The organism is Streptomyces sp. NPDC020996 (assembly GCF_040641355.1).
Classification (GTDB): Bacteria; Actinomycetota; Actinomycetes; order Streptomycetales; family Streptomycetaceae; genus Streptomyces.
In genome coordinates this window covers 1-166,432 of record NZ_JBFADM010000002.1, presented here as the reverse complement: position 1 = coordinate 166,432, position 166,432 = coordinate 1, and the positions used below count along the sequence as shown (strand labels likewise).

Below are 166,432 nucleotides of genomic sequence, written 5' to 3'. Positions count from 1 at the left end.
CAGCACGTACGCGTCCCCGAAGGACAGCACATTCGCAGAACGCCGGGCCGCGGGGCAGCGCGTCCGCGCACCGCCCCCGGTCGCCCCCGCCGTCGCGCCACCCGGCGGCCCTCGCCGTCACGCCTCGCGGGCCGCCTGCTCGCGCAGTTCCACCTTGCGGACCTTGCCGGACACCGTCATCGGGAAGGCGTCCAGGATCCGCAGCCTGCTCGGGATCTTGTAGTGCGCGAGCTGTCCGTCGCAGAACGCCCGGACGTCCTCCAGGGTGGGCGGGTCGCCCGCGTCGCGCGGGATGACGCAGGCCAGGACCTCCTCGCCGTACCGCTCGTGCGGGACGCCGACGACCTGGACGTCCGCGACCTTCGGGTGGCCGTAGAGGAACTCCTCGATCTCGCGCGGGTAGACGTTCTCGCCACCCCTGATGATCATGTCCTTGATGCGGCCGACGATCTCGACGTAGCCGTCCTCGCGCATCACGGCGAGGTCGCCGGTGTGCATGAAGCGGGCGGGGTCGATGGCCTCGGCCGTCTTCTCGGGCTCGTTCCAGTAGCCGAGCATCACGCTGTAGCCGCGGGTGCACAGCTCGCCCGCGGTGCCGCGCGGCTGCGTCACGCCGGTCACCGGGTCGACGATCTTCACCTCGAGGTAGGGCAGGACGCGGCCGACGGTCCCGGTGCGGTGCTCCAGGTCGTCGTCCATCCGCGTCTGCAGGGAGACCGGGGAGGTCTCGGTCATCCCGTAGCAGATGGAGACCTCCTCCATGTGCATCTCGGCCACCACCCGCTTCATGACCTCCACCGGGCAGGGCGAGCCCGCCATGATGCCGGTGCGCAGCGAGGAGAGGTCGTAGGAGGCGAAGTCGGGCAGGTTCAGCTCGGCGATGAACATGGTGGGGACGCCGTACAACGAGGTGCAGCGCTCCCGCTGGACGGCCTCCAGGGTGGCCTTCGGGTCGAAGGACGGGGCCGGGATGACCATGCAGGCGCCGTGGGAGGTGGCCGCCAGGTTTCCCATCACCATGCCGAAGCAGTGGTAGAACGGCACGGGCAGGCAGACCCGGTCCTGCTCGCTGTAGCCGATCGTACGGCCCACCCAGAAGCCGTTGTTGAGGATGTTGTGGTGGGAGAGGGTGGCGCCCTTCGGGAAGCCGGTCGTGCCCGAGGTGTACTGGATGTTGACCGGGTCGTCGCAGCTCAGCTCGGCGCCCAGCTCGGCCACTCGCTCCCGCGGCACCGACGCGCCCGCCGCGACCAGCGCGTCCCAGGACGGGTCGCCGATGTACACCGTCTCGCGCAACTCGGCGCATCTGCCGCGCACCTGGTCCACCAGGGCCCGGTAGTCGCTGCTCTTGTGCGCGAGCGAGGAGATCAGCACCGAGATCCCCGCCTGGTTCAGCACGTACTCCAACTCGTGCGCGCGGTACGCCGGGTTGATGTTGACCATGATGGCGCCGATGCGGGCGGTGGCGTACTGGACCAGCACCCACTCCGGGCAGTTGATCGCCCAGATGCCGACCCGGTCGCCCTTGGCGACGCCGTGCGCGAGCAGGCCGCGCGCCACGCCGTCGACCGCTTCGCCGAACTCGGCGTAGGTCCAGCGCCGTCCGGAGGGTACGTCGACCAGGGCCTCGCGGTCGGGGAACGCGGCGAGCGCCCGGTCGAGGTTGGCGCCGATGGTGTCGCCGAGCAGCGGGACCTCGCCGGTACCGTGCGCGTACGAGAGTCGGGCGCTGTCCGGGACTTGCGTGTTCGTCGGTCCGGTCACCGGAAGTCCTCCTCGCGGTACTCGTCGGCCGAGCCCGCGGCCGTCGCCTCGCGCAGTTCGATCCGGCGGATCTTGCCGGACACGGTCTTGGGCAGGGGGGCGAACTCCAGACGGCGGATGCGCTTGTACGGGGCCAGCGCCCCACGGGAGTGCTCGAAGAGCACCTTGGCCGTGTCGGGGCCGGGCTCCCAGCCGTCGGCGAGGACGACGTACGCCTTGGGCACCGCCAGGCGCAGCTCGTCCGGCGCGGGCACGACGGCCGCCTCGGCGACCGCCTCGTGCTCCAGCAGCGCGCTCTCCAGCTCGAAGGGGCTGATCTTGTAGTCGGAGGCCTTGAAGACGTCGTCGGAGCGCCCGATGTAGGTGAGGTAGCCGTCCGCGTCCCGGGAGGCGACGTCGCCGGTGCGGTAGTAGCCGCCGGCCATCGCCTCCGCCGTGCGCTCCGGGTCGCCGTGGTAGCCGGTCATCAGGCCGACCGGGCGGGCGGACAGGTCGAGGGAGATCTCGCCCTCGGTGGCGCCGGGCGCGCCGGTGACCGGGTCGAGGAGTACGACGCGGTAGCCGGGGCTGGGCCGGCCCATGGAGCCGGTCTTCAGCGGCTGGCCGGGGCTGTTGGCGACCTGCACGGCGGTCTCGGTCTGCCCGAAGCCGTCCCGGATGGTGACGCCCCAGGCCCGGCGGACCTGCTCGATGACCTCGGGGTTGAGCGGCTCGCCGGCGGCCACCGCCTCGCGCGGCTTGGTGCGCAGCTGGGTCAGGTCGGCCTGGATGAGCATGCGCCACACGGTCGGCGGGGCGCAGAAGGTGGTGACGCCGGCCCGGTCCATCTCGGCCATCAGGCGGGCGGCGTCGAAGCGCGTGTAGTTGTGGATGAAGACGGTCGCCTCGGCGTTCCACGGGGCGAACAGGTTCGACCAGGCGTGCTTGGCCCAGCCGGGTGAGGAGATGTTCAGGTGCACGTCGCCGGGCTTCAGGCCGATCCAGTACATGGTGGCCAGGTGCCCGATCGGGTACGAGGTGTGGGTGTGCTCGACCAGCTTGGGGCGGGCGGTGGTGCCCGAGGTGAAGTACAGCATCAGCGGGTCGTCGGGCAGGGTCGGCCCGTCCGGCGCGAAGTCGGCGGAGGCGGCGTACGCGTCCTCGTACGCCTGCCAGCCCTCGGGCGCGCCGCCGACCGCGATGCGGGTGTAGCCGCCGGGCACCTCGTCGAACTTGCCGGTGTCCCCGGACCGTACGAGCACGTGCCCGACCCGTCCGCGCTCGACGCGGTCGCGCAGGTCGGCGGGGCCGAGCAGCGGGGTGGCCGGGATGACGACCGCCCGCAGCTTCATCGCGGCCAGGGCGGTCTCCCACAGCTCGGCCTGGTTGCCGAGCATGACCAGGACGCGGTCCTCGGCGCGCACACCCCGCTCCCGCAGCCAGTTGGCCACCCGGTCGGAGCGGTCGGACATCTCGGCGAAGGACAGCCGGACCTCCGTGCCGTCCTCCTCGACGATGTGCAGGGCGGTCCGGTCGTTGCCGTCGGCGATGACGTCGAACCAGTCGAGCGCCCAGTTGAAGCGCTCGGGGCGAGGCCAGGTGAAACCCTCGTACGCTCGCTCGTAGTCCTCACGGTGTTCCAGCAGGAAGTCCCGCGCCCTGCGGAACACCTCCGTCGGCGTCGTCATCTGTGCTCCTTCGTTACCGGACCATTGCCGGGCGGCTCTCTGTCATCGTGTAATCCGTGATGCAGGTCTCACTACCCCCGTACGGGGGTGTGCGCCGCGGAGGAGAGGGCGAGCAGGTGGCAGCAGAAACGGCCGGGGTCGTGGAGATACGCAACGCGCTGGTGCGGCTGCGGCGCACGACCGGCATCCCGGTCGCCTTCGGCGGCCTCGTCGACGGCGGGCGGCAACAGGTGCGCATCAGCGAGCTGAGCGGCAACGTGACGCCCGCGCTGAGCGCGCTCGCGGTGACCTCGGGCAACGGCCTGGGCGGCAAGGCGGTCGCGCTGGGCCGTCCGTGCGCGGTGACGGACTACTCCTCCTCCCGGCAGATCAGCCACGAGTACGACGTCCCGGTCGCCGCGGAAGGCCTGCGCTCGGTGCTGGCGGTGCCGGTGGTGGTACGGCGCCGGGTGCGCGGGGTGCTCTACGGCGCCCTGCGCACGGCCCAGCCGCTCGGCGACCGGGCGCTGGGCGCGGCCATGGAGGCGGCGCGGGACGTCGAGCAGGCGCTGGTGCTGCGGGACGAGGCGCGGGACCTGGTGACGGTGGCGGCGGCCCGCGACCCCGCGCGGGGCTCCGCCTGGGAGCAGGTGCGGGAGGCGCACGCCGCGCTGCGTTCGCTGGCGCCGCGGATCGCCGACCAGGCGCTGCGGGCGGAGCTGCTCGCCGCGTGCGCCCTGCTGACGCCGGGGCCGCAGCCGCGGGGAGCGAGCCTGGCGCCCCGCGAACTCGACGTCCTCGCCTGCCTGGCGGACGGCGCGACGAACGCGGCGGCGGCGGACCGGCTCGGGCTGCGTCCGGAGACGGTCAAGAGCTACCTGCGCTCGGCGATGCGCAAGCTCGGCGCCCACACCCGCGGCGAAGCGGTCTCCGCGGCCCGCCGCGCAGGCCTGCTCCCCTGACCGCCGCCACTGGGACGCCACCCGCCCCGGCGCCCCAGGGCGCCGCCCGCCACCCCACACCCCGGGGCGCCGCCGCCCGGGCCCCCCACCGCACTGCACCCCGGCCCACACCCGCACGCGGCACGCCACGGGCCAGCCACGCAGCCCCGCACGGGGGCACCCCCACCTGCACCCCCGGCACCGCGACACACCGCGGCCACGAACCCGGCACCGGCACCGACAGGGAACCGCGCCCCGGAGCTCCCACCGCACTGCACCCCAGCCCACGCCCGGACACGGCACGGCGCGGCCCGCCGCGCGGCCCCGCGCCGGGGCACCTCCGCCCCGCACCCCGGCACCGCGGTACCGCGGCCGTGAACCTGCCGCACCGCACCCCGGCGCCCCGGGGCGCCGCCGCCCGGGAGCCCCGCCGCACTGCACCCCGGCCCGCGCCCGGACACGGCACGGCGCGCCCTGCCGCACGACTCCTCATGGGGGCACCCTCGCTCCGACCCCTGGCTCCGCAGGGGACCGCCGCCACGGAGCCCCGCCGCACTGCACCCCGAACCCCGGCACCGCCCACGCCGCCCGCACGCGGCATGGCACGGGCCCGCCATGCGGCGCCGCGCGGAGGCACCCGCCGCAGATGGGCGTGCCAGACCCCGCGTCTCCTGCCGTGCGGCGCCGCGCGGAGGCGTCCCGCCCCGAACCCCGGCACCACACGGGACCACCGCCACGCAGCCCGCCGCCGCCCTGCACCCCGGACCCCGGCGCTCCGCAGCGCCGCCCGCACGCGGCATGGCACGGGCCCGCCGCGCGGCCCCGCCTGCGGGGCGCCACCTCTGCCTCCCCGTGACCTGCGCAGGGCGTCACCGCCCCGACGCCGCGAGCGAACCGGCCAGTCGCGGGCGACGCCTGGAGACGCTGCTCGGCACACCCTGTGCCCCCGCGCCCGGCGGAACGCCGGCCCCACACCCACGGACCCCCACTGCAGCCCGGCGACCACAGGGCGCCACCCAGGGCCCTCCCCGCCACACGGCGAACCCCACCCCACCCGGCCCCCGCAACCCGTCACGCGAACCCGCCGACCGTGGCTCGGCGGCGCGGGACGCCGGGGTAACCGCCCCCGCCGCACGGCGAACCCCCGCCCCCACCCGGCCCCCGCAACCCGCCACGCGAACCCGCCCCCGCAACGCGGCGACCACGGCACGCCACCCAGGACCCGCCCCCGGCGCGCGGCGGGCCGTGGCCGCGCGGGGCGCCGCCGCGCGGGGCGTTGTGGCTGTGCTCCGGCGGTTCGGCGGAGCCGGGTGGGGTAGGCGGATCGGTGTCCGGGCCCGTGGCGGAGGGGGGTTCGCGGTCCGCGCCGCAGGGCGGCCGGCGCGGCCCCGCCGGGGTTCCTCAGGGGCCCCGTTGGGGGCCCAGTGGGGGCCCCGCCAGGGGTCGGTGTGCATTCGGCGGCACTTTGCTTTTTCCTTACGCCAGACGATTGTCATATCTCTCACCTCGTCGGGCGTCCGGATTTCAATGAGACGTTGCCTAGAATTTGGCCCGGACACGACACACGGAGGGAGCGGTGACCGTGCGACGGGACTTCAAGGAGCCTGCCAGATGCCGCCCCGACCTGGTCATCGGCCGGGAGGGGCTGTTCGCCGCGGCGCGTGAGCAGCTCGCCTCCGGCGGCAGCGTGCTGCTGCACGGCCCCGCCGGAATTGGAAAGTCGACCGTTCTGCGGGCATTGGCCGCGGAATACGCCTCGTCGGCCCGCACCGTGTTGCGCTGCTCGGCCACCGAGTCCGAATCCCATCTGCCCTTCCTCGCCCTCGCCGACCTCCTCGGCCTGGTCGTGGACGAGGTGTCCGACCGGCTGCCCGCCGCCCAGCGCACCGCCCTGGAGTCGGCGCTCACCGGCCGGGGCGAGGAGTCCGCCCTCCAGCGCGACGGGCTCGCGCTGCGTCTCGCCGTGCTGTCCGCGCTGCGCGCCCTCGCCGCCGAGGGCCCCGTCCTCGTCGTCGCCGACGACCTGCAGTGGCTGGACTCCGCCAGCGCGGAGCTGCTCGGCTTCGCCGCCCGCCGCCTGGGCGACACCCCGGTGCAACTGCTGTGCGCGGTGCGCACCGAGGGCCAGGAGTACGACCGCCATCTACGCGCGTCTCCGCCGGACACCCTCGCCGTCCGCCTGGGCCCGCTGTCCCGGGCCCAGGTGTCCGCGCTCCTGGACCACCGCGGCTACCCGGGCCTGCCCCGCTCCACGGTCCGCGACATCCACCGCACCAGCGGCGGCAACCCCCTGTTCGCCCTCGAACTGGGCCGCGCCCTGGCCGAGAGCTCCCACCCGGTCAGGCCGGGCGAGCCGCTCCCGGTGCCCACCTCGCTGCGCACGCTGGTGCTGAACCGGCTGGAGATGCTCTCCGACGAGGCCCGCCGCACCCTGCTGGTGGCCAGCGCCGGTGCCCGCCCCACGCTTGCCCTGCTGCACGCCGCCGGCCGGGAGAACGCCGAGGCCGAGACCGCGCAGGCCGCCGCGCTCGGCCTGCTGGCGACCGAGCCGGAGGGGCCCGCCGTACGGTTCGCGCATCCGCTGATCTCGGCCGCGCTGTACGCGGAGGCGCCCGCGCACGAGCGGCGCGCCGCGCACGCCGCCCTGTCCACCGCGGCCTCCGACCCGATCGAGCGGGCCCGCCACCTCGCCCTCGCCACCACCGGCACCGACCCGGAGGCGGCCGCCCGCCTCGCCGAGGCCGCCGCCCTGGCCCGGGACCGCGGGGCGCCGTCGGTCGCCGCGTCGCTCGGGCTGCTCGCCGCCCGGCACACCCCGCCCGACGGCGACCCGGGCCCGGACCAGCGCCGGCTGCAGGCCGCGGAGGACGCGATCACCGCCGGCGAGGTGGACCTCGCCCGGGACATCGCCCGCGAGGTGCTGACCCGGGCCACCGCGCCCGCGGACCGGGTACGGGCCTGGATGGTGGTGATCGAGTCGGCCGGGCAGGCCCTCGGCGAGGTCGACACCGTCTACCCGCAGGTGCTGGCCGACGCGGGCGACGACCCGCGGCTGCTCGCCCAGGTCCACTACCAGCTGGCCTGGCGGGGCCTCGTCGTGGAGGGCGACTTCGCCACCGGCCGGGAGGAGGCCGCGCACGCGGCGCAGCTCGCGGCCCGGGCCGGCGACCGGCGCACCGAACTGCTCGCCCTGGCGTTCCAGGCGCAGACCGAGACGCTGATGGGCCACCCGGACGCGCCGGCGACCATCAAGCGGGCGCTGCAGGAGCCGCAGGACCCGCAGGTGGCGTGCCACCACAACGGCGCGGGCGCCACCCGCTACCGCTGGCTGATCATGAGTGACCAGCTGCCCGAGGCCCGGGCGACCGTCACGGCGCTGCTGCGCGAGGTGCGGCGGCGCGGCATGGTCGAGAGCGAGGTGCACTTCGTGCGCCTGCTGGCCGACACCGAACTGCGCTCCGGGCACTGCGGCCGCGCCCTGGACCTGGCCCGGGAGAGCATGCGGCTGGCGCGGGACTCCGGCATCGGCGAGATCCCCTCCGCCGTGCTCACCTCCCTCGCGGAGGCCGCGGGCGGGGACGTGGAGCGGGCGCTGGCCCTGGGCCGGGAAGCGGCGGACCAGGCCGAGGAGGTCGGCGACCAGATGTACGTGTCGCGGGGCCTGGCCGCCCTCGGCCACGCCCAGCTGGTCGCCGGGGACGCCGCGGGCGCGGCCCGGTCGCTGCGCCGGGTGCGGGAGCTGGAGCACAGCCTCGGCATCACCGACCCGGCGCGCGGCCGCTGGCACGGCGACCTCGCCGAGGCCCTGGTGCGCATCGGCGCGCTCGACGAGGCGCAGGGGCTCCTCGACGAGGCGCGCGCGCACGCGCTGCGGCTCGGCCGGGAGAGCGTGCTGGGCGTCCTGGACCGGGCCGAGGCACTGGTGCGGGCAGCGCGCGGGGAGTACGAGGCCGCCCTCACCCAGCTGACGTCGGCTCAGGACCGGCTCGCCAAGCTGGGCTACGGCCTGGAGGAGGCGCGGGCCGCGTTCGCGCTGGCCGCGCTGCGCACCTCGCCCCGGGCTCCCGGCGCGGTGCGCGCGGCGGTGGCCGCCGCGCCCGGCCCGACGTCGTACGACGAGGCGGCCCGGCTGTTCCGGCGCTGCCGTGCGCTGCCGTGGGTGCGTCAGGTGGAGGCGGCGGCCGTGGCGAACCCGGTGGAACCGGCCGCCCCCGTCGCCGCGTCGGAGGGGCTGGAAGGGCTCGCCTCGATGGAGCGTCAGGTCGCCGCGCTCGTCATGGAGGGGGCGACCAACCGGGAGATCGCCGCGCGCCTGTTCATCAGCGTCAAGACGGTCGAGGCGACCCTCACGCGGGTGTACCGCAAGCTGGGGATCCGCTCCCGGGTGGACATCGTCCGGCTGGCGGCGGGGCGCCGCACCAAGTGAGGTCCGCCCGGTTCTCCTGAGGATCACGCGATCACGCCAGAGGTCCGCCGGGGGCCCACCGAGGGTTTTCCCTGCCCGACCCCACTAGGGGGTTCCCTCATTGGGTGCCCGGCGCGCCGGGTCCTAGCGTGAGGGCGTGCCGCTCGCCCGGGCACACGGGGTCGGTCCCGCCCCACACCCGCGCCCCCACCGGCCACCCCCACCGAGGAGACGGATGTTCGGGCTCACCCGAGTCAGGCAGAACTGGACCGACTCCGGCCGTGCGGACTCCTGCGGTCCGGACCTCGTCCGGCCCCACACCATCTGCGCCGGACACATCACCGGCGGCTTCGGCACCTGCCAGGGCGACAGCGGCGGTCCCCTGCTCGTCAGGGGCGTCCTGGCAGGGATCACTTCTCCGGGCGGGACCGCGCGGAGGCCGGTCACCCGGGTGTCCACCCCCGGCTGACCGCCCGCGCCGGCCTGGTGACCGCGCAGGCCGGCGCGTGACCCGGAAGACTTCCTGAGCAACCCTCAGGTAAAGAACCAGGGGGCGTTGCGAGCTTCCACGAGCAGCCCGCAACGCCCCCTGTCCAAGGTTCCGGGGCGGTCCGCCGGGTCTACGGCAGCACGGTCCCGAAGCGGATGTCGTACGAGCTGCCGGAAGGTGCGGGGCCGCGAGCATCCGTTCGTCGAGGCGGGCGGCGAGGGCGTAGTACGGCGGCTGCTCGTTCTGGGCCTGCAGGCCGACCAGGCGCTCGACGGCGGCCGCGGCGGACATCGGCGGGCGGCGCAGCAGCAGCCGGCGGGCGAGGGTCGCGCGGTTGAGGGCGCGGGTGCCGGGCACGGGCGCCGTCGGGGCCGTCGTCTTCGTCATGCCCCGCACGCCAGGCTCCTTGCGGACAGCTTCCGTCCGCGATGACCGCGCATGAGGGTGTGGCCGTATGCCCCGTATATCCTGCTCGACGATCACAGCAGTCGGCCGACCGGGAGGCAGCCGCCATGTCCGAGCGACGCGCCCGCCCGCCCGCGAAGCACCCCAGGAAGCCCGCCTGGCGCCGGACCGCCGCCCCAGCGCCGCCGCCCTCGGCGCGGCCCCCCGCCGTACCGCCCGCCGCGGTCTCCCCCGAGTCGGCCGGGCCGGCCGGTGTGGTGCGGGCGGCGGTGTACCGCGACGGGGTGCGGGTGTCCTCCCCCGCCACCCTGGCCGACACCTACCGGGAGCTGCGCACGCAGCCGTCCGGCATGGCGTGGATCGGCCTGGCCCGCCCGACGGAGGACGAACTGCTCTCCCTGGCAGCCGAGTTCGGCCTGCACCCGCTGGCGGTCGAGGACGCGATGGAGGCCCACCAGCGTCCGAAGCTGGAGCGCTACGGCGACACCCTGTTCGTCGTGCTGCGCGCCGCCCGCTACCTGGACGCGCCGGAGGAGGTGGACTTCGGCGAGCTGCACGTGTTCGTCGGGCCGGACTTCCTGATCACCGTCCGCCACGGCGCGGCCCCGGGCCTGTCCGCGGTCCGCCGCCGCATGGAGGAGACGCCGGAGCTGCTCAGGCTGGGCCCCGAGGCGGTGCTGTACGCGATCCTCGACGCGGTGGTCGACGGCTACGCACCGGTCGTGGAGGGCGTCCAGAACGACATCGACGAGATCGAGACGGAAGTCTTCGGCGGCGCCCCCGAGGTCTCCCGCCGCATCTACGAACTCTCCCGCGAGATGGTCGAGTTCCAGCGCGCCACCCGCCCCCTGGTCGGCATGCTGCACGGCCTGATCGCCGGCTTCTCCAAGTACGGCACCGACGAGGAGCTGCAGCGCTACCTGCGGGACGTCGCCGACCACGTCACCCACATCAGCGAACGCGTCGACTCCTTCCGCCAGGCCCTCGCCGACATCCTCACGGTCAACGCGACGCTGGTCACCCAGCAGCAGAACGCGGAGATGCGGGCGCTGGCGGAGGCGGGCTTCGAGCAGAACGAGGAGATCAAGAAGATCTCCGCCTGGGCGGCGATCCTGTTCGCCCCGACGCTGGTCGGCACGGTGTACGGCATGAACTTCCGGCACATGCCGGAGCTGCACTGGTCGTTCGGCTACCCCCTCTCGGTCGCCCTGATGGCCGCGGTCTGCGTCAGCCTGTACGTCGTCTTCAAACGGCGGGGCTGGCTCTGAGCGGTCTCGGAGCGCTGGGGAGCATCCCCCGCCGATACCCACGGACGGCGCCGTGACCGGCGGTGTCCGGGCGACGCGCCGGAGCCGGCTCGGCAGGTCAGCGGTTCTCCTCGCCCTGGGCGACCTCGACCTCGTGGTGGAAGGCGACCACACCGGTGGTTGCGGCCGCCGCGGGCAGGAGCGCGCAGACGGTGAGGAGCAGGGCGATCCACCGTGTGGTGTTCGAGCGGCCGTCGCCGGGCGCGAGAAGGGCGGCGACCCGCTGGGGAACGGGGCCCGTGGTCGCGGCAGGGGCGAAGTCCGGGCGGGTGAGGTGTCGAGCGTCTCCGGCGAGGGCGGCACGGGCGATGGCCCGCGCCAGCAGGCGGCGGTCACCGACGGCGGCAGCGGCGCTCTCGTCGGCGGCGCGTTCCGCGGCAAGCCGGATGGTGGCACGTGTGGCGTGGAGCGCGGGGTGGCAGTGGGCGGCGAGTTCGGCGGCTGCCAGGAAATAGTGGTGGCCGTTCCTGTTGTGGGCCCGCTCGTGGGCGAAGAGGGCTTCTCGTTCGGCGGGGCCGAGGCTGCGCAGCATCGCGGTGGTGACGACGATCCGGTGGGGCCTGCCGGGCAGGGCGTACGCGTCCGGGTGCGGCGAGTCGACGACGCACAGGTCACCGGCGGTGGGACGGCGGTCGGCTTCCGCGTGAGCGGCGTGGAAGGCCCGGGCCTGACGCACGGCCGAACGTGCGAGGGTCCAGGCACCGAGGGTGAGCGCGCCGGTGGCGAGCGCGGCGGCCGGGAGGACCAACAGGTCGGAGGGGGTGCGCAGGGGGTGGATGAGGCTGCCGAGTGCCGCGAAGACGGAGAGCTTGAGAAGTCCGATCAGTACGAGGGCGCCGAGTGCGGCCACGCAGGCACCGGAGCACACCAGGGCACAGGCGGTCAGCGCCCACAGGGCGGTGGCCGGAGTGAGGCGCGCAAGGGCGCGCCGGGCCAGTGCCGGCAACGCGAAGGGCAGCAGCAGCGGAGCCAGGAGGAGGGCGATCACTGCTCGTCGGCCTCCAGCAGCTGGCGCAGCAACTCCTCGTCGTCCGGGCTGAGCCGGGCGACGAACCGGGCGAGTACTGCCTCGCGGTCGGCGTCCCGGTCGAGTTCGGTGTGCATGCGCTGGGCGGTCAGCCCGGGGGCGTCCTGCACCGGGACGTAGGCGTAGCCGCGCCCTTGTCGCTCGCGGTCGACGGCGCCCTTGTCATAGAGGCGGGACAGGATCGTCGCCACCGTCGTCCGGGCGAGGCCGGAGGCGAGTCCGGTCTGGACCTGCACCGGGGTGAGCGGCGCACCGGCAGCCCACAGGGCGGCCATGACGGCGGCTTCGAGCTCGCCGGCCGGGCGGCGTTCGTCCTTCGGGTCTGTCATGGGAACCATCCTCACCCCGCTGTCGTCTACAGTTCAGTAGACCGTCTACAGAATTGTAGTCACTGGTCGGGCGCTGCCGTGAGGCGCCCGCCGCCGGACCGAAGGAGCCGCGACGATGTCCGCCCCCATCCACCCATCGTCGCAGCCGGCTGCCTTCGACGGGTCGTCGGTCGACGGCTCCGCCTATCTGGACGTGGTGCGGGCGGCCCGGCATGCGCCCGGCTGGCTGGACGGGGCGGTGTCGTTCTGGTCGGCGTACGGGCTGGCGGTGTTCGCCGTCCTCGCCGGCCTCGGCTGGTGGTACGCGCGGCGCGCCGGGGGCGCGGCGGCGGTGACGGCGCTGGCGGTGCCGGTGGTCGTGGTCGTGGCGTCCGGCGTGGACGCCGTGGTGAAGCTGGCGGTGCGCGAGGACCGGCCGTGCCGGAGCCTGCGCGTGAAGACCCTGGAAGCGTGTCCGGCGCCCGGGGACTGGTCCTTCCCCAGCAACCACGCGGCGATCGCGGCGGCCGCCGCCGTGGCCCTGTTCTTCGTCTCGCGCCGGCTGGGGGCGGTCGCGGCCGTCGCCGCCGTGGCGATGGCGGTCTCCCGGGTGTGGGTCGGCGTGCACTATCCGCATGACGTGGTGGCCGGAATGCTGGCCGGCGGGCTCGTCGCGCTGCTGTCGATGACCGCGCTGGGGCGGTGCTCGCGGTCCGTGGGCCGGTGGATCGCCTCCGGCCGCCTGCGTCCGCTGGTGAGCGCCTCATGAACCGGCGCGACGCCGCCGACCTGGCGGGCACCGCCGGTCTCGGCGCCTGCACGGCATTCGGCATTCTCGCCTGGGTGGTGATCGGGCAGCACGGCAGTCCCCTCTGGGCGGACGACGCTCTGCTCGCCTGGTCGCTCGGCCATCGCCCGGACGTGGCGACGGCTCTGGCCCGAGGAGTGACCGACACCGGCAGCGGCGTCGTCCCGTATGTTCTCGCGGCGCTGGCCGGCACGGTCGCAGGACGAACGGCGCGGCAACGGATGTGGGCCGCCGTGCTGAGCCTGGCCTGCCTGGGAGCCGGGCAGGCCATGCGTTACGGGGTGATGGCACTCGTCCGACGGCCGCGTCCGCCGCACGCCGACTGGGCGGCGGCGGCGAGCGGCTGGGCGTTCCCCTCGGGGCACACCACCACGGCGGCCCTCAGCGCGGGACTGCTGATCGTCGCGGTCTCGCTGCGCGCTCCGCACGGCGCGACCGTGCTCCGGGTCGTCATCGGATGCTGGGGCGTGCTGGTGGGCCTGTCCCGCGTCTGTCTCGGCGTGCACTGGTTCACCGACGTCATCGGGGGCTGGCTGTTCGCCGCCGGATGGCTCGGAGTGTGCCTGTACACGATGGCCCGGTGGCTGCCCGCACCGCTCGTACCCGCCACGACCCGTACGCCGGAAGATCCGACGGAGGACCATGCACCACAAGATCCTGGTCGTCGAGGACGATCACGCCCTGCGTGATGTGCTGCGCCGCGGCCTGTCGGACGAGGACTTCGAGCCCGTGCTCGCCGCGGACGGCGCCACCGCCCTGAGGCTGGCCACCGACGCCATCGCCGCGGCCGTGCTGGACGTGGGGCTGCCCGACGCCGACGGGCGGGACGTCTGCCAGGCGCTGCGGGCCAACGGGTTCGCCGCCCCGATCATCTTCCTGACGGCCCGCCACCACCTCACCGACCGGCTGTCCGGGTTCTCGGCCGGAGCCGACGACTACCTGCCCAAGCCGTTCCACCTCGCCGAACTCGTCGCCCGGCTGCGGGCCGCGCTCAAACGCGCCGGGCCACCGGCCGTGGCCACCGTCGGGGATCTGCTCCTCGACGCGACCCGGCACAGTGCGGGCGTCGGCGACGTCCACGTCGACCTGTCGCCGACGGAGTTCCGGCTGCTGGCCACGCTCGTGGCCGCGGGGGGCGGCATCGTGCGCCGGCGCGACCTGGTCAGGGCCGCCTGGCCGGACGGCGCACAGGTCAGCGACAACACCCTCGACCAGTACCTGAGCCGGCTGCGCCGCAAGCTGCGCGAGGCCGGCAGCAGCCTGGGCATCATGACGGCGCGCGGGATCGGACACCGGCTGGCATGAACCGTCTCCTGCGCCGCCTGGCTCCCCGCACCCTGCGCGGCCGGCTCTCTCTGGTGGCACTGACCACGGCCGCGCTCCTGATGACCGTCCTGACCGTGGCCTTCAACACGGTGATGGCCCGGCACCTGCAGCACCAGGCGGACGACGAACTGCGCGACCGGGCGGCCGCCGTGGCCACCACCGTCGACACCGGCGGTCCCCGGGTGCGGGTCCTGGAGACCGCCAACGACGGCCTCCTGGACGCCGACGTGTGGATCTACACCGGGACACACCTGCTGGAGAAGCCCCCGTCCACCACGGCCGGGAGCCACCTGACGCGGGCCGCCGGCCGACTCGTCGCACAGCACGAGCGAGCCTGCTCGACCGTCGACGGCGCAAGCCCGCACGCCGTACGCCTGTGCGCGGACCTCGTCGGCGGCCATCACGACGCCACCGTGGTCGCCGCCCTGGACCTGCGGCCGTACCGGAGTTCGGCCGACACCCTGCTGCTGGGTTCCCTGATCCTGGACGCCGTCATGCTCGCCTGCACCTACGCACTCACCCGCCTGGCCGTCGGCCGGGCGCTGCGCCCGGTCGCCACCATGACCGACCAGGCCACCCAGTGGAGCGCGGTCGGCTCCGGCGAACGCTTCGGAGTCGAGCACCATCCGGCCGAACTCGCCCGCCTCGGACTCTCGCTGGACGCCCTGCTGGACCGTATCCGCACGGTGCTGCGCCACGAGCGGCAGCTGACCGGCGAGCTGTCCCACGAACTGCGCACCCCGCTCACCCGGATCATCGTCGAGCTCGACTGGTGGCGCGCCCGTCCCCGCTCCGCCGCCGAGACCCGGAACACCCACGAGGTGATCGCCGAGGCCGCCCAGTCCATGCGCACCATCTGCGACACGCTGCTCGACGACGTCCGGGACAGCGCACGGAACGCCTCCGCGGTACCCGGCACCACGGCCGTCGTCCCCGTCCTGCGGCACCTGGTCGAGAACCTCGACACGCCGGAAGGGGTGGAGACCGTCGTCGACGTGACGGACCCGCGGCTGGCAGCCGGGATCGCCCCCGCGCTGCTCGAACGCGTCCTCAGCCCACTGCTGGCCAACGCCCTCCGCTACGCCCGGTCCGCAGTCACCGTGTCCGCGCGGCAGCTGCCGGGAAGCGTGCGGATCGATGTCACCGACGACGGTCCCGGCGTACCGGACGCCTTCGTCGACGACCTCTTTCAGCCCGGCCGCCGTGCCGACCACGACGACGGGCACGACGGCGCGGGCCTCGGACTACCGCTCGCGCGGCGCCTTGCCCGCGCCGTTGGCGGCGAGGTGTCACACGATCCCGGGCACACCCCCGGCGCGCGCTTCCTGGTCGACCTGCCGACCGGTTGACCGGCGGTCAGTCGCTCTGCCGGGTGACCAGCTCCGTCGGCTGCGGGGCGATGGTCCGGCGTTCCTGGACCTGCGCGTAGGCCATCAGACCGAGCAGGACGGCCAGCAGCACCGCCGACGAGCCCGCCGTGCCGAGGTTCAGACCGCCCTTGGCGACCGGCTTGGTGAGGAAGTCGCCCGCGGTGGCTCCCAGCGGACGGGTCAGGACGAAAGCGATCCAGAACAGCAGCACGTTCGGCACCGCCGGCACCTTCATCAGGGCGACGAGGACGGCCAGCACCCCCGTCACGAGCAGCGCACCACCGGCGTAACCGAGTCCGGAACTGTCGGAGAGGAAGTCGCCCATGGAGGTACCGAGGGTGTTGGAGACCAGGATCGCCGACCAGAACAGCGCCTCGCCCCGGAAGGTGACGATGTCGCGGATCTGGAACGTCATCCCCGTCGCCTTCCAGACGGCGAAGATGACCAGCAGGACCGAGATGAGGATCGCGGCGCCGGCGGGGTAGCCGAGGCCGAGGCCCTGTGGCCCCCAGCCGAGCGAAGTAGCGCCGCCCGAGAGGTACTTGGCGCTGGCGTCGCGGTTCATGAAGTCGGACATCGTGGTGCCGGCCATGCTGGTCGACAGGATCACGGTCCAGTAGGAGAACGGGTGGTAGCGACTGGACCTGAGCTGGACGACCAGGGTCACCACGAAGATCGCGAACAGGGTGATCGTGGTGAGGAAGTAGCCGAGCTTGAGTGTCTGCGCGAAGAGGTCGCCGGCCGTCTCACCGAGAGTGGTGGCCGCGATCTTCATGATCCAGAACGCCAGTGTCACCTCCGGGAGTTTCTTCATGACCGATTTGGTCGTGCTCGCGACGTCGAGGTCGGTGAGAATGCCCGATTTCTGCAAGGTGGGGGGCTCCCATGTGATCGAACGGCAGGGCACGCCCCACGACGGGGGCGCGTGCCCTGTGATGTGCGGCGACCGTGAGGCGCGGCCGCCGGAACCGATCTTGGCGACGCCCGCCTGAACGCATCCTGAACGTCCGCCGTGCGCCCGCTCAGACCTCGCGCCGGGCGGTGCGCTGCGGCTCCGCCACGTCCTTCCGGGTCACCGTCAGGTGAACGACCAGGCCGAGGATGACGATGAGGAACAGGGCGCTGGTGATGACGGTGCCCAGGCCGAGGCCGCCGTCGCCGGTGGGCTGGGAGAGGTAGTCGCCCACGGAGGCGCCCAGCGGGCGGGTGAGGACGTAGGCGATCCAGAAGCTCCACACCGCGTCCAGCCCGAGCCTGAGGTGCGCGAGGGCGACGGCGGCGATGGCCAGGCCGAACAGGACCGCCGAGAGCCGGTAGCCGAGGTCCATGCGCTCGGAGACCAGGTCGCCGGCCGCTGTGCCGAGGGCGAAGGTGAACAGGACGGCGAGCCAGTAGTAGGACTCGCGGCTGGTGGTGTCGATGTGGTGGATGGACAGGGTCCGCTCACGCCGGTACCAGACCACGAAGACGATCGCGAGCAAGACCGCGAAGACGGTGGTGCTGGTCTCCAGCGGTACGCCCATGTTGTCGGTGAGGTTGTCGCTGATCAGCGTGCCGACGACACTGATCAGGGCGACGGCGAGCCAGTACACGCCCGCGCGGTAGGCGCCGGTGCGGAACTGCACGACCAGGACGACTGCCAGCAGGGCGCTCATCAGCACCGACACCCCGGTCAGTCCGAGACCCGCCTTCTCGTTCAGCAGGTCGGCCGCCGTCTCACCGACCGTCGTGCACAGCACCTTGATGATCCAGAAGTAGACGGTGACTTCGGGTACCTTGTTCCAGCGCTGCCGACGTCCGCAGGACAGCGCCCCGGCACCGGCCGCCGAAGGCGTGGCGGACTCTGATGTCTCGTAGGTCATGAGGCCCCACCGTGCCACGGGGTACCTGAACGCATCCTGACTGCCGCGTCGCGTCGCGGGATGCGGAGCGCGGGGTGCGCGTCGGCCCACGCGTTCCCAGCCGCGGCGGGGCGGTCGGCTGCCGAGGCGGGTGTCGCGGCTGCGGCAGACGATGTAGGGGCGGGTCAGGTAGCCGAGCGGGGGCCGTGAGCACGGCGGCGACGTCCCGGGCGACGGCCGCCAGAGCGGACGTGTCGCCGTTTCGGTGAGCGGTGCGCAGGTGGCTGATCAGGCGCACCACCTCGTCGTGCTCACGGGTCAGTTCGTCGATGGCGGCCAGGGACCGGCAGCCGCAGTACTCGCACGTCGAGGGCTCCGGGCGGGTGTGGTCAGTGGGAGGTGGCGGGCGAGGCCGGCGCGCGGCGGGTGCGGCCGGTGACCGCGTGGCGGACGCCGGTGCCGGTGAACGCCAGCGCCGCGGCGGCGACCAGGCCCAGCAGCACCAGGCCGACGGCGTAGGAGCCGTAGGCGCCGTAGAGCGAGCCCATCACCAGCGGCGGCACGAAGCCGCCCAGGCCGCCCGCGGCGCCCACGACGCCGGTGACCGAGCCGACCGTGTTCGCCGGGGCCAGCAGCGCCACCAGGGCGAAGACGGCGCCGCTGCCGGCGCCCAGCGCGGCGGCCATCGCCAGGAAGGCGATGGTGCCGACCGGCGTGAGCGAGGGCGTCAGCGACTGCACGAACGCCGCGGTGAGCACCACGGCCATGCTGCCGGCGAGGACCCGGACGGGGCCGAGGCGGTCCGAGAGCCAGCCGCCGACCGGCCGCATCGCCACCGCCAGCAGCACGAAGCCGGCCATCCGGTTGGCGGCGTCGGCCTGGGAGAGCCCGTAGCCGGTCTTGAGGTAGGTGGGCAGGTAGACGGAGAAGGCGACGTAGCCGCCGAAGGCGACCGCGTACAGGGCGGACGCCTGCCAGGTGATGCCGAGGCGCAGGGTGGCGGCCAGGCGGCGGGTCAGCGGCTCGGTGGGCACGGTGCGCGCCGGGGCGTCCCGCATCACCAGGGCGGCCAGTGCCGCGTAGGCCGTGAGCACGATCGCGGTGATCACGAAGGGGGCGGCCATGCCGGGCCCGTCCACCAGCTTGACCGTGGTCAGCGCGCTGATCGCGGTGCCGCCCATGCCCATCCCGAAGACGCCGATGGCCAGGCCGCGCCGCTCGGGCGGGAACCAGGCGCTGACGAAGGGCACGCCGACGGCGAAGGCGGTGCCGCCGATGCCGAGGAAGAACCCGCCGATCAGGAGGGCGGCGAGCGAGGAGTGCCCGGCCAGGCCCAGGTACAGCACCGGGACGACGGTGGCGGCCGACACCAGCGGGAACATCACCCGTCCGCCGAACCGGTCGGTCAGCGCGCCCACCGGGATGCGGCCCAGCGAGCCGACCACGACCGGCACCGCCACCAGCAGCGACTGCTCGAACGACGACAGGTCGAGGCTGTCCTTGAAGCGGGGTCCGAGCGGGCTGAGCAGCGCCCACGCCCAGAAGTTCACGGCGAATCCGACAGTGGCCAGGGCCAGCATCAGCCACGCCCGGCCGGGCACCTGCGCGCCCGGAGCCGGGCTGCCGTTCTCCATCGTCGACGACTGGGCCATCGTGTCCGTCCTTGCTCTCGCGGTTCTCACGGTTCTCGCGGTCGTCACGGTTTCGCGGTCGTGCCGGCGTCATCGGGCGGGGCCGGGCCCCGGCGTGCGGTCCGCTCGCCAGCAACTGTCCTGGTACGGCTGTGTGGTGGGTCAGGGGCCTATGGTCCCTGCCCCCGGGCGGACGGTCCCGGGACGCGGACCCGGTCGTCCCGGCCGGGGCACCGGGGCGGCCGGGGCACCGGGGCGCCGGGGCGGCCGGGGCACCGGGGCGCCGGGGCGGCCGGGGCAGGGGTCGGACCGCACGTCGGGGCGGTCCGCACGGGGCGCCAGAGCGGTCCGCCGACGGTCGGCTCCCCCTCCCCCTCCCCCTCCCCCGGACGCGCGGATCCTTCCCGGTCCGGTCTCACGCGCCACGGAGCCCGTCGCGGGCACTCGTGCGGCGTTGCGGTACTGACCACGGCGCGGGCGTCGGCGGCCAGGACGGACAGCTCGCCGGAGGGCGGGGCGCGACGGCGAACAGGCCGGGCGCCGGGCAGACCGGCGAACTCGGCGATCCGGGCCACCGGTTCGTCTAGCCCGGCCCCCCGGTGACGACGCCCCGGTGACCTGCCGTGCGCGCCGTGCGGGCGACGGCCGCGCACCGCTCGACGGGCCGGCAGTGCGACGGCGCCCCCGCGCCCGGGTGGTGTACGACGACGGCGCCCGGCACGGGGGACGAGGCGTGCGGGCGGGGCGGCAGCAGGCCGCCGGGGACGGGGCCGGCGAGCAGCACGTCGCCGAAGCTGTCGAGTCGGGTGACCAGTGCCCTCATCGCGTCCTCCGGCTCGTGTCGAAGGCGTTCGCGATCGGGCGTTCGTCGGCGATCACGCGCCCGCGCGGCGGCCCGGCCGGCACCGCCCGTACGGCCGTGGTCAGGTCGGGGGCCACGTGGTCGGCGCGGGCCGTCTCCTCGGGGCGGGTGCGCGCGTTCGGCACCAGGATCCCGTGGGCTCCCGCCCGGCGGGCGGCCTGCACGTCGGCCTCGATGTCGCCGACGACGACGCAGTACTCGGGCGGGGTGCACAGCCGACCGCACGCCCACAGCACCATGCCGGGCTCCGGTTTGCGGCAGTGGCAGCCGTCGTCGGGGCCGTGCGGGCACACCGCGAACACGTCGAAGGGGCCGAGGAGTTCGTCGACGCGCCGGTTGACGCGGCGGACGTCGGCGGCGGTGAGCAGGCCGCGCGCGACGCCGGACTGGTTGGTGACGACTCCGGTGCGGATGCCGTGGGCGCGCAGCAGGCGGAGCGCCTCGCGGGCGCCGGCGACCGGGCGCACCCGGTCCGGGTCGGCGTTGCAGGGGACGTCCTCGACGAGGGTGCCGTCGCGGTCGAACAGGACGGTCCGCACGGCGCGCGGCCCTCGCGGGTGACGGCGGGACCGGGAGTGGTCTCCGTGGTCTCCTGGGTCACGACGCCACCTCCGGCCAGGCCGGGGCGGAGCGGTGCCGCCACAGCCCGCCGAGCCAGTACCAGGTGGCCGCGGGCGGGATGAGCGCGCTGGTCGCGAGCACGGTGACGACCTCCTCACGGGTGCGCGGCCCGGGGGCGATGCGCGCCCACGCGAACTCGCCGGTGCCGGCGGCCCAGCCGGCCGCGCAGGCCGCGGCCGGCCGCCGGTACCCGGCGGCGGCGAGGAGGCACGCGGCAGCGCCGGCGGCGGTGACGGCGAGGTGGGAGCGCAGCCGGCCGCGCGGGGCGTACGCCCTCTCCCACCAGTCGGGGCCGTGCAGACGGCGCATGAGCGCGTCGTCGGCGTTGCCGCGCTGGGCGTGCAGGGAGACCCAGCGGGAGGCGGGGCGGACCGGGTGGCGTGTCGTGCGGCGGCCCTGCCGGATGCGCCACCCGGCGTCGAGGACGCGCAGCGCGAGGTCGGCGTCCTCGCGGAAGGCGAGCCGGAAGCGCTCGTCGAAGCCGCCGACGTACTTCAGCGCGTCGGTGCGGTAGGCCATGTCGGCGGTGATCCACCGGGCCTGCGCGAGTCCCGCGGTGCCCCGTTCCCACTCGGTGGGGCGGCGCTCGCCGGGCAGCGGTACGGCGATGACGCCCTGCACCCCGGCGGTGTCCGGAGATGCCTCGGCGAGGTCCTCGGTGAGCTGGGCGCACCAGTGCGGGCCGACCTGGACGTCGTCGTCGAGGAAGGCGACCCAGGGCGCGGTGACCCCGCGCAGGCCGGTGTTGCGGGCGGCGGCCGGGCCGCGGCCGCCGCTGTGCAGCACGACGGTGCGCTCCCCCAGGTCGCCGAGGACGCTGAGGGGGTGCGCCAGCGCGGCCGGGTCGGGCGCGGGTCCGGGCCGGTCGTCGACGACGACGATCTGCTCGGGCCGGGGCCCGGTCGCGGCGGCGAGCGCCGCGAAGCAGTCGGCGAGGGTGTCCCGCACCAGAGTGGGGATCACGACGGCGTAGTCGGTCATCCGAACGCCCTCCCCCGGCGCACCGCGTACGGTCCGACGGCGAGCAGGTCCACGGGCGCCGGGCCGAAGCACTCCAGGGCGGCACGCGGGTCGTCGGCCATGGGCCGGCCGGCGGTGTCGAGGCCGGTGCCGGCCACGACCGGCAGTCCGGTGCGCCCCTCGAAGGCGGCGGGCATCCGCGCCACCAGCGGTTCGCCGCGCTCGTCGGGGGCATGGCGGGCGTACTCGAGGCGCAGCGTGTCCCGGGAGCCGTCCAGGCCAACGTCTCGGACCGGGCGGGCCGCCCCGGGGTCGAGGGGGCAGGCGACGGCGTCGGGTTCCTCCGGCCGCAGGCCCGCCTGGCGCAGGCACCAGCGCGCGGACGGCTCGGGCAGTTCCCAGGCGGAGAAGGGCAGGGGGCGCTTGCCGTGCTCGCGGCGGCTGAACCACTCCTCCTCGGTGGCGGCGACGGCGCGGCCGTCCACCACCACGGCGGCGGCCGGGTCGTGGAACAGGGCGTCGATCCCAAGCATGTGCATGGCGCGGGCTCCGTCACGGGCGGCGTGTGCGGGCTGGAGTTGCGCCGGGTGCCAGGGAGAAGCCGCCTCAAACACGTGGACACAACTCGCCGTGAAGGCCGCACCGATTTTCACTCCGGGTGACTTCCGGGCCGCCGGACCCGCGCAGGGCGTTCAAAGGGCGCGGGAAGGGCCCGTCCCGGGGGGCGCCCGGCGGGGCCGGCGGGGCCGCGCGTGCCCCCGGACAACCCGGCGGACAACCCGGTGACCCGGCCGCGGGAACCCGGTCGAGCAACCCGGTGACCCGGCGGCGGGAACCCGGTCGAGCAGCCCGGATTCCCTACGATCGTGCCGTGGCCACCTTCCTCCTCGAACGCACGGCGCCGCTCCCTCCCCACGAGGCCTGGCGGCGCCTGACGGAATGGCCTCGCCACGGCGAGGTGGTTCCGCTGACCCGTGTCATCGTGACGACTCCGCCGCCGACCCGCGTGGGCACGGTCTTCGTGGCCCGTTCGGGCATCGGCCCGCTCGCCTTCGACGACCCCATGGAGGTCACGGTGTGGCGGCCGCCGACGCCGGACACGCCGGGCCTGTGCCGGCTGGAGAAGCGGGGCCGGGTCGTGACGGGGTGGGCCGAACTGGAGGTCGGCCCGGGACCGGGCGGCCACAGCCGCGTGCGCTGGCACGAGGAACTGGACGTCCGTCCGCTCCCCGGCCTCCTCGACCCGGTGGTCGCACGCACGTCGCACTACGTCTTCGGCCGCGCGGCCGACCGCCTCCTACGACGCCCGTGACACCCGCCCCGACAACGCGACACGCCTCGCGGCCGCCGGGGGCCGGTCGTGGTGGATGGGGGCGAGTGTGCCGGTGAGGGGCAGGCCGGTGCCGCCTCGCTGGGTGGCGACGATCTCCGCGGCGATCGACAGGGCCGTCTCCTCCGGGGTGCGGGCGCCCAGGTCGAGGCCGATCGGCGAGCGCAGGCGGCGCAGTTCCGCGTCGGCGAGGCCGGCTTCCCGCAGCCGCGCGTCGCGGTCGAGGTGGGTGCGGCGGGAGCCCATCGCGCCGACGTAGGCGACCGGGAGGCGCAGCGCCAGCCGGAGCAGGGGTATGTCGAACTTGGCGTCGTGGGTCAGCACGCACAGCACCGTACGGGCGTCCACGGACGTCCGCTCCAGGTACCGGTGCGGCCAGTCGACGACGATCTCGTCGGCCTCCGGGAAGCGGGCCCGGGTCGCGAAGACCGGCCGCGCGTCGCACACGGTGACGTGGTGGCCGAGGAACTTGCCGACGCGGACCAGGGCCGACGCGAAGTCGATCGCGCCGAAGACGATCATGCGGGGCGGGGGTACGCGGGACTCGACCAGGACCGTGAGCGGCGTACCGCAGCGCGAGCCCCGCGCGCCGAGCTCCAGGATGCCGGTGCGGCCGGCGTCGAGGAACGCCGACGCCTCGGCGGCCACGGCGCGGTCCAGGTCCGGATGCCCGCCGAAGCCGCCCTCGTGCGTGCCGTCGGCGCGGACCAGCAGGGCGCGGCCGGCGAGGTCCGCCGGGCCGGACACGACCCGGGCCAGCGCCGCCGCCCGGCCGTGCGCCGCGTCGGCGAGCGCGGACGCGAGCACCGGGCGGGCCGGGTCGGCGGCCCGGACCGGCGTGACGAGGACGTCGATGACGCCGCCGCAGGTCAGGCCGACGGCGTAGGCGTCCTGGTCGCTGTAGCCGAAGCACTCGAGGACGCTCTCGCCGTCCCGCAGGGCCTGTCGGCACAGCTCGTACACCGCGCCCTCCACACAGCCGCCGGAGACCGAGCCGACCGCCGTGCCGTCGGCGTCCACCGCGAGGGCGGCGCCCGGCATGCGCGGGGCGCTGCCGCCGACCGCCACCACGGTGGCCACGGCGAAGTCGCGTCCCTCCTCGGCCCACCGGTTCAGTTCCTCGGCGATGTCCAGCATCTGACGGGCTCCTCGGCTCTCACGCGGTACCGGTGAGGTGCTCCGGCCGTACCGGCGTCCGGTTCAGCTCCAGTCCGGTCGCGGCGCGGACGGCCGCGAGGACGGCCGGGGTCGACGACAGGGTGGGCGCCTCGCCGACGCCGCGCAGCCCGTACGGGGCGTGGTGGTCGGCGAGTTCCAGCATGTCGACGGGGATGGCCGGGGTGTCGAGGATGGTGGGGATCAGGTAGTCCGTGAAGGAGGGGTTGCGCACCTTCGCCGTCACCGGGTCGACGACGATCTCCTCCATGACGGCGATGCCCAGCCCCTGGGCCGTGCCGCCCTGGATCTGGCCGACGACGGACAGCGGGTTGAGCGCCTTGCCGACGTCCTGGGCGCAGGCCAGCTCGATCACCTTCACCAGCCCGAGTTCGGTGTCGACCTCGACGACGGCGCGGTGCGCGGCGAAGGAGTACTGGACGTGGCCGTTGCCCTGGCCGGTGTGCCGGTCGAAGGGTTCGGTCGGCCGGTGCCGCCACTCCTTCACGACCTCCACGGCCTCCTCCTCCAGGACGTCCGCCAGGCCGGCGAGGACCTCGCCGCCGTCGGTGACGACCTTGCCGCCCTCCAGGAGCAGTTCGGCCGTCGCCCAGGCCGGGTGGTGGGAGCCGAACTTGCGCCGCCCCATCTCCAGCACCTGCTCGCGCACCAGCTCGCAGGCGTGCTTCACGGCGCCGCCGGTGACGTACGTCTGCCGCGACGCGGACGTGGAACCGGCGCTGCCCACGCCGGTGTCGGCCGGGCGGATGGTGACCTGGGCGACGCCCAGCTCGGTGCGGGCGATCTGCGCGTGGACGGTGACGCCGCCCTGGCCGACCTCCGCCATGGCCGTGTGGACGGTGGCGACGGGCTCGCCGGCGACGACCTCCACGCGGACGCGGGCGGTGGAGTAGTCGTCGAAGCCCTCGGAGAAGCCGACGTTCTTGATGCCGACGGCGTAGCCGACGCCCCGGACGACACCTTCGCCGTGCGTGGTGTTGGACAGGCCGCCGGGCAGCTGCCGTACGTCGACGCCCTCGCTGGACTCCCACGCGCGTTCCGGCGGCATCGGCATCGCCTTGACGCGGCGCAGGAGTTCGGCGACCGGGGCCGGGGAGTCGACCGGCTGCCCGGTCGGCATCAGGGTGCCCTGCTCCATGGCGTTCAGCCGGCGCAGCTCCACCGGGTCCATGCCGAGCCGTGCGGCCAGCTTGTCCATCTGGGCCTCGTAGGCGAAGCAGGCCTGGACCGCGCCGAAGCCGCGCATGGCGCCGCAGGGCGGGTTGTTGGTGTAGAGGGCGAGGGCCTCGATGTCGACGTCGTCGACCCGGTAGGGGCCGACGCCCAGGGAGGCGGCGTTGCCGACGACGGCCGGGGAGGCGGAGGCGTACGCGCCGCCGTCGAGCACGATCCGGCACTTCACGTGCGTCAGCCTGCCGTCCCTGGTGGCGCCGTGCTCGTAGTGCAGGCGGGCCGGGTGGCGGTGGACGTGGCCGAAGAAGGACTCGAAGCGGTTGTAGACGATCTTGACGGGCCTGCCGGTGCGCAGGGCCAGCAGGCAGGCGTGGATCTGCATCGACAGGTCCTCCCGGCCGCCGAAGGCGCCGCCGACGCCGGCCAGCGTCATACGCACCTTCTCCTCGGGCAGGCCGAGCACCGGGGCGATCTGCCGCCGGTCGGAGTGCAGCCACTGGGTGGCGATGTAGAGGTGGACGCCGCCGTCCTCCTCGGGCACGGCGAGGCCGGACTCCGGTCCGAGGAACGCCTGGTCCTGCATGCCGAAGCAGTAGTCGCCGGTGACGATCACATCGGCCTTCCGCGCGGCCTCGGCGGCGTCGCCGCGGACGATGGGCTGGCGGTGGAGGATGTTCGGGTGCGCGACGTGGGGCGCGTGGTGGTCGGTGCGGTGGTCGTGGACGAGGGGCGCGTCGGGGGCGGTGGCGGAGGCCTCGTCGGTGACGACGGGCAGTTCCCGGTACTCGACCTTGATCTTCGCGGCGGCGCGGCGGGCGGTCTCCGGGTGGTCGGCGGCGACGATCGCGACGGGCTCGCCGTGGTGGCGCACCTTGCCGTGGGCGAGGACGGGGGTGTCCCGGACCTCCAGGCCGTAGTGGGTCACGTCGGCCGGCAGGTCGTCGTACGTCATGACGGCGTGCACGCCGGGGGTCGCCAGGGCGTCGCTCGTGTCGATGGAGACGATCTCGGCGTGCGCGACGGTGGAGCGCAGGATCTGGCCCCACAGCATGTCCTCGTGCCACAGGTCGGACGAGTACGCGAACTCGCCGGTGACCTTCAGGGTGCCGTCGGGCCGGAGCGTGGACTCGCCGATGCCGCCCTGGGTGCGGGACTGCTGGGTGAGGCCGGTGGGGGCGCCGGCGGGGGTGCTGCCGCGGGCGCCGGCGGGGGCGTCTCCCGTTCGGGCGGTGCCGGAAGTGGGGGTGGGCATGGGTCAGGCCCCCTCGCTCTGCCGGGCGGCCGCGAGGCGGACCGCGTCCATGATCTTCTCGTAGCCGGTGCACCGGCACAGGTTGCCCGAGAGGGCCTCGCGGATGTCCGCGTCGGTGGGGTCCGGGTTGCGCTCCAGCATCTCGTCGGCGGCGACCAGCAGACCGGGCGTGCAGAAGCCGCACTGGACGGCGCCCGCGTCGAGGAACGCCTGCTGGACGGGCGCGAGACCGGTGCCGCCTCCGGGCTGGGCGACGGTGTCCCCTCCGGCCCGGGAGACGCTGTCCGCCGGCTCCCCGGGGGAGGTGCCGTCCGCGGCCGTCCCGCGGGAACGCCGCGCGGCGTACTCCGCCAGGCCCTCCACGGTGACGACCTCGCGGCCCTCGGCCTGGCCGGCGGCGACCAGGCAGGCGCAGACCGGCACGCCGTCCAGGCGGACCGTGCACGAGCCGCACTCGCCCTGCTCGCAGGCGTTCTTCGAGCCGGGCAGGCCGAGCCGCTCGCGCAGCACGTACAGCAGGGACTCGCCCTCCCACACGTCGTCGGCCTGCTGCGGGCGTCCGTTGACGGTGAAGGTGACGCGCATCAGGCTGCTCCCTCCGTGCCGGCGGCGGTGGAGCGGTACGACTCCCAGGCCCAGGTCAGGGTGCGGCGGGCCATGACGCCGACCGCGTGTCGCCGGTAGTCCGCGGTGCCCCGGACGTCGTCGATCGGGTTGCAGGCGGCGGCGCACAGGCCGGCGAACCGCTTGGCGACCGACGGGGTGATGATCCGGCCGTTGTCCCAGCAGCCGCCCTCCTCCAGGGCGGCGGCCAGGAACTCCTCGGCGGCCTTCGCCCGGACGGGGGTCGGGGCGGCCGAGCCGATGCCGGTGCGGACGGTACGGGTGCGCGGGTGCAGCGCGAGGCCGAAGGCGCACACGGCGATGACCATCGCGTTGCGGGTGCCGACCTTGGAGTACTGCTGCGGGCCGTCGGCCCTCTTCACGCGCACGCTCCTGATCAGCTCGTCGGGGGCGAGCGCGTTGCGTTTGACCCCGGTGTAGAACTCGTCGACGGGGATCAGCCGGGTGCCGCGCACCGACTCCGCCTCGATCTCCGCGCCGGCCGCCAGCAGGGCGGGGTGGGCGTCGCCGGCCGGGGAGGCGGTGCCGAGGTTGCCGCCGACGCCGCCGCGGTTGCGGATCTGCGGGGAGGCGACCGTGTGCGCGGCGAGGGCGAGTCCCGGCAGCTCGGCGCGCAGGTTCTCGATGATCTTGGTGTACGGGACGGAGGCGCCGAGCCGGACCGTCTCCTCGCCGGTCTCCCACTCGTAGAGGTCGCCGACGCGGCTGAGGTCGAGGAGGTGGTCGGGCCGGCGGCGGTCGAAGTTGATCTCGACCATGACGTCGGTGCCGCCCGCGATCGGCACGGCGGTGGGGTGCTCCGCCTTCGCGGCGAGCGCCTCCTCCCAGCTGGCGGGGCGAAGGAAGTCCATGACGGCCTCTTGTTCGTCTCGGGGTCGTACGGATCGAGCCGGATCCGGTGCGGCGGGCTGGGCTCGTCATGTGCTGTTGACGCGGAGTGTGGTCAGTACACAGCGCCGTACTCCACCGGGGTCAGTCACGGAAGACATGAAGGAGTTGGCTGGCCACGGCGGTCATCTTGTAGATTCATATGAACGGAGGACCTCAGTAACCTCATCGTCTTCCCACGGAAACGCGGGAAACAACCCGGCCATCGGCCACGCGGCTCGCGCACCGGCGCGCGCCGCGCCCTCCCCTGTCCCCTCACGGACCCTCGCAGGTTTCGAGACGAAGATCGGCGGCGACGAGAATGCGGCTGCGCGCACTGCTGGACACCGACGCGCTGGGCCTCAGGCTGCTCGGCGGCGGGGACGAGCTGGACCGCACCGTGCGCGGCGTGATGACCACCGACCTGCGTGATCCCAGCCGCTACCTCTCGGGCGGGGAGCTGGTGCTCACCGGCCTGGCCTGGCGCCGGGACGCGGCCGACTCCGAGCCGTTCGTGCGGATCCTGGTGCAGGCCGGGGTGGCCGCGCTGGCGGCCGGCGAGGCCGAACTGGGGAACGTGCCCGAGGACCTGGTCGTGGCGTGCGCACGGCACCGGCTGCCGCTGTTCGCCGTGCACGAGTCGGTGGCGTTCGCGACGATCACCGAGCACGTCGTGCGGCAGGTGTCCGGCGAGCGTGCCGGGGACCTCGCGGCCGTGGTCGACCGCCACCGCCGGATGATGACCTCGGGACCGGCGGGCGGCGGCCCGGACGTGGTGCTCGACCTGCTCGGCTCCGACCTGGACCTGCGGGCCTGGGTGCTGTCCCCCACCGGCCGGCTCGTCGCGGGTCCGAAGACGGCGGCCCCCACGCTGCCCGCGGACGTCTGCGCCCGGCTGGCGGCCGAGCACCTCGCCGCGTCCCGCACGGGCCGGCGCGGGCCCCACCGGGTGACGCTCGGCCCGGCGACGTATTCGCTGTTCCCCGTGCGCAGCAGCGGCCGCGCCCCGCACGCCTCGCGCGACGTGCGGGAGACGGTGCTGTCGGACTGGCTGCTGGCCGTCGAGGCGGACGCCGCGGACTGGCCCCCGGAACGGCTGGACCTGCTCCAGGGCGTCACACAGCTGATCGCGGTCGAGCGCGACCGGCGGGACGCGGCGCGCACGGTGCGGCGCCGGCTCGCGCAGGAGGTGCTGGAGCTGGTGCAGACCGGCGCGGTGCCCGCCGAGATCGCCGCCCGTCTGAGGGTGGCGGCGCCGGTGCTGCTGCCCGGCCTCGGTGCCGCCCCGCACTGGCAGGTCGTGGTGGCCCGGGTGGAGTGGGAGCGACGGGAGCAACAGGGCTCCGGAGCCGGAGCCGGAGCAGGTTCGGAAGGGGCCCCGGGCTCGGCCTCGGGTGCCGCGTCCGCGTCCGCGGCCCCGATCGAGGGCGGTGGCGGTGGCGGGCGGCCGGCCGGTGAGATCGAGACCGGCCCGGTCGCCCAGGCGCTGCTGGAGGAGATCCTCGTCGACCCGCTGTCCACGGGCGTCGAGCCGTCCGACCGCATCGCCGTGACCCACGCGGGCGACGAGGCGGTCGCCCTCGTCGCGCTGCCCGCCGTCTCCGCCGAGCACGACGGCTCCGAGGCCGGGATCCTCGCCGAGGCGCTCCTGGAGTCCGTACGCGAGCCGCTGTCGGCCGGTCTCGACGACGACGGGCGGATCACGCTCGGCGTCAGCGCGGCCGTGCACTCGGCGGAGGGCCTGCGCGGCGCGCTGGAGGAGGCACGGCACGCCCGCCGGGTGGCGGCGGCCCGGCCGGGCCGGGTGTGCGCGGCCGGGCACCAGGAGCTGGCCTCCCACGTCCTGCTGCTCCCCTTCGTCCCCGACGACGTCCGCCGCGCCTTCACCGCCCGCCTGCTGGACCCGCTGCGCGAGTACGACCGCCGCCACCGCGCGGAGCTGATCCCCACCCTGGAGGCGTTCCTCGACTGCGACGGCTCCTGGACGCGCTGCGCGACCCGGCTCCACCTGCACGTCAACACGCTGCGCTACCGGGTGGGGCGGATCGAGCAGTTGACGGGCCGCGACCTGTCGCGACTGGAGGACAAACTCGACTTCTTCCTGGCGCTGCGGATGAGCTGAGGCCGGCCCGGGAAGGAACGAGGTGGCACCAGGTGCCGTCCGCGTCCCACGACTTTGTGAAATCCTTCACCCAGCCCCTTGGCCCGACGTGGTGATTGGTGCTGGAATGCGGCCACCACTCAACAGCTCGATGGCGTGCTCGGGGAGGGCAATGTGGCGTATACCGCCATGTCTGGTAACGGAACGACCGCTGGTGACGATCCCCTCCAGACCGCGGTATGGCGGTTGCGCTCACGCGCCTGCTGGGCCGACGCGGCGGCACTGCTGAGACCGGACACCCCCGCGACCGCGCTGCAGCGGGCGGCGCTCATGGTGGAGAAGTGCCTGTACACCGAGCAGGGGTGGGAGGAGGCCGAGGACGCGCTGCGCACGGCCGAGGCGCTGGCCCAGGGCGACGAGGAGCGGGGCGCGGCCGCTTGTGAACGCGGGCAACTTGCGTACGCGGCGACGCTGCACGGAGTGCGCGACCGGGCCGACGAGGCGCGGGCCGCGCTCGGACGGGCGGCGGCGCTGATCCCGCCGGGGGCGGCGGGGCGAGCGGTGCTGGACTTCCGGCGCGGGCTGCTCGCCGAGAACCTCGCCCGCTCACCGCAGGCCGCCCGTGCGGCCTACCGGCGGGCGCACGCGGGGGCCACCGCGCACGCCGACCCGCTGCTGCTGTCGTTCACCTGGCGGCACCTCGCCGGACTCGCGCTGCGCGACGGGGAGCTGGCGGAGGCGCGGCACGGTTTCGCCGAGTCGCTGCGCATCCGGGAGGAACTGGGCTACCTGGTCGGGACGGCTCCGGCGCTGGCGTCCCTGGCCGACGCGGAGGTGGAACCGGAGGCCTCGCGGCTGCGCGAGGAGGCGCGGCGGCTGTACCGGCTGCTGGGCGGTGTACCGACGTGGCTGGCCCGGCAGCTGGCGCCTCCGGCGGCGACCGCGTGACGAAGGCGCCGGGGCAAAGATGGGACTGAGAGGAACCTGAGAGGTTTCTGTGCCAGTCTGGCGCCGCCCCGAACCCCCTTGGAGGAACGCCTGATGAGCACCATCAACGGCCTGCCCGCACATGTTCTCCTGGTCCATATCGTCGTCGTGCTCGTGCCGCTGACGGCCCTGGCGCTCGTGGTGGGCGCCGTGTGGCCGCAGGCCGCTCGCCGCATGGGCCTGGTGCTGCCGTTGCTGGCCCTGGTGACGCTGGCGAGCGTGCCGCTGGCCACGGATGCGGGCGAGTGGCTGGAGGAACACGTCACCAGCAGCGCCCTCATCAGGCGCCACACCGAGCTGGGTGACGGGCTGCTGCCGTGGGTGGTGGGCCTGTTCGTGCTGGCGGCGGTGGTCTGGTGGACGACCCGCCGGACGCCCGCCGAGGGGACCGCGCCCCGCTCCGCGACGATCGTGCGCATAGCGGCCCTGGTGCTGTCGGTCGTGGTGGCGGCCGGCGCCGTCGTCGACGTCTACCGCATCGGCGACTCCGGCGCGAAGGCGGCCTGGACGGGCGGCTTCTCGAAGTCCGCGACCGATTCGGGCGACGGCGACGACTGACCGCCCCCTCTCCGACGCCGGTCCGCACCCCCCGGTCGGACCGGCGTCGGCATGCCCGCTCCCCCAACACCACCCGAACCCACAAGCCTGGCGAGACCGGGCCCACCCCGGACAGGACCGGCGCCCGGCGGGCGGTGCCCGTGAACGTCCGGCGTGTCGGATCGATCAGGAATCGAGAAGCCCGCTTCACGAAGCCGCTCTAGCCTGATCGCCATGGACATCACCATTCACACGACCGTTCTTCCGCACGACGACCCGGACGCGTCGCTCGCCTTCTACCGCGACGTCCTCGGCTTCGAGGTCCGCAGCGATGTCGGGCAGGGCAGGATGCGCTGGATCACGGTCGGCCCGGCCGGTCAGCCGGGCACGTCGATCCTTCTGGCACCGCCTGCGGCCGATCCCGGTATCACCGAGGACGAGCGCCGCACGATCACCGAGATGATGGCCAAGGGCACCTACGGCTGGATCCTGCTGGCCACCCCGGACCTCGACGCCACGTTCGAGAAGGTGCAGGCCGGTGACACCGAGGTCGTCCAGGAGCCGACCGAGCAGCCGTACGGCGTCCGCGACTGCGCGTTCCGCGACCCCGCGGGCAACCTGGTCCGCATCCAGGAGCTGCGCTGAGCCGTACGGGTCATCCAGGAACTGCGCTGAGCCGTAAGGGCGTCGATGCGGCCGTGCGGGCCGGCATCGGGACCGGATGGCAGACAGAGGGAAGGGTTCTCATGTGTCAGCCCGAATGGCGGCATGCACGCGTCCAGGCGCAGCGCCTGGCTGATCTCGCGCGGCTGCGCCGCGTCCGCGACCGGATCGACCGGGAATACGCGCAGCCGCTGAACGTGGAGAAGCTCGCCCGTGATGTGAACATGTCCGCCGGGCACCTGAGCCGGCAGTTCCGGGCGGCCTACGGCGAGTCGCCGTATTCGTACCTGATGACGCGTCGCATCGAGCGGGCGACGGCGCTGCTGCGGCGGGGCGACCTCAGCGTCACCGAGGTCTGCTTCGCGGTCGGCTGCGCGTCGCTGGGCACGTTCACCACCCGCTTCACCGAGCTGGTCGGCATGCCGCCCGGGGCCTTCCGGCGCCAGGCGGCGGATGCGGCGGCCGGCCAGGCCGATGCCGCGGGTACGGCCCGCGACGCGGGGCCGGCGATCACGGTGGAGGGGATGCCGGCGTGTGTGGCGAAGCAGGTCTCGAGACCGGTCAGGAATCGAGAAGCCCCGGCGGCCGCGCAGCCCCTAGCGTGATGGTCATGGCAACCACCACTTCCACCGCCGCCGGCACGTTGTCCCTCGCGTCCGTCACCCTCGAGGTGGCCGACCCCGAGGCGGCCCGCCGCTTCTACCGCGCGTTCGGCGTGGACACGTACGTACGCCTGCGGGCGTCCGAGGCGCACTCCACCGGATTCCGCGGCTTCACCCTGGCGCTCACGGTGTCCCAGCCGGCCACCGTCGACGGCTTCGTCGGCGCCGCCGTGGAGGCCGGCGCCACGGTGCTGGAGCCCGCCGCGAAGTCGCTGTGGGGCTACGGCGGCGTCGTACAGGCCCCGGACGGGACGATCTGGAAGATCGCGACCTCGGCGAAGAAGGACACCGGCCCCGCCGCCCGCGAGATCGACGAGGTCGTCCTGCTGCTCGGCGTCGAGGACGTGAAAGCCACCAAGCGGTTCTACGTCGGCCGGGGCCTGACCGTGGCCAAGAGCTTCGGCGGCAAGTACGCCGAGTTCGCCCCCGGCCGGTCCAGCTCCGTCAAGCTGGCGCTGTACAAGCGCCGCGGCCTGGCCAAGGACCTCGGCGTCCCCGCCGACGGCACCGGCTCGCACCGCATCGTCCTCGGCAGCACCGACGGCGCCTTCACCGACCCGGACGGATTCGTCTGGGAGACCGCCGCGTCGCCCGCCCGCACGCCGTCCTGACCGCCGGCCCCGCACTCCCGCCCCGCCCGACCCCGTACGAGAGGAACGCGCCATGCCGTCCACGAAGTCGTCCGCCGAGGACTCCGGCACACCCACCGAGAAGTACAGCGGATTCACCGCCGAGGAGCGGGCCGCGATGAAGGAGCACGCACGCGAGGAGAAGAAGGCCGCGGCGCGGCGCGGTTCGTCCCGGGCGGAGAAGGAGGCGGCGGCGGAGCGGGACGTGCTCGAGAAGATCGCCGAGATGCCGGAGGCGGACCGAGTCCTCGCCGAGCGGATCCACGAGATCATCAGGACCGCCGCTCCGGACCTCGCGCCCAAGCTCTGGTACGGGATGCCCGCGTACGCCAGAGACGGCAAGGTCGTCTGCCACTTCCAGAGCGCGGAGAAGTTCAAGTCGAGGTACGCCACGCTCGGCTTCAGCGACCAGGCGGCACTGGACGACGGTTCCATGTGGCCGACCGCCTACGCCGTGCGGGAGCTGACCGCGGCCGACGAAGAGCGCATCAGCGCGCTTGTCAGGAAGGCGGTGGCCTGAGGCCGGCCGGGGCAGGACGCCGGAACGGGACTCCTGCTCGGGCAGCGCGGGCGTGGGTCTCCTGCCCGGCGGCCCGGCGGACGGTGCCCCGTTCCGGCGGACGGCGCCCCGGCCCGGCGGACGGCGCCCCGGCCCGGCGGACGGTGCCGCGGCCCGGCGGACGGTGCCGCGGCCCGGCGGACGGGGAGAAGAGCCGACCCGGAGCACGCCCTGTGGCGGGCGTGGGCGGGACGCGTTCAGGGGTGGCGCGGCCGGGTGGGTGACGGGGCGGCGAAGTGGTCGGTCAGCGCGGTTGCCACCACGTCCGGATCGCCGGCGATCAACGCGTCGAGCAGCGCCGTGTGCTGCGCCGCGTCGGCGAGCAGTTCGGCGCGGACGCGGGGCGTCGGGGGGCCGCCGAGCGGCCACTGGACGCGGCGGTGCAGGTCGTCGGCGATCCGGAGGAGCTGCTCGTTGCCGGACAGGGCCAGCACCGCCCCGTGGAACGCCCGGTCCGACTCGGCGTACGCGGCACGGCAGCCGGAGGACGCCGCGCGGACGGTCGCATCGGCGAGCGGCCGCAGCTCGGCCCACCGCTCGACGGGCACCGTACGGGCCAGCCGCGTTATCACCGGCACCTCGATCAGCGCCCGTATCTCGGCCAGTTCGGCCAGTTCCCGGGCCCCCCGCTCGACCACCCGGAAGCCGCGGTTGGGCACGACCTCGACGGAGCCCTCGGTCGCGAGCTGCTGCATGGCCTCCCGCACGGGCGTCGCGGAGACCCCGAACCGTTCGCCGAGCGCGGGTGCCGAGTACACCTCGCCGGGCGTCAGCTCGCCCGTGACCAGCGCGGTGCGCAGCGCGTCGAGGACCTGCCCGCGCACGGAGGCCCGCTGGACGACCGGACGGGAGCGCGACAGCGGCGTCTCACCGTGCGTGTGCTCGCCCCGGGCGGCCCCGCATCCGGCCCCGGCCGCGCCCCCCTGGGCCCGGTCCCGGCTCCGGGACCGGGCCCGATCCCGATCCCGGTCCATGTCCGCGGCCGCCGGCTGCGGCGGCACCCGGACGCCGCCGGCGCCTACCCCGGTTCCCGGAACACCCGTCTCCGCCGAGCCCTGCGCTCTTCGGCCCACGGGGTCCTCCTCCGGACGTTTCGGTACTTGGGGTCATTACGGCGAGTTGTCACTCGCCCGTCAAGCACCATAGGCGCACAGGCCGTCAGTTCAAATTGCGATTAAGACAGGTAAGGTAAGGCTTACCTTTCAATCGTTTCCCGATCGGTGGTCCCGCATGCCCGTGCAGCAGTCGCCCCTCACGGACGCGTACACCCGTCTGACCGAGGTCTTCCCCGGATTCGCCGTCCGGGAGCTGGGCCCGGACGAAGAATCCCCCCGCGGCCGCGGATGGGTCGCCGCCGCCGCGCTCGCGGCGGGCGGCGCCGAACTCGACGCGTTCCTGGCCTGGGACGACGCCCAGGTGCGGCGCGACTACGGCCGACCGGCACGCCCCGACGTCCTGGCGAGCTTCGGCCTGCACCGGTACGCCTGGCCCGCCTGCCTGCTGATCACCGTCCCCTGGTTCCTGCACCGCAGGGTGCCCCGCTTCCCCGTGACGCACGTCTCGTACGACCGCACCGCCCCCGGCCTCTCCGTGGGCCGCATGGCGGTGCGGCCGGCCGGCTTCGCCTGCCTGCCGGACGACCCGGCGGCCGCCCTGCCCGGCGCGCGGGTGGTGGCCGGCGAGGAGGAACTGCGGGACCGGGTGCGGGCCGCGGTGGCCGAGCACCTGGAACCCGTCCTCGCCGGGTTCGGCCCGCGCATGCGGCGGCGCGGCCGGGCCCTGTGGGGCACGGCGACCGACGAGGTCGTGGAGGGCCTCTGGTACGTCGCCCACCTGTTCGGCGAACAGGAGCGGGCACGGCGGGAGCTGGAGGCGCTGCTGCCGGGCGCGACCCGGCCGTACGTCGGCTCGGCGGCGTTCCGGGAACTGACCGGACCGGACGGCGAGTCGCTGCCGACCCGGGACCGGGCGAGCTGCTGCATGTTCTACACCGTGCGCCCCGAGGACACCTGCGCCACCTGCCCGCGCACCTGCGACGCCGACCGGGTCACCAGGCTGCTCGCCGCAACGAGTTGAGGGACCCTCGGGTACGAACGCGCCGGGCGTCCCGTAAGATCAGCGGCGAACGGGACCGCCCCACGGTTACAGGTGATTCACAACTTCCTCACTCGCCGCAGGAACTTTCCGTGGAACCACTCGTACGGGTAGTCTTATTCGAACTCAACTCCCGCCCCTCAAGCGGCAGTTCGAGCAGAACGCCGCCCTGGGCACTCCCTTGCGCTTCCTTGGCGGCCTCTTGCCCCGAAACCCCATGAGGGCCGGCGGGAGTGGGCCACTATGGCGGGCGTTACGCCCTATCCCAATGCAAGGGACCCTGATGAGACTGACCGACATATCGCTGAACTGGCTGCTTCCGGGCGCCGTACTGCTCCTGGGCATGCTGGTGGCGGTGGCGGTGCTCACGCGCAGCAAGCGGTCCGGGGAGCACGCGAAAGCAGAGGACTCGTGGGAGCGCAGCGAGGAGCGCCGCCGGCGCAAGGAGGCCATATACGGCACCGCCTCCTACGTCCTGCTGTTCTGCTGTGCGGCGGTGGCCGCCGCGCTCTCCTTCCACGGACTGGTCGGCTTCGGCGAGCAGAACCTCGGCCTCTCCGGAGGCTGGGAGTACCTGGTGCCGTTCGGCCTGGACGGTGCGGCCATGTTCTGCTCCGTCCTCGCGGTGCGTGAGGCCAGCCACGGTGACGCGGCCCTCGGCTCCCGGATACTCGTATGGACGTTCGCGGGCGCCGCTGCCTGGTTCAACTGGGTGCACGCGCCCAGGGGCATCGGCCACGACGGCGCCCCGCAGTTCTTCTCCGGCATGTCCCTCTCGGCGGCCGTCCTCTTCGACCGTGCGCTGAAGCAGACGCGCCGGGCCGCGCTGCGCGAGCAGGGTCTGGTGCCGCGTCCGCTGCCCCAGATCCGCATCGTCCGCTGGCTGCGCGCCCCCCGCGAGACCTACAAGGCCTGGTCGCTCATGCTCCTGGAGGGCGTGCGCAGCCTCGACGAGGCCGTCGAGGAGGTCCGCGAGGACAAGCGGCAGAAGGAGGAGAACCGGCTGCGGCGGCGTGAGGCCGACCGCCTGGAGCGCGCCCAGCTCAAGGCCATCAGCCGGGGCCATCGCGGCTTCGTGGGCCGAGGCGGACGACAGGTCGAGGCGCTGGAGCCCGCCTCGGCCTCTACGGAGCCTGCCCTATCGGCGCCGGAGCCCTTGCCCGTACGCGCCAGGCCCTCGCTGCAGCCCGTCCGCAAGGGCGGTACTGAGCCGGTCACCGTCGACCTCACCGCGGAGGACGACACAATGGCCCTGCCTCGCCTCGACTCCCTTGAGCGCAAGCTGAAGGACCTCGAGCAGCAGTTCGGCTAGCAGTGGTTCGGCCGAGCACGGCCTCATGGGAAGGGGGCGTGACCTTCGGGTCACGCCCCCTTCCCTTTGTCACGTCCGCTTCCCGTGTACGCCCTCTTTCCGTGTACGTCCGCTTCCCGGTCAGGCCGCCTTCCCGGTCAGGCCGCCTCCGCCGCCAGCTCGAACCACACCGACTTGCCCACACCGTGCGCCCGTACGCCCCAGGCGTCGGCGAGGGACTGCACCAGGACCAGGCCCCGGCCGTTCGTGCCCTCGTTTCGGTCCGGCAGCCGCATCCGGGGCCTGCGGGCGGCGAAGTCCCGTACCTCCACCCGCAGTCCGCAGGGTCCGACGGTGGCCGTCAGGACCGCGTCGCGGTCGGTGTGGACCAGTGCGTTGGTGACCAGTTCGCTGGTGAGCAGCTCCGCTATGTCGGACCGCCCGGGTCTGCCCCACTGCCGCAGCAGTTCCCGCAGGGCCCTGCGCGTCTCGGGGACCGCCTTCAGGTCCGCGTGCCCGAGTCTGCGCCGGAGCCGGGACGGCTCCGCGTCTTCCGCGCGGCCGTCGGCCGCCTCCTGAGCCGTCCTGGTCGAGGAGGCCCCGACCGCCGTGGAACCGCCCCCTCGCGCCTGCCTCTTCATGTCCCCCGCCCGCGTGCCGAGTCCGGTCCCCTCCTGGTCGAACACGTTCACGGAATCCATGCCCGATCAGGCAGACGGCAGTCATGCCGGCCGCCTGACGGTGAGGCACCCGGCCGCGGGGGCGGGGATTTCGGACACGGGGACGACACCGGGCGGGCGGCGACGTCGGGCCGCCGCGGAGACCGCCGTCGGCCCGGGGCGGCGGCCGCCCCGGCGACTGAGCAGACGGAGCGGGCGCCGGAGGAGGCCGGAACGTCTCCCGGACGGATCCCCGTGCCCGCGTCACCGGCCTCCCACGGCCGGCGAAACTGGCCGGAATCCATCGCCGGGAGCGGCGTCCGCCGGACGGCGTCAGGGGCGCGGGATGTTGCGGAGGTTGGAGCGGGCCATCTGGACCATGCGGCCCACACCCCCGTCCAGCACCATCTTCGACGCCGACAGGGCGAAGCCGGTCACCATCTCGGCGCTGATCTTGGGCGGGATGGACAGCGCGTTGGGGTCGGTGACGACGTCGACGAGGGCGGGCCCCTTGTGCCGGAAAGCGTCCTTCAGGGCGCCCGCGAGCTCCTTGGGCTTCTCCACGCGCACACCGTAAGCGCCGCAGGCGCGGGCGACGGCCGCGAAGTCGGGGTTCTTGGCGGTGGTGCCGTAGGCGGGCAGCCCGGCGACCAGCATCTCCAGCTCCACCATTCCCAGCGAGGAGTTGTTGAACAGGACCACCTTCACCGGCAGGTCGTACTGCACCAGGGTCAGGAAGTCTCCCATCAGCATGGAGAATCCGCCGTCCCCCGACATCGACACCACCTGCCGGCCGCGGTCGGTGAACTGGGCCCCGATCGCCATCGGCAGCGCGTTCGCCATCGAGCCGTGGGTGAAGGAACCGATGATGCGGCGGCGGCCGTTGGGCGAGATGTAGCGGGCGGCCCAGACGTTGCACATGCCGGTGTCCACGGTGAACACCGCGTCCTGGTCGGCCACTTCGTCGAGGACGGCGGCCACGTACTCGGGGTGGACGGGCACGTGCCGTTCGACCTTGCGGGTGTAGGCCTTCACCACGCCTTCCAGCGCGTCCGCGTGCTTCTTCAGCATCCGGTCCAGGAAGCGGCGGTCGGTCTTCTCCCGCACCCGCGGGAGAAGACAGCGCAGCGTCTCCCGGACGTCGCCCCACACCGCGAGGTCCAGCTTCGAGCGCCGGCCGAGGTGTTCGGGCCGGACGTCGATCTGGGCGATCTGCACGTCGTCGGGCAGGAAGGCGTTGTACGGGAAGTCGGTGCCGAGCAGGATCAGCAGATCGCACTCGTGGGTGGCCTCGTAGGCGGCGCCGTAGCCGAGCAGGCCGCTCATGCCGACGTCGTACGGATTGTCGTACTGGATCCACTCCTTGCCGCGCAGCGCGTGCCCGACCGGGGACTTGATCTTCCCGGCGAACTCCATGACCTCGGCGTGCGCGCCCGCCGTGCCGCTGCCGCAGAAGAGCGTGACCTTCCGGGCCCGGTCGATCATGTCGACGAGCCGGTCGATCTCGGCGTCGCCGGGACGGACCGAGGGCCGGGCGGTCACCAGGGCGGTCTCGGCGGGCTTGTCCGGGGCGGGTTCCGCGGCGACGTCGCCGGGCAGGGTGACGACGCTGACGCCGGACCGGCCGACCGCGTTCTGGATGGCGGTCTGCAGCAGGCGCGGCATCTGCTTGGGACTGGAGACCATCTCGCTGTAGTGGCTGCACTCGCGGAACAGCTGCTCGGGGTGGGTCTCCTGGAAGTAGCCCAGCCCGATCTCGCTGGAGGGGATGTGCGAGGCGAGGGCGAGGACCGGGGCCATGGAGCGGTGGGCGTCGTAGAGGCCGTTGATGAGGTGGAGGTTCCCGGGGCCGCAGGAGCCGGCGCAGGCGGTCAGCTTTCCGGTGATCTGGGCCTCCGCTCCGGCGGCGAAGGCGGCGGTCTCCTCGTGGCGGACGTGCACCCAGTCGATGGCGGCGTTGCGGCGCACCGCGTCGACGACCGGGTTGAGGCTGTCGCCGACGACTCCGTAGAGGCGCTGCACACCGGCGCGGACGAGGATGTCGACGAACTGTTCGGCAACGTTCTGCTTGGCCATGGTGCTCTCCTGCCCCTTCGGTCTCCGAGGATCCCCGCGTCCATGAATTCACAGCCGGGGCGCTCACGCCTCCCAGACGGCCGCCGCCGTGCGGTCGTCGGCGTAGCCCTTGACCCTGACCTGGGTGTCGGCGAGGAAGGCGGCGAGACCGGGCGGGTTGGACCCGGACCACCGGCCCGTGAGGTAGCGGCACAGGTCGGGTTCGCCGCGCAGCGGCTCCGCGAGTCCGTCGGTGCACATCAGGAGCGTGTCACCGGGGCGGGCGAGGGAGGCGCGGAAGCGGAAGGGTTCGCGGGGCGGCTGCGGGGCGGGCTCGTACGGGCTCGGCGGGGTGGGGATGCCGAGGTCCATGGTGAGCCGGTCGCCCTCGGGCGTCTCGGCGGGCAACGAGCCGAAGCCGACGACCGGTTCACCGCTGACCTCCGCGACGCGCGGCTCGATGTCCTGCCACTCGCCGTCCCGGAGCCGGAACAGGCCGCCCGCGCCGACTCCGAAGAACACGCGGATACGGCAGTCGGGGTCGGCGGGCAGCAGCAGGCAGCGCAGGGTGGCCGAGTACTCGTCCGGTTCGACGCCCTGTTCGGCGGCGCCGGCGCGGAGCTTGCCGAGGCTGCGGTCGGTGAGACGGTGCAGGCCTGACTTCAGGTCACCGCGCCGGGCGGCCCGGATGTCCTCGGCCAGCCGGGCGTGACTGCGGCCGACGGCGCGGGCGATCCAGCGGCAGGCGTCGGCGGCCGCCCGGTGCGCCTCCGGGGCGGCGCGGGCGCCGGTCGCCATCGCGACCAGGATCAGGGCCTCGGCTCCGGTGCCGAAACGGGCGTTGAGGAGGGCGTCGCGGCGCGGCTCGCCCCGGTAGCGCGCGGAGTCGCCGCGGAGCGAGACCGCGCGCAGGGTGCAGGCGCCGTACCGCGCGCCGTCCAGCACGGTGTCCGGTACCAGGGCGTCCAGTTCGTCGGGGTCGGCGGTCGGCAGGGCGGTCGGCTCGGGGTCGTAGGTGGGCGGGCCGGACCCGACGTGGTCGACGGGGTGCGGGGGGACGGCGGGGGCGACCGGGCCGTGCGGTGGGGTCCCTGGGGCCGGCGGGGGCGAAGTGGTCGGTGCGGTGGGGGCGCCCGGACGGGTGCCGTGCGGGGCGCCGGCCCTGCCGGAGGAAAAGAAACCGGCTTCGGGGACAGAAGGGCCGGTCTCGGGAGCACGGGGTCCCGTCTCCGGAGCGCGGGGATCCGTCGCGGGGGCAGGGGGGCCGAATGTGCCCGCGCCGTGCGAAGTGGCGCGCTGCGGCGGGAACGCCGTCGGTCCGGGCGGCGCGGCGGGCGAGGGCTCCCGCCCGGCCCGCTGGTCCCCGGCCCCGACCCCGGCGCCCGGTGGAGTCCCCGGCCTCGGGGGCATCCCAGGCCTCGGCGGCATACCCGGCTGCGGGGGCGTACCCGGCCGTGGAGACGTCTCGGGCGCCCCGGACCGCTGCGGGGGAACCCTGTCCCCGTCGCCGTCCCTGTCCCCGTCCGCGTCGTGCACGCCGGCGCCACCCCCCACGGTGCCCGCCGCGGAGGCGAACCGGTCGTCCAGGGAGTCGGGCGCGGCCGTGGGGCCCGTGTCCTGGGTCGATTCCTCGTACAACTGCCGCCACCAGTCGTCCTCGTGACCGGTGGGCCTTCCCCCCTGCTGGCTCATGCCCTCAATTGTCCACCGCACGGGCCCCGTGAAAACGGGACATCGGGAAAATCCGCCTCCCCGGCGCCGGCCTGCGGCGCTGCCGCGGTACCGGGAGCTCTGTCAGGGCGTCAGACCGGCGGCTCGCAGGTGCTGCACGGCGTAGGAGCGCCAGGGGCGCCAGCTGTCGGGGACATCCAGGCCGGGCGGGGCTACGTCGGGGTCGCCCAGGGCGCGGGTACGGATCACGGCGACCTTGCGGGCGTCCATGGCGGGCAGGGCGAGCAGCGCCGCCTGCGCGTCGTCGCGGTCGGCGCCCGCGTCCAGGTGTACGGCGCCGTCGGCGAGGGCGGCGGCGAGGGCGCCCAGGGTGCCGTGCGGCTCGGCCTCCGCGAGGACGGCCGGTTCGGGGAAGAGGTGGGTGAGGCTGCCGCTGGGCGCGTCCAGTGCCTTGCCGTACCGCCGCACCAGGTGCGCGGCCGCCGTCCGCCCCACCAGGGCCCGTACCGCGAGCTCCTCCGGGTCGGCGGCGCCGGGCGACCTGAGCCCCGGGCGGGCGGCGACCAGCGGGGCGAGCCGCTCGTCGGCGCCGAGCCGCTCGTCGACGGCGTACGGGTCGGCGTCCAGGTCGAACAGGCGCCGCAGCCGCTGCACGGCGGTGGTCAGGTCGCGGGGGTCGGTGAGGTGCAGGCGGGCGTCCAGCCAGCCGCCCGGGTGGGCGGCCGAGCCGGACACCGGGCCGCCGGCGCGTTCGTCGACGGCGGCGATGCCGGTGCCGTGCGGGAGGCGGAGGGTACGGCGGTATGTGCGCCGCCCCGGCGTCCCGCTCACCTCTTCGACGCCGGGCACGGCCTCGCGCTCCAGCAGTTCGAAGACGGCGCGGGACTGGTACGGGCCCCGGTGGGCGAGCCGCAGCGGTATCGCGCCCGCCGGGACGGCCGCGCGCCGCGCGGTCCGGCCGCCGTGCGGCGCGGCTTCCCGCAGCCCGCTGGGCGTCGAGGCGTACACGGCGCGCATCGTGTCGTTGAACTGCCGCACGCTGGCGAACCCGGACGCGAACGCTATCTCGGTGACCGGCAGGCCGGTGGTCTGCAGCAGCACGCGCGCGGTGTGCGCCCGCTGGGCGCGGGCGAGGGCGACGGGCCCGGCGCCGAGTTCGGCGGTGAGCTGCCGCTGCACCTGCCGGGCGCTGTAGCCGAGCCGGGCGGCGAGACCGGCGACGCCCTCCCGGTCGACGACGCCGTCGCCGATCAGCCGCATGGCGCGCCCCACCACGTCGGCGCGCGCGTTCCAGTCGGCCGAGCCGGGCACGGCGTCCGGCCGGCACCGGCGGCAGGCCCGGAACCCCGAGCGCTGCGCGGCGGCGGCCGTCGCGAAGAACCGGACGTTGCGCCGCTTCGGCGTCACGGCCGGGCAGCTGGGCCGGCAGTAGATGCCGGTGGTCTCGACGGCGAAGAAGAACTCCCCGTCGAACCGGGCGTCCCGGCTGCGCACCGCCTCGTACCTGGCGTCCTCATCCATCATGGTGTCCAGTCTCGGCGCCTTCGGTACCGCACGGCCAGCGGAAATCGGACGTCACGTTCTCAGCGCTCCGGTCGCGTTTCTCAGCGCTCCCGTCGCGTTCTCAGCGTTCTCGTCGCGGATCCGCCGTGGCGGCGGGCAGTTCCCCGGAGACGCGGATGCCGCCGGCGGAGCACGTGCTGCCGCTGTCGGACACCCGGCCGATCGACATCGGGATGGACCACGGACCGCCGGCGGACACCAAGCCGGCCGCCGTCGAGACGGCGGCGGCCGACCGGGCGCTGCCCGCCACCGGCAGCGATCATCTGCCGGTGGCGGCCGGAATCAGCTGGTGAGCGCCGAGGGCGGGCGCGGTCTCACCGCCGGTGGCCCCGCTTCGCCTCCATCGCCGCCCTCCCCTCGGCGCCCCGGCGCTTCCACTCCCGGCGCAGTTCGGCGCGGACGCGGGCGTCGGTCTTGGCCACGATCCACTGGTTCTCCCGCATCAGCTTGCGGTAGCTGTCCAGCCGCCGGGCGGGAAGCTCACCGCTGTCCACGGCGGAGCGCACCGCGCAGCCCGGTTCGGCCTCGTGCGCGCAGTCGTGGAAGCGGCACTGTCCGGCGAGTGCCTCGATCTCGGTGAAGACCTGTCCGACCCCGCCGCCGGCGTCCCAGAGCCCGACGCCCCGAAGCCCCGGGGTGTCGATGAGGACGCCACCGCCGGGCAGCGCGAGCAGGTTGCGGGTGGTGGTGGTGTGCCGTCCCTTGCCGTCGACGTCCCTGGTCGCCTGCACCTCCATCACGTCGGCGCCGAGGAGCGCGTTGGCGAGGGTGGACTTGCCGGCGCCGGACTGGCCGAGCAGCACGGAGGTTCCGCCGGAGACGGTGGCGACGAGGATGTCGAGGCCGTCCCCGTCCAGGGCGCTGACCGCCAGCACGGGCACGCCGGGCGCCGAAAGTTCCACGTCCTGCACGAGGTGGGCGCGGGTGACCGGGTCGGGCACCAGGTCGGCCTTGGTCAGCACGACGAGCGGCTGCGCCCCGGACTCCCAGGCCAGGGCGAGGAAGCGCTCGATGCGGCCGAGGTCGAGCTCGGCGGCGAGCGACACGGCGACGATCGCGTGGTCGACGTTGGCGGCGAGGATCTGTCCCTCGGCGCGCTTGGAGGAGGTGGAGCGCACGAACGCGGTGCGGCGCGGCAGGTACGTCCGCACGTAGCGCGGATCGCCCGCGGGTTCGACGGCGACCCAGTCGCCGGTGCACACGACCCGCAGCGGGTCGTGCGGAGTGACGAAGGCGGTGTCGGCCCGCAGGACGCCGTCGGCGGTGACGACGTCGCACTGACCGCGGTCGACGCGGATCACCCGGCCGGGCAGCAGCCCTTCGGCGTCGTACGGGGCGAACGCGGTCGCCCATGCCTCGTCCCAGCCGTAGGGAGCGAGCGCGGAGAAAGCGGATGAAGCGGAAGAAGCGGAGCGGGAAGTCAAAGGGGAACCCTTCACAGGGTGGCCCCGGCGAGGTGTCTGGTCGTCAGCCGGCGGCCACGGAGGTGGACTTGATGAGCTGGATGCGGGCAGCGCCCATCGCAGTGACAGCCATCGGTCAACACCTCCTCGTCGCTCGTACGGCCGCCCCCAAGGGCGGACCATTCAGACCACTCGGCCAACAGCGCAGACGCTACAGCCCCTCACCCACCACCCGCCACCGGTTTTCCGCGGAGCGGTCGGTGGCCGGGCCTACCCGGCCGGCATGACGGCGCCGACGGCGGCGCCGGGGCCGCGGGGCACGAGGAAGACCGTGACGGGCAGGGCGCCGTCCTTCCGGCGCGGGCCCTCGGCGGTGCGCGGGTCGGTCGAGCGCAGGCCGGTCACCGGGACGGCCGTCGCCGCACCGCCCCAGGTGTTGCCCGAGGAGCGGACGGAACCGTCAAGAAGTCCGGCAAGTGCGTCGACGTGCCCGGCGCCTCCCGCGCCAGTGGCACCGAGCTCCAGCAGTGGACCTGCGCCGGCAACGCCCCCTGGCAGCAGTTCACCCTCCAGTCCGCGGGCACCGGCGTCTACACCCTCGTCGGCGTCAACAGCGGTCAGTGCATCGACGTCCCCTCCGGCTCCACCACCAGCGGCGTCCAGGTCCAGCAGTGGGGATGCGGCGCCGGGCAGACCAACCAGCAGTGGCGGCTGGCCGCCTCCGGCACCGGCACGTACCAGATCATCAGCGTCAAGTCCGGCCTCTGCCTGTCCGACCAGGGCGCCTCGACTGCCGACGGCGCCGCCGTCATCCAGGAGACCTGCACCGCCAACAGCAACAAGCAGTGGGCCTTCACCGTTCCTAATCAGTGAGCAGGAGTGAGTCTTGGACCCATTCCTGGTCACTGCGGACATCCCGAACGGTTTTGGATGTCCTGGTTGCCTGCGTGCTCGCCGCATCCGGCGGCACGAATCGTGTCCGTGGTCCGGGTATGCGAGGGCGGGGTCCCTCACGCCCAGGGGTACGCCGGTCGGCCTGGACGGTCCGATGCCCGTGCACATCGCTCTGGTGTGCACGGGGCGGTGTCGTCCGTCGCCGGATCGGGTGCCCCTGGGCGCGTCGCCCGATCGCGATGCTCGCCGCATCGTGCCGGGTGGTCTTACGGGTGGGGCCAGCCATCGGCTTTTGCCAGTGCTGGGCGCCCCACTTGCTGGTGTAGGCCGGGTCCACGGCGATGATCGCGATACCTGTGGCGTCGGCCATGGAGGTCAGCCGGGCGCGGAGCTTGCCGGTCGGCATGCCGGAGATGAGCTGGCGGAACCGGCGCTTGCGCCCGTGCTTCTCTCTGGTTTTCTCGGCCTGGAAGTCGAGGTCTTCGACCGCGATGGCCTTGACACCGCAGATCTTGGCCCAGTTCAGCAGCCGCGTGAGGGCGTGCCGTACCTGGGCGTCGCGGTGCTGGGCGTTGCCAGACAGGTCGTAGAAGAACCGGCGCGGCCGGCCGATCGGGTTGCCGTGGGTGTCGAGGCGCCATGCGGCGAGGTGGTCGGCGTTGGTGTCCACGCCGACCACACCATCGGCGAGGGCGGCTTTGAGTGGGATGGTCTTGGTGGGAGGGATCTGCCAGGAGGCGTCCGCGTACCAGCGCCCGCGCCTTGTGTCGTGGTGGATGCGGTAGGCGACCGCCCGGTTCGCCTCCACACGGTCGGCCCACTCCTGCCCTCGGTGAGGGAACCGCACCTTCACGGCGAGTACGTATCGGCCGTGCTTGGCGTTCGCCAGGCCGGCGAGCGGGGCCGGGAGCTTGATCGACACCTCACCCTCGGGCGTGATGCGGATCGTCTCGTTGCCGAACCTCTTCCCCGACTCGCCGTCCGCCTTCAGGAACCAGCGCTCGGCTTCCCACCGCTCACGCCACTGAGCCCCGGTGAGCTGCGCGGTGTCGAGGTTGTGACGGGTGCCCAGCAGACGTTTACCGCCACGCACGACATGCACCCGGCCCGCTTCCCGGTCGGCCTGGACCTTCTCGAGCCGGTCCTGCAGCACATGCAGCCGTCGCGTCTTGTAGAACCACTCGTGCGCGGAGCGGTAGCCGCCCGGAGCCCGTTGGGTGCCCTTCTGGCCGACCGGCAGCGACAGCCGGTGGCGGATCGTGGTGATACCGGCTTCGAGGGACTGCACATGTGCTGCCTGGCCACGCCGGGCGAGTGCCCACTGGTCGTGCGTGGCTTTCGTGATCGACCCGGCCCACCTGGACGACGACTGGGCCGTCAGGTCCCGCTTACGGGTCGCCCATGACTCGGTGGAGTGCACCAGGCCGTCACGGCAGCGCACTTTGAGGTCCGTCGAGGCGAGCGAGCCCAGGTGCGCACCCACCAAGCGCAGAACCTTCTCATCTTCGGGCGTGAGGTCCCTGCGCCGGGTACGTACCGCCACACCGGACGGGCCGAGAGCGACGAACGGCGCGGCGATCGGGCGGAGGTCAGCCATGTTCGGCGGCTTCCAGTGCCTTGCGGGCACGGTTCTTCGCCGACCTGCGTCCGTACAGGCGGGCGCAGAATGAGGTCAGCACCTCCACCATGTCCCGCACCAGGTCGTCTTCGACCTCACCGTCGTCCAGCACCAGCAGGCGACGGCCCGTCGCGGACAGGGTGGCCTCGACAAGCTCGACGTTCATCCGGCCGAGCCGGTCCCTGTGCTCCACCACCACGCAGGTCACGTTCGGGTCGGCCAGCAGGCGCCGGGCCTTGGAACGGCAGCCGTTCATCCCGGAGGCGATCTCCACCTCAACACGAACGACTCGGTGACCGGCCTTCGCCGCCCACGCGGACAGCCGAGCGACCTGGCGTTCCAGACCGGTCTTCTGATCGTGCGAGGACACGCGGGCATACAGGCCCAGACGGCCGATGGCCTTGGGCGTGGTGTTCGCGTCGACGTTCACCAGGATCGTGCGAGGCCCGACCCGCTGAGCTGGTACCGGCAACAGCCCCTCACGGAACCAGCGATACGCGGTCTGCGGATGCACGCCCTGCGTCTTCGCCCATTCCGTCAGATTCACGCTCTGCCAACGACACTCACTCATACATGGCTACGCGCACTTACCCGACATCGAGGACCAGCAGGTGGAGACCCCCGTCACCGGCCGGACGACGGTCGCGGCCGACGGGACCGGCACGTACCGGACGGTGCAGGCGGCGATCGACGCGGTCCCGTCGGGCAACACCGCACCGGTGACGATCACCATCAAGCCCGGCACCTACCGGGAGAAGGTGACGATCCCGGCGGACAAGCCCTACATCACCCTCCGCGGCACCGGCGACTCCGCCGACGACGTCGTGATCATCGGCAACCGGAACGCCGGCGACTACGGGACGGCCGGCAGTGCCACCGTCGTCGCCCTCGGCCACGACTTCGCCGCCGCCGGCCTGACGATGGCCAACGACTTCGACGAGAACAGCTCGGACACCGGCGACCAGGCGCTGGCCCTCTACCTGAACGCCGACCGGACGACCCTGGACGACGTCCGCCTGCTCGGCGACCAGGACACCTTCCTGGTGAACAGCGACGCGCGCGCCTATGTCAGCGACTCGTACATCGAGGGCGCCGTCGACTTCATCTACGGCGGCGGCATCGCCGTTCTCGACAGGTGCGCCATCTACGAGAAGCGCGCCACCGGCGGCCCGATCACCGCGGCCAGCACCCCGGCCGAGCGTGCCTACGGCTTCCTCGTCTACCGCTCCACGGTCACCGGCGCCAACACCGGAAAGACCCAGCTCGGCCGTCCGTGGCGGCAGAACGCCCAGGTCGTGTACCGCGAGTCCGCGCTGTCGGCGACGATCGCCACCGCCCAGCCGTGGACGGACATGTCCACCAGCACATGGCGCAACGCCCGCTTCTTCGAGTACCGCAACACCGGCGCGGGCGCCGGTGTCAACGGCAACCGGCCGCAGCTGACCGACGCTCAGGCCGCGCAGTACACGCCGCAGAAGTACCTGGCCGGCACGGACGGCTGGAACCCGGTCGGCTGAGCCGGTACGTCAGCCGGCTTTCGCGCAGGTGTGTCCGTTGAGCTCGAAGTGGTACGGCGGTGAGTTCTTGCTCTGCCAGGAGGCGAGGAAGCCGAAGGTGAGGGTTCCCCCGGCGGGGACGGACTTGTTGTAGTCGGCGGCGGTGGCGGTGACGCGGGAGCCGTTCTGCGCGAAGCTCGCGTCCCACATCTGGCCGACCTTCTGGCCGTCCCGGAACGACCAGGCCACCCGCCAGCCGTCGAGGGCGTCCTCGGTGGTCACCGAGACGGTGGCCTGGAAGCCGTCGGGCCAGGAGTTGACGAGGTCGAAGGCGGCCGTGCAGGTCGTGCCCCTGCCGGACGGCCCGTCGCCGCCACCGGCCGTGGACGAGGAGGTGCCCTGGGGTTCCGGGTCCGGGTTGTGGTGGCCGCCGGTCGGCGTCGCGGTCGCGGTAGCGGTAGCGGGCGCCAGGGTGGGCGCGTCGGCCGACACGGGCGAGCCGGCGCCGGACGGCAGGGACGCCTGCGGGACCGCGACCGGCTGCCGGTCGGACGTGTCGGCGGAGGCGTCGTCGTCCGCGCCGCCGAACGGCATCATCGACACGGCCAGCGCCACCAGCGACACCAGGACGGCCGCGGCGAGGAGCCCGTGGCGCACGAGGCGGGCCCGCTGCGCTCCGGGCCGCGGTTCGCGGTCCTCGCCGTCGGCCTGCTCCGGCCGCCCGGCGCCCAGGCGCACCTCGGCGGCGCGGCGGCGGCGCTCCAGGTAGGCCAGGCCGCCCCAGCCGATCACGCCGCCGGCCAGGGCGGTGGGCAGTTGCCCGCCGTGCGGGCGCAGGCAGGCGGCGGCCTCGGCGCACTCCACGCACGTGGCGAGGTGGCGCGAGAGGTCGGTGGGGATGTCGGCGGCGGGCGACCGGGTGACGGCGTCGAGGAGGCGGGCGTAGCTGCGGCAGCTCGCGTCCATCGGCGTGTCGAGGTGGTTGCGGTGGCAGCGGTCGCGGAACAGGCCGCGCACCTGGTCGAGTTCGCTGCCGACGGCGGCCGGGTCGAGGCCGAGCCGGCGGGCCACCACGGACCGGGGCAGCGCCTCCACCTCGGCCAGCCACAGCAGCGTGGCGTCCGCCTCCTGAAGGTCGCGCAGGCCGCGCAGGGCGAGCGGGCGCTGCAGCGGGGGGCCGTTGTAGCGGGCGGCCTTGTCGGAGTTGAGCCACAGCCGCAGGTCGGGGTCGAGGTCGTGGCCTCGTCCGGCGGTCTCCCAGGCCGCCGCCGTGGTGCGTACGGCGGTCAGCATCTGCGGGATGGCGGGCAGCCGGGACGGGCGGCGGCCGGTGCCTCGGGCGGCGCCGGCGTCGGCGGCGCGGGCCTCACCTATACCGAGTGCGAACGCCTCCCTGGCCAGCTGCGTGGCAGCGGCGGATCCGGAGGTGCACAGATCGGCGTAGGAAAGCACCGCGTCCCAGCACTCCGAGAAGAGCGCGGCCTCGGCGGCGCCCTTCGGGGTCGGCAGGTCGAGCATGGGTCTCCTGCATCCACAAGCGAGGTCAACTCACCATATTGGCAACGGAGTTGGGGGGAACCTCGGGGCAGGACAAGAGCCTTTCACGTTTTCCACACAACTGACAAGCGGTTGCTTCGCATCCGGTTACCGGTTACCGGCGGTTGCCCGTTGAGGGCCCCCGCCGTCCGCCGCGACCGGTCACACCTCCGCGGGTTCGTCCGCCGCTTCGCCGGCCGCCGCTTCCTCCGCCGGGAGGCTGTCCATGAAGGAGCTGACGGAGAAGACGGCACGGCCGGGTCCGGGCGGGCCGTATCCGGGCGGGGAGGACAGGCCGAAGTCTTCCATGGTGGCGCGGTAGGCCTCCAGCAGCCGGATGTGGTACTCCAGCGGGGCGCCCTGCGGATTGGCCTTGCCGAGCGGGGTCGTGGGCTCCGGGCACCAGGTGGTGAAGCGGGGCGTGATGCCGTGCGACATGAAGAAGCGCAGGCCCTCGGTCGTGGACGCGATGGCCTCGTCGACCGTGGTGAAGCCGAAGGGCTCGGCCATCTCCACGCCCGCCACGAAGTTGGGGATGACGTTGCGCGCGCCGAAGACGTCGGCGGAGTCGAGGATCCTGCGGTGCCACTCGTCGCGGCCGACGTAGCGCTCCTTGCCGGGGCAGTACAGCTCGAACAGCCGGCGGTCCCACACCTCGAAGTTGGGGTGGTAGATCTGCACGCCGTAGTCCTTGAACCGCTGCACGTCCGGCTTCGGCAGCGCCTGCGCGACGACCTTGCCGATCCAGCGGCCCGGGAAGCGCTCCTCGATGGCCTTGGCGTAGTGGCCGTAGAAGTCGGCCTCGTCGCGCCCGGCGACGGTCTTGGTGATCGCGCCGCCGGTGAGCGTGTAGGCGGTGGAGGCCTTCTGGGTGTCGTAGCGGTCGATGATCTCCAGCGCCTCCAGCACCTCCTCCACGTCCTTGACGCCGGTGTACGGGCGTCCGGCCGCCTTGTGCTGGCGCCAGTTGTGGTTGATGTCGCAGTACTGGCACTCCTCCTTGGCGCCGAAGTACTGGCAGACGCGGAAGACGGTCAGGTAGATCAGGTAGCCCCACTGGATGGTGGGGGCGACCTCCATCACCGACTTCCCGTTCGCGAGGGTGTGCCGGTAGTACTCGGGCATCGGCGGCACGCCCACGTCGGCGATCCGCCTGCCGTCGAGGTAGAGCCCGAGCATGCCCTCCTCGTCGGCGGCGACGCGGTACGGCGAGGACGGGTTGACGCGCACGGAGACGACGGTGCGGCGCAGGTCGTACGGGCCACCGGTGAGGATGATCTCCTCCGGCGGGCGGCGGAGCGCGGCCTCGCCGAGTTCGGGCAGGGTGCCGTGGTCGAAGGAGAAGATGAAGTACGACTTCGGCTTGACCTCGCCGCTCTCGTTGTCGCTGAGCGCGGACGGGTCGAAGGCGACGCCGCCGCGCAGCAGGTCCTCCTTGAAGACGGCTTCCCGCGGCACGTGCGGGAACCGCTCCATCAGATCCTCGACCAGCGCGGTACGGCTGCCCATCCCGAATCTCCTCAACGCTCGGACGTACGACCCCTCACGGTAACTCCCGCCCCGCAGTCAGCCGTGCCGGGTCCCCCCGCGCCGTGCGACGTGCGCGGGCGGGGCGATGTCCGGGGGCAGCAGCGGGTCGGCCACAGGGGCGCCCCACGTGGAGGTCAGCGGCAGGGTGCCGGCCCACAGGCCGAGCCCCGCGTCGGGTCCGTCGCCGTCGTCGGGGGCGCCGGCGCGGATCTTGACGGAGGCCTGTTCGAGGCTGAGGGCGAGCAGGACGGTCGCGGCGAGTTCCCGGCGGCTGGGCCGTCTGGCGTACGCCCACTGCCCCGGCGCCGCGTGCTCGGTGAGCCGGCGCAGGCCCGCGAGCTTCTCGTCGGGGTCGGTGACCTTGCGGGGGATGCCGTGGATCATCGCACTGCGGTAGTTGACGCCGTGCTCGAAGACGGAACGGGCGAGGACCAGCCCGTCGACGTGCGTGACGGTGACGCAGACCGGGGTGTCGCCGGCGAGGCTGCGGCTGGCCACGGACCCGTGGACGTAGAGCTCCCGTTCGCTGCGCCCGTACACGGTCGGCACGACCATCGGCCGCCCGTCCACCACCACTCCGAGATGGCAGACGAACCCGGCGTCCAGGATCGCCTCCAGGTCGGCCCGCTCCCGGCTCCCCTGCTCGCGCAGGCGGCGGTGCCGGGTCACGTCGGTCTCGGGAAGGACGGCGGGCAGCTGCGTGGACGTCATGCGCCGCAGACTACCGATTCCGCATGAGACTGACCATGATCAAGTCGATTACATCGCCAGGACTCGCCCGTCACGACGAAATCCGCATCGGAATCACGGCCGTCGACCCATGCCGCCCCGCCTCGAGATCCCGCCGTGGACCGGACGCCGCCCCTCACGCCTCCCGCTCCAGCATCCTCGGGTCCACCGCGTGCGCCAAGCCCTCGCCGGTCACCAGGCGCTCGGCCTCCGCGGCCACCGACGCGCCGAGGCGGGCCAGCTCGTTGCCCTGGGAGCCCGCGAGGTGGGGGGTGACGAAGGCGCCCGGCAGGTCGAGCAGGGGGGAGTCCGCGGGCAGCGGCTCGGGGTCGGTGACGTCGAGGATCGCGGTGAGGCGGCCGGTGCGCAGTTCGCCGGCGAGGGCGTCGTGGTCGACGAGGGCGCCGCGCGCGGTGTTGATCAGCACCGCCCCGTCCGGCATCAGGGCCAGCTCGCGGCGGCCGATCATCCGCTGCGTCTCGGGTGTGGCGGGGGCGTGCAGCGTGACGGTCTGCGAGGTGCGCAGCAGCTCGTCGAGCGGCAGCAGCGAGACGCCGAGCGCGGCGGCGCCGGCCTCGTCGACGTAGGGGTCGGTGAGACTCACGCGCAGGTCGAAGGCGCGCAGCAGTTCGATGACGCGGCGGCCGGTCCGGGAGGCGCCGACCACGCCGACGCGGCGGCCGTTGTTGCCGATGCCGGGGACGAGGTCCCAGCCGGGCGAGGCGCGCTCGGTGCGCAGGCGCTCGCGCCGGGCGAAGACGTCCTTGCCGGCGAGCAGGATCATGGCGAGGGTGTACTCGGCGACCGGCCCGGCGTTGGCGACGGCCGCCGAGGAGACCGCGATGCCGCGCCGCCAGACCTCGGGGGTCAGGAAGCCCTTGACCGAGCCGGCCGCGTGCAGCACCGCGCGCAGTCTCGGGGCGGCGTCGAGGACGGCCGCGTCCAGCCGGGGGCAGCCCCACCCGGTGACGAGGATCTCGGCGCGGGCGAGCGCCTCGCGGACGCCCGGCGCGGTGACGTCCTCGGCCACCACGCCGGGGTCGATGTCGACGCTCGCCCGCAGCCGCGCCAGCACCTCGGCGGGGAAGACCTGGGGAACGTTCACGGCGGTCATGGCGAACAGGGCCTGCGGACGCTCGGGCAAGGAGAGTGACCTTCCGGAGGGGAAACCGCTTCCCACGGTAGGCGGCGGCGGATGAGAGGGTCAACGCACACGCACTACCGCGGGAGGGACGGCAGGGATGTCGGAGACGGTCACCAACTGGGCGGGCAACATCACCTACACGGTCGGGGAGTTGCACCGGCCACGCTCGCTCGACGCACTCAGGGCCCTGGTGGCCGGCAGCCCGAAGGTGCGGGTGCTCGGCAGCGGGCACTCCTTCAACCTGATCGCCGAGCCGGGCGCCGGGGGCGTCCTGCTCTCGGTCGCCGGGCTGCCGGCCGAGATCGACGTGGACCGGGCGGCCCGTACGGTACGGGTCTCGGGCGGCGTCCGGTACGCCGAACTGGCGCGCGCGGTGCACGCCCACGGGCTGGCGCTGCCCAACATGGCGTCGCTGCCGCACATCTCGGTGGCCGGGTCGGTCGCCACCGGCACGCACGGCTCGGGGATCGAGGGCGGCTCGCTGGCGGCGCCGGTGCGCGAGGTGGAGCTGGTCACGGCGGACGGTTCGACCGTGCGGATCGCCCGCGGCGACGCCCGCTTCGCCGGCGCCGTGACCTCCCTCGGCGCCCTCGGCGTCGTCACAGCCCTCACCCTCGACCTGGAACCGGCGTACCGGGTAGAGCAGTACGTCTTCACCGAACTGCCGCTGGCGGGGCTGGACTTCGAGGCGGTCGCGGCCTCCGCGTACAGCGTGAGCCTGTTCACCGACTGGCGGGAGCCCGGCTTCCGTCAGGTGTGGCTGAAGCGGCGCACCGACCGGCCGGCGCCTGCCTTCCCCTGGGCCGCGCCCGCCACCGAGCCGATGCACCCGGTGCCGGGCATGCCCGCGGCCAACTGCACCGAGCAGTTCGGGGTGCCGGGGCCGTGGCACGAGCGGCTGCCGCACTTCCGGGCCGAGTTCACCCCGAGCAGCGGGGACGAGCTGCAGTCCGAGTACCTGCTGCCGCTGCCGCACGCCCTCGACGCGCTGCATGCGCTCGACGCCGTCCGGGCGCACGTCGCCCCCCTCCTGCAGACGTGCGAGGTGCGCACGGTGGCCGCCGACGCGCAGTGGCTCAGCCCGGCGCACGGCCGTGACTCGGTCGCGCTGCACTTCACCTGGGTGGCGGACACGGCGGCGGTGCTGCCGGCCGTGCGGCGGGTGGAGGAGGCGCTGGACGCCTTCGGCGCGCGGCCGCACTGGGGCAAGGTGTTCACCGTCCCGGCGCCCGCCCTGCGGGCGAGGTACCCGCGGCTGCCCGACTTCCGGGACCTGGCGACCGCCCTCGACCCCGACGGCAAGTTCGCCAACGCCTTCGTGCAGGATGTGCTGAGCCTGTGAGACTCCCCGGCCCGGAGCCGTCCGGCCCGGCACCGTCCGATCCGGGTCGCACCGGCGCGGTGTCGCACCGGTCCGGGTTCGCACCGGTCCGGGTTCGCACCGGGCTGGGTCGCGCCAGCCCCAACAGCGCGGGCCCGAGTCGCACCGGCCCGGGCCGTGCCGGTGCGGGCCGCGCCGACCCGAGTCACGCCGGTCCGGGTCACGCCGGTCCGGGCCGTGCCGGGCGCCGGTCCGGGCACACAGGCCACGGCTCCACCCGTCGGCCTCCCGACTTTCTTCAGCCCCTTTCCTAACCCCTTGTCGAAAGTCTCCGCAGCCCATAGATTTGCGGGCGCCGGTGCCGACGTGCCCGGCGGCACGGACGAAGGGACGGGGGCCGACCGGTGAAGCGCACATCACGTGACATCCGCACCGCGAACCGCTACGAGGTGTTGCGCCAGATCATCGCCGAGTCCCCCACCTCCCGGCAGGAACTGGCCGCGGCCACCGGGCTCAGCCTCGCCACCGTCGCCACCCTGGTCGGCGAGCTGCTGGACCTCCGCATGATCACGGAGGTCGGGTTCGAGGACTCGGCCGGCGGCCGGCCCCGCGGCCTGGTGGCCGTCAACGCCTCCGGCGGCGCGCTGATCGGCGTCGACATCGCGGAGACGTACGTCCGGGTGGAGCTGTTCGACCTGGCGCTGAACGTCCTGTCCCGCGCCGACGAGGACGTGCGCCCCGGCGAGCGCCGCCCCGAGCAGGTCGTCGCCCATGTCGCGGCGGCCGTCGGCGCGGTGGTCGCGCAGGCCGGCGTGGAGGGCGCGCGGGTGCTCGGCGTCGGCGTGAGCGTGCCGGGGCAGGTGGACCGTGACACCGGCGTCGCCGAGTACGCGGCCAACTGGGACTGGCACGACGTGCCCCTGCTCGACCTGCTCGCCGAGCACGTCGCCTACCCCCTGTACCTGGACAACCCGCTGCGCGCCTGCGCGGTCGCCGAGCTGTGGTTCGGCGCCGCGCGGGGGCGCGAGGACGCCGTGGTGGTCAACCTCGGCACCGGCGTCGGCGCCGGTCTGGTGCTGGGCGGCGGACTGCACCGGGGGGTGAGCAACAGCGCCGGCGAGTGGGGGCACACCACGCTCGTGCTGGACGGGCGGCTGTGCCACTGCGGCAACCACGGCTGCGTGGAGACGTACGTCGGCGCGCCCGGCATCATGCAGAACCTGCGCGAGCTCAGCCCGCGCAGCCCGCTGCTGCACCCGGAGGACCAGACGGCCACCGTCGACGCGCTGGCCCGCGGGGTCGCCGCGGACGACCCGGTGGCGGTCAAGGTCGTCCGGGACACCGCCCGTTACCTGGGCGCCGCCATCGCCGACCTGGTCAACCTGCTCAACCCCGAGGTGGTCGTGCTCAGCAGCTGGGTCGCCGCCCGGCTCGGCGAGCCGCTGCTGGACGAGGTGCGCGAGGCCGTCGCCCGGCACACGCTCAGGCGTCCGCTGGCCGCCACCGGGATCGTCCTGTCCCCCATCCCGACCGATCCCGTCTGCCTGGGCGCCGCGACGTTCGCGCTGGAGGGCGCGCTCCAGTCGGTCGGGCAGCGGACCGCCGCCAGGCGCGCCGGCTCCGCGCGCGGCCGTACCGCACCGCCTCCCTGACGGCGGGTCCGACACCCCCTGGGCGGCCGCCCGGACACCCCCTGGGCGACCGCCCGCACGCTCCCCGGGTCACCGCCCGCACGCCCCCCGAGTCGCCTCCGCGCGCCCCCTCGGTCGCCGTCCCGTTCGTCATCCCGAACCGGGCGCAACGTTTGGCGCAGACTTCGTCCAACCCCTTGCCGAAGCATTATCCGAAGGTTAACGTCCGGCACCGCACGGCAATTTCGGGCCAGCGCCGGCCCTGCCGGGCCGGCGTCGCACCGAAGCCGTGGAGCCGCAGCCGTACTCGAGACAAGGACGTCAGCATGTCGGCAACGAGCAACAGCAACTGGTCCCGCCGATCGCTCTTCCGGGCCGCCGCGGGCATGGCCGCCGCCGGCACGCTGGCCGCGTGCGGCAGCAACAACGGGCGGGGCGGCGGATCCGGTTCGGGCAAGCAGCTCGTCCAGTACTTCCACGCCTACGGCGAGGCCGGGACGGAGCAGGCGATCAAGCGGTACGCGAAGGCGTACGACGGAGCGAACGTGACCACGCAGTGGATCACCGGCTCGAACTTCGAGAGCAAGCTGTTCGCCTCACTGCTGACCAAGCAGGCCCCGGACCTGTTCGAGTTCCACCCGCAGATCCAGCTCGTCAGGAGCGGGCAGGTCGCGGACCTGACCGACATCATCGAGCCGGTGAAGGACGACTTCAACCAGGCCGACATCCGGTCCCACACGGTGGACGGCAAGATATACGGCGTCCGGATGATCGACGACCCGCAGTTCTTCTTCTACCGCAAGTCGCTGCTGGAGAAGGCGGGCATCGAGCCGCCGACCACGCTGGACGAGCTGCTGGAGGCCGCCGCCAAGCTGACCACCAGCAAGGTCAAGGGCGTCTTCCTGGGCAACGACCTGCACGCGGTGATCAACCCGCTGATCTGGTCGGCCGGCGCGGACACGCTCGACGACAAGAACCAGATCGCCTACCACACGGACGGCGTCGTCGAGGGCCTGAAGAAGATGCGCAAGCTGTTCACCAGCGGCCACCTGCTGCTGGACGCCCCGGCCGACTTCTGGGACCCCTCCGCGCTCAACCAGGGCCTGTGCGCGATCCAGTTCTGCGGCATGTGGGCCATGCCGCAGTTCCAGCAGACCCTCGGCGACGACCTCGGCATCATGCCGTTCCCGAAGGTCACCGACGCGGGCAAGCCGTCGGTCTACAACGGCGGCTGGTCGATGTTCGTCAACGCCAAGGGCAAGAACGTCGACGCGGCCAAGGAGTACGTGAAGTGGCTGTGGATCGACCAGAAGAAGTACCAGGAGGACTGGGCGCTGTCGTACGGCTTCCACATCCCGCCGCGCGCCTCCCTCGCCCAGTCCGCCGCCAAGCTGAAGTCGGGCCTGCCGGCCGAGGGCGTGAAGCTCTTCAACGACTACGGCCACTTCGACAACATCGGCTGGACCCAGGCCATGATCACCGCCACCGAGAACGTCTTCGCCGACTGCGTCCGCAAGGGCGGTGACCCGGAGGCCGCGCTCGACAGGTGCGACAAGACGGTCGGCGCCGAGCTGAAGAAGCTGTTCGGATAGGCCGCCGGGCGAACCACGACATGTCGACGACCACGACGCGCGACCTCGCGAGCACCTCCCCGGCCGGGGCCGAGCAGGCCCGGCCGCGGGGGGCCTGGCGGGGCAACCGCACGTTCAACTTCTGGCTGTTCACGAGCCCGTTCCTGATCGGGCTGATCGTCTTCGTCTACGTCCCCATCGGCTGGAGCGTCTACCTCAGCTTCTTCGAGGCCCGCTTCACCGTCACGCCCAGCGACTTCGTGGGGCTGGGCAACTACCGGGAGATCCTGACGAACGGAGGGTTCACCGGCTCCCTGGTCACCTTCACCGTCTTCGCCGCCTTCATCGTGCCCACCACCTGGGCGCTGTCGCTGGGCCTGGCGCTGCTGGTGAACCGGCTGCGGTTCATGCGGGCGTTCTACCGGTCGGTGTTCTTCCTGCCGACGGCGTGCTCCTATGTCGCCGCCTCGCTGATCTGGAAGATGTCCCTGTTCAGCGGGGTGCGCTTCGGTCTGGCGAACACCGTCCTCGGCTGGTTCGGCGTGGAGAACATCGCCTGGCTCGCCAACCCCGACCCGCCGTGGTACTGGCTGGTCATCGTCACCGCGCGGCTGTGGCTGCAGTCCGGCTTCTACATGATCCTGTTCCTGGCCGCGCTGCAGAACATCCCGCAGGAGCTGTACGAGGCCGCCGCCATCGACGGCGCCAAGCGGGGCTGGCAGACCTTCCGGCACATCACCCTGCCGCAGCTGCGCGCCACCTCCACGGCGGTGATCCTGCTGCTGCTCGTGGCCGCCTACCAGGCGTTCGACGAGTTCTTCAACCTGCTGGCCAAGACGACTTGGGGCCGTCCTCCGCTCGTCGAGCTGTACTACACCGCGCTCGGCCAGGACCAGAACTACGGCAAGGGCAGCGCTGGCGCGGTGATCCTCACGGCGCTGATCTGCGTCGTGACCCTGTTCCAGGGCAAGTTCATGGGCTTCGGAAGGGGGGACGAGTCCAAGTGACCACCACCGCACCCGAGATCGGGAAGACACCCGCGTCCGGGACCGCGAAGACCGGGAAGGCCCGGCGGCCCCGGCGGTCCGGGCCCGGCGGCTCGGTGATGAGCTCCACCGGCCTCTACGTCGCCGCCGGCGTCGCCGCCCTGCTCTTCCTCGTCCCCTTCTACCTGCTGATCCGCAACGCCCTGTCCACCGACCCGGAGATCACCGGCGAGAACTGGAAGTTCTTCCCCACCGACATCCAGTGGGGCAACATCACCGAGCCGTTCCACGACACGACGGTCGACTTCGGCCGGTCGATGGTGAACTCGATGATCGTGGGCGTCCTGCACACCGTCGGCACCCTGTTCGTGTGCTCGCTGGCCGGCTACGGCCTGGCCCGCATCCCCTACCGGCACGCGAACAAGGTCTTCTACGGAGTCCTGTTCACCCTGATGGTGCCGACGGCCGTCACCTTCGTCCCCAGTTTCGTGCTGGTGTCGTCCCTCGGCTGGGTGGACAGCTACCGCGGTCTGATCATTCCTGGCCTGTTCAGCGGTTTCACCTGCTTCCTCTTCCGGCAGTACTTCCTGGGGTTCCCGAAGGAGCTGGAGGAGGCGGCACGCGTGGACGGGCTGGGCTACTGGGGCGCGTACTGGCGCATCGTGGTGCCCAACTCGCTGAACTTCTTCGCGGCGATCGCGACGATCACCTTCATCAACGGCTGGAACTCGTTCCTGTGGCCGCTGGTCATCGGCCAGGACCCCAGCGCCTGGACGGTACAGGTCGCGCTGTCGTCGTACATGACCAACCAGACCGTCAACTACCACCTGATCTTCATGGCGACCGCCCTGTCCATCCTGCCCCTGCTGCTCGTCTTCCTCTTCCTCCAGCGCTGGCTGGTGCAGGGGATCGCCCAGACCGGCATCAAGGGCTGACGCCGCTCCCTCTCATCTTACGACCTGGAGACCGATGTCTTTCCGCACCACCACCGCCGACCACGTCGAGGACGTCTCCCCGGGCAGCGGGGCCCTGCCGCCCCGCGCCTGGTACGCCTCCTCGGACGCGGCGTCCCTCTCCCTGAACGGGCGTTGGCGGTTCCGTCTGTCGCCGACCGCCGACGCCGAGGACGACTCGTTCGCCGTACCCGGGCACGACACCGGGGACTGGGCGGAGGTGTCCGTCCCCGGTCACTGGGTGCTCCAGGGCCACGGTTCCCCGATCTACACCAACCACCTCTACCCCTTCCCGGTCGATCCGCCGCGGGTGCCGACCGAGAACCCGACCGGGGACCACCTGCGCGTCTTCGACCTGCCGGAGGACTGGCCGGCGGACGGCGACGCGGTGCTGCGCTTCGACGGCGTGGAGTCCTGTGCCCGCGTCTGGCTGAACGGCACGGACATCGGCGACTTCAAGGGGTCCCGGCTGCCGCACGAGTTCGCGGTCGGCCGGCTGCTGAAGCCGTCCGGCAACGTGCTCGCGGTCCGCGTCCACCAGTGGTCGGCGGGCTCGTACCTGGAGGACCAGGACCAGTGGTGGCTGCCCGGCATCTTCCGTGACGTGACGCTGCTGCACCGCCCGGCCGGCGCCGCCGGGGACTTCTTCGTGCACGCCTCCTACGACCACGTCACCGGCGAGGGCACGCTGCGCGTCGACTCCGACGTCGCCGGCCGGGTGACCGTCCCGGAGCTGGACGTCGACGTCGCCACCGGCGAGACGGTGACGGTCCCCGTCGAGCCGTGGTCGGCGGAGGTCCCGCGGCTGTACGACGGGGTGCTGGCGACCGGGGGCGAGCGGGTGCCGCTGCGCGTCGGCTTCCGCACGGTCGCCCTCCAGGACGGCCTGATCAAGGTCAACGGGAAGGCGGTGCTGTTCAAGGGCGTCAACCGGCACGAGTGGCATCCGGAGCGGGGCCGCGCGCTCGACCTGGAGACGATGCGCGAGGACGTGCTGCTGATGAAGCGGCACAACGTCAACGCCGTGCGCACCTCGCACTACCCGCCGCACCCGGCGTTCCTGGACCTGTGCGACGAGCTGGGCCTGTGGGTGATCGACGAGTGCGACCTGGAGACGCACGGCTTCGTCGAGCAGGACTGGCGCGACAACCCCGTCGACGACGACCGCTGGACCCCGGCCCTGCTGGACCGCGCCGCCCGCATGGTCGAACGCGACAAGAACCACCCGTCGGTCGTCGTCTGGTCCCTGGGCAACGAGGCCGGCACCGGACGCGGGCTGACCGCGATGGCCGAGTGGATCCGCGGCCGCGACGCCTCGCGCCTGGTGCACTACGAGGGCGACGTCACCTGCCGCGACACGGACGTGTACTCGCGGATGTACGCCTCCCACGACGAGGTCGAGCGCATCGGCCGGGGCCTGGACGGCGGAACGCACAAGCGGCGTGAACTCCCCTTCATCCTGTGCGAGTACGCCCACGCCATGGGCAACGGCCCCGGCGGACTGGCCGACTACCAGAAGCTGTTCGAATCCCACGACCGGCTGCAGGGCGCCTTCGTCTGGGAGTGGATCGACCACGGCATCGCCCACCCCGAGCTGGGCTTCGCCTACGGCGGCGACTTCGGCGAGGAGCTGCACGACGGGAACTTCGTCTGCGACGGCCTGCTGTTCCCCGACCGGCGGCCCTCCCCCGGCCTGCTGGAGTACAAGAAGGTCATCGAGCCCGTCCGCATCGAGGGCGAGGGCGCCGGCGGGACCGTACGGGTGACCAACCGGTACGACTTCGCCGATCTGTCGGCGCTGGCGTTCGAGTGGTCGTACCAGGTGGACGGCGAGACGGTGGAGTCCGGCCCGCTGTCGGTGCCCGCGCTCGCGCCCGGCGAGTCGGCCGAGGTCAAGCTGCCCGAACCGCCCGCGGAGGCGGCAGGCGGCGCGGAGACGCGGTGGACGGTGCGGGCGCTGCTGGCCGACGGCACCGCGTGGGCGCCCCGGGGCCACGAGGTGGCGTGGGGCCAGGTACCGGTGGCGGCGCGTTCGCTGCCGTCCGTCGCGGCCACCGCCCGCCCCGTCCTCGCCGAGCGGCTGATCACCCTCGGCCCGGCCTCCTTCGACGCCCGCACCGGCGCGCTGAAGGCCGTGGGCGGCGTGGAGGTCACCGGCCTGCGGCTCGACGTGTGGCGCGCGCCCACCGACAACGACGACGGCGCCCCCTGGCAGAGCGACGTCCGGTTCGGTCTGCTGTGGCGCAAGTTCGGCCTGCACCGCATGCGGCACCGGCTGGACGCCGTGGAGGCGGGCGACGACGCGCTCACCGTACGGACCCGGGTGGCGCCGGCCGCCTGGGAAGTGGGCCTGGACACCGTGTACCGCTGGACCTCCGACGGCGGCCGGCTGCGGCTGACGGTGTCCGTGACCCCGGAGGGCGACTGGACGGTGCCGCTGCCGCGGCTGGGCATCCGCTTCGGCCTGGCCCACGCGGACTCGGTGACGTGGCACGGCGGCGGCCCCGGCGAGGCGTACCCCGACACCAGGTCGGCCTCGCGGCTGGGCCGTTGGACGTCCACGGTCGACGACCTGCAGACGCCGTACGTCCGCCCGCAGGAGAACGGCGCCCGCGCCGACGTCCGCTGGGCCCAGCTCGGCGGCCTGCGCGTCGAGGGCGACCCGGAGTTCTCCTTCAGCGCCCGGCGCTGGACCAACGAGCAGCTGGACGCGGCCCGGCACCTCAGCGACCTCACACCGGGCGACACGGTATGGGTCAACCTCGACCACCGCCAGCACGGCATCGGCTCCCAGTCCTGCGGCCCCGGCCCGCTGCCGCACTACTTCCTGCGGCCCGAGCCGACGGAGTTCTCGTTCGTCTTCACGGAGGCCGGCTGACGGGACGGCCCTCGAAAACCCCGCGGCCGGCCGGCCTCAGCCGTCCGGCCGCGGCGGCGGCACACGGCTCCGACGGCGGCAGGTGGCCCCGACGACGTGTTGCGCGGGTGTCGGCGGCCTGTTCCGCGCACTCTCCACCGCCTCCCGCCCGACCACCGTCCGAACTGATCCGACCCCGCCCGGAGGTACGTCGAGTGATCGGCAACATCGAGGTCCGCGGTCTGTCCCGCTCCTTCCGCACCACCGTCCGGCGTCCCGGTCTCGCGGGCGCACTGAGATCTCTCGTCAACCCGGAACGGGCCGTCAAGGACGCCGTCCGCGACATCACCTTCGACGTGGCTCCCGGTGAACTCCTCGCGCTGCTGGGCCCGAACGGCGCCGGCAAGTCGACCACCATCAAGATGCTCACCGGCATCCTCACGCCGACCTCCGGCGAGGCCCGGGTGGCGGGCGTCGTGCCGTACCGGGAGCGCGAGCGCAACGCCCGCAACATCGGCGCGGTGTTCGGGCAGCGCACCCAGCTGTGGTGGGACCTGCCGGTGCGCGAGTCGTTCGCCGTCCTGCGGGACATCTACGAGGTGCCCAAGTCCGAACATGCGGCCAGGCTGCGGGAGTTCGACGACATCCTGGAGCTGTCGGCGTTCTGGGACACCCGCGTCCGGCACCTCTCCCTCGGCCAGCGGGTGCGCTGCGACCTGGCCGCCGCCCTGCTGCACGACCCGCCGGTCGTCTTCCTCGACGAGCCGACCATCGGCATGGACGTGGTGGTCAAGGAGCAGGTCCGCGAGTTCCTGCGGCACCAGGTGGAGGAGCGCGGCCGCACGGTCCTGCTGACCACCCACGACATGACGGAGGTCGAGCGGCTGGCCGAGCGGGTCGTCCTGGTCAACCACGGGCGGCTCGTCCTGGACGGCACCCTGGACGAGATCCGCCGCAGGTTCGGCTCGACCTGGCAGGTGCGGGCCACGCTCACCGACGCGCACGCCGACGTCGTACCGCCGCCGGGGACCGTGCTGCTGCGGCGCGACGGCCCGCAGCTGGTCCTCGGCCCCGACGGGCCCGGCGCGCCGACCGTCCACCAGGCGCTCAAGGCGGTCATCGAACGGTACGAGGTGACGGGCGTCGCCGTCGACGAGGCGGACCTCGAGGACGTGATGCGGGCGGCGTACGCGCACGCCGGGGCGGTGTGAGGTGGCCCTCCCCCATGCCTGGCGCGCGGCGCGCGTCACCCCGCTCGGCGAGCTGCACACCCCGCCCCGGATGACGGCCGCGCTGCTCCGGCTGACCGTGCAGGTGGTGCTGGTGGCGTCGTTGTGGCGCGGCCTGTACGCGCACTCCGGCGCGACGGCGGGACTCGGCCGCGACCAGGCGGTGACGTACGCCGTGCTCGCGGTGCTCGCCTCCCGGCTGCGGGAGCTGGACCAGTACGCGGGCCGGGACTCGGTGCTGCAGCACATGCACTTCGGCACGATCGTCTACTGGTACCTGCGTCCGCTGCCGCCCGCCCGCTACTACGCCCTGCGCGCCCTCGGCGAACAGCTCTACGGGGCCGCGTGGGCACTCGCGGGGTACGCGGTCACGCTCGCCGCCGGAGTCGTACGGCCACCCGGATCGGCCACCGCGGCGGGCGTCTTCGTGCTGAGTCTGCTGCTGGGCCAGTGGGTCCTGTACTACGTCATGCTCGTCATCGACCAGTTGTGCTTCTGGACCCTGCGCAACGGCGCCGCGATGCTCATCCTGATCTTCGCGCAGAACCTGATGGCGGGCGTGTACGCGCCGCTGTGGTTCTTCCCCGGCTGGTTCCGGACGATGAGCACGTTCCTGCCCTTCCAGGCGACGCTCGGCGTGCCGCTGTCGCTGTACGTGGGCCGCATCCCCCTGTCCGACGCGGGCCCGCAACTGGCGCTCCAGGCAGCCTGGGGCGTGCTCCTGGCCCTGTTCACCCGGTTCCTGTGGCGGCGGGCCGCCCTCCGGGTCGTCTCCCAAGGAGGCTGACGCCTGTGCGTGCTGTACGGATCGCGTGGCGCATCACGCGCCTCAACTTCCGCGCCCAGCTGGAATACCGCTCCGAGTTCCTGATGGACATCGCGATCGGCGTCGTCTGGCAGGTGTCGGTGATCGTCTTCGCGACGGTGCTGCTGTCCCGGTTCTCCGGAATGGGCGGCTGGGACAGCTCGGACGTGCTGCTGATCCCGGCGACCCGGATGCTCTCGCACGGGCTGTTCGTGCTGTTCCTGGGCCGGATGCACGGCCTGGGCCGCTACATCCAGGAGGGCAGGATCGACGTCTACCTGGTGCGTCCCATGCCGGTCCACCGCCAGGTCCAGCTCCAGGTCTTCCCCACCAACGCGCTCGGCGACCTGACGGTGGCCGTGGGCCTGATGGCCGGCGCCCTGACCCGCAGCGGCCTCGACTGGACCGCCGGGCGCATCACATACCTGGTCGCCTGCGTCCTCGGTGGCATGCTCCTGGAGGCGGCGCTGTTCACGGCGGTCGCCTGCGCCTCCCTCCGCTTCCCCGCCGCCGACTACTGGGGCCGCTGGCTGGAGGAACTCCTGGGCACGTTCGGCAGCTACCCGCTGAACGTGCTGCCCAGGCCGGTGGGCGCCTTCCTCACCTACGGCCTCCCGCTCGCGTTCGTCGCCTACTTCCCGGCGGCGGTCCTCACCGGCCACGGCCACGACACGGGCGCCCCCTACTGGCTCGCGGCCCTCTCCCCCCTGCTGGGCGCACTCGCGTACGCGGCCGCCCGCCTGCTGTGGCGCTGGAGCCTGAACCACTACACGGGCGTGAACGGGTGACGACGCCCCGGGTTCAGGCAGGCAGGGATGACAGCCAGGTGGTCAGAAGGTTGTTGACCTGGTCGGGGCGTTCCTGTTGGAGCCAGTGGCCGCAGTCGTCGAGGATGTGGGAGGAGAGCAGGCCGGGCAGGGTGGTGGGGTACGCCTCGATCGCCTCGGCCAGCCAGGTGGTGGAGGCGTCCAGTGCTCCGCCGATGAAGAGGGACGGCTGGGTGAGGGGCCTGCCGTGGAAGTCGGTGAGGTCCTCCCAGTCCCGGTCCATGTTCCGGTAGCGGTTGAGCGCGCCGCGCATGCCGGTCCGCTCGAACTCACCTGCGTAGAAGTCGAGTTCGCGTTCGCCGAGCCAGGCGGGCAGCCGGCCGGCGGGGAACCGGTCGCGCAGCGTCCCCCCGCGGCTGACGAAGTGCGGGTCCGGGGCGCCGGGCGCGGGCATGGTGCCGGCGGAGAAGGCGGCGTAGAAGCCGGCGAGCCAGCCGCGGACGTCGGGTTCGATCTCGGCCTCCGCCCGGCCGGGCTGCTGGAAATAGGAGACGTAGAGCTCCTCGTCCCCGCCCATCCGCGCGAAGACCTCGCTCGGCCGCGGACCGCCGGGCGGCGTGTAGGGGACGCTGAGCAGCCCGACCGCGCGGAAGACGTCCGGCCTGACGAGGGCGGAGTGCGCGGCGATGCCCGCCCCCCAGTCGTGCCCGACGATCACCGCGGTCTCCTCGCCGAGCGCCCGCACCACGGCGACGCTGTCCTCGACCAGGTCGAGCATCCGGTACGCGGCCGCCTCCTCCGGCCTGGAGGAACGCCCGTAGCCGCGGACGTCGACGGCGACCGCGCGGTATCCGGCCGCGGCCAGCACCGGCAGCTGGTGGCGCCAGGAGTACCAGGACTCCGGGAACCCGTGCACCAGCAGCACCAGCGGCCCGGTGCCCTGCTCCACCAGGTGGATCCGGCCGGCGGGCGAGGGGACCAGGCGATGGGTGAGACCCGTGGCCCGGGCGGACTGCGGCATGACTCCTCCGTGGTGTCGATCCGGCTGCGCGCGTCGGGTGCGCACGATGGCGATCCTTCGGCAGGAACACGGGCCGCCGCGAGGGCTGTTGCCGGTTCGGCAAAATCCCGGAGGCCAGATCCCGGAGGCAGGGCGCTGCCTGCGTGTACTAGGCTTTCGCCTAGGAGCCCTAGGTTCACTTCCGGAGGTCGCCGATGGTCCGCGCTGGACTCACCGCCGAGCGTCTCGTCGCCGCGGCCGCCGACCTCGCGGACGAGGCCGGGTTCGAGAACGTGACCCTGTCCGCGCTGGCCCGGCACTTCGGGGTCAAGGACGCGAGCCTGTACTCGCACGTCCGGAACCTCCAGGACCTGCGCACCCGCCTGGCGTTCTTCGCCGGGGCCGAGATGGTCGACCGGATCGCCGCGGCCGTCGCGGGCCGGGCCGGCAAGGACGCGCTGGCGGCCTTCGCGGGCGCCTACCGCGCGTACGCCCTGGAGCGGCCGGGCCGTTACGCCGCCACCCAGATACGGATCGACCAGGCCCTCGTCGCCGCCTCTCCCGTCCTCGCCCGCACCGCCGAGATCACCTACGGCATGCTCCGCGCCTACGGGCTGGAGGAACCCGACCTCACCGACGCGGTCCGCCTGCTGCGCAGCACCTTCCACGGCTACTGCGCCCTGGAGGCCTCCGGGGGCTTCGGCGCCCCGCGCGACGTGCGCAGGTCGTGGGACAGGGCCGTCGACGCACTGCACGTACTGCTGGAGAACTGGCCACGAGAGGGCGCGGACCATGGCTGAACTCCACTACGACGTACGCGGCCACGGCCCCGTCCTGCTGATCGTGCCCGGCGGCTCCGGACACCCCATGGGTCTCGGCCCCCTGGTCGACGCGCTCGCCGGCCGTTTCACCGTCGTCACCTACGACCCCCTCGGCCTCGCGCACGGCCGGCTCGGGCAGCCGGTCGCCGACCAGCGGGTCGAGGAGTGGAGCGATGGAGCGCACCGGGTCCTCGAGGAGACGCTCACGGAGGGCGAGCCGGGATACGTCCTCGGCATGAGCTCGGGCGCCGTCGCGGCGCTCGACCTGCTGGCCCGGCATCCGCACCGGCTGCGGCACGTGATCGCGCACGAGCCGCCGTGCGTGGGCGTGCTGCCGGACGGCGGCCGGCAACTGGCCGGGTTCCGGGAGGTGTACGACACCTACCGTGCCGCCGGGCTGGCGGCCGCCGCCGCCCGGCTGACCGCCGGCCTGGCCGGCGCGGCGCCTCCCCAGGTCGAGCCGGGTCAACCCCTCACGCGGGAGCAGGAGTTGACCGACCCCATGGCCCTCTTCGTCGTCCACGTCCTGCGCCGGTTCACCTCCCACCAGCCGGACCTGGACGCCCTCGCCGCCGCGGCCGGGCGTCTCACCCTGGCCGCCGGCTCCGACTCCCGCGGCCAACTGCCGCACCGCACGGCCGGGTTCGTCGCCGAGCGGACCGGCGGTGGGTTCGCGGAGTTCCCCGGCGGTCATCTCGGCGCCCTCCAGCATCCCGTCGCGTTCGCCGAGCGGATCGCCGCGACGCTGCCTCCGCTCGACGTCCCGGGCGTCCCGCAGGCCCCCTAGGGCCCTACACTGGAGTCTTCGCGGAGATCACGTGCCGTCCCGGGGGGAGGGAGCGCGCCTTGGCGCAACAGCGGCTGGGACGGCGCCACTTGAGATCCGACGGCGCTCCACCCGGCCCGCGCGGGACGAACGGGACCGCGCGGTTCGTCGGCTGGCTGGGAAGCCTGGGCTGCGCGGCCGCCGGGTACGCGGTGTTCCAGTTCCTGTTCAGTGTGCTCCCCGGCTCCCTCGGCGGGGAGGCGGCCCGGTACCTGATCTCCGGCGTGAGCGGGGTGGGCACGGCGGCGGCCGCCTGGCTGGCGGCGGCCCTGGCCCGCGCCCGGGCCACGGCCGTGCCCCTGCCGCCCGCCCCGGACCGCTCGGCGTCCCCCGCCCCCGGCCCGCTCCCCGAGGTGTTCGCCGCCGCGTACGACGCCCTGGTGGACCAGGTGTCGGTGGTCGACGACCCGGCCCACGGGCGGCTCGTCGGCTGGTCGCACGCCCTCGGCGAGAACCCGCCGTCCCGCCCCACGCCCCTCGGCACCGCGTACGGCCTGCACATCATGCTCGACCTCGGGATCCCCGACGGCCGGCTCGGCACCGGCGACCTGGTGGAGACGCTGTGGCGGCTGCGGCTGCCGGACGGCGGCTGGTCGGCACGGTCGCAGGGGGCGCAGGCCCGGCCCGAGATCACCGCGCTGGTGCTCGGCGCGCTGGCCCGGGCCGGGGCGTCCGGACCCCGGCTGGCCGCGGAGGTGGAGCACTGCACCGCCCGGTTCACCCGGCAACTCGACCGCGCCGGACGGGACTCGACGCACGTCGTGACGACCGTGCTGCGCGGGCTGCTGCGCGCCGCGCCCCGCTGCGACATCCTGCCGCGACTGCGGGACGCCCTGGTCGCCGGCGCCGTCAGTGATCCCCGCCGCGAGCACCTGCGTTGCTGGGGCTACCGGCTCGACATGCCGTACGGGCTGCCGTCCTCGGTGCACACCGCGCAGGCCGTGGTGGCCCTCGGCCGGGCCGCCCGGGTGCTGGGCGAGCCCGCGGCGGCGCGGGCCGCCCGGGAGGACGGCATCCGCTGGCTGCTGGCCTGCCCGGACACCGCCCACCACCACTGCCGGGACCTGAAGAACCTGCGGGAGGAGGTGCGCCGGCCGCGCACCGACGACCCCTCCCGCCACGAGGTGCTCAACGTACGGCACTTCACCGCCGCCTGGCTGGTGCGCGCCCTGATGTCGCCGGGCGCCCGGGAGACCGCGGCCCGGGACGGGCTCGAGGAGGCGTGGCGGGAGCGGCTGGACGGTGCGGCGGCCGCGGTGTGGGCCGGGCAGGCGGACGGCCTGTGGTCCTGGGGGCGCGCCGAGAGCAACGGCCTCCGGCATCCCCTGTGGATGACCTATCAGGGGCTGTCCGCGCTGCGCGCCCATGCCGTATGGATGTACCGGCCACTGGACTGACCCCGGCGGGGCGGGCCGGTCGTCGGAGGCGTCGGAAGAACCGGAAGATCCGGAAGAGCCGGAGAGCCGGATGGGTTCGACGAGCCGGACGAGCCGGAATGGCTGGAATGGCTGGAAGGGCTGGATGGGTGACAAGCCGGAAGAGTCGGAGGAGTGTTGCATGGGCGGTCGGCAGATCCTGGCGGCACGACAGCTGATGGCCGCGGCGCTGGACGGCGCACCGCCCGAGTCCGGACCGACCGCGGCGGCCCACTTCGTCGTCGCCGAACTCGGCCATCCCGAGCGGCTGTTGGAGCTGATCGCCGAACTCGCCACCGGCGAGGGCGATCCGCAGCGGTGCGCCCGGCTGTCCTACCGGCACGTCCTCGGCTTCGACAAGCTGCTGCTGATGGACGCGGGCCCCCGGCACATGCTGCGTGCCCACCTGTGGCATCCGAGCGCGGGCGCGATCGGCAAGGAGGACATCCACAACCGCCGTTCCCCGCTGGCCTCCTGCGTCGTACGGGGCCGGCTCGCCATGGAGTTGTACGAGGCAGGCGGCGACGGCGCCCTCGCGGCGACCCGGTACCGGGAGTCGCTGCGGGAGGGGTCGGCCGACTGGCTCCTGGAACCGGCCGGCCCGGCGCGGCTGCGTCTGACGCATGCGGGGCGGTACGCGGCGGGCAGCACCTACGCCCTGCCCGCACACACGCTGCACCGGGCGTGGTGCGACACGGACGCGCCGACGGTGACGCTGTTCCTGGAGACGGGGCGGGAGCGCCGGCGGCACACCGACGTGTTCACGGCGGCGGGGCCGCATCCGGGCGCGGTGGCGAAGGAGCCGATGGCGGTGGCCGACTATCTGCGGGCGCTGAGCGGGCTGGCGGAGCTGCTCAGGAATGCGTGAAGGCCTGGAGCACGACGTCGAGGTTGTACTCGTCGATGTCGACGTCGGTCAGCTCCGAACGGTGCAGCCACCTGCTGTCCTGATCCGGCTCGGGCAGCACGATCTGTCCGGGCAGCGGGCTGACCAGGAAATTGTCCTGCCAGTTCTTGATCTCGTGGCCGCGGTACTCGCTGAGGAAGGACGACTCACCGACCTTGCGGACGACGACGCCGCGCAGGCCGGTCTCCTCCTTCAGCTCCCGCAGGACGCCGTCCTCCGGACACTCCCCCGGCTCGAGCTTTCCGCAGGGGACGCCCCACACGCGGGGCAGGAACCGTTCCTTCTCACTCCGGCGCACCAGGAGCACCCGCTCCCGGTCGTCCATCACGACGGCTGCCGCGAGGCGCCTGTCGCCGGGGATGTCCATGTCCATGGTTCCTCGGTCCCTCGCCGGTGATGAGTCCCAACGGATGTGATACCCACGAAAGCTTCAACTCTACCAAGTTTCAGGGTGCGCGGCGCGGTGAGACGGACCGCCGGGGCGGCCGGCCGGTGCGACGTCGGCGTACGCCGGTGTCCGGCCCCGCGGGGTCCTGCCCGCGCGGATGTCCGCCACCGCCTCCAGGGCGGCGCCCAGCGCCCGCCGGTACAGCAGGGAGCCGAGGCTGACGCGGCGCACGCCGAGATCGGCGAGGTGTGGGACGGCGGGGCCGTCGGGCGAGTAGAGGACGTTGAGGGGGACGTCCAGGTGACGCACCAGGGCGGCGATCCGCCGGGGGTCGGTCAGTCCGGGCACGAACACGCCGTCCGCGCCCGCCTCCTGGTAGGCGTCCAGGCGGCGCAGGGTGTCCTCGCCGTCCCCCTCACCCAGCCAGTGGGTGTCGGTGCGGGCGTTGACGAAGAGGCCCGGCGCGGCGGCCTTCACCGCGGCGATCTTCGCGGCGTGCCGCCGGACGGGCCCGAGACCGTCCTCCAGGTTGACGCCGACGGCGCCGACGACCGCCAGCTGCCGCGCGAACTCCCCCACCTCGTCGGGGTCGTCGCTGAAGCCGCCCTCCGCGTCGACCGACAGCAGGAACGGCTCGCTGCCGAGGACCAGGGCGAGCCGGAGGGTCTCGTCGCCGGTCGCCGACGCGCCGTCGGGCAGCCCGGCGGCCGCGGCGACACCGAGGCTGGTCGTCGCGACGGCCGGGAAGCCCTGGGCGGCCAGCGCGGTGGCCGAGGCGTGGTCCCAGGCGTTGGGCAGCAGCAGGGGCTCGTCGGCGTGGTGCAGGTCGGCGAACGCGGTCACGACAGGTCTCCGAGCGCGTCGGCGTAGTACGTGGATCCCGCGAGGTGCAGCGCCAGTTGGCGGAAGCTCCAGCCCTGGCCGGGCGAGTGGTCGAGCTGGTCGTCGCTGAGGGCGTCGAGGCGGTTGGCCCAGACGCGGGCGAGCCGGGTGAGCCGGCTGCGGGCCTCGTCGAGGTCCTGAAGGGTGAAGGGGGCGAGGTCCGCCTCGCCGGTCACCGCGGACGCGTGCCAGTGATCCGGCTGCGGCTCCTCACCCACCAGGCGGGCCTCCATCTCGGCCAAGTGGTCGACGAGGTGATCGGCGACCCGGCGGATCGCCTTGTGCGGGGTGTACACACGGTCGTCGGCCGGTACGGGCCTGCCGTCCCAGTGCGTCCAGGTCGCGGCCAGGGCGAGAACGTGCTCGACCATCCCGACGACGGCCTGCGCGGGCGTTTCCTGCGCGCTGTCACTCATACCGCCACGCTAGGCGCCGGTCGCTTCGGCCCCGACCGAAGCGTCGACGCGGCGCCGAACGCCGGGCGCCGGCTTCCGGCCTCCGGAGGGGCCGGGCACCGGCCGCCGGAAGGTGCCCGGCCCTCGGCCGCCTGAAGGTGCCGGGCCTCGGCCTCCGAAGAAGGCCGGTCGCGGGCCTCCGGAGGAAGGCCGGACAATCCCCGCCGGAAGCGGCCGGGCACCGACCGCCAAGAAGGCCGGACAACACCCGCCGGAGAAGGCCGGCCATCGGCCTCTGGGGAAGGCCAGGCACCGACCGCCGGAAGCGCCCGGGCACCGACCGCCCGAAGAGGACCGGACCCCGACCGCAGAGGAAGGCCAGACACCCCCACCCGAAAGGGACCGGACCTCGACCGATCGAAAAGGACCGGACCCCGACCGCAAAGGAAAGCCAGACACCCCCGCCCGAAGGGGACCGGACATCGCACCCGGAGAAGGCCGGGCACCGGCCTCCGTGGGGGCGTCGTGAGGGTTCAGGGCTGCGGGACGACCTGGACCCCGTCGTCGTTCAGCCGGATCCGGATGCCTGCTTCCTCCCCGCTCCACCGCACCGTCAAGTCCCCGTCCCCGGCCCCCTCCCCGTCGGTCCATACGCTCACCGCCTCCGGCAAGGGCGCCGGATCCGGCTCTCCCGTCAGGCGGGCCAGGGCTACGAAAAGGGTGGGTCCGTCGCCGGTGGTGCCGGTGAGGGCGTCGGACAGGCCCGCGGCGGGGACGAGTTCGGCGCGCACGCCCTCCGGGGGTGCCGTCCAGCCGGTCACCCGGACCGGCGTGCCCGGCCGCGCGCCGGTCACCCGGAAGACCCGTACCTCCACCGCCCCGCGTGCGAGCACCACGGCGGTCACCTTCGCGCCGCCGCCCGCCGTGTGCCGGGACGCCGCCCAGCCGTCGCCCACGCCCAGCGGCTCGATGCCGGTGCGGGCGGGGTCGTCGCCGACGAGGACGCTGTTGTCGTACGACGCCGAGGGGCGCGTCGCGGTCGAGTAGGCGAGGCGCGTGTAGTACGGGTCGTAGCGGACGTCCTCGCTGCCGTGGTTGTGCAGGCGCACCAGCCCGTCCGAACGGGTCGACTGGAGCAGCCAGTTGGGCGGCGCGACGGGCGTGACCGCGTCGGCGCGCTCGGCCGGGCCGGGCTCCTCGGCGACCGTCCACACCTCGTGGTCGGGCGGGAGGAGCAGGCCGAGGAAGCCCTTGCTCGCCCAGTACGGTGACGCCGGCCCCGAATAGCCCTGAAGCACCGACGGGTCGGGCCCGTGCCAGCCGAGGGTCAGCAGGCCGCGGGAGTCGGCCGCGCCCCGCTCCAGGAAGTACCGCAGCGCCCCGGACGCCAGCCGCCGGGTCTCCCCCGGCGCCAGTGGCGTACGGCCGCACAGCGCGCCCAGCCACAGCGGGGCCGTGGTCGCGAACCGGTAGGTGAGGGAGCGGCCCTGGTGCATCGGGGCGCCGTCAGCGCCGAACAGGCGTGCATAGTCGGCCAGATGGCGTTCCAGGCGGCCGCCGTACAGCTCCAGCAGCCGGGCGTCGCCGGCCAGCCAGGCGTGCAGCACCGGATAGAGGTGCATGGCCCAGCCGTTGTAGTAGTCGAACTTGCGGCCGTCGCCGTCGGTGTACCAGCCGTCGCCGGCGTACCACTTCTCGATGCGTTCCAGGCCGCGGTCGACGGCCTCGCGGGAGGCCTGCGGCTCGTGACCGATCTCCTCGAGGAAGCCGCCCACCGTGACCGGGAACAACTCCCAGTTGCAGGGCCAGGGTTCGGCCGTCAGGGCGTCGCCCAGCCAGGCCGCCGCCCGTTGGCGCACGGTGTCGTCCAGCCGGTCCCACAGCAGCGGCCGGGTCAGGCGCAGCGCGAGGGCGATGGAGGCGGCCTCGACGAGCGGCTGCCCGCGGTCCTCGATCCGGGGCCAGACGCCCGCGACGCCGGCCGCGAGCCCGTCGGCGTACCGCTGGAGGACGGTCTCGTCGCGGCGGAAGGCCGCCAGCAGCAACGTGCGGGCGTAGCCCTCCAGGCCGTCGGAGAGCCGCCCGGACCAGCTCGTGCGGTCGCCGGGCAGGTGGTAGAGCGCGCCGCCCTCGGCCGCGTACGGCTCGACCGCCGCGAGCAGGGCGTCGGCGGCGGCCTCCCAGTGGGCGCGGGTGAAGCCGGTGTGCGGGCTGAGGGCACGGTCGTCGGGCGGCAGTTCCATGGGCTCTCTTTCGGCGTCGGCTCTGTTCCGGCGGCTCCCCACCGGAGGCTCATCGGGGATCTCTTCCAGCGGCTCACCGGGGGCTCACCAGGGGCTCACCAGAAGATCTCTTCCAGCGGCTCACCAGAGGATCTCTTCCGGCGGCTCACCGGGGCCTCGCCGGGGGATCTCTCCCGGCAGATCTCTCCCGGGGAACTCTTCGGCGGACCTTCCCCGGGGATCCCGTCCCTCACCGTCCGGTCAGGCCTGGGGCGCCCCGGTTCCGGTCGGGACGCCCCAGGGTCTCAGTCCACCCGCACCAGATGCTCGGGCACCAGGTGCTGGGCGACGAGTTCGTCGCGCACCAGGCCCGCGTACACGGTCGCGCCGTGCACGGAGGTGTGGGTGTTGTCCTTCTTCTCGTTGTAGAGGTAGATCGCTTTGGAGCCTTCGACGCCGAGGGACTCCACCAGCGCCTTGGTCCTGGCCGTGAGGTCGACCAACGGTACGCCCTCCGCGGCCGCGACGGACCGGATGACGGCAGGATGGTCCACGCCGAGCCCGTTGACCAGCAGTGCGGTGTTGTTGTTCAGGGTGCCGTCGGAGTTGAACCAGCGCCGCACGATGGGCGTCACCAGCACCGGTTCACCGCCCTTCTCCCGCACGCCCGCCACCAGCGTCTCCAGGTTGGCGCGGTAGGTCGCTTCGTCGGTCGTCTTGTCGTTGTGGGCGAGCTGGATCAGGACCAGGTCGCCGGGGCGGATCAACGGCTGTACGGTACCCCACAGTTGCGGGTTCCCCAGGTAACTGACCGTACTCTCGCCGGAATCCGCGTAGTTGGCGACGGACAGCCCCCTGCGCAGGTACTGCGGCAACTGCTGGCCCCAGCCGGAGTAGGGCTCGCCCGGCTGGTCGCAGACCGTGGAGTCGCCGACGAGCAGGATCTGGCGGGCGTGGGCGGCCGGGGTGACGCGGATGCCGGCGAGGGCGGGCGCGGAGCCGCCGAGGGTGAGGTCGAGGCCGGGGGTGCCCTCCGCGCCCGTGGGCTCCCCCTCCGGGGTGCGGACGTTGACGGTGAAGCTGCGGGCCACCCTCCCCCACTCTCGACTTCGCTCGAGCGGGGGGACCCCCATCCCCGCCGGGACGGACGTCTCGGGGAGCAGGGAGCGCCGGGTCTCGCCGCTGACGGCGGTGCTCGACGCGGCCTCGCCGCCGAGCAGCACCCGCACGTCGTACGTGCCGGGCGGGACGTCGAAGTGGCAGGCGGTGGCGGTGCAGTTGTCGATGCCGAGCGGCCGGCCGGCGTCGTGGGCCCGGGCGGCCGGTACGGCCGTCAGCCCGGCGCACAGGGTGAGCGCGGCCAGCACGGCGAGGTTGAAACGTCTCATTGACGGCTCCTAGGAAGCAGGTCGGCAAGGCCTGGCGGCTGGACGGTACCGCCCGCGAGCAAGCGCTTTCTAGACCCAGGGCCACATTCACACCATCGCCAACTTCCGCCGTGCGAAAGCCCTTTCGCAAAATCGTTTCAACTGTCACCCTCACAGGCACCCGCACTCCCCACCGCTTCCGAAGGAGGCACCCCCATGTCCGACACCGCGAACAGAGCGGTCGGCCGCCGTACCTTCGTGCTCGGCGGCGCGGCCGTCGCCGGTTCGGCCGCCCTCGCCGGCCCGCTGGCGCCGTCGGCGTCCGCCGCGAGCTTCGGCTACACCGACGACGGCTCGAACTACGTCGTCGACACCGGCGCCAGTCTCGTCTTCAAGGTCAGCAAGACCAACGGCGACCTGACCTCGCTCATCTACAAGGGCACCGAGTACCAGGGCTACGGCGGCAAGAACTCGCACGTCGAGTCCGGCCTCGGCACCTCCACGGTGACGATCAAGCAGTCCGGTTCGACGATCCTGGTCTCCGTCGCGTACGGCACGCTGAAGCACTACTACGCGGCCCGCAGCGGCGAGAACAACGTCTACCTGTGGACGAACAAGGCGGACGACTCGGTCTCCGCCACCCGCTACATCGTGCGCGTCAAGGCCGGCATGTTCCTCAACGACGCCCCCGACTCCTACACCTACGCGCCCACCACCATCGAGGCCTCGGACGTGTTCGCGAAGTCCGACGGCCAGACCCGCTCGAAGCACTACTCGAAGCTGAGGGTCGTCGACTACGACTACATCGGCTGGAGTTCGGGCGGCGTGGGCCTGTACGTCGTGCGCTCCAACCACGAGAAGGCCTCCGGCGGCCCCTTCTACCGCTCGCTGCTGCGCCACCAGAGCGCGGACGGCGGCGGTTTGTACGAGATCCTGTACTACGGCGAGAACCAGACGGAGGCCCAGCGCTTCGGCCTGCAGGGCCCCTATGTCATCGCCTTCACGGACGGCGGAGCCCCCTCGTCCGCGCTGTACCACGCCAACATGGACACCTCGTGGGCCGACTCGCTCGGCATCTCCGGGTACGTGCCGGCGAGCGGGCGCGGCCGGGTCGCGGGGGTGGGCATCGGCGGCCGGAACACGGCGTACCCGTACACCGTCGGGCTCGCCAACTCGGCGGCCCAGTACTGGGGTTCGGCGCGCTCCTCGGACGGATACTTCTCGATCGCCGGGGTGCTGCCGGGGACGTACACGCTGACCGTCTTCAAGGGCGAACTCGCCGTGTACACCACCTCCGTGACCGTCTCCGCGGGCGCGACGACCACGCTCAACACGATCACGGTCCCGTCCTCCAACGACCCCGGCAACGCGACCGCGATCTGGCGCATCGGCGACTGGAACGGCACGCCCGCCGGATTCAAGAACGCCGACCTGATGACGTACGCGCACCCGTCCGACGTCCGGGCCGCCTCCTGGACCGGCAACGTGGTGATCGGCAGCGGCACCGAGACCTCCGCCTTCCCCTGCTACCTGTGGAAGGACGTCAACAGCGGCATCGTCGTGTACTTCCGGCTGACGGCCGCGCAGGCCGCCGCCGCACACACCCTGCGCATCGGTGTGACGACGGCCTACGCCAACGGCCGGCCGCAGATCGTCGTGAACGACGCCTGGACCTCCGCCGTCCCCTCGCCGCCCGCCCAGCCGAGCACCCGGTCGCTGACCGTCGGCTCCTACCGGGGCAACAACCACACGTTCACCTACAGCGTCCCGGCGTCCGCGTGGCTGACGGACACCAGCGCGTACAACACGCTGAAGATCTACGTGGCGAGCGGCTCGGGTTCGACGTCCTTCCTCAGCGCGGGCACGTCGATCGACGCGATCGACCTGCTGGCCTGATCTCAGGACCCGCGCGTCCACTGCTGGTTGGTGCCGCCGTTGCAGGTGTACGTGATGATCGCGGCGGAGTTGGCGGTGGACGCGCCGGACACGTCCAGGCACTCGCCGCTCGCGCGGGACTTGATGTTCACGTACGACCCGGACGCGACGACCGACCACTGCTGGGCGGTGGCCGAGGCGTCGCAGTCCTCCTGGGTGACGGTGGCGGCGTTCTCCTGCACGCACAGGGAGCTGTGCCGGGTCATGAGCTGGTAGTAGCCGCCGCCGAGGGACTTGAACCAGTACTTCTGGTTGTTGCCGCCGTTGCAGTCGTACTGCTTGATCTGGGCGCCCTGCCACTGCGACTGGCTGGTGACGTCGGCGCACCTGCCGCTGTGCCGCGCGACCAGCGTCTCGTACACGGCGCTCGTCCCGCCGACCGTGCCGGCGGCGGTGTCCACGGTGACCTCCGGGTACCAGGACATGGACATGGTGGTGGAGGTCGGGAAGGTCAGCGGCAGCCACACGTAGCGGGAGTCGTCGACGGTGCCGCCGAAGGAGTCGCCCCAGCGGTCGCCCAGGTAGAGGTACGAGGTGCCCGCCGCACCCTGCACGGGCAGGACGTACGCGGTCTGCGAGCCGTAGGCGGTGGAGTCGCCGACGTTCGTCATCGCGGTCCACGGGCCGGACGGGCTGGTCGCGGTGGCGTACTGCTGCTGGTTGGGGCTCCAGCCGGTCGCGCCCGAGGTGAGCATGAAGTACACGCCGTTCCGCTTGAACAGCGCCGGCGCCTCGCGGTGGCCGCCCGCCCACGGGTTGGCGACGAGGCCGGCGATGCCGGTGTAGTCGGCGGTGAGGCGGTAGATGTGCAGGTCGTAGTTCTCGTTGGTGGCGGACACCAGGTAGCCGGTGCCGTCGCTGTCGACGAAGGTCGTGAGGTCGCGGGACATGTACTGGCCGAGGGGCCGGAAGCTGCCCCGGTAGGTGTAGGCGCCGTCGACGGTGGCGGAGACGGCGACGGCGGCGCGGGCCTCGCTGTAGTCGGTGCCGTTCTCCTTGTGCATCCACATCACGAACTGGCCGGTGGAGGCGTTGTACATGACCTTGGGCCGCTCGATGTAGGCGGTGGCCAGCTCCGCGGCGCCGGACTGGGTCAGGACGTGGTTCCTGAACTCCCAGGTCTTCAGGTCGGTGGAGCGGTAGGCGTCCACGGAGCGGAAGGTGTTGTCGGCGTTGCGGTTCTCACCGAACCAGTAGTAGTAGGAGCCGACCTTGATGACGCCGCCGCCGTGGGCGTGCACGGCGTTGCCCGAAGTGTCGGTGAACTGCGTGCCGTTGGTGATCGTCTGGGTCGCGGCCCGGGCGGGCCCGGCGGTCACCAGGGCGCCCGCCAGCCCCAGCCAGAGGGCGAGCAGGACCGCGTACGCGCGTCGCATCTCAGGCTCCTTCCTGCGCGAGGCCGGCCGCCGTGTCGGCGACGGGGACGCCGAAGTCGGGGGTGCCGTCGGGTTTCCAGCCGAGCGGCTGGACGCGGGTGTGGCGGTTGGGGTCGTTCAGCGGATCGCCGGTGATCTCCTTGTACTGGCGGGCGTGGTAGACGAGGACGTCGGTGCGGCCGTCCTCGGCGACCGTGAAGCAGTTGTGGCCGGGGCCGTACTGCCGGGTGGTGTCATTGCTGGTGAAGACCGGCGTCGGCGACTTGGTCCAGTTCGCCGGGTCCATGAGGTCGGCGTCCGCGTCGACGGTGAGCAGGCCCAGGCAGTAGTGCCAGTCGGTGGCGCTGGCCGAGTACGACATGAACAGGCGGCCGTCGCGCTTGACGACCGCGGGCCCCTCGTTGACCTTGTAGCCGACGCACTCCCAGTCATACTCCGGTGTGGACAGCCGTACTTGGGGTCCCTTGAGGGTCCAGGGGTTCTCCATCTCGGACAGCCACAGGGCGGTGTTGTTGTCCATGCCGGGCTCGTGCTGGGCCCAGGCGAGGTAGCGGGTGCCGCGGTGGGTGAAGGTGGTGGCGTCGAGCGAGAACGTCTCCCAGGCGGTCTTGATCTGCCCCTTCTCCACCCAGGTCCCGCGCAGCGGGTCGGGGTCGGCGTTCTCCAGGACCCAGATGCGGATGTCCCACACGCTCTCGGCGGGCGCGGAGGCGAAGTAGATGTACCACTTGCCGCCGATGCGGTGGATCTCCGGCGCCCAGATGTGGGCGCCCATCACGCCGGTGGCGTGCTTGGTCCAGATGACCGACTCGGCCGCGGTGGCGAGGCCGTTCAGCGTCGGCGAGCGGCGCAGCACGATGCGGTCGTACTCGGGGACGGTGGCGGTGAAGTAGTACTGGCCGTCCGCGTGGCGGTGGATGTGCGGGTCGGCGCGCTGCCGGACCAGCGGATTCAGGTAGGGGGCCGCGGCCTGCGGCCCCCGGGCGGGGGCACCGGCAGCGGAAGCGGCGGTGGCGGGGATCGCCGGGGTGACCGCCAGGGCGCCCGCGGCGAGCGCGGCTCCCTTCAGGACGAGTCGGCGGCTGGGGACTTGCGGCAGGTCGTCGTCGCGGCTCATGCGGCTGCCTCTCGTGGGGGGAGGTGGACGGTGGCCGGTCCGGCCAGGGGCGTCAGGACGCCGGACGCCCGACATTCGACGTCGGAAGTTCGATATTTCAAACGTCATCTGTCATCACGAACGCGGAAAAGGTATGGGTGTGGGAGGAGGAGGTCAACGGGTTGGACGGGATGAACAGAGAGCGCTTTCGCGTCCCCCGCCCTAGCCGAGGCGCCCGCTCGGCGCCTCCGGGAACCCGAGCCGGGGCGCCAGCGCACGCGCCTCGGCCGCCCAGCCGGCGAGGAAGGCGAGCGCCGCCCCGCGCTCGCGGTAGCGGCGTTCGGCGGAGACCTTCCGGGCGCCGCCGTAGTCCAGCTGCTCCTCCCCCGCGCGGGCCAGCATCAGCGCGGTGAGCCAGTCGTACTTCACGGCGGAGGCGCACACCGCGAGCCGGACGAGCCGCTCCTCACCGCGCCAGCCGCTCTCGCGCAGCCCGTGCAGGTATGCCGCGTAGGCCGCCGCGGCGTACTCGGGCAGGCGGGCGGCCGGGACGAACAGGTCGAAGACCGAGTCCGGGAGGTAGTTGCCGAGGTCCTCGCCGAGCGCGCCGTCGCCGGTGAACGCCCAGTCGAACAGGACGCCGTCCGGGCCGTGCGAGCGGAGGTTGGCGGGCCACTGGTCGAGGTGGCTCAGGGAGCGGGGCAGCGACTCCATGATCTGCAGGAACCATTCGCGGTCGTGGTGCAGCCGGACCATGTCATGGCGCAGCCCCGCCGGGAAGTGGTCGCGGATCAGGGGCTGTTGCCAGGCCTCGGGGTCGTCGAGGAGTTCCTGGCCCAGGGTGTTGCCGCTGATGTACTCGCGCAGGAACCGCCGGGACAGCCACGGCCGGTCCGCCGCCCGCTCCTCCCTCCGCGCGGCGCCCTGCGCGGCGCCGAGCCGGCGGGCGTGCTCGACGTGCCGGGCGACCGGCCAGGAGGTCGCCGGCTCGCCCTGTACGTCCTCCAGCCACAACGCGACGTCCCCGTCGGCCCGTTCCACGAGCGCGAGCAGCCGGGGCGCGCGGATGCCGTACGGCGCCCAGACCCGCGCGAGGCCGGACTCGTAGACGTGCGCCTCGCGCCGCCAGTAGTTCCAGTGCCGCGGGTCGTCCGAGGCCGCCCAGTGCCCGGTGTCCCCCTGCCCCCGCCGGGTGAGCACCTTCAGCACCGCCGAGCGTCCACCGGCGACGACCCGCCAGACGCCCGCGGTGACGCCGTTCTTGGGGTTGTGGACCAAGGGTTCACAACGGGGTGCGCCGGCGCCGAGGACATCGCGTGCCTCGGCTTCGGGGTACGCGGTTTCGGGCATCCGTCGAGATTAGCCGGGGGCGGATGCCGGAGGCCGCTCACCCGCGTCTCGGCGTCCTCGGCACCGGGGCGCGCGACGGCGCCGATCATCGCCGGGCGACACCGGCGATGCCCTCGGGACCGCCGGCCGACGGGGCGAACATCCGGATGGCGGCCCGGCCGGCCCGGCCCTCACGCGTCGGCGCGGGCGGACGCGGTCCAGCAGGCGCGGGTGTTCAGGCGGTCTCCTCGGCCGTCGCCTCCTCCTGCCGTCCCCGCAGCCAGACGTACACCGGGATGCCCGCGAAGAGGAACAGCACGCCCTGGTAGACGGCCGCGTAACCGGCGCCCGCGATCAGCCAGAAGGAGAATCCGAAGGAGAGGCCGGCGACGACCAGGTCGCGGGCGAGGCCGGCCGGGCGGACGCGGGCGCGGGAGCCCCGGGCGAGCCAGTACAGCTGCGCGGCGGCCGACAGCAGGTACGGCACGCAGCCGGTGAAGGTGGTGATCAGGACGAGGACGCGGAAGGTGGTGTCCGGGCCCGCCGTGTAGTTGAGGCCGATCAGGAGGGTGCCGAGGACGGCCACCGCCCACACCCCGAAGCCGGGCACGCCGCCCTTGCCCACCTTGGCGAAGGGCTTCGGGAACAGGCCGTCGCGGGCGGCCGCGTACGGCATCTGCGCGGCCAGCAGGATCCAGCCGTTGAGGCAGCCGGTGATCGAGGCGACGGCGACGAGCGCGATGGCGGTGCCGCCCCAGGAGCCGCCGGTGATCGCGTTCACCGCGTCGGCGAACGGGGCCCCGGAGCCGGCCAGTTCGTCGTGCGGGACGAGACCGAAGACGGCGACCGTGCCGAGGAGGTAGACGAGGGCGGAGCCGAGGGTGCCGAGGACGCTCGCCCGGCCGACGGTGCGCTCGGCGTCCTCGACCTCGCCCGCGCTCACCGCGGCCGACTCGACGCCGAGGAAGCTGTACAGCAGCAGCGCGGCCGAGGCGGCCAGCGCGCCGGAGACGCTCTGGCCGGAGGCGTTGAACGGGCCGAAGTTGTCCGTGTCGACGAAGAACAGGCCGACCGTGGCGACCAGCAGCAACGGAACGAACTTCAGGACCGTGGAGACGACCTGGACCGCGCCGACCCAGCGGGTCCCGGCGAAGTTCGCGGCCGCCGGCAGCCACAGCGCGGCGAGGGCGACGACAGCCTCCAGGACGTGGTTGCCGTGCAGGGGTATCAGGACGTCGACGTACCCGACGACCGCGACGGCGAGGGCGGCGATGCTGACCCAGCACATCGTCCAGTACGACCACGCGGACAGGAATCCGGCGAAGGGACCGAAGGCGTCGCGCGGGTAGACGTACAGGCCGCCGGTGACCGGGCTGCGGCGGGCCAGCTTCCCGAAGAGCAGGGCGAGCAGGACGGCCGCGAAGGACAGCACCACGAAGGCGAGCAGGCTGACCGTGCCGTACGGGGCGACGGCGGCGGGCAGCGCGAAGATGCCGCCGCCGATGATGTTGCCCATGACCAGCGCGGTTGCGGCGGCGAGGCCGAAGGTGCGGCGGCGCGGGGCGGCCTGGGCGGCTTCGGGCGCGTCGGAAGCCGTCGGCGCCTCGGGGGCTGAGGTGGGTGACGTGGCTGAGGTGGGAGAGGTGGCTGACCGCCGGGACGGTTCGTTCGCCTCGGCGGGCTTGGTGGCAGGCATGGCGGTTCCCTGGGGAGGGGGACGGGGAGGGCCTGATCGTAACGCCGCATCCCACATGGTGGGCGATCTGTTCACTTACTGGACACACGCGGTTGCCGCGCACCTCTTCGACTAGCGTCGGGGCATGACCAGCACCATCCCGTCCTCCCTCGCCGAGGCCATCTCCGCCGGCCGAACCGTCGTCCTCGACGGCGGCATGTCCAACCAGCTCGAGTCCGCCGGGCACGACCTGAGCGACGAGCTGTGGTCGGCGCGGCTGCTCGCCGAGCGTCCCGAAGCGGTGACCGAGGCGCACCTCGCCTACTTCCGCGCGGGCGCCGACGTCGCGATCACCGCGAGCTACCAGGCCACCTTCGAGGGGTTCGGGAAACGCGGCATCGGGCGGGACAGGGCGGCCGAACTGCTCGCCCTCAGCGTGGAGTCGGCCCGTGAGGCGGCGCGGCGGGCGGACGCCGGGCGCCCGCTGTGGGTGGCGGCCTCGGTCGGCCCGTACGGCGCGATGCTCGCGGACGGCTCCGAGTACCGCGGCCGGTACGGGCTGAGCGTGGCCGAGCTGGAGGCGTTCCACCGCCCGCGCATCGAGGTGCTGGCCGCGGCCGGTCCCGACGTGCTCGCGCTGGAGACGGTGCCGGACGCCGACGAGGCCGCGGCGCTGCTGCGGGCGGTGCGCGGGCTCGGGGTGCCGGTGTGGCTGTCGTACAGCGTGGACGGCGACCGCACCCGCGCCGGGCAGCCCCTGGAGGAGGCGTTCGCCCTCGCCGCCGACGTGGACGAGGTGATCGCGGTCGGCGTCAACTGCTGCGCCCCGCAGGACGTGGCCGCCGCCGTCGCCACGGCCGTCCGGGTCACCGGCAGACCCGCCGTCGCCTACCCCAACAGCGGCGAGTCGTGGGACGCCGCGGCCCGCTCCTGGAAGGGCGACTCCACCTTCTCCGCCGATCAGGTGAGGGGCTGGCGGGAGGCCGGGGCGCGGCTCATCGGGGGGTGCTGCCGGGTGGGCCCGGAGGCGATCGCGGGCATCGCGGCAACGCTGCGGACGGCCTGACGGGTCACCGGTCACGCGGTACTGGTCGCGCGGGTCACCGGTCGCGGGTCACCGGTCGCGGGTGACCAGTCGCGGGTGACCGGTCGCGGGTGACCAGTCGCGGGTGACCAGTCGCGGGTGACCAGTCGCGGGTGACCAGTCGCGGGTGACCAGTCGCGGGTGACCGGTCGCGGGTGACCGGTCGCGGGTCATCAGCCACCGGTCGCAGGTCGCGGGTCGCGGGTCGCGGCAGTCAACGGACGCTGGTCGCCGGCGGCTGGTCGCCAACGGCCACAGCTGGTCGCCGGCGGCTACCGCTCGTCACGGACGGACATGGCTGGTCGCCGGCGGCTACAACTGGTCGCCGGACACCTGCGGCCGGGGCGCCGGACACCTGCGGCCGGGGCGCCGGACACCTGCGGCCGGGGCCGGCCTCCCCGGCGCCCGGCCCGGCCGTCTCCGGCCCGCTACGGGCGGCCTGACCGGTCACCGGTCCGCCGAGCCGCGGCGGCTGGTCACCGGCCGCCACAGCTCGTCGCCGACGGCCGGTCACTGTTCACCGGCGGTCACTGTTCACCGGTCGCCGACGGCCGGTCACCGGTCACCGCGGCGGCGTGAGCCACCCCGGCGGCCCCCACCACCGCCCCAACCGCCACCCCAACCGCCCTCACGGCCGCCGGACGGTCCCCGGCAGCCGCAGCCGTCGTACGGCCGACCGCGGCTCCGGGTCCCGGGCGGGCGAGCCGTCGGCGGAGGCTGCCGCCATCGCGGGAGCCCGCGACAGGCCCCGCGAGGGACCGTCCGCGGGGCCGGTCCACAGTGCCAGCGCCGCGTCCCGCGGGCCGTACGCGGTGTGCGGCTCGCCCGCGCCGAAGACCCGCACCGGGTGCGAGGCGTCCCAGGGCTGCCAGCCGGGGTCGCCGTCGGTCGCGAAGCGCACCCAGGCGCCGTGCATCGCGTCGGCGAGATCCTGCGGCGCGCCCTCGCCCGCCAGCCTGGCCGACTCGGGCACGTGGCCGGTGTCGAAGACGAAGCCGAGTTCCAGCGCGTGGCAGGCGCCCAGGCCGGGCAGCAGCGAGGGCCAGGCGAACTCGTAGAGGTACGACGTTCCCGTCCGGGCGTCGGCCAGCCGCTGCAGCGGGCCGCGCAGCAGGTGATCGGTGACCATCTGGCCGACGATCTCGGCGGCGCCGGCGTCCGGGTACAGGGCCCGGTAGCCGCGGGGCACCTCGGCGCCGCAGCGACAGCGGGCCATCGCGCCGGCCAGGGCGACCGCGCCGAGCCGGTCGACGCGTTCCAGCAGCCCGCCGGGCACCAGCCACAGCCGGTACTCGTCGCTCGTCCAGCCCATCAGGAGTTCGACGCCGGCCGCCGCCTCGCCGGCCGCCAACGCCTGAAGGGGGTCGCCGGGGACGACGTCCCCGTCGACGACGATGCCGAAGGCGGGGCCGCCGAGCACGGGGCTGCTGAGCCGGCCGACCTCGCCCTGGGTGCGCAGCAGCAGGTCGCGGTCGACCTCGGCGAAGGCGGCCGCGGTGGCCGGGACCTTCAGCCGGGTCGCCATGCGGCGCACCATCCGCCGTACCTTGTCCCGGTCGGAGGTCTCCGGCGGGCCGCTCTGCAGCACGGCGCGCCGCACGAGCCCCTGTGCCTGCGGGGCGGCGAGCAGGGCGCCGACGCTGATCGCGCCGGCCGACTGTCCGGCCAGGGTGATGCGGCCGGGGTCGCCGCCGAAGGCCTCGATCGACTCGTGCACCCACTTCAGCGCGGCGACCTGGTCGCGCAGGCCGGGGTTGGCGGGGGCGTCCGGGAAGAGGCCGTAGCCCTCGACGCCCAGCCGGTAGTTGACCGAGACGAAGACCACGCCGTCGCGCGCGAAGGTGCGGCCGTCGTAGACCGGCACGGCGGAGGATCCCCTGGTCAGGGCGCCGCCGTGCAGCCACACCAGCACCGGAAGCCGTGCGCCGGGGCCCGGCTCGGGGGTCCAGACGTTGAGGTTCAGGCAGTCGTCGCCGGGCACGACCGGGTCGGACAGGTACTTCTGGAAGGCTTCGGAGTACGGCGGTTTCGGCGGCGTCGGCCCGAAGCCGCCGGCGTCCCGCACCCCGTCCCAGGGCTCGGGCGGCACGGGCGGCCGGAACCGGCGCGGCCCGAACGGAGGCGCGGCGTACGGGATGCCCCGGAACACCGCGATCCCGTGCTCGAACCGGCCTCGCACCGCTCCGTAAGGCGTGCGCACCACGGGTCCTCCGGGGCCCTCGGGGCTCTCCGCGGGGTCCACGGATTCCACGGGGTCTGTCTGGTCTGCCGTCATCGCGCCACCAGCCTCCTCACCGCGCCACTGCACCGTGCACAACCAGAGCACCACGCCCGCGCCCGGTATTCCGGCGGAGCGGGGCATGCCCATGTCACTTCGACCGGCCGGGGTCGCCGTGAGCCGCCGGAGCCGCCAACTCCGGCCTCTTCCCGAGATCTTGTGGCGAACTTAGGGTAGGAAGCGCTTACTATCCGATGGCCCTGGGCGGGCCGGAGAGGTGGTTTCCCGATGGGCCGAACGGGGAGTGCGAGCACGTCCTCCGGTCCGACGCTGGCCGTGGTGGCCCGCGAGGCCGGAGTGTCCGTGCCGACCGCGTCCAAGGTGGTCAACGGCCGCGAGGACGTGGCTCCGGAGACCCGCCGCCGGGTCATGGAGACGCTGGACCGGCTGGGCTACGTTCGCAGACCCCGGTTCGACGCGGGGCGTGCGCCGGGCCTGGTGGACCTCGTCGTGCAGGCGCTCGACACGTCCGGGGCGGGGGCGGTGCTGCACGGGGTGGAGTCGGCGGCCCACGACGCGGGGCTGGAGGTGGTGGTCTCCGCGGGGCCGGCCCGGACGCGGGGCGGACGGCCGGAGCGCGGCTGGCTGGACAAGCTGATCGCACGTGGCTCGGCGGGGGTGCTGTGCAACCTGGCCGACCTGACCCCGTCGCAGTACGCGTGGCTGATGGAACACCGCATCCCGTTCGTGATGATCGACCCGGCGGTCGAACCGCCGTCCGGCGTGGTGTCGGTGGGCGCGGCGAACTGGCAGGGCGGTGTCACGGCGACCGAGCACCTGCTCGCCCTCGGCCACGAGCGGATCGCGGTCGTGGCGGGGCGGCGGCACACGATGTGCGGCGACGCCCGGGTCGCCGGGTACCGCTCGGCGCTCGCGTCGGCGGGGATACGGCACCGCCCCGAGTACATCCGTCACACCGGCGCCGACGAGGGCGCCGCCGGCCGCCGCGTGCTGGACCTCCTCGACCTGCCGGAGCCGCCGACGGCGGTGTTCCTCTGCTCGGACCGCATGGCGCTCGGCGTGTACGGGGCGCTGGCGGAGCGGGGCCTGCGGGTGCCCGACGACGTCAGCGTCGTCGGTTTCGGCGACCTGCCCGAGTCCCGCTGGATCGCCCCGCCGCTGACGACCGTCCGCCAGCCGTTGTCGGAGATGGCGGCGACCGCCCTCCGGCTGCTGGTCCGCATGATGGACGGCGACCGTCCGGAGAGCACCCGCACGGAGCTGTCGACCCGCCTGGTGGAACGGTCGAGCACGGCACGCCCGTCGGTCAAGAGCCACGGCACGCCCGTCGGACAGGAGCCAGGAGGCTTCCGCTGACGAGGCTCCGGCCCTATCGTCTGAGCCCGTGATCAACAACGGCGTTCCGCTGCCCCCGACGGTCTACCGGATGGCCAAGGGGCGCGTATGGGCCATGCTGGCCGGCTCCCTGGGCTTCGTCGCTCTGGGCATCGTCTTCCTGGTCGCCCACAGCACCGTGACAATGATCGTGACGGGGGCACTGACCGTGCCCTTCTTCGGGCTCTGCGCGGTGATCATCATCCAGCGCCTGCTCCGCGACCGGCCGGAGCTGGTGCTGGACGACGCGGGGGTGGACCACGTGAGCCTGGGCCGGCTCGGCTGGGACGAGATAGCCGCCGTGCGGATACGCGAACACCGGGTACGTCACACCTCGCACCGGTTCATCGAGCTGGTGCTGCACGACCCGGACGCCTATCTGGCCCGAGCGCCCGGGCTCGTCCGCCGCACCGCGGCCATGAACGCACGCCTCGGCTTCGGTCCGGCCAACATGGCCACGAACACCCTGTCGGTGCCGCCCGAGGCGGTCCTGGACGCGATGCGGCGCCACCGCCCCGGACTCGCGATACTGGACTGAGCGCGCCCGCCGGCCACCGGCCGGACGCATCGACCACGAACGAGCAGGGCATCCGCCGGGGCGGACGCCCTGCTCGCGGTCGCGGCCCGGCCTCGACCGGGCCCTCGCGTCACCTTCGCCAGAACAGGTGGTGCGTCACGCCGCTCGGGCTGGGCACGACCTCCAGGTGGAAGCGGTCGAGCAGTTCATCGGGGGACTCCCAGAGCCGCAGGCCGGACCCGAGCTCCACCGGCGCGACCGCCACGTGCATGGTGTCGACGAGGCCGGCGTCGAGGAACTGCCGGACGGTGGTGACCCCGCCGCCGAGCCGGACGTCCTTGCCCCGCGCGGCTTCCCGCGCCCGTTCGAGCACCGTGGCCGGGTCGCCGTCGACGAAGTGGAAGGTGGTGTCGGAGAGCGTGAACGACGGACGCGGGTGGTGGGTCATGACGAACACCGGCGTGCGGAACGGCGGCTCCTCCCCCCACCAGCCGCGCCACTCATGGTCCTGCCAGGGCCCGCGCTGCGGCCCGAACTTGTTGCGGCCCATGATCTCGGCACCGATGTTGCGGGCGAAGTCCCGCGTGAAGTAGTCGTCGAGGCCCCGGCTCCCCCCGGAATCCGTACGCATGGGCCAACTCGCCGTCGCTCCGGCCCAGGCGAACAGCCTCTCGGGACGGACGTGGCCGAACGGCCGCTCTAGACTCTGGTCCTCACCGGCACCGATTCCGTCACTCGAGACGCTGAAGTTCATGACTCTCAGCAGTTGATCCATGTGCTTCCTCGTGTCTCCTCGTCAGGCGTCGGACACCATGACGTCGAACGGGACGCGGCCGGATCGACAGCGACACGCGACTTTCACCCACCCTGCCGCGGCTCTCGTCGTTCCCCGCCGATACCGGGGAGGTAATGGCACCGGGCTGTCGGCCCCCACGAGGATGCCGGTCACGCGCTCTCCGTCAGCCGCGCCGCCCACCCGATGCCGCCCCGCAGGTGGGCGAGGAAGTCAGGGTCGGCGTAGGCGTCGGCGGCGTGGCCGAGAGCCGTGTAGAAGACGCGTCCCCGGCCCTGCTCCCGGCACCACGCCAGCGGATGGTCGTCACCCATGCGTCCGCCGTCGTACGACGACTCGTCGGCGCGCAGCAGAATCCGTGCCGTGCCGCGCGGGTTGGAGCGGAAGTCGTACCACTCGTCGGTGAACTCCCAGACGGAGGACAGGTGTCGGGTGGCCGGATGGCCACGCTCCTCCACGATCACCCGGCCCGGCTGGTGGTCCGGGTGCCGGTCGAACCGGGCCCCGAGGAGTTCGCCGTAGTACGGCCAGCCGTACTCCGTGCAGGCCGCCGCGTGCACCCCGGCGAACCCGCCGCCCGCCTCGACGTACCCGGCCAGCCGCTGCCGCCCGGCCGGGGTGAGGATGTCCCCGCTGGTGGAGAGGAACACGACGGCCGCGTACGCCTCCAACGGCCCTTCCAGAGCGGCGGGATCCTCGGTGTGCTCCACCTCGAAACCACCCAGCGCCCGCACGGCGGCGACGGCGGCCGGAATGGAGTCATGCCGGTAGCCGGCGGTACGCGTATGAACCAGAAGCCGGGACGCCATACCCGAGCCTAGGCGAGGGCCGTACCGGCATCGGTCGCCGTGAGGCGGATGGCGTGCTTTGGGGCCGGGGTCACTTCAGTTCCATGAGGATGTCGGCGCGGGCGTAATAGTCGGCCACCGGGAGGCGGTCGCGGGTGATTCTGACGAAGCCTGCCTCCTCGTACAGGTGGACGGCGGGGGCCAGCTTGTTGTTCGTGCCGAGGAACAGCCGGGCCGCACCGAGCGCCCGGGCACGGTCGATCGCTGCGGCTATGAGCCGGCGGCCCGATGCCGCGGCCCTGCGCGGCGGGGGCCACGGCCATCTTCGCCAGCTCGAACACGGTGTCCGGATGGACCAACAGCGCGATGCATCCGACCACGGCACCGCTGCCCCGCTCACGCGCCAGGAGCACATCGCCGCCCGGGCCCACGATGCGGCCGAACGGATCTCCGAGAACCGCGCGGTCCTCATCCTGGAGGGTGAACAGGCGGGAGATCCACTCCTCGTTCAACGCGCGGAACGCGTCCGCATCACCTTGTGAGGCGATCGAGGAGACCACGGCAGGAGGAGAGGGGTACGGCACGGGGCGGACTTCCCTTCGAGTGTGGCTTCCCGCCAGCCTCCGGCCCCGCTCACCCATATGTCCAATACCGGCATCAGCCCGTATCGATAAGCTTGAGATATGGATCAGCGTGTCGAGCTCCGCCACCTGCGGTACTTTCTGGCCGTGGCCGAGGAACTCCACTTCGGCCGTGCCGCGCAGCGGCTGAACATCGCTCAGCCCGCCCTTTCCCAGCAGATCAGGCAGCTCGAAAAGGCGGTCGGTGTGGAGCTGTTCCGGCGGACCTCGCGAAGCGTCCGCCTCACAGACGCGGGAGCGGCGTTCCGGCCCCGGGCGAGGGACCTGCTGGGCCGGCTGGCGGCCGACCTCGACGAGGCCGGCCGTGTCGGGCGCGGCGAGGCCGGTCGCCTGGACGTCGCCTTCATCACCTCCGCCGCCGCGATCGTCAGCGAACGGCTCCGTGAATTCTCCCGCTGCCGCCCGGACGTCCAGGTCAAACTGCACGACGGCTTCACGGTCGAGGTCCTGGCGGCGCTGGAGCGGGGCACCGCGGACATCGGGATCGTGCGGGATGCCGAGGAGCGGGACGACATCGACCTCTCGCTGCTGGCGACGGAACGGTTCGTCGCCGTCGTCCCCGCAGACCACCCCGCCGCGACGGCCGATCGTACGGAGGCGACGGCACTGGCCGCCGACCCGCTGATCCTTTTCCCGCGGACAGCGGGAGCCCAGGCGTTCGACGTGAACACACGGCCGTTGCGGGACGCCGGCATCGACGTCCGGGTCGCGCAGGAGTGCTCGGACTGGCACACCATCGTCATGCTCGTCGCCGCCGGCCTCGGCGTCACCATCGCCCCCTACAGCGTCACGACACTGCTCCCCGCGGGCGCCCGACGTCTCGAACTCGACGGGCCTCCCACCAGGAGCAGGGTCTTCATGGCCACCCGCCGAGGAGACGACCGTCCCCTCGTACAAGCCTTCATCGCGGCATCCGAGGCCGTGGCCGGCCGCCGCTAGATCAGACGGATGCCGTCCTGCCCTGGTGGGGCATGTTCCAGCCTTCGGCGAGTCGCGACGGGTGAACGTTGTGTCCGCCGCCGAAGAACTCGCAGAACTTCATGATCAGCGGGTCCCATCCGAGCGGGTCCACGTAATGCGTCCCCGGGATGACCAGTTCTTCCTCGACATGCGCGCGCAGGACCTCGGCCTGGAAGGCGGTGGCGTGCGGAGTGGGGGTGCCGAAGGGATGGGCCGCGACGACCCTGCACTCCAGCTGGACCGGACATTCCGCGACCCGCGGGGCCCGGACCAGGTCCGATGCCTGCTCGGTCAGCCCTGCGGCGGCGAACTTGTCCGGCACGTACCGGTAGCCCTGCTTCATCTTGAAGTCCGGCACCTCCCGCCTGCCCGTGGTGAGCGCGATCCGGTCCACGGCGTCGACCATCGCCGACGAAGGCAGGTTGAGCACGCATTCACCGTCCCGCAGGAGGTTCGCCGTGGTCTGGCCGCTGTTGCCGAGCCCGAGCATGCAGGACTGGCCCAGCCACCACGCGGACGACATCGGCGCGAGGTTCGCCGTGCCGTCTTCGTTGCGGGAACTGATCAGCACCACCGGGGTCCCGAAGTACAGGACCTTGAGGCCAGGGACGACGTGCATGGGCTGCGCCTTTCGCGAAGTGCCGGATGACAGACCCGCGATGAGGAACACGAGCCATGCCTGACTCTCCCCGTAGCGGGACCACCTTCGCTGGCGGCAATGCGACATCGCGTTATGGCGGAGTCCCCCTGTTATCGTGCGCCCGTGTCATCGATCAGGCAGGTCCAGGTCACCTTCGACTGCGCGGACCCTGAGCGCGTCGCCCGCTTCTGGTGCGAGGTGCTGGGGTACGTCGTATCGCCCCCGCCGACGGGGTTCGCCACGTGGGCGGATTTCAACCGCTCCCGGTTTCCCGAGGATGAGGGTTCATGGTTCGCCTGCGGTGACCCCTCAGGTGTGGGCCCGCGACTGTTCTTCCAGCGCGTTCCCGAAGGCAAGGTCGTCAAGAACCGGGTGCATCTCGACGTGCGGGTCGGCACCGGGCTCGTAGGTGACGAGCGCCTGGCCGCGCTCGAAGCCGAGTGCGCACGACTGCTCCCGCTCGGCGCGGTACGCGTGCGACTGCTGTACGACGGCACCGATTCGTGCATGGTGATGCAGGACATCGAGGGCAACGAGTTCTGCCTCGACTGAGCGTCCGTCCCCCGCGGACGTGCGTCAGACGTGCGCCCTGACTTGCCGCACTGCATGTGACCACAGTCGACGACGGTGAGCGTGTCGTACCAGGTGACGTCGATCTCGGCATCGACGCCGCCGGGGAGCCCCGGGGGCCAGGTCCTGCACGATCGACGCGGCACGTTCAGCCGCGGCCTGTTCCGGCTGCCAGTACGGGTCGGTCGGAATGACGGAGAGGACATCGTCACTCACGGGCTCGCTCGATTCGTCTGGTCCTGGGCCCATGCCTCGACGCCCGAGCTTCCGACGGCAGCGCTTGGTCGGCCTTGTCCGGAATGGTGCAGCGGATCCTGCGGCGGCGCAGGCAGGCCCGGGGTCTTACGGGGAGACGGACGCCGATCACTCGCTCCTTCTTGCGGTCGTGGGGATGTCCAGGCCTTCACTGGCCGTCGGCGATCCGCCCGTGGTGTGCGGATTCGGACGCAGGCCGTCGAGCAGGATGCGGATCAGGGCGCCGGGGAAGTCCGGGCCGTTGTCGATGCCGGCGAGCGCGACGAGGCCGTCGAGGATCTGTCCGAGAGAGACGTCGTCGCGTACTTCTCCGCTGCGTTGCGCGGCGCGGAAAAGGGGTTCGCCGGCCGCGATTGTGCGGGAGCGGCTGGCGCGGAGGATGGGGGTGCCATTGGCGGATTCGGAGAGGAGGACGGAGGCGAGAGGTCCTTTGCGGGCGCCGATGGCGTGGAAGCGCATGAGCCAGGCGAAGAAGGCCTCGCCAGGCGTGTCGCCACTGACGGATTCGGCGGCTCGGCACATGTCGTCGACGGTGTGACGGAAGAGTTCCTCAACCAGTTCGAGTCTGCCGGGGAAGTTGCGGTAGAGCGTGGCCATGCCGACGCCGGCACGTCGGGCGATCTCGGCCATCGACGGTGCGGCACCGGGTTCGGCGAAGGCCTCGCGGGCGACCGCGATGATCTTCGACCGGTTGCGCTCGGCGTCGGCACGTCGGGCAGGTGCGGGCTCAGCGCTCACGGCGGATGCTTCCTTCCTTCGGCGTCCAGAACCTCAGCGTACCGGACACCCTTCTCACTTCCTCTTGCAACCGGATAGCCTGTCCGTTACGTTAACCGGACAGGCAATCCGTTTATGACGGGTCTGCTGATCAGGGCACCAGGAGAGGAACAACCATGACTGCAACTGTGAGCGTCCCGCCCGTCGCCGACACCGCGCGCCGTGACATCCCCGCGTTCGTACGGGCCGGGGAGCGGTTGATGTGGATCGGAGGCCGACAGGTCGCCGCAGTCTCCGGACGAACGCTGCCGAACACCGACCCGGCCACCGAGGATGCGCTGGCCGGTGTGCCGCGCGGCGAGGCAGCCGACGTCGACGCCGCGGTGCACGCCGCGCGCGCGGCGTTCACCGATCCCGCCTGGGCGGAAATGAGCCCCGACCGGCGTGGCCGGATCCTGAACCAGGTCGCCGACGTCATCGAGGAGCACGCCGACGAACTGGCCACCATCGACTCGGTCAACATGGGCGCACCCCGCACGCTGACCGCACACATGCTGGCCGAGGCGAGTGAGGTCTTCCGCTACTACGCGGGCTGGCCCACCAAGCTGTCCGGCGTGAGTGTTCCCGCAGGCAAGGACCGCATGGCCTACACCCGCAAGGAGCCCCTCGGTGTCGTCGGCATCATCTGGGGCTGGAACGGTCCGATGGGCCAACTGCCCGGCAAGCTCGCCCCGGCCCTGGCCGCCGGTAACACCGTCGTGCTCAAACCGGCCGAGACCGCCTCGCTGAGCACGCTGCGCCTGGCCGAGCTGCTGGCCGGCACCGACCTGCCGGCCGGTGTCGTGAACGTCGTCACCGGCCTGGGCGCCGAGGCGGGCCAGGCGCTGGTCGCGCACCCCGGTGTCGCGAAGATCGCCTTCACCGGGTCGACCGCGACCGGCAAGCTGGTCCGGCGCCAGGCCACCGACACGCTCAAGCGCGTCACCCTCGAACTGGGCGGAAAGTCGCCGTCGGTCGTCTTCGCCGACGCCGACCTCGACGTCGCGGCCCGCGGCGTGGCGGCCGGCTTCCTGGGTAACGCGGGCCAGGTCTGCGTCGCCGGATCGCGGGTGTTCGTCGAGGAGAGCATCCGCGAGGACTTCGTCGAGAAGTTGCTGAAGATCATGGAGATGTTCACCCCGGGCGACCCGCTGACCCAGGGCACGCTGGTGGGACCGCTCTCCACCAAGGCGCAGTTCGACCGGGTCAGCTCCTACCTCGACATCGCCCGCGAGGAGGGCGCGAACGTGGTGACCGGCGGCGGGCGCTTCGGTGACCACGGATACTTCTTCGCCCCCACCCTCCTCGACGACGTCCGCCCCGACATGCGCGTCGTCCGCGAGGAGGTCTTCGGCCCCGTCGGCGTGATCACCACCTTCACCGACATCGACGACGCCATCGCCCAGGCCAACGACACCGACTACGGACTGGCCGCCTCCGTGTGGACCACCAACCTCACCACCGCACACCGCATGGCCGCAGCCATCGAGGCCGGCACCGTCTGGATCAACACCTGGGCCGAGATGAGCACCGGCAACCTCCCCTTCGGCGGTTACAAGCAGTCCGGCCTGGGCCGCGAAGGCGGCCTGGAAGGACTCGACGCCTACACCCAGGTCAAGACCGTCCGCATCGCGCTGTGACCACGCCGCCTCACGCCTGAGCGGCCTGGCCGTCCTCGAACGCGACACTGGCACGCGCGGCCGTTTCGGACGGTCAGATGGTCAGATGGTCCCGCGTTGGCTTGTCCGGGTCTTGATCAACCAAACGGAGAGTGGCTCTGAACTCGGACGACAGGGCTTGTCCAGGGTCCAGTCGCCGCAGAGGAAAAAGCACTCTCCAGGTGAAGAAGCGGAGTGGGTCCTATCCGCGCGTCCGCGTCCGCGTCCAGGGCGGTGGGGCTGGTGCTGTCTCGCAGGCCGTCTCGCAGGCCGGCGCGGTGCTGATGGTGGAGACCGTCCGCGACCGGCCTGGACGCCGCGTTGTCGGCGGCGCTGGAGCCGTGGCGCAGGCCGCGGGCGGTGCACGATCCCGGCAAGGTCGTGCTCGGCCTCGCCCTGGCCGTGGACACGCCCCGGGGACCCGTCACCTCCGGATAGCCGGACCTGGGCCGCTTTTCCGGGTGTCCGTTTCCTTCAAGACCGCGGGCAGGGGTGGTGCCTACCGTGGCCGCATGACTTCACGATTCGCTGTGATCGGCCTGGTCGTCTCGGACCTGGCCGCGTCTCTCGCCTTCTACCGCCGCCTCGGGCTCGAGTTCCCCGAGGGATCCGAGGAGCAGCCGCACGTCGAGGCCGAGCTGCCCGGCAGGCTGCGGCTCGCGTTGGACACCGAGGAGACCATCCGGTCCTTCCACGCCGGCTGGGAGCCGCCGGCCGGGGGCGGGCGGGTGTCGCTGGCTTTCCGGTGCGGGTCGCCCGCGGAGGTGGACGCCTTGTACGAGGATCTGGTCGGCGCGGGTCACCACGGGGAGCTGAAGCCGTGGGACGCGGTGTGGGGGATGCGGTACGCGGTGGTGCACGACCCCGACGGCAACGGCGTCGATCTGCTGGCCGAGCTACCGGCAGGGCAGTAGCTCACGGAGGGGCAGGCCAGCCAGTGCCTTCACGTCCCGCGCCAGGTGGGCCTGGTCGGCGAAGCCGGCCAGGGCCGCGGTCTGCGCGAAGGGCACACCGTCGCGGGCGAGGCGGAGCGCCCGTTGCAGGCGCAGCACGCGGGCCAGCGTCTTCGGGCCGTAGCCGAACGCGGTCAGGGCGCGGCGGTGCAGGCGGCGTGCGCCGAGGCCGAGCGCGTCGGCGGTCGCGCCGACGGGGCGGCCCGCTTCGAGGGCGGTGACCAGCCGCCGCAGCAACGGGTCGGGCGGTCCGGCGGCCGCGGCGAGCGACAGGGCCGCTTCCTCCAGGCCGCGTGCCGGGTCGGCGGCGGCGTTCACCAGGGCGGTGAGGCGGCGGGTCCGCGCGGCCGGCCACAGGTCGGCGAGGTCGACGCGGCGGTCGCGCAGCTCGTGCGCGGGGACGCCGATCAGCGCGGGCGCGGTCCCGGGGTGGAAGCGGACGCCCGCCCACCGGGCGCCCGGGGCGCCTTCGACGGCGTGGGCGCGGGTGTCGGGTCCTGCGATCAGGAGCCGGCCCTCGTGCCAGAGCAGGTCCATGCAGCCGTCGGGCAGCACGCGGGCCGGCCCGTCGCCGGGCGGAGGGTCCGTCCGCATGTCCGTCCCCGCGTCCGGCAACACGTTCGTCCCCGCGTCCGTCGGCGCGTCCGTCCCCGCGTCCGGCAACACGTTCGTCCCCGCGTCCGTCGGCGCGTCCGTCCCCGCGTCCGGCAACACGTCCGTCGGCGCGTCCGTCAGCGCGTTCGTCGCCGCGTCCGGCCACGCGCTCGTCCAGACGACGGCGCCGGGGACCCGGCACGGTCTCTCCGCGTACACGTGCGCCAGGCTACGCCGCCGGGCGGACGGTACGTCCGGTGCGCGCCGCGCGGCGGCTACGAGCCCTCGTGCTTGTGCGGGTGCGGGTTCGGGTGCGGGTGCGGGTGCGGCGGGTGGGTGCTCTTGACGTGGGTGCGCAGGCGGGAGGTCACGTCCTCCGGGGGCAGGAAGCGCGACCAGCGTTCCGGGAACTCCGAGGGCATGTCCGGGTCGTCCGGGTCGGGCTCGTAGCCCGCGGCGGCGCGGGCCGCCTGCTCGGCGAGCTGCGCCTCCCGTACCCGCTCGTTCGCCGCGCGCGCCGCGGCGGTGGCGGCGGCCGGCCACACCCGGTCGATCGCGGCGTTCACCGCCGCGCCGACCAGCACGGCGAACGCGGACACGCCGATCCACAGCAGCACGGCGACGGCCGCGGCGAGGGAGCCGTAGATCGTGGCGCCCTCGATGGTGTGGGTGATGTAGATGCGCAGCAGGAAGCTGCCCAGCACCCACATGGCGAGGGCGACCAGGGCGCCCGGCACGTCCTCGATCCACGGGGAGCGCACGGGCACGGACACGTGGTAGAGCGTCGTCAGGAAGACGATGGACAGCACGATCACCACGGGCCAGTACAGGACCTGCACCAGCGTCTCCGACCAGGGCACGATCCGCACCACCGCGTCGGGGCCCGCGACCATCAGCGGCAGCGCGACCGAGCCGATCAGCAGCGCCACGATGAACAGCAGGAACGACATCACCCGGGTCTTGACGATGCCGCGGACGCCGTCGAGGCCGTACATCACCGTGATGGTGTCGACGAAGACGTTCACCGCGCGCGAGCCGGACCACAGGGCGAACAGGAAGCCGACCGAGATGACGTCGGGCCGGCCGCCCTTGACCACGTCGTGCAGGATCGGCTCGGCGATCTCGGTGACGCCCTTGTCGGACAGGACGGTGCGGGACGCCTCCAGGAGGTTGGTCTCCAGGCTGGTGATGGTGTCGGTGCCGGTCCAGGAGTCGACGTAGCCGAGCAGCCCGATGATGCTGAGCAGCAGCGGCGGCACGGACAGCAGCGTGAAGAAGGCGGCCTCGGCCGCGAGCCCGAGGATGCGGTACTCCATGCAGGAGTTCACGGTGTCCTTCAGCAGCAGCCAGGCCGTCCTCCGTTTGGAGACGTTCCGGTAGAGGGCGCGCGCCCGGTGGAGACGACCGGAGGGCCTCTGCGGGGGTTCACTTGCCTGCTGCACAAACCAAAGGTATCCGCCCTGACCAGGTGCACTCATCCCCCGTCGGCCGGGTAGGTTCGCAGACATGGCAGGCAGCACGCACACCGTGACCAACCAGCCCCCGCCCCTGTCCGGCTACGACGTCTTCACCGCCGACCGCGCCCTGACCGCGGCCGTCGAACGGCACCTCGACCCCGCCCTGTTCGACGAGGCCCGCGGCGAGCTGGCCGCGCTCGGCCGGTCGGCCGGCTCCGCGCAGGTGCAGGAGTGGGGGGCCCAGGCGAACGAGAACCCGCCCCGGCTGCGCACCCATGACCGCTACGGCCACCGCGTCGACGAGGTCGACTTCCATCCGGCCTGGCACCGCCTGCTCGGCAAGGGCGTGGGGGCCGGGCTGACCGCGGCCTGGGTCCGGCCCGGCGGCCATGTGCGCCGGGCCGCCGCCTTCCTGGTGTGGACGCAGGTGGAGGCCGGCAACCTGTGCCCCTTGTCGATGACCCACGCGGCCGTGCCCGCCCTGCGCGCCGAGCCCGCGCTCGCCGCCGAGTGGGAGCCGCGGCTGACGTCCATGATCTACGACCGCGAGCTGCGGCCCGCCCGCCTGAAGGCCGGGGCGCTGTTCGGGATGGGCATGACGGAGAAGCAGGGCGGCAGCGACGTGCGCGCCAACACCACCGCCGCGCGGCCCCTGGCCGAGGCCGGGACCTACCGGCTGACCGGGCACAAGTGGTTCTGCTCGGCGCCCATGTCGGACGGGTTCCTGGTGCTCGCGCAGGCGCCGGAGGGCCTGACCTGCTTCCTCGTCCCGCGGGTCCTGGAGGACGGCACCCGCAACCCGTTCCTGCTCCAGCGGCTGAAGGACAAGCTCGGCAACCGTTCGAACGCCTCCGGCGAGGTGGAGTTCGACGGGACCTGGGCCCGCCGGGTGGGCGAGGAGGGGCGCGGGGTGCGCACCATCATCGACATGGTGGCGGCGACCCGGCTGGACTGCGTGCTCGGCTCGGCGGGTCTGATGCGGCAGGCGGTCGCCCAGGCGGTGCACCACTGCTCCCACCGCGAGGCGTTCGGCGGCCGGCTCGTCGACAAGCCGCTGATGCGCAACGTGCTGGCCGACCTCGCGGTCGAGTCCGAGGCGGCGACCACCCTCGCGCTCAGGCTCGCGGCCGCCTGCGACGACGGCGGCGAGCAGGAGCGGGCGCTGCTGCGGATCGCGGTGCCGGCCGCGAAGTACTGGGTGACCAAGCGCTGCGCTCCGCTGGTGGTCGAGGCGGCCGAGTGCCTGGGCGGCAACGGGTACGTCGAGGAGTCCGGGCTGCCCCGGCTGGTGCGCGAGTCGCCGCTGAACTCGGTCTGGGAGGGCGCGGGCAACGTGCAGGCGCTGGACGTACTGCGGGTGCTGCAACGGGAGCCGCGGGCCCTGGACGCCTTCCTGCGGGAGGTCGGGACGGCGCGCGGCGCCGATCACCGGCTCGACAAGGCGATCAAGGACCTGCTGACCGAGCTCGCCGACCTGGACGGTATCGAGGGACGGGCCCGGCGGCTGACCGAGCGGCTCGCGCTGGTGCTGCAGGGCTCGCTGCTGGTCCGGTTCGCGCCGCCGGAGGTCGCCGACGCGTTCTGCGCCGGGCGGCTGGGCGGCGAGGGCGGCGCTGCCTTCGGGACGCTGCCGCACACCCTGGACCTGGCGTCGGTCGTGGAACGGGCGCGTCCGGCGTCCTGACCGGGCGGTCGGCGGTGCGGGGGTGGTGCTGCGCCGACACGGCACCACCCCCGCCCATCGGCCTGTTCGAGGCCGCGAACGCCGCTCGGGACGGCGTGGCTCAAGTCTCGACCGGGCCCGCAGCCGTTCACCAGGGTTGCAAGGGGTTGCAACTTGCCGCTGTCTGTATGCGGACTGTGCGCGTCCGGTGACGGCAGCCGGGCACCATGAGACGGACAGCCGGAACGGGCTGTAGGCTCCCGCCGCCGGAACGACGCGGGAACCGGGGTCCCGAGCGTTTCTCGCAGGAGGGTCATCAGTGGCGCTGTCGCCGACGGATGTGACGCAGCTCGCCGCGGTCGACGCGGCACGTGCGGCGCGGGTGATGAACGAGGTCCGCTCCGCCGCGATCTCCGGGCAGCGCACCCCCGTCCCGCCGCGGCCGGTGATCGGGCAGTCCTGGGCCCGGATGATGCGCCGGGGCGTCGACCCCGAGCGCCACCGCCCGTCGGGGCTGCTGTCCGCGGAGGAGGTGCGGCGGCGACGGGAGTCCACGGCGCTGCGGCACGTCATGCCGGTGCTCAGGGAAGGGCTGGTGTCGGTCGCGGACGCCGCCCACCACATCATGGTGGTCGCCGACGACGAGGGCCGGGTGCTGTGGCGGGAAGGCAGCGCGCCGGTGCTGCGCAAGGCCGACGGGCTCGGTTTTGAAGTGGGCGCCGACTGGGGCGAGGGGGTCGTCGGCACCAACGGCATCGGCACCCCGGCGGTGGTACGCCGGCCGGTGCAGGTGTTCGCCGCCGAGCACTTCGTGCGCTCCCTGACCACATGGACCTGTACCGGCGCGCCGATCACGGACCCGCGCGACGGTCGCCTGATCGGCGTCGTGGACGTCAGCGGGCCGCTGGAGACGATGCATCCGGCCACGCTGGCCTGGGTCGACTCGGTGGCCAAGCTCGCCGAGGCGCGGCTGCGTGAGCTGCACCTGGCCTCACTGGAGCGGCTGCGGTCGGTGGCGGCGCCGCTGCTGGCCAAAATGGGGGGCCGGGCGGTGGCGGTGGACCAGGACGGCTGGACGGCCGCGGTGACCGGGATGCCGTACACGAACCGGATCGCGCTGCCCAAGTCCCTGTCGCCGGGGCGCCGGTGGCTGCCTCCGCTCGGCCTGTGCTCGGTGGAGCCGCTGGCCGGGGGCTGGCTGATCGGGGTCGTGGACGGGGACGGGCCGGCGCCGCGGGATGCCACCCGGGTCGTGCTCGACCTCGCCCAGCCGCGCCGCTGGTCGGTGACGGTGACCGGCGGCGCGGGCTCCTGGAGCCGTGAACTGAGTCCGCGGCACGCCGAGTTGCTGTACCTGCTCGCCCTCGACCCGGCGGGCCGCAGCGCGGCGGCGCTGGCCGAGGAGGTGTTCGGCGACCCGGCCCGGACGGTGACCGTCCGCGCGGAGATGTCCCGGGTGCGCCGCTACCTCGGAGCGCTGCTGGAGCATCGGCCGTATCGTTTCTGCGAGCACGCGGAGGTGGAGCTGGTGCTCCCCGGCGACCCCCGGGACCTGCTCCCCCACTCCACGGCCCGCACGATCGCCCACCATCGCACGACCACCCCGACCGCCACCTCCTGACCCCCGCCCCGCCTCGCCCCGCGGCGCCTCGCCCCGCACCGCGACGACACCGGCCGGCGCGGGCGCGCCGGGCCACCCCACGGGCGTGTGCACCGGCGCGGCACGCCGGGCAGCCCGCCTGCCGGCCCCACGGGCCCGCCGCCGCGCGGGCCGACCGGGCCCGCCGCTCCCGCGGCGAACGCGGAGGACGGCGTCCTCCACCCCGCCGGCCCCGTGAGCGCAGGCACCCCTGAGCGCACGACGACGGCGGGCACACGGCAACCGCGGGCGCACGACGACCGCAGGTGCACGACGACGGCGGCGACCGACGACGGGGGGCGCACGACGACCACTGCGGACGCACGGCGACGGCGGGTACACGACGACCGCAGGCGCACGAGGACCGCGGCGACCGGCGACTGCGGGCACACGACGACCGCGGCGACCGGCGACCGCGGGCGGCCAGCGACGGCGGGCGGCCGGCGACGGCGGGCGGCCGGCGACGGCGGGCGCGGCACACGACGACCGCAGGCACACGACGACCGCGGGCGGACAGCGACCGCGGGCGGACAGCAACCGCGGCGACCGGCGACCGCGGGCGGACAGCGGCCGAGGCGACCCGCGACCGAGGGCGGTCCGGCGGCCGTGCCCGGCCGTCGCGGGTCACGAGTTCCGCGTAATTGCGGGGTCTTCGTCCGCGAGCGATACCGGCTGCCGTAGCATCGTGCTTCGGGCCACCCCAGCTGCTCCTCGAGCAACGTACGGATCAAAGGGCGCAGTTGGCCCGCCTCGGGAGGTTCGATGAAGCAGCGTGGCAGGCACCGCAGGCGCAAGCGCGGCACAGCGCTGCGCGCCTTCCTGGCCGGGACCGCCCTCGCACTCACCGCCGCCGCCACCATGATCAGCGCCTCGCAGGCCACGGTCTCACCCGATCCGGGCGCCCTCAGACCGCTGGCGGCGTCCGCCGGACCGCGCCTGACGGAGCACCTCGTGCCGCGGCGCACACTCGACCGGCTCGCCTCCGCGATGGGCAGGCCCGTCGGCGTGCGCGCCGTCCTCGACGACGCCGACCGGGCCCTGCGCGCCGCGGACGACTGTACGTCCGAGGAGCGCACGGCCCTGCCCGTCGAACCGGCGGCCACCCGCGCGTACTGCTGGGACGCCGCCGACACGCGCGGCTGGCGGGCCGGCGCGGTGACCAGCTCCGGGGACGCGGACGACGACGGGCACTGGGGCGCGGACCGGGTGCTGCTGTCCGGCTGGTCGCACGACACCGGCCGCGCGGAGCGCCCCGGCGTCGCCCGGGTCGCCTTCGTCGACGCCGGCGACCCCGACCACCTCACCTACACCTGGGCGCTGCTGGCGGTCCCGACGGACGGCGGCCGTGACTACCGGGGCCTGGCCTCCCCCGTCTCCGGCATGGTCTGGTACCAGGGCAAGCTGCTGGTCACCGCCGCCGACGGCGTCTACGTCTACGACATGCACCGCATCCAGCGGGCCACCGTCGACCGCGGCACGGTCGGCCGGGTGCGCGGCGGCTGGTCGGCGTACGGAGCCCGGTACGTGCTGCCCGCCGTGGGCTCCTACCGGCCCACCGGCGCGGCAGGCGCCGCGGGCGCCCTGCGCGGCGCCGCCCTCTCCCTCGACCGCAGCACCGCGCCCGACAGCCTGGTCGCGAGCGAGCGGGTGCCCGCGGGCAGCGACCGCGCCACGCGCCTGTGGCGCTACGCCTTCAGCACCGCCCCGGCCCGCGCCGGGCTGCTGGCCACCGACGGCACCGGCCGGGCGGCCGTGGACCAGGCCTACGAGACGAAGGAGACCGGCGTCCGGGGCGTACTGGCGTACCGTTCCGCCTGGTTCCTCAGCCGGGGCGCCGACAGCCCGGACGGGCACGGCACGCTGTGGCGGCAGGACAGCGACGGCGCGAAGGCCACCCGGTGCGGCTCCGACGAGAGCCGGCACTGCTGGAGCCCGCAGGCCGGTCCCCTGTCCTACTGGGCGGAGACCGGCGAGCTGTGGTCCCAGTCGGGGCGGGTCCTGTTCGCCCTGCCGCTGACCTCCGTCGACGGATCCCTGGGCTGAGGCGGCCCGGGGGACCGGACAGCCCCCGAGGCGAGACCGCCCCCCGAGAGAAGACGGTCACCGGGACAAGCCGCCCCCAGGGGACGAATCGACAGATCCCCGGGGCGGATGGTTCCCTGGCGGGCATGACCACCATGCCCGTGACCACCTGGTCCCTGGAGCAGACGGCCCCGACGGACCTGCTCCCCGCCGCGGTCCCCGACGGGGACGTCCGCATCGTCCGCTCCGAGGTCCCCTCCCCCGAGTTCAGCCGCTTCCTGTACGCCTCCGTCGGCGGCGACATCCGCTGGACCGACCGCCTCGGCTGGACGTACGCCCGGTGGGAGGAGCACCTCGGACGGCCTGGCGTGGAGACCTGGGTGGCCTACGACCGGGGCACCCCGGCGGGCTACGCGGAGCTGGAGCCGCAGGACGACGGGGTCGTGGAGATCGTCTACTTCGGCCTGATCCCCGCCTTCCGCGGCCGCCGCATCGGCGGTCACCTCCTGTCCCACGGCACCGCGCGCGCCTGGGACCTCGCCGACCGCTGGCCGGGGCTCGCGCACACCAAGCGGGTGTGGCTGCACACCTGCAGCAAGGACGGCGAGCACGCCATGGACAACTACCTGCGCCGCGGATTCCGGCTGTTCGACACCAAGGTCGAGGAGGAGCCGGAGGTGGCCGCCCCCGGCCCGTGGCCCGGCGCCCATACCGGCTGACCTGCGCGTACACAGCCGATTCCCAGCCATGTGACCAGCGACACCCTTGTCCCGCAATGCGAGACAAGGGTGTCCGCATGATGGATAAAGCTGGACTGTGTCCAGATCCCCATGCCACGCTTCCGTCATGCCTGGAACTGGAATTGCCTTGGTGAGTCGGCGACACGTCGACCTCGGCCGCATGTCCAGCGCCATCTGTCCGGCGAGCTGACCGCCCCAGCGACGCCCGACCTCCCCGCATCTCACCGGGTTTCCCGGAGTTCTCCGACCTCGTCAGCGCAATGTCGCGCGACGGCGCACACGTATGCCCATGCGCGTGCAATGCGCGTGTATGCGCAGATCAGAGCCGCTTTCCCGCCTGTCCCGAAGGACGTGTCAACCATGGCCGCCACCCCACAGAACCCTGCCGCCGCGCCTGTCCGCCGCAAGGTGAGCCGTCACCGCGGTGAGGGTCAGTGGGCCGCCGGGCACCACACCCCGCTCAACGGCAACGAGCAGTTCAAGAGGGACGACGACGGTCTCAATGTGCGGACACGCATTGAGACGATCTACTCCAAGCGCGGGTTCGACTCGATCGACCCCAACGACCTGCGCGGGCGCATGCGTTGGTGGGGCCTGTACACCCAGCGCAAGCCCGGGATCGACGGCGGCAAGACCGCGGTCCTGGAGCCGGAGGAGCTGGACGACAAGTACTTCATGCTGCGCGTGCGCATCGACGGCGGCGCTCTGACGACGCAGCAGCTGCGTGTCATCGGCGAGGTCTCGCAGGAGTTCGCGCGCGGCACCGCCGACATCACCGACCGGCAGAACGTCCAGTACCACTGGATCCGCATCGAGGACGTCCCCGAGATCTGGAACCGGCTCGAGGGCGTCGGCCTGTCCACGGTCACCGCCTGCGGCGACACCCCGCGCGTGATGATCGGCTCCCCCGTCGCCGGCATCGCCGAGGACGAGATCATCGACGGCACGCCCGCGCTGGAGGAGATGAAGCGCCGCGTGCTGGGCAACAAGGCGTACTCGAACCTCCCGCGGAAGTTCAAGACGGCCATCTCCGGCTCGCCCGTGCTGGACGTGGTCCACGAGATCAACGACGTGGCGTTCGTCGGCGTCCGCCACCCCGAGCACGGCCCCGGCTTCGACCTGTGGGTCGGCGGCGGCCTGTCCACCAACCCCAAACTGGGTGTGCGGCTGGGCGCTTGGGTGGCGCTGGAGGACGTCCCGGACGTCTACGAGGGCGTGCTGTCCATCTTCCGCGACTACGGCTACCGGCGGCTGCGCAACCGCGCCCGCCTCAAGTTCCTGGTCGCCGACTGGGGGCCGGAGAAGTTCCGCCAGGTGCTGGAGGACGAGTACCTGCACCGCAAGCTGACCGACGGTCCCGCCCCCGAGCAGCCGCTCCAGCAGTGGCGCGACCACATCGGCGTGCACCGGCAGAAGGACGGCCGCTACTACGTCGGTTTCGCCCCGCGTGTCGGCCGCGTCGACGGCGCCACCCTGACGAAGATCGCCGACCTCGCCGAGGCGCACGGCTCGGGCCGGGTCCGCACCACCGTCGAGCAGAAGATGATCGTCCTGGACGTCGAGCAGGACCGGGTCGACTCGCTCGTCGAGGGTCTGGAGGCGCTGGACCTCACCGCCCGGCCGTCCTCCTTCCGGCGCGGCACCATGGCCTGCACCGGCATCGAGTTCTGCAAGCTCGCCATCGTCGAGACCAAGCAGCGCGGCAGCTCCCTGATCGACGAACTGGAGCGCCGCCTCCCGGACTTCGACCAGCCCATCACCATCAACCTCAACGGCTGCCCGAACGCCTGCGCCCGTATCCAGGTGGCGGACATCGGTCTCAAGGGCCAGCTCGTCCTCGACGACAAGGGCGAGCAGGTCGAGGGTTACCAGGTGCACCTCGGCGGCGCGCTCGGCCTGGAGGCCGGGTTCGGCCGGAAGGTGCGCGGCCTGAAGGTCACCGCCGACGGACTGCCGGACTACATCGAGCGCGTGCTGAAGCGGTTCCAGGCCGAACGCGAGGACGGCGAGCGCTTCGCCGCCTGGGCCGCCCGCGCTTCCGAGGAGGCGCTGTCGTGAGCGAGCGGGCCGCACCGTTCTACTGCCCCTACTGCGGCGACGAGGACCTCCGCCCGAACGAGGAGGGCCACGGGGCCTGGGAGTGCGCGGCGTGCAACCGGGCCTTCCGGCTGAAGTTCCTCGGGCTGCTCGCCCGGGGCCTTCAGCACACCGACGCAGGGGGAGAGCAGCCATGACGACCGTTCAGGAAGACCGCACGACGGAGGATCTGAAGGCGCTCGCCGAACAGGCCGGCCGGGACCTCGAGGACGCCTCCGCCCTGGAGATCCTCCAGTGGGCCGCCGAGAACTTCGGCAAGCGCTTCTGCGTGACCTCCTCGATGGAGGACGCGGTGGTCGCCCACCTCGCCTCCCGCGCCCTGCCCGGCGTGGACGTCGTGTTCCTCGACACCGGCTACCACTTCCCGGAGACCATCGGCACCCGCGACGCGGTCGAGGCCGTGATGGACGTCAACGTCATCACGCTCACGCCGCAGCAGACGGTCGCCGAACAGGACGCCGAGTACGGCCCGAAGCTGCACGACCGCGACCCCGACCTGTGCTGCAAGCTGCGCAAGGTGCGGCCGCTGGAGCAGGGCCTGCGCGGCTACCTGGCCTGGGCGACCGGCCTGCGCCGCGACGAGTCCCCGACCCGCGCGAACACGCCGGTCGTCGGCTGGGACGAGAAGCGGCAGAAGGTCAAGATCTCCCCGATCGCCCGCTGGACCCAGGACGACGTGGACGCCTACGTCGCCGAACACGGCGTCCTCACCAACCCGCTGCTGATGGACGGTTACGCCTCCGTCGGCTGCGCGCCCTGCACCCGCCGGGTCCTGGCGGGCGAGGACGCACGGGCCGGCCGCTGGGCCGGCCGCGCCAAGACCGAGTGCGGGCTGCACGAATGACGACGACCACCGAGACCCAGGAGAACCACGTGACCACCGGAGCCACCGTCTGGCTCACGGGTCTGCCGAGCGCCGGCAAGACCACCATCGCGTACGAGCTGGCCGCCCGCCTGCGCGAGGAGGGCCACCGCGTCGAGGTGCTGGACGGCGACGAGATCCGCGAGTTCATCTCGGCGGGCCTCGGCTTCAGCCGCGAGGACCGGCACACCAACGTGCAGCGCATCGGCTTCGTCGCCGAACTCCTCGCCCGCAACGGCGTGAAGGCGCTCGTCCCGGTGATCGCGCCGTACGCGGACAGCCGCGAGGCGGTGCGCAAGCGCCACCAGGACAGCGGAGCGCCGTACGTCGAGGTGCACGTGGCGACCCCGGTCGAGGTGTGCTCGGTCCGTGACGTGAAGGGCCTGTACGCCAAGCAGGCGGCGGGCGAACTGTCCGGTCTCACCGGGGTCGACGACCCCTACGAGGAGCCGGAGACGCCCGACCTGCGCATCGAGTCGCAGCACCAGACCGTCCAGGAGTCCGCGGCCGCGGTGCACGCGCTGCTCACCGAAAGGGGACTGGCATGACGACGACCGTCGCCGCAGTGGCGGAGGACACGGACAGCCCGTACGCGCTCTCCCACCTCGACGCGCTGGAGTCCGAGGCGGTGCACATCTTCCGGGAGGTCGCGGGCGAGTTCGAGCGGCCGGTGATCCTGTTCTCCGGCGGCAAGGACTCCATCGTCATGCTGCACCTGGCGCTGAAGGCGTTCGCGCCGGCGCCGGTGCCGTTCTCGCTGCTGCACGTGGACACCGGGCACAACTTCCCCGAGGTGCTGGAGTACCGGGACCGCACGGTCGCCCGGCACAACCTGCGGCTGCACGTGGCGTCCGTACAGGACTACATCGACCGGGGTGTGCTCAAGGAGCGCCCGGACGGCACCCGCAACCCGCTGCAGACGCTGCCGCTGACGGAGAAGATCCAGAGCGAGCGGTTCGACGCGGTCTTCGGCGGCGGACGCCGCGACGAGGAGAAGGCCCGCGCCAAGGAGCGGGTGTTCAGCCTCCGTGACGAGTTCTCGCAGTGGGACCCGCGCCGCCAGCGGCCCGAGCTGTGGAACCTCTACAACGGCCGCCACGCGCCCGGCGAGCACGTCCGCGTCTTCCCGCTGTCCAACTGGACCGAGCTGGACGTCTGGCAGTACATCGCCCGGGAGGGCATCGAGCTGCCGGAGATCTACTTCGCCCACGAGCGCGAGGTGTTCCAGCGCGGCGGCATGTGGCTGACGGCCGGCGAATGGGGCGGGCCGAAGGACGGCGAGACCGTCGAGAAGCGGCAGGTGCGCTACCGCACGGTCGGTGACATGTCCTGCACCGGCGCCGTCGACTCCGACGCGACCACGCTGGACGCCGTGATCGCCGAGATCGCCGCCTCCCGGCTGACCGAGCGCGGCGCGACCCGCGCCGACGACAAGCTCTCCGAGGCCGCGATGGAAGACCGCAAGCGCGAGGGGTACTTCTAATCATGAGCACGATCACGACCGAGGAACTCTCGGCCACCACGCTGCTGCGGTTCGCCACCGCCGGCTCCGTCGACGACGGCAAGTCCACGCTCGTCGGACGGCTGCTGCACGACTCCAAGTCGATCCTCACCGACCAGTTGGAGGCCGTGCAGCGCGCCTCCGCGAGCCGCGGCCAGGACGGTCCCGACCTGGCACTGCTGACGGACGGCCTGCGCGCCGAACGCGAGCAGGGCATCACCATCGACGTCGCCTACCGCTACTTCGCCACCGCGCGCCGCCGGTTCATCCTCGCCGACACCCCCGGGCACGTGCAGTACACCCGCAACATGGTCACCGGCGCCTCGACGGCCGAGCTGACGGTGATCCTGGTCGACGCCCGCAACGGCGTCGTCGAGCAGACCCGCCGGCACGCCGCGATCGCCGCGCTGCTGCGCGTCCCGCACGTCGTCCTCGCCGTCAACAAGATGGACCTGGTCGACTACCGGGAGCCGGTGTTCGCCGCGATCGCCGAGGAGTTCACGGCGTACGCGACCGAACTGGGCGTCCCGGAGGTCACCGCGATCCCGATCTCCGCGCTGGCCGGCGACAACGTCGTGGAGCCGTCCTCGAACATGGACTGGTACGGCGGCCCGACCGTGCTGGAGCACCTGGAGACGGTCCCGGTCAGCCACGACCTCAGCCACTGCCACGCCCGGCTGCCCGTGCAGTACGTGATCCGGCCGCAGACCGCCGAGCACCCCGACTACCGCGGCTACGCGGGCCAGATCGCCGCCGGTTCCTTCCGGGTCGGCGAGCCGGTCACCGTGCTGCCCTCGGGCCGCACCTCGCGGATCTCCGGCATCGACCTGCTGGGCAGGCCGGTCGACGTCGCCTGGACCACCCAGTCGGTGACCATCCTGCTCGAGGACGACATCGACATCTCGCGCGGCGACCTGATCGTGCCCACCAAGGACGCCCCGGCGACCACGCAGGACATCGAGGCGACCGTCTGCCACGTCGCCGACGCCCCGCTGACCGTCGGCCACCGGGTGCTGCTCAAGCACGGCACCCGCACGGTCAAGGCGATCGTCAAGGACATCCCGTCCCGGCTCACCCTCGACGACCTGTCCCTGCACCCGCACCCCGGGCAGCTCGTCGCCAACGACATCGGCCGGGTCAAGATCCGCACCGCCGAGCCGCTGCCGGTCGACTCCTACGCCGACTCCCGCCGCACCGGCTCGTTCATCCTGATCGATCCCAGCGACGGCACCACCCTCACCGCCGGCATGGTCGGCGAGTCGTTCGCCTCCCCGGAGCCCGTCAAGGACGAGTCCGAGGACGACGGGTGGGACTTCTGACATGACGACGACCACCGACTACTACTCCACGTTCGCGAAGGAGGGCGGCCGCGTCGGCAGCGGCGTCCTCGGCAGCGGGCAGGGCGGAGTGACGCGATGTGTGCGCTGACGTACGCGCACTGCCTGCGCGCCCGCACCCCCCACCGCCGTAGACGCAGACCTGCCGACCTCCCGGCCACGACCTGAGTACGTGACCGCCGGGCCGACGAGAGGAACACCTCCCGTGCCTGCCAACAACGCCGTCCGCCGCAGCCTCGCGGTGATAGCCGCGCTCCCCCTGCTCACCCTCGCCGCCTGCGGCTACGGGTCCCAGGCCAAGGACGACGACACCGCCAAGGTCGCCACCGGCGCCGACAAGATCGAGGGCCTCGACTCCGTCAAGATCGGCTACTTCGGCAACCTGACCCACGCCACCGCACTGGTCGGCCGTCAGCAGGGCACCTTCCAGAAGGAACTCGGCGCCACCAAGGCCGAGTACGCCACCTTCAACGCCGGCCCGTCCGAGATCGAGGCCCTCAACTCCGGCTCCATCGACATCGGCTGGATCGGCCCGTCCCCGGCGATCAACGGCTACACCAAGTCGAACGGCAAGAGCCTGAAGATCATCGGCGGTTCGGCGTCCGGCGGCGTGAAGCTGGTCGTCAACCCGAAGAAGGTCACGTCCCTGAAGGACGTCAAGGGCAAGAAGATCGCCACCCCGCAGCTCGGCAACACGCAGGACGTGGCGTTCCTCAACTGGATCGCCGACCAGGGCTGGAAGGTCGACGCGCAGAGCGGCAAGGGCGACGTCACGGTCGTCCGCAGCGACAACAAGGTGACGCCGGACGCGTTCAAGGCCGGTTCCATCGACGGCGCCTGGGTGCCGGAGCCGACCGCGTCCAAGCTGGTCGCCGAGGGCGGCAAGGTGCTGCTGGACGAGGCGACGCTGTGGCCGGACAAGAAGTTCGTGATCACCAACATCATCGTGCGGCAGAGCTTCCTCAAGGAGCACCCGAAGGCCGTCGAGGCGGTCCTGAAGGCATCGGTCGAGACCAACAAGTGGATCAACGCCAACCCGGACAAGGCCAAGGCCGTGGCGAACAAGCAGCTGGAGGCCGACTCCGGCAAGGCCCTCCCGGCCGCCGTCCTCGACCCCGCGTGGAAGTCGATCCAGATCACCGACGACCCGCTGGCCGCCACCCTCAACACCGAGGCGGAGCACGCGGTCAAGGCGGGCCTGCTGGAGAAGCCCGACCTGAAGGGCATCTACGACCTGACGATCCTGAACAAGGTCCTCAAGGGCGAGGGCGAGAAGACGGTCGACGACGCCGGTCTCGGCACCAGCTGAGGCAAGTCCGATGAGTACCCAGGAGGTGACGACCATGGCCACGACCACGACCCTCGCCAAGGCCGACGAGACCGTCGAGTACGCGGCGCGCCTTGAGCACGTCTCGAAGTCCTTCACGGGGCCGGGCGGGCAGCAGCTCGTCCTGGACGACATCAGCATCGATGTCGCGCCCGGCGAGTTCGTCACCCTCCTGGGTGCCTCGGGCTGCGGCAAGTCCACGCTGCTGAACCTGGTGGCGGGCCTCGACGAGCCGACCGCCGGCGCCATCACGACGGACGGCCGCCCGGCCCTGATGTTCCAGGAGCACGCCCTCTTCCCGTGGCTGACCGCGGGCAAGAACATCGAACTCGCCCTGAAGCTCAGGGGAGTTCCCAAGCCCGAGCGGCGCGGCAAGGCCGAGGAGCTGCTCGAACTCGTCCGGCTGAAGGGCGCGTACGGCAAGCGCGTGCACGAGCTGTCGGGCGGCATGCGGCAGCGGGTGGCGATGGCCCGCGCGCTGGCCCAGGAGAGCAGCCTGCTGCTGATGGACGAGCCGTTCGCGGCGCTGGACGCCATCACCCGGGACGTGCTGCACGACGAACTGACCCGTATCTGGCAGGAGACCGGGCTGTCGGTCCTGTTCGTCACGCACAACGTGCGCGAGGCGGTGCGGCTCGCCCAGCGTGTCGTGCTGCTGTCGTCCCGGCCGGGCCGCATCGCGCGCGAGTGGCGGGTCGGCATCCCGCAGCCGCGCCGCATCGAGGACGCCCCCGTGGCGGAACTGTCCCTCGAGATCACCGAAGTACTGCGTGGGGAGATCCGCCGCCATGGCCAGCACTGAGACGACGACCGCCCAGGACACCGGGAGCGTCGAGGCGGGCCTCGACGCGCTGGAGACCACGGCCACCGGCCGGACCCCGCTGCGGCAGACCGTCGTCGACAAGATCGTGCCGCCGGTCGTCGCGATCGCGGTGGTCCTGGTGGCCTGGCAGTTCCTCTTCGGCATCGTCGACGACCCCTCCAAGCTGCCGTCCCCCTCCGCCGTGGGCGGCAAGTTCAAGGACGCCTGGCTCGACGGCACGCTGCTCGGCTACATCTGGACCAGCGTCTCGCGCGGCCTGCTGGGCTTCTTCTTCGCGCTGCTGATCGGCACCCCGCTGGGGCTGCTGGTGGCGCGGGTGAAGTTCGTGCGGGCGGCGCTCGGGCCGATCCTGTCCGGGCTGCAGTCGCTGCCGTCCGTGGCGTGGGTGCCGCCGGCCGTGATCTGGCTGGGCCTGAACAACTCGATGATGTACGCGGTGATCCTGCTCGGCGCGGTGCCGTCCATCGCCAACGGCCTGGTGTCGGGTGTCGACCAGGTGCCGCCGTTGTTCCTGCGGGCGGGCCGCACCATGGGCGCCACGGGCGTGAAGGGCACCTGGCACATCACCCTGCCGGCCGCGCTGCCCGGCTATGTGGCGGGCCTGAAGCAGGGGTGGGCGTTCTCCTGGCGTTCGCTGATGGCCGCGGAGATCATCGCGTCCTTCCCCGATCTCGGGGTCGGACTGGGCCAGTTGCTGGAGAACGGCCGCAACGCCAGCGACATGGCGATGGTGTTCGAGGCGATCCTGCTCATCCTGTTCGTCGGCATCGCCATCGACCTGCTCGTCTTCAGCCCGCTGGAGCGGTGGGTGCTGCGCAGCCGCGGCCTGCTGGTGAAGGGCTGAACCGCCGTGTCCCGTCCGGTACTTCTCGTCGTCGCCCACGGCAGCCGCGACCCACGGCACGCAGCGACCGTACACGCCCTGGTCGGGCGGGTGCGGTCGCTGCGGCCGGGGCTGCGCGTGGAGACCGGCTTCCTGGACTTCAACGTCCCGTCCGTGCACGGGGTGCTGCGGTCCCTGGCGGCTCAGGGCATCCGTGACGTGGTGGCCCTCCCGCTGCTGCTGACGCGGGCCTTCCACGCGAAGGCGGACATCCCGGCGGTCCTCAGGGACGCGCCGCCGCGGCTGCGGATCCGTCAGGCGGACGTGCTCGGCCCGTCGCCGCTGCTGCTGTCCGCCCTGGAACGGCGGCTGGCCGAGGCCGGGCTGCCGCCCGCCGAAAAGTCCTCGACCGGGGTCGTGCTGGCCTCGGCGGGGTCCTCAGACCCGGAGGCGATCGCAGTGATCGCTGACATCGCGCGGGAGTGGCGGCACACCGGTTGGTGCGCCGTGCGGCCTGCGTTCGCCTCCGCGGCCCTGCCCCGCACCGAGGACGCGGTGCGGGAACTGCGGGCGCTGGGCTGCTCCCGGGTGGCGGTCGCCCCGTACGTCCTGGCCCCCGGTTTCCTGCCGGACCGCATCGCGCGGGGCGCGGCGGAGGCGGACGTCCTCGCCGATGTGCTCGGCCCGGCGCCCGAGGTGGCGCGGCTGCTGCTGGAGCGGTACGACGCGGCGCGGCTGCCGCTGGCGGCGGCGGTCGGCGCCTGAGCGCTCCGCTGGGTTCGCCGGGAATCACCGCGACGGTAAGGCCGTCGGTCGTCCGGCGCGCCGTCGTGGCCGGTCGCGCGGTTCCCCGCGCCCCTTCAGGGCATTGCCCAACCCGAGCGCGCAGGCACCCGGACCGACTACACGAAGGACAGGGCGCCTGAACACTCCGGGTCCGCCGGAAATCACCGCGACGGTAAGGCCGTCGGTCGTCTGCTGCGCCGTCGTGGCCGGTCGCGCGGTTCCCCGCGCCCCTTCAGGGCATTGCCCAACCCGAGCGCGCAGGCACCCGGACCGACTACACGAAGGACAGGGCGCCTGAACACTCCGGGTCCGCCGGGAATCACCGCGACGGTAAGGCCGTCGGTCGTCTGCTGCGCCGTCGTGGCCGGTCGCGCAGTTCCCCGCGCCCCTTGAGGGCGTTGCCGAACCGGAGCGGTCCGGCGCCCCACCTGCCTAGTCGAAGGACAAGCCGCCCGTGCGGGTGCGTTTCAGTTCGAAGAAGTCCGGGTGTGTGGCCAGGACGCGGAAGCTGTCGAAGAGTTCGGCCGCCCGTGGCCCGCGCGGGACCGCCCGCAGCACCGGCCCGAACCACACCGTGCCGTCGACGTGCACGGTCGGCGTGCCCACGTAGCCGCCCGACTCCGGCTCGGCGCCCGCCTCGTGGCTGCGGCGCACCGCGTCGTCGTACGACGGGTCGTGCGCGGCGGCGGCGAGGCCGGCGTCGAGTCCGAGTTCGGCGAGCGCCTCGGCGGTCACGGCGTCGAAGTCGCCGGCCCCGCGTTCGTGGATGCGGGTGCCGAGCGCGGTGTACAGGTCGCGCAGGATCTTCTCGCCGTGCCGTTCGGCGGCGGCGACGGCGACCCGGACCGGGCCGATCGACCTGTCGACCAGGTCGCGGTACCAGTCGGGGAGTTCGTTGCCGGTGTTGTGCAGGTAGAGGCTCATCACGTGGAAGCGGAGGTCGAGCGGGCGCTCCCGCTCGACCTCCAGCAGCCAGCGGGAGGTGATCCAGGCGAAGGGACAGGCGGGGTCGAACCAGAAGTCGACGCGGGTGGGTGATCCGTTCGTCATGCCCTCGACGCTAGCCGTCGGGTAGCACAGCGTCTCGGTCCAATCGGGCGCCTTCTCATCGGTCCAATGCGGTTCGGGACAGGCGCGGGTCGCGTCCGCTGGCGGCGAGCGCGCGGTCGAAGGCGGGCGCGTCCTCGGGCACCGGCACCGGATCGGCGAAGCCGTCGTACTGCCGGTAGAGGTCGCCGTGCTTCTCGACCACGCCGAGCACGAAGCGGGCCGCCTCGGGCGAGACGCGCAGTTCCTGGCCGGTGGCGGTGGCGACGTCCCAGCCGTGCACCGCCATCTCCTTGATCACCATGGAGGCGATGTCGACGGCGGGCACCTTCGCCATGCCGAGATCGATCTCGCCCTCCCATGCCGCGGGATCGGCCCAGGCCGCGACGGCGCGCTGGAGCCGGTCGGCGTACGCCTCGGCCCAGTCGGGCTCCGCGGTGAAGTCGCGGGAGGTCAGTTCCTCGGGGAGCTGCTTGCGCAGCGCGCGGTGCTCCAGGCCGTGGGAGGTGTAGAGGACCCAGTGGTTGACCAGCGCCCGGACGTCCCAGCCGGGGCAGTGGGTGGGGTCGCTCAGCCGGTCCGCCGGGACGCCGCGCGCGATGCGGGCAGCCTCGGCGGCGCATTCGGCCATGTGGGCGTGCAGCTCGTCGGTTCCGGGGTTCAGGTCGTCGTGCGTCATGCACACCACGCTAGGGACAGCCCGCCGAGGACTCTTGAACAAACGCGACACCCGCCCCGGCGTACCCGCTCACAGGGCCGATGGCCGTGGATACAGCGCGCGGTCGCCGAGCCGGAACGCTTCCGACAGGCAGGCGCCCCGGTCGAGTCCGGCGCACCGGCGGAGGTACACCTGCGCCGCATGTGAGGCATGTCATGAAAAGAACACCAATGAGAGTGACCACCAGGCGAGACCGGACCGTCCTTCCCTACAATTCCTATCGGTTTACTAGGAAAAGGTTGACGGCCCGTCCGTCGGATGCGGAGGATGCATGTATGTCTTCCGCGCAGCAACGACTCGCTCGTCGTCGGCACGTCGACTTTGTTCACGCCGGCAGCGTCCCCCGCCATTGCATGTGAGGCACGCGCCCCACACGCCGCGAGTGCCACTCCGCTCCTTCTCCCTCATTCCAGGTGGTCAGGCGAACCCACCCCACTGGGCCTGACGACCCGACGTACTCATGAAGGACGACCGTCATGACCACGGGACTTCCGGCCCAGGCCACTCCACCGGATGCACCGCCACCGGACATGCGCCGTCTCCGCCTCGTGGACGACACCGCGCAGAGCGACACGCAGGAGGGTGGTTCCCCGCCCCTGGTCGGCTACCTCATCCTCGTTCCCGAGGGCACCGATCCGGCCGGGCTCTTCGCCAAGGGCGTGACACGGCCCGAGATCCGACCGGTCGCCTACACGGACTCACCTCCCGTGCGGCAGACGGGAGAGGGAGTCGTCCGGGTCGACACCGGACGACATGTCGCAGAGGTGGACGGACGTGAACTCGACCTGAGCTACCTGGAGTTCGAGCTGCTCGCCCACCTCGTTCGGCAACCCCACCAAGTGCACTCGCGCGAGGCGTTGATAGCCGGCGTCTGGGGCTACGACCACATCGGCGACGGCCGCACCGTGGACGTCCACATCGCGCGCCTGCGCCGCAAGCTGGGCAGCGCACACCGGCACCGGATCGTCACCGTACGGGGCGTGGGCTACAAGTACGTGCCCGACCAATGAGAGATTCTCAACACCGCCTGCGACTCACGAACTTGAGGAGGTCACCGCCATGGGCGTTGCCACTGCGCCGTCCGGATCCGCCGGGAAGTCCGACCGGACCGGGCCCGGCCGTGCGCACTGGCTGCACGTGGCTCGCGAGACGGCGGAGGACCTGACCACGGACGCGGCGGCCAGGGAGCACGCGGGCAAAGCCCCGTTCGACGAGGTGTCCCGGCTGCGTGAAGCCGGGCTGCTGACGCTTCTCGTGCCGGCCGAGTCCGGGGGAGGCGGCGCGGACTGGACGACGGCGTACGCCGTCGTCCGGGAGATCGTCGCCGCCGACGGCGCCATCGGGCAACTGCTCGGCTGTCACTACTTCCTGTCATGGAGCGCCCGGTTCTTCGCCCAGCCCGCCGCCGCCACCCGGATCGAACAACAGTCGGCGACGCAGCAGTGGTGCTGGGGCGGCGGTCTCGCCCCGCAGGAACTGCCTCTGACCCTGACCAGGAAAGGCAGGGGCTACGTACTTGACGGTCGGCAGAGCTACACCACCGGGGTCCTGGTCGCCGACCGCCTCGCCGTGCGGGCCGAGCGGGCCGACACCGGCGAACCGCTCGTCGTCGTCGCCGATCCCGCCCATCGCCGCGTGCGGATCTACGGCGACGCGGACACCTTCGGCCAGCGGCTCGCGGCCGGCGGCAGCGTGGAGTTCGACGCCGTGCCGATCGCCGCCCACGACGTACTCGGCTCCCTGTCCGCAGACGACGACGTGCTGTCACCCCAGGCCGCTCTCACATCACCGATCGGACGCCTCCTGTCCGTCCAACTCCTTCTCGGCATTGCCGAGGGAGTGCTCGCCGAGGCCCGTGAGTACACCAGGGCGGGCCGTTCGTCCTGGCATCCTGCCCGGCCGGGCGGCTCTCCTGAGGATCCGTACGCGCTGACCGCCTACGGAGAGCTCACCGTCCTCACCCGTGCCGCCTCCGCACTCACCGGTCAAGCGGTGGAAGCCGTGCACGGCGGCCTGGCACGCGGCGAGGACCTCACCTACGACGAGTACGCTGACATCTCGGTCCTCGTGACCATGGCCGAAGCCGCCGCTTCCAGAGCCGCGCAGGAATCCACCACCCGCGCCCTCGACGTCATCGGCTCCCGCTCCGCTTCCGCGCGGCTGGGCTTCGACCGCTTCTGGCGCAATGCGAGGACCCACACCTTGTACGAGCCTGCCGCCCAGCGGCTCCGCGACGTCGGCGACTACTTCCTCAACGGGGCACACCCTCCGTTCGTCCTGCCTGCCTGACCCGGAGGCCGTGGAGCGCCTGGACGTCAGTCGGCCCCGGACCTGATCCAGGGTCAGGGCCCGTCTTGACGCCGGAAGAACTGCCGATCTACGGTGAGCGCGAGCTACGAGTTCCGGTGATCAAGCCCTGGCTGGCCGGACGGCAACCCTCGACGCAGTGGGGTGCCCCAGGTGAAGGCTCGGCGGATTTTCTCATTCTGCAAGTGCGCTCACTCGGCCCCGAGGCGGGCCAGAACCCGGGAGGACGGCATGGCTGGAGCCTTGATGCTGTGCTCCCGGCTTCATGTCGATCTGCTGCTGGTGTCCAGCTGTCTGTGTACGGGCTGATCCACCCCTCCTCGGGCCGGCAGACCTGCCACCCGCCCGTTTGACCCTCTCCACCTCCTTTCTCCCTTTCCCACGTGACCGGCACGCCACGGCACAGCCCTGCGTCACGGCTGCCTGCGCACCCCCGATACGGAAGCAGAGATTCCTGATGGCACTGCACAACGGCCCGACACCGGACAGATCCCTCCGGTCCGGCCTCGGCGCGATATCCCTCGGCACGGCGTTCCTGGTGGCGCTGACCGGCTGCACCAGCAGCAAGGACGGCAGCACCGCGAGCTCCGCCGCGGCGATCACCGTCGGTACGACCGACCAGGTCACCAGCCTCGACCCGGCCGGCTCGTGGGACGCGGGCTCCGGCACCGTCGAGAGCGAGGTCTTCGCGACCCTGCTCAGCCAGAAGAACGGCTCCGCGGAGGTCTCCCCGGATCTGGCCACCGGAATCGAGCTGACGGGACCCAAGGAGTACACCGTCACGCTCAAGAAGGGCCTGAAGTTCGCCAACGGCCACGAACTCACTTCGTCTGACGTCAAGTTCAGCTTCGACCGGAATCTGAAGATCGCCGACGAGAACGGACCGTCGTCGCTGCTGTACAACCTCTCCTCGGTCGCCGCCCCGGACCCGGCCACCGTCGTCTTCACCCTCAAGTCGGCCGACGACACGCTGTTCCCGCAGGTGCTGTCCACGGCCGCCGGCTACATCGTGGACGAGCAGGTGTTCCCCGCGGACAAGATCCTCGACGACAAGTCGATCGTCACGGCCAAGCCGTGGAACGGGCCGTACGGCATCCAGAGCTACGACAAGAACTCGCTGGTGTCCTTCACCGCCAACGCCGAGTACCAGGGCCAGTTGGGCACGCCGAAGACCAAGAACGTCCGGCTGAAGTACTACACCGACGCCGGCAATCTGAAGCTCGACGTCCAGCAGGGCACCATCGACGCCGTCTACCGCACGCTGACCACGACCGACCTGGACGACCTCGCCAAGCAGAAGGGCGTCAAGGTCCACACCGGTTCCGGCAACGGAATCCGCTACATCGTCTTCGACCTGGCCGCCCAGCCCTACGGCACCAAGACCAAGAACGCCGACGCGAAGAAGGCGCTCGCCGTCCGCCAGGCGGTCGCGGACTCCGTCGACCGGTCCCAACTCGCCCAGCAGGTCTACAAGAACACCTACCAGCCGCTGTACAGCTCCGTCCCGGACGGACTGACCGGTGCCACCCCGTCCTTCAAGTCGCTCTACGGCGACAAGAAGGGCGGCCCCGACAAGGCCGCCGCGGCGGCCCGGCTGAAGGCGGCGAAGGTCAGCACACCGGTCACCCTCAACCTCCAGTACAACAGCGACCACTACGGCTCGTCGTCGGCCGACGAGTACGCGCTGATCAAGACGCAGCTCGAAGCGACCGGGCTGTTCAAGGTGAACCTGCAGTCCACCGAGTGGACCCAGTACGGCAAGGACCGCGTCAAGCATCTCTACCCGCTCTACCAGCTCGGCTGGTACGCCGACTACCTCGACGCCGACAACTACCTCTCGCCCTTCTACTCGGCCAACAGCTGGGTCGCCAACGGCTACGACGACCCCGCCGTGCGCACGCTGATCAAGAAGGAGGAGACCGAGACGGACGCCGCCGAGCGGACCGAACTGCTGAAGCAGGCACAGGACAAGGCCGCCGCCCAGGTGCCGCTGCTGCCGCTGCTGCAGGGCTCCACCGCCATCGTCACCCGCACCGGCGTCAGCGGCGTGCCGGACGAGCTGGACGCGACGTACCAGTTCCGCTGGGCCGGGCTCTCGAAGAAGTGAGCACCCTGACGCAGGAGACCCCCGGCGCCGTCGCCACCCCGGCCGACGGCGCCGCCGGGTACGGGTTCGCCCGCTACCTGGCGGTCCGCTTCCTCCTCATCATCCCCACCGTGCTGATCCTGGTCAGTCTGGTCTTCTTCCTGATGCGGCTGACCGGCGACCCGATCACCGCCGCCTTCGGCGACCGCCTCACCCCGGACCAGCTCCAGGCCAAGCTCCACCAGGCGGGCTACGACCGGCCGTTGTTCACCCAGTACCTGGACTACCTGCGCTCGCTGGCCACCGGCGACTTCGGCCGCACGGTCACCGACAACCAGCCGGTGACGCACGTGCTCGGCACGTACGGCGCGGCGACCGTCGAACTCGCCTGCTACGCACTCCTGGTGGCTTCGGTCATCGGCGTCCCGCTGGGCATGGTGGCGGCCTCCCGCCGCGACCGGGCGCCGGACGCGGTCCTGCGCCTGTTCGCGATCCTGACCTACGCCACGCCCGTGTTCTTCGTGGGTCTGCTGCTGAAGCTGGTCTTCGCGATCCGGCTCGGCTGGCTGCCCTCGTCGGGCCGGGCGAGCACCGGCGTACAGCTCTTCCTGCAGGATCAGACGAGCACGACCGGCGTGTATCTGATCGACGCCGTGCGCAGCGGCGACGGGACGGCGATCGCGGACGTGCTCCGGCACGCCGTACTGCCCGGACTGGCACTGGGCCTGCTCGTGGCCGGCGTGCTGCTCCGGCTGGTGCGCACGAACCTGATCGGGACGCTCTCCACCGAGTACGTCGAGGCCGCTCGCTCCCGGGGAGTGGCGCCGCTGCGCCTGGTCACCCGCCACGCCACCCGGCCCGCGCTGATCCCCGTCGTCACCGTCCTGGGACTCCAGGTCGCCGGGCTCCTCGGCGGGGCCGTGCTGACCGAGACCACCTTCGAGTGGAAGGGCCTCGGCTACGAGCTCGCCCACTACCTGACGGCCCGTGACTTCCCGGCCGTGCAGGGCATCGTGGCCCTGTTCGCCGTCGTCGTGGCGGTGACGAACTTCCTCGTCGACGTCGTCGCCGCGCTGATCGACCCGCGAGTGAGGTACTGAGACATGGCCCTGGTTCTCGTACGACGGCTGCCGCTGCGTCTGCGGACGGGCGCGGGGGTGCAGCGGGCCATGCTGCTCACCGGCCTGGTTCTGACCGGCCTGTTCGTCCTCACCGCACTGCTGGGACCGTGGCTCGCCCCGCACGGCTACGCCCAGCTCCGCGACGGTGAGGGCCTGTTCGGCTCCCAGCAACAGCCGAGCGGCGCCCACCCGCTGGGCACCACCATCGCGGGGTACGACGTGCTGTCCCGGACGGTCTGGGGCGCGCGGACCGCGCTGCTGATCATCCTCGCCTCGCTGCTGCTGTCGGTCGTGCCGGGCACCGTGCTCGGCCTGGTCTCCGGCTACCTCGGGGGCAAGCCGGACCGGCTGCTGGTGGGGCTGGCGGACGCCCTGTACGCGTTCCCTCCGCTGCTGCTCGCCATCGTCATGTCGATCGTGATCAGCGGTGGCCGGTCGAGCCTCGTCGGCGGTCTCGGCGCGGCCGCCGGCTCGGTCGCCGTGTCGTTCGTACCGCAGTACTTCCGGGTCGTCCGGGCCGAGGTGGTCCGGGTGAAGGCGGAGCCGTTCGTCGACGCGGCCCGTGTGATCGGCGCCGGGCCGTGGCGCATCATGACCCACCACGTGCTGCGCAACTCGGTGCGCACCCTCCCGCTGATCTTCACGATCAACGCGTCGGAGGCCATCCTCACCCTCGCCGGCCTCGGCTTCCTCGGCTTCGGCATCGAGCCCAACTCCGCCGCCGAGTGGGGCTACGACCTCAACCGCGCGGTCGCCGACGTCACTTCGGGCATCTGGTGGACCGCGGTCCCACCCGGCCTGGGGATCGTCCTCACGGTCCTGGGCACGACCCTGCTCGGCGAGAGCCTGACCGACCTGGCCGACCCACGGCTGCGGCGCCGCGCCGGTTCGTCCGCCGCTCCCACGGACGGAGGCGGGAACGATGACTGACCTGCTGCGCATCGAGGACCTGCACGTCGGCTTCGCCACCGACACCGGCTCGGCGCCCGCCGTCCGCGGGGTCAGCCTGTCCGTCGCCCCCGGCGAGGTGCTGGCCCTGGTCGGCGAGAGCGGCAGCGGCAAGACCGTCACCGCCCGGTCGGTCCTCGGCCTGCTGCCCGACACCGCCACCGTGCGCGGCCGTGTCCTGCTCGGCGACGGCTCCTCGGAGCCCGACGAGGACGTGCTCACCGCGTCCGCGGCCCGGCTGCGCGCCCTGCGCGGAACGCACGCCGCGATGGTGTTCCAGGAGCCCTCCACCGCGCTGAATCCCGTCTTCACCATCGGCTGGCAGCTCACCGAGGGCCTGCGCGCCCACGGACGCGGCGGCGACAGGGCCGAGCGGCGGGCCCTCGCCGTGGAATGGCTCGACAAGGTCGGCATCCCCGACCCGGCCACCCGCGTCGACCACTATCCGCACCAGCTCTCCGGCGGCCAGAAGCAGCGCGCCGTCATCGCCATGGCCCTCGCCCTGGGCACCCGGCTCATCGTCGCCGACGAACCCACCACCGCCCTGGACGTCACGGTGCAGGCGGAGATCCTGGAACTGCTCCACCGCTGCCGCACCGACTTCGGCACCGCCGTGCTGCTCATCACCCACAACATGGGCGTCGTCGCCGACCTCGCCGACCGGGTGGCCGTGATGCGTGCGGGACAGGTGGTGGAACAGGCGCCGGTACGCGATCTGTTCGCGGCGCCCGCACACCCGTACACCCGGCAGCTCCTCGCCGCAGTACCGGACTTCGGCACCGGCGCAGCCACGCGGCCGGAGACGGCGGACGGCGGGGGGCAGCCGGTCGTGCGCGCCTCCGGGCTGGTCGTCGACTACCCGGGGCGGCTGGGGCGCAAGGGCTTCCGGGCGGTGGACGGGGTGAGCTTCGAGATCCGGCCGGGCGAGGTGCTCGGGCTGGTCGGCGAGAGCGGCAGCGGCAAGACGACCATCGGGCGGGCCATCGCCGGGCTGACCGCGGTGACGGCCGGACAACTGGAGCTGTTCGGCCAGCCGTTGACGCGCAAACGCAAGGCGGCCGGGCGGATCGGCTACGTCTTCCAGGACCCCGCCACCAGCTTCGACCCCCTGCTGACGATCGCCGAGAGCGTCGCGGAACCGCTCGTCGTGCACCGGCGCGAGCTGGGCGCGAAGGCGATCCGGGCGCAGGCCGAAGCACTGCTCGAAGCGGTGCACCTGCCCCGTGCCTACGCCGACCGCTACCCGCACGAGCTCAGCGGAGGACAGCGCCAGCGCGCCGGCCTCGCCCGGGCGATCGCCCTGCGGCCGCGGCTGCTGGTCGCGGACGAGCCGACCTCGGCGCTGGACGTGTCCGTGCAGGCCAAGGTGCTCGAGCTGTTCGGCGAGCTGCAGCGGGAACTGGGCTTCGCGGCACTGTTCGTCAGCCACGACCTGGCCGTGGTCGAACAGGTCGCCGACCGGGTGGTGGTACTGCACCGGGGACGAATCGCCGAAGAGGGCGCCACCGGCCAGGTGCTGGGCAGCCCGCAGGACGACTACACCCGCCGGCTCGTCGCCGCCCTGCCCGTGCCCGACCCGGTCCGGCAGGCAAGACGTCAGCAGCGCCCCGTGCAGGAAGGAGTGGCCGGCTCATGACCGACGGCACACTGATCGACGAAGTACTCAGCGCCACACCTGTCTTCGACGGCCACAACGACCTGCCGGTGGCGCTGCGCGCGCGGACCGGTTACAGCGTCGAAGGCCTCGACGACGGCCGCCCGGAACTGCACACCGACCTGCCCCGGCTGCGGGCCGGAGGGGTCGGCGCGCAGTTCTGGTCGGTGTACGTCTCCTCCAGGCTGCCCGAGCCCGAGGCCGTGGTGGCCACACTGGAGCAGATCGACGCCGTCTACCGGCTCGCCGCCCGCTACCCGGACACCCTGCGGATCGCGTACACCGCGGCCGACGTCGAGCGAGCGTTCACCGAGGGGCGCATCGCCTCCCTGCTCGGTGTCGAGGGCGGGCACAGCCTCGCCGAATCACCCGGGGTACTGCGCTCGTACGCCCGGCTCGGCGTGCGCTACGTGACCCTGACCCACAACGACAACACGTCCTGGGCCGACTCGGCCACCGACGAGCCGGCGGTCGGCGGGCTGAACGACACCGGCCGCGCGATCGTCGCCGAACTCAACCGGACCGGAATCCTCGTGGACCTCTCCCACGTCGCCGAGTCCACGCAGCGTGCGGCGCTGGCCGTGTCCACCTCCCCGGTCGTGTTCAGCCACTCCTCGGCACGAGCCCTCCACGACCACCCCCGCAACGTGAGCGACGAGGTACTGGAGCTGCTCCCCGGCAACGGGGGCGTGATCCATCTGACCTTCGTTCCGTACTTCATCTCCGCCGACGTCGCCGCCTGGGGCCAGGCGCTCCAGGACGAACGCGCACGCCTCGGTCTGCCTGCCGTGCCCTGGAGCCGGCCGCGCGCGCCACGCCCCGGCGAGGATCCGGCGGGCGTCGCCGAGGAGCACGCGGAGGCCTTCACCGCTGCCCTCGACGACCGGCTGGAGCGCTGGCTCGATGCCCACCCCCGCCCGGAGGTGACGGTCGCCCAGGTCGCCGACCACGTGGAGCACGCCCGCGAGGTGGCCGGCGTCGACCACATCGGTCTCGGCGGCGACTACGACGGGGTGGACCATCAGCCGGCCGGCCTCGCCGATGTCTCCGGCTATCCGGTGCTGCTGGCCGAGCTGGCCGACCGCGGCTGGTCCCGGCCCGAGCTGGAGGCCCTGACCGGCCGCAACATCCTCCGCGTTCTGCGCGAGGCCGAGGAGCGGGCCGCCGAACCGCTGTGGCCCACGGTCCCGCTGCGCTGACGGACCGGTCCGCATCCATCGGCGCCTCGGCGGGTGCGGACCGCGCCGCGTCACCTGGTCGGTACCCGGCGCTGTACGCCAAGTGCGCCGCCGGGGACCGCGGTACGACGTCGGCCTCGCCCCCACCGTGCGGCGCGGCGCCCAGGGCCACAGGTGATCTTCCAGCCCGGTGACTCCGGCCAGGAGCGGCTTCGCCGCCCGCCACGCCGGAACGCGCCTTCCGGCCAGGGGCTTGCCTCGGAAGTCCCGTCCGGCCCGCGACGCCCGGCACGGGCACCCCGCCGCGTCGTCGGGATCGCCCGCGCACCCCTCCTGCGCGCCGGGCCCGACGCCCAGCCCCTGATGCCAGCGCCAGGGTGAGGGCGCTCCTGGCCGCGTTCGTGGCCGCGCTCCTGGCCGCGTTCGTGGCCGCGCTCCTGGCCGCGTTCGTGGCCGCGTTCGTGGCCGCGTTCGTGGCCGCGTTCGTGGCCGCGTTCGTGGCCGCGTTCGTGGTCGCGTTCGTGGCCGCGTTCGTGGTCGCGTTCGTGGTCGGCGTGACCGCGACGGCAGTGCCGGACCGTTTCCGCGCCCGCTCCGGCGCATCCGCTCACAGGGCCATGGCCGTGAGTTCCGCCAGCTTCAGCACGGTGTTCCAGTTGCGGGTCGTGGCGACGACGCCCTTGGTGATCCGCGGCTTCGCGAGGTGCCCGGCGAGTCTGGAGCGGCCGAGGCCGTCGGGCGCGTACAGGTACAGCGCGCGGTCGCCGAGCCGGAACTCCTCCGGCAGGTAGGCGCCCCGGTCGAGACCGGCGAACCGCTCCTCGTCCACCGGCGCCGAGAAGTAGGTGACGTGGAGCTGCTTGGGCTCCAGGTCGGCGGCGGGGAACGGGCAGGCCGCGGCGACCGCCCGCAGATAGGCGTGGTCGCGCACGATGACGTCGACGCCGAACCCGAATCGCCGCTCGACCGCCCGCGCGAGCTCGGCGGCCAGGGACTCCTCGTCGCCGTGGCCGGCCGTGAAGAAGGCCTGGCCGCTCTGCAGGTAGGTCCGCACGCCGTCGTGCCCGAGGCCCTCCATCAGCGCGCGCAGTTCGGCCATCGGGACCTTCCGCGCGGACCCCACGTTGACCCCGCGCAACAGTGCCGCATACGTCGTCGCCGCCATCCGCCCACCCTAAGGCCACCCTGAGAGCACAACCCGCCGCCTCCGCAACGGGCGGGACCGGGGACGGCGGGCGGGGCGCGGTCCGTCTCCCTGATCGGCGTCCCCGAGGAGGACCGGTAAATGTAGGGGGTCGCCATCCTCCCCAGTGGTGAGGGCGCGGTGTCCGGACGGATGACCCGGGGCCCCGGCACTTCACCGGACAGTACGACGAGATGTCCTTATGCGGCCCATACCGTCGTTACGGAAGGTGGCGGCAAGGAGCTGCCACCGCGTACGAAGGGGCAGGCCCGTCATGAAGAACCGAGAGGCGCAGGTACGCGGGTTCGCCGCCCGGGCCGGCGGCTGGAGCGCCCGGCACCGTTGGGCGGCCGTCGGCATCTGGGTGCTGTTCGTCGTCCTGGCGATGGGACTCGGTTCGGCGGCGGGCCGTGTCGACGTCAAGGACAGCGATCAGCTGAGCGGCGAGACGCACACCGCCGCGAAGATCGTCGAGGACGCGGGGCTCGAGGAGCCGGCCGGTGAGACGGTCCTGATCCAGGCCAGGGGCGGCGGCGTCAAGGCCACGGACCCCGAGTTCAAGGCCGCGGTCGCGTCGGTCGTCGAGGCCGTCGAGGCCACCGGCAAGGTCACGGACGTGAAGTCGCCGTACGACACCCGCACGATCTCCCGGGACGGCCGCAGCGCGCTGGTGCAGTTCGACATGCGCGGCGACTCCGAGACCGCGGGCGAGCGCGTCGAGCCGGTGCTCAAGGCCGTCGCGGGGGTCCAGAAGGACCACGAGACGCTGCGGATCGAGGAGATCGGCGGCGCCAGCATGATGAAGACGTTCGACGACGCGTTCGGGGACGACTTCCAGAAGGCCGAGTACTCGGCGGTGCCGGTGGCCCTCGGCATTCTGCTCATCGCCTTCGGCGCCCTGGTGGCCGCGCTGCTGCCGGTCGCGCTGGCGATCACCGCGATCATCGCGACGATGGGCCTGATGGGCGTCGTCAGCCATCTGCAGCCGATGAGCGACACCGCCAACTCCGTGATGCTGCTGGTGGGTCTGGCGGTCGGCGTCGACTACTGCCTGTTCTACCTGCGCCGCGAACGTGAGGAGCGCGCCGCCGGGCGGGACGCGCAGACGGCCCTCAGGGTCGCCGCCGCCACCAGCGGCCGGGCGATCGTCGTCTCCGGTGTCACGGTGTGCGTGGCGATGGCGGGCATGCTGTTCACCGGTCTCGCCGAGTTCGAGGCGATGGGCCTGGCGTCGCTGATGGTGGTGGCGGTCGCCATGGTCGGCTCGGTCACCGTCCTGCCCGCACTCCTGTCGCTGCTGGGCGAGCGGGTCGAGAAGGGCCGCATCCCCTTCCTGCACAAGGCCATGCGGCGCCGTGCCGCCCGCGGCGACGGGGGCAGCCGGTTCTGGACGGCGGTGCTGCGCGGGGTGCTCGCCAGGCCGCTGGTGTCCGTGCTGGTGGCGGCGGGCGCGCTGCTGGCGATCGCGGCCCCCGCGGTCGGCATGAAGACCCAGAACCTCACGCTGAACCAGGAGTTCGGCGACTCGCTGCCGATCGTGCAGACGTACAACCGGGTCAACGACGCCTTCCCGGGCGGCTCGGAGCCGGCCGAGGTGGTCGTCAAGGCGAAGGACATCAACGCCCCCGAGGTGAAGGACGCGCTCGCCGCGTTCCGCGACCGGGCGATCAGCTCGGGCGCCTCGCGCGGCCCCGTGCAGATCACGCTGCACGACGCGCAGAACGTCGCCTACGTGTACGTCCCGCTGGTCGGCGGCTCCGACCTGGACAAGGCCGGGGCGAGCCTGGAGAAGCTGCGCGACGAGGTGCGGCCGGCCACGCTCGGCAAGGTCGACGGCGTCCAGGCGCCGATCACCGGACAGGTCGCCGGCTCGCACGACTTCAACGACCAGCTCGCCGGCGCCGTCATCCCGGTGTTCGCGTTCGTGGTGGTCTTCGCCTTCCTGCTGATGCTGCTGTCGTTCCGCTCGCTGACGATCGCGGTCACCTCGATCATGCTCAACCTGCTGTCGGTGGGCGCCGCGTACGGCATCCTCGTCGCCGTCTTCCAGCACGGCTGGGGCGCCTCCCTGGTCGGCGCGGAGGGCGTCGGCGCCATCATCACCTGGCTGCCGCTGTTCCTGTTCGTCATCCTGTTCGGACTGTCGATGGACTACCACGTGTTCGTGGTGTCCCGGATCCGCGAGGCGCGCCTGCGGGGCCGTACGACGAAGGACGCGATCCGGCACGGCGTGGTCACCACGGCCGGCGTCGTCACCAGCGCCGCGGTCATCATGGTCGCCGTCTTCGCGATCTTCGGCACGCTGTCCATGCAGTCCATGAAGCAGATGGGCGTGGGCCTCGCGGCCGCGGTGCTGATCGACGCGACGGTCATCCGCGGCGTGCTGCTCCCGGCGGTGATGGCGCTGCTCGGCGAGCGCAACTGGTACCTGCCGCGCTGGATGCACCGGCTGCCCGACCTCACGCACGACGAGTCGCCGGAGGCGGTCGTGCACGAGACGCACGTTCCGCACGGCACGCGTGACGACGAGGACGAGGGCGAGCCCGTGACCGTCTGACCCCACCCGGTCCCGCCCGGTCCCACCCGGCACCGCCGAAACCGCGGGCCCGTCGGACTCCCCTCCCCGGGGGCCGACGGGCCCGCGCCGTTGCCTCGGGCGCGTGAACCGTCCGACCCGGGCGCGCGTAGAGCTTGGTCCGACCCGGGCGCGCGTAGAGCTTGGTCCGACCCGGGCGCGCGTACGGTCCGACCTGGGCGGATGCGACACTGGCCGACGGACGGCGGGAAGTGCGGGGCCGTCCGCGGCGGGCGTACGACGCACGACGCCCCACGGGACGAGACACGGAGGCGGACATTGGACGAGGCACGGGCGCGGGAGGTACTGGCCGCGGCACGGGTGCTGCCCGGCCCGGCGGAGGAGGCGCGGCTGCTCGCCCTGGGCGAGAACGCGGTGTTCGCCGCCGACGGCCTCGTCGTCAAGGTCGGCCGCGACGCCGAACTCCTGGACCGGGCGCGCCGGGAGCTGGACGTCGCGCTGTGGCTCGCCGGGGCGGGCGTGCCGGCGGTGCGGGCGGCACGGCCCGAGCCGCTGCTCGTGGCGGGGCACCCGGTGACCGTGTGGCACCGGCTGCCCGACGCCGTACGGCCCGCCGAGCCCCGGGACCTGGCCGGGCTGCTGCGGATCGTGCACGCCCTGCCCGCCCCGCCGTTCGCCCTGCCGCCGCGCGAGCTGCTGGGCGGCGTGGAGCGCTGGCTGCGGCTCGCGGGGGACGCCGTCGACCCGGCGGACGCGGCGTACCTGCGCGAGCGCCGCGACGGGTTCGCGGCGGCCGCGGCCGCTCTCACCCCGCACCTGCCGCCCGGCCCCATCCACGGGGACGCGCTCCCCCGCAACGTGCACGTCGGCCCGGACGGCCCGGTCCTGGTCGACCTGGAGACCTTCTCCGCCGACCTGCGGGAGCACGACCTGGTGGTCCTGGCCCTGTCCCGCGACCGCTACGGGCTTCCCGCCGAGGCCTACGACTCCTTCACCGAGGCCTACGGCTGGGACGTGCGCGAGTGGGACGGCTGCTCGGTGCTGCGCGGCGCGCGGGAGACGGCGAGCTGCGCGTGGGTTGCCCAGCACGCGCCGGGCAACCCGAAGGCGCTGGCCGAGTTCCGGCGGCGGGTGGCGTCGCTGCGGGACGGGGACGAGACGGTGCGGTGGTACCCGTTCTGAGGGCCTGAGCGACAGCTAGGAGGCTTCGGTGTCCCGTTCCTGGATGGTGTCGGCGTCCCGTTCCCGGATGGTGTCGGCGGCGCGGCGCAGCTCCGCCAGGACCGTGCGGACCGCCGTGCGGGCCGTGCGTTCGGGCCGGTACAGCACGTCGATGTGGCGTCGCGCCCGCACCCCGGCGAGCGGTCTGAGGACCAGCGCGGGATGCGGGCGGGTCGTCCAGCGCGGCATCAGCGCGATGCCGCCGCCGGCCGCCACCGCCTCGGCGACCACCGCGAACTCGTTGATGCGGTGGACCAGCCGGAGCCGCCGTCCGGCCGCGGCGGCGATCGCCTCGACGGTCGCCGTCAGCGGGAAGCCGTCGTGCACGGTGATCCACGGCTCGTCGGCCACGTCGCGCGGGGTGACGCCGGCCTTCGCGGCCAGCGGGTGCCCGGCGGGCATCGCCACGTCCAGCGGCTCGCGCAGCAGTGTGGTCGCGGTCACCGTGCCCGGCCAGGGCGGAGCGTGCTCGAGGCGGTGGGCGAGGACGAGGTCGTAGTCCCGGGTGAGCCGGGGGAAGTCCTCCTGCGGGACGTCCTCGTCGGCCAGCCGCGGCACCGGCCCGCCCGGCCCGGCGAGCGCGCGCAGCAGCGGCGGGAAGAACGCGGCGCCCGCGCTGTGGAACGCCGCCACCGACACCTCCGCGTCCGGCCGGGCGACGAACTCCTCCACGGTGTGCCGGGCCCGCGCGAGCGCGGTCTCCACCTCGGCGGCCGCGCCCGCCAGCGCCTGCCCGGCGTCGGTGAGCACCAGCCGCCGGCCCTGGCGCTCGGTGAGCGGCACGGGGATCGCCCGCTGCAGCAGCCGCAGTTGCTGCGAGATCGCCGACGGGGTCACCAGCAGCGCGTCGGCGACCGCCGTGACACTGCCCAGTTCGCCGAGCTCCCGCAGGATCCGCAGCTGCCGTTCGTCCATGGCGGCAAGTGTAGGCGGACGATGTAGAGGCTCTAAAAGATCCTTTTAGAAGATGGCTCTGGGCTTCACGGTGGTCTGTGGTGCACCGTGGGCGGGTGTCCGACGTCCGCCGTACCGATGCGGTACTCCTCCTTGTCGCGCTCGTCTGGGGTTCCAGCTACCTGTCCGCCCAGACCGCCACGTCCGCGCTGCCCGTCCTGCTGGTGCTGTTCGCCCGCTACGCCCTCTCCGCCCTCGCCTGTCTCGCCCTCGTCGCCGGCCGGCGGCGCGGGTCGCGGCGATGGACGCGGGAGGAGGTGCGGGCCGGGGTGCCGCTGGGGCTCACCCAGGCCGCGGTCCTCGTCGTGGAGACGTACGGCGTCGCCCACACCACCGCCGCCAACGCGGGCCTGATCATCAGCCTGACCATCGTGCTCACCCCGCTCCTGGACCGCGGCGGCCGGCGTGGCACGCTGCCGCCGTCGTTCTTCGCCGCGGCCGGCGTGTGCGTAATGGCGGTCGCGCTGCTGATGTCCGGCACCGGCTTCCACGCGCCGCGCCTCGGTGATCTGCTGATGCTCGGCGCCGCGCTGGTGCGGGCGGTGCACGTCGCGCTCGTCGGCCGGCTCACCGCGGGCCGGGCGATCCGGCCCGCGCAGCTGACGACGGTGCAGACCCTCGTCGGCACGGCCCTGTTCCTGCCCGCCGCCGCCTCCGGCCTGCCGGCCCTGACCGGCGCCGGCCCGGCGATCTGGGCCCAGCTGCTGTATCTCGCCCTGTTCTGCAGCGTGTTCGCGTTCCTCGCCCAGACCTGGGCCGTGCAGCGCACCTCCGCGAGCCGGGCCAGCCTGCTGCTGGGCACCGAGCCGGTCTGGGCAGTCGCGGTGGGCATCGCCCTCGGCGGCGAACGCCTCACCCCGCTCACCGCCCTCGGCGCCACCATGATGGTCGCCGGCACCTACTGGGGCCAGTCCGTGGAACGCGCCCACCGCACCGCGCCCCCGGACGAGACCGACATCCGCACCCCCGAGACCGACCACGCCACCGACACCCGCGACATCCGCGACACCCAGGACGAGGACACCCGATGCCGGACCGCGACACCTACCAGCGTCTGATCTCCCTTCTCGACGACTCCCGGGTCGGCTACAAGCTCATCGACCACGTGCCCGAAGGCGCCACCGACGCCGTGAGCGCGCTGCGCGGGCACCCGGTGTCCGAGGCCGCAAAGTGCATCGTGCTGCGGGTCAAGGTCGACCGCCGCACCACCCGGCACGTCCTGGCGGTCGTCCCCGGGGACCGGCGCGTGGACCTGGACGCCGTACGGACGCTGTTCGCGGCACGGTACGCCGGGTTCAGCGACGCGGAGACGGCCGAGCGGCTGGCCCGCGCGGTGCCCGGCAGCGTGCTGCCGTTCAGCTTCGACCCGGACCTGGAACTCGTCGCCGACCCGGAGGTCGTGGCGCGGGCGCACCTCTACTTCAACGCCGCCCGCCTGGACCGGTCGCTGCGCATCTCGGGCGCGGACTACGCCCGGGTGGCGCGGCCCCGCGTGGCACCGATCGCGGGCCCCGCGCCTGCCTGACGGAAGGGGCGGACGACGGGCGAGCAGCGGCGGACGACGGGCGGCGGACGGCGGACGGGCGGCTCACACGGTCTCGTCCGCCGGTTCCCGCAGCGGCCATGTCCCGTCCACCACCGCCGCCGCGTCCCCCTTGCGTCGCAGGAACGCCTGGAAGTCCGCCGCCCACTCGGCGTACCACCCGATCTGGCGGCGGTGCAGCTCCGCCGGGCCGAGGGCCGCGATCTTGGGGTGGCGGCCGGCTATCGCGCGGGCCAGACGGGCCGCGGCGAGCGCGTCGGCAGCGGCGTCGTGGGCGGCGTCCAGCGGGACGCCGTACTCCGTGCAGACCGCCTCGAGGTTGCGCTTGCCGCGGCGGTAGCGGTCGACCCAGCGGTCGATGGTGTACGGGTCGACGACCGGAGCGGGGTCGCGGCCGCCGAGGCGGTCCCGCAGCGACGGCAGCCCGTACCGGCGCAGCTCCGCGGAGAGCAGGCTCAGGTCGAAGGCCTTATCCACGCACGACCGTGTCTCACGATCTCCGTCGTCGTTGATCGACCAGGGGGTGCGATCAGATGGAGATCTTCTTCACCGACCCGGGTGCGTTGGAAGCAGCCGGGGTAACCGATGTGCAGAGAGCGCTGGAACGACACGGGTTGCACGCCGGTGCGCCGTTCATCATCAGCGATGAGGGCAGCTACGACATACACCTGAACCGCTTCCTGTGGTCCCTGCCGACGCTCGGGGTGAGGTCGACGAACTCCTGGCGGGCCTACGCTCTCGATCTGCTGACCTGGGGGCGGTTCCTCCACGAACATCGCGACAAGACCGTCTGGCAAGCCGACCGTGACGACGTGACGGCCTTCCACCGGGCCCGGCGCATCTCGCCCGACCCCACACAGGTCATCTCGGCCTCCACCTGGAACCGGTCTGTCGCGGCCTTGGACAAGTTCTACACCTGGGCGGCGGACGAGGGCCTGATCGAGCGGACGCCGTTCAAGTACTACGAGAGCTCACGGCAAGCAGAATCCGGTCGGCAGGTGCCCGTCCGTAACAACCGCGCGGTGGAGAAGGCGGCCAAGCGCGCTTCCGTCAAGTTCCTCTCCGTGTCTCGGTATGCGGCTTTCCGCGACGTCGGGTTGCGCGGTCTCCTGCCGTCAGGAGCCGCCGATCCGTCCTTCCGTGGCCGTAACGCGGAACGCAACGTCGTCATGGCGGAGCTGCTCGTCACCACCGGCCTGCGCATCCAGGAGGCCGCGTCGCTCTGTTGGCCCGAACTGCCTGCCCCGGACCGCCAGGACGGGAAGAAGAGCGTGCCGTTCGACCTCGCGCCGCCGACCGCGAAACGTGACAAGGGGCGCAGGATCCTGCTGCCGAATCGGATCGTCGCGGCCCTGGCCGATTACATGGAGATCGAGCGGTCCTTGGTGCTGGACCGTTGGAATACCCGAGGCCGTCCACTGCCTGCCGATGCGGTGCTGGGGAGCCAACCCGACCGCCGGGGCGTACGGATGCACACGAAGGACGGTCGGCTTCGAAGAGTTCCCTGGTCACGTGTGCCGCCATCGATCCGGTCCCGGCTCTTCCTCATGGACGAGCAGGACCGACCTCTTGGCCCCGCGTGTGTATGGCTCGGACAGGAAGCACGACCCGTGTCTCTGTCCGCCTGGGAGTCGGTATTCGTGCGCGCCTCGGAGAGGTGCCGGATGTTCGGGGTTGATGTCATCACCACGCCTCATGTGCTCAGGCACACCTTCGCGGTTCATCTGCTGTCGGCACTGATCCACGAGCAGATCGGCTCGGTGGACAGGCATGAAATGGCCGACGGCGTGTACCGCCGGATCATCGGAGACCCCCTCGATCACCTGCGCCGGCTGCTGGGGCACTCCTCGATCACGACGACGTACATCTACCTCGACTGCACCGACCAGGCGCAGTCCTTGATCGACGGTGCGGTGGACGCTTGGACCTCCGAGGTCGCGGCCACGGCGACGCAGGTCTCGCAGGAGGATCAACAGTCCGTAGCACAAGTGCGGGGAGACATGTCGTGGTAGGCCGAGGACGGCGTCGGGCCCGACTGAGTGTGCCTGCGGAGCAGCCTATTGATCCAACTCCCACAGCGCTGGGACTGCTGAAGATCGAGGTCACCTTCCCGGACAACCGAGCGGCCGTCGTGGACTGGACCCAGGAGCCTCAGCAGCGGCTGCTGCGGGCCCTGGGCGCAGAACTTGCGGCCTCGTGTGCTGTGGGTCAGGGCACAGGATCGCCACATACGCTGCGGAATCGCGCCCGCTCTTGTCGCGAATGGGCACGCTGGATCGCATCGACGGAGCACGTGGAACTACGCGTGGGTGATCTCCTCCCCCGGCACCTGGACGGGTTCGAGAGCCATCTGCGCGAAAGACATCCGGAGTCCTCAAGGACGCCCTACGCGCGTATCGCCGACATCGTATGGATCTTGCGGCGCCTGAGCGACAAGGAGGGAGGCTTGTCGCCTGCCATGGTCCGGCGGCTCGCCCATACCTCAGCGGGTCCGGTCGGCTCGTACGCCCCTCGCGACTCCTATTCGCCACACGTCGTGGAGCAGTTACGCGCTGCCGCACGCTCCGACATCGACCAGGCAGTTCGTCGACTGACGGTGGAGGGGCCGTCGCTCCTGGCACAGGGGCGGGACCCCCGGGCGGCTGGATGGAGTTCCGATGCCAACGTACTGTGGGAGATTTACCGGAGCCAGGGGCAGTTCACGCGTCAGGAACTGGCCGACCGGGTCGGTCGGGCCCTGGCTGACGAACATTCTCCTGGCCGCCTCGCACCCCTCCTCTACCCCACCAGTCGCGACCTGTTCGCCCTGCTCCTTCTGTTCTGTCTCGAAAGCGGCATGGAGCTGGAGGCAGTCAGGGAACTGACCTCTGACTGTCTCAAGAACTCGAACCGCGGCTATGTGCAGGTCGAGTACCTCAAGCGCCGTCGTCACGGCCAGGAGTGGAACACGATCCGGGTCAGGGACGGCTCATCCAACTCGCCGGGCGGGCTGCTGCGGCTGGCCCTTCGACTCACGGCCTCCGTCAGGGAGATCACCGGCTCGCCCGCCCTGTGGCAGTTCCGGATGAAGGAAGGTGTCCTGGCCACAGGATTCAGTGCGAGTGCGGTGGCACACCTGGCACGGAGTTTCGTCTCGACACATGGCATCAGCGACGAGGGCAGCCCTGTTGAACTGCGTTTGTCCCGGCTCCGAAAGACCTAAAGGCGGCCGTTTACAAGGTCACTGGCGGGAGGATGTCGGCCTTCGTGCAGGGGCATTCCCCCGACGTCGCCGCAGCGCATTACGCGAACATCCCCTCCCTGCGCGACCTCCACGAACAGGCTGTGGCAGACGGTTTGCAGGACGCACTCGATGAAGCCCGTACTCCCTCAGTCCTCACACCTGAGGAGGAACAACTGCTCATTGAACAGCCCGCTGAGGCACCGCAATTACTCGGAATCGCTCCCCAGGAAGTCGAGCCGCTCCTGTCCGGCGAATCCGATCTATGGCTGTCGTCCTGCCGCAACTTCTTCGACTCGCCATTCGGCACGAAGGGCAAGGCGTGCCCTGTGTCGTTCTTCGGCTGCCTCGGGTGCGGAAACGCTGTCATCACCAGGAGGAAGCTGCCCGCCATCCTGGCGTTTCTCAACCACATCGAGGCCGAGCGGGCCAGAACTCCCCAAGCCGAGTGGACAGCGCGTTTCGGCGGGGTCCACCAGCAGATCCTGCGTCTGATCCTGCCAAGGTTCAGCGAGAGCGACGTCCTCAGCGCCAGGGCCGTGGCCGAGTCCACCGAGCCCCTCCTCTTCCTTCCCTCCAGCCTGTTCGGAGGTCATTGATGCTCACGCAACCGCTGCCGCTCGGGTCCGGCGCTGATCGCCCCTGCGACACCGCACCCGTTCTGTCCGGACGTCCTCTCGTCGGCGACCCGTCCCTCATGCCGCGGTTCGGAGACGACGTCTGGAACCTCGGTGTGGCTGGCTTTGCCGGAAACCGGTACGCCAGCGAGTTCCTGATCGACTTCAAGTCCCTCGACCATCCCGTGCGACGCGAGGCCGCCCGCGAGTTTCTCTTCTGGAGGCTCAACACTCGTCCGGGCCGTGGAGCGCTGCCTTCCATCTCAACGGTGGCGGCCGAATGGTGGAACCTGCGGTGCTTCTTCAGGTTCCTTGACACCGAGCACGGAGGCCTGCGCCTGGACGCGGTCACGCAACCGGTTCTCGACGCATACCTCGTTCACTGCCGAAGTGAAGGACTGCTCACGAGCAGCATTCGCCATCGGCTCCAGGTGATCTCACGCCTGCATCTCGCAGCACAGGCCGTCGTCACCGACGCATTGGTCATCACCCCATGGAACGGCCGTCCCCTCACCCGAGTCATCGGCGTCGAACCGAAGCGCAAGCATGAAAACGAGACCCCCCGCATCCCACCGAACGTGATCGGCCCATTGGTACAGGCAGCGCTGTTCTATGTTCGCACCGCAGCAAAGGACATCATCAACGCACGTGCTGAACTCACAGAACTTGAAGCCTCCGTCGAAGACATCCACGGACTGTCCCTCAATCGGCTTGAGCGCTATCTCCACGGCCTTGCCAGCGACGGACGAGGAGTCCCCGTACTGGACGGGGTTGGACGGTTGGTGCACCTTGCCGGTTCGCCGGCCTACACGTACGTAATGCGGAAGTCCGGAGCCGGCCGGGGAGTCGCCGGAGGCGTCTACGACGAACGTATCGACCGAGCACTGGAGCTACTGGGCCCTGAGCCCGGTGGTATGGACACGCCCATCGCTCCGCACCTGCAGACCGGTCTCCCCTGGCGGGACAGATTCAGCCCCGCCGCTGTACCTCACGAGGAACGACTTCTGCGAACCGCCTGCTACATCCTCATCGCCTATCTGTCCGGTATGCGCGACTCCGAGGTCAAGGAACTGCGGAACGACTGTCACTTCACCGAGCGGAGCGCGGATGGTGTCGTCGTTCGCCACAAGGTGCGCTCGCAACTCGTCAAAGGCGGACGCGGCACAACGGAAAGCTGGGTGGTCATCGAGCCCGTTGCCGAAGCCATCGATGTCCTTCAGCAGCTACCCCATCGTGACGCGCTGTTCTGCCGACCGGTTACCCGTGATCGGTATTCAACGGTCTCGGCCAACCGAATGAATGAGAACCTCAACAAGTTCCGAGCACACTGCACGCACATCGGCTTCCCCGTGCCCGACGTCGACGGGGAACCCTGGCAACTCACCACCCGCCAGTTCCGCAGAACCGTGGCTTGGCACATCGCCCACCGCCCCTACGGCACGGTCGCCGGAATGATCCAGTACAAGCACCTCTCCGTGGCTATGTTCGAGGGATACGCCGGAACCTCAGCTTCGGGCTTCCGCGCGGAGGTCGCAGCCGAAGAAGCCCTGGCGCGCTTGGCGGACGTCGTGGAGCGCTACGAGGACTTCAAAGCCGGCGTCCGCTCCTCCGCACCCGGCGGCGCGCGAACTGACAACGAGTTCGTACGCGTACAAGAAGAACTCCAGGACTTCCCCGGCCGGGTGGTCGACGAGCGTCGCCTTCACGCCATGCTCAAGATGTCAGCCCGCACCCTGCACGTCGGGACGTTGAACGACTGCTACTACCAGCCCGCAACCGCCCTCTGTCGAACTGCCGGCGGTACGGACCAGCCCATGCTCAACAACTGCCGTCCCGATCGTTGCGGAAACTCGACCATCACGAACCGCCACCGCCCAGGGTGGGAAGCCGCGCGCGGAGACACCGAGCGAGCCCTCGCCTTCGTCGAGCTCTCCGAACTCCAGCGGACGGCACTACGACAGCACCTGAGCAACATCAACAAAGTGATCGAGAGCGTCGACCATGCCAACAACTGAACCTGTCGAAGTGGCTCTCCGCGCAGCCTTCGAACGTCTGCTTCGCGGAGAACCCGTTCGCAGCGACGGTTCCCTGACCGTCGCTTCTCTGGCCGCAGAAGCCGGTGTCAGCAGGGCCAGCGCCTACCGCTGCCCACAGGTCTTGGCCGAGTTCCGAAAGCTCGTCGCCGAGCAAGCGGACACGGCCTCTTCTTCGATGACACTCAGGCAAGAGGTCCAAGCGCTCAAAGCAGCAGAGCGCGAACTTCGCCAGCAACACGCCCGCGAGCTGCGTGAGCTGCGTGATTCGATCAACGTCCTGGCACAGCACGTGCAATACCTCACCCTGGAGAATCAGCGTCTTCTCCAGGCAAACGACCCACGCGACCGTGTCACTCGCATCGACAGGCACGGTTGACGAACGACAGATTAAGTGTCGTGGGCAGGAGAATGCGGACCGGACGCAGGCTGCTGGCGTAGACGGCCATGTTGTCGACGGCCTTTGGTCGCCCACTGGGTCGCCCGCGCTCGCAGGCGGAAGCCTGGCCTTCGATGGTGCCCGGCAGTTCGACACCAGAGTGGTGACGAACCGCACTGGGGGGATATCCCCCCTTCCGATCATGGGGTGTGCCGGATCGCGTCCCGATGGGGGCGAATCTAGCGTTCAGCCATGACTTGGACTCTGCGAAAGCACCTCGCCGTGTCGCTCGGTGTCGCTACGCTCCTCGCCATCGAGGTGACCACCGCCGTCGCCCAGCCCGCCTACCCCTCCCCCGTGGCGCAGTTACGTCGGGACACGGAGGCGATCCACGCCCTCGGCGTCAGCGGTGTGCAGGCCCGCGTGATCGCGCCTGACGGTCGGCAGTCGGTCGCCACCAGCGGCACCGCCGACGTGAACACCGGCCGCCCGGTCCCTTCCGACGGCTACTTCCGCATGGCCAGCACGTCCAAGACGCTGGTCGCCACCGTGGTCCTCCAACTGGAGGCCGAGGGCAGGCTGTCCTTGGACGACACGGTCGACCACTGGCTGCCCGAAGTGGTGCAGGGCAACGGCAACGACGGCAGCCAGATCACCATCCGCCAACTGCTCCAGCACACCAGCGGCATCCACGACGACCTGCCCGGATACGCGACGCCGGACGAGTACTACCAGCGGCGCCACGACGTCTACAGCCCCGAGCAGCTGGTTGCCCGCGCCATGGCCCACGCGCCGGACTTCCCGCCCGGCGAGGGCTGGGCGTACTCCAACACCGGCTACGTGCTGCTCGGCGTGATCATCCAGAAGGCCACCGGGCACCCCGCCCACCAGGAGATCGAAGACCGCATCCTGCGCCCGCTCGGCCTCGACCAGACCCGGTGGATGGGCACCTCGCCCACCCTGCCCCGGCCCCACGCCCGGGCCTACCAGCTCTTCAGCCCCGGCTCCCGGGTGGACGTCACCGACCAGATACCGGTGGACTACGAGAACCTGTCGTGGGTCACGACCACGCGGGACGAGAACCGCTTCTTCCGCGCGCTGCTTGACGGCCGCCTGCTGCCGGCACGGCAGCTGGCCAAGATGCAGCAGACCGTCCCCGTGAGCGCGGAGGTCCAACAGCTGTGGCCCGGCGGCCGATACGGGCTCGGACTGGTCGAACGCCCTCTGAGCTGCGGAGGAACTTACTGGAGCCACGAGGGAGGGGACGGCGGCTACATCACCCTCAACGGCGTCACCGATGACGGCAGGCGAAGCGCCGTGGTCTCCATGTCCGAGGCACGCGGCGACACCCTGCAGCACATAACGGAGCAGGAGAACGCGGCCAGCGCCCTGATCGACCACGCACTGTGCGCCGGGGGCCGAAGCACCCCGTGAGGCGGAGACGTCGTCGTGATGGGCGGTTGGCTCGGCGCGGCACTCGCTGGTACCGCAGATCAGTGTCGCGCACCCCCGCCTCGCCCTCTCATGGCCCCTTTCGGGCTCAGCTCGGTGATACCCCTGCATATGGCACGACTGGCCAGGCCGACTCGATCGTCGCCTCAGGGTTCGAGGTCCGGCGGAGGTACCTCTGCAACGAAGCCGCCTGCTCGGCCGCCGCACGAACCTGGAGATCGTGCAGCTCCGCAGGCCCCAGCATTCCTATGACCGGATGTTTGATGCCCATGGATCGCGCCGCACGCGCTGCGGCCACCGCGTCCGCAACAGCGTTATGCGCGTCATTGAGCGGCACGCCGTAGTGCTCGCAGAGCGCCTGGAGATTCCGTGACCCCTTCCTGTATCGGTCCACGTGCTTGTCCAGGACCAACGGGTCAATGACGGGCGACAGCGAGGTCCCTCCAGACAACCGCTTGGCCAACGGCTCTATCCCATACCGCCGGCACTCGCGGTCAAGCAGCGAGAGGTCGTACCGCGCGTTCATCACCACCAGCGGAGTCCCCGAGTTCAGCACTTCGGCGACAGCCGAGGTGATCTCCTCGATCGCGGGAGCCGCCGCAACCCCATGCCTGCGGGCGTGTTCCGTGGAGATGCCATGGATGGCCGAAGCCTGTCGCGGGATGGCCACCCCCGGGTCGAGCAGCCATGCCCGGGCCTCCGGCGGTTGTTCATCCGCGGCCACGGCCACGACCGCCGCGGTGACGATCCGGTCGGTCTCGATGTCGGTCCCCGTGGTCTCCAGGTCGAAGGCCACCAACGGCCCGCTGATCCAGCTCATCACAGGGCCCCACCCACCAGAGCACCCTGAAACACCTGAGACGTACTCGGAGTGCGTGGATAAAAGGCCGCGTTGTAGGCGACGACCGGCACGCCCGCGTCCCAGTACCCCACGAGGACGTCCGCCATGGCGTCCGCGACCTGGTCGGCCGGCCGGCCCTCGGCGGCCGCCCGCGCGTTGCTGATCCCGTGGACGGCCACCGCGTCGGCCGGGATCTCCACGCCCGGATCCGCCAGCCACTCCCGGCGGCCCAGCGGCTGCCCGTCCCTGACCTCGATCACGGCCCCCGTGACGATGCGCGCCTCGTGCGGGTCCGTCCCCGTCGTCTCCAGGTCGAAGCCGACCAGCAGCTCCCGGTGCCAGCCCATCGGCGGCCCCCCTTCTCGTGGTGCTCTCCCCCAGTGGCCTCCACCATCGCACGGGCCACTGACAATCGGCGGACCGCGTTCCGCTCGCACCGTGTTCCGCCCGGCGTGCGGAGGCGGTTCAGGACACCGGCCGCGAGTCCAGCCAGGCCAGCTCGAATTCCTCGCGATAAGTGGGGAAAAGCCCGGAATCGATCCCTTCGTCCCGCTCGTCCGGCTTGACCACCCGGCTGCCGTTGCGCAGCACCAGTACCGGCGCCTCCATGCCGCGCGAGCGCCGCAGGTAGGACTGCACGACGGCGACGCCGTCCGGGCCGTCCCCGTCGACGAGGTAGGCCGTGAAGCGCGGCGTCTCGTCGTACACCTGGATCTCGAAGGCGCCCGGGTCGCGCAGCCGGGAGCGCACCCGCCGCATGTGCAGGATGTTCATCTCCACCGCGCGGCTCAACTCGCCGCGCTTCATGCCCAGTTCCCGCTCGCGGCGCTTGACGGCGCTGGATGCAGGGTTCAGGAACAGCAGCCGCACCCGGCAGCCGGCGTCGGCCAGGCGCACCAGGCGGCGGCCGGAGAAGTTCTGCACGAGCAGGTTGAGGCCGATGCCGACGGCGTCGATGCGGCGGGCGCCGCCGAAGATGTCCTCGGCGGGGAACTGACGCATCAGCCGCACCCGGTCGGAGTGCACGGCGACCACGTCCGCGTACCGGTCGCCGACCAGGTCCTCCACCGCGTCCACGGGCAGCCGGCGCCCGGACGGCACGTCGCCGCCCGTGCCCAGTGTCTCCAGCAGCCTGGCGGAGGCCCGCTCGGCCTGGTTGAGGACGGCCTCGGACAGGGCCCGGTTGCGGGAGACGACGTTGCGGGTGACCTCCAGCTCGTCCAGGGCCAGTTCGACGTCCCGGCGGTCGTCGACGTACGGCTGGAAGCACGGCCAGTGCTGCACCATCAGCTCGCGCAGCTGGGGCAGGGTGAGGAAGCTCAGCACGTTGTCGTCGGCCGGGTCGAGCAAGTAGCCCTTGCGGCGGCTGACTTCGCGTACGGCGACCGCCCGCTGCACCCATTCCTGGCCGGCCGGCCCGGCCGCGGCGACGACCCAGTCGTCGCCGTGGACGGGTTCGTAGACGGGCCGCAGCACCGCGGCCACGACCGCGCGCATCCGCTGTTCGACGAGGTTCAGCCAGATGTACGCGCGGCCGGCCCGCTGGGCGCGTGTCCGTACCTCACGCCAGGCGTCGGCGTCCCAGTCCAGCTCCGGCCCGATGGACGTGGTCTCCATCGGCCGGGCCAGCGACACCGTGCCGGGCGGGGTGTCCGTGGAGTTCCCCTTGTGACCCTCGTCACCAGGGGGCAGCTCCAGCCCTCCCGAGCCCACCCGCGCACCGCCTTCCGCTCCCCCGGGCACTTCCCGTCCCAACGATCAAGGAAGCCTACTCCGGGAGCGGTCGGCGGTGCAGCCGGATGGACAGGGTCGTTCTCAACTACGTGGCCGCCAGTGGCCGTTCTGCCACGCGAGCTCGTCCGGAGTGAGCGGATTCATAGCCGTGACGTCCCTGGGAGCGATGGCGAACCCCTGCCAGTGGATCGGCATGGGCTGCTGGTCCTCGTCCCGGGCTATGTGATGGAAGCCCACGTTCATCCACACGATCGGGTGAGTGAGCGTCTGTCCGTTGACCCACGTGTCGACGGACTTGCCCGAACCGGCGGGGCAGCCGCCGGTGTTGTTGCTGGCGAACTGCTCGCACTTGTTGTACTGGGTGAAGTAGACGTCGTGCTTGGTGAAGCCGCGCCCCGGGTACCGCGTGGTGGCTCCCGGCACGATCTCGTACGAGCGCGGGTGCCCGTCCTTGTTCTTGCCGGTCGCGCTCACCACGCGCCACCAGCGGTAGGTCTTGGCGTCGCCCGCGAGTTCCTTGGTGACCTTGGTGCGGGTGGTCTTGTTGGTCGGGGCATGCTGGCCGGGGGCGGGCGCGGTGACCTTCGAGTCGTACTGCTCGACCTTGGTCTTGGAGGAGCCGTCGAGGCCGAAGTCGAGCCGCCAGAAGACGTTGTGGCTGTGGCTGGTGGCGTAGGCCTTGGCGCCCTTGCCGATGGGCCAGCCGCGGCCGTCGCCGGCGTCGTAGTCGTCGTAGGAGAGGCTGCCGGTGGCGCCGACGTTCATGTTGACCGTGCCGTCGTCCTGGAAGCGCCACTCGGTCATGTACTCGTACCAGCCGACCTGGTTGACCGTGTAGACGAGGAGGTCCGTGCCCTGCGCCTGGTAGACCTTGTTGGCGCTGTCGCCCTGCATACGGTAGGCGTGGCCGCGGGAACGGGTCGTGGTGCACAGGCCGTTGACGTTCGGGTGCTGCGGGTCCCAGGCGTCCGGCACCTTGACGGTCTTGATGGTGCCGCCGGGGCACTCGCCCGGCGCCAGATTGACCAGGCCCTGGGCGAAGCCGAAGCCGGTCAGGTCGTCGTACTCGACGCTGCCGTCGTCGTAGGGGACGTCGATCTGGGCCAGCCGGGCGCTGTTGAGCACCTTGATCGGGACGCTCTCGCCCTTGGGCTGGTAGGAGACGTCGTTCAGGACCAGGCCGGCCTTGCTGTCGTAGCGCCAGCACATCCGCCAGGTGGTGCCGCCGGCGAGCTTCTGCTCGATCTTGTAGGCGGCGCTGCAGTCCGCGACGGCAGCAGCGGCGGCTCTCGGCTGGGCGGCAGCGGCGGTCTTCGGCTGGGCGGCCGCCGGTCCCGCGCCGGTCGTCGCGCCGGCGGCCAGCGCGGCCACCGACAGGCCCACGGCCGCACGCGTGCGGACCCGGCCGGTTCCCCGCGGCCGGACGCCGCTGATCGAACTCTTCGTGCGCATGAAGAAGTGACTCCTCTGCAGGAGATGCGAGTCGGAAAAGTGGACGGGCCGCGGCTCAGCGGCGGTCGAGCTCGGCGACCTTGCGGGCGCTCAGGTCGATCACGATCGAGCGGGCGTCGATCCACGGGCCGTTCTTGACCTTCGGGAACAGCCGCACGCAGCGGTGTTCGCCGCACCGGTCGAGCACGGCGGGCTGGGCGCCGGGGACCGCCCGGTACACCGCGCCGTTGAACAGCAGCTGGTCCGGCGAGGTCAGCTCCTTGCCGGTGGCGTCCTTGTAGTCCGCCCGCAGGCCGGCGCCGAGCGGGTCGGCGATCAGCAGCCGGGCCGCCTCGGCGTTCTCGGCACGGCTCAGCGGCGGCTGCACGCCGTGCTGGACACCGGTCCGCACCACTTTCCCGGTGTCGAGGTCGACGGTCCTGGTGACGAGGGTGTCGTTCTTGTAGTCGTAGAACGTCACGTCGGCGCGGCGCGGCACGTCCGCCCCGTCGTCGACGTCGTCCGCGTTCTCGGGGTCCGCGAGGTCCACGGTCAGGCGCTGCGCGCCGCGCTCGCCCTCGACGTCCTCGGCGCCGCGCAGCGGCTGCCGGCCGGCGGCGAGCCGCTCGGCCCGCGCGATCTCGTCGCCGGTCAGCGGGTCGCCGCCCCTGCCCCGGTCCCCCTCGGCGGGCGCCTGCTCGACGACGCCGGGCCGGACCGCGCCGTCACCGGCCTGCTGTCCCGCCTGCTGTCCCGCCTGCCGTGCCGCCCGGCTGCCCGACCCGGTTCCCCCGCCCTCGTCGGCCCCCGCCGTCCCCGGCAGGGTGACGGCGACCATCGCGGCGGTCCCCGCCACCGCGACGGCCGCACCGGCCACCACCTTGCCCAGATGACGGTGCACTAATCCGCGCACATTTCCCCCTGCTCCCCCTGGTCACGGGAGTATCTGTCTGCCCCACTGTTTCGGCATACCGCGTATGCACTGGTCGACCGGTAAGAGGGACGTAAGTCATAGGTGGTTCCCTCACTTTCCGGGAGACTCGAAGGGAAGGCGCCACCGAGGGCGCGCTCCACCTGAAAGAGTCGTATCCATGCAGGTCTGGCCTGGCGAGGCGTATCCGCTCGGTGCCACGTACGACGGCGCCGGCACCAACTTCGCGGTCTTCACGGAGGCCGCGGACCGAGTAGAGCTGTGTCTGCTGCACGACGACGGCTCGGAGACGGCGGTGGAACTGCGCGAGAGCGACGCGTTCGTACGGCACGCGTACGTGCCCGGGATCATGCCCGGGCAGCGCTACGGCTTCCGTGTGCACGGCCCGTACGCCCCCGAGCGCGGGCTGCGCTGCAACTCCGCGAAACTGCTGCTCGACCCGTACGCGCGTGCGATCAGCGGCAGGGTCCGCTGGGGTGAGGAGGTGTACGGCTACCACTTCGACGCGCCCGACAAGCGCAACGACCTCGACTCGGCGCCGCACACCATGACGTCGGTCGTGGTCAACCCGTACTTCGACTGGGGCGACGACCGGCCGCCCAGGCGCGGCTACCACGAGACGGTGATCTACGAGGCCCACGTCAAGGGCCTCACCATGCGGCACCCGGGGCTGCCGGAGGAGCTGCGCGGGACGTACGCGGGGCTCGCGCACCCGGTGATCATCGAGCACCTGGTGGAGCTGGGGGTGACGGCGCTGGAGCTGATGCCGGTCCACCAGTTCGTCAACGACCACCGGCTGGTCGACATGGGCCTGAACAACTACTGGGGCTACAACACGATCGGGTTCTTCGCCCCGCACAACGCGTACGCCTCCTGGGGCGACCGCGGCCAGCAGGTCCTGGAGTTCAAGTCGGCGGTGCGGGCGCTGCACGAGGCCGGTATCGAGGTCATCCTCGACGTGGTCTACAACCACACCGCCGAGGGCAACCACCTGGGGCCGACGCTGTCCTTCAAGGGCATCGACAACCCGCAGTACTACCGGCTGACGGACGATCCCCAGTACTACATGGACACCACGGGCACCGGGAACTCCCTGCTCATGCGGTCCCCGCACGTCCTGCAACTGATCATGGACTCGCTGCGGTACTGGGTCACCGAGATGCACGTCGACGGCTTCCGCTTCGACCTCGCCGCCACGCTCGCGCGGCAGTTCCACGAGGTGGACCGGCTGTCGTCGTTCTTCGACCTGGTGCAGCAGGATCCCGTGGTCTCCCAGGTGAAGCTGATCGCCGAGCCGTGGGACGTCGGCGAGGGCGGCTACCAGGTGGGCAACTTCCCGCCGCTGTGGACGGAGTGGAACGGCAAGTACCGCGACACGGTGCGGGACCTGTGGCGCGGCGAGCCGCGGGCGCTGGCGGAGTTCGCCTCCCGGCTGACCGGGTCCTCGGACCTCTACCAGTCCGACGGCCGCCGTCCGCTGGCCTCGATCAACTTCGTGACCTGCCACGACGGCTTCACCCTGCACGACCTGGTGGCGTACAACGACAAGCACAACGAGGCCAACGGCGAGGACAACCGGGACGGCGAGAGCCACAACCGGTCCTGGAACTGCGGGACCGAGGGCGAGACCGACGATCCGGGGATCCTGGAGCTGCGGGCCCGGCAGATGCGCAACTTCATCGCCACGCTGATGCTGTCCCAGGGCGTGCCGATGATCAGCCACGGCGACGAGTTCGCGCGGACGCAGGGCGGCAACAACAACGCCTACTGCCAGGACAACGAGATCGCCTGGCTCCGGTGGCCGGACGGCGGGAAGCGGGGCGGCGGGACGCAGGGCGGAAGCAGGCAGGGCAGAGGTCGGCAGGGCAACGGGTCCCAGGGCGGCGGGACGCCGGATCCCGGGCTGCTGGACTTCGCGCGGGCGATGGTCTGGCTGCGCAAGGACCATCCCGTCCTGCGCAGGCGCCGCTTCTTCCACGGACGGCCCGTGGAGGGCACCCACGACGACCTGTCCGACATCGCCTGGTTCACTCCCGAGGGCAGGGAGATGACCCAGCGGGACTGGGACTCGGCGCAGGCGTCCGCGCTGACGGTGTTCCTCAACGGCAACGCGATCTCCGAGCCGGGCCCGCGCGGGGAGCGCATCACCGACGACTCCTTCCTGCTGATGTTCAACGCCTCGCCGAAGGCGCTGGACTTCGTGGTGCCGGTGGACCACGGCCGGCAGTGGCAGGTGGTGGTCGACACCGCCCGCACCGACGGGGTGCCGCCGGGCACCGGGCAGAAGGTGCAGGCCGGCGACCGGCTGACGCTGGTCGACCGGAGCCTGACGGTGCTGCACCGGCCGGTGTGACACCGGCCCGCGACAGGACCGCGGCAGGACCGCGGTGGGACGGCCCGCACCCGCGCGCGTGCGGGCCGTCCCGCCGCGGGTGGAGCGGACCCGTCCCGCCGCCGGTGGAGCGGACGGTGACACGAAGGGCGGCTGGGCGGGTACGTAGCTTTCCATGACATCTGAGCGACCCGACCTCACGGTGCCCACGGCGACCTACCGGCTGCAGTTGCAGCCCGACTTCCCCTTCGCGGCCGCGGCGGCCGCCGTGCCGTACCTGGCCTCGCTCGGCGTCTCGCACCTGCACCTGTCCCCCGTGCTGGAGGCCGTGCCGGGCTCGCTGCACGGCTACGACGTCGTCGACCACGCGCGCGTGCGCGAGGAACTGGGCGGCGAGGAGGGCCTGCGCGCGCTGGCGCGCACCGCCCGGGAGCACGGGCTCGGCCTGGTGGTGGACATCGTGCCGAACCACATGGCGATGTCCCCGCTCCACAACCACGCCCTGTGGGAGGTGCTGCGGGAGGGCCCGAAGTCGCCGTACGCGCGCTGGTTCGACATCGACTGGGAGGCGCAGGGCGGGCAGGTGCTGCTGCCGGTGCTCGGCGGTCCCCTCGGCGAGGAGATCGGGCAGCTGCGGGCCGACGGGGACGTCCTGCGCTACTACGACCACGTCTTCCCGCTCCGGGAGGGCACCGGTGAGCTGCCGCTGCCGCAGCTGCTGGACGCCCAGTGGTACCGGCCGGCGTGGTGGCGGCTGGCCCGCACCGAACTCAACTACCGGCGGTTCTTCAGCATCTCGGAGCTGATCGGGGTGCGGGTGGAGGACCCGGAGGTGTTCGAGGCCACGCACGCGACCGTCCTGCGGCTGCTGCACGAGGGCGTGATCGACGGGCTGCGGGTGGACCACCCGGACGGGCTGGCCGACCCCGACGGCTATCTGCGGCGGCTGCACGAGGCGACCGGCGGCCGCTGGACGGTCGTGGAGAAGATCCTGGCCGACGGGGAGCAGCTGCCGGCCTCCTGGCCCGTGGCGGGCACCACCGGCTACGACGCCCTGCGGCACGTGGACGGCCTGTTCACCGATCCGGCCGGGTCCGAGGAGCTGCTGGGCCGGTACCGGCGCTTCGCGGCGCCGCAGCCGGACCGCGGCGGGGACTGGGCGGCGACGGTGCGGCGGGCGGCGTACAAGGTGCTCACGCACGAGCTGGCCACCGAGATCGACCGGCTGACCCGGGTGGCGAGCCGGGTGTGCTCGACGTCGCCCGACCCGGTCCTGCGCGACCGGGCGCCCTGGGCGCTGCGCACCGCGCTGGCGGAACTCCTGGTGCGTCTGGAGGTCTACCGGCCCTACGCCTCCGGCGACGCATCCTCGGTCGTCACCGAGCAGGCCGCGGCCGAGGCGCGGCTGGCCTTCGTGGTGCCGGAGGAGGCGGAGGCCGTGGACGTCGTACGCGGCCTGGTGCTCGGGCGGTACGGCGACGGGCCCGAGCACGTGGAGTTCCGGGCCCGGTTCGCGCAGACCGCGTCGGCGCTGCGTGCGAAGTCCGTGGAGGACACGGCGTTCTACCGCTATGTGCCGCTGCTGTCGGCGACCGAGGTGGGCGGCGAGCCGGGCCGTCCCGCGGTGTCCCCGGAGGACTTCCACGCCTACTGCGCGCGCCTGCAGCGGGACTGGCCGGCGACCGGGACGGTGGTGTCCACGCACGACACCAAGCGCAGCGCGGACGTGCGGGCGGCGCTGGCGGTGCTCACCGAGTGCCCGCAGCGCTGGGCGGACGTGCTGACGCAGGTGACGCACGGCGGCACGTCCGCGCCGGACGCACAGCTGGCGTGGGCGGCCTGGCAGACGGTGTTCGGACTGGGTCCGGCGGACGGGGAACGGGTGCGGGGCGCGCTGCTGAAGCACGTGCGCGAGGCCAGGCTGTACACGAGCTGGACGGAGCAGCAGGCGGCCTACGAGGAGGCGGTGGCGGCGTTCGTCGCGGCGGGGCCGTGCGGCGCGCCGGGTGCGCACGTCGCCGCCCTCCGCCAGGCCCTGGAACCCCACATCCGGGCGAACGTCCTGGGCACCGCGCTGGTGCACCTGACGATGCCGGGCGTGCCGGACGTCTACCAGGGCACGGAGGCCGAGTACCGGGCGCTGGTGGACCCGGACAACCGGCGGGCGGTGCGGTTCCCTCCCGAGGATCCGGGCGACAAGGGCGCGGTGACGGCGGCGGCGCTGCGGCTGCGTGCCCGGCGGCCCGGCGCCTTCGGGCCCACGGCCGGCTACGAGCCGCTGGCCGCCGAGGGCGCGGCGGCGACGCACTGCGTGGCGTTCGCACGCTCCGGCGAGGTCGTCACGGCCGTGACCCGGCTGTCGCTGGGGCTGGCCCGTGCGGGCGGCTGGGGCGACACCGGGCTGTCCCTGCCGCCGGGCCGCTGGTCCGACGTGCTGTCGCCGGAGCGCCGGTTCGCGGGGCACGTGCGCGTGGCGGAGCTTTTCGAGCGACTGCCGGTGGCACTGCTGGAACGGCTGGACACGGCCGCCTGAACGGCCGCACGCACCGGCCCCGCGCTGCCCCGTTCACGGCCACGGCACATGGCGGTCACAGCACCGCGGGGCGCCGCGACCGTCCCCGCGGACACCGGACCGACGGCACACGCGCGGAGGCACTCTCCGAGCACCTGCCATGCCAGTGCCAGAACGGGACGACACGGCCGACAGAACGACCCCGCACACCGGCCCCGCACCATCCCCGTCACAGCCACGGCACGTCGCGGCCATGGCACCCGCGGCCACGCCACCGCGGGGCGCCGCGACCGTCCCCGCGGACGCCGGACCGACGGCCCCGCACCGTCCCGGTCGCAGCCACGGCACATCGCGGCCACCGACACGGCAGCGGGCCGCGGCCGCGGCCCGCTCCGCGCGCGTGCCGGGCTGCGGCACGCGCGCGGAGGCGGTCGTGCGGGACCGCCGAGGCGCCGGGCAGTACCGCGGGGCTGTACGCCGGTACGCCGGGCCGGGCCTCCGCCGGGCGGGCGGTCCCGTGGCCGGTCAGTCGTCGTCGAGGGCGAACACCGTCCCCGTGCGGGCTTGCAGGACGCAGGAGTTGGCGTAGGTGTGGGTGTAGTCGATCCGGCGGCCGTGCCACTGTCCGCGCGCCTGGACGGTCACCGGGGCGTAGACCATCGGGCACGGGGCGTTCCGCGCCGGGAGGGCGCCGATGTCGCCGTCGACGGCGGCCAGGTCCGCGCACGCCTCGGCGGCGCGGGCGTGGCCCTGGGGCGGGTCGCACAGCAGCAGGGCGTCGCGTCCGGCGCCGGCGGAGGCGTCGCCCCGGGCGACGGTGAGGTAGAGCCATTCGTCCGGGACATGGTGCCGGGCGGCCGCCTGTGCGGGGGCGGCGCCGGTGAGGAGGAGGGCGGCGGCCAGGAGAACGTCCCGTACCGCTTTCGCCTTGAGGCTGGTCGTCATTCCCCATGCATCGGCACGGCGGCCTGCGCACCCCAGCCCGGCTCACCCGAACGGGAGGCGGCGGGCGCGTGCCGTGCGGCCAGTTCGAACGCCGCGTGCACCACCCGCGTCTGGTATTCGACCTGGCGCGCGACCGGTATCCAGCGTGCCGAGCAGCCGTCGCGGTAGTCGGCGCACCACTCGTCGATGAGCCGGTCCAGCTCCGGCAGCGCCCCGGCCGGGTCGCGCCCGGCGCCCGTCAGGAGCTGGTGCAGCAGTCCGGCCGTCCGCAGGGCGAGACGCCGTCCGGCGATGCGCAGGGCGGCCAGGTGGGCGGTGCTCAGCGGCGGCAGCGGGCGGGCGACGTCCGCGACGTCGGGGTCCCAGGTGTCCGCGAGGCGGGGGGAGACCAGCAGGTAGTCGTCCACCGGGGCGAGCAGGCGGGCCGTGTCGGGCACGTCCGCGAGGTGCGGCCGGACGCGCGCGAGCAGCCGCCCCAGCAGCCGGGTGTCGCGCCGCAGCGTGCGGCCGGCGGTGCGCAGCACGGCAGCCGCGTCGGCGGGCGGGGAGCCGTCCTCCACGGCGGCCACCCCCCACATGGGCGCCTCCACGACCGCCGTCACGGTGCCGTACCGGTGCGGGTGGTACCAGGTCGACTCGACGGCAGCCTCGGTGATCGCGGCGACCAGGTCGCCGGGTTGCGGCGGCGGGATGCGGTGGACGGCGGGACCCAGAGTCGGCCAGTACAGGGTGTCGTACGGGCCGAGCTCGCGCGGGACCCCCAGGCGGGCGGCGGCGTGCGCGACGCGCGGGGCGAGCCCGGGCAGGTCGTCGGTGAGCTCGACGAAGCCGCCGCCGACGTCGACGCCGTGCAGGGAGCACTGCAGGAAGGGGCGCAGTTCGTCCTGGACGGCGAGCAGGGTGCGGGTCTCCGGCAGGGCGGCGGCCGCCGCGCCGGCGGGCAGCCACTCGGGCTGTTCCAGGAAGCCCGGCCGGAAGAAGTTCCGGAAGTACCGGCCGAGCGTGTACGGGCCCTTCAGCCATCCCTCGTTGCGGCGCAGGCCGTCGGGGTCGAGGCAGAGCAGCAGGTTCCAGGTGGCGTCCGCGCCCTCGGCGAGCAGCGGGTCGGCCAGCGCCCGTTCGGCCAGCCGCAGCGCGGTCGCGCCGCCGACCGGCTCGTTGGCGTGCGGCCCGGCGACGACGAGGGCCTGACGGCTGCCGTGCCCGACGGACAGCAGCCACATGGGGGTGCCGGCCCGCGAGGTGCCGACGCGGCGCAGCCGCGCGTCCCCGGGACGGCGCGCCACCAGCGCCGCGGCGCGGGCTCCCAGCTCGTCGACGGTCGGGTAGCGGAGGAGGGGCGTCAAGGCACACCTCCACTATGCGGCGCCGCCGGTCTCACCAGGGGTACATGGCGTACGCACAGTCAGTCACGAGTTGGGGGGTACGTCAACACCACGGAGAGCAAAGCGATATGAGCCCATCACCGCAGGCAAGCACCGCGTCATGCTCAGGCCAAGGGTGGGGCGGGGGCCCGGGCCGGGCAGCGCCTTCCGGCCCGCCGGTCCGCTCAGTTGGCCGCGAGCCGGAACGACATCTTGCCGAAGCCGACCTGGTCGCCCTCGCGCACCACGGCCGCGCCGATGACGCGCCGGCCGTTCACGGTCGTGCCGTTGGTCGAGCCGAGGTCGCGCAGCACCCACGTGCCGCCGTGCCGGCTGAGTTCCGCGTGCACCCGCGAGACCGTCTCGTGGGTCAGGCGCAGCCCGTTGACCGGGTCGCGGCCTATGCGCAGCGGGTGACCGTCGCCCGGATGGGGCAGCAGCAGCTTGGGCAGGCGCTCGATCTGCCAGGCCCTGCGCAGCCGTACGGTGAAACCGGAGACCGCCTCGACCGTGCCGAAGACCACGCGCGAGAAGCGGCTCTCCCGCGGCAGGTCGGCGGTGAGCGCGGCGAGCTCGTCGGCGCGGCGGGCGGCGAGGGCCAGCTCCATCCGGCGGACGAACGTGTCGTGCGACAGCCGTCCCATGGCGACGCCGTCGCGCAGCACCTGCAGCGCCTTGTCGCGTTCCGCGTCGGAGAGCCGCGCGGGGTAGGTGGGGAACTCGAAGGACGACGTCACGTCCGTGATTGTCGGTCAGCGGACCAGCGGGTGTCCAGAAGACGAGAAAGTCGGGAAGACGGCCCCGACGCGCACGCGTGGCGACGACACTCGCCGCGAAAGGCGGGATGCGAGGGCGGATCGATCCCGTTTGAAGCACCATGGACGGGCTACATCACGGTGAGCAGACGAAGGGGAACCGTCCGTGCAGTTCGAGGTGTGGGCACCGAAGGCCGGCCGTGTGACGCTCCATTGCGACGGCGCCGCGCGCGCGTTGGAGCGTGATCCCGAGCGGGAGGGGTGGTGGCTCGGCGAGGCCGAGGCACAGGACGGCTCGCGGTACGGGTTCGCCCTCGACGACGGCCCCGTGCTGCCCGACCCGCGCTCCCGCCGGCAGCCGGACGGACCGGACGGCCTGAGCGCCGTCGTCGACCAGGGCCGCTACGCCTGGCGCACGGAGTGGGCCGGGCGCCCGCTGCCCGGCGCGGTCCTGTACGAGCTGCACGTCGGCACGTACACCCGCGAGGGCACCCTGGACGCGGCCGCCGAACGGCTCCGACATCTCGTCGACCTGGGCGTCACGCACGTCGAGTTGATGCCCCTGTGCCCCTTCCCCGGCCGGCACGGCTGGGGGTACGAGGGCGTGTCGCTGTGGGCCGTGCACGAGCCCTACGGCGGGCCCGAGGCACTGAAACGGTTCGTCGACCGGGCCCACGAACTCGGCCTCGGCGTGGTCCTGGACGTGGTGCACAACCACCTGGGGCCGTCGGGCAACCACCTGCCGGAGTTCGGCCCCTACTTCACCGACACCCACCACACCCCCTGGGGCGTGGCCGTGAACCTGGACGCCCCGGGGTCGGACGAGGTGCGGGCCTACCTGCTGGGCAGCGCTCTGGCGTGGCTGCGCGACTACCGGCTCGACGGGCTGCGCCTGGACGCGGTGCACGCGCTGAAGGACACGCGCGCGTGCCACTTCCTGGAGGAACTGTCGACGGCCGTCGACGGCCTCGCGGCGGAGACGGGCCGCCCGCTGTTCCTGATCGCCGAGTCCGACCTGAACGACCCGAGGCTCATCACCGCCCGCGCGGAGGGCGGCCTCGGGCTGCACGCGCAGTGGAACGACGACTTCCACCACGCCCTGCACACCGCGCTGACCGGCGAGTCGCAGGGCTACTACGCCGACTTCGCGCACGCCGGGCTCGGGGCGCTCGCCCGGACGCTGACGAACGGCTACTTCCACGACGGCACGTACTCCAGCTTCCGCGGCCGGCACCACGGGCGCCCCCTGGACCGCACCCGGGTGGCCGGTCACCGGCTCCTCGGCTACAGCCAGACCCACGACCAGGTCGGCAACCGCGCCCAGGGCGACCGGCTCGCCGCCTCCCTGTCCCCCGGCCTGATCGGCTGCGCGGCCGCCCTCACGCTGACGGCGCCGTTCACGCCGATGCTGTTCATGGGCGAGGAGTGGGCGGCCGGCACCCCCTGGCAGTTCTTCACCGACCACACCGACGCCGAGCTCGCCGAGGCCGTACGGCGCGGCAGGCGGCGGGAGTTCGCGGCACACGGCTGGGCCGAGGAGGACGTGCCCGACCCGCAGGACCCGGCGACCCGGGACCGTTCCTGCCTCGACTGGAGCGAACCCGAGCGGGAGCCCCACGCGCGGGTGCTGGCCTGGTACCGGCGGCTGATCGCGCTGCGGCACGAACAGCCCGACCTCACCGACCCCGACCTCGCCGACATCAAGGTGGCCTACGACACCGCGGAGCGCTGGCTCGCCTTCCGCCGCGGCGACGTCCGGGTGGCCGTCAACCTCGCCGAGAAGCCGGCCGCGATCCCGCTGGGACCCCGCGAGGCGCGCGTGCTGGCCGCGTGGGAGCCCGTCGAGCCGCCCGGCGCGGACGGAGTGCTGCACGTACCGCCCCAGTCGAGCGTGGTGCTGCTGCAGGGCTGACCCCGGATCGCCCTTACGGCCCGTGGACGCCCTCCGCCGGAGCCTAGGCGGCCCCCCTCGCCCGCAGGCCGGCAGTTGCTCCCGGACGGCCCGGAGCGCCGTCCCCGGGCTGGGAGAATGGAGCGTCCATTCGTGGTACGAGTCGCAGGGGGACGCATGGCCGAGGACGTGGTGGAGACTACGGCGGAGAGCGGGGGACCGACCCGACTGCCGGAGGCCCTGTGCAGGGAGATGGACCGTGAGATGCGTCGCTGGCGGGTCGGGACCTTCAACTACGGACTGACGTACTACCTGAGCCGGATCCTGCTCATTCTCGCCAGTGCTGTCGTGGCCGCCGACCAGAATCTGGGCGGCGGTCACGGGAGTTGGCTGATCAAGTGGGTCCCGGCGCTGGCGCTGATCGTCGCGGTGATGACCGCGGTGGACACCTGGCTGAAGCCCCAGCAGAAATGGCACGGCTTCATGGAGTCACGGGACGCCCTGGCGGACCTCCTGATCCAGGCCGAGGCCGGGATGCCGGCCGATCAGGTCCGGGCCAGGTTCCTCAAGCTGCGCCAGCAGCACCGGGTACGGAACATCTTCTGATCGCGGGTGAGGCCGCCCACGCGACGACGCGGTGACGTCACCCGGATTCCTCGAGCCGCTGCAGCGCGCGGCGCTCGGCGGCCTCCACGTCCAACCGGCCCGACGGGTTGCCGCCCCGGGCGATGACGGCGGCCCGGACCAGAGCCAGGTAGAACAGGGCAGGCGCGCAGGGCGTCCAGATCTTGTCCGGGTCCTTCTCCAACAGGAAGTCGAGCACACTGTCGGGATCGGCCGGAACGAACCTGAACTGGTCGTGCTCCCACTTGTCCTCAACGCCCCGGCTGCGGCGGGCGGTGAGGTCCTTGGCGCTGAGGTCGGTGAGTACGGCGCGGTAGAAGGCGGCCCACTGGTGGTTGCGCAGATCGAGCGCGAAGGCGAGCAGTTCCAGCTGGACGTCGTCCCCGTCCTGGACGGCGAGTTCCTCACGGAGGGCGCGGTGCGCCACGGCACTGAGGCTGATGGGCCTGCCGTCCTCGGGGACGTCGTGGATCGCGGCGAGCCCCTCGTTGACCGAGGAGTTCCAGCGCTGCTTGTTGTGGCCCTCGACGTGCACGCTTCGGCGTGCGAAGACCATCATCCGGTCGCGTCCCGTCTCGACGGCGACGTTGACGCCGAAGCTGCAGGAGAGGAAGGACGGCGCCTCCACCGGGTCGGAGTTCGTCAGGTACTGCGAGCGCAGGGTGGCGGAAGCGTCCTGCTCCTCCAAGGGCCTGTCCAGGTTGACGGAGGTGGCGAGGAAGTCGTAGTAGTCCGCGTCGCACAGGCTGATCCGGACCTGTGGCTCCTCGTCCTCGTCGGTCCGGGAGAGGATGACGCTCTCGACGGCGAACCGCGGGTTGTTCCAGGCGAACCGCTCACCCGCCGCCTGTCTGCGCTTCTGCTCGGCCTCGATCTCCTGGCGCCACTGCTGGACCCGCACCGGCAGGTCCACCCGGCGAAGGCCCGCCTCATAGATGACCGTGACGTTTTCCTCGCGGATCGGGCGCGTGCCGTCTCCCTCGAAGATGTGACAGTCCGTCTCCATGTCCCCGATGACGAACGCGTCGCGCTGATTCATTCGGCCTCCTTACCCGCCCTGCCGTCCAGTAATGTGAGACAGCACACATTTCTTGGCGTGAGATGTCAGGTCTCCACAAGCATTCTGTCCACGGGCGGGTAGGTGGGGACGGGATCCGAGGGGGGAGTCCCGGGGATGGAGCCTGCGCACGGGCGGGACGGCGTGGCCGCCACCGTCGTCGTCGACCGGTACCGGGGGGACGCCCGAGGGGCCAGGGACCGTACTCGCCTGAGGACGACCGCCGCGCGCTTCGTCGAGCAGACCCGACGCCTCGGGTTCAACGCCCCTGCGCTGAGCCTGACCAGTGCGGACGTCACGGCCGCGGCGCCCCCGGCCGCGGGCCGCGAGGGGATCCGCGCGTTCGTGCGACGGCTGCACCAGCAGGCGGTGCGGCGGCGGATCCTCTACTGGACGGGGCACGGCGAAGTCGTCGGCGACACCTTCTACCTGGCCTGTGAGGACAGCTATGAGACGGGTCGGTTCGACCCCGGCCGGGCCGTGGCGGCCGCGGAACTGGTCGAGTGGCTCGCTCAGGACGCCACAGACACCCTGCTCATCCTGGACGCCTGTTTCGCGGGGGAGGCGGTACGGGGGCTGAGCGCCCAGGTCGAGAACGCGCGCGATCTGATGCGGCGGTCCGGCTCCCTCACCGGATTCGCCTACGTCGCCACCGCCGAGTCCCGGCAGGAAGCGGTCGAAGGCCATTTCGTCGAGCGTCTGGAAGAGGTGCTGTCGAACCCCGCTTTCGTCGTGGGTGAGAGCGAGAGGATCTTCAGCCGGGACAAGGACACCCTCGTCTTCCAGCACCTCATGCTCGGCGTGCAGACCCTGATGCGGGGGCAGGCACCGGTCTGGCGCGAGGTGCACACCCTGAGCCCCGAGTTCCTCACCAATCCCCACCGGTCCCCGCGGGTCAACGCCGCGCTGCGCCCGGAGGACGACGAGTCCTGGATCGGCAGGGAGTTACGGCGCGCGGAACTGCCCGTCTTCTCCGACTCCGGCGAGCGCTGGCACCTGCGTGACTTCTCCTCGCGACACCGGGTGGTCGCCGAAGTGGTCGACTGGCTGCGCATCCAGGAATCGGGGATGTTCGCCGTCACCGGGGCGTCCGGTGCGGGCAAGTCGACCCTGCTGGCCTACGTGGCGCATCTGACGACAGAGAGCTTCGTCGCCTCACTGCCCGCGGACCGCCGACCGCGGAACCTGCCCGAACTCCGTTCGGTGAACGCCGCTCTCCACTGCCGGGGCAAGACGCTTGCCGGGTTGTGCGAGGAGTTGACGGAGCGTCTGCGGCCCCTGGATCCGGCGATGCCCGACGGGGCCCGATTATCCCCGTCCGGCTGTGTGGAGAGGGTCAGGGACCTGGCCGGCCGGAAGGGCAGCCTCACCCTGATGTTCGACGGACTGGACGAGGCAGCGGCCGGTCACTCCTTCGACATCGCGCGAGCCCTGCTCAACCCGCTCGCGGCGCAGCCGCGGGTGCGCGTGGTGGTCGCCACCCGGGCCAACCCGCGCCGCAATCTGCCGGGCGATCCGCCCGCCGAGACCCTGCTGGAAGTCCTGCACTGCGTGCGGCCGATGGAGCTGGACCGGTCCGCCGAGGTCGAGCAGGACATCGCTCGCCATGTGGAACGTCTCCTCGGAGAGGAGAACTCCCCGTACAACCGGCTGCGGGACGCGGCGCAGACGCGCGGCGCGGTCGCGCAGTACATCGCGAGCCGTAGCAGCGGTCTCTTCCTCGTGGCCACCCTGTGGGCACGTCGTCTCGCCCAGATGCCCACTCCGGTCGACGAGCACCGGCTCGACCACGAACTGCGGAGCGGGACGGCCGTCCTCGACTCCCTGCTGACAGAGGAGTTGGACCGGCTCGACCCGCAGGACCCGGCCCGCGTGCGGGACTTCATGCGGAGCCTCGCTCTCGCTCAGGGCATCGGCTTGCCCCAGCCAGGAGTGTGGCTCGCCGTGACCAACGCGGTGCGCGACGACGCCGCCGGCAGGGACTACGACAGCACGGATCTGAGCACCGTGATCCGCGCGGCCACCGGCGTGACGATCACCAAGGACGAGGAGTTCGGCCAGGAGGTCTACCGCCTGCACCATCCCAGTTTCGGCGCCCATCTGCTGTACGGCGAGGCGGAGCAGCGGCAGCAGCACCGTGCGGTGGTCCGCGCCCTCACCCCTCGCGAAGGTGCGGGCTGGCAGGACGTCGAACCCTACGCCGCCCACTACCTGGCCGCGCACGCCGCTCTGGCCGGTGACGACGCCCTGGAGGAGCTGGTGGCAGACCACCACTTCCTGGTGGCGACCTCGCCCGATGTCCTGGAGCCGCTGGTCGCCGGCCGGCTGGCGACCGGCCGGCAGAGCGCGTTGTACCTGCGCGTGGCCGACCACTTCCGCAGACATCCGTCGCCGCCGGCGCGATGGGCGATGCTGCGGGCCACTGCCCTGGCCATGTTCTCCCCGGAGTTCCTGCGCACCGTGCCGAAGCCGTCCTCCGTGTTCTGGGACGACGTGTGGAGCAGCGCGGAGCGGCTTCCGCTGCGACGGAGCCGGCCCGCTCCCTCGGGCGGGGCGCTGGCGGTGCACTGGGAGACCGACGGCGACGGGATCATCCACGTCGCCGGTGCCGGTGAGATCACGTCGTGGACCGAGGACGGGCGCGAGACGCGGACCAGGACCACGGGCCCGGCCACGTGGACCTCGCCGCCCGTGCAACGGGGGGTGACGGCCGCCGGACGGGGTGAGAGCCGGGTGATCGCCGCGCACGACAGCCAGTGCGTGCGGATCTGGCACGGCCACCGCAGGCACCCGGTCGAGGAGCTGTACTGGGGAGGAACACCGAACGCCCTCGCCTCCGTGCGGCTGGGCCGGGACGTCTTCCTCGCCGCGGTCGACCGCACCGGCACATGGGTGTGGCGGTGGGACTCCTCCACGAAGTACGCCCGGGGGCGGTTGAGGCGGCCGTTCCACGTCTCCGCGCAGGCGCGCTGTGTGGCTCTGGCCGTCTCCGGCGGGCGAGTGGGAGTGGTCACCGGCGGCCCTGGAGGGGTGACCGTATGGGAGGTGCAGGGGCTGCGGACGGGACAGCACCGGCTCGTGCGCACGCGTTCCCTGACCGACGGCGCCGAGGTGGTCAAGGCGGTGTCGGTACTGGTGCCCGGGGACGGCCCCGAGGCCTTGATCGCAGCCCTGGACGGCCACACGCTCCACGTCTGGCACGTGGAGGACCTCTTCCACGGCGAGGCGGAACTCCGGTTCCGCGCCCGCAGCGCGGGAGGGGCCGTGGTCCTCGGGCGCGGCCCGCACGGCGTGCTGACCGCCGTGCAGGAGAACGCCGAACTCCATGTGTGGGACGAGTCCGGCAGGCAGTACGCCCCCTTGCCCTGCGACCACGGGCACGATTCCCTGGCCTTCGACCCCTCGGGAACCGGCCGGCTGGCGGTCGCCGACGACACCCGGCTCCACATCTGGGAGCCGCACGCTCCCTTCGAGGCAGGAGGCGCCGCCCGGGCACCCCTCCGAGGGCGCGTTGCCGAGAGCCCGCAACTGCGGCTGGTGCGAGACTCCGACGGCACCATGCTCCTCGCCCGCTCGCAGGGCTTCGACGTGCTGCTCAGCCTGCACACCAGGTCCGGCCGCGTCATCGAGGGACCACGGCTCCCCCACTCGCATCAGGTGACCGCGGTCGCCGCCACGAGAGCCGGTGCGGGATGGGCGACCGCGGCGGTCGGCCGCCGGCACGTGGTGCTGTGGAAGCTCGGCCCGCGACTGGAGCTCCTCGGGACCGAGGAGTTCGACCTGCCCGGCGCGTCCGACCTGCGGACCCCCACGCTCGGCCTGTCCGTCACCGGCACAGGCCGGATGCGCGTGATGTGGCCGTCCGGGCAGAACGTCATCACGTGGGAACGCGAGAATTGGGAGCGCGCCGGCCCCTGGCGGGAGGGACGCACCTTCGTGCTGACCGCCTCGGGCTCCGTGCAGCAGTTGGACGTGTCGGGCGTGCCCGGCGGCCCGTCGTGGCTGTCGCTCTGGGGCGGCGACGCGGTCCGGGTCTGGAACCTCGCCGAGCCCGATGCCCGGCCGGAACCGGTTGACTGCCCCGGCGCGAGGGCGGTCGCGGCCGGTCTGCTGAGACGGGCGGTCCGGTCTGTTCCCCTGGTCGCCTACGCGACGCCGTACACAGTGCGCTTCCGCGAGTGCGACGGCCGCATCGGCAGGCCGATCGACCTCCCGGAGCAGCCCGGTGCGCCGCTCGACGGGCTCACCCTGGCCGGGCCGCCGGAGCGGCCCCTGCTCGTCGGCTGGAGCCGGGAGTCCGGGAGCCTGCGGTTCTGGGACGTCAGGCAGGAGCGGAGGCTGGAGCCGATGGAGTCCCGCGGTTACGAGGTGACGAGTGTGGACTCCGCCTACGACGGACACGACATCACCCTCATGATCCAGGGCATCGCGCAGAAGAGCCTTCGCTGCGACCAGGTGGCCCTGCCCTGGCCGGCCGACGAGGGCGGTCCGACGCCACGGATCGTCCGGCGACCAGGGGCGGAGACCGCCCACGAGAACAGAGAGAGCATTCGGTGAGAGACGATCTCGTCGTCATGGTCCCGGGAATCATGGGCACCGCCCTGACCCGGGACGGACAGGATGTCTGGGACCTGAGCCTGCGGGCGATCGGCGGCGTTCTCGGGTCGACGCGGACCAGGGAGATGCTCAAGCTGCAGAAGGACATCAGGGACGATGATCCGGAGCCGCCGCACGCCCTGGACGTGGGTGGTGCCATCCGCGGCCCGCGCCTGCTGCCCGGCCTGATCTCCGACACCGGATACGCCGGCCTCCGCAGGAAGCTGGGTGTCGCCGAGGACAGGTTCCTGGTCTTCCCCTACGACTGGCGGCTGTCCAACCGCAACTCGGCCCGGAGACTGAGCCGATTCGTCGAGGAGCGGCTGGCGCACTGGCAGGAGACAGCCGATCCGGCACGGTATCCGGGAGCCAGGGACGCCAAGGTGGTCTTCCTGTGCCGTTCCATGGGCGGCCTTGTCGTGCGGTTCTACACAGAGGTCCTCGGCGGATGGGAGAAGACCCGGTCGGTCACGACGCTGGGCACGCCCTTCTCGGGCAGCGTCAAGGCGCTGCGGTTCCTGACGGGGCAGGCGCGGTGGGTGCCCGGACGCCTCAACGAGCAGATCCGCGAGATCTGCTCGACGTATCCCTCGCTCGGGCAGCTGATTCCCACGTACCGGATCGTGCTCGACGAGGAGAACGGCAGGGTCGCGCTGGACAGCCGCACCCCGCTGGAGGGGGTGGACCCCTGGATGATCGAGGAATCGGGACGGTTCTTCACGGACATCGACAACGCCATGCAGAAGAACGACGCACTGTACGGGCGTCATCGCTACGCCCTGTTCGCGTTCGGGGGCGACAAACACCGCACCGATCAGGCGGTCTCCTTCCCCATGGGGAGCCGGCCGAGGTTCCACTCCGACTTCTCGAAGTCCACCGATCCCCATGACCGGTACCTGCCCCCTCCACGTGGTGACGGGACGGTGTCGCACCTCGCGCAGTCCCCGCCCGAGTGGTCGAGCACGGGCCAGCTGCTGTGGCTGGACAACAGGCACGCGGATCTCATGAACGCGGACAAGGCCGTCGAGCAGCTCAAGCGCATCTGTGACGACGTACCGCTCGCCCAAGCGCTGAGTTCCGAGTACCCGGTTGGTGTGGAGCTGCCCGATGTCGCCGTCGCCGGCGAGCCGTTCGAGATCTGGGCGACGAACGCCGAGCCCGCGCTGCGTCTACGGGTGCGGCGCCTCGCCGAGAACGGCGGATGCGTGTGGGACGAGGAGATGCGGCCGTGCGGCGACGGCGCCTTCCTCGCCGAAACACATGCCGAGCGCGGACGGTGGACGCTGGAGGTGTATTCACCGACGGCCAGGTACGCGTGCCGGGACGTACTTCTGGTCGTGTGACCACGGCGTCGTGTGAACACGTCGACGCGTCACCACGCCGACGCGTCACCACGCCGACGCCGATTCGGTCGGCGAGGTCGGACGGCATTCTCAGAATCCGTCGTCCGAGCCGTCCTCGCGGAGTTCCGTCACCCGTTCCAGGAGGATGGCCTCCCAGGCCCGCCGCAGCTGGGTACGCAGCAGTGGCAGCGGGCCCGCGTCCTGGCCGTCGAGGCGTGCGGCCAGCCGGATCACCGTGTCGCAGCGGGCGAGCCACAGGCCGCGCAGACAGGGCCGGGCGCCGTAGCCGGCCAGGGTGGCGGCGCGCACGGCTGCCGGGGAGCCGACGGCGAGAGCGAGGCCGGCGATGTCCTCCGCGGGATCGCCGACGGCCGCGCCGGACCAGTCGAGGACTCCGCGCACCCGGCCGTCGGCGGTGGTCACCAGGTGCTCGCCCCTGAGGTCGTGGTGGACGAGGACCGCCGTGCCGGGCTGGGCGGCGAGCTGCGCCGCGGCCGGACCGGTCAGCTGGGCCATCCGGCCGGAGTCGAACTCGTCGGCGGCGCGGAGTCGTTCGGCCGCGTGCACGGCCATCCGGCGCAGCGCCTCCAGGGAGCGCGGAGCGGTGCGCGGGACGCCGAGCGTCTCGGCCTGCCGGACCGGCACCTCGCGCAGCCCGCCGAGCAGCCCGGCGAGGTCCGCCTCGCCGACGGCCGACACGTCGTGCTCCTCCGCCGTGCCGCCGGGCAGCTTCACGTCCAGCGTGTACGTCAGCCCGGGCGCCCACTCGCCGCGCGCCACGCTCGCCGGCACCGTGACCGGCAGGTGGGGCCGGACCAGCTCGCGCAGCCGCAGCTCGCGGCGCTGGCGGACGACGGACTCACGGTCGAGGGCAAGGCGCAGCACGTGCCTGCCGCCGACCCACCAGGTCGAGTGCCCGCCGCCCTCGGTGACGGGCCGTACCTCGGGCCCTGCGGTGCCCGTGTCGTCCGCGCCCTCCCTGAGCAGGGTGCGGACCAGCCGGCGGACGGTGTCCGCGGTGGGTGTCGGTGCCTGGGTCATGGTCGCGCGTCGTCCTCGGGGATGTGCCGGGTCTTCCAAGTGGTTCACTCCACTATGACCATCTCCCGGGTGGTGGTGTTCAGGCGGCGGCCGCCGTCCTCGGTGACGGTGACGATGTCCTCGATGCGCACGCCGAACCGGCCGGGCAGGTAGACGCCCGGCTCCACGGAGAAGCACATGCCGGGCACGAGGGGCTGCCGCTCGCCCTCGATCATGTACGGCGGCTCGTGCGTGGTGACGCCGATGCCGTGGCCGGTGCGGTGGATGAAGTACTCGCCGTATCCGGCGTCGGCGATGACCGCGCGGGCGGCCCGGTCGACGTCCTGGCAGGGCACGCCGGGACGGACCGCGCGGAAGCCCGCCTCCTGGGCCTCGCGTACGAGGTCGTGCACCCGGCGTTCCTCGTCGGTGGGTTCGCCGACGTGGACGGTGCGGGAGGTGTCGGAGCCGTAGCCGTCCTTGAGGCCGCCGAAGTCGAGGACGACCATGTCGCCGCGCTGGATGACGCGGTCGCCCGCCTCGTGGTGCGGGTCGGCGCCGTTCGGGCCGGAGGCGACGATGGTGAAGTCGACCTGCTCGTGGCCGTGGCGCCGCAGCAGGCCGGCGAGGTCGGCGGCGACCTCGGACTCCCGGCGGCCGCCGAAGCGGACCTCGCGGATCTCCTCGAACGTCCGGTCCGCGGCCGCGCCGGCGGCGGCCAGCAGCCGCAGTTCCGCCGCGTCCTTGACGGCGCGGAGCATCGGCAGGGCGTCGGTGAGGGAGGCGTAGGAGGTGCCGGGCAGCGCCTTCTGCAGCCCGAGCAGGTGCATCGCCCAGGCGTTGTCGCTGATGCCGAAGCGCCCGTCGACGTCGAGGAGGGCGGCGGTGGCGGCGTACGGGTCCTTGCCGTCGGTCCAGTCGCGCAGGCTCATGGCCGACGCGCCGGGGGCCTTGGCGGCGTCCGGGGCCTCCAGGGTGGGCACGACGAGGACGGGGGTGCGTCCGGGGGCCAGGACGAGCAGGGTGAGCCGTTCGGTGACCGCGGGGGGCGCGTATCCCGTGAGCCACACCATGTCCGGCCCCGGCGCCACCAGGAGCCCGGCGAGACCGGCGTCGGCGGCCGCGGCCGCGGCGCGCTCCATGCGGGCCCGGTAGTCGTCGGCGGTGAAGGGCGAGGTCGTGCTGCCGGTCATCCGGGCCTCCTCGAGCGGGTGAAGGGATCACTGTGCCACGCTCAGCATCCTGCCCGTACGCGGGGAACGGCGCGAGCCGGTTGCCCGGTTTCGCGGGTGTTTCCCGTCCCGCGGGGCGGGTCAGGTCACGACGCCGGGCACGACCGTCAGCTGCTGCTGGGCGCCGTTCTGGTGGCGCACCGTCAGCGTCACCCGGGAGCCGGGGCGGGTCCGGGCGACGGCGGCGGCGAGGTCGGCGGCCGAGCCGACGGGGGTACGGCCGAACGCGAGGAGCACGTCGCCCCGGACGAGGCCCGCCGATGCGGCCGGACCGGGGACATGGACGGCGACCACCAGCGCGCCGGGCTCCTTGTCGTCGTCCCTGCCGTCCGTCGCGTCCGTCGCGTCCGTCGCGTCCATCCCGTCGACGGCGTCCACGGCTTCGACACCGAGGGTCGCGGGCACGGCGACGGGCGCAGCGGCCGGTCCCGACGGGGCGGGCGGGGCGGGCTGCTCTGGGCGGCCGGGGGACGGGGCCGCCGGTGCCGCGTGGCGTCCCGGGCGGGCGAGTCCGTCCATGCCGTCCATGCTGTCCATGCCGATCGCCATGGCGCCGAGGGTGCCGAGGCCGACCCCGGACAGCAGCAGGACCGTCCCGGCGATCAGCCCGGAGAGCACGGCCCTGAGCCGCCGGAGCCGCCGCCGGGTGGCGTGCGGACGCCGGGCGGGGGGTGGCACGGCCGCCGAGCCGTCGCCGGGCGGCCGGCCGGGCAGCGGCTTGGGACGCAACGCGGTCTGTTCCATCAAAGGCCTCCGGCTGACGCGGATCGGTGCGCCGGGTGCCCTACCCGGCGGACCGGCGCGCGACGAGCCACGAACGAGTGAGACTGCCCAGGGGGCGGAAGCGGGAAGACCGTCCCGCACGAACCGTCACGGCCCGCGACGGGAGAGCGAGCGGGCCCCCGGCCGCGCCGGGGACGCCCGTGGCCACGAGCGGGGCAGGCAGGGGCAGGCCGTGGCCCACGGGGGGAGGGCACCCCCAGCGCCCGGGGGGGTAGGTCGGCGGCCGCCCACCCGGG

The 166,432-nt window shown here is 72.6% G+C and carries 139 protein-coding genes, 9 pseudogenes and 1 riboswitch; of the genes and pseudogenes, 81 read left to right on the top strand and 67 right to left on the bottom strand.

Going from position 1 to position 166,432, the window contains the following annotated elements; all coding sequences use genetic code 11:
• Positions 1-117 precede the first annotated feature (117 nt).
• The gene (locus AB0G63_RS02125; protein WP_360742759.1) at positions 118-1,764 is read right to left on the bottom strand and encodes an AMP-binding protein; all 1,647 of its coding nucleotides are present in this window, start codon (positions 1,762-1,764) and stop codon (positions 118-120) included.
• Entirely contained in the window at positions 1,761-3,431 is a 1,671-nt protein-coding gene (locus AB0G63_RS02120) for an AMP-binding protein (RefSeq protein ID WP_360742756.1), read from the bottom strand. The genes AB0G63_RS02125 and AB0G63_RS02120 overlap by 4 nt, the downstream gene beginning before the upstream one ends.
• 116 nt (positions 3,432-3,547) lie before the next feature.
• Between AB0G63_RS02120 and AB0G63_RS02115 the strand changes: the two genes are divergently transcribed.
• The 3 genes and pseudogenes from AB0G63_RS02115 to AB0G63_RS02105 form a co-directional block, all read left to right on the top strand.
• The gene (locus tag AB0G63_RS02115) at positions 3,548-4,372 is read left to right on the top strand and encodes a LuxR C-terminal-related transcriptional regulator (protein ID WP_360742753.1); all 825 of its coding nucleotides are present in this window, start codon (positions 3,548-3,550) and stop codon (positions 4,370-4,372) included.
• Between the two features lie 1,555 nt (positions 4,373-5,927).
• The gene (locus AB0G63_RS02110) at positions 5,928-8,777 is read left to right on the top strand and encodes a LuxR family transcriptional regulator (protein ID WP_360742750.1); all 2,850 of its coding nucleotides are present in this window, start codon (positions 5,928-5,930) and stop codon (positions 8,775-8,777) included.
• 301 nt (positions 8,778-9,078) lie between these two features.
• Positions 9,079-9,266, top strand: a pseudogene (locus AB0G63_RS02105) (trypsin-like serine protease); the annotation flags it as partial.
• Positions 9,267-9,447: 181 nt separating this feature from the next.
• On the opposite strand, the pseudogene AB0G63_RS02100 reads toward AB0G63_RS02105, so the two are convergent.
• Positions 9,448-9,633 (bottom strand): annotated as a pseudogene (locus AB0G63_RS02100) (winged helix DNA-binding domain-containing protein); the annotation flags it as partial.
• Positions 9,634-9,758: 125 nt separating this feature from the next.
• Between AB0G63_RS02100 and AB0G63_RS02095 the strand changes: the two are divergent.
• Positions 9,759-10,919, top strand: coding sequence for a magnesium and cobalt transport protein CorA (locus tag AB0G63_RS02095; RefSeq protein WP_360742747.1), 1,161 nt, complete (start codon positions 9,759-9,761; stop codon positions 10,917-10,919).
• Between the two features lie 97 nt (positions 10,920-11,016).
• Here the strand turns inward: AB0G63_RS02095 and AB0G63_RS02090 are convergent, their stop codons facing one another.
• Entirely contained in the window at positions 11,017-11,946 is a 930-nt protein-coding gene (locus tag AB0G63_RS02090; protein WP_360742744.1) for a M48 family metalloprotease, read from the bottom strand.
• Positions 11,943-12,314: a BlaI/MecI/CopY family transcriptional regulator gene (locus tag AB0G63_RS02085; protein WP_360742742.1), complete on the bottom strand. Its 372-nt coding sequence runs from the start codon at positions 12,312-12,314 to the stop codon at positions 11,943-11,945. Before AB0G63_RS02085 ends, AB0G63_RS02090 begins: the two co-directional genes overlap by 4 nt.
• 115 nt (positions 12,315-12,429) lie before the next feature.
• Here AB0G63_RS02085 and AB0G63_RS02080 point away from each other — a divergent pair, with 115 nt between their 5' ends.
• The 4 genes from AB0G63_RS02080 to AB0G63_RS02065 are packed head-to-tail and all read left to right on the top strand — an operon-like array spanning position 12,430 to position 15,776.
• The gene (locus tag AB0G63_RS02080; protein ID WP_360742739.1) at positions 12,430-13,062 is read left to right on the top strand and encodes a phosphatase PAP2 family protein; all 633 of its coding nucleotides are present in this window, start codon (positions 12,430-12,432) and stop codon (positions 13,060-13,062) included.
• Entirely contained in the window at positions 13,059-13,790 is a 732-nt protein-coding gene (locus AB0G63_RS02075; RefSeq protein ID WP_360742736.1) for a phosphatase PAP2 family protein, read from the top strand. The genes AB0G63_RS02080 and AB0G63_RS02075 overlap by 4 nt, the downstream gene beginning before the upstream one ends.
• On the top strand, positions 13,744-14,406 hold the full coding sequence (locus AB0G63_RS02070) for a response regulator transcription factor (RefSeq protein WP_360742733.1): 663 nt from the start codon (positions 13,744-13,746) through the stop codon (positions 14,404-14,406). Before AB0G63_RS02075 ends, AB0G63_RS02070 begins: the two co-directional genes overlap by 47 nt.
• A complete protein-coding gene (locus AB0G63_RS02065) occupies positions 14,403-15,776 on the top strand; it encodes a HAMP domain-containing sensor histidine kinase (RefSeq protein ID WP_360742731.1) in 1,374 nt (457 codons plus the stop codon). Before AB0G63_RS02070 ends, AB0G63_RS02065 begins: the two co-directional genes overlap by 4 nt.
• A gap of 7 nt (positions 15,777-15,783) precedes the next feature.
• On the opposite strand, the gene AB0G63_RS02060 is transcribed toward AB0G63_RS02065, so the two are convergent.
• From AB0G63_RS02060 to AB0G63_RS02020, 9 genes and pseudogenes are all read right to left on the bottom strand, one after another.
• On the bottom strand, positions 15,784-16,611 hold the full coding sequence (locus tag AB0G63_RS02060; RefSeq protein WP_360742728.1) for a hypothetical protein: 828 nt from the start codon (positions 16,609-16,611) through the stop codon (positions 15,784-15,786).
• A gap of 208 nt (positions 16,612-16,819) precedes the next feature.
• Positions 16,820-17,659, bottom strand: coding sequence for a hypothetical protein (locus tag AB0G63_RS02055; RefSeq protein WP_360742725.1), 840 nt, complete (start codon positions 17,657-17,659; stop codon positions 16,820-16,822).
• A gap of 84 nt (positions 17,660-17,743) precedes the next feature.
• Positions 17,744-17,839: pseudogene (locus AB0G63_RS02050) on the bottom strand (respiratory nitrate reductase subunit gamma); the annotation flags it as partial.
• A 188-nt stretch (positions 17,840-18,027) separates the two neighbouring features.
• A complete protein-coding gene (locus tag AB0G63_RS02045) occupies positions 18,028-19,290 on the bottom strand; it encodes an MFS transporter (protein ID WP_360742722.1) in 1,263 nt (420 codons plus the stop codon).
• 562 nt (positions 19,291-19,852) lie between these two features.
• Complete coding sequence (locus AB0G63_RS02040; RefSeq protein WP_360742720.1) at positions 19,853-20,092, bottom strand: hypothetical protein; 240 nt, start codon at positions 20,090-20,092, stop codon at positions 19,853-19,855.
• Entirely contained in the window at positions 20,089-20,670 is a 582-nt protein-coding gene (locus AB0G63_RS02035; RefSeq protein WP_360742717.1) for an HAD family hydrolase, read from the bottom strand. The genes AB0G63_RS02040 and AB0G63_RS02035 overlap by 4 nt, the downstream gene beginning before the upstream one ends.
• A 58-nt stretch (positions 20,671-20,728) precedes the next feature.
• Entirely contained in the window at positions 20,729-21,733 is a 1,005-nt protein-coding gene (locus AB0G63_RS02030) for a glycosyltransferase (protein WP_360742714.1), read from the bottom strand.
• A complete protein-coding gene (locus AB0G63_RS02025) occupies positions 21,730-21,909 on the bottom strand; it encodes a carbamoyltransferase C-terminal domain-containing protein (protein ID WP_360743163.1) in 180 nt (59 codons plus the stop codon). The genes AB0G63_RS02030 and AB0G63_RS02025 overlap by 4 nt, the downstream gene beginning before the upstream one ends.
• A 30-nt stretch (positions 21,910-21,939) precedes the next feature.
• Positions 21,940-22,251 (bottom strand): annotated as a pseudogene (locus AB0G63_RS02020) (carbamoyltransferase N-terminal domain-containing protein); the annotation flags it as partial.
• 332 nt (positions 22,252-22,583) lie between these two features.
• On the opposite strand from AB0G63_RS02020, the gene AB0G63_RS02015 reads away from it, so the two are divergent.
• Positions 22,584-23,024 carry an SRPBCC family protein gene (locus tag AB0G63_RS02015; protein WP_360742711.1) on the top strand — a complete coding sequence of 147 codons (441 nt, stop codon included), beginning with the start codon at positions 22,584-22,586 and terminating at the stop codon, positions 23,022-23,024.
• Here AB0G63_RS02015 and AB0G63_RS02010 read toward each other — a convergent pair.
• Genes AB0G63_RS02010 through AB0G63_RS01995 form a run of 4 tightly spaced genes read right to left on the bottom strand, consistent with a single transcriptional unit; the run spans position 23,010 to position 28,118 of the window.
• Positions 23,010-24,179: an XdhC/CoxI family protein gene (locus AB0G63_RS02010; protein ID WP_360742708.1), complete on the bottom strand. Its 1,170-nt coding sequence runs from the start codon at positions 24,177-24,179 to the stop codon at positions 23,010-23,012. The two genes, AB0G63_RS02015 and AB0G63_RS02010, sit on opposite strands and share 15 nt — an antisense overlap.
• A gap of 19 nt (positions 24,180-24,198) precedes the next feature.
• Positions 24,199-26,643, bottom strand: coding sequence for a xanthine dehydrogenase subunit D (gene pucD / locus AB0G63_RS02005; protein ID WP_360742705.1), 2,445 nt, complete (start codon positions 26,641-26,643; stop codon positions 24,199-24,201).
• Positions 26,644-26,646: 3 nt separating this feature from the next.
• Positions 26,647-27,228 carry a (2Fe-2S)-binding protein gene (locus tag AB0G63_RS02000; RefSeq protein ID WP_360742702.1) on the bottom strand — a complete coding sequence of 194 codons (582 nt, stop codon included), beginning with the start codon at positions 27,226-27,228 and terminating at the stop codon, positions 26,647-26,649.
• On the bottom strand, positions 27,228-28,118 hold the full coding sequence (locus AB0G63_RS01995; protein WP_360742698.1) for an FAD binding domain-containing protein: 891 nt from the start codon (positions 28,116-28,118) through the stop codon (positions 27,228-27,230). Before AB0G63_RS01995 ends, AB0G63_RS02000 begins: the two co-directional genes overlap by 1 nt.
• 338 nt (positions 28,119-28,456) lie before the next feature.
• Between AB0G63_RS01995 and AB0G63_RS01990 the strand changes: the two genes are divergently transcribed.
• The 7 genes from AB0G63_RS01990 to AB0G63_RS01960 all read left to right on the top strand — a co-directional run bounded on the left by AB0G63_RS01990 (position 28,457) and on the right by AB0G63_RS01960 (position 34,233).
• Positions 28,457-30,256 carry a PucR family transcriptional regulator ligand-binding domain-containing protein gene (locus tag AB0G63_RS01990; RefSeq protein ID WP_360742696.1) on the top strand — a complete coding sequence of 600 codons (1,800 nt, stop codon included), beginning with the start codon at positions 28,457-28,459 and terminating at the stop codon, positions 30,254-30,256.
• A 153-nt stretch (positions 30,257-30,409) separates the two neighbouring features.
• Positions 30,410-31,183 (top strand): hypothetical protein, encoded by a 774-nt coding sequence (locus AB0G63_RS01985; RefSeq protein ID WP_360742693.1) that lies wholly within the window; start codon positions 30,410-30,412, stop codon positions 31,181-31,183.
• 93 nt (positions 31,184-31,276) lie between these two features.
• On the top strand, positions 31,277-31,780 hold the full coding sequence (locus AB0G63_RS01980) for a DUF2231 domain-containing protein (RefSeq protein WP_360742690.1): 504 nt from the start codon (positions 31,277-31,279) through the stop codon (positions 31,778-31,780).
• Positions 31,781-31,993: 213 nt separating this feature from the next.
• Complete coding sequence (locus AB0G63_RS01975) at positions 31,994-32,404, top strand: VOC family protein (protein ID WP_360742687.1); 411 nt, start codon at positions 31,994-31,996, stop codon at positions 32,402-32,404.
• A gap of 101 nt (positions 32,405-32,505) precedes the next feature.
• The gene (locus AB0G63_RS01970; RefSeq protein ID WP_360743160.1) at positions 32,506-33,027 is read left to right on the top strand and encodes a helix-turn-helix transcriptional regulator; all 522 of its coding nucleotides are present in this window, start codon (positions 32,506-32,508) and stop codon (positions 33,025-33,027) included.
• A complete protein-coding gene (locus AB0G63_RS01965) occupies positions 33,027-33,695 on the top strand; it encodes a glyoxalase (protein WP_360742684.1) in 669 nt (222 codons plus the stop codon). The genes AB0G63_RS01970 and AB0G63_RS01965 overlap by 1 nt, the downstream gene beginning before the upstream one ends.
• 52 nt (positions 33,696-33,747) lie before the next feature.
• Positions 33,748-34,233: a DUF1801 domain-containing protein gene (locus AB0G63_RS01960; protein ID WP_360742681.1), complete on the top strand. Its 486-nt coding sequence runs from the start codon at positions 33,748-33,750 to the stop codon at positions 34,231-34,233.
• Positions 34,234-34,469: 236 nt separating this feature from the next.
• Here AB0G63_RS01960 and AB0G63_RS01955 read toward each other — a convergent pair whose 3' ends face one another.
• Complete coding sequence (locus AB0G63_RS01955) at positions 34,470-35,345, bottom strand: GntR family transcriptional regulator (RefSeq protein ID WP_360742678.1); 876 nt, start codon at positions 35,343-35,345, stop codon at positions 34,470-34,472.
• A gap of 157 nt (positions 35,346-35,502) precedes the next feature.
• Here AB0G63_RS01955 and AB0G63_RS01950 point away from each other — a divergent pair, with 157 nt between their 5' ends.
• Together AB0G63_RS01950 and AB0G63_RS01945 are read left to right on the top strand one after the other, a co-directional pair.
• The gene (locus AB0G63_RS01950) at positions 35,503-36,348 is read left to right on the top strand and encodes a (2Fe-2S)-binding protein (RefSeq protein ID WP_360742675.1); all 846 of its coding nucleotides are present in this window, start codon (positions 35,503-35,505) and stop codon (positions 36,346-36,348) included.
• A 301-nt stretch (positions 36,349-36,649) separates the two neighbouring features.
• Complete coding sequence (locus AB0G63_RS01945; protein ID WP_360742672.1) at positions 36,650-37,678, top strand: DUF2637 domain-containing protein; 1,029 nt, start codon at positions 36,650-36,652, stop codon at positions 37,676-37,678.
• Between the two features lie 137 nt (positions 37,679-37,815).
• Here the strand turns inward: AB0G63_RS01945 and AB0G63_RS01940 are convergent, their stop codons facing one another.
• From AB0G63_RS01940 to AB0G63_RS01925, 4 genes are all read right to left on the bottom strand, one after another.
• Positions 37,816-38,298, bottom strand: coding sequence for an ATP-binding protein (locus AB0G63_RS01940; protein WP_360743157.1), 483 nt, complete (start codon positions 38,296-38,298; stop codon positions 37,816-37,818).
• A gap of 351 nt (positions 38,299-38,649) precedes the next feature.
• Positions 38,650-40,392: a pyruvate dehydrogenase gene (locus tag AB0G63_RS01935; RefSeq protein ID WP_360742669.1), complete on the bottom strand. Its 1,743-nt coding sequence runs from the start codon at positions 40,390-40,392 to the stop codon at positions 38,650-38,652.
• 63 nt (positions 40,393-40,455) lie between these two features.
• Entirely contained in the window at positions 40,456-42,063 is a 1,608-nt protein-coding gene (locus tag AB0G63_RS01930; RefSeq protein ID WP_360742666.1) for a protein phosphatase 2C domain-containing protein, read from the bottom strand.
• 102 nt (positions 42,064-42,165) lie between these two features.
• A complete protein-coding gene (locus AB0G63_RS01925) occupies positions 42,166-43,563 on the bottom strand; it encodes an AlkA N-terminal domain-containing protein (protein ID WP_360743154.1) in 1,398 nt (465 codons plus the stop codon).
• 128 nt (positions 43,564-43,691) lie between these two features.
• Here AB0G63_RS01925 and AB0G63_RS01920 point away from each other — a divergent pair, with 128 nt between their 5' ends.
• Complete coding sequence (locus AB0G63_RS01920) at positions 43,692-43,898, top strand: hypothetical protein (RefSeq protein WP_360743190.1); 207 nt, start codon at positions 43,692-43,694, stop codon at positions 43,896-43,898.
• Positions 43,899-43,919: 21 nt separating this feature from the next.
• On the opposite strand, the gene rsgA is transcribed toward AB0G63_RS01920, so the two are convergent.
• Together rsgA and AB0G63_RS01910 are read right to left on the bottom strand one after the other, a co-directional pair.
• Complete coding sequence (gene rsgA / locus AB0G63_RS01915; RefSeq protein WP_360742663.1) at positions 43,920-45,029, bottom strand: ribosome small subunit-dependent GTPase A; 1,110 nt, start codon at positions 45,027-45,029, stop codon at positions 43,920-43,922.
• A gap of 249 nt (positions 45,030-45,278) precedes the next feature.
• On the bottom strand, positions 45,279-45,413 hold the full coding sequence (locus tag AB0G63_RS01910; protein WP_360742660.1) for a hypothetical protein: 135 nt from the start codon (positions 45,411-45,413) through the stop codon (positions 45,279-45,281).
• Between the two features lie 69 nt (positions 45,414-45,482).
• Here AB0G63_RS01910 and AB0G63_RS01905 point away from each other — a divergent pair.
• Positions 45,483-45,881: pseudogene (locus AB0G63_RS01905) on the top strand (RICIN domain-containing protein); the annotation flags it as partial.
• On the opposite strand, the gene AB0G63_RS01900 reads toward AB0G63_RS01905, so the two are convergent.
• Both AB0G63_RS01900 and AB0G63_RS01895 read right to left on the bottom strand, forming a co-directional pair.
• Positions 45,871-47,499 carry an IS200/IS605 family accessory protein TnpB-related protein gene (locus AB0G63_RS01900; RefSeq protein WP_360743151.1) on the bottom strand — a complete coding sequence of 543 codons (1,629 nt, stop codon included), beginning with the start codon at positions 47,497-47,499 and terminating at the stop codon, positions 45,871-45,873. The pseudogene AB0G63_RS01905 and the gene AB0G63_RS01900 sit on opposite strands and share 11 nt — an antisense overlap.
• Positions 47,492-48,067, bottom strand: coding sequence for an IS607 family transposase (locus AB0G63_RS01895; protein ID WP_360742657.1), 576 nt, complete (start codon positions 48,065-48,067; stop codon positions 47,492-47,494). Before AB0G63_RS01895 ends, AB0G63_RS01900 begins: the two co-directional genes overlap by 8 nt.
• A 64-nt stretch (positions 48,068-48,131) precedes the next feature.
• On the opposite strand from AB0G63_RS01895, the gene AB0G63_RS01890 reads away from it, so the two are divergent.
• The gene (locus tag AB0G63_RS01890) at positions 48,132-49,037 is read left to right on the top strand and encodes a pectinesterase family protein (RefSeq protein ID WP_360742654.1); all 906 of its coding nucleotides are present in this window, start codon (positions 48,132-48,134) and stop codon (positions 49,035-49,037) included.
• Between the two features lie 9 nt (positions 49,038-49,046).
• On the opposite strand, the gene AB0G63_RS01885 is transcribed toward AB0G63_RS01890, so the two are convergent.
• From AB0G63_RS01885 to AB0G63_RS01870, 4 genes are all read right to left on the bottom strand, one after another.
• Positions 49,047-50,534, bottom strand: coding sequence for a cellulose-binding domain-containing protein (locus AB0G63_RS01885; RefSeq protein ID WP_360742651.1), 1,488 nt, complete (start codon positions 50,532-50,534; stop codon positions 49,047-49,049).
• 180 nt (positions 50,535-50,714) lie between these two features.
• Positions 50,715-52,061, bottom strand: a complete 1,347-nt coding sequence (locus AB0G63_RS01880) for a radical SAM protein (protein WP_360742648.1) — start codon at positions 52,059-52,061, stop codon at positions 50,715-50,717.
• Between the two features lie 57 nt (positions 52,062-52,118).
• Positions 52,119-52,793 (bottom strand): pyridoxamine 5'-phosphate oxidase family protein, encoded by a 675-nt coding sequence (locus tag AB0G63_RS01875; protein WP_360742645.1) that lies wholly within the window; start codon positions 52,791-52,793, stop codon positions 52,119-52,121.
• Between the two features lie 154 nt (positions 52,794-52,947).
• Positions 52,948-53,955 carry a hydroxyacid dehydrogenase gene (locus AB0G63_RS01870; protein WP_360742642.1) on the bottom strand — a complete coding sequence of 336 codons (1,008 nt, stop codon included), beginning with the start codon at positions 53,953-53,955 and terminating at the stop codon, positions 52,948-52,950.
• 97 nt (positions 53,956-54,052) lie between these two features.
• Here AB0G63_RS01870 and AB0G63_RS01865 point away from each other — a divergent pair, with 97 nt between their 5' ends.
• The 9 genes from AB0G63_RS01865 to AB0G63_RS01825 all read left to right on the top strand — a co-directional run bounded on the left by AB0G63_RS01865 (position 54,053) and on the right by AB0G63_RS01825 (position 66,096).
• The gene (locus AB0G63_RS01865) at positions 54,053-55,297 is read left to right on the top strand and encodes a D-arabinono-1,4-lactone oxidase (RefSeq protein WP_360742639.1); all 1,245 of its coding nucleotides are present in this window, start codon (positions 54,053-54,055) and stop codon (positions 55,295-55,297) included.
• Between the two features lie 383 nt (positions 55,298-55,680).
• Positions 55,681-56,928: an ROK family transcriptional regulator gene (locus tag AB0G63_RS01860; RefSeq protein WP_360742636.1), complete on the top strand. Its 1,248-nt coding sequence runs from the start codon at positions 55,681-55,683 to the stop codon at positions 56,926-56,928.
• 305 nt (positions 56,929-57,233) lie between these two features.
• A complete protein-coding gene (locus tag AB0G63_RS01855; RefSeq protein WP_360742633.1) occupies positions 57,234-58,499 on the top strand; it encodes a sugar ABC transporter substrate-binding protein in 1,266 nt (421 codons plus the stop codon).
• Between the two features lie 20 nt (positions 58,500-58,519).
• Entirely contained in the window at positions 58,520-59,485 is a 966-nt protein-coding gene (locus tag AB0G63_RS01850) for a sugar ABC transporter permease (RefSeq protein ID WP_360742630.1), read from the top strand.
• Positions 59,486-59,583: 98 nt separating this feature from the next.
• A complete protein-coding gene (locus AB0G63_RS01845; RefSeq protein WP_360743148.1) occupies positions 59,584-60,399 on the top strand; it encodes a carbohydrate ABC transporter permease in 816 nt (271 codons plus the stop codon).
• 34 nt (positions 60,400-60,433) lie between these two features.
• Positions 60,434-63,295, top strand: a complete 2,862-nt coding sequence (locus tag AB0G63_RS01840) for a glycoside hydrolase family 2 TIM barrel-domain containing protein (RefSeq protein ID WP_360742627.1) — start codon at positions 60,434-60,436, stop codon at positions 63,293-63,295.
• A 194-nt stretch (positions 63,296-63,489) separates the two neighbouring features.
• Entirely contained in the window at positions 63,490-64,485 is a 996-nt protein-coding gene (locus tag AB0G63_RS01835; protein ID WP_360742624.1) for an ATP-binding cassette domain-containing protein, read from the top strand.
• A 1-nt stretch (position 64,486) separates the two neighbouring features.
• Positions 64,487-65,290 carry an ABC-2 family transporter protein gene (locus AB0G63_RS01830; RefSeq protein ID WP_360742621.1) on the top strand — a complete coding sequence of 268 codons (804 nt, stop codon included), beginning with the start codon at positions 64,487-64,489 and terminating at the stop codon, positions 65,288-65,290.
• Between the two features lie 5 nt (positions 65,291-65,295).
• Complete coding sequence (locus AB0G63_RS01825) at positions 65,296-66,096, top strand: ABC-2 family transporter protein (RefSeq protein ID WP_360742619.1); 801 nt, start codon at positions 65,296-65,298, stop codon at positions 66,094-66,096.
• A gap of 13 nt (positions 66,097-66,109) precedes the next feature.
• Here AB0G63_RS01825 and AB0G63_RS01820 read toward each other — a convergent pair whose 3' ends face one another.
• Positions 66,110-67,096, bottom strand: coding sequence for an alpha/beta hydrolase (locus AB0G63_RS01820; protein ID WP_360742616.1), 987 nt, complete (start codon positions 67,094-67,096; stop codon positions 66,110-66,112).
• A 194-nt stretch (positions 67,097-67,290) separates the two neighbouring features.
• On the opposite strand from AB0G63_RS01820, the gene AB0G63_RS01815 reads away from it, so the two are divergent.
• The 4 genes from AB0G63_RS01815 to AB0G63_RS01800 all read left to right on the top strand — a co-directional run bounded on the left by AB0G63_RS01815 (position 67,291) and on the right by AB0G63_RS01800 (position 71,005).
• Complete coding sequence (locus AB0G63_RS01815) at positions 67,291-67,875, top strand: TetR-like C-terminal domain-containing protein (RefSeq protein WP_360742613.1); 585 nt, start codon at positions 67,291-67,293, stop codon at positions 67,873-67,875.
• Positions 67,868-68,683, top strand: coding sequence for an alpha/beta fold hydrolase (locus AB0G63_RS01810; RefSeq protein ID WP_360742610.1), 816 nt, complete (start codon positions 67,868-67,870; stop codon positions 68,681-68,683). Before AB0G63_RS01815 ends, AB0G63_RS01810 begins: the two co-directional genes overlap by 8 nt.
• 59 nt (positions 68,684-68,742) lie before the next feature.
• The gene (locus tag AB0G63_RS01805; protein WP_360742607.1) at positions 68,743-70,119 is read left to right on the top strand and encodes a hypothetical protein; all 1,377 of its coding nucleotides are present in this window, start codon (positions 68,743-68,745) and stop codon (positions 70,117-70,119) included.
• Positions 70,120-70,279: 160 nt separating this feature from the next.
• A complete protein-coding gene (locus AB0G63_RS01800) occupies positions 70,280-71,005 on the top strand; it encodes a hypothetical protein (RefSeq protein ID WP_360742605.1) in 726 nt (241 codons plus the stop codon).
• Here AB0G63_RS01800 and AB0G63_RS01795 read toward each other — a convergent pair.
• The 5 genes from AB0G63_RS01795 to AB0G63_RS01775 form a co-directional block, all read right to left on the bottom strand.
• Positions 70,992-71,411 (bottom strand): NUDIX hydrolase, encoded by a 420-nt coding sequence (locus AB0G63_RS01795; protein WP_360743145.1) that lies wholly within the window; start codon positions 71,409-71,411, stop codon positions 70,992-70,994. The genes AB0G63_RS01800 and AB0G63_RS01795 overlap by 14 nt on opposite strands.
• A gap of 69 nt (positions 71,412-71,480) precedes the next feature.
• Positions 71,481-72,275, bottom strand: coding sequence for an isocitrate lyase/phosphoenolpyruvate mutase family protein (locus AB0G63_RS01790; protein WP_360742602.1), 795 nt, complete (start codon positions 72,273-72,275; stop codon positions 71,481-71,483).
• Entirely contained in the window at positions 72,272-72,730 is a 459-nt protein-coding gene (locus AB0G63_RS01785; protein WP_360742599.1) for a hypothetical protein, read from the bottom strand. The genes AB0G63_RS01790 and AB0G63_RS01785 overlap by 4 nt, the downstream gene beginning before the upstream one ends.
• 512 nt (positions 72,731-73,242) lie before the next feature.
• Positions 73,243-74,952, bottom strand: a complete 1,710-nt coding sequence (locus AB0G63_RS01780) for a DUF2264 domain-containing protein (RefSeq protein ID WP_360742596.1) — start codon at positions 74,950-74,952, stop codon at positions 73,243-73,245.
• Positions 74,953-75,236: 284 nt separating this feature from the next.
• On the bottom strand, positions 75,237-76,319 hold the full coding sequence (locus AB0G63_RS01775; RefSeq protein ID WP_360742593.1) for a rhamnogalacturonan acetylesterase: 1,083 nt from the start codon (positions 76,317-76,319) through the stop codon (positions 75,237-75,239).
• A gap of 195 nt (positions 76,320-76,514) precedes the next feature.
• Here AB0G63_RS01775 and AB0G63_RS01770 point away from each other — a divergent pair, with 195 nt between their 5' ends.
• On the top strand, positions 76,515-78,194 hold the full coding sequence (locus tag AB0G63_RS01770) for a rhamnogalacturonan lyase B N-terminal domain-containing protein (protein WP_360742590.1): 1,680 nt from the start codon (positions 76,515-76,517) through the stop codon (positions 78,192-78,194).
• Positions 78,195-78,196: 2 nt separating this feature from the next.
• Here the strand turns inward: AB0G63_RS01770 and AB0G63_RS01765 are convergent, their stop codons facing one another.
• The 4 genes from AB0G63_RS01765 to AB0G63_RS01750 form a co-directional block, all read right to left on the bottom strand.
• Positions 78,197-79,609, bottom strand: a complete 1,413-nt coding sequence (locus AB0G63_RS01765) for an RICIN domain-containing protein (protein WP_360742588.1) — start codon at positions 79,607-79,609, stop codon at positions 78,197-78,199.
• Between the two features lies 1 nt (position 79,610).
• Positions 79,611-80,726 carry a glycoside hydrolase family 43 protein gene (locus tag AB0G63_RS01760; RefSeq protein WP_360742585.1) on the bottom strand — a complete coding sequence of 372 codons (1,116 nt, stop codon included), beginning with the start codon at positions 80,724-80,726 and terminating at the stop codon, positions 79,611-79,613.
• A gap of 201 nt (positions 80,727-80,927) precedes the next feature.
• Positions 80,928-82,055: an aminoglycoside phosphotransferase gene (locus tag AB0G63_RS01755; RefSeq protein ID WP_360742582.1), complete on the bottom strand. Its 1,128-nt coding sequence runs from the start codon at positions 82,053-82,055 to the stop codon at positions 80,928-80,930.
• Positions 82,056-82,269: 214 nt separating this feature from the next.
• Positions 82,270-83,730: an amino acid permease gene (locus AB0G63_RS01750; protein ID WP_360742579.1), complete on the bottom strand. Its 1,461-nt coding sequence runs from the start codon at positions 83,728-83,730 to the stop codon at positions 82,270-82,272.
• 124 nt (positions 83,731-83,854) lie between these two features.
• Here AB0G63_RS01750 and mmuM point away from each other — a divergent pair, with 124 nt between their 5' ends.
• Complete coding sequence (mmuM, locus tag AB0G63_RS01745; RefSeq protein WP_360742576.1) at positions 83,855-84,775, top strand: homocysteine S-methyltransferase; 921 nt, start codon at positions 83,855-83,857, stop codon at positions 84,773-84,775.
• A gap of 646 nt (positions 84,776-85,421) precedes the next feature.
• Here the strand turns inward: mmuM and AB0G63_RS01740 are convergent.
• Positions 85,422-86,996 (bottom strand): carboxylesterase family protein, encoded by a 1,575-nt coding sequence (locus tag AB0G63_RS01740; protein WP_360743142.1) that lies wholly within the window; start codon positions 86,994-86,996, stop codon positions 85,422-85,424.
• 303 nt (positions 86,997-87,299) lie between these two features.
• Between AB0G63_RS01740 and AB0G63_RS01735 the strand changes: the two genes are divergently transcribed.
• Both AB0G63_RS01735 and AB0G63_RS01730 read left to right on the top strand, forming a co-directional pair.
• The gene (locus AB0G63_RS01735; protein ID WP_360742573.1) at positions 87,300-88,388 is read left to right on the top strand and encodes a substrate-binding domain-containing protein; all 1,089 of its coding nucleotides are present in this window, start codon (positions 87,300-87,302) and stop codon (positions 88,386-88,388) included.
• A 28-nt stretch (positions 88,389-88,416) separates the two neighbouring features.
• Entirely contained in the window at positions 88,417-88,944 is a 528-nt protein-coding gene (locus tag AB0G63_RS01730) for an STM3941 family protein (protein WP_360742570.1), read from the top strand.
• Between the two features lie 109 nt (positions 88,945-89,053).
• Here the strand turns inward: AB0G63_RS01730 and AB0G63_RS01725 are convergent, their stop codons facing one another.
• The 4 genes and pseudogenes from AB0G63_RS01725 to AB0G63_RS01710 form a co-directional block, all read right to left on the bottom strand.
• Entirely contained in the window at positions 89,054-89,698 is a 645-nt protein-coding gene (locus AB0G63_RS01725; RefSeq protein ID WP_360742567.1) for a dihydrofolate reductase family protein, read from the bottom strand.
• A gap of 170 nt (positions 89,699-89,868) precedes the next feature.
• Positions 89,869-90,525, bottom strand: a complete 657-nt coding sequence (locus AB0G63_RS01720) for a ThuA domain-containing protein (RefSeq protein WP_360742564.1) — start codon at positions 90,523-90,525, stop codon at positions 89,869-89,871.
• Between the two features lie 70 nt (positions 90,526-90,595).
• Positions 90,596-90,919, bottom strand: a complete 324-nt coding sequence (locus tag AB0G63_RS01715; protein ID WP_360743139.1) for a GNAT family N-acetyltransferase — start codon at positions 90,917-90,919, stop codon at positions 90,596-90,598.
• Positions 90,852-91,145, bottom strand: a pseudogene (locus AB0G63_RS01710) (hypothetical protein); the annotation flags it as partial. The gene AB0G63_RS01715 and the pseudogene AB0G63_RS01710, both read right to left, overlap by 68 nt.
• Before the next feature lie 42 nt (positions 91,146-91,187).
• Between AB0G63_RS01710 and AB0G63_RS01705 the strand changes: the two are divergent.
• Positions 91,188-92,084, top strand: a complete 897-nt coding sequence (locus AB0G63_RS01705; RefSeq protein ID WP_360742561.1) for a LysR substrate-binding domain-containing protein — start codon at positions 91,188-91,190, stop codon at positions 92,082-92,084.
• A gap of 1 nt (position 92,085) precedes the next feature.
• Here AB0G63_RS01705 and AB0G63_RS01700 read toward each other — a convergent pair whose 3' ends face one another.
• Positions 92,086-92,724: a flavin reductase family protein gene (locus AB0G63_RS01700; protein WP_360742558.1), complete on the bottom strand. Its 639-nt coding sequence runs from the start codon at positions 92,722-92,724 to the stop codon at positions 92,086-92,088.
• Positions 92,725-92,868: 144 nt separating this feature from the next.
• Here AB0G63_RS01700 and AB0G63_RS01695 point away from each other — a divergent pair, with 144 nt between their 5' ends.
• A complete protein-coding gene (locus tag AB0G63_RS01695) occupies positions 92,869-93,297 on the top strand; it encodes a VOC family protein (protein WP_360742555.1) in 429 nt (142 codons plus the stop codon).
• A gap of 381 nt (positions 93,298-93,678) precedes the next feature.
• Here AB0G63_RS01695 and AB0G63_RS01690 read toward each other — a convergent pair whose 3' ends face one another.
• On the bottom strand, positions 93,679-94,308 hold the full coding sequence (locus AB0G63_RS01690) for a TetR/AcrR family transcriptional regulator (RefSeq protein WP_360742552.1): 630 nt from the start codon (positions 94,306-94,308) through the stop codon (positions 93,679-93,681).
• Positions 94,309-94,463: 155 nt separating this feature from the next.
• On the opposite strand from AB0G63_RS01690, the gene AB0G63_RS01685 reads away from it, so the two are divergent.
• The 3 genes and pseudogenes from AB0G63_RS01685 (at position 94,464) to AB0G63_RS01675 (ending at position 96,898) form a co-directional block, all read left to right on the top strand.
• Positions 94,464-95,966: an aldehyde dehydrogenase family protein gene (locus AB0G63_RS01685; protein ID WP_360742549.1), complete on the top strand. Its 1,503-nt coding sequence runs from the start codon at positions 94,464-94,466 to the stop codon at positions 95,964-95,966.
• Between the two features lie 200 nt (positions 95,967-96,166).
• A pseudogene (locus tag AB0G63_RS01680) lies at positions 96,167-96,389 on the top strand (IS1380 family transposase); the annotation flags it as partial.
• Positions 96,390-96,496: 107 nt separating this feature from the next.
• The gene (locus tag AB0G63_RS01675; RefSeq protein WP_360742546.1) at positions 96,497-96,898 is read left to right on the top strand and encodes a VOC family protein; all 402 of its coding nucleotides are present in this window, start codon (positions 96,497-96,499) and stop codon (positions 96,896-96,898) included.
• Here AB0G63_RS01675 and AB0G63_RS01670 read toward each other — a convergent pair.
• Together AB0G63_RS01670 and AB0G63_RS01665 are read right to left on the bottom strand one after the other, a co-directional pair.
• A complete protein-coding gene (locus AB0G63_RS01670) occupies positions 96,881-97,531 on the bottom strand; it encodes a helix-turn-helix domain-containing protein (RefSeq protein ID WP_360743136.1) in 651 nt (216 codons plus the stop codon). The genes AB0G63_RS01675 and AB0G63_RS01670 overlap by 18 nt on opposite strands.
• A gap of 275 nt (positions 97,532-97,806) precedes the next feature.
• Positions 97,807-98,973: a YihY/virulence factor BrkB family protein gene (locus AB0G63_RS01665; RefSeq protein ID WP_360742543.1), complete on the bottom strand. Its 1,167-nt coding sequence runs from the start codon at positions 98,971-98,973 to the stop codon at positions 97,807-97,809.
• A 64-nt stretch (positions 98,974-99,037) separates the two neighbouring features.
• On the opposite strand from AB0G63_RS01665, the gene AB0G63_RS01660 reads away from it, so the two are divergent.
• The 15 genes from AB0G63_RS01660 to AB0G63_RS01590 all read left to right on the top strand — a co-directional run bounded on the left by AB0G63_RS01660 (position 99,038) and on the right by AB0G63_RS01590 (position 114,587).
• Positions 99,038-100,672, top strand: a complete 1,635-nt coding sequence (locus tag AB0G63_RS01660; RefSeq protein WP_360742540.1) for an acyl-CoA dehydrogenase family protein — start codon at positions 99,038-99,040, stop codon at positions 100,670-100,672.
• Between the two features lie 298 nt (positions 100,673-100,970).
• Positions 100,971-102,272 carry a GAF domain-containing protein gene (locus tag AB0G63_RS01655; RefSeq protein ID WP_360742537.1) on the top strand — a complete coding sequence of 434 codons (1,302 nt, stop codon included), beginning with the start codon at positions 100,971-100,973 and terminating at the stop codon, positions 102,270-102,272.
• A gap of 780 nt (positions 102,273-103,052) precedes the next feature.
• Positions 103,053-104,333, top strand: coding sequence for a hypothetical protein (locus tag AB0G63_RS01650; RefSeq protein WP_360742534.1), 1,281 nt, complete (start codon positions 103,053-103,055; stop codon positions 104,331-104,333).
• A 125-nt stretch (positions 104,334-104,458) separates the two neighbouring features.
• A complete protein-coding gene (locus AB0G63_RS01645) occupies positions 104,459-105,031 on the top strand; it encodes a GNAT family N-acetyltransferase (protein ID WP_360742531.1) in 573 nt (190 codons plus the stop codon).
• Between the two features lie 127 nt (positions 105,032-105,158).
• The gene (locus tag AB0G63_RS01640; protein ID WP_310739661.1) at positions 105,159-105,242 is read left to right on the top strand and encodes a putative leader peptide; all 84 of its coding nucleotides are present in this window, start codon (positions 105,159-105,161) and stop codon (positions 105,240-105,242) included.
• Between the two features lie 170 nt (positions 105,243-105,412).
• Positions 105,413-107,110 (top strand): nitrite/sulfite reductase, encoded by a 1,698-nt coding sequence (locus AB0G63_RS01635; RefSeq protein WP_360742528.1) that lies wholly within the window; start codon positions 105,413-105,415, stop codon positions 107,108-107,110.
• Positions 107,107-107,286, top strand: a complete 180-nt coding sequence (locus tag AB0G63_RS01630; protein ID WP_360742525.1) for a hypothetical protein — start codon at positions 107,107-107,109, stop codon at positions 107,284-107,286. The genes AB0G63_RS01635 and AB0G63_RS01630 overlap by 4 nt, the downstream gene beginning before the upstream one ends.
• Positions 107,283-107,993: a phosphoadenylyl-sulfate reductase gene (locus tag AB0G63_RS01625; RefSeq protein WP_360742522.1), complete on the top strand. Its 711-nt coding sequence runs from the start codon at positions 107,283-107,285 to the stop codon at positions 107,991-107,993. The genes AB0G63_RS01630 and AB0G63_RS01625 overlap by 4 nt, the downstream gene beginning before the upstream one ends.
• Entirely contained in the window at positions 107,990-108,559 is a 570-nt protein-coding gene (cysC, locus tag AB0G63_RS01620) for an adenylyl-sulfate kinase (protein ID WP_324786806.1), read from the top strand. The genes AB0G63_RS01625 and cysC overlap by 4 nt, the downstream gene beginning before the upstream one ends.
• Positions 108,556-109,494, top strand: coding sequence for a sulfate adenylyltransferase subunit CysD (gene cysD / locus AB0G63_RS01615; RefSeq protein ID WP_360742518.1), 939 nt, complete (start codon positions 108,556-108,558; stop codon positions 109,492-109,494). Before cysC ends, cysD begins: the two co-directional genes overlap by 4 nt.
• 2 nt (positions 109,495-109,496) lie before the next feature.
• Positions 109,497-110,831: a GTP-binding protein gene (locus AB0G63_RS01610; protein WP_360742515.1), complete on the top strand. Its 1,335-nt coding sequence runs from the start codon at positions 109,497-109,499 to the stop codon at positions 110,829-110,831.
• Between the two features lie 223 nt (positions 110,832-111,054).
• Complete coding sequence (locus tag AB0G63_RS01605) at positions 111,055-112,158, top strand: aliphatic sulfonate ABC transporter substrate-binding protein (RefSeq protein ID WP_360742512.1); 1,104 nt, start codon at positions 111,055-111,057, stop codon at positions 112,156-112,158.
• 10 nt (positions 112,159-112,168) lie between these two features.
• Entirely contained in the window at positions 112,169-112,978 is an 810-nt protein-coding gene (locus AB0G63_RS01600) for an ABC transporter ATP-binding protein (RefSeq protein WP_360742509.1), read from the top strand.
• The gene (locus tag AB0G63_RS01595; protein WP_360742506.1) at positions 112,965-113,843 is read left to right on the top strand and encodes an ABC transporter permease; all 879 of its coding nucleotides are present in this window, start codon (positions 112,965-112,967) and stop codon (positions 113,841-113,843) included. The genes AB0G63_RS01600 and AB0G63_RS01595 overlap by 14 nt, the downstream gene beginning before the upstream one ends.
• A gap of 6 nt (positions 113,844-113,849) precedes the next feature.
• Positions 113,850-114,587, top strand: coding sequence for a sirohydrochlorin chelatase (locus tag AB0G63_RS01590; RefSeq protein ID WP_360742503.1), 738 nt, complete (start codon positions 113,850-113,852; stop codon positions 114,585-114,587).
• A 453-nt stretch (positions 114,588-115,040) separates the two neighbouring features.
• Here AB0G63_RS01590 and AB0G63_RS01585 read toward each other — a convergent pair whose 3' ends face one another.
• The gene (locus tag AB0G63_RS01585; RefSeq protein WP_360742500.1) at positions 115,041-115,658 is read right to left on the bottom strand and encodes a DsbA family protein; all 618 of its coding nucleotides are present in this window, start codon (positions 115,656-115,658) and stop codon (positions 115,041-115,043) included.
• 55 nt (positions 115,659-115,713) lie between these two features.
• Entirely contained in the window at positions 115,714-116,334 is a 621-nt protein-coding gene (locus AB0G63_RS01580; RefSeq protein WP_360742497.1) for a TIGR03086 family metal-binding protein, read from the bottom strand.
• Positions 116,335-116,849: 515 nt separating this feature from the next.
• On the opposite strand from AB0G63_RS01580, the gene AB0G63_RS01575 reads away from it, so the two are divergent.
• The 7 genes from AB0G63_RS01575 to AB0G63_RS01545 all read left to right on the top strand — a co-directional run bounded on the left by AB0G63_RS01575 (position 116,850) and on the right by AB0G63_RS01545 (position 125,688).
• On the top strand, positions 116,850-117,383 hold the full coding sequence (locus AB0G63_RS01575; protein ID WP_360742494.1) for a winged helix-turn-helix domain-containing protein: 534 nt from the start codon (positions 116,850-116,852) through the stop codon (positions 117,381-117,383).
• Positions 117,384-117,432: 49 nt separating this feature from the next.
• Positions 117,433-118,662 (top strand): acyl-CoA dehydrogenase family protein, encoded by a 1,230-nt coding sequence (locus AB0G63_RS01570; RefSeq protein WP_360742491.1) that lies wholly within the window; start codon positions 117,433-117,435, stop codon positions 118,660-118,662.
• A gap of 102 nt (positions 118,663-118,764) precedes the next feature.
• Positions 118,765-118,874: riboswitch (SAM riboswitch) on the top strand.
• A gap of 263 nt (positions 118,875-119,137) precedes the next feature.
• The gene (locus tag AB0G63_RS01565) at positions 119,138-120,787 is read left to right on the top strand and encodes an ABC transporter substrate-binding protein (protein WP_360742488.1); all 1,650 of its coding nucleotides are present in this window, start codon (positions 119,138-119,140) and stop codon (positions 120,785-120,787) included.
• Positions 120,784-121,866: an ABC transporter permease gene (locus AB0G63_RS01560; RefSeq protein WP_360742485.1), complete on the top strand. Its 1,083-nt coding sequence runs from the start codon at positions 120,784-120,786 to the stop codon at positions 121,864-121,866. Before AB0G63_RS01565 ends, AB0G63_RS01560 begins: the two co-directional genes overlap by 4 nt.
• A gap of 3 nt (positions 121,867-121,869) precedes the next feature.
• Positions 121,870-122,817: an ABC transporter permease gene (locus AB0G63_RS01555; RefSeq protein ID WP_360742482.1), complete on the top strand. Its 948-nt coding sequence runs from the start codon at positions 121,870-121,872 to the stop codon at positions 122,815-122,817.
• The gene (locus AB0G63_RS01550) at positions 122,810-124,471 is read left to right on the top strand and encodes an ABC transporter ATP-binding protein (protein ID WP_360742479.1); all 1,662 of its coding nucleotides are present in this window, start codon (positions 122,810-122,812) and stop codon (positions 124,469-124,471) included. Before AB0G63_RS01555 ends, AB0G63_RS01550 begins: the two co-directional genes overlap by 8 nt.
• Positions 124,468-125,688 (top strand): dipeptidase, encoded by a 1,221-nt coding sequence (locus AB0G63_RS01545; protein WP_360742475.1) that lies wholly within the window; start codon positions 124,468-124,470, stop codon positions 125,686-125,688. The genes AB0G63_RS01550 and AB0G63_RS01545 overlap by 4 nt, the downstream gene beginning before the upstream one ends.
• 586 nt (positions 125,689-126,274) lie before the next feature.
• Here AB0G63_RS01545 and AB0G63_RS01540 read toward each other — a convergent pair.
• The gene (locus AB0G63_RS01540; RefSeq protein WP_360742472.1) at positions 126,275-126,832 is read right to left on the bottom strand and encodes a DUF1697 domain-containing protein; all 558 of its coding nucleotides are present in this window, start codon (positions 126,830-126,832) and stop codon (positions 126,275-126,277) included.
• Between the two features lie 292 nt (positions 126,833-127,124).
• On the opposite strand from AB0G63_RS01540, the gene AB0G63_RS01535 reads away from it, so the two are divergent.
• On the top strand, positions 127,125-129,407 hold the full coding sequence (locus tag AB0G63_RS01535; RefSeq protein WP_360742469.1) for an MMPL family transporter: 2,283 nt from the start codon (positions 127,125-127,127) through the stop codon (positions 129,405-129,407).
• 297 nt (positions 129,408-129,704) lie between these two features.
• Positions 129,705-130,568, top strand: coding sequence for an aminoglycoside phosphotransferase family protein (locus tag AB0G63_RS01530; RefSeq protein ID WP_360742466.1), 864 nt, complete (start codon positions 129,705-129,707; stop codon positions 130,566-130,568).
• 15 nt (positions 130,569-130,583) lie between these two features.
• Here the strand turns inward: AB0G63_RS01530 and AB0G63_RS01525 are convergent, their stop codons facing one another.
• The gene (locus AB0G63_RS01525; protein ID WP_360742463.1) at positions 130,584-131,522 is read right to left on the bottom strand and encodes a LysR family transcriptional regulator; all 939 of its coding nucleotides are present in this window, start codon (positions 131,520-131,522) and stop codon (positions 130,584-130,586) included.
• 95 nt (positions 131,523-131,617) lie between these two features.
• Here AB0G63_RS01525 and AB0G63_RS01520 point away from each other — a divergent pair, with 95 nt between their 5' ends.
• Positions 131,618-132,619, top strand: a complete 1,002-nt coding sequence (locus tag AB0G63_RS01520) for a DMT family transporter (RefSeq protein WP_360742461.1) — start codon at positions 131,618-131,620, stop codon at positions 132,617-132,619.
• Positions 132,589-133,086, top strand: coding sequence for a YbaK/EbsC family protein (locus AB0G63_RS01515; RefSeq protein ID WP_360742458.1), 498 nt, complete (start codon positions 132,589-132,591; stop codon positions 133,084-133,086). The genes AB0G63_RS01520 and AB0G63_RS01515 overlap by 31 nt, the downstream gene beginning before the upstream one ends.
• Before the next feature lie 63 nt (positions 133,087-133,149).
• Here AB0G63_RS01515 and AB0G63_RS01510 read toward each other — a convergent pair.
• Positions 133,150-133,572: pseudogene (locus AB0G63_RS01510) on the bottom strand (3'-5' exonuclease); the annotation flags it as partial.
• Between the two features lie 65 nt (positions 133,573-133,637).
• On the opposite strand from AB0G63_RS01510, the gene AB0G63_RS01505 reads away from it, so the two are divergent.
• The 6 genes from AB0G63_RS01505 (at position 133,638) to AB0G63_RS01480 (ending at position 140,787) form a co-directional block, all read left to right on the top strand.
• Positions 133,638-135,116, top strand: coding sequence for a site-specific integrase (locus tag AB0G63_RS01505; protein WP_360742455.1), 1,479 nt, complete (start codon positions 133,638-133,640; stop codon positions 135,114-135,116).
• Between the two features lie 293 nt (positions 135,117-135,409).
• Entirely contained in the window at positions 135,410-136,306 is an 897-nt protein-coding gene (locus AB0G63_RS01500; RefSeq protein ID WP_360742452.1) for a hypothetical protein, read from the top strand.
• A gap of 32 nt (positions 136,307-136,338) precedes the next feature.
• The gene (locus tag AB0G63_RS01495) at positions 136,339-136,923 is read left to right on the top strand and encodes a hypothetical protein (protein ID WP_360742449.1); all 585 of its coding nucleotides are present in this window, start codon (positions 136,339-136,341) and stop codon (positions 136,921-136,923) included.
• Between the two features lie 98 nt (positions 136,924-137,021).
• On the top strand, positions 137,022-138,956 hold the full coding sequence (locus AB0G63_RS01490) for a hypothetical protein (protein WP_360742446.1): 1,935 nt from the start codon (positions 137,022-137,024) through the stop codon (positions 138,954-138,956).
• A 10-nt stretch (positions 138,957-138,966) separates the two neighbouring features.
• Positions 138,967-139,353, top strand: a complete 387-nt coding sequence (locus AB0G63_RS01485; protein WP_360742443.1) for a hypothetical protein — start codon at positions 138,967-138,969, stop codon at positions 139,351-139,353.
• A gap of 252 nt (positions 139,354-139,605) precedes the next feature.
• Positions 139,606-140,787 (top strand): serine hydrolase domain-containing protein, encoded by a 1,182-nt coding sequence (locus tag AB0G63_RS01480; protein ID WP_360742440.1) that lies wholly within the window; start codon positions 139,606-139,608, stop codon positions 140,785-140,787.
• Between the two features lie 106 nt (positions 140,788-140,893).
• On the opposite strand, the gene AB0G63_RS01475 is transcribed toward AB0G63_RS01480, so the two are convergent.
• From AB0G63_RS01475 to AB0G63_RS01455, 5 genes and pseudogenes are all read right to left on the bottom strand, one after another.
• The gene (locus AB0G63_RS01475) at positions 140,894-141,625 is read right to left on the bottom strand and encodes an exonuclease domain-containing protein (protein WP_360742437.1); all 732 of its coding nucleotides are present in this window, start codon (positions 141,623-141,625) and stop codon (positions 140,894-140,896) included.
• 62 nt (positions 141,626-141,687) lie between these two features.
• Positions 141,688-141,993, bottom strand: a pseudogene (locus tag AB0G63_RS01470) (exonuclease domain-containing protein); the annotation flags it as partial.
• A 118-nt stretch (positions 141,994-142,111) separates the two neighbouring features.
• Entirely contained in the window at positions 142,112-143,359 is a 1,248-nt protein-coding gene (locus tag AB0G63_RS01465) for an SAV2148 family HEPN domain-containing protein (protein WP_360742434.1), read from the bottom strand.
• Between the two features lie 102 nt (positions 143,360-143,461).
• Entirely contained in the window at positions 143,462-144,832 is a 1,371-nt protein-coding gene (locus tag AB0G63_RS01460; RefSeq protein WP_360742431.1) for a copper amine oxidase, read from the bottom strand.
• 55 nt (positions 144,833-144,887) lie between these two features.
• Positions 144,888-145,724 (bottom strand): Tat pathway signal sequence domain protein, encoded by an 837-nt coding sequence (locus AB0G63_RS01455; protein ID WP_360742428.1) that lies wholly within the window; start codon positions 145,722-145,724, stop codon positions 144,888-144,890.
• Positions 145,725-145,902: 178 nt separating this feature from the next.
• Between AB0G63_RS01455 and glgX the strand changes: the two genes are divergently transcribed.
• Together glgX and treY are read left to right on the top strand one after the other, a co-directional pair.
• Positions 145,903-148,095: a glycogen debranching protein GlgX gene (glgX, locus tag AB0G63_RS01450; protein ID WP_360742425.1), complete on the top strand. Its 2,193-nt coding sequence runs from the start codon at positions 145,903-145,905 to the stop codon at positions 148,093-148,095.
• Between the two features lie 154 nt (positions 148,096-148,249).
• Positions 148,250-150,607 (top strand): malto-oligosyltrehalose synthase, encoded by a 2,358-nt coding sequence (treY, locus tag AB0G63_RS01445; protein ID WP_360742422.1) that lies wholly within the window; start codon positions 148,250-148,252, stop codon positions 150,605-150,607.
• A 504-nt stretch (positions 150,608-151,111) separates the two neighbouring features.
• Here treY and AB0G63_RS01440 read toward each other — a convergent pair.
• The 3 genes from AB0G63_RS01440 to AB0G63_RS01430 all read right to left on the bottom strand — a co-directional run bounded on the left by AB0G63_RS01440 (position 151,112) and on the right by AB0G63_RS01430 (position 153,632).
• On the bottom strand, positions 151,112-151,531 hold the full coding sequence (locus AB0G63_RS01440) for an SSI family serine proteinase inhibitor (protein ID WP_360742419.1): 420 nt from the start codon (positions 151,529-151,531) through the stop codon (positions 151,112-151,114).
• Entirely contained in the window at positions 151,528-152,877 is a 1,350-nt protein-coding gene (locus AB0G63_RS01435) for a M14 family zinc carboxypeptidase (RefSeq protein WP_360742416.1), read from the bottom strand. The genes AB0G63_RS01440 and AB0G63_RS01435 overlap by 4 nt, the downstream gene beginning before the upstream one ends.
• A gap of 203 nt (positions 152,878-153,080) precedes the next feature.
• Complete coding sequence (locus AB0G63_RS01430) at positions 153,081-153,632, bottom strand: DUF1707 and FHA domain-containing protein (protein WP_360742413.1); 552 nt, start codon at positions 153,630-153,632, stop codon at positions 153,081-153,083.
• Between the two features lie 184 nt (positions 153,633-153,816).
• Between AB0G63_RS01430 and treZ the strand changes: the two genes are divergently transcribed.
• Together treZ and AB0G63_RS01420 are read left to right on the top strand one after the other, a co-directional pair.
• Positions 153,817-155,562: a malto-oligosyltrehalose trehalohydrolase gene (treZ, locus tag AB0G63_RS01425; protein WP_360742410.1), complete on the top strand. Its 1,746-nt coding sequence runs from the start codon at positions 153,817-153,819 to the stop codon at positions 155,560-155,562.
• A 156-nt stretch (positions 155,563-155,718) separates the two neighbouring features.
• The gene (locus AB0G63_RS01420; RefSeq protein WP_360742408.1) at positions 155,719-156,147 is read left to right on the top strand and encodes a hypothetical protein; all 429 of its coding nucleotides are present in this window, start codon (positions 155,719-155,721) and stop codon (positions 156,145-156,147) included.
• 37 nt (positions 156,148-156,184) lie between these two features.
• On the opposite strand, the gene AB0G63_RS01415 is transcribed toward AB0G63_RS01420, so the two are convergent.
• The gene (locus AB0G63_RS01415) at positions 156,185-157,204 is read right to left on the bottom strand and encodes a translation initiation factor 2 (RefSeq protein WP_360742405.1); all 1,020 of its coding nucleotides are present in this window, start codon (positions 157,202-157,204) and stop codon (positions 156,185-156,187) included.
• Between the two features lie 135 nt (positions 157,205-157,339).
• Between AB0G63_RS01415 and AB0G63_RS01410 the strand changes: the two genes are divergently transcribed.
• Positions 157,340-161,779: a hypothetical protein gene (locus AB0G63_RS01410; protein ID WP_360742402.1), complete on the top strand. Its 4,440-nt coding sequence runs from the start codon at positions 157,340-157,342 to the stop codon at positions 161,777-161,779.
• Positions 161,776-163,161, top strand: coding sequence for a hypothetical protein (locus AB0G63_RS01405; RefSeq protein WP_360742399.1), 1,386 nt, complete (start codon positions 161,776-161,778; stop codon positions 163,159-163,161). Before AB0G63_RS01410 ends, AB0G63_RS01405 begins: the two co-directional genes overlap by 4 nt.
• A gap of 90 nt (positions 163,162-163,251) precedes the next feature.
• On the opposite strand, the gene AB0G63_RS01400 is transcribed toward AB0G63_RS01405, so the two are convergent.
• The 3 genes from AB0G63_RS01400 to AB0G63_RS01390 form a co-directional block, all read right to left on the bottom strand.
• Entirely contained in the window at positions 163,252-164,202 is a 951-nt protein-coding gene (locus AB0G63_RS01400) for an aminoglycoside phosphotransferase family protein (RefSeq protein ID WP_360742396.1), read from the bottom strand.
• Between the two features lie 44 nt (positions 164,203-164,246).
• Entirely contained in the window at positions 164,247-165,374 is a 1,128-nt protein-coding gene (locus tag AB0G63_RS01395) for an aminopeptidase P family protein (RefSeq protein WP_360742393.1), read from the bottom strand.
• Between the two features lie 120 nt (positions 165,375-165,494).
• Positions 165,495-166,157, bottom strand: coding sequence for a PDZ domain-containing protein (locus tag AB0G63_RS01390; protein WP_360742390.1), 663 nt, complete (start codon positions 166,155-166,157; stop codon positions 165,495-165,497).
• Positions 166,158-166,432 lie beyond the last annotated feature (275 nt).

What these genes read in the sequence shown, in the direction of transcription:
- AB0G63_RS01535 (WP_360742469.1), top strand. Translation starts at nt 127,125, where the DNA reads ATGAAGAACCGAGAGGCGCAGGTACGCGGGTTCGCCGCCCGGGCCGGC.
- AB0G63_RS01935 (WP_360742669.1), bottom strand. Translation starts at nt 40,392, where the DNA reads ATGGCCAAGCAGAACGTTGCCGAACAGTTCGTCGACATCCTCGTCCGC.
- AB0G63_RS01845 (WP_360743148.1), top strand. Translation starts at nt 59,584, where the DNA reads ATGAGCTCCACCGGCCTCTACGTCGCCGCCGGCGTCGCCGCCCTGCTC.
- AB0G63_RS02045 (WP_360742722.1), bottom strand. Translation starts at nt 19,290, where the DNA reads ATGGCCCAGTCGTCGACGATGGAGAACGGCAGCCCGGCTCCGGGCGCG.
- AB0G63_RS01810 (WP_360742610.1), top strand. Translation starts at nt 67,868, where the DNA reads ATGGCTGAACTCCACTACGACGTACGCGGCCACGGCCCCGTCCTGCTG.
- AB0G63_RS01670 (WP_360743136.1), bottom strand. Translation starts at nt 97,531, where the DNA reads ATGCGGACGGACCCTCCGCCCGGCGACGGGCCGGCCCGCGTGCTGCCC.
- AB0G63_RS01925 (WP_360743154.1), bottom strand. Translation starts at nt 43,563, where the DNA reads ATGGATGAGGACGCCAGGTACGAGGCGGTGCGCAGCCGGGACGCCCGG.
- AB0G63_RS01580 (WP_360742497.1), bottom strand. Translation starts at nt 116,334, where the DNA reads ATGACGCACGACGACCTGAACCCCGGAACCGACGAGCTGCACGCCCAC.
- AB0G63_RS01965 (WP_360742684.1), top strand. Translation starts at nt 33,027, where the DNA reads ATGGTCATGGCAACCACCACTTCCACCGCCGCCGGCACGTTGTCCCTC.
- AB0G63_RS01645 (WP_360742531.1), top strand. Translation starts at nt 104,459, where the DNA reads ATGACCACCATGCCCGTGACCACCTGGTCCCTGGAGCAGACGGCCCCG.
- AB0G63_RS01610 (WP_360742515.1), top strand. Translation starts at nt 109,497, where the DNA reads ATGAGCACGATCACGACCGAGGAACTCTCGGCCACCACGCTGCTGCGG.
- AB0G63_RS01865 (WP_360742639.1), top strand. Translation starts at nt 54,053, where the DNA reads ATGTCGGAGACGGTCACCAACTGGGCGGGCAACATCACCTACACGGTC.
- AB0G63_RS01400 (WP_360742396.1), bottom strand. Translation starts at nt 164,202, where the DNA reads ATGACCCAGGCACCGACACCCACCGCGGACACCGTCCGCCGGCTGGTC.
- AB0G63_RS02010 (WP_360742708.1), bottom strand. Translation starts at nt 24,179, where the DNA reads ATGCTGGACATCGCCGAGGAACTGAACCGGTGGGCCGAGGAGGGACGC.
- AB0G63_RS01960 (WP_360742681.1), top strand. Translation starts at nt 33,748, where the DNA reads ATGCCGTCCACGAAGTCGTCCGCCGAGGACTCCGGCACACCCACCGAG.
- AB0G63_RS01675 (WP_360742546.1), top strand. Translation starts at nt 96,497, where the DNA reads ATGACTTCACGATTCGCTGTGATCGGCCTGGTCGTCTCGGACCTGGCC.
- AB0G63_RS01815 (WP_360742613.1), top strand. Translation starts at nt 67,291, where the DNA reads ATGGTCCGCGCTGGACTCACCGCCGAGCGTCTCGTCGCCGCGGCCGCC.
- AB0G63_RS02075 (WP_360742736.1), top strand. Translation starts at nt 13,059, where the DNA reads ATGAACCGGCGCGACGCCGCCGACCTGGCGGGCACCGCCGGTCTCGGC.
- AB0G63_RS01720 (WP_360742564.1), bottom strand. Translation starts at nt 90,525, where the DNA reads ATGGCGTCCCGGCTTCTGGTTCATACGCGTACCGCCGGCTACCGGCAT.
- AB0G63_RS01975 (WP_360742687.1), top strand. Translation starts at nt 31,994, where the DNA reads ATGGACATCACCATTCACACGACCGTTCTTCCGCACGACGACCCGGAC.
- AB0G63_RS01480 (WP_360742440.1), top strand. Translation starts at nt 139,606, where the DNA reads ATGACTTGGACTCTGCGAAAGCACCTCGCCGTGTCGCTCGGTGTCGCT.
- AB0G63_RS02025 (WP_360743163.1), bottom strand. Translation starts at nt 21,909, where the DNA reads ATGCCCGCCGCCTTCGAGGGGCGCACCGGACTGCCGGTCGTGGCCGGC.
- pucD (WP_360742705.1), bottom strand. Translation starts at nt 26,643, where the DNA reads ATGCCCACCCCCACTTCCGGCACCGCCCGAACGGGAGACGCCCCCGCC.
- AB0G63_RS02060 (WP_360742728.1), bottom strand. Translation starts at nt 16,611, where the DNA reads ATGAAGAAACTCCCGGAGGTGACACTGGCGTTCTGGATCATGAAGATC.
- AB0G63_RS01940 (WP_360743157.1), bottom strand. Translation starts at nt 38,298, where the DNA reads ATGAAGAGGCAGGCGCGAGGGGGCGGTTCCACGGCGGTCGGGGCCTCC.
- AB0G63_RS01440 (WP_360742419.1), bottom strand. Translation starts at nt 151,531, where the DNA reads ATGACGACCAGCCTCAAGGCGAAAGCGGTACGGGACGTTCTCCTGGCC.
- AB0G63_RS01390 (WP_360742390.1), bottom strand. Translation starts at nt 166,157, where the DNA reads ATGGAACAGACCGCGTTGCGTCCCAAGCCGCTGCCCGGCCGGCCGCCC.
- AB0G63_RS01990 (WP_360742696.1), top strand. Translation starts at nt 28,457, where the DNA reads ATGCGGCTGCGCGCACTGCTGGACACCGACGCGCTGGGCCTCAGGCTG.
- AB0G63_RS01885 (WP_360742651.1), bottom strand. Translation starts at nt 50,534, where the DNA reads ATGCTCGACCTGCCGACCCCGAAGGGCGCCGCCGAGGCCGCGCTCTTC.
- AB0G63_RS01505 (WP_360742455.1), top strand. Translation starts at nt 133,638, where the DNA reads ATGGAGATCTTCTTCACCGACCCGGGTGCGTTGGAAGCAGCCGGGGTA.
- AB0G63_RS01820 (WP_360742616.1), bottom strand. Translation starts at nt 67,096, where the DNA reads ATGCCGCAGTCCGCCCGGGCCACGGGTCTCACCCATCGCCTGGTCCCC.
- AB0G63_RS02030 (WP_360742714.1), bottom strand. Translation starts at nt 21,733, where the DNA reads ATGACCGACTACGCCGTCGTGATCCCCACTCTGGTGCGGGACACCCTC.
- AB0G63_RS01705 (WP_360742561.1), top strand. Translation starts at nt 91,188, where the DNA reads ATGGATCAGCGTGTCGAGCTCCGCCACCTGCGGTACTTTCTGGCCGTG.
- AB0G63_RS01410 (WP_360742402.1), top strand. Translation starts at nt 157,340, where the DNA reads ATGGAGCCTGCGCACGGGCGGGACGGCGTGGCCGCCACCGTCGTCGTC.
- AB0G63_RS02055 (WP_360742725.1), bottom strand. Translation starts at nt 17,659, where the DNA reads ATGACCTACGAGACATCAGAGTCCGCCACGCCTTCGGCGGCCGGTGCC.
- AB0G63_RS01635 (WP_360742528.1), top strand. Translation starts at nt 105,413, where the DNA reads ATGGCCGCCACCCCACAGAACCCTGCCGCCGCGCCTGTCCGCCGCAAG.
- AB0G63_RS01970 (WP_360743160.1), top strand. Translation starts at nt 32,506, where the DNA reads ATGTGTCAGCCCGAATGGCGGCATGCACGCGTCCAGGCGCAGCGCCTG.
- cysD (WP_360742518.1), top strand. Translation starts at nt 108,556, where the DNA reads ATGACGACGACCGTCGCCGCAGTGGCGGAGGACACGGACAGCCCGTAC.
- treY (WP_360742422.1), top strand. Translation starts at nt 148,250, where the DNA reads ATGACATCTGAGCGACCCGACCTCACGGTGCCCACGGCGACCTACCGG.
- AB0G63_RS01750 (WP_360742579.1), bottom strand. Translation starts at nt 83,730, where the DNA reads ATGCCTGCCACCAAGCCCGCCGAGGCGAACGAACCGTCCCGGCGGTCA.
- AB0G63_RS02065 (WP_360742731.1), top strand. Translation starts at nt 14,403, where the DNA reads ATGAACCGTCTCCTGCGCCGCCTGGCTCCCCGCACCCTGCGCGGCCGG.
- AB0G63_RS01760 (WP_360742585.1), bottom strand. Translation starts at nt 80,726, where the DNA reads ATGAGCCGCGACGACGACCTGCCGCAAGTCCCCAGCCGCCGACTCGTC.
- AB0G63_RS01880 (WP_360742648.1), bottom strand. Translation starts at nt 52,061, where the DNA reads ATGGGCAGCCGTACCGCGCTGGTCGAGGATCTGATGGAGCGGTTCCCG.
- AB0G63_RS01555 (WP_360742482.1), top strand. Translation starts at nt 121,870, where the DNA reads ATGGCCCTGGTTCTCGTACGACGGCTGCCGCTGCGTCTGCGGACGGGC.
- AB0G63_RS02000 (WP_360742702.1), bottom strand. Translation starts at nt 27,228, where the DNA reads ATGCGCGTCACCTTCACCGTCAACGGACGCCCGCAGCAGGCCGACGAC.
- AB0G63_RS01545 (WP_360742475.1), top strand. Translation starts at nt 124,468, where the DNA reads ATGACCGACGGCACACTGATCGACGAAGTACTCAGCGCCACACCTGTC.
- AB0G63_RS01755 (WP_360742582.1), bottom strand. Translation starts at nt 82,055, where the DNA reads ATGCCCGAAACCGCGTACCCCGAAGCCGAGGCACGCGATGTCCTCGGC.
- AB0G63_RS01700 (WP_360742558.1), bottom strand. Translation starts at nt 92,724, where the DNA reads ATGCACGTCGTCCCTGGCCTCAAGGTCCTGTACTTCGGGACCCCGGTG.
- AB0G63_RS01875 (WP_360742645.1), bottom strand. Translation starts at nt 52,793, where the DNA reads ATGACGTCCACGCAGCTGCCCGCCGTCCTTCCCGAGACCGACGTGACC.
- AB0G63_RS01995 (WP_360742698.1), bottom strand. Translation starts at nt 28,118, where the DNA reads ATGGACTTCCTTCGCCCCGCCAGCTGGGAGGAGGCGCTCGCCGCGAAG.
- AB0G63_RS01980 (WP_360742690.1), top strand. Translation starts at nt 31,277, where the DNA reads ATGAGCACCATCAACGGCCTGCCCGCACATGTTCTCCTGGTCCATATC.
- AB0G63_RS02080 (WP_360742739.1), top strand. Translation starts at nt 12,430, where the DNA reads ATGTCCGCCCCCATCCACCCATCGTCGCAGCCGGCTGCCTTCGACGGG.
- glgX (WP_360742425.1), top strand. Translation starts at nt 145,903, where the DNA reads ATGCAGGTCTGGCCTGGCGAGGCGTATCCGCTCGGTGCCACGTACGAC.
- AB0G63_RS01595 (WP_360742506.1), top strand. Translation starts at nt 112,965, where the DNA reads ATGGCCAGCACTGAGACGACGACCGCCCAGGACACCGGGAGCGTCGAG.
- AB0G63_RS01800 (WP_360742605.1), top strand. Translation starts at nt 70,280, where the DNA reads ATGGGCGGTCGGCAGATCCTGGCGGCACGACAGCTGATGGCCGCGGCG.
- AB0G63_RS01475 (WP_360742437.1), bottom strand. Translation starts at nt 141,625, where the DNA reads ATGAGCTGGATCAGCGGGCCGTTGGTGGCCTTCGACCTGGAGACCACG.
- AB0G63_RS01550 (WP_360742479.1), top strand. Translation starts at nt 122,810, where the DNA reads ATGACTGACCTGCTGCGCATCGAGGACCTGCACGTCGGCTTCGCCACC.
- AB0G63_RS01495 (WP_360742449.1), top strand. Translation starts at nt 136,339, where the DNA reads ATGTCGGCCTTCGTGCAGGGGCATTCCCCCGACGTCGCCGCAGCGCAT.
- AB0G63_RS01660 (WP_360742540.1), top strand. Translation starts at nt 99,038, where the DNA reads ATGGCAGGCAGCACGCACACCGTGACCAACCAGCCCCCGCCCCTGTCC.
- AB0G63_RS01490 (WP_360742446.1), top strand. Translation starts at nt 137,022, where the DNA reads ATGCCGCGGTTCGGAGACGACGTCTGGAACCTCGGTGTGGCTGGCTTT.
- AB0G63_RS01715 (WP_360743139.1), bottom strand. Translation starts at nt 90,919, where the DNA reads ATGTGCTCCTGGCGCGTGAGCGGGGCAGCGGTGCCGTGGTCGGATGCA.
- AB0G63_RS02070 (WP_360742733.1), top strand. Translation starts at nt 13,744, where the DNA reads ATGCACCACAAGATCCTGGTCGTCGAGGACGATCACGCCCTGCGTGAT.
- AB0G63_RS01575 (WP_360742494.1), top strand. Translation starts at nt 116,850, where the DNA reads ATGACCACGGGACTTCCGGCCCAGGCCACTCCACCGGATGCACCGCCA.
- AB0G63_RS01640 (WP_310739661.1), top strand. Translation starts at nt 105,159, where the DNA reads ATGCCTGGAACTGGAATTGCCTTGGTGAGTCGGCGACACGTCGACCTC.
- AB0G63_RS01950 (WP_360742675.1), top strand. Translation starts at nt 35,503, where the DNA reads ATGCCCGTGCAGCAGTCGCCCCTCACGGACGCGTACACCCGTCTGACC.
- AB0G63_RS01900 (WP_360743151.1), bottom strand. Translation starts at nt 47,499, where the DNA reads ATGGCTGACCTCCGCCCGATCGCCGCGCCGTTCGTCGCTCTCGGCCCG.
- AB0G63_RS01600 (WP_360742509.1), top strand. Translation starts at nt 112,169, where the DNA reads ATGAGTACCCAGGAGGTGACGACCATGGCCACGACCACGACCCTCGCC.
- AB0G63_RS01650 (WP_360742534.1), top strand. Translation starts at nt 103,053, where the DNA reads ATGAAGCAGCGTGGCAGGCACCGCAGGCGCAAGCGCGGCACAGCGCTG.
- AB0G63_RS02120 (WP_360742756.1), bottom strand. Translation starts at nt 3,431, where the DNA reads ATGACGACGCCGACGGAGGTGTTCCGCAGGGCGCGGGACTTCCTGCTG.
- AB0G63_RS01780 (WP_360742596.1), bottom strand. Translation starts at nt 74,952, where the DNA reads ATGGAACTGCCGCCCGACGACCGTGCCCTCAGCCCGCACACCGGCTTC.
- AB0G63_RS01945 (WP_360742672.1), top strand. Translation starts at nt 36,650, where the DNA reads ATGAGACTGACCGACATATCGCTGAACTGGCTGCTTCCGGGCGCCGTA.
- AB0G63_RS01930 (WP_360742666.1), bottom strand. Translation starts at nt 42,063, where the DNA reads ATGAGCCAGCAGGGGGGAAGGCCCACCGGTCACGAGGACGACTGGTGG.
- cysC (WP_324786806.1), top strand. Translation starts at nt 107,990, where the DNA reads ATGACGACGACCACCGAGACCCAGGAGAACCACGTGACCACCGGAGCC.
- AB0G63_RS01785 (WP_360742599.1), bottom strand. Translation starts at nt 72,730, where the DNA reads ATGAGTGACAGCGCGCAGGAAACGCCCGCGCAGGCCGTCGTCGGGATG.
- AB0G63_RS01565 (WP_360742488.1), top strand. Translation starts at nt 119,138, where the DNA reads ATGGCACTGCACAACGGCCCGACACCGGACAGATCCCTCCGGTCCGGC.
- AB0G63_RS01685 (WP_360742549.1), top strand. Translation starts at nt 94,464, where the DNA reads ATGACTGCAACTGTGAGCGTCCCGCCCGTCGCCGACACCGCGCGCCGT.
- AB0G63_RS01415 (WP_360742405.1), bottom strand. Translation starts at nt 157,204, where the DNA reads ATGAATCAGCGCGACGCGTTCGTCATCGGGGACATGGAGACGGACTGT.
- AB0G63_RS01850 (WP_360742630.1), top strand. Translation starts at nt 58,520, where the DNA reads ATGTCGACGACCACGACGCGCGACCTCGCGAGCACCTCCCCGGCCGGG.
- AB0G63_RS01525 (WP_360742463.1), bottom strand. Translation starts at nt 131,522, where the DNA reads ATGGACGAACGGCAGCTGCGGATCCTGCGGGAGCTCGGCGAACTGGGC.
- AB0G63_RS01770 (WP_360742590.1), top strand. Translation starts at nt 76,515, where the DNA reads ATGTCCGACACCGCGAACAGAGCGGTCGGCCGCCGTACCTTCGTGCTC.
- AB0G63_RS02095 (WP_360742747.1), top strand. Translation starts at nt 9,759, where the DNA reads ATGTCCGAGCGACGCGCCCGCCCGCCCGCGAAGCACCCCAGGAAGCCC.
- AB0G63_RS01515 (WP_360742458.1), top strand. Translation starts at nt 132,589, where the DNA reads ATGCCGGACCGCGACACCTACCAGCGTCTGATCTCCCTTCTCGACGAC.
- AB0G63_RS01725 (WP_360742567.1), bottom strand. Translation starts at nt 89,698, where the DNA reads ATGGATCAACTGCTGAGAGTCATGAACTTCAGCGTCTCGAGTGACGGA.
- AB0G63_RS01775 (WP_360742593.1), bottom strand. Translation starts at nt 76,319, where the DNA reads ATGAGACGTTTCAACCTCGCCGTGCTGGCCGCGCTCACCCTGTGCGCC.
- AB0G63_RS02085 (WP_360742742.1), bottom strand. Translation starts at nt 12,314, where the DNA reads ATGACAGACCCGAAGGACGAACGCCGCCCGGCCGGCGAGCTCGAAGCC.
- AB0G63_RS01795 (WP_360743145.1), bottom strand. Translation starts at nt 71,411, where the DNA reads ATGGACATCCCCGGCGACAGGCGCCTCGCGGCAGCCGTCGTGATGGAC.
- AB0G63_RS01420 (WP_360742408.1), top strand. Translation starts at nt 155,719, where the DNA reads ATGGCCGAGGACGTGGTGGAGACTACGGCGGAGAGCGGGGGACCGACC.
- AB0G63_RS01625 (WP_360742522.1), top strand. Translation starts at nt 107,283, where the DNA reads ATGACGACCGTTCAGGAAGACCGCACGACGGAGGATCTGAAGGCGCTC.
- AB0G63_RS01395 (WP_360742393.1), bottom strand. Translation starts at nt 165,374, where the DNA reads ATGACCGGCAGCACGACCTCGCCCTTCACCGCCGACGACTACCGGGCC.
- AB0G63_RS01735 (WP_360742573.1), top strand. Translation starts at nt 87,300, where the DNA reads ATGGGCCGAACGGGGAGTGCGAGCACGTCCTCCGGTCCGACGCTGGCC.
- AB0G63_RS01840 (WP_360742627.1), top strand. Translation starts at nt 60,434, where the DNA reads ATGTCTTTCCGCACCACCACCGCCGACCACGTCGAGGACGTCTCCCCG.
- AB0G63_RS01570 (WP_360742491.1), top strand. Translation starts at nt 117,433, where the DNA reads ATGGGCGTTGCCACTGCGCCGTCCGGATCCGCCGGGAAGTCCGACCGG.
- mmuM (WP_360742576.1), top strand. Translation starts at nt 83,855, where the DNA reads ATGACCAGCACCATCCCGTCCTCCCTCGCCGAGGCCATCTCCGCCGGC.
- AB0G63_RS01585 (WP_360742500.1), bottom strand. Translation starts at nt 115,658, where the DNA reads ATGACGAACGGATCACCCACCCGCGTCGACTTCTGGTTCGACCCCGCC.
- AB0G63_RS01765 (WP_360742588.1), bottom strand. Translation starts at nt 79,609, where the DNA reads ATGCGACGCGCGTACGCGGTCCTGCTCGCCCTCTGGCTGGGGCTGGCG.
- AB0G63_RS01855 (WP_360742633.1), top strand. Translation starts at nt 57,234, where the DNA reads ATGTCGGCAACGAGCAACAGCAACTGGTCCCGCCGATCGCTCTTCCGG.
- AB0G63_RS01460 (WP_360742431.1), bottom strand. Translation starts at nt 144,832, where the DNA reads ATGCGCACGAAGAGTTCGATCAGCGGCGTCCGGCCGCGGGGAACCGGC.
- AB0G63_RS02040 (WP_360742720.1), bottom strand. Translation starts at nt 20,092, where the DNA reads ATGAGGGCACTGGTCACCCGACTCGACAGCTTCGGCGACGTGCTGCTC.
- AB0G63_RS01540 (WP_360742472.1), bottom strand. Translation starts at nt 126,832, where the DNA reads ATGGCGGCGACGACGTATGCGGCACTGTTGCGCGGGGTCAACGTGGGG.